At 67.3% G+C, this 223,203-nt stretch carries 237 protein-coding genes, 4 tRNA genes and 3 pseudogenes (1 of these 244 only partly in view); 114 read left to right on the plus strand and 130 right to left on the minus strand.

All coding sequences use genetic code 11. From position 1 onward, the window contains the following. From A5759_RS10545 to A5759_RS10555, 3 genes are all read right to left on the minus strand, one after another. Positions 1-1,823 (minus strand): DUF2207 domain-containing protein (locus A5759_RS10545; protein WP_156616885.1); only part of this gene is annotated, 1,823 nt, incomplete at its 3' end. Positions 1,824-1,907: 84 nt separating this feature from the next. Then, positions 1,908-3,854 (minus strand): primosomal protein N', encoded by a 1,947-nt coding sequence (locus A5759_RS10550; RefSeq protein ID WP_197506025.1) that lies wholly within the window; start codon positions 3,852-3,854, stop codon positions 1,908-1,910. A gap of 77 nt (positions 3,855-3,931) precedes the next feature. Then, the gene (locus tag A5759_RS10555) at positions 3,932-4,654 is read right to left on the minus strand and encodes a lysoplasmalogenase (RefSeq protein ID WP_068197188.1); all 723 of its coding nucleotides are present in this window, start codon (positions 4,652-4,654) and stop codon (positions 3,932-3,934) included. Between A5759_RS10555 and A5759_RS10560 the strand changes: the two genes are divergently transcribed. The 3 genes from A5759_RS10560 to A5759_RS10570 are packed head-to-tail and all read left to right on the plus strand — an operon-like array spanning position 4,653 to position 7,542. Continuing rightward, complete coding sequence (locus A5759_RS10560) at positions 4,653-5,615, plus strand: alpha/beta hydrolase (RefSeq protein WP_068197191.1); 963 nt, start codon at positions 4,653-4,655, stop codon at positions 5,613-5,615. The two genes, A5759_RS10555 and A5759_RS10560, sit on opposite strands and share 2 nt — an antisense overlap. Beyond that, positions 5,612-6,031 carry an ester cyclase gene (locus A5759_RS10565; protein ID WP_068197193.1) on the plus strand — a complete coding sequence of 140 codons (420 nt, stop codon included), beginning with the start codon at positions 5,612-5,614 and terminating at the stop codon, positions 6,029-6,031. Before A5759_RS10560 ends, A5759_RS10565 begins: the two co-directional genes overlap by 4 nt. 29 nt (positions 6,032-6,060) lie before the next feature. Then, positions 6,061-7,542 (plus strand): NAD(P)/FAD-dependent oxidoreductase, encoded by a 1,482-nt coding sequence (locus tag A5759_RS10570; RefSeq protein ID WP_068197196.1) that lies wholly within the window; start codon positions 6,061-6,063, stop codon positions 7,540-7,542. A 144-nt stretch (positions 7,543-7,686) separates the two neighbouring features. Here A5759_RS10570 and metK read toward each other — a convergent pair whose 3' ends face one another. The 12 genes from metK to pyrR all read right to left on the minus strand — a co-directional run bounded on the left by metK (position 7,687) and on the right by pyrR (position 20,787). Continuing rightward, on the minus strand, positions 7,687-8,895 hold the full coding sequence (gene metK, locus A5759_RS10575; protein WP_068197199.1) for a methionine adenosyltransferase: 1,209 nt from the start codon (positions 8,893-8,895) through the stop codon (positions 7,687-7,689). 128 nt (positions 8,896-9,023) lie between these two features. Then, entirely contained in the window at positions 9,024-10,274 is a 1,251-nt protein-coding gene (coaBC, locus tag A5759_RS10580) for a bifunctional phosphopantothenoylcysteine decarboxylase/phosphopantothenate--cysteine ligase CoaBC (RefSeq protein ID WP_064425956.1), read from the minus strand. 31 nt (positions 10,275-10,305) lie between these two features. Continuing rightward, positions 10,306-10,623 (minus strand): DNA-directed RNA polymerase subunit omega, encoded by a 318-nt coding sequence (gene rpoZ, locus A5759_RS10585; RefSeq protein ID WP_068197202.1) that lies wholly within the window; start codon positions 10,621-10,623, stop codon positions 10,306-10,308. A 73-nt stretch (positions 10,624-10,696) separates the two neighbouring features. Then, entirely contained in the window at positions 10,697-11,272 is a 576-nt protein-coding gene (gmk, locus tag A5759_RS10590) for a guanylate kinase (protein ID WP_068197204.1), read from the minus strand. A gap of 9 nt (positions 11,273-11,281) precedes the next feature. Continuing rightward, the gene (gene mihF, locus A5759_RS10595) at positions 11,282-11,599 is read right to left on the minus strand and encodes an integration host factor, actinobacterial type (RefSeq protein ID WP_003889986.1); all 318 of its coding nucleotides are present in this window, start codon (positions 11,597-11,599) and stop codon (positions 11,282-11,284) included. Between the two features lie 429 nt (positions 11,600-12,028). Beyond that, positions 12,029-12,847 (minus strand): orotidine-5'-phosphate decarboxylase, encoded by an 819-nt coding sequence (gene pyrF / locus A5759_RS10600; RefSeq protein WP_068197206.1) that lies wholly within the window; start codon positions 12,845-12,847, stop codon positions 12,029-12,031. Further along, positions 12,844-16,191, minus strand: coding sequence for a carbamoyl-phosphate synthase large subunit (carB, locus tag A5759_RS10605; protein WP_068197209.1), 3,348 nt, complete (start codon positions 16,189-16,191; stop codon positions 12,844-12,846). Before carB ends, pyrF begins: the two co-directional genes overlap by 4 nt. Before the next feature lie 91 nt (positions 16,192-16,282). Next, a complete protein-coding gene (gene carA / locus A5759_RS10610) occupies positions 16,283-17,422 on the minus strand; it encodes a glutamine-hydrolyzing carbamoyl-phosphate synthase small subunit (protein ID WP_068197212.1) in 1,140 nt (379 codons plus the stop codon). Between the two features lie 20 nt (positions 17,423-17,442). Beyond that, positions 17,443-17,946, minus strand: coding sequence for a hypothetical protein (locus A5759_RS10615; RefSeq protein ID WP_064417172.1), 504 nt, complete (start codon positions 17,944-17,946; stop codon positions 17,443-17,445). Then, positions 17,943-19,247, minus strand: coding sequence for a dihydroorotase (locus A5759_RS10620; RefSeq protein ID WP_068197214.1), 1,305 nt, complete (start codon positions 19,245-19,247; stop codon positions 17,943-17,945). The genes A5759_RS10615 and A5759_RS10620 overlap by 4 nt, the downstream gene beginning before the upstream one ends. Beyond that, a complete protein-coding gene (locus tag A5759_RS10625) occupies positions 19,244-20,194 on the minus strand; it encodes an aspartate carbamoyltransferase catalytic subunit (RefSeq protein WP_064395441.1) in 951 nt (316 codons plus the stop codon). Before A5759_RS10625 ends, A5759_RS10620 begins: the two co-directional genes overlap by 4 nt. Beyond that, positions 20,191-20,787 carry a bifunctional pyr operon transcriptional regulator/uracil phosphoribosyltransferase PyrR gene (gene pyrR, locus A5759_RS10630; protein WP_064417116.1) on the minus strand — a complete coding sequence of 199 codons (597 nt, stop codon included), beginning with the start codon at positions 20,785-20,787 and terminating at the stop codon, positions 20,191-20,193. The genes A5759_RS10625 and pyrR overlap by 4 nt, the downstream gene beginning before the upstream one ends. Before the next feature lie 144 nt (positions 20,788-20,931). Here pyrR and A5759_RS10635 point away from each other — a divergent pair, with 144 nt between their 5' ends. Together A5759_RS10635 and A5759_RS10640 are read left to right on the plus strand one after the other, a co-directional pair. Beyond that, complete coding sequence (locus A5759_RS10635) at positions 20,932-22,134, plus strand: serine hydrolase (protein ID WP_068198239.1); 1,203 nt, start codon at positions 20,932-20,934, stop codon at positions 22,132-22,134. A 17-nt stretch (positions 22,135-22,151) separates the two neighbouring features. Beyond that, a complete protein-coding gene (locus tag A5759_RS10640) occupies positions 22,152-23,372 on the plus strand; it encodes an FAD-dependent monooxygenase (protein WP_068197217.1) in 1,221 nt (406 codons plus the stop codon). Positions 23,373-23,380: 8 nt separating this feature from the next. Here the strand turns inward: A5759_RS10640 and A5759_RS10645 are convergent, their stop codons facing one another. From A5759_RS10645 to A5759_RS10660, 4 genes are read right to left on the minus strand one after another with little or no spacing between them, the layout of a single operon-like run. Then, entirely contained in the window at positions 23,381-23,929 is a 549-nt protein-coding gene (locus A5759_RS10645) for a hypothetical protein (protein ID WP_068197220.1), read from the minus strand. A gap of 3 nt (positions 23,930-23,932) precedes the next feature. Beyond that, the gene (nusB, locus tag A5759_RS10650) at positions 23,933-24,412 is read right to left on the minus strand and encodes a transcription antitermination factor NusB (protein WP_064395436.1); all 480 of its coding nucleotides are present in this window, start codon (positions 24,410-24,412) and stop codon (positions 23,933-23,935) included. Beyond that, complete coding sequence (gene efp, locus A5759_RS10655) at positions 24,405-24,968, minus strand: elongation factor P (RefSeq protein ID WP_068197223.1); 564 nt, start codon at positions 24,966-24,968, stop codon at positions 24,405-24,407. The genes nusB and efp overlap by 8 nt, the downstream gene beginning before the upstream one ends. Positions 24,969-24,985: 17 nt before the next feature. Next, complete coding sequence (locus A5759_RS10660) at positions 24,986-26,101, minus strand: Xaa-Pro peptidase family protein (protein ID WP_068197226.1); 1,116 nt, start codon at positions 26,099-26,101, stop codon at positions 24,986-24,988. A gap of 33 nt (positions 26,102-26,134) precedes the next feature. On the opposite strand from A5759_RS10660, the gene A5759_RS10665 reads away from it, so the two are divergent. After that, on the plus strand, positions 26,135-26,680 hold the full coding sequence (locus tag A5759_RS10665; RefSeq protein ID WP_068197228.1) for a B-4DMT family transporter: 546 nt from the start codon (positions 26,135-26,137) through the stop codon (positions 26,678-26,680). A gap of 18 nt (positions 26,681-26,698) precedes the next feature. Next, positions 26,699-27,595: a hypothetical protein gene (locus A5759_RS10670; RefSeq protein WP_068197231.1), complete on the plus strand. Its 897-nt coding sequence runs from the start codon at positions 26,699-26,701 to the stop codon at positions 27,593-27,595. Here the strand turns inward: A5759_RS10670 and aroQ are convergent. The 5 genes and pseudogenes from aroQ to A5759_RS10695 form a co-directional block, all read right to left on the minus strand. Continuing rightward, a complete protein-coding gene (aroQ, locus tag A5759_RS10675) occupies positions 27,523-27,990 on the minus strand; it encodes a type II 3-dehydroquinate dehydratase (protein WP_068197234.1) in 468 nt (155 codons plus the stop codon). The genes A5759_RS10670 and aroQ overlap by 73 nt on opposite strands. A 4-nt stretch (positions 27,991-27,994) precedes the next feature. Then, on the minus strand, positions 27,995-29,071 hold the full coding sequence (gene aroB / locus A5759_RS10680; RefSeq protein WP_068197236.1) for a 3-dehydroquinate synthase: 1,077 nt from the start codon (positions 29,069-29,071) through the stop codon (positions 27,995-27,997). A gap of 115 nt (positions 29,072-29,186) precedes the next feature. Then, positions 29,187-29,711 (minus strand): annotated as a pseudogene (locus A5759_RS10685) (shikimate kinase); the annotation flags it as partial. Continuing rightward, the gene (gene aroC / locus A5759_RS10690; protein WP_066841514.1) at positions 29,711-30,922 is read right to left on the minus strand and encodes a chorismate synthase; all 1,212 of its coding nucleotides are present in this window, start codon (positions 30,920-30,922) and stop codon (positions 29,711-29,713) included. The gene aroC and the pseudogene A5759_RS10685, both read right to left, overlap by 1 nt. A 37-nt stretch (positions 30,923-30,959) precedes the next feature. Next, the gene (locus tag A5759_RS10695) at positions 30,960-31,568 is read right to left on the minus strand and encodes a TetR/AcrR family transcriptional regulator (RefSeq protein WP_068197243.1); all 609 of its coding nucleotides are present in this window, start codon (positions 31,566-31,568) and stop codon (positions 30,960-30,962) included. Positions 31,569-31,664: 96 nt separating this feature from the next. On the opposite strand from A5759_RS10695, the gene A5759_RS10700 reads away from it, so the two are divergent. Beyond that, a complete protein-coding gene (locus A5759_RS10700) occupies positions 31,665-32,438 on the plus strand; it encodes an alpha/beta hydrolase (RefSeq protein ID WP_068197247.1) in 774 nt (257 codons plus the stop codon). A gap of 161 nt (positions 32,439-32,599) precedes the next feature. Here the strand turns inward: A5759_RS10700 and A5759_RS10705 are convergent, their stop codons facing one another. Both A5759_RS10705 and A5759_RS10710 read right to left on the minus strand, forming a co-directional pair. Next, positions 32,600-33,091: a DUF3237 domain-containing protein gene (locus A5759_RS10705; RefSeq protein WP_068197250.1), complete on the minus strand. Its 492-nt coding sequence runs from the start codon at positions 33,089-33,091 to the stop codon at positions 32,600-32,602. Further along, positions 33,088-33,474 (minus strand): nuclear transport factor 2 family protein, encoded by a 387-nt coding sequence (locus tag A5759_RS10710; RefSeq protein ID WP_156616887.1) that lies wholly within the window; start codon positions 33,472-33,474, stop codon positions 33,088-33,090. The genes A5759_RS10705 and A5759_RS10710 overlap by 4 nt, the downstream gene beginning before the upstream one ends. Before the next feature lie 102 nt (positions 33,475-33,576). On the opposite strand from A5759_RS10710, the gene A5759_RS10715 reads away from it, so the two are divergent. From A5759_RS10715 to A5759_RS10735, 5 genes are read left to right on the plus strand one after another with little or no spacing between them, the layout of a single operon-like run. Then, positions 33,577-34,119 (plus strand): DUF1097 domain-containing protein, encoded by a 543-nt coding sequence (locus A5759_RS10715; RefSeq protein WP_068197255.1) that lies wholly within the window; start codon positions 33,577-33,579, stop codon positions 34,117-34,119. Continuing rightward, entirely contained in the window at positions 34,119-34,853 is a 735-nt protein-coding gene (gene nthB / locus A5759_RS10720) for a nitrile hydratase subunit beta (RefSeq protein WP_068197257.1), read from the plus strand. Before A5759_RS10715 ends, nthB begins: the two co-directional genes overlap by 1 nt. Then, positions 34,853-35,473 (plus strand): nitrile hydratase subunit alpha, encoded by a 621-nt coding sequence (gene nthA / locus A5759_RS10725; protein WP_068197260.1) that lies wholly within the window; start codon positions 34,853-34,855, stop codon positions 35,471-35,473. The genes nthB and nthA overlap by 1 nt, the downstream gene beginning before the upstream one ends. Further along, complete coding sequence (locus A5759_RS10730; RefSeq protein ID WP_068197262.1) at positions 35,470-35,760, plus strand: nitrile hydratase accessory protein; 291 nt, start codon at positions 35,470-35,472, stop codon at positions 35,758-35,760. The genes nthA and A5759_RS10730 overlap by 4 nt, the downstream gene beginning before the upstream one ends. Then, complete coding sequence (locus A5759_RS10735; RefSeq protein WP_068197265.1) at positions 35,753-35,953, plus strand: CbtB-domain containing protein; 201 nt, start codon at positions 35,753-35,755, stop codon at positions 35,951-35,953. Before A5759_RS10730 ends, A5759_RS10735 begins: the two co-directional genes overlap by 8 nt. On the opposite strand, the gene A5759_RS10740 is transcribed toward A5759_RS10735, so the two are convergent. The 6 genes from A5759_RS10740 to A5759_RS10765 form a co-directional block, all read right to left on the minus strand. Beyond that, the gene (locus tag A5759_RS10740; protein ID WP_068197268.1) at positions 35,950-36,381 is read right to left on the minus strand and encodes an A24 family peptidase; all 432 of its coding nucleotides are present in this window, start codon (positions 36,379-36,381) and stop codon (positions 35,950-35,952) included. The genes A5759_RS10735 and A5759_RS10740 overlap by 4 nt on opposite strands. Positions 36,382-36,504: 123 nt before the next feature. Beyond that, positions 36,505-37,305, minus strand: coding sequence for a shikimate dehydrogenase (locus A5759_RS10745; RefSeq protein ID WP_068197271.1), 801 nt, complete (start codon positions 37,303-37,305; stop codon positions 36,505-36,507). After that, on the minus strand, positions 37,302-38,543 hold the full coding sequence (mltG, locus tag A5759_RS10750) for an endolytic transglycosylase MltG (RefSeq protein ID WP_068197273.1): 1,242 nt from the start codon (positions 38,541-38,543) through the stop codon (positions 37,302-37,304). Before mltG ends, A5759_RS10745 begins: the two co-directional genes overlap by 4 nt. Beyond that, complete coding sequence (gene ruvX / locus A5759_RS10755; RefSeq protein ID WP_066841319.1) at positions 38,536-39,117, minus strand: Holliday junction resolvase RuvX; 582 nt, start codon at positions 39,115-39,117, stop codon at positions 38,536-38,538. Before ruvX ends, mltG begins: the two co-directional genes overlap by 8 nt. A 4-nt stretch (positions 39,118-39,121) precedes the next feature. Continuing rightward, a complete protein-coding gene (alaS, locus tag A5759_RS10760) occupies positions 39,122-41,824 on the minus strand; it encodes an alanine--tRNA ligase (RefSeq protein WP_068197276.1) in 2,703 nt (900 codons plus the stop codon). A gap of 147 nt (positions 41,825-41,971) precedes the next feature. Next, positions 41,972-42,373 (minus strand): secondary thiamine-phosphate synthase enzyme YjbQ, encoded by a 402-nt coding sequence (locus tag A5759_RS10765; protein ID WP_066841321.1) that lies wholly within the window; start codon positions 42,371-42,373, stop codon positions 41,972-41,974. A 119-nt stretch (positions 42,374-42,492) separates the two neighbouring features. On the opposite strand from A5759_RS10765, the gene A5759_RS10770 reads away from it, so the two are divergent. Together A5759_RS10770 and A5759_RS10775 are read left to right on the plus strand one after the other, a co-directional pair. Continuing rightward, positions 42,493-43,113, plus strand: coding sequence for a hypothetical protein (locus tag A5759_RS10770; protein WP_068197278.1), 621 nt, complete (start codon positions 42,493-42,495; stop codon positions 43,111-43,113). Between the two features lie 79 nt (positions 43,114-43,192). Continuing rightward, positions 43,193-43,501, plus strand: coding sequence for a GlsB/YeaQ/YmgE family stress response membrane protein (locus A5759_RS10775; RefSeq protein ID WP_064395413.1), 309 nt, complete (start codon positions 43,193-43,195; stop codon positions 43,499-43,501). Between the two features lie 67 nt (positions 43,502-43,568). Here the strand turns inward: A5759_RS10775 and A5759_RS10780 are convergent, their stop codons facing one another. From A5759_RS10780 to A5759_RS10795, 4 genes are all read right to left on the minus strand, one after another. Next, positions 43,569-44,042, minus strand: a complete 474-nt coding sequence (locus tag A5759_RS10780; protein WP_068197281.1) for an SRPBCC family protein — start codon at positions 44,040-44,042, stop codon at positions 43,569-43,571. Between the two features lie 18 nt (positions 44,043-44,060). Beyond that, on the minus strand, positions 44,061-44,366 hold the full coding sequence (locus A5759_RS10785) for a helix-turn-helix transcriptional regulator (RefSeq protein ID WP_068198241.1): 306 nt from the start codon (positions 44,364-44,366) through the stop codon (positions 44,061-44,063). A gap of 122 nt (positions 44,367-44,488) precedes the next feature. Continuing rightward, complete coding sequence (locus A5759_RS10790; protein WP_068197283.1) at positions 44,489-45,817, minus strand: replication-associated recombination protein A; 1,329 nt, start codon at positions 45,815-45,817, stop codon at positions 44,489-44,491. A 20-nt stretch (positions 45,818-45,837) separates the two neighbouring features. Continuing rightward, entirely contained in the window at positions 45,838-46,686 is an 849-nt protein-coding gene (locus A5759_RS10795) for a DUF3097 domain-containing protein (RefSeq protein ID WP_068198244.1), read from the minus strand. Between the two features lie 122 nt (positions 46,687-46,808). On the opposite strand from A5759_RS10795, the gene A5759_RS10800 reads away from it, so the two are divergent. Beyond that, complete coding sequence (locus tag A5759_RS10800) at positions 46,809-47,609, plus strand: SDR family oxidoreductase (RefSeq protein ID WP_068197286.1); 801 nt, start codon at positions 46,809-46,811, stop codon at positions 47,607-47,609. Beyond that, positions 47,606-48,091: a nuclear transport factor 2 family protein gene (locus tag A5759_RS10805; protein WP_068197289.1), complete on the plus strand. Its 486-nt coding sequence runs from the start codon at positions 47,606-47,608 to the stop codon at positions 48,089-48,091. The genes A5759_RS10800 and A5759_RS10805 overlap by 4 nt, the downstream gene beginning before the upstream one ends. Positions 48,092-48,186: 95 nt before the next feature. Here the strand turns inward: A5759_RS10805 and A5759_RS10810 are convergent, their stop codons facing one another. The 4 genes from A5759_RS10810 to A5759_RS10825 all read right to left on the minus strand — a co-directional run bounded on the left by A5759_RS10810 (position 48,187) and on the right by A5759_RS10825 (position 53,329). Then, positions 48,187-49,215 (minus strand): putative zinc-binding metallopeptidase, encoded by a 1,029-nt coding sequence (locus tag A5759_RS10810; protein ID WP_068197292.1) that lies wholly within the window; start codon positions 49,213-49,215, stop codon positions 48,187-48,189. Then, positions 49,208-50,083, minus strand: coding sequence for a transglutaminase family protein (locus tag A5759_RS10815; protein ID WP_082962074.1), 876 nt, complete (start codon positions 50,081-50,083; stop codon positions 49,208-49,210). The genes A5759_RS10810 and A5759_RS10815 overlap by 8 nt, the downstream gene beginning before the upstream one ends. A 53-nt stretch (positions 50,084-50,136) precedes the next feature. Then, positions 50,137-52,797: a circularly permuted type 2 ATP-grasp protein gene (locus A5759_RS10820; RefSeq protein ID WP_068197299.1), complete on the minus strand. Its 2,661-nt coding sequence runs from the start codon at positions 52,795-52,797 to the stop codon at positions 50,137-50,139. Positions 52,798-52,861: 64 nt separating this feature from the next. After that, entirely contained in the window at positions 52,862-53,329 is a 468-nt protein-coding gene (locus A5759_RS10825) for a helix-turn-helix domain-containing protein (protein WP_068197301.1), read from the minus strand. Positions 53,330-53,423: 94 nt separating this feature from the next. Here A5759_RS10825 and A5759_RS10830 point away from each other — a divergent pair, with 94 nt between their 5' ends. Together A5759_RS10830 and A5759_RS10835 are read left to right on the plus strand one after the other, a co-directional pair. Continuing rightward, the gene (locus A5759_RS10830) at positions 53,424-54,605 is read left to right on the plus strand and encodes a thiolase family protein (RefSeq protein WP_068197304.1); all 1,182 of its coding nucleotides are present in this window, start codon (positions 53,424-53,426) and stop codon (positions 54,603-54,605) included. A 126-nt stretch (positions 54,606-54,731) separates the two neighbouring features. Further along, positions 54,732-55,526 (plus strand): SDR family NAD(P)-dependent oxidoreductase, encoded by a 795-nt coding sequence (locus A5759_RS10835; protein WP_068197308.1) that lies wholly within the window; start codon positions 54,732-54,734, stop codon positions 55,524-55,526. Here the strand turns inward: A5759_RS10835 and A5759_RS10840 are convergent, their stop codons facing one another. Beyond that, positions 55,527-56,396, minus strand: a complete 870-nt coding sequence (locus A5759_RS10840; RefSeq protein WP_068197309.1) for a DUF4436 family protein — start codon at positions 56,394-56,396, stop codon at positions 55,527-55,529. A gap of 45 nt (positions 56,397-56,441) precedes the next feature. After that, the gene (gene aspS, locus A5759_RS10845) at positions 56,442-58,208 is read right to left on the minus strand and encodes an aspartate--tRNA ligase (protein ID WP_068197312.1); all 1,767 of its coding nucleotides are present in this window, start codon (positions 58,206-58,208) and stop codon (positions 56,442-56,444) included. A gap of 76 nt (positions 58,209-58,284) precedes the next feature. On the opposite strand from aspS, the gene A5759_RS10850 reads away from it, so the two are divergent. Beyond that, positions 58,285-59,172 (plus strand): oxidoreductase, encoded by an 888-nt coding sequence (locus A5759_RS10850; protein WP_064395401.1) that lies wholly within the window; start codon positions 58,285-58,287, stop codon positions 59,170-59,172. 36 nt (positions 59,173-59,208) lie between these two features. Beyond that, entirely contained in the window at positions 59,209-59,709 is a 501-nt protein-coding gene (locus A5759_RS10855; RefSeq protein WP_064395400.1) for an SRPBCC family protein, read from the plus strand. Between the two features lie 66 nt (positions 59,710-59,775). Here the strand turns inward: A5759_RS10855 and A5759_RS10860 are convergent, their stop codons facing one another. Beyond that, a complete protein-coding gene (locus A5759_RS10860; protein WP_156616888.1) occupies positions 59,776-61,314 on the minus strand; it encodes a carboxylesterase/lipase family protein in 1,539 nt (512 codons plus the stop codon). On the opposite strand from A5759_RS10860, the gene A5759_RS10865 reads away from it, so the two are divergent. Genes A5759_RS10865 through A5759_RS10885 form a run of 5 tightly spaced genes read left to right on the plus strand, consistent with a single transcriptional unit; the run spans position 61,313 to position 66,214 of the window. Next, positions 61,313-62,203 (plus strand): neutral zinc metallopeptidase, encoded by an 891-nt coding sequence (locus A5759_RS10865; protein WP_064425975.1) that lies wholly within the window; start codon positions 61,313-61,315, stop codon positions 62,201-62,203. The two genes, A5759_RS10860 and A5759_RS10865, sit on opposite strands and share 2 nt — an antisense overlap. Next, positions 62,196-63,854, plus strand: a complete 1,659-nt coding sequence (locus tag A5759_RS10870; RefSeq protein WP_068197315.1) for a DUF885 domain-containing protein — start codon at positions 62,196-62,198, stop codon at positions 63,852-63,854. The genes A5759_RS10865 and A5759_RS10870 overlap by 8 nt, the downstream gene beginning before the upstream one ends. 40 nt (positions 63,855-63,894) lie before the next feature. Beyond that, complete coding sequence (locus A5759_RS10875; RefSeq protein WP_068197317.1) at positions 63,895-64,569, plus strand: MBL fold metallo-hydrolase; 675 nt, start codon at positions 63,895-63,897, stop codon at positions 64,567-64,569. Between the two features lie 57 nt (positions 64,570-64,626). Continuing rightward, the gene (locus tag A5759_RS10880; RefSeq protein ID WP_064395396.1) at positions 64,627-65,373 is read left to right on the plus strand and encodes an SDR family oxidoreductase; all 747 of its coding nucleotides are present in this window, start codon (positions 64,627-64,629) and stop codon (positions 65,371-65,373) included. 13 nt (positions 65,374-65,386) lie between these two features. Beyond that, positions 65,387-66,214: a mycofactocin-coupled SDR family oxidoreductase gene (locus tag A5759_RS10885; RefSeq protein ID WP_064395395.1), complete on the plus strand. Its 828-nt coding sequence runs from the start codon at positions 65,387-65,389 to the stop codon at positions 66,212-66,214. 85 nt (positions 66,215-66,299) lie between these two features. Here the strand turns inward: A5759_RS10885 and A5759_RS10890 are convergent, their stop codons facing one another. Continuing rightward, positions 66,300-67,184 carry an acyl-CoA thioesterase II gene (locus tag A5759_RS10890; RefSeq protein ID WP_064395394.1) on the minus strand — a complete coding sequence of 295 codons (885 nt, stop codon included), beginning with the start codon at positions 67,182-67,184 and terminating at the stop codon, positions 66,300-66,302. A gap of 77 nt (positions 67,185-67,261) precedes the next feature. Here A5759_RS10890 and A5759_RS10895 point away from each other — a divergent pair, with 77 nt between their 5' ends. The 4 genes from A5759_RS10895 (at position 67,262) to A5759_RS10910 (ending at position 71,727) form a co-directional block, all read left to right on the plus strand. Next, on the plus strand, positions 67,262-67,912 hold the full coding sequence (locus tag A5759_RS10895) for a TetR/AcrR family transcriptional regulator (protein ID WP_064395621.1): 651 nt from the start codon (positions 67,262-67,264) through the stop codon (positions 67,910-67,912). Positions 67,913-68,022: 110 nt separating this feature from the next. After that, positions 68,023-69,246 carry an amidohydrolase family protein gene (locus A5759_RS10900; RefSeq protein ID WP_064395393.1) on the plus strand — a complete coding sequence of 408 codons (1,224 nt, stop codon included), beginning with the start codon at positions 68,023-68,025 and terminating at the stop codon, positions 69,244-69,246. Positions 69,247-69,319: 73 nt separating this feature from the next. Continuing rightward, positions 69,320-70,468, plus strand: a complete 1,149-nt coding sequence (locus A5759_RS10905) for an acyl-CoA dehydrogenase family protein (protein WP_064395392.1) — start codon at positions 69,320-69,322, stop codon at positions 70,466-70,468. Further along, positions 70,465-71,727: an acyl-CoA dehydrogenase family protein gene (locus tag A5759_RS10910; RefSeq protein WP_064428418.1), complete on the plus strand. Its 1,263-nt coding sequence runs from the start codon at positions 70,465-70,467 to the stop codon at positions 71,725-71,727. The genes A5759_RS10905 and A5759_RS10910 overlap by 4 nt, the downstream gene beginning before the upstream one ends. Positions 71,728-71,735: 8 nt before the next feature. On the opposite strand, the gene A5759_RS10915 is transcribed toward A5759_RS10910, so the two are convergent. Further along, positions 71,736-72,755 (minus strand): Rv2578c family radical SAM protein, encoded by a 1,020-nt coding sequence (locus tag A5759_RS10915; RefSeq protein ID WP_068197320.1) that lies wholly within the window; start codon positions 72,753-72,755, stop codon positions 71,736-71,738. 81 nt (positions 72,756-72,836) lie between these two features. Here A5759_RS10915 and helR point away from each other — a divergent pair, with 81 nt between their 5' ends. Then, positions 72,837-75,011 carry an RNA polymerase recycling motor ATPase HelR gene (helR, locus tag A5759_RS10920; protein WP_068197323.1) on the plus strand — a complete coding sequence of 725 codons (2,175 nt, stop codon included), beginning with the start codon at positions 72,837-72,839 and terminating at the stop codon, positions 75,009-75,011. A 27-nt stretch (positions 75,012-75,038) separates the two neighbouring features. Here helR and A5759_RS10925 read toward each other — a convergent pair whose 3' ends face one another. Continuing rightward, positions 75,039-75,458: a hypothetical protein gene (locus A5759_RS10925; RefSeq protein WP_120275537.1), complete on the minus strand. Its 420-nt coding sequence runs from the start codon at positions 75,456-75,458 to the stop codon at positions 75,039-75,041. A 256-nt stretch (positions 75,459-75,714) separates the two neighbouring features. Here A5759_RS10925 and urtA point away from each other — a divergent pair, with 256 nt between their 5' ends. The 7 genes from urtA (at position 75,715) to A5759_RS26325 (ending at position 81,693) form a co-directional block, all read left to right on the plus strand. Next, positions 75,715-76,980, plus strand: coding sequence for an urea ABC transporter substrate-binding protein (gene urtA, locus A5759_RS10930; RefSeq protein ID WP_064395388.1), 1,266 nt, complete (start codon positions 75,715-75,717; stop codon positions 76,978-76,980). Positions 76,981-77,016: 36 nt separating this feature from the next. Beyond that, entirely contained in the window at positions 77,017-77,901 is an 885-nt protein-coding gene (urtB, locus tag A5759_RS10935; RefSeq protein WP_064395387.1) for an urea ABC transporter permease subunit UrtB, read from the plus strand. Next, positions 77,898-79,016, plus strand: coding sequence for an urea ABC transporter permease subunit UrtC (gene urtC / locus A5759_RS10940; protein WP_064395386.1), 1,119 nt, complete (start codon positions 77,898-77,900; stop codon positions 79,014-79,016). The genes urtB and urtC overlap by 4 nt, the downstream gene beginning before the upstream one ends. Continuing rightward, positions 79,013-79,831, plus strand: a complete 819-nt coding sequence (gene urtD / locus A5759_RS10945; RefSeq protein ID WP_064395385.1) for an urea ABC transporter ATP-binding protein UrtD — start codon at positions 79,013-79,015, stop codon at positions 79,829-79,831. The genes urtC and urtD overlap by 4 nt, the downstream gene beginning before the upstream one ends. Then, the gene (urtE, locus tag A5759_RS10950) at positions 79,831-80,523 is read left to right on the plus strand and encodes an urea ABC transporter ATP-binding subunit UrtE (RefSeq protein WP_068197326.1); all 693 of its coding nucleotides are present in this window, start codon (positions 79,831-79,833) and stop codon (positions 80,521-80,523) included. The genes urtD and urtE overlap by 1 nt, the downstream gene beginning before the upstream one ends. 100 nt (positions 80,524-80,623) lie before the next feature. Beyond that, positions 80,624-81,154: a hypothetical protein gene (locus A5759_RS26105; protein ID WP_197506017.1), complete on the plus strand. Its 531-nt coding sequence runs from the start codon at positions 80,624-80,626 to the stop codon at positions 81,152-81,154. After that, positions 81,151-81,693, plus strand: a complete 543-nt coding sequence (locus tag A5759_RS26325; RefSeq protein WP_082962076.1) for a hypothetical protein — start codon at positions 81,151-81,153, stop codon at positions 81,691-81,693. The genes A5759_RS26105 and A5759_RS26325 overlap by 4 nt, the downstream gene beginning before the upstream one ends. A 94-nt stretch (positions 81,694-81,787) precedes the next feature. Here the strand turns inward: A5759_RS26325 and hisS are convergent, their stop codons facing one another. Together hisS and A5759_RS10970 are read right to left on the minus strand one after the other, a co-directional pair. Then, positions 81,788-83,053, minus strand: coding sequence for a histidine--tRNA ligase (gene hisS / locus A5759_RS10965; RefSeq protein WP_068197329.1), 1,266 nt, complete (start codon positions 83,051-83,053; stop codon positions 81,788-81,790). 9 nt (positions 83,054-83,062) lie between these two features. Further along, positions 83,063-83,749 carry an MBL fold metallo-hydrolase gene (locus tag A5759_RS10970; RefSeq protein WP_064395619.1) on the minus strand — a complete coding sequence of 229 codons (687 nt, stop codon included), beginning with the start codon at positions 83,747-83,749 and terminating at the stop codon, positions 83,063-83,065. Positions 83,750-83,852: 103 nt separating this feature from the next. Between A5759_RS10970 and A5759_RS10975 the strand changes: the two genes are divergently transcribed. Both A5759_RS10975 and A5759_RS10980 read left to right on the plus strand, forming a co-directional pair. Next, entirely contained in the window at positions 83,853-84,722 is an 870-nt protein-coding gene (locus A5759_RS10975; RefSeq protein ID WP_068197332.1) for a peptidylprolyl isomerase, read from the plus strand. A 4-nt stretch (positions 84,723-84,726) separates the two neighbouring features. Beyond that, positions 84,727-85,722: a peptidylprolyl isomerase gene (locus tag A5759_RS10980; RefSeq protein WP_064395380.1), complete on the plus strand. Its 996-nt coding sequence runs from the start codon at positions 84,727-84,729 to the stop codon at positions 85,720-85,722. Between the two features lie 4 nt (positions 85,723-85,726). Here A5759_RS10980 and A5759_RS10985 read toward each other — a convergent pair whose 3' ends face one another. From A5759_RS10985 to yajC, 7 genes are all read right to left on the minus strand, one after another. Further along, the gene (locus A5759_RS10985; protein ID WP_068197335.1) at positions 85,727-86,020 is read right to left on the minus strand and encodes a DUF4333 domain-containing protein; all 294 of its coding nucleotides are present in this window, start codon (positions 86,018-86,020) and stop codon (positions 85,727-85,729) included. 116 nt (positions 86,021-86,136) lie between these two features. Then, entirely contained in the window at positions 86,137-88,491 is a 2,355-nt protein-coding gene (locus A5759_RS10990; RefSeq protein ID WP_068198251.1) for a bifunctional (p)ppGpp synthetase/guanosine-3',5'-bis(diphosphate) 3'-pyrophosphohydrolase, read from the minus strand. An 84-nt stretch (positions 88,492-88,575) separates the two neighbouring features. Beyond that, positions 88,576-89,142: an adenine phosphoribosyltransferase gene (locus A5759_RS10995; RefSeq protein WP_068197337.1), complete on the minus strand. Its 567-nt coding sequence runs from the start codon at positions 89,140-89,142 to the stop codon at positions 88,576-88,578. Continuing rightward, a complete protein-coding gene (locus A5759_RS11000) occupies positions 89,109-90,800 on the minus strand; it encodes an ABC transporter substrate-binding protein (RefSeq protein ID WP_082962077.1) in 1,692 nt (563 codons plus the stop codon). Before A5759_RS11000 ends, A5759_RS10995 begins: the two co-directional genes overlap by 34 nt. Before the next feature lie 4 nt (positions 90,801-90,804). Then, positions 90,805-92,076, minus strand: coding sequence for a protein translocase subunit SecF (secF, locus tag A5759_RS11005; protein WP_068197340.1), 1,272 nt, complete (start codon positions 92,074-92,076; stop codon positions 90,805-90,807). 3 nt (positions 92,077-92,079) lie between these two features. Next, positions 92,080-93,936, minus strand: coding sequence for a protein translocase subunit SecD (gene secD / locus A5759_RS11010; protein WP_068197343.1), 1,857 nt, complete (start codon positions 93,934-93,936; stop codon positions 92,080-92,082). A gap of 79 nt (positions 93,937-94,015) precedes the next feature. After that, positions 94,016-94,351 (minus strand): preprotein translocase subunit YajC, encoded by a 336-nt coding sequence (gene yajC, locus A5759_RS11015; RefSeq protein WP_064415788.1) that lies wholly within the window; start codon positions 94,349-94,351, stop codon positions 94,016-94,018. Between the two features lie 369 nt (positions 94,352-94,720). Between yajC and A5759_RS11020 the strand changes: the two genes are divergently transcribed. Beyond that, positions 94,721-96,163, plus strand: coding sequence for a gamma-aminobutyraldehyde dehydrogenase (locus A5759_RS11020; protein ID WP_068197346.1), 1,443 nt, complete (start codon positions 94,721-94,723; stop codon positions 96,161-96,163). 67 nt (positions 96,164-96,230) lie between these two features. On the opposite strand, the gene A5759_RS11025 is transcribed toward A5759_RS11020, so the two are convergent. Both A5759_RS11025 and A5759_RS11030 read right to left on the minus strand, forming a co-directional pair. Further along, entirely contained in the window at positions 96,231-96,539 is a 309-nt protein-coding gene (locus tag A5759_RS11025; protein ID WP_068197349.1) for a hypothetical protein, read from the minus strand. A gap of 248 nt (positions 96,540-96,787) precedes the next feature. After that, on the minus strand, positions 96,788-97,525 hold the full coding sequence (locus A5759_RS11030; protein ID WP_068197351.1) for a hypothetical protein: 738 nt from the start codon (positions 97,523-97,525) through the stop codon (positions 96,788-96,790). 231 nt (positions 97,526-97,756) lie between these two features. On the opposite strand from A5759_RS11030, the gene A5759_RS11035 reads away from it, so the two are divergent. Both A5759_RS11035 and car read left to right on the plus strand, forming a co-directional pair. After that, positions 97,757-98,161: a hypothetical protein gene (locus A5759_RS11035; protein ID WP_231984609.1), complete on the plus strand. Its 405-nt coding sequence runs from the start codon at positions 97,757-97,759 to the stop codon at positions 98,159-98,161. A gap of 149 nt (positions 98,162-98,310) precedes the next feature. Then, positions 98,311-101,832 (plus strand): annotated as a pseudogene (gene car / locus A5759_RS11040) (carboxylic acid reductase). 34 nt (positions 101,833-101,866) lie between these two features. On the opposite strand, the gene A5759_RS11045 reads toward car, so the two are convergent. The 6 genes from A5759_RS11045 to A5759_RS11070 form a co-directional block, all read right to left on the minus strand. Then, positions 101,867-102,253, minus strand: a complete 387-nt coding sequence (locus tag A5759_RS11045; protein ID WP_066841360.1) for a DUF1304 domain-containing protein — start codon at positions 102,251-102,253, stop codon at positions 101,867-101,869. Continuing rightward, positions 102,253-102,891 (minus strand): hypothetical protein, encoded by a 639-nt coding sequence (locus A5759_RS11050; protein ID WP_068197354.1) that lies wholly within the window; start codon positions 102,889-102,891, stop codon positions 102,253-102,255. Before A5759_RS11050 ends, A5759_RS11045 begins: the two co-directional genes overlap by 1 nt. A 10-nt stretch (positions 102,892-102,901) precedes the next feature. Beyond that, entirely contained in the window at positions 102,902-103,969 is a 1,068-nt protein-coding gene (ruvB, locus tag A5759_RS11055; protein ID WP_066841362.1) for a Holliday junction branch migration DNA helicase RuvB, read from the minus strand. Next, a complete protein-coding gene (gene ruvA / locus A5759_RS11060) occupies positions 103,966-104,553 on the minus strand; it encodes a Holliday junction branch migration protein RuvA (protein ID WP_068197357.1) in 588 nt (195 codons plus the stop codon). The genes ruvB and ruvA overlap by 4 nt, the downstream gene beginning before the upstream one ends. Then, positions 104,550-105,116, minus strand: coding sequence for a crossover junction endodeoxyribonuclease RuvC (gene ruvC / locus A5759_RS11065; RefSeq protein WP_064395616.1), 567 nt, complete (start codon positions 105,114-105,116; stop codon positions 104,550-104,552). The genes ruvA and ruvC overlap by 4 nt, the downstream gene beginning before the upstream one ends. 80 nt (positions 105,117-105,196) lie before the next feature. Beyond that, positions 105,197-105,490: a hypothetical protein gene (locus A5759_RS11070; RefSeq protein ID WP_068197360.1), complete on the minus strand. Its 294-nt coding sequence runs from the start codon at positions 105,488-105,490 to the stop codon at positions 105,197-105,199. Between the two features lie 128 nt (positions 105,491-105,618). Between A5759_RS11070 and A5759_RS11075 the strand changes: the two genes are divergently transcribed. After that, the gene (locus A5759_RS11075; protein ID WP_068197363.1) at positions 105,619-106,848 is read left to right on the plus strand and encodes a mechanosensitive ion channel family protein; all 1,230 of its coding nucleotides are present in this window, start codon (positions 105,619-105,621) and stop codon (positions 106,846-106,848) included. A 7-nt stretch (positions 106,849-106,855) separates the two neighbouring features. On the opposite strand, the gene A5759_RS11080 is transcribed toward A5759_RS11075, so the two are convergent. Next, on the minus strand, positions 106,856-107,188 hold the full coding sequence (locus A5759_RS11080; RefSeq protein WP_068197366.1) for a hypothetical protein: 333 nt from the start codon (positions 107,186-107,188) through the stop codon (positions 106,856-106,858). Between the two features lie 46 nt (positions 107,189-107,234). On the opposite strand from A5759_RS11080, the gene A5759_RS11085 reads away from it, so the two are divergent. Continuing rightward, a complete protein-coding gene (locus A5759_RS11085) occupies positions 107,235-107,636 on the plus strand; it encodes a nuclear transport factor 2 family protein (protein ID WP_068197369.1) in 402 nt (133 codons plus the stop codon). Here the strand turns inward: A5759_RS11085 and A5759_RS11090 are convergent. Then, positions 107,633-108,391 carry a YebC/PmpR family DNA-binding transcriptional regulator gene (locus A5759_RS11090; protein ID WP_068197372.1) on the minus strand — a complete coding sequence of 253 codons (759 nt, stop codon included), beginning with the start codon at positions 108,389-108,391 and terminating at the stop codon, positions 107,633-107,635. The genes A5759_RS11085 and A5759_RS11090 overlap by 4 nt on opposite strands. Before the next feature lie 85 nt (positions 108,392-108,476). Continuing rightward, positions 108,477-108,911, minus strand: coding sequence for a hypothetical protein (locus A5759_RS11095; protein WP_068197374.1), 435 nt, complete (start codon positions 108,909-108,911; stop codon positions 108,477-108,479). 80 nt (positions 108,912-108,991) lie between these two features. Between A5759_RS11095 and A5759_RS11100 the strand changes: the two genes are divergently transcribed. Next, on the plus strand, positions 108,992-110,203 hold the full coding sequence (locus A5759_RS11100; RefSeq protein ID WP_068197377.1) for an acyl-CoA dehydrogenase family protein: 1,212 nt from the start codon (positions 108,992-108,994) through the stop codon (positions 110,201-110,203). A gap of 60 nt (positions 110,204-110,263) precedes the next feature. Here A5759_RS11100 and pdxT read toward each other — a convergent pair whose 3' ends face one another. From pdxT to pdxS, 3 genes are read right to left on the minus strand one after another with little or no spacing between them, the layout of a single operon-like run. Continuing rightward, positions 110,264-110,854, minus strand: coding sequence for a pyridoxal 5'-phosphate synthase glutaminase subunit PdxT (pdxT, locus tag A5759_RS11105; protein ID WP_068197380.1), 591 nt, complete (start codon positions 110,852-110,854; stop codon positions 110,264-110,266). Next, the gene (gene tesB, locus A5759_RS11110) at positions 110,851-111,687 is read right to left on the minus strand and encodes an acyl-CoA thioesterase II (protein ID WP_068197382.1); all 837 of its coding nucleotides are present in this window, start codon (positions 111,685-111,687) and stop codon (positions 110,851-110,853) included. The genes pdxT and tesB overlap by 4 nt, the downstream gene beginning before the upstream one ends. 8 nt (positions 111,688-111,695) lie before the next feature. After that, positions 111,696-112,616, minus strand: coding sequence for a pyridoxal 5'-phosphate synthase lyase subunit PdxS (gene pdxS, locus A5759_RS11115; protein ID WP_068197384.1), 921 nt, complete (start codon positions 112,614-112,616; stop codon positions 111,696-111,698). A 370-nt stretch (positions 112,617-112,986) separates the two neighbouring features. Between pdxS and A5759_RS11120 the strand changes: the two genes are divergently transcribed. Beyond that, complete coding sequence (locus tag A5759_RS11120) at positions 112,987-113,706, plus strand: hypothetical protein (RefSeq protein ID WP_082962078.1); 720 nt, start codon at positions 112,987-112,989, stop codon at positions 113,704-113,706. A 7-nt stretch (positions 113,707-113,713) separates the two neighbouring features. Here the strand turns inward: A5759_RS11120 and A5759_RS11125 are convergent. The 9 genes and pseudogenes from A5759_RS11125 to A5759_RS11165 form a co-directional block, all read right to left on the minus strand. Continuing rightward, positions 113,714-114,738 (minus strand): annotated as a pseudogene (locus A5759_RS11125) (NUDIX domain-containing protein). Continuing rightward, a complete protein-coding gene (locus tag A5759_RS11130; protein ID WP_068197386.1) occupies positions 114,738-115,925 on the minus strand; it encodes a glycosyltransferase family 4 protein in 1,188 nt (395 codons plus the stop codon). The pseudogene A5759_RS11125 and the gene A5759_RS11130 overlap by 1 nt, the downstream one beginning before the upstream one ends. Continuing rightward, entirely contained in the window at positions 115,922-116,860 is a 939-nt protein-coding gene (locus tag A5759_RS11135; RefSeq protein ID WP_082694253.1) for a phosphatidylinositol mannoside acyltransferase, read from the minus strand. The genes A5759_RS11130 and A5759_RS11135 overlap by 4 nt, the downstream gene beginning before the upstream one ends. Beyond that, entirely contained in the window at positions 116,857-117,534 is a 678-nt protein-coding gene (gene pgsA, locus A5759_RS11140; protein ID WP_064395354.1) for a phosphatidylinositol phosphate synthase, read from the minus strand. Before pgsA ends, A5759_RS11135 begins: the two co-directional genes overlap by 4 nt. Continuing rightward, entirely contained in the window at positions 117,531-118,118 is a 588-nt protein-coding gene (locus A5759_RS11145) for an HIT domain-containing protein (RefSeq protein ID WP_064395353.1), read from the minus strand. The genes pgsA and A5759_RS11145 overlap by 4 nt, the downstream gene beginning before the upstream one ends. Further along, complete coding sequence (gene thrS / locus A5759_RS11150; protein WP_068197389.1) at positions 118,115-120,169, minus strand: threonine--tRNA ligase; 2,055 nt, start codon at positions 120,167-120,169, stop codon at positions 118,115-118,117. Before thrS ends, A5759_RS11145 begins: the two co-directional genes overlap by 4 nt. Before the next feature lie 77 nt (positions 120,170-120,246). Next, complete coding sequence (locus tag A5759_RS11155) at positions 120,247-120,651, minus strand: TIGR02611 family protein (protein ID WP_231984610.1); 405 nt, start codon at positions 120,649-120,651, stop codon at positions 120,247-120,249. A gap of 11 nt (positions 120,652-120,662) precedes the next feature. Continuing rightward, a complete protein-coding gene (locus A5759_RS11160) occupies positions 120,663-121,280 on the minus strand; it encodes a PaaI family thioesterase (RefSeq protein ID WP_068197395.1) in 618 nt (205 codons plus the stop codon). A 21-nt stretch (positions 121,281-121,301) separates the two neighbouring features. After that, the gene (locus A5759_RS11165; RefSeq protein WP_068197398.1) at positions 121,302-122,168 is read right to left on the minus strand and encodes an aldo/keto reductase; all 867 of its coding nucleotides are present in this window, start codon (positions 122,166-122,168) and stop codon (positions 121,302-121,304) included. A 38-nt stretch (positions 122,169-122,206) separates the two neighbouring features. On the opposite strand from A5759_RS11165, the gene A5759_RS11170 reads away from it, so the two are divergent. Together A5759_RS11170 and A5759_RS11175 are read left to right on the plus strand one after the other, a co-directional pair. After that, positions 122,207-122,704: a DUF1990 family protein gene (locus tag A5759_RS11170; RefSeq protein ID WP_068197401.1), complete on the plus strand. Its 498-nt coding sequence runs from the start codon at positions 122,207-122,209 to the stop codon at positions 122,702-122,704. A 124-nt stretch (positions 122,705-122,828) separates the two neighbouring features. Beyond that, complete coding sequence (locus tag A5759_RS11175; RefSeq protein WP_156616889.1) at positions 122,829-123,530, plus strand: GAF and ANTAR domain-containing protein; 702 nt, start codon at positions 122,829-122,831, stop codon at positions 123,528-123,530. Between the two features lie 13 nt (positions 123,531-123,543). On the opposite strand, the gene A5759_RS11180 is transcribed toward A5759_RS11175, so the two are convergent. Next, positions 123,544-124,410, minus strand: a complete 867-nt coding sequence (locus tag A5759_RS11180) for a L,D-transpeptidase (protein ID WP_068197403.1) — start codon at positions 124,408-124,410, stop codon at positions 123,544-123,546. Positions 124,411-124,636: 226 nt separating this feature from the next. Next, complete coding sequence (locus A5759_RS25645) at positions 124,637-125,125, minus strand: hypothetical protein (RefSeq protein ID WP_082962079.1); 489 nt, start codon at positions 125,123-125,125, stop codon at positions 124,637-124,639. 353 nt (positions 125,126-125,478) lie between these two features. Between A5759_RS25645 and A5759_RS11185 the strand changes: the two genes are divergently transcribed. Next, positions 125,479-125,880, plus strand: coding sequence for a phage holin family protein (locus tag A5759_RS11185; RefSeq protein ID WP_174522774.1), 402 nt, complete (start codon positions 125,479-125,481; stop codon positions 125,878-125,880). Then, positions 125,877-126,173 (plus strand): DUF3618 domain-containing protein, encoded by a 297-nt coding sequence (locus A5759_RS11190; protein ID WP_068197407.1) that lies wholly within the window; start codon positions 125,877-125,879, stop codon positions 126,171-126,173. The genes A5759_RS11185 and A5759_RS11190 overlap by 4 nt, the downstream gene beginning before the upstream one ends. Positions 126,174-126,182: 9 nt before the next feature. On the opposite strand, the gene A5759_RS11195 is transcribed toward A5759_RS11190, so the two are convergent. Then, positions 126,183-126,590 (minus strand): pyridoxamine 5'-phosphate oxidase family protein, encoded by a 408-nt coding sequence (locus tag A5759_RS11195; protein ID WP_068197410.1) that lies wholly within the window; start codon positions 126,588-126,590, stop codon positions 126,183-126,185. Between the two features lie 83 nt (positions 126,591-126,673). Further along, positions 126,674-126,745, minus strand: a tRNA-Val gene (locus A5759_RS11200). A 299-nt stretch (positions 126,746-127,044) separates the two neighbouring features. Here A5759_RS11200 and A5759_RS11205 point away from each other — a divergent pair. The 3 genes from A5759_RS11205 (at position 127,045) to A5759_RS11215 (ending at position 127,303) form a co-directional block, all read left to right on the plus strand. Next, positions 127,045-127,117 (plus strand) — tRNA-Gly (locus A5759_RS11205). 27 nt (positions 127,118-127,144) lie between these two features. Beyond that, positions 127,145-127,215 (plus strand) — tRNA-Cys (locus A5759_RS11210). A 13-nt stretch (positions 127,216-127,228) separates the two neighbouring features. Then, positions 127,229-127,303: transfer RNA gene (locus A5759_RS11215), tRNA-Val, on the plus strand. A 144-nt stretch (positions 127,304-127,447) separates the two neighbouring features. Here A5759_RS11215 and A5759_RS11220 read toward each other — a convergent pair. Next, positions 127,448-128,110 carry a hypothetical protein gene (locus A5759_RS11220; RefSeq protein ID WP_068197413.1) on the minus strand — a complete coding sequence of 221 codons (663 nt, stop codon included), beginning with the start codon at positions 128,108-128,110 and terminating at the stop codon, positions 127,448-127,450. An 84-nt stretch (positions 128,111-128,194) separates the two neighbouring features. Next, entirely contained in the window at positions 128,195-128,503 is a 309-nt protein-coding gene (locus A5759_RS11225) for a hypothetical protein (protein ID WP_068197416.1), read from the minus strand. Between the two features lie 328 nt (positions 128,504-128,831). On the opposite strand from A5759_RS11225, the gene A5759_RS11230 reads away from it, so the two are divergent. Continuing rightward, entirely contained in the window at positions 128,832-129,257 is a 426-nt protein-coding gene (locus A5759_RS11230; RefSeq protein ID WP_068197419.1) for a hypothetical protein, read from the plus strand. Positions 129,258-129,260: 3 nt separating this feature from the next. Here A5759_RS11230 and A5759_RS11235 read toward each other — a convergent pair whose 3' ends face one another. Beyond that, a complete protein-coding gene (locus A5759_RS11235) occupies positions 129,261-129,614 on the minus strand; it encodes a helix-turn-helix transcriptional regulator (RefSeq protein ID WP_064395337.1) in 354 nt (117 codons plus the stop codon). Positions 129,615-129,690: 76 nt separating this feature from the next. On the opposite strand from A5759_RS11235, the gene A5759_RS11240 reads away from it, so the two are divergent. The 6 genes from A5759_RS11240 to A5759_RS11265 all read left to right on the plus strand — a co-directional run bounded on the left by A5759_RS11240 (position 129,691) and on the right by A5759_RS11265 (position 133,136). Then, positions 129,691-130,179 carry a polyketide cyclase gene (locus A5759_RS11240; protein WP_068197422.1) on the plus strand — a complete coding sequence of 163 codons (489 nt, stop codon included), beginning with the start codon at positions 129,691-129,693 and terminating at the stop codon, positions 130,177-130,179. Between the two features lie 32 nt (positions 130,180-130,211). Continuing rightward, positions 130,212-130,937 (plus strand): Clp protease N-terminal domain-containing protein, encoded by a 726-nt coding sequence (locus A5759_RS11245; RefSeq protein ID WP_068197425.1) that lies wholly within the window; start codon positions 130,212-130,214, stop codon positions 130,935-130,937. A 41-nt stretch (positions 130,938-130,978) separates the two neighbouring features. Beyond that, complete coding sequence (locus A5759_RS11250; protein ID WP_068197429.1) at positions 130,979-131,452, plus strand: RNA polymerase sigma factor; 474 nt, start codon at positions 130,979-130,981, stop codon at positions 131,450-131,452. Further along, positions 131,449-132,042, plus strand: a complete 594-nt coding sequence (locus A5759_RS11255; protein ID WP_068197433.1) for a methylated-DNA--[protein]-cysteine S-methyltransferase — start codon at positions 131,449-131,451, stop codon at positions 132,040-132,042. Before A5759_RS11250 ends, A5759_RS11255 begins: the two co-directional genes overlap by 4 nt. 65 nt (positions 132,043-132,107) lie before the next feature. Continuing rightward, positions 132,108-132,599, plus strand: coding sequence for a hypothetical protein (locus tag A5759_RS11260; RefSeq protein ID WP_068197436.1), 492 nt, complete (start codon positions 132,108-132,110; stop codon positions 132,597-132,599). 6 nt (positions 132,600-132,605) lie between these two features. Then, complete coding sequence (locus tag A5759_RS11265; RefSeq protein ID WP_068197438.1) at positions 132,606-133,136, plus strand: GNAT family N-acetyltransferase; 531 nt, start codon at positions 132,606-132,608, stop codon at positions 133,134-133,136. 67 nt (positions 133,137-133,203) lie between these two features. Here the strand turns inward: A5759_RS11265 and zapE are convergent, their stop codons facing one another. Further along, the gene (gene zapE, locus A5759_RS11270) at positions 133,204-134,223 is read right to left on the minus strand and encodes a cell division protein ZapE (protein WP_068197441.1); all 1,020 of its coding nucleotides are present in this window, start codon (positions 134,221-134,223) and stop codon (positions 133,204-133,206) included. A gap of 34 nt (positions 134,224-134,257) precedes the next feature. Between zapE and A5759_RS11275 the strand changes: the two genes are divergently transcribed. The 4 genes from A5759_RS11275 (at position 134,258) to msrB (ending at position 138,465) form a co-directional block, all read left to right on the plus strand. After that, positions 134,258-135,040, plus strand: a complete 783-nt coding sequence (locus A5759_RS11275; RefSeq protein ID WP_156616890.1) for a pyrimidine reductase family protein — start codon at positions 134,258-134,260, stop codon at positions 135,038-135,040. Positions 135,041-135,065: 25 nt separating this feature from the next. Further along, entirely contained in the window at positions 135,066-136,631 is a 1,566-nt protein-coding gene (locus tag A5759_RS11280) for an alpha/beta hydrolase (RefSeq protein ID WP_068198261.1), read from the plus strand. A gap of 36 nt (positions 136,632-136,667) precedes the next feature. After that, positions 136,668-137,981, plus strand: a complete 1,314-nt coding sequence (gene aftC / locus A5759_RS11285; RefSeq protein WP_082962080.1) for an arabinofuranan 3-O-arabinosyltransferase — start codon at positions 136,668-136,670, stop codon at positions 137,979-137,981. 70 nt (positions 137,982-138,051) lie between these two features. Then, positions 138,052-138,465, plus strand: coding sequence for a peptide-methionine (R)-S-oxide reductase MsrB (msrB, locus tag A5759_RS11290; RefSeq protein WP_068197444.1), 414 nt, complete (start codon positions 138,052-138,054; stop codon positions 138,463-138,465). Positions 138,466-138,535: 70 nt separating this feature from the next. Here the strand turns inward: msrB and A5759_RS11295 are convergent, their stop codons facing one another. From A5759_RS11295 to hemE, 4 genes are read right to left on the minus strand one after another with little or no spacing between them, the layout of a single operon-like run. After that, positions 138,536-138,856 (minus strand): hypothetical protein, encoded by a 321-nt coding sequence (locus A5759_RS11295; RefSeq protein WP_082962081.1) that lies wholly within the window; start codon positions 138,854-138,856, stop codon positions 138,536-138,538. Positions 138,857-138,883: 27 nt separating this feature from the next. Further along, on the minus strand, positions 138,884-139,579 hold the full coding sequence (hemQ, locus tag A5759_RS11300; RefSeq protein WP_068197451.1) for a hydrogen peroxide-dependent heme synthase: 696 nt from the start codon (positions 139,577-139,579) through the stop codon (positions 138,884-138,886). Positions 139,580-139,583: 4 nt separating this feature from the next. Next, positions 139,584-140,939, minus strand: coding sequence for a protoporphyrinogen oxidase (locus A5759_RS11305; protein WP_068197454.1), 1,356 nt, complete (start codon positions 140,937-140,939; stop codon positions 139,584-139,586). Then, positions 140,936-142,000, minus strand: coding sequence for a uroporphyrinogen decarboxylase (gene hemE, locus A5759_RS11310; RefSeq protein WP_068197457.1), 1,065 nt, complete (start codon positions 141,998-142,000; stop codon positions 140,936-140,938). The genes A5759_RS11305 and hemE overlap by 4 nt, the downstream gene beginning before the upstream one ends. Before the next feature lie 164 nt (positions 142,001-142,164). Between hemE and A5759_RS11315 the strand changes: the two genes are divergently transcribed. Both A5759_RS11315 and A5759_RS11320 read left to right on the plus strand, forming a co-directional pair. Beyond that, the gene (locus A5759_RS11315; RefSeq protein ID WP_231744895.1) at positions 142,165-142,701 is read left to right on the plus strand and encodes a DUF3000 domain-containing protein; all 537 of its coding nucleotides are present in this window, start codon (positions 142,165-142,167) and stop codon (positions 142,699-142,701) included. Between the two features lie 2 nt (positions 142,702-142,703). Next, the gene (locus tag A5759_RS11320; RefSeq protein WP_068197459.1) at positions 142,704-144,002 is read left to right on the plus strand and encodes a ribonuclease D; all 1,299 of its coding nucleotides are present in this window, start codon (positions 142,704-142,706) and stop codon (positions 144,000-144,002) included. On the opposite strand, the gene A5759_RS11325 is transcribed toward A5759_RS11320, so the two are convergent. From A5759_RS11325 to nhaA, 3 genes are all read right to left on the minus strand, one after another. Continuing rightward, positions 143,999-144,913 (minus strand): alpha/beta fold hydrolase, encoded by a 915-nt coding sequence (locus tag A5759_RS11325; protein WP_068197462.1) that lies wholly within the window; start codon positions 144,911-144,913, stop codon positions 143,999-144,001. The genes A5759_RS11320 and A5759_RS11325 overlap by 4 nt on opposite strands. Positions 144,914-145,041: 128 nt before the next feature. Further along, positions 145,042-146,955, minus strand: a complete 1,914-nt coding sequence (gene dxs, locus A5759_RS11330) for a 1-deoxy-D-xylulose-5-phosphate synthase (RefSeq protein ID WP_068197464.1) — start codon at positions 146,953-146,955, stop codon at positions 145,042-145,044. Between the two features lie 28 nt (positions 146,956-146,983). Next, entirely contained in the window at positions 146,984-148,312 is a 1,329-nt protein-coding gene (gene nhaA / locus A5759_RS11335; protein WP_068197467.1) for a Na+/H+ antiporter NhaA, read from the minus strand. 128 nt (positions 148,313-148,440) lie between these two features. Here nhaA and A5759_RS11340 point away from each other — a divergent pair, with 128 nt between their 5' ends. Continuing rightward, positions 148,441-148,902 carry a hypothetical protein gene (locus A5759_RS11340; RefSeq protein WP_066841410.1) on the plus strand — a complete coding sequence of 154 codons (462 nt, stop codon included), beginning with the start codon at positions 148,441-148,443 and terminating at the stop codon, positions 148,900-148,902. 2 nt (positions 148,903-148,904) lie between these two features. Here A5759_RS11340 and A5759_RS11345 read toward each other — a convergent pair whose 3' ends face one another. The 3 genes from A5759_RS11345 to A5759_RS11355 are packed head-to-tail and all read right to left on the minus strand — an operon-like array spanning position 148,905 to position 152,614. Then, positions 148,905-149,384, minus strand: a complete 480-nt coding sequence (locus A5759_RS11345; RefSeq protein WP_068197470.1) for an MSMEG_6728 family protein — start codon at positions 149,382-149,384, stop codon at positions 148,905-148,907. 18 nt (positions 149,385-149,402) lie between these two features. Continuing rightward, positions 149,403-150,593, minus strand: a complete 1,191-nt coding sequence (locus A5759_RS11350) for a class I SAM-dependent RNA methyltransferase (protein WP_082962105.1) — start codon at positions 150,591-150,593, stop codon at positions 149,403-149,405. A 26-nt stretch (positions 150,594-150,619) separates the two neighbouring features. After that, a complete protein-coding gene (locus tag A5759_RS11355) occupies positions 150,620-152,614 on the minus strand; it encodes an APC family permease (protein ID WP_068197475.1) in 1,995 nt (664 codons plus the stop codon). An 85-nt stretch (positions 152,615-152,699) separates the two neighbouring features. Between A5759_RS11355 and A5759_RS11360 the strand changes: the two genes are divergently transcribed. Together A5759_RS11360 and A5759_RS11365 are read left to right on the plus strand one after the other, a co-directional pair. Beyond that, the gene (locus A5759_RS11360; protein WP_082962082.1) at positions 152,700-153,371 is read left to right on the plus strand and encodes a TrkA family potassium uptake protein; all 672 of its coding nucleotides are present in this window, start codon (positions 152,700-152,702) and stop codon (positions 153,369-153,371) included. Continuing rightward, entirely contained in the window at positions 153,368-154,033 is a 666-nt protein-coding gene (locus tag A5759_RS11365; protein ID WP_064395309.1) for a TrkA family potassium uptake protein, read from the plus strand. Before A5759_RS11360 ends, A5759_RS11365 begins: the two co-directional genes overlap by 4 nt. A gap of 2 nt (positions 154,034-154,035) precedes the next feature. Here the strand turns inward: A5759_RS11365 and A5759_RS11370 are convergent, their stop codons facing one another. Beyond that, positions 154,036-154,719, minus strand: coding sequence for a DUF3159 domain-containing protein (locus A5759_RS11370; RefSeq protein WP_068197478.1), 684 nt, complete (start codon positions 154,717-154,719; stop codon positions 154,036-154,038). Continuing rightward, on the minus strand, positions 154,716-155,087 hold the full coding sequence (locus A5759_RS11375) for an OB-fold nucleic acid binding domain-containing protein (RefSeq protein WP_064395307.1): 372 nt from the start codon (positions 155,085-155,087) through the stop codon (positions 154,716-154,718). Before A5759_RS11375 ends, A5759_RS11370 begins: the two co-directional genes overlap by 4 nt. A gap of 135 nt (positions 155,088-155,222) precedes the next feature. Between A5759_RS11375 and A5759_RS11380 the strand changes: the two genes are divergently transcribed. Continuing rightward, positions 155,223-155,948, plus strand: coding sequence for a serine aminopeptidase domain-containing protein (locus A5759_RS11380; protein ID WP_068197481.1), 726 nt, complete (start codon positions 155,223-155,225; stop codon positions 155,946-155,948). A gap of 57 nt (positions 155,949-156,005) precedes the next feature. On the opposite strand, the gene A5759_RS11385 is transcribed toward A5759_RS11380, so the two are convergent. Next, complete coding sequence (locus A5759_RS11385) at positions 156,006-156,782, minus strand: DUF3710 domain-containing protein (RefSeq protein ID WP_068197483.1); 777 nt, start codon at positions 156,780-156,782, stop codon at positions 156,006-156,008. A 1-nt stretch (position 156,783) separates the two neighbouring features. Next, complete coding sequence (gene dut / locus A5759_RS11390) at positions 156,784-157,248, minus strand: dUTP diphosphatase (protein WP_068197487.1); 465 nt, start codon at positions 157,246-157,248, stop codon at positions 156,784-156,786. A 25-nt stretch (positions 157,249-157,273) separates the two neighbouring features. On the opposite strand from dut, the gene A5759_RS11395 reads away from it, so the two are divergent. After that, complete coding sequence (locus A5759_RS11395) at positions 157,274-157,750, plus strand: DUF3093 domain-containing protein (RefSeq protein ID WP_064395303.1); 477 nt, start codon at positions 157,274-157,276, stop codon at positions 157,748-157,750. 17 nt (positions 157,751-157,767) lie between these two features. On the opposite strand, the gene A5759_RS11400 is transcribed toward A5759_RS11395, so the two are convergent. Next, entirely contained in the window at positions 157,768-158,070 is a 303-nt protein-coding gene (locus A5759_RS11400; RefSeq protein WP_064350907.1) for a DUF4193 domain-containing protein, read from the minus strand. A 165-nt stretch (positions 158,071-158,235) separates the two neighbouring features. Between A5759_RS11400 and cei the strand changes: the two genes are divergently transcribed. Further along, positions 158,236-158,892 carry an envelope integrity protein Cei gene (gene cei, locus A5759_RS11405; RefSeq protein WP_068197490.1) on the plus strand — a complete coding sequence of 219 codons (657 nt, stop codon included), beginning with the start codon at positions 158,236-158,238 and terminating at the stop codon, positions 158,890-158,892. A gap of 22 nt (positions 158,893-158,914) precedes the next feature. Here the strand turns inward: cei and A5759_RS11410 are convergent, their stop codons facing one another. Next, complete coding sequence (locus A5759_RS11410) at positions 158,915-159,763, minus strand: inositol monophosphatase family protein (RefSeq protein ID WP_068197493.1); 849 nt, start codon at positions 159,761-159,763, stop codon at positions 158,915-158,917. A gap of 135 nt (positions 159,764-159,898) precedes the next feature. Between A5759_RS11410 and ppgK the strand changes: the two genes are divergently transcribed. Beyond that, positions 159,899-160,705: a polyphosphate--glucose phosphotransferase gene (gene ppgK, locus A5759_RS11415; protein ID WP_066841420.1), complete on the plus strand. Its 807-nt coding sequence runs from the start codon at positions 159,899-159,901 to the stop codon at positions 160,703-160,705. 172 nt (positions 160,706-160,877) lie between these two features. Next, positions 160,878-162,374, plus strand: coding sequence for an RNA polymerase sigma factor (locus tag A5759_RS11420; protein ID WP_068198270.1), 1,497 nt, complete (start codon positions 160,878-160,880; stop codon positions 162,372-162,374). A 115-nt stretch (positions 162,375-162,489) separates the two neighbouring features. On the opposite strand, the gene A5759_RS11425 is transcribed toward A5759_RS11420, so the two are convergent. Both A5759_RS11425 and A5759_RS11430 read right to left on the minus strand, forming a co-directional pair. After that, on the minus strand, positions 162,490-163,053 hold the full coding sequence (locus tag A5759_RS11425; protein ID WP_068197495.1) for a hypothetical protein: 564 nt from the start codon (positions 163,051-163,053) through the stop codon (positions 162,490-162,492). A gap of 164 nt (positions 163,054-163,217) precedes the next feature. Further along, positions 163,218-163,700 carry a hypothetical protein gene (locus A5759_RS11430; protein WP_156616891.1) on the minus strand — a complete coding sequence of 161 codons (483 nt, stop codon included), beginning with the start codon at positions 163,698-163,700 and terminating at the stop codon, positions 163,218-163,220. Positions 163,701-163,949: 249 nt separating this feature from the next. Here A5759_RS11430 and A5759_RS11435 point away from each other — a divergent pair, with 249 nt between their 5' ends. After that, positions 163,950-165,014 (plus strand): methyltransferase, encoded by a 1,065-nt coding sequence (locus A5759_RS11435; protein WP_082962107.1) that lies wholly within the window; start codon positions 163,950-163,952, stop codon positions 165,012-165,014. Positions 165,015-165,026: 12 nt separating this feature from the next. Here A5759_RS11435 and A5759_RS11440 read toward each other — a convergent pair whose 3' ends face one another. Both A5759_RS11440 and A5759_RS11445 read right to left on the minus strand, forming a co-directional pair. Continuing rightward, positions 165,027-165,809, minus strand: a complete 783-nt coding sequence (locus tag A5759_RS11440) for a hypothetical protein (RefSeq protein WP_068197501.1) — start codon at positions 165,807-165,809, stop codon at positions 165,027-165,029. Positions 165,810-165,917: 108 nt separating this feature from the next. Next, positions 165,918-166,277, minus strand: coding sequence for a DUF952 domain-containing protein (locus A5759_RS11445; protein WP_068197504.1), 360 nt, complete (start codon positions 166,275-166,277; stop codon positions 165,918-165,920). 130 nt (positions 166,278-166,407) lie between these two features. On the opposite strand from A5759_RS11445, the gene A5759_RS11450 reads away from it, so the two are divergent. Then, positions 166,408-166,602, plus strand: a complete 195-nt coding sequence (locus tag A5759_RS11450) for a hypothetical protein (protein ID WP_066841426.1) — start codon at positions 166,408-166,410, stop codon at positions 166,600-166,602. A gap of 64 nt (positions 166,603-166,666) precedes the next feature. Then, positions 166,667-167,683 carry a YihY/virulence factor BrkB family protein gene (locus A5759_RS11455; protein WP_068197507.1) on the plus strand — a complete coding sequence of 339 codons (1,017 nt, stop codon included), beginning with the start codon at positions 166,667-166,669 and terminating at the stop codon, positions 167,681-167,683. On the opposite strand, the gene A5759_RS11460 is transcribed toward A5759_RS11455, so the two are convergent. Then, positions 167,673-167,909: a DUF3039 domain-containing protein gene (locus tag A5759_RS11460; protein ID WP_064350987.1), complete on the minus strand. Its 237-nt coding sequence runs from the start codon at positions 167,907-167,909 to the stop codon at positions 167,673-167,675. The two genes, A5759_RS11455 and A5759_RS11460, sit on opposite strands and share 11 nt — an antisense overlap. Before the next feature lie 66 nt (positions 167,910-167,975). Between A5759_RS11460 and A5759_RS11465 the strand changes: the two genes are divergently transcribed. The 3 genes from A5759_RS11465 to A5759_RS11475 all read left to right on the plus strand — a co-directional run bounded on the left by A5759_RS11465 (position 167,976) and on the right by A5759_RS11475 (position 170,313). Beyond that, on the plus strand, positions 167,976-168,377 hold the full coding sequence (locus tag A5759_RS11465) for a DUF3099 domain-containing protein (RefSeq protein ID WP_156616892.1): 402 nt from the start codon (positions 167,976-167,978) through the stop codon (positions 168,375-168,377). 147 nt (positions 168,378-168,524) lie between these two features. Beyond that, positions 168,525-169,484, plus strand: coding sequence for a sigma-70 family RNA polymerase sigma factor SigB (sigB, locus tag A5759_RS11470; protein WP_064426032.1), 960 nt, complete (start codon positions 168,525-168,527; stop codon positions 169,482-169,484). A gap of 133 nt (positions 169,485-169,617) precedes the next feature. Further along, positions 169,618-170,313, plus strand: a complete 696-nt coding sequence (locus A5759_RS11475) for a metal-dependent transcriptional regulator (protein ID WP_064417002.1) — start codon at positions 169,618-169,620, stop codon at positions 170,311-170,313. A 28-nt stretch (positions 170,314-170,341) separates the two neighbouring features. On the opposite strand, the gene A5759_RS11480 is transcribed toward A5759_RS11475, so the two are convergent. Next, positions 170,342-171,382: a DUF4192 domain-containing protein gene (locus tag A5759_RS11480; protein ID WP_068197512.1), complete on the minus strand. Its 1,041-nt coding sequence runs from the start codon at positions 171,380-171,382 to the stop codon at positions 170,342-170,344. A gap of 161 nt (positions 171,383-171,543) precedes the next feature. On the opposite strand from A5759_RS11480, the gene sthA reads away from it, so the two are divergent. The 4 genes from sthA (at position 171,544) to A5759_RS11500 (ending at position 175,913) form a co-directional block, all read left to right on the plus strand. Continuing rightward, on the plus strand, positions 171,544-172,950 hold the full coding sequence (gene sthA / locus A5759_RS11485) for a Si-specific NAD(P)(+) transhydrogenase (RefSeq protein WP_094292281.1): 1,407 nt from the start codon (positions 171,544-171,546) through the stop codon (positions 172,948-172,950). 139 nt (positions 172,951-173,089) lie between these two features. Beyond that, complete coding sequence (locus tag A5759_RS11490) at positions 173,090-174,079, plus strand: proteasome assembly chaperone family protein (RefSeq protein ID WP_068197516.1); 990 nt, start codon at positions 173,090-173,092, stop codon at positions 174,077-174,079. Positions 174,080-174,145: 66 nt separating this feature from the next. Next, positions 174,146-175,168, plus strand: a complete 1,023-nt coding sequence (locus A5759_RS11495; RefSeq protein ID WP_068197519.1) for an alpha/beta fold hydrolase — start codon at positions 174,146-174,148, stop codon at positions 175,166-175,168. A gap of 58 nt (positions 175,169-175,226) precedes the next feature. After that, a complete protein-coding gene (locus A5759_RS11500) occupies positions 175,227-175,913 on the plus strand; it encodes a PhzF family phenazine biosynthesis protein (protein ID WP_068197523.1) in 687 nt (228 codons plus the stop codon). Between the two features lie 19 nt (positions 175,914-175,932). On the opposite strand, the gene nrdR is transcribed toward A5759_RS11500, so the two are convergent. Both nrdR and A5759_RS11510 read right to left on the minus strand, forming a co-directional pair. Next, positions 175,933-176,403: a transcriptional regulator NrdR gene (gene nrdR / locus A5759_RS11505; protein WP_064350988.1), complete on the minus strand. Its 471-nt coding sequence runs from the start codon at positions 176,401-176,403 to the stop codon at positions 175,933-175,935. A gap of 159 nt (positions 176,404-176,562) precedes the next feature. Next, positions 176,563-177,018, minus strand: a complete 456-nt coding sequence (locus A5759_RS11510) for a LysM peptidoglycan-binding domain-containing protein (protein ID WP_068197527.1) — start codon at positions 177,016-177,018, stop codon at positions 176,563-176,565. 220 nt (positions 177,019-177,238) lie between these two features. Between A5759_RS11510 and lexA the strand changes: the two genes are divergently transcribed. Next, entirely contained in the window at positions 177,239-177,934 is a 696-nt protein-coding gene (gene lexA, locus A5759_RS11515) for a transcriptional repressor LexA (RefSeq protein WP_068197530.1), read from the plus strand. On the opposite strand, the gene A5759_RS11520 is transcribed toward lexA, so the two are convergent. Next, a complete protein-coding gene (locus A5759_RS11520) occupies positions 177,931-180,090 on the minus strand; it encodes an LGFP repeat-containing protein (protein ID WP_068197532.1) in 2,160 nt (719 codons plus the stop codon). The genes lexA and A5759_RS11520 overlap by 4 nt on opposite strands. Positions 180,091-180,510: 420 nt before the next feature. Here A5759_RS11520 and A5759_RS11525 point away from each other — a divergent pair, with 420 nt between their 5' ends. Continuing rightward, complete coding sequence (locus A5759_RS11525; RefSeq protein WP_068197535.1) at positions 180,511-182,796, plus strand: molybdopterin guanine dinucleotide-containing S/N-oxide reductase; 2,286 nt, start codon at positions 180,511-180,513, stop codon at positions 182,794-182,796. Positions 182,797-182,883: 87 nt separating this feature from the next. Beyond that, positions 182,884-183,141: a CsbD family protein gene (locus tag A5759_RS11530; protein ID WP_066841437.1), complete on the plus strand. Its 258-nt coding sequence runs from the start codon at positions 182,884-182,886 to the stop codon at positions 183,139-183,141. Between the two features lie 73 nt (positions 183,142-183,214). Here the strand turns inward: A5759_RS11530 and hflX are convergent, their stop codons facing one another. Genes hflX through A5759_RS11555 form a run of 5 tightly spaced genes read right to left on the minus strand, consistent with a single transcriptional unit; the run spans position 183,215 to position 188,080 of the window. Next, positions 183,215-184,660 (minus strand): GTPase HflX, encoded by a 1,446-nt coding sequence (hflX, locus tag A5759_RS11535; protein ID WP_156616893.1) that lies wholly within the window; start codon positions 184,658-184,660, stop codon positions 183,215-183,217. 45 nt (positions 184,661-184,705) lie between these two features. Then, positions 184,706-185,578 carry a diaminopimelate epimerase gene (gene dapF, locus A5759_RS11540; RefSeq protein WP_064395279.1) on the minus strand — a complete coding sequence of 291 codons (873 nt, stop codon included), beginning with the start codon at positions 185,576-185,578 and terminating at the stop codon, positions 184,706-184,708. Positions 185,579-185,582: 4 nt separating this feature from the next. Next, entirely contained in the window at positions 185,583-186,491 is a 909-nt protein-coding gene (gene miaA / locus A5759_RS11545; RefSeq protein ID WP_064395278.1) for a tRNA (adenosine(37)-N6)-dimethylallyltransferase MiaA, read from the minus strand. A gap of 13 nt (positions 186,492-186,504) precedes the next feature. Beyond that, positions 186,505-187,194: a hypothetical protein gene (locus A5759_RS11550; protein WP_068198276.1), complete on the minus strand. Its 690-nt coding sequence runs from the start codon at positions 187,192-187,194 to the stop codon at positions 186,505-186,507. Positions 187,195-187,204: 10 nt separating this feature from the next. Beyond that, the gene (locus tag A5759_RS11555; protein ID WP_064426141.1) at positions 187,205-188,080 is read right to left on the minus strand and encodes a DMT family transporter; all 876 of its coding nucleotides are present in this window, start codon (positions 188,078-188,080) and stop codon (positions 187,205-187,207) included. Positions 188,081-188,252: 172 nt separating this feature from the next. Here A5759_RS11555 and A5759_RS11560 point away from each other — a divergent pair, with 172 nt between their 5' ends. Further along, on the plus strand, positions 188,253-189,584 hold the full coding sequence (locus tag A5759_RS11560; protein ID WP_082962083.1) for a DUF349 domain-containing protein: 1,332 nt from the start codon (positions 188,253-188,255) through the stop codon (positions 189,582-189,584). A 4-nt stretch (positions 189,585-189,588) separates the two neighbouring features. Here A5759_RS11560 and A5759_RS11565 read toward each other — a convergent pair whose 3' ends face one another. Then, a complete protein-coding gene (locus A5759_RS11565; RefSeq protein ID WP_068197547.1) occupies positions 189,589-190,002 on the minus strand; it encodes a lipoprotein LpqH in 414 nt (137 codons plus the stop codon). Between the two features lie 144 nt (positions 190,003-190,146). Here A5759_RS11565 and A5759_RS11570 point away from each other — a divergent pair, with 144 nt between their 5' ends. Next, positions 190,147-190,584, plus strand: a complete 438-nt coding sequence (locus A5759_RS11570; protein ID WP_064395275.1) for a lipoprotein LpqH — start codon at positions 190,147-190,149, stop codon at positions 190,582-190,584. On the opposite strand, the gene A5759_RS11575 is transcribed toward A5759_RS11570, so the two are convergent. From A5759_RS11575 to A5759_RS11585, 3 genes are all read right to left on the minus strand, one after another. Beyond that, on the minus strand, positions 190,581-191,660 hold the full coding sequence (locus A5759_RS11575; protein WP_231984612.1) for a S1C family serine protease: 1,080 nt from the start codon (positions 191,658-191,660) through the stop codon (positions 190,581-190,583). The genes A5759_RS11570 and A5759_RS11575 overlap by 4 nt on opposite strands. Before the next feature lie 91 nt (positions 191,661-191,751). Then, positions 191,752-192,078, minus strand: coding sequence for a hypothetical protein (locus tag A5759_RS11580; protein ID WP_231984613.1), 327 nt, complete (start codon positions 192,076-192,078; stop codon positions 191,752-191,754). Between the two features lie 14 nt (positions 192,079-192,092). Beyond that, positions 192,093-192,950, minus strand: a complete 858-nt coding sequence (locus tag A5759_RS11585; protein ID WP_082693878.1) for a SigB/SigF/SigG family RNA polymerase sigma factor — start codon at positions 192,948-192,950, stop codon at positions 192,093-192,095. A 380-nt stretch (positions 192,951-193,330) separates the two neighbouring features. Here A5759_RS11585 and A5759_RS11590 point away from each other — a divergent pair, with 380 nt between their 5' ends. Next, complete coding sequence (locus A5759_RS11590; RefSeq protein WP_068197551.1) at positions 193,331-193,852, plus strand: hypothetical protein; 522 nt, start codon at positions 193,331-193,333, stop codon at positions 193,850-193,852. A 29-nt stretch (positions 193,853-193,881) separates the two neighbouring features. On the opposite strand, the gene A5759_RS11595 is transcribed toward A5759_RS11590, so the two are convergent. Next, positions 193,882-194,490: a hypothetical protein gene (locus A5759_RS11595; protein WP_064395272.1), complete on the minus strand. Its 609-nt coding sequence runs from the start codon at positions 194,488-194,490 to the stop codon at positions 193,882-193,884. Then, positions 194,478-196,031 (minus strand): tRNA (N6-isopentenyl adenosine(37)-C2)-methylthiotransferase MiaB, encoded by a 1,554-nt coding sequence (miaB, locus tag A5759_RS11600; RefSeq protein WP_064416994.1) that lies wholly within the window; start codon positions 196,029-196,031, stop codon positions 194,478-194,480. The genes A5759_RS11595 and miaB overlap by 13 nt, the downstream gene beginning before the upstream one ends. Positions 196,032-196,188: 157 nt before the next feature. On the opposite strand from miaB, the gene A5759_RS11605 reads away from it, so the two are divergent. The 4 genes from A5759_RS11605 to A5759_RS11620 are packed head-to-tail and all read left to right on the plus strand — an operon-like array spanning position 196,189 to position 199,332. Continuing rightward, positions 196,189-196,917, plus strand: a complete 729-nt coding sequence (locus A5759_RS11605) for an amino acid ABC transporter ATP-binding protein (protein ID WP_068198279.1) — start codon at positions 196,189-196,191, stop codon at positions 196,915-196,917. Positions 196,918-196,933: 16 nt separating this feature from the next. Further along, the gene (locus A5759_RS11610; protein ID WP_064395270.1) at positions 196,934-197,743 is read left to right on the plus strand and encodes a glutamate ABC transporter substrate-binding protein; all 810 of its coding nucleotides are present in this window, start codon (positions 196,934-196,936) and stop codon (positions 197,741-197,743) included. Between the two features lie 27 nt (positions 197,744-197,770). Next, on the plus strand, positions 197,771-198,454 hold the full coding sequence (locus tag A5759_RS11615) for an amino acid ABC transporter permease (RefSeq protein ID WP_064395269.1): 684 nt from the start codon (positions 197,771-197,773) through the stop codon (positions 198,452-198,454). Continuing rightward, complete coding sequence (locus A5759_RS11620; protein ID WP_068197554.1) at positions 198,451-199,332, plus strand: amino acid ABC transporter permease; 882 nt, start codon at positions 198,451-198,453, stop codon at positions 199,330-199,332. The genes A5759_RS11615 and A5759_RS11620 overlap by 4 nt, the downstream gene beginning before the upstream one ends. On the opposite strand, the gene A5759_RS11625 is transcribed toward A5759_RS11620, so the two are convergent. The 3 genes from A5759_RS11625 to recA all read right to left on the minus strand — a co-directional run bounded on the left by A5759_RS11625 (position 199,333) and on the right by recA (position 202,873). Beyond that, positions 199,333-200,154, minus strand: a complete 822-nt coding sequence (locus tag A5759_RS11625; RefSeq protein WP_068197558.1) for a TIGR03560 family F420-dependent LLM class oxidoreductase — start codon at positions 200,152-200,154, stop codon at positions 199,333-199,335. 87 nt (positions 200,155-200,241) lie between these two features. After that, on the minus strand, positions 200,242-200,763 hold the full coding sequence (gene recX / locus A5759_RS11630; RefSeq protein ID WP_068197560.1) for a recombination regulator RecX: 522 nt from the start codon (positions 200,761-200,763) through the stop codon (positions 200,242-200,244). Continuing rightward, positions 200,732-202,873, minus strand: coding sequence for an intein-containing recombinase RecA (gene recA / locus A5759_RS11635; protein ID WP_068197563.1), 2,142 nt, complete (start codon positions 202,871-202,873; stop codon positions 200,732-200,734). The genes recX and recA overlap by 32 nt, the downstream gene beginning before the upstream one ends. Before the next feature lie 282 nt (positions 202,874-203,155). On the opposite strand from recA, the gene hypA reads away from it, so the two are divergent. From hypA to A5759_RS11725, 18 genes are all read left to right on the plus strand, one after another. Next, positions 203,156-203,485 (plus strand): hydrogenase maturation nickel metallochaperone HypA, encoded by a 330-nt coding sequence (hypA, locus tag A5759_RS11640; protein ID WP_068197566.1) that lies wholly within the window; start codon positions 203,156-203,158, stop codon positions 203,483-203,485. Between the two features lie 2 nt (positions 203,486-203,487). Then, positions 203,488-204,291 (plus strand): hydrogenase nickel incorporation protein HypB, encoded by an 804-nt coding sequence (gene hypB, locus A5759_RS11645; protein ID WP_068197569.1) that lies wholly within the window; start codon positions 203,488-203,490, stop codon positions 204,289-204,291. Positions 204,292-204,415: 124 nt separating this feature from the next. Beyond that, the gene (locus A5759_RS11650) at positions 204,416-205,471 is read left to right on the plus strand and encodes a hydrogenase expression protein HypE (protein WP_068197572.1); all 1,056 of its coding nucleotides are present in this window, start codon (positions 204,416-204,418) and stop codon (positions 205,469-205,471) included. A gap of 86 nt (positions 205,472-205,557) precedes the next feature. Then, the gene (locus tag A5759_RS11655; protein ID WP_068197575.1) at positions 205,558-207,354 is read left to right on the plus strand and encodes a nickel-dependent hydrogenase large subunit; all 1,797 of its coding nucleotides are present in this window, start codon (positions 205,558-205,560) and stop codon (positions 207,352-207,354) included. Positions 207,355-207,357: 3 nt separating this feature from the next. Continuing rightward, the gene (locus tag A5759_RS11660) at positions 207,358-208,290 is read left to right on the plus strand and encodes a NifU family protein (protein WP_068197578.1); all 933 of its coding nucleotides are present in this window, start codon (positions 207,358-207,360) and stop codon (positions 208,288-208,290) included. Next, positions 208,287-208,928 (plus strand): DUF5947 family protein, encoded by a 642-nt coding sequence (locus A5759_RS11665; protein ID WP_068197580.1) that lies wholly within the window; start codon positions 208,287-208,289, stop codon positions 208,926-208,928. Before A5759_RS11660 ends, A5759_RS11665 begins: the two co-directional genes overlap by 4 nt. Next, on the plus strand, positions 208,916-209,560 hold the full coding sequence (locus A5759_RS11670; RefSeq protein ID WP_068197582.1) for a DUF6084 family protein: 645 nt from the start codon (positions 208,916-208,918) through the stop codon (positions 209,558-209,560). The genes A5759_RS11665 and A5759_RS11670 overlap by 13 nt, the downstream gene beginning before the upstream one ends. Further along, positions 209,557-210,894 carry a hypothetical protein gene (locus A5759_RS11675; protein ID WP_068197585.1) on the plus strand — a complete coding sequence of 446 codons (1,338 nt, stop codon included), beginning with the start codon at positions 209,557-209,559 and terminating at the stop codon, positions 210,892-210,894. The genes A5759_RS11670 and A5759_RS11675 overlap by 4 nt, the downstream gene beginning before the upstream one ends. Positions 210,895-211,044: 150 nt before the next feature. Then, complete coding sequence (locus tag A5759_RS11680) at positions 211,045-211,521, plus strand: hydrogenase maturation protease (RefSeq protein ID WP_082962085.1); 477 nt, start codon at positions 211,045-211,047, stop codon at positions 211,519-211,521. Positions 211,522-211,524: 3 nt separating this feature from the next. Then, positions 211,525-211,788 (plus strand): HypC/HybG/HupF family hydrogenase formation chaperone, encoded by a 264-nt coding sequence (locus A5759_RS11685; RefSeq protein WP_068197591.1) that lies wholly within the window; start codon positions 211,525-211,527, stop codon positions 211,786-211,788. After that, the gene (hypF, locus tag A5759_RS11690; RefSeq protein ID WP_068197594.1) at positions 211,785-214,091 is read left to right on the plus strand and encodes a carbamoyltransferase HypF; all 2,307 of its coding nucleotides are present in this window, start codon (positions 211,785-211,787) and stop codon (positions 214,089-214,091) included. The genes A5759_RS11685 and hypF overlap by 4 nt, the downstream gene beginning before the upstream one ends. Next, the gene (locus A5759_RS11695) at positions 214,088-214,804 is read left to right on the plus strand and encodes a DUF6390 family protein (protein WP_068197597.1); all 717 of its coding nucleotides are present in this window, start codon (positions 214,088-214,090) and stop codon (positions 214,802-214,804) included. The genes hypF and A5759_RS11695 overlap by 4 nt, the downstream gene beginning before the upstream one ends. Beyond that, the gene (locus tag A5759_RS11700) at positions 214,801-215,526 is read left to right on the plus strand and encodes a HypC/HybG/HupF family hydrogenase formation chaperone (protein ID WP_068197599.1); all 726 of its coding nucleotides are present in this window, start codon (positions 214,801-214,803) and stop codon (positions 215,524-215,526) included. Before A5759_RS11695 ends, A5759_RS11700 begins: the two co-directional genes overlap by 4 nt. After that, positions 215,523-216,209, plus strand: a complete 687-nt coding sequence (locus A5759_RS11705; protein ID WP_068197602.1) for an SIS domain-containing protein — start codon at positions 215,523-215,525, stop codon at positions 216,207-216,209. The genes A5759_RS11700 and A5759_RS11705 overlap by 4 nt, the downstream gene beginning before the upstream one ends. Further along, the gene (gene hypE / locus A5759_RS11710) at positions 216,206-217,300 is read left to right on the plus strand and encodes a hydrogenase expression/formation protein HypE (protein WP_068197604.1); all 1,095 of its coding nucleotides are present in this window, start codon (positions 216,206-216,208) and stop codon (positions 217,298-217,300) included. The genes A5759_RS11705 and hypE overlap by 4 nt, the downstream gene beginning before the upstream one ends. Positions 217,301-217,312: 12 nt before the next feature. Next, positions 217,313-217,585 carry a HypC/HybG/HupF family hydrogenase formation chaperone gene (locus A5759_RS11715; protein WP_066841463.1) on the plus strand — a complete coding sequence of 91 codons (273 nt, stop codon included), beginning with the start codon at positions 217,313-217,315 and terminating at the stop codon, positions 217,583-217,585. A gap of 10 nt (positions 217,586-217,595) precedes the next feature. Further along, complete coding sequence (gene hypD / locus A5759_RS11720) at positions 217,596-218,723, plus strand: hydrogenase formation protein HypD (RefSeq protein ID WP_068197607.1); 1,128 nt, start codon at positions 217,596-217,598, stop codon at positions 218,721-218,723. Between the two features lie 53 nt (positions 218,724-218,776). Beyond that, on the plus strand, positions 218,777-219,220 hold the full coding sequence (locus tag A5759_RS11725) for a hypothetical protein (protein WP_068198282.1): 444 nt from the start codon (positions 218,777-218,779) through the stop codon (positions 219,218-219,220). Positions 219,221-219,224: 4 nt separating this feature from the next. Here the strand turns inward: A5759_RS11725 and A5759_RS11730 are convergent, their stop codons facing one another. After that, entirely contained in the window at positions 219,225-219,419 is a 195-nt protein-coding gene (locus A5759_RS11730) for a DUF3046 domain-containing protein (protein ID WP_068197610.1), read from the minus strand. A 9-nt stretch (positions 219,420-219,428) separates the two neighbouring features. Then, positions 219,429-220,601: a glycosyltransferase gene (locus tag A5759_RS11735; RefSeq protein ID WP_068197612.1), complete on the minus strand. Its 1,173-nt coding sequence runs from the start codon at positions 220,599-220,601 to the stop codon at positions 219,429-219,431. A 42-nt stretch (positions 220,602-220,643) separates the two neighbouring features. Between A5759_RS11735 and A5759_RS11740 the strand changes: the two genes are divergently transcribed. Next, positions 220,644-221,084 (plus strand): limonene-1,2-epoxide hydrolase family protein, encoded by a 441-nt coding sequence (locus A5759_RS11740; RefSeq protein WP_068197615.1) that lies wholly within the window; start codon positions 220,644-220,646, stop codon positions 221,082-221,084. Positions 221,085-221,170: 86 nt separating this feature from the next. On the opposite strand, the gene A5759_RS11745 is transcribed toward A5759_RS11740, so the two are convergent. The 3 genes from A5759_RS11745 to clgR all read right to left on the minus strand — a co-directional run. Beyond that, positions 221,171-222,001, minus strand: a complete 831-nt coding sequence (locus A5759_RS11745) for a hypothetical protein (RefSeq protein ID WP_068197623.1) — start codon at positions 221,999-222,001, stop codon at positions 221,171-221,173. 15 nt (positions 222,002-222,016) lie between these two features. Further along, positions 222,017-222,832, minus strand: a complete 816-nt coding sequence (pspA, locus tag A5759_RS11750) for a phage shock protein PspA (RefSeq protein WP_064426046.1) — start codon at positions 222,830-222,832, stop codon at positions 222,017-222,019. Between the two features lie 116 nt (positions 222,833-222,948). Further along, positions 222,949-223,203, minus strand: partial view of a transcriptional regulator ClgR gene (clgR, locus tag A5759_RS11755; RefSeq protein WP_064395243.1) — the 3' portion only. 66 nt of this gene lie beyond the right edge of the window; only the last 255 of its 321 coding nucleotides appear in the window; its start codon lies off the right edge, out of view — the gene reads right to left on this strand; it ends in the stop codon at positions 222,949-222,951.

The following is a 223,203-nucleotide window of genomic DNA, read 5'->3' on the forward strand; positions in this document are numbered from 1 at the left end:
TGCAGTCGCAACCGTTCACCACTGAGCCCCACCTCCACCCCGCCGCCGCCGCCACCGCCGCCACCGCCGCCGCTGGACCCGCCGCCCCCGCTGGACGACTGTGAGGCGGTGTACGCGCCGATCGACGACGACAACGCGGACTCGAAGCTGTCGAAGTCAGACCCGCTGGAGCCGCCGACAAACCCCGTACCGCCGTATGTGGTCGAGTTGTACCAATCCGGCTGCGGCGCAGCCGTTCCCATCGTCGTTTCGTACTTCTTAGCCCACAGTGCCGCGGCGCCCGCAGCGACCGCGAACGGAACGTAGGCCGAGTAGAGGTCTTTGCGCGCCCCGAAGTCGAACCGCGCCTCGGCCGAATCGGTGGTCAACATGCGGTGGAAACCACCTGCGCGCGACCAGAGTTCGCGGCCGGCCTCGGTGCGCCTGGTTCCCACGCCTGCGGCCCACGAGCCGATGGACAGCAGGAAGAACGCCGCGAAGGGCAACGCCCACATCGTGGTCGGAAAGAGCCAGCGGAAGACGGCGCACAGCATGAGCACGAAAGCGATCGCGTTCGCGGTGCGGAGCCAGAGTTCGTTGCGCCGTTTGACGAGAAGCTTGTTGTCGAAGGCCCAGTTCTGGACGGCCTTGGCCAGATCGGTCTTGGCCTTGTTGAGCTTCTGCCCCGACTTGACGGTCTTTTTCGCTTCGAACTCGCCGCCCGGATGCAAAACCTTCAATACCGACCCGACGGTCACACTGACCGGGTCCACGTCGACCCAGGCGCCGTGCTCGGCGATGCCGCGGATTCGCCAATGCTTCTCGCTGACCTGGCGCAGTTCGACCAAGCCCCGCTCGGCGAGGTAGAACAGCGTCGCGGTCAGGGCTTGTTTGGGGACTGCCTCGGTCCGGATGTACTCCGTCTGCACCGGGCCGAGGCCCTCCGGTGGCGCGTACTGCAGTGGGAAACCCGGCGACGGTTCGACCGTGGTGCGGTACCACAGCAGACCGGCCAAGCCGGCGGCCACGGTCAGCGCCGCCACCCATAGCGCTCCGGCCAGCGACCGGCCCAGCACGCGGTCCCATTCATAGGTCCAGGGCAGCTCGGTCCGCGGCGGCGTCGGCACGTCCACACTTGCCCGTACCGTCACCGGCGTGCGCGGCGGGAGGTTTCGCGCCGACAGTTCCACCCGGTTCCCCGTGGTCGTCAGGTCCAGGCACTGCCCGCCGACGCCGTATCCGACCGAACACTGCACGCGGGGAACGTCTCCGGGCAGCTCGATCGAGATGTCGGCGCGCTGGATCCGGTTGTTCCAGGCCGGCGCGATCACGTTCCAGAAGAACACCGATTCGGTCGTGGCGGGTTCACCCGACGCTGTGGCGAATCTCCGGTCCGCACCGGTGGTTCCGGGATCGAGGACACCGTCGATGGAGTAGCGGATTTCGTATACGTGCTCGCCGTAGCTCAGGTAGCTGTCGGGATCGCCGATCTTGGCGACCCGGAACCGCTCGCCGTCTTCCCACAGCAGCTCGTAGGGCGCTGGGTCGCCGTCGAGAAGGATGGAGTCGATTTCCGGCACTTGGCGCACGTGAGGACTGTTGGGGTTGGTCACATCCCAGTACCGGAAGATGCCGTGCCTGCCACTGGGAAAGTCCGCGGTGATGGTCTCGACGGCGTCGAGCCGCCCGGCTTCGTCGACGACGAGGTTCACGTCGTAGTCCGTGATGACGACGGGGTCGTCGGCGGGTGCGGCCTCCGAACCACCACCGCTGAACACCACCGGCCAGAGCACCGCAAATGCCAGCACCAGCAACGTGATCGACCACGCGAACAGCCGGCGCATGCGGTCCTCCTGTTGCGTGCGATGCCAGGTTTTCGGTTCACCCTAAGTGCAGCGGGCCGATTTGGGCGCGAACTGGCCATCGGGTCATCCGATGTGCAGTGGGTCGATCTGGATGCGAACCGGCTGTTGGTCGTGACGGGCGCTGAGCACGGCGGTGGCCCGGCGCAGGGCCGACGATAGGGCCAGTCCGGTGTCGCGGGGAACCCTCAGCAGCATCCGGATCACCGTCGTGTCGGAGGCCAGTCCCGGCGGTCGGCGCGCGCCGACCGGCAGGTCGACCGGGCCGAGTTGTTCGGTGCCCTCGGGCGTATCGGCGATGTCGAGCAAGGCGTGCACCGCCTCGGGCGGTCCGTCCACCGCGGCCATGTGCACGTCGGGCGGCAGGCCGACTTCACCGCGCGCGTTCAGCTCGGCGTCGGCGTGACCGACGGGGTCCCAGCGGATCAGCGCCTGCACGGTCGGTATCGCGGACTCGGCCACCACCGCGATCACCCCGCCGTCGCCGCGGTTGCGTACCAGGGCGCCCGCGGCCATCCACCGGCGCAAGGTGTCCTCGGCCGCCCGCAGGTCCTGGCGGCCGAGCAGCGCCCAGCTGTCCAATAGCAGCGCGGCGCCGTAGCCGCCTGCGGCTACCGGTTCGGCGCCGGGGGTGGCGACCACGACCGCGGGCCGCGGCGGGACCTCGGCGACCATCGCGTCACCGCCGGAGGTGATGATCGTGGTGCCCGGAAATGCCCTGCCGAGTTCCTCGGCGGTGCGCCTGGCCCCGACGACGACCGCACGCACCGCATCCGAGCCGCACCGCACACAGCGAAGCGACGGGTGGGCGCGCCCGCACCACCGGCATACCGCGCCTGCGGCATCGCGGTCGGGCAGCGACAACGGCCCCGTGCAGTTGCGACACCGGGCGATGGTTCGGCAGCGCCCGCACGCGAGGGCGGGGACGTACCCGCGGCGGGGCACTTGCACCAGGACCGGGGCGCCGGACTCCAGCGCCTTGCGCGCGGCTTGCAGGGCCATCGACGGGAGCCGGGCCGACCGGGCGGCCGGGTCGCGTTCCTGTTCGAAACCGCTGTCGTCGAGGGCGATGACGCGCGGTGAGGCCGCCCGCACCACCGGCCGCAGCGCGACCAGGTCGTGCGCCCAACCGCTGCGAACCAGCGCCTGGGCCTCCGCGGTCCTTGCGAATCCGCCGATCAGTGCGGCGCAGCGGAGCTGATGTGCCCGCAACATCGCCACTTCGCGCGCATGCGGATAGGGCGCACGAGGTTCGGCGAGCGTGTCGTCGCCGTCGTCCCACACCATCACCAGGCCGAGATCGGCGACGGGTGCGAACACCGCGCTGCGGGTGCCGATGACGAGCCGGGCGCTGCCGCGAAGGACCGACAACCATCGCCGATAGCGTTGCGCGGGACCGAGTCCCGCCGACAGCGCCACCACCACGTCTTCGTCGAGGAGGCCGAGCGCGGCGGTGTGCACCGCGTCGATGTCGCGTTGATCCGGCACGATCACCAGCACACCGCGGCCGGAGTTCGCCATCACCGCGGCGGCTTCGGCCAACCGGTCGGGCCACGCTTCGCCGGGCAGCGCCTGCCAGACCGCGCGTGCGGCACGTCCGCCCGCCACGGCCGCGAGGAACTGCTCACCGCTGCCGTAGGCGTTCCAGGAGTCGGTGTCGACGGGTCGCGGGTCGATCGGCGCCGTCTGAGGTGGCTGCTGTTTCTCGACCCGGGCGTGCCGCGGCGGGATGGCCAGCCGCAGAACGTCCGCGCGGGTGCCGGCGTAACGGGCCGCGACGGCGTCGGCCAGTCGACGGATCTCGGGCGTCAGCACCGGTTCGGGCGAGACCACGCGATCGAGCCAGCCGAGCTTGCCGACGTGGTCGGTGTCGGACCGCCGCTCCAGAATGAACGCGTCGACCAGCCGGCCGTGGAACCGCACCCGGACGCGGACGCCGGGCTGCGCGTCGTCGGACTGCTCGGCGGAGACCAGGTAGTCGAACTCGCGGTCGAGGTGCGGGACGGTCAGCATCGGCAGCACACGCGCGATCGGCTCGTGCTCGGCAGGCTGTCTGGTGGCGCCCGGGCGGGCCGGGCTGTCGGACCCCGTCACGCAGGATTGGTAGCAGACGGCACCGACGTCCTGCCGAAGAAGAACCCGGCGGTGATGAGCAACAACGAGGCCGCATACACCCACCAGATCGGCACCGCCAGCGCCTCGGAACCCAGCACGAACTTGCCGATCCCGATCATCGCGTCCGACACCGCGAAACACACCGCGCCCAGCGCCGTCCACGGCGTGGGCAACCGGGCCATCAGGGCGGCGCACACCATCGCGCCGAGCACCGCGATGTACAGCGTGACCGGTACGGCCATGCCCTCGGCAATGAGCCGCGGCCAGAACCACACCAGCAGGGCCAGGCAGGCCGCGACCGTGACCGCGGCGGCGGCCACCCTCGGACCGGAACGCGTGACCAACGGCCACAGCGCGCCCAGGAAGCACAGGTGGGCGACGAGGAACGCGGCCAGCCCGAGCACGAATGACGGCTCCCACCACGGCAGCGCCAGCAGGAAATCACCCGCCGCGGAGAACAGCAGCGCGGCCACCAACCAGCGTCGCTCCCGTGCGATCGGGTGTGTCAACGTGGCCGCCGCCAGCAGCACCGCCGCGGCGGCCTTGACCGCGGGCTGCAGCGCGAACTGACCGGTGAGCTCGGCACCGCCGGGCAGCCGCACCGCGGTCGCGATCAGGAACAGCCCGTAGCAGGCGGCGACGACGGTGGCGGCCACCCACAGAAGTCGGGTTCGCCGATGAACGTACGGTGTCCCCATGTCAGTCCCCGAGGTAGGGCCGGCCAGCCCGGAACCCATCGACGCCATTCTGCTGAAGGTACTGCAGGCGGTTCCGTTCCAGTTGACAACCGACGGGGGCGTGCGGGCCGCGCGCGAACGGTTCAACGCGCTGCCGCGCGTCGAGATCCTCCCCGAGGTGCGTGCCCAGGACCGCAAGGTCGAGGGGCCCGGTGGTCCGATCCCGGTCCGGGTGTACCGGCCGCCGACCGCGTCAGACGCGCACGCCCCCGTGGTGGTGTTCTTCCACGGCGGCGGCTGGTGTGTCGGTGACCTCGACAGTTACGACGGCACCGCGCGCCGGCATGCGGCCGACGCCGAGGCCGTGGTGGTGGCCGTCGACTATCGGCTGGCACCAGAGCACCCCTACCCCGCCGCCGTCGACGATGTGTGGGCGGTGACGCAGTGGGTCGCCGCGAGCGCGGACGAGCTGCGCGTCGACGCGGGCCGGCTCGCGGTGGCCGGCGACTCGGCGGGCGGCAATCTCGCCGCGGTGGTGGCGCAGTTGGCGCGCGACGCGGGCGGCCCGGAGATCTGTTTCCAGCTGCTGTGGTATCCAGCGACGACGTGGGACACCACGTTGCCGTCGTTCGCCGAGAACGCCGACGCGCCGATCCTCGATTTTGCTGCGGTAGGCGGCTTTTCGCGTTGGTATGTCGGTGACATGGACCTGTCGGACATGCCCGCGACGCTGGCGCCCGCGCGCGCCGAGGATCTGACCGGCCTGCCGCCGGCCTACATCGCGGTCGCGGGCCATGACCCGTTGCGTGACGACGGCGCCCGATATGCGGAGTTGCTGTCGGCCGCCGGAGTTCGTGTCGAACTGCACAATGCTGAATCGCTCGTGCACGGCTACCTCGGCTACGCCGGGGTAGTGCCCGCCGCGACCGAGGCCACCGAACGGGGATTGAGGGCGCTACACGCCGCGTTACACCCGGTGTGAACACATCAAGATCCATCGACATCGTGCACGCGTTCTGGGACGAGGTCTGGAACGCCCACGACCCAGCCGCGGCGGACCACTTCGTGGTCGAGGACTTCGTGATCGTCAGCGGTGGGGAGACGGTGCGCGGCCGCGAGAATTTCAAGGAATGGATCGCCGGCTTCCTCAGCAAGGTCGACGACTTGCACCTGGACGTCGTCGAGTCGTTCGAGAGCGCTGACGGCAGCCGCGTCGCGTCGCGGTGGCTGCTGACCGGGAAGAACAACGGCTACCTCGGAAGCGCGCCCGACGGCAGCGATATCGCGATGACCGGGACGGCCGTGTGGGCGGTCGGCGAGGACGGCAAGCTGCTCACCAACTGGGTCGAGCGCAGTGCATGGGAGTTGTCGCAGCGGCTGAACATCGAGGTACCGTGAGCGAGATGTGAGCGACACGGGGAGGCCCTATGACAGTGCCCGATCACGACACCATCATCGTCGGTGCCGGCTTCTCCGGTATCGGCGCGGGAATCAGCCTCGACAAGGCCGGTCTCGGCGACTACCTGATCATCGAGGCGGGCGACGGGCCCGGCGGAACGTGGTACTGGAACACGTATCCCGGTATCGCCGTTGATATTCCGTCGTTCTCCTACCAGTTCTCCTTCGAGCAGAGCCCGGAATGGACCCGCACGTACGCCCCGGGGCACGAGCTGCGCGCATACGCCGAGCACTGCGTCGACAAGTACCGTCTGCGGCCCAAGATCCGGTTCAACACCAAGGTGCTCGGCGCGGTCTTCGACGACGACCAGAACCTGTGGCGGGTCGAACTCGACTCCGGTGAGGTCGTCACCGCGCGGTTCCTGATCAATGGGTGCGGGGTGCTGATCACGCCGAAACTGCCCGATATCGACGGTGTCGACTCGTTCGCCGGTGTCACCATGCACACCGCGCGTTGGGACCACGAGCAGGACCTGACCGGCAAGCGGGTCGCGGTCATCGGCACGGGCGCGTCGGCGGTGCAGGTGATTCCCGAGATCGCGCCGATCGTCAAGCAGCTGACCGTTTTTCAGCGCACACCTATCTGGTGTTTCCCGAAGTTCGATGTGCCGCTGTCGCCAATGGCGCGACGGATGATGCGGCTGCCCGGCGGCCACGTGGTGCAGCGTCTGCTCAGCCAGGCCTACGTCGAGTTGACGTTCACGCTGCCCGCGCAGTACTTCACCATCAACCCGATGGCCAAGAACATGTCGAAGGTCGGCGAAGCGTATCTACGCAAAGAGGTCCGCGACCCGCAGGTCCGCGAAAAGCTCACGCCCGAGTATGCGGTCGGCTGTAAGCGGCCCGGCTTCCACAACACCTACCTGTCGACGTACAACCGCGACAACGTCGAGTTGGTCACCGAGCCGATCGACAAGATCACCGGTTCAGGTGTGGCCACCGCCGACGGCGCGACCCGCGAGGCCGACGTGCTGCTCCTGGCGACGGGTTTCAAAGTGATGGACGCCGAGGACATGCCGACCTATCCGGTCACTGGTTCGGGCGGCCGGACGTGGAGCCGGCACTGGCAGGAGAACCGGCTGCAGGCCTACGAGGGCGTCAGCGTGCCCGGCTTCCCGAACTTCTTCACGGTGTTCGGGCCGTACGGCTATGTCGGCTCGTCGTATTTCGCGCTCATCGAGACGCAGACGCACCACATCGTGCGCTGTCTCAAGCACGCCCGACGCAGGGGCGCCCGCCGCGTGGAGGTCACGCAGGAGGCCAACGACCGCTACTTCGACGAGATGATGCGCAAACGGCACCGCCAGATCTTCTGGCAGGAGAGCTGCCAGCGCGCCAACAGCTACTACTTCGACAAGAACGGCGACGCCCCGCTGCGGCCGACCACCACGCTCGAGGCGTACTGGCGTAGCCGCCGCTTCCCGCTACGGGATTACGCGTTCAGTTCGTAGGTCCCCATCGCGCCGAGGCCGACGAAATGGCTGGGATCAGCCGTCGAGGGCGACCAAATCGTCAGTTTCGGCGCTGGGCAGACGAACTAGACGGACGTTTCTGGTCCGACTCCTCGCTGCTCGTACCTCGCCGCTTGATCGTCGTCAGACGGCGGCCTTGAGCTCGTCGACCTTGTTCAGCTGCTCCCACGGCAACTCGACGTCGGTGCGGCCGAAGTGACCGTACGCGGCGGTCTGCGCGTAAATCGGGCGCAGCAGGTCGAGGTCGCGCACGATCGCGCCGGGACGCAGGTCGAATACCGAGGTGATGGCCTTCTCGATGCGGCCCGGATCGACGGACTCGCTGCCGAACGTCTCGACGAACAGGCCGACCGGAGCGGCCTTGCCGATCGCATAAGCGACCTGGACCTCAACGCGCTCGGCCAGACCCGCCGCGACCACGTTCTTCGCCACCCAGCGCATCGCGTAGGCCGCCGAACGGTCCACCTTTGACGGGTCCTTGCCCGAGAACGCGCCGCCGCCGTGACGGGCCCAGCCGCCGTAGGTGTCGACGATGATCTTGCGGCCCGTCAGCCCCGCGTCACCCATGGGGCCGCCGAGCACGAACTTGCCGGTCGGGTTCACCAGCAGGCGGAAGTCGGAGGTGTCCATCGAGTCGTGGCCCAGGTCGGCCAGGACCGTGTTGACGACCTTCTCGCGGATGTCCGGCGTCAGCGTCCCCTCGAGGTCGATGCCCGCCGCGTGCTGCGTCGACAGCACGACCGTGTCGAGGCGCACCGGGGTCGTGCCGTCGTACTGCACGGTGACCTGGGTCTTGCCGTCGGGGCGCAGGTAGTCGAGCACACCGCTCTTGCGGACCTCGGTTAGCCGGCGCGACAGCCGGTGTGCGAGCGCGATCGGCAGTGGCATCAGCTCGGGCGTGTCCTTGATCGCGTAGCCGAACATCAGGCCCTGGTCGCCCGCGCCCTGCAGGTCGAGCGGGTCGCCCGCGCCCTCGACGCGGGTCTCGTGCGCGGTGTCGACGCCCATCGCGATATCGGGCGACTGACGACCGATGCCGACGTTGACGCCGCAGGTCTCACCGTCGAAGCCCTTTTCCGACGAGTCGTAGCCGATCTCCAGGATGCGCTCGCGCACCGTGGTGGCGATGTCGGCGAAGGCCTCCTTGGCCGACGTCGTCACCTCGCCGACGACGTGCACCTGCCCGGTGGTGACCAGTGTCTCGACGGCAACCCGCGACTTGGGATCCCCCGCGAGCAAAGCGTCGAGCACCGAGTCGCTGATCGCGTCGCAGATCTTGTCGGGGTGGCCCTCGGTTACCGACTCACTGGTGAACAGCCGAGCTTCACTCACGGTGTGATCCTTCCACTCAAGTCATCTTGAGGTAGTTAGTACATCAAATTGTAGGAGTGCCCTGTTGCACCCAAGCCTGCGCTCGCCTCGCGCGCAAGCATTTCACGCAGCCGGATGCGTGATCCGCGCTACCCGCTGCCGCTGTGCAGGAAGGCCACGATCGCGTCCACGATACGGCTGGCCATCAGCGTTTTCGAACCGTGTTCCAGTGCGGACTCCGCACCGTCGGCCGCGAGCAGCCAACCGTCGTTGTTGTCCACTTCGAACGCCCGATTCTCGCCCACCGCATTGACCACGAGCAAATCGCATCCCTTGCGCTGCAGCTTCGCGCGAGCGTGGTGAAGCACGTCGCCGTTGGCGTCGCCGGTCTCGGCAGCGAACCCCACGATGGCCCGCATATTCGGCAGTTGTCCGTCGGCGCGGGCCCGCACGGCGCCGGCGAGCACGTCCTCGGTGCGGGTCAGTTCGATCACCGGCGCGGCGGCGTCCGGATCGGCCGACTTCTTGATCTTGCTGGTCTGCATCTGCGTGGGCCGGAAATCCGCGACCGCGGCCGCCATCACCAGCACATGGGCGTCGGGGGCATGCTTGGACACGGCGTCCTTGAGCTGGGCGGCCGACACGATGTGCACGACCTCGACGCCCGCCGGGTCGACCAGCCCGGCGGTGTTGCCGGCGATCAGCGTGACGTCGGCACCGCGCTGGGCCATCACCCGCGCCATCGCATAGCCCTGCTTGCCCGAACTGCGGTTGCCGATGAAGCGCACGGGATCGATCGGCTCGCGCGTCCCGCCCGCGGAAACCAGCACCTTGACCCCTGCCAAGTCGTAGGGCAGGGCGTCCGGGCGCGTCAGCAGAAGCTGGGCCAGCGTGCTGATCTCCTCGGCCTCGGGCAGACGGCCCGCGCCGCTGTCGGCTCCGGTCAACCGGCCCGACGCGGGTTCGAGGACGACGGCACCGCGGCGGCGCAGCGTGGCGACGTTCTCCACCGTCGCGGGGTGCAACCACATCTCGGTGTGCATGGCCGGGGCGAACAGCACCGGACATCGCGCGGTCAGCAGCGTCGCGGTCAGCAGGTCGTCCGCGCGGCCCGCGACGGCCCGCGCCAGAAGATCCGCGGTGGCGGGGGCGACGACGACCAGGTCGGCCTCCTGGCCGAAGCGGACGTGCGGCACCTCGTGGACGTCGTCCCAGACTCCGGTGTGCACGGGATGACCCGAGAGGGCCTCGAAGGTGGCGGCACCGACGAACCGCAGCGCGGACTCGGTGGGGACGACACGGACGTCGTGTCCGGCCTCGGTGAGCTGTCTGACCACCGTGGCCGCCTTGTAGGCGGCGATACCACCGGCGACGCCGACGATGATCCGCTTGGGCTCCATGGCGGCCGCTCCCCTATGCCTCGCGGTGTTGCTACTCGCCTTCGGTGTGCTCGAGCAGGTCGGCGTGGATCTCGCGCAACGCGATCGACAGCGGCTTCTCCTGCAGGCCCGGCTCGACCAGCGGGCCGACGTACTCGAGGATGCCGTCGCCGAGCTGGTTGTAGTAGTCGTTGATCTGGCGGGCGCGCTTGGCGGCATAGATCACCAGCGCATACTTGCTCGACGCGCGATCCAGCAGCTCGTCGATGGGCGGGTTGGTGATGCCCAACGGCGTGTCGTAGGCGCTGGCTGCGGACGTGTCGAAGTCGTCCAGAGCTGCCAGCTGCGTGTCGGCGTGCGGGGTGCTCACGAAAAATTCTCCTGGCGGTTTTAGCTGAATGCGAGATAGCTGTCGGGCCTGCGGCGCCGTCTCCGGCGCGTACTTATCGGTGGCCCACCAGCAAGGATACCAATTCGGCGCAGGCAGACTCCAATTGACTGTTCACGACCACGGTGTCGAAGTCGTCCTGTGCGGCGAGTTCGGCTCGCGCGGTCGCCAGCCGGCGCTCCATCGCCTCGGGTGTCTCGGTGCCCCGTCCGGTCAGCCGGTTCTTCAGCTCATCCCAGCTCGGCGGCGCCAGGAAGACGGTCAGTGCCTCGGGCATCGCGGCCTTCACGGCCCGCGCGCCCGCGAGATCCACCTCGATCAGAACGGGCCTGTCGGCGGAGATCGCCTCGCGGACGGGCCGGGCTGGTGTTCCGGAGCGGTGCAACCCGCCGTGGATCTCCGCCCATTCGAGCAGGGCGCCATCGGCGATCAATTCATCGAATTCGTCGGGGGTCACGAACGAGTAATCGACGCCGTCGACTTCACCCGGCCGCGGGGCCCTGGTGGTGACGGACACGCTGAAGTGCAGGTCGGGAACGCGTTCGCGCAGACAGCGAACGACGGTCGACTTCCCGACGGCAGAGGGGCCGGACAGCACGACTACCCGGCCGGCCCCTCGGCCGGCGCTCAATTTATGCGCCTAGGACTGGTCGAACTTTTCCAGCAGCGCCTTGCGCTGGCGATCGCCGAGGCCGCGCAACCGGCGGGTCGGGGCGATCTCGAGTTCGGTCATGATCTCCTGCGCCTTGACCTTGCCGACCTTGGGCAACGCCTCCAGAAGCGCCGAAACCTTCATCTTGCCCAAGACCTCGTCGGTCTCGGCATCCTTGAGCACCTGCTTGAGGTTGGTGCCGCCGCGCTTGAGCCGATCCTTCAATTCGGCTCGGGCTCGACGTGCGGCGGCAGCCTTCTCCAACGCGGCCGCGCGCTGTTCGTCGGTCAACTGGGGAAGGGCCACGGGTTCCTCCGTCTCATCACCATCAATTTCCACTGCCTCGGCTGATAGAGAAAACCCTCAAACAGCCAGCGACGACGACCGTACCCACGCTGGCTGACGAATGCGAACCCCACCCCCTGGTTACGGCGTCAAAAGCCCAGCGTGTCGGGCGGTCGCGCCGCGCACGCGCCGACGCCGATTCGTGGCCAGGACCGGCGAAACCTCATTTTGTCTCGCCGGAACCGCCTGCATATCAAGGCATTTCGGATTGCACGAGAGCGCTAATCGGGCGCTCAGCGCGTGACCTGCGCCACACTTCGGCGGGTCAGCGCCGCCGAAAAAGAAAATTTTCGCTGGTCATCAGCTTTCGGGCGTGTCGCGAGCAGCCGGTTTGTGACGCTTGTGACTGGTGAGCCTCGCGTTGCCGGTGTTGTGTCCTCGGCGGAGGTGTCAGGCCAGGTAGGCGACCGCGTCGCGCATTGTCTCGGCCGCGGAACGCAGCGCGCCCACGTCCGGGCCGGCGCGCAGCACTTCGCGGGACACCGCGGGCAGCAACTGCCCGGGTTGGGCCCCTCCGAGCCCGCTCAGCGCGTCCGGGCGCCCGCCCTGGGCGCCGACACCCGGGACCAGGACCGGTCCGGCGAGCGCGCCGACGTCGGGCGGTTCGGCCAGGGTGGCGCCGACGACCACACCGATAGGGCCGGGTTGCGCGGGCACGGTGTGGTTGACCGCCGCGGCGGCGTCGACCATCGATTGCGCGACGGTGCGTCCGCCCGCGTCGGCGCGCTGTACGGACGCGCCCTCGGGGTTCGAGGTGGCCGCGAGCACGAACACGCCGCGTTCGTTGGCCAACGCCGTGTCGATCAGCGGTTGTAGCGAGCCGAAGCCCAGGTAGGGCGATGCGGTCACCGCGTCGGCGGCCAGCGGCGATTCACCCGCCCACGCGGCAGCGTAGGCGGCCATCGTCGAACCGATATCTCCGCGTTTGGCGTCGGCGAGCACCAGCACGCCGGCCTCGCGGAGCGCGGCGATGGTGTGCTCGAGCACCGTGAACCCGGCGGCGCCGTACGCCTCGAAGAACGCGACCTGCGGTTTGACGACGGCGAAGTCGGAAAACGCCGTCACGCACACCGAGCAGAACCGACGCAACCCGTCGGCGTCAGCGGTGAGTCCCCACGCGCGCAACAACTCCGGATGCGGGTCGATGCCCAGGCACAGCGGTCCACGCCGGGTCACCGCGTCGGCCAACCGCAGGCCGAAACCCGTCACGGCCCCAGCACGCTGTGCAGTTCCTGCAGCGACATCACGCCGATGTCACCGCGGATGCCGGCCTCGATGCCCTGTACCGCCGCGGACGCGCCCTGCACCGTCGTCACACACGGGATGCTGTTCGCCACTGCCGCCGAGCGGATCTCGTATCCGTCGACGCGAGGACCGGAGTTGCCGTACGGGGTGTTGATCACCATGTCCACCTCCCCGGCCTTGATGAGGTCGACGGCCGACGAGGCGGGCCTGTCCTCGCTGGGCTCCTGGAAGTGCTTGCGCACCTCTTCGCAGGGAATCCCGTTGCGCCGCAGCATTTCCGCGGTGCCTTCGGTGGCCAGAACCCGGAACCCGAGATCGGCGAGCCGTTTGACGGGGAAGACCAGCGATCGCTTGTCGCGGTTGGCCACCGACACGAACACCGTGCCCTCCAGCGGCAGGGATCCGTAGGCGGCGGTCTGGCTCTTGGCGAAGGCGCTTCCGAAGTCGTGGTCGATGCCCATGACCTCACCCGTCGACTTCATCTCCGGGCCCAGCAGCGAGTCGATCTGCGTGCCATCGTGTTTGCGGAACCGGTTGAACGGCAGGACGGCTTCCTTGACCGCGACCGGAGCGTTGCGTGCGGTGCTCGCGCCGTCCCCGGCGCGCGCCAGCACACCTTCCTCGCGCAGCTCGGCGATCGTCGCGCCGAGCATGATCCGCGCACACGCCTTGGCCAGGGGCACCGCGGTGGCCTTCGAGACGAACGGCACGGTGCGGCTGGCGCGGGGGTTGGCCTCGAGCACGTAGAGCACATCGTCCTTGAGCGCGTACTGCACATTGAGCAGGCCCACCACGCCGATGCCGTGGGCGATCGCTTCGGTGGCCCGCCGCACGGCCTCGATGTCGCTGCGGCCCAACGTCACCGGTGGCAGGGCGCACGCGGAGTCACCGGAGTGGATACCGGCTTCCTCGATGTGCTCCATGATGCCGCCGATGTAGACCTCGGTCCCGTCGCACAGCGCGTCGACGTCGATCTCGATGGCGTCCTCGAGGAACCGGTCCACCAGCACGGGATGCTCGGGCGAGAGTTCGGTGGCCCTGGTGATGTAGCCGTGCAGCGTCTCGTCGTCATAGACGATCTCCATGCCGCGACCGCCGAGGACGTAGGAGGGCCGCACCAGCACGGGGTAGCCGATGTCGGCGGCGATGCGCCGCGCCTGGTCGAAGCTGGTGGCCAGGCCGAACTTCGGGGCGGGTAGGCCTGCGTTGGTCAGCACCTCGCCGAATGCGCCGCGATCCTCGGCCAGGTCGATCGCCTTGGGGCTCGTACCGACAATCGGCACGCCCGCGTTCTGCAGGCGTTCGGCCAGTCCGAGCGGTGTCTGGCCGCCGAGCTGCACGATGACGCCGACGACACCGGGACCGCCTGCGCCGGAGACGGATTCGGCGTAGTACACCTCGAGCACGTCCTCGAAGGTGAGCGGTTCGAAGTAGAGCCGGTCGGCGGTGTCGTAGTCGGTGGACACCGTCTCGGGGTTGCAGTTGACCATGACCGTCTCGAAACCGGCCTGGCTCAGGGTCGTTGCGGCGTGCACGCAGCTGTAGTCGAACTCGATGCCTTGGCCGATGCGGTTGGGGCCCGAGCCGAGGATCAGCACCTTGGGCCGCTCGGTCTGCGGGGCCACCTCCGTCTCGGCGGCGGGGTCGAGCTCGTAGCTGCTGTAGTGGTACGGGGTCTTGGCCTCGAACTCGGCGGCACACGTGTCGACGGTCTTGAACACCGGGTGGATACCGAGTCGCTGACGCAGTGCCCGCACGCCGACCTCACCGGCGAGTTCGGGTCGCAACGCGGCGATCTGGCGGTCGGACAGCCCGTGGTACTTGGCGCGCCGCAGCAGGTCGGCGTCGAGCACCGGCGCATCGACGATCTCGGCGCGCAGCGCGACCAGCCCGGCGATCTGCTCGACGAACCACGGGTCGACGCCGGAGGCCTGAGACACCTGCTCGACGGTCGCGCCCTTGCGCAGCACCAGCTCCAGGTCGTAAAGGCGCCCGTCCGACGGTGTGCTCAGCCGTGCGAGCAACTCGTCGACGGTGACCGTGTCCTCGTCGGGGTCGGCTTTAGTCCAAAACCCGGCGCGGCCGGACTCCAGCGAGCGCATCACCTTGCCGAGCGCCTCGATGAAGTTGCGCCCCAACGACATCGCCTCGCCGACCGACTTCATGGTGGTGGTCAGCGTGCCGTCGGCGCCGGGGAACTTCTCGAACGCGAAGCGCGGGGCCTTGACGACTACGTAGTCGAGCGTCGGCTCGAAACAGGCCGGGGTCTCCTTGGTGATGTCGTTGACAATTTCGTCGAGTGTGTAGCCGATGGCCAGCTTCGCCGCGATCTTGGCGATCGGGAACCCGGTGGCTTTCGACGCGAGCGCGCTCGACCGCGACACTCGCGGGTTCATCTCGATCACGATCAGGCGCCCGTCGGCCGGGTTGACGGCGAACTGGATGTTGCAGCCGCCGGTGTCGACGCCGACTTCCCGCAGGATCGCGATGCCCAGATCGCGCATGATCTGGTACTCGCGGTCGGTGAGCGTCATGGCCGGCGCGACGGTGACCGAGTCGCCGGTGTGCACACCCATCGGGTCGAAGTTCTCGATCGAGCACACCACCACCACGTTGTCGCGGCCGTCGCGCATCAACTCGAGTTCGTATTCCTTCCAGCCGAAGATCGACTCCTCGATCAGCACGTTGGCGCTCGGCGAGGCGGCGAGCCCGTCACCGGCCATCCGGTCGACGTCCTCGGCCGAGTACGCCATGCCCGAGCCCAGCCCGCCCATCGTGAAGGAGGGGCGCACCACCACCGGCAGGCCGAGGTCCTCGACGGTTTCGCGTACCTCGTCCATGGTGAAACAGACTCGGGAGCGGGCGGATTCGCCGCCGACCTTGGCGACGATGTCCTTGAACCGCTGCCGGTCCTCGCCGCGTTGGATGGCCTCGAAGTCCGCGCCGATCAGCTCCACCCCGTGCTTGGCCAGCGCCCCGGACTCCGACAGCGCGACCGCGGTGTTCAGCGCCGTCTGGCCGCCCAGTGTGGCCAGCAGGCCGTCGATCTTGTTGCCGCGCTCGGCCTGCTGCACGATCACCCGCTCGACGAACGCCGGCGTGATCGGCTCCACGTAAGTGTGGTCGGCGTACTCGGGGTCGGTCATGATCGTCGCCGGGTTCGAGTTGATCAGGCTGACCTGCAACCCCTCGGCGCGCAACACCCGGCACGCCTGGGTGCCGGAGTAGTCGAACTCGGCGGCCTGACCGATCACGATCGGCCCGGAGCCGATCACCAGGACGTGGTTCAGGTCGCTCCGCTTGGGCATTACCGCATCCCTCTTCTACCGCGAGTGACCGTGTTTGCGCACGACACGCCGCGCAAATTTGTACAACAGCGGTCGCTCACCGCGGACGACGTCACTTATTCTCCCCTGCCATCAGGTCGACGAACTGGTCGAACAGATAGTTCGCATCGTGCGGTCCCGCGGCGGCCTCCGGGTGGTACTGCACCGAAAAGGCCAGCCCGCTGACGAGTTTGATGCCCTCCACGACACCGTCGTTGGCGCAGGTGTGGCTGACGATCGCCTCGCCGAACGGGGTGTCGAAGCGCTCCCCCGCCTCGCCCTCGAGGGCGAAACCGTGGTTCTGCGCGGTGATCGCGACCGCGCCGGTCTGGTGATCGATCACCGGCACGTTGATCCCGCGGTGGCCGAACACCATCTTGTACGTCGAGCGTCCCAGCGCACGGCCCAGGATCTGATTGCCGAAACAGATGCCGAACAGCGGAATGCCTGCGCCGAGCACCTCCCGGGTGACGGCCACGATGTGGTCGGCGGTGGCGGGGTCGCCGGGGCCGTTGGACAAGAACACACCGTCGGGTTTCAGGTCGGCGATCTGCTCATAGGTCGTCGACGCGGGCAGCACGTGGCTGCGGATACCGCGCCTGGCGAAATTGCGGGGGGTGTTCGTCTTGATGCCGAGGTCGATCGCGGCCACCGTGAACCGTTGCGGCCCTTCGGGTTCCACCACATAAGTGGCGTCGGTGCTGACCTCGCCCGCCAGGTTCGCGCCGAGCATGCCGGGCTGACTGCGCACCCGCTCGAGCAGTTCGTCGGGGTCGGCCAGCGCCGGTCCGGAGAACAACCCGGCCCGCATCGAGCCCCGACTGCGCAAGTGGCGCACCACCGCGCGGGTGTCGATGCCCGCGATGCCGACGATGCCCTGGCGTTCGAGTTCCTCGTCGAGCGTGCCGGTGGCCCGCCAGTTCGAAGCCCTCGGCGAGGGATCGCGCACCGCGTAGCCGGCCACCCAGATCTTGTCGCCGCGGCTCTCGGCGTCCTCGTGGTTCCATCCGGTGTTGCCGATCTGCGGTGCCGTCGCGACCACGATCTGACCGTAGTAACTCGGATCGGTGAGCGTCTCCTGATAGCCCGACATTCCGGTGGAGAACACCGCCTCGCCGAGCGCCTGCCCGACCGCGCCGAACGTCGTGCCCGTGAAGACGCGGCCGTCCTCGAGCACCAACAGTGCCTTCTGCTCTTCGCGACGAGCGCTCATAACGGCCTTGTCGGTTCCTCTCACACCGCCTCCTGTTCCACCCAGTGCGAGTACTCACGGCGGTCGTTGGCGCGGAACCCGGTATCGATTTCGGTGCCCGACGGCAGTCGCCACCGGATCGCCAGAATGCCTTCGTGCGTCATTGCCTTGCCCGCGATCCCCCGCTCGGTGCGGATTTCGGTGATCGCCTCGTCGGGGATCCAGATCGGCAGGGCACCGCTGCGCTGCAACATGATTCCTTCGGGGTAGCGGGTCAGCACGGCCTTGGCGCGGAAGCCCAGGTCGCCGACCACGATTCGGTCGTTCCAATGGGGGGCCAGCGTGCTGCCGACGTACAGGCCCTTGGTGGCGGACACGATCGCAGGCCCGACCGTGTCGGGAAGCGCGGGCAGTGTGCCGATCAGTTCGGCCTGACGCTCGGCGCGGCGGCGCCATCCCCGGATCATCGCCTGGATCAGCACCGCGATGAGCACGGCCACGACGGCGGCCATGATCAGCGATCCGACGAGCGTGGCTGTATTCATGCCGGACACTTCCCATCGCGCGCAGTCACCTTGCCGCGCAACAACGTCAGCGTGACCGCCGCGGGCAGTTCGAGCGCCTCATAGGGCGTGTTGGCCGAGCGGCTGGCCAGCGCGGAACCCTCGACCGTCCACGTCGCGTCCGGGTCGACCACCGTCAGGTTGGCCGGCTCGCCGATCTCCAGTGGCCTTCCCTGATCGGGCAGCCCGACGATTTCGGCGGGCCGCTCGCTCATCACCCGCGCGACGTCCCGCCAGCTCAGCAGCCCCGGGCGCACCATCGTCTCGACCACCACCGACAGCGCGGTCTGCAATCCGAGCATGCCCGGGCGGGCGACGGAGAACTCGCAGCACTTCTCGTGCTCGGCGTGCGGGGCGTGATCGGTGGCCACACAGTCGATGATCCCGTCCGCCAGCGCCTGGCGCAGCGCCCGCGCATCCGAGGCCTCACGCAGCGGCGGGTTGACCCGGTAGCGCCCGTCGTAGGTGGCCAGCCGTTCGTCGTCGAGCAGCAGGTGGTGTGGGGTCACCTCCGCGGTGATCGAGATCCCTTGTGATTTCGCCCATCGCACGATCTCGACCGTGCCCGTGGTGGACGCATGGCAGATGTGCACCCGCGCACCGGCGTCGCGTGCCAGCAGCGCATCGCGCGCGACGATCGACTCCTCGGCCGCCCGCGGCCATCCGGCGAGGCCCAGCCGGGCGGCGTTGGGACCTTCGTGGGCCACGGCGTCGACCGTGAGCCGGGGTTCCTCAGCGTGCTGGGCGATCAGCACGCCGAGCCCGGTGGCGTATTCGAGCGCGCGGCGCATGATCAACGGATCGTGCACGCAGATGCCGTCGTCGGAGAACATCCGCACCTGCGCGGCACCGCCTGCCATCATCCCCATCTCGGTGAGCTGGGCGCCCGCCAGGCCGACGGTGACCGCGCCGACGGGGTGCACGTCGACCAGGCCCACCTGCTGACCTCGCTGCCAGACATGGTCGGTCACCACGGGGCTGTCGGCGACGGGGGTGGTGTTGGCCATGGCGAACACTGCGGTGTACCCGCCCAGAGCGGCTGCGGCCGAGCCGGTTTCGATGTCCTCGGCGTACTCGCGGCCGGGCTCGCGCAGGTGGGTGTGCAGGTCGACGAAGCCGGGCAGCAGCACCTGATCGGTGGCGTCGATGACCTCGGAGGCCTTCTCGAGGCCGCCGGACTTCGCCAGGTCCGCGCCGATGTCGGCGATCTGCCCGTCGTCCACCAATACGTCGACGCGGTCGCCCTCGCCGTAGAGCCGGACCCCTCGTATCAGCACGCTCATACGCTGATCGCCTCTTTCTCGGCACCCACCAACAAGTGGAACAGCACCGCCATCCGGATATGCACACCGTTGGAAACCTGCTGCAGCACAGCCGATTGCGACGAGTCCGCGACTGAGAACGCGATCTCCATACCGCGGACCATCGGCCCCGGGTGCAGCACCACTGCGTTACCCGAAAGCAGCGCCTGGCGCTTCTCGGACAAGCCGTAGAGCACCGAGTACTCCCTGGCCGACGGGAAGAATCCGCCGTTCATGCGCTCGGCCTGCACCCTCAACATCAGCACCGCGTCGGCCAGCGGTAGTTCGGCGTCGAGGTCGTGCGAGACGGTCACCGGCCAGCCGGCGACACCGACCGGCAGCAACGTCGGCGGCGCGACCAACACCACCTCCGCGCCGAGGGTGTGCAGCAGAAGCACATTCGAGCGGGCCACCCGGCTGTGCAGGACATCGCCGACGATGACCACCCGCTTGCCCTCGATGTCGCCGAGACGCTGGCGGATGGTCAACGCGTCGAGCAGCGCCTGGGTGGGGTGCTCGTGGGTGCCGTCGCCGGCGTTGATGACCGCAGGACCGTGCCCGTCCTCGGTGGCCGTCCACTCCGCGAGTTGCTGCGGCGCTCCCGAGGCGGGGTGGCGCAGGATCAGCGCGTCGGCTCCGGCGGCACGCAGCGTCAACGCGGTGTCGCGCAGCGACTCCCCCTTGGACACCGACGATCCCGAGGCGCTGACGTTGATCACATCTGCGCTCATCCACTTACCGGCGACCTCGAAGGAGACCCGGGTGCGGGTCGAGTTCTCGTAGAACATCGTGATGATCGTGCGCCCGCGCAGGGTGGGCAGCTTCTTGACCTCGCGGCCGAGCAGGGCCTGGCTGAAACGGTCGGCGTTGTCGAGGATCGCCAGCGCGTCGTCGCGCGACAGATCCGCCGCCGAGAGCAGATGTTTCACCTGATCGGACCTCCGTACGGCGCGATGGACACACGGTCGTGGCCATCGTCTTCGGCCAAGCGGACCTTGACGTTCTCGCTTCGGGACGTGGGCACGTTCTTGCCCACGTAGTCGGCACGCAGCGGCAGCTCCCGGTGGCCGCGGTCGACGAGGACCGCCAGTTGCACCGCCTTCGGTCTGCCGATGTCACGCAGCGCGTCCAGGGCCGCGCGCACCGAGCGGCCGGTGTAGAGCACGTCGTCGACAAGGATGACGAGCGACTGATCGACCCCGCCCTCGGGTATCGAGGTCTCCTCCAGAGCACGGGGCGGCTTGAAGTCGAGGTCGTCGCGGTACAGCGTGTTGTCGAGCGCGCCGTGCGGCACGACGACGCCGGAGAACTCCTTGATTTTCTCGGCGAGCCGGGTGGCCAACGTCACGCCGCGTGTCGGGATGCCGAGCAGGACGACGCGGGGCGCCGTGGCGTCATCGGGGGAACCGTCGAGTGCGGTCTTCTCGATGATCTGATGGGCGATACGGGAAATGGTGCGGCCGACGTCCGCTGCGGACATCAGCTCCCGGTCGGTGCCCGACGAGCCTTCATGCGCGCCCAAGCGACTCTGACCTCCTTCTCCGCCTCTCTGGACGGCTCCTTAAAGGACGTCGAAACTGCGGGGAAGCTTAGCACCCGGATGACGGTGGTCGGTTCGCGCCACGAAGGCGACTGCCCACACCACCGTGTCAGTAGGCTTGCCGCGATGAAACTCGACGGCAACCACGCGTCCATCCGCGAGGCGATCGACGCCGGGCTCCTCGCCGGGGCGGTGACCCTCGTGTGGCACGCCGGTGAGGTCGTTCAGGTCAACGAGTTGGGGCACCGCGACGTGGACGCCGGGCTGCCGATGCAGCGCGACACGATCTTCCGCATCGCCTCGATGACCAAGCCGGTGACGGTCGCGGCCGCGATGAGTCTTCTCGAGGAGGGCCGCTTCGCGCTCACCGACCCGATCGCCACGTGGGTGCCCGAACTCGCCGACATGCAGGTGCTCGTCGACCCGCGGGGTGACCTCGACAAGACCACGCCTGCCCGGCGTCTCATCACGTTCGACGACCTGATGACCCACCGCAGCGGCCTGGCCTATGCCTTCTCGGTGTTGGGTCCGTTGAGCCGCGCCTACGGCCGGATGTCGTTCCGCCAGGATCAGGACCGCTGGCTGGCCGAGCTGGCCGCCCTACCGCTGGTGCACCAGCCCGGCGACCGGCTCACCTACAGCCACGCCACCGACGTGCTCGGGATCGCGATATCGCGAATCGAGAACAAACCGTTGGCCGACATCTTGCGCGAACGGATCTTTGAGCCCTTACAGATGCCCGACACCGGGTTCTCGGTGGGCACGTCGCGACGACACCGCGCCGCGACCATGTACAAGCTCGACCAGAACAACACCCTGCAGCACGACGTGATGGGACCCGCACCGATCACCGATCCGCCGTTCTGCACCGGCGGTGCCGGATTGTGGTCGACGGTCGATGACTACTTGCGCTTTGCGCAAATGCTGTTGGCCGGCGGGACGCTGGACGGTGTCCGGGTGCTGTCAGAGGAGTCCGTGCGGCTCATGCGCACCGACCGATTGACCGACGAGCAGAAGCGCCAGGACTTCCTCGGCGCCCCGTTCTGGGTGGGCCGCGGGTTCGGGCTGAACCTGTCGGTGGTGACCGATCCGGCGAAATCCCGTCCGCTGTTCGGGCCCGGCGGGCTGGGCACGTTCAGCTGGCCCGGTGCGTACGGCACATGGTGGCAGGCCGACCCGTCCGCGGATCTGATCCTGATCTACCTGGTCCAGAACCTGCCCGATCTCAACGTCGACATGGCCGCGATCGCGGGGAACACCTCGCTGGCCAAGCTGCAGAGCGCTCAGCCGAAATTCGTCCGCCGGACCTACCAGGCACTCGACATCTGAGCGTTTAGTCTGGCGGCATGACCCAGCCGACAGTCCTGATCAGTGGCGCCGGGATCGCCGGGCCGTCGTTGGCGTTCTGGTTGACGCGCAACGGATATCGCGTTGTCGTCGTGGAGATCGCACCGGGCGTGCGGCCCGGCGGCCAGACGGTCGATCTGCGCGGCGCCGGCGGTGACGTCGTCGAGCGGATGGGGCTGATCGACCGGATGCGGGCCCGCGCACTCGAACAGCGCGGTGCGGCCTGGGTGCGTTCCGACGGCAGTAGACGTGCCGAGATGCCGGTGACCGCGTTCGACGGCAACGGTCTGGTGTCGAAGTTGGAGATCCTGCGCGGCGATCTGGTCGACGTGCTCTACCAGGCCACCCGCGACTCGGTCGAATACCGTTTCGGACAGCGGATCTCGGAACTTCGCGAAGTCGACGCGGGAATCGAGGCGACGCTGGCCGACGGCACCGTGCTGCACGCCGACCTCGTCGTCGGCGCCGACGGTCCGCATTCGGCGGTGCGCCGCCTGGCCTTCGGCCCCGAGGAACAGTTCGTCAAGCCGATCGGCGGATACAACGCGTGGTTCTCCGCGCCCGACAGCGTCGGACTCGACGGCTGGTACCTGCTCTACCAGGCTCCCGGCGGCCTGAACGCCTCGATGCGGCCCTCCCACGATCCCGCAATCGCTAAGGCCGGCCTGGCTTTTCGATCCGAGCCGATTGAGTACGACCGGCACGACCCCGACCAACAGCGCCGGATCCTCGCCGACCGGTTCGCAGGCGCCGGGTGGGAGTGCGACGCGCTGCTGTCCGCCGCCGACCAAGCCGACGACTTCTACTTCGATTCCTTCGCCCAGATCCACATGCCGTCATGGTCGACGGGACGCGTCACCCTCGTCGGCGATGCCGGATACTGCGCATCGCCGCTGTCGGGCATGGGTACGAGCCTCGCCCTTGTCGGCGCCTATCTTCTCGCGGGTGAACTGGGCCCGGCGAATTCGTTCGAGGCCGACGGTATCGCCGAGGCGCTGGCGCGGTACGAGTCGCGGATGCGCCCCTACGTCGACACCTGCCAGAAGTTGAACAACACCATCGACCGGTACGCACCGATGAAGGAGTCCGACATCGCGGTCAATGCGGCGGTGATGAAGTGGATGCAACGCTGGCCGCTTCGACCGGTGGCCGCGCGGCTGTGGTTCACGACGGCCGATTCGATCGAGCTGCCGGACTATCCGGCCATGGTGGGCAACTGAACTCCACGCTACTGCATGCTGCGCGACAGGACCCGCCCGAACTGCAACAGCCGCTGCATCTGAGCGAGCCCGCCGTTGTCGACGGACTTGTAGTAGCGGAACGACTCGCAGTAGACGTCGGATTCGGTGGCGGACTTCTGCCGTGCACGGGTGATCAGTTGGGTGTACATCCGCAACCTGACCTCCGACAGGCGCCGGGTGCCGTCGTCGAGCACCTCGTACTCGGTAATCAGCACGTGATCGGTGATCGTCGACAACAGGATCGTGCGCACGGAGGCGTTGAGCACGCGACGGTCGCGGTCGGTCGACGACATCTCGTCGTCGGCGCGCCACATGATCAGCCGGTGCCCGTCGGTGAGGACGACCTCCTGCCACAGGGATTGGTCCTCATCGCCCCACGGCTCGTCGATGTAGCCGCGCGACATGATGAACGACTTGATGATCGGCAGGTCCACCACCGACCGCAGTTGGTCGAGCGCGAGTTCGGGATCGCGTAGATACACCCTGGCCGCTTCGTCGACGCTGGAGTACGGCGCCCAGTCCTGCGGTGCGGGCATCGCCTATCCCCCGCTCCCCTCACCCCGCACGGCCGCAGCGGCGGCACGAATCTGTGGCGTCACGAGCATCACCTGACCCAGCACTCCGTTGACGAAACCCGGTGAGTCGTCGGTGGATAACTGTTTGGCGAGTTCGACCGCCTCGTCGACGGCCACTGGTTCGGGGACATCCTCGGCGTGCAGCAGTTCCCATACCGCGACCCGCAGGATCGCGCGATCGACGGCGGGCAGCCTCTCGAGCGTCCAGCCCTGCAGATGGGAGGCGATCAGATCGTCGATATGTGCAGCGTGCTCCGTCACACCACGGGCCACCGTCACCGTGTAGGGGTTGAGCGGCGATACGTCGGACTGGTTCTCGGCCAACGCATTTCGTGCATCGGCCACCTCGGCTGAGGTGAGCCCGCGGGCTTCGGCTTCGAAGAGCAGATCGACGGCGCGCTTGCGTGCCTGATGCCTGCCCCGGTCGCCCTTCCGGTCAGGCATTCACCCGACCCAGGTAGCTGCCGTCGCGCGAATCAATCTTCAGCTTGTCGCCGGTGTTGATGAACAGCGGCACCTGGATCTCGGCACCGGTCTCGACGGTCGCGGGTTTGGTGCCCGCGCTGGAGCGGTCACCCTGAAGGCCCGGCTCGGTGTGGGTCACCTCGAGTTCGACGGTCACGGGCAACTCGAGGTAGAGCGGATTGCCGTCGTGGAAGGCGATCTGCACCGGCATGCTCTCCAGCAGGAACCCAGCGGCGCGGCCGACGAGGGACTCGGGCAGCGGATGCTGCTCGTAGTCCTCGGAATCCATGAACACGAAATCCGAACCGTCGCGGTACAGGTAGGTCGCGACGCGCCGGTCGACCGTCGCGGTCTCGACCTTCACCCCGGCGTTGTAGGTCTTGTCCACGGTCTTGCCCGAGACGACGTTCTTGAGCTTGGTGCGCACGAAGGCCGGTCCCTTGCCCGGTTTGACGTGCTGGAACTCGATGATCTGCCAGAGTTGGCCATCGATCACCAAGACGAGCCCGTTCTTGAAGTCGGCGGTCGTTGCCACGTTGGTAGTACTCCTTGTCAGAGGATGGCCAGTTCCTTGGGGAACCGGGTGAGCAAGTCTGCTGTCTGATGTCGCCGGCTACCCGGCTCCGAAGCGCCGTCCCCGACGACGAGCGTGTCCTCGATGCGGACACCGCCACGGTCGGGCAGATAGACACCGGGCTCCACGGTCACCGCGGAGCCAGCAAGCAGTGTACCGACGGACGCCCCGCTGATTCCTGGCGCTTCGTGGATCTGCAGCCCCACGCCGTGGCCGAGGCCGTGGGTGAAGTTCTCGACGTAGCCGGCATCGGCGATGACCTGCCGCGATGCCGCGTCGACGTCCTTGCACGCGACTCCGGGCGCCAGCGCCTCCCGGCCCGCCTTCTGAGCGGCCGACACCAACGCGTAGATCTCGTGTTGCCAGTCTGCGATCGGCGCGAGCACGAAGGTCCTGGTCATGTCCGAGTGGTAGCCGCTCACCAAGGCACCGAAATCGATCTTGACGAAATCGCCGGCCGCCAGCACGGCATCGGTGGGCCGGTGATGCGGAATCGCCGAGTTAGGTCCGGTCGCCACGATCGTCTCGAACGACGGACCGTCGGCGCCGTGTTCAAGCATCAGCCACTCCAGTTCGCGGGCGACCTCCTTCTCGCTGCGCCCGGCCCGCAGCCCACCCCGGTCGACCAGATCCCGCAGTGCCGCGTCGGCGGCCTCGCACGCCAGCCGCAGCAACGCGACCTCGCCGGCGTCCTTGACTTCGCGCAGCGCTTCGACGGTCCCGGCCGCGCGCACCAGTTCGGTCCGCTCGCCGGCGGCCTTCTCCAGAACTGAAAAAGCATCGACGGTGACCACATGGCTCTCGAAGCCGAGCCGGCGCACGCCGTCGGCGGCGGCACGACCCGCCAGGTGCGGTCCGCACGCCCGCTCGATGACGATCTCGGCGTCGGGCGCCTGCTGCCCTGCCTGCGTGCGATAGCGCCCGTCGGTCGCCAGCACCGGCGTTTCGTCGTCCGTTTTGATCAGCAGCGCGGCGTTGGAGCCGGTGAACCCACTCAGATAGCGCACGTTGACCAGGTCCGATACCAACATGGCATCGATTTCGGATTTGGCCAGCCGCTCGCGCAGCCGGTCCCGGCGCTGTGAAATAGTCACGGTCGATGACGCTACTCGCTAAGGTGAGGCCCCATGAGTAAGTGGTTGCTGCGCGGACTGGTGTTCGCGACCCTGATGGTGATCGTGCGATTGCTGCAGGGCGCGCTGATCAACGCGTGGGAAACCAAGGCCGGATTGATCAGCGTCGTGCTGGTCGTTCTCTTCGCCGTCGCGGTGTTCATCTGGGGGTTCGTCGACGGCCGCGCCGACGCCCGCGCCAACCCGGACCCGGACCGCCGCGGAGACCTGGCAATGATCTGGCTGCTGGCCGGCCTGTTCGCCGGGATCGTCAGCGGCGCGGTGGCCTGGTTCATCTCGATGTTCTACAAGGCGCTCTACGTCGAGGCGCTCGTCAACGAGCTCACCACCTTCGCGGCGTTCACCGCGCTGCTGGTGTTCCTGATGGCGCTCGCCGGGGTGGCCCTCGGCCGCTGGCTCGTCGACCGCAAGGCCGACCAGACCCCGCACCTGCATCGCGCCGGTGAGGACGACCGCGCGGACACCGACGTGTTCGCCGCCGTCAGCCAACCGGGTACTGACGAGACCACCCAGAGCGCGCCCCGCGACGACCGGGTCTAGCTGTAGGCCCAGCGCTCCGTGAACCCGGACGAGTTCTGCACGTCCGACCAATGGAGCGTGTTGTCGTCCGCGTCGTCGAACTCCCAACTGGCGGGGGTCCTCGGCGGCTTCCTGATCACCGCGATCGCCCTGCTGTTCGACAAGAACAGCCGCGAAGGCGTGCACACCCTTGCGCTGTTCTCCTCGGCCGTCCTGGTCCTGATGCTCGACAGCTTCCTGTTCAGCTTGATCACCGGAACCCAGGTGCCCGACGGAGCGCGTCGGGCCACCTGTGCGATCGCCTGGACTCAGGGTGCGGTGTCGACCGGGATGCTGGCCGCGGGGGCGGCAGCGTTGTTCGGCGGGCTCGGTTGGATGCTGGCCAGCCACGCCGTCAACAAGGTGAGCGACCAGGACCCCGCCGACGTGCGCGCGTACTGCTTCCTTGCCGAGCTCGGCGGTTGGCTGACATTCGCGGCCGCGATGACGGCGACACTGATCGTGTCCGAGACCTCGATCGACTACCTGCGCTTCATGTGGGGACACCGGCCCGCGGTGTGGGTCGAGGGCACCATCGTCGTCGCGGCCGCGGCATTCGTCATCGCCGACTTCGTGCTGGTGTACCTGCGCACCCGGACGTTGCGGAAGTCGTTGGCCGACACCGCCGAACCGACGCTCCTCGAGCTTCGGTCGATCAAGTTCGCCACCATCGGCACCGTGGTGCTCGCGATCATCGGGTCCTGGCTCGCGGTCAGCCTGGCCCGCATCCCCGAGGCCTGGCTCACGGCGCCGAACCCCATGATCGTCATCTGCGTGCTGGTGCTCACGCTGGTGCTGCCGACGGTGATCTCGACGGCGATCTGCTACTCGGTGGCCAGCACCGACGAACGAGGTTCCTCACCGAGGCTGGCCAGATACCGCAGGGCCAACAGGTAGCCCTGCACCCCGAGGCCGACGACCACACCGGTGGCCACCGCGCTCAGGTACGAATGATGCCGAAACTCCTCGCGCGCGTGCACGTTTGAGATGTGCACCTCGATCAGCGGCGCGCGCAGTTCGCTGCAGGCGTCGCGCAGGGCGACCGACGTGTGGGTCAGCGCGCCGGCGTTGATGATCACCGGATCCCCCGCGTCGGCGGCCGCATGAATCCAGCCCAGCAGATCGGCCTCATTATCGCTTTGGCGCACAACGGCCTTCAGACCGAGCGCATCGGCTTCGCGGTCGATGAGCGCCACCAGCTCGTCGTGGGTGGTGCCGCCGTAGACGTCCGGTTCGCGCCGGCCCAGCCGACCGAGGTTGGGGCCGTTGAGCACGAGCACGGTCTGGGTCATGACGTCACCGCCCTATTTCTGCGTAGGCCGCCGCCAGGAGCGACGGGTCGGGCCCTTCCAGGCGTCCGGGCTTGCCGAGCCCGTCGAGCACGACGAACCGCAGCACACCGGCGCGGGTCTTCTTGTCACCGGCCATGTTTTCCAGCAACTCGCCGAACGCGTCGGGGTCATAGCTGACCGGGAGCCCGAGCGAGGTCAGCACGGAACGGTGCCGATCGGCGGTTTCGTCGTCTAGCCGCCCCGCGAGCCGGCCGAGCTCGGCGGCGAACACCAGTCCCACCGAGACGGCGGCGCCGTGGCGCCACTGGTAGCGCTCGCGGCGTTCGATCGCGTGGGCCAGGGTGTGGCCGTAGTTCAGGATCTCGCGCAGTTGCGACTCTTTCTCGTCGGCGGCCACCACCTCGGCCTTGACCGCGATCGCGCGGCGGATCAGTTCGGGCAGCACGGCGCCCGTCGGGTCGAGCGCCGCGTCGGGATCGGCCTCGATCAGGTCGAGGATCGTCGGATCGGCAATGAAGCCGGCCTTGACGATCTCGGCCATACCCGCCACGAGTTCGTTGCGCGGCAACGTCTGCAGGGTCGCGAGGTCGACGAGCACGGCGGTCGGCTGGTGGAACGCGCCGACCAGGTTCTTGCCCGCGTCGGTGTTGATGCCGGTCTTACCGCCGACCGCGGCGTCGACCATGCCGAGCAGCGTGGTCGGCACGTGCACGATGTCGATTCCGCGCAGCCAGGTGGCGGCGGCGAATCCGGCGACATCGGTGGCCGCTCCCCCGCCCAGGCTGACGATCGCGTCCTTGCGACCGACCCCAATGCGCCCCAACACTTCCCAGATGAACCCGACGACGGGCAGGTCCTTGCCCTTCTCGGCGTCCGGAATCTCGATGCGGTGTGCGTCGATTCCCTTGTCCGCCAGGGCACTTCGGATGACCTCGGCGGTCTGCGCCAGCGTCGGCTGGTGCAGGATCGCGACCTTGTGCCTGCCCTCGAGCACGCGCACGAGATCGCCGAGCAGTCCGGTGCCGACGATCACCGGGTAGGGAACCTCAACGAGGACGTCTATGGTCACGGGCTCAGTCACGGTTGGCCTTCGGATTGCGGGCGGCGACCGCCGCCGGGGACGGCGGGGCCTCGGTACTGGGTTCGGCGGTCAGCTGCGACGGGCCCCTGCGCCACGGCGAGCGGCGCCTGCGTCGCGAGGAGTGGGTGGTCTCGGGGTTCTCGAGGCGGGCCACGATGTAGCGCACCACGGCGCCGGGGTTGCGCCGGTTGGTGTTGACCCGAAGCGTCGCCACCTCGCGATACAGCGGAACCCGTTCGGACATCAGCGTTTTGAACTTCTCGCTGCGGTCACCGCCTTCGAGCAGTGGACGCACGGTACTTCCGCCGGTCCGGCGAACCCCCTCTGCGGCGCTGATCTCCAGATAGATGACCGTGTGACCGGCCAGTGCCTCGCGCACGCCGGGTGTGGTCACCGCGCCGCCGCCCAGCGACAGCACACCGTCGTGGGTCTGCAGTGCCGAGCGGATGACCTCTTCCTCGATCCGGCGGAACTCCTGCTCGCCGTCGGTGGCGAAGATGTCGGCGATCGTGCGGCCCGTGGTCTCCTCGATCGCGGCGTCGGTGTCGAGCATTGAGAGGTCGAGCGCCTTGGCCAGCCGCCGCCCGATGGTGGACTTACCCGAGCCGGGCAATCCGACCAGCACTGCTCGGGGCGTCATCAGCCCGAAGCCTGGACCCGTTGCGGAGAGGGCTCACGTTCGGCCACCCAGCGCAGGTAGTTGTCGATGTTGGCGCGCGTCTCGGTCAACGAGTCACCGCCGAACTTCTGCAGCGCCGCGCGCGCCAGGACCAGCGCCACCATGGTCTCGACGACCACGCCCGCGGCGGGCACCGCGCACACGTCGGAGCGCTGGTGGATCGCGACGGCCTCTTCACCGGTGGCCATGTCGACGGTGGCCAGGGCGCGCGGCACCGTGGAGATCGGCTTCATCGCGGCGCGCACCCGCAGCGGCTGGCCGTTGGTCATGCCGCCTTCCAGCCCGCCCGCGCGGTTGGTCGAGCGCATGACACCGTCCGGACCGGGATACATCTCGTCGTGGGCGGCGCTGCCGCGGCGGCGCGCGGTCGTGAAGCCGTCGCCGATTTCGACGCCCTTGATCGCCTGGATGCCCATCACGGCGGCGGCGAGTTGGCTGTCCAGCCGGTTGTCGCCGCTGGTGAATGAGCCCAGCCCGACCGGAAGACCGTTGGCCACCACCTCGACGACGCCGCCCAGCGTGTCGCCGTCCTTCTTGGCCGCCTCGATCTCGTCGATCATCGACTTCTCGGCGTCCTTGTCGTACGCGCGCACCGGGCTGGCGTCGATCGCCGCGAGGTCGGCGGCTTGGGGCGGCGGGCCGTCGTAGGGGTCGGACGCCCCGATCGAGATGACATGGGACACCACCTCGACGCCGAGGGCCTCCTTGAGGAATGCGCGGGCGATGGTGCCCGCGGCGACGCGGGCCGCGGTCTCGCGCGCGCTGGCACGCTCCAGCACCGGGCGGGCGTCGTCGAAGCCGTACTTGAGCATGCCCGCGTAGTCGGCGTGCCCGGGCCGGGGCCGCGTCAACGGCGCGTTGCGCGCGCTCTCGGCCAGCTCGGCGGGGTCGACCGGATCCGGGGCCATCACCGTCTCCCACTTCGGCCACTCGGTGTTGCCGATCTCGACCGCGATCGGGCCGCCAAGCGTGACGCCGTGTCGAACCCCCGCCAGCATCGTGACCTGGTCCTGCTCGAACTTCATCCGGGCGCCGCGGCCGTACCCGAGACGTCGACGCGCCAGTTGTCCAGCGATGTCGTCCGAGGTGACATGCACGCCGGCGACCATGCCTTCGACCACGGCCACCAGGGCGCGGCCGTGTGATTCACCAGCAGTGGTCCATCGCAACACGCGTCCCATCTTCCCACGTCGGCCGTCTGACCCCGAATCAGGCGATGACCAGGCCGTCGAGAACGCGGGCGAGTTCGGCCGCGGCCTGACGGTGCGCGGCCTTCTGAGCGGTCGAGCGCGCGACGATCATGGCCGCCTCGCAGATGGCTCCGAACAGGAAGTGCGCCAGCGGCCCGGGCGTGCGCTTGGCGATCCGCCCCGCGTCGACCGCACGAGCGATGGCCGCCTCCATCATGTCGAGCAACGGGGTCTCCAGGCGCCGCATCTGCTCCCAGCCCAGCGCGGTGAACGCGTCGAGCAGCACGATCCGTTGCACCCCCGGGTCGAGGCACTCGTCGAGGAACGCCCGGCAGCCGGCCCCGAACGCGTCCCACGGATCCTTCTTCCGCGCGTACGCACGCTGATAGGTCTCGGCCAGTGGCACCGCCATCCGCTCGACCTCGCGCGTGAAGACCGCCTCGAACAGCCCGCGCTTGCCGTCGAAGTGGTGGTAGACGGCGCCCTTGGTCACCCGCGCCCGGGCCGCGACGGCGTCGAGCGAGGTGGTTTCGTATCCGTTCTCGGCGAACAACGCGCGCGCCGCGTCGATAAGCGCGGCGGTGGTCGCCTCGGTGCGTTCGGCCTGGGTGAGTCGCGTTGCGGGCATACCTCGAGTATGCAAGTGTCGTGCGGTCGGGGGTGGGAGCTTCCATGACCTCCGAGGTAATCGACTCGGCGAACCCCGTCCGCGAGAATCAGTGCGATGACGTCCGAGAAGCCGCCGATCCTGTTCCTGCATTCGATTTTCGGAACTCCCGAGCTGTACAAGCCGTGGCTGGAGTTCTTCCGCGCCACGGGGTACGAGTGTCGTGCCGCGACGATGCCCGGCCGCAACCCGACGGATCGGGAGGTGTTGTCGGCGAGCGGGGTGGCGGAGTTCTTCGAGGCGGCGCTGGCGGCGTACGACAGCCTGGACGCCCCGGCGGTGGTGGTCGGCCACAGCATCGGCGGGCTATTGGGCCAGAAACTGGCCGCAGTGCGCGACGTGCGCGCGCTGGTGCTACTGGCGTCGATTCCGGCCGGGGTTTTGTGGCCGCAGCTGCGGTCTTTGCCGCACCTGGTGCCGATCCTGCCGGCGGTGCTGGCAGGCCGGCCGGTGCTGCCGAATGCGCGCACGATGCGGGCGGTCCCGTTGAGCACGCTGCCGACGGCCGAGCAGGATGAGCTGGTACCGAAGCTGGTGCCCGACTCGGGCAAGGCGTTTCGCGCGTTGACGTTGGGAACGCCGTCGGTGCGGGCGAACAGGCATTCGGTGAGGTGTCCCGTGCTCGTGGTCAGCGGCGGTTCGGATCGCAATGTCGCGCCGTGGATTTCGCGACGGATCGCAAAGCGGTACGGCGCCGAGCATCAAATGCATCCGGACATGCCGCACTGGATCGTCGCGGAGTCGGGCCTGCAGCAGGTAGCGCCGCCGGTGCTTCAGTGGCTGGAGCGAGTGCTCGCGAGCGGCCACGAATGCGAGCTCGCCGCCGAGTAATCGTGCTCGCTCCGCGGGCCTTGCCGGGCCAGTCCCGGGCATGTCAGAGCGGAGCTGTACCCATCTCGTCTGAATCAGTTGCAGCTCAGCAATTCCACTGTGGCTCGAACAACCCACTCTCTTCGGGAGTGCGCGGTTTGTCGTTGGCGGCCAGCCAAAGTTCAGAGCACTTGATAAATGCGGTAGTCGACGTGGTCGGGCGAGAGGATGTTGTAGCCCACCGCGACGATTCCGCCGAGCCATGCATACCGCTCGTCGACGGTGGCGAATCTCGGCGTGGTCCGCACGTAGGTCTCGTCGAAACCGAGTACCTCCCCGCGTGCCAGCCGGTCGAGGCCGTCGGCGGGAACGTTGACGATACCCGCGCTCTCGAAGTGGATGAGCACGCCGTCGTGCGTGCGCAAGGTCGCGCGGACGTCGACCCTGCCGCATCCGTCGTCACCGACGAGCAGCCAGTCACCACCCCCGGGTAGTACCTCGCCGCGCAGCCGCGGCCCGTTCACGCCCCCGCCTTTGGTGACGAACGTCAGCCGCATGCCGGTTGCGGTCGGAACCGGTTGTGCCGGAAGCAGATCAACGCTGACGTCGAAGAGGTGCTCCACGGGCAGCGCGTCGATGAGTGGCAGTTGGTCGATCGCTGCTGCCGCAGTCACGAACGGCCTCCGCTCATCGACGCGACCATCTGCGCGGAGTCGATGAACGAGTCCTTGCGGGCGACCAGTCCGTCGGGTGAGACGACGACAACGTCGAGGCAGTCGAATCGCACGTCACCGGAGATCAACACCCAGTCGAGCACCCAGTGGGCACTGCCGTAGAGGACGCGCTTGACCTCGAAGGCGAAGTCGGGGAATTGCCGGAAGACACCGGCGAACGCCTCCCGCGCGGCGTCGCGGCCGACCGCGGGCTCGATGTCCACATGGGTCCAGAACCGGGTGTCCGCGGTGTGCAGGTCGGCGATCGCGTCGGGGTCGCGATCGGCCCATGCGGCGAAATACCGCTCCGAGATGGCTTTCAGGTCAAGGTCGAAATTTTGCATACTCATAGTATGTACTAACATACTCTGAGTATGCAACTGCAGTTGTTCTGAATCCAACACAGTCGTTACGCGGGCGAAACACCGCGACCGCACAGTTCTTCCATGGATTCAAGATCAGCATTGACGGTGAGCATCGGTGTGCTCGGCGGACTCGCGGTGGCCTTGACCGCGGAAGTGATCACGGTCCCGATCTGGGTGGTCTTCCTGACGTGGGCTTCCTTCTTCTTCGTCGGTGGCGGAATCGGCGGATGGGTGCGGTCGCTGGCGAGCAATCTGGCCGGCGTCCTGATCGCGGCGGCGAGCCTGTATGCGGGCCACCTGTTGGGCGGCAGCCTGTTGGCGGTCGCGGTGGCCGTCGGGATCGGCAGCGCGGTGATGGTGCAGGCGTCCTGGCTATCGCTGCTCTCGACGACGCCCGCGGTGGTGGTGGGTTTCGCGAGCACGGTGTCCACGGTGGCCGGGACGGGCAACGCGATCACCGTGACGTCGATATCGCATCCGGGCCTGGTCGCCGCGATGGCGTGTGTGCTCGGGGCCTCGTTCGGTTTGTTGAGCGAGTACGTCGCGAAGGTGTTGACCCGCGAGCCCGAAACGCACCACGCGAGTCCGGAAATTGCACCGACGACGGAAGGCAGCCCCGCGTAATGAAACTGCAGCACTACCTCGGCGGCCTGGAGGGGCTGCCGGCACCGCTCAACCTCGAGAAGCGAGTCTTCGTCGAGGAGTGGGAGAAGCGGATCTTTGGTATCCACGTCGCGATGATGGGGTTGTCGAACCACCTCGGTTCGTCGCTTCCGCGGTATCCGATCGACGAGGTGCCGACCGCGTTCAAGGACGAGTGGACGTGGGCCGACCTGCGCACCGGCGCCGAAGCGATGAACCCGTTCGACTACTTCAAGTTCCGCTACTACGAGAAGTGGCTGGGCGGCATCACGCAGTTCTTCATCGATAAGGGCTACGTGACCGAAGACGAATTGGCCGCGCGTAAAGAGGAATTGGCCGCTGAAGCCGCCCCTGCCGTCGGCGATCAGGTACCGGCGATCGACGACCAGGTCGTCGACTACCTACGTCGGGGCGACAGTCCCCGCCGCGACGTCGCTCACCCGAAGTTCGCCGTCGGCGACTCCGTGCGCATCACCAACGTCCCCGCTGCCGCCCACACCCGCCTGCCCGGCTATCTGCGTGGCCGCGTGGGCACCGTGGAGCGGATCTTCGAGGGCGACTACGCGTACTTCACCCACACCGGCGACGGCATCGGTGACCCGATGCCGATCTACATCGTCGCGTTCGACCCGCAGGATCTGTTCGGTGAGCGCGCCGAGAACGGTCCGCTGACCATCTACGCCGAGCTGTTCGAGGCCTACCTGGAAGGAGCGTGATGAGCGACCAGTTCTACCACCCGGAGGATCGCGAGCTGTCCAGCGCCGCCAAAGTCGCTGCGCTGGAATCTCTTCTGATCGAGAAGGGCGTGATCACAAACCAAACCGTGGACAAGGTGTTGTCGTACTTCAAATCAGAGATGACACCGCTGAACGGACGCAAGATCGTCGTGAAGGCATGGACCGACCCGGATTTCGCGGCTCGCGTCGTGGTCGACACCCCTGCGGCCATCGCCGAACTCGAGCTGCCCGAGGGTATGGCCGGCGCCGAGGGTGAGCATCTGCAGGCCGTCGCCAACTCCCCCGGTGTGCACAATCTGGTCATCTGCACGTTGTGTTCGTGCTTCCCCTGGCCCGTGCTGGGTCTGCCGCCGTACTGGTACAAGGACCCGGTGTTCCGTGCTCGCGCAGCGCGCGAACCACGCACGGTGCTCGCCGAGATCGGCGTCGAACTGCCCGAGGACACCGAGATCAAGGTCTGGGACAGCAGCGGACACTCACGGTGGTTCGTCATTCCCGAACGTCCTTCCGGCACAGAACAATTCACTGACGAGGAGCTGATGGAACTGGTCACCACCGAATCGATGATGGGCGTGGCCCTGGCGGGGCCGGTCTCATGAACCTGCACGAGACCTGCACCACCGACCAGGCGGCCCCGCAGTTCGACCACGACTGGCAGCGGCGGGCGTTCGGTCTGGCACTGGCCCTGTCGGAATTCCGCCACTTCGATTGGAGTGACTTCCAGCAGAGCCTGATAGATACGATCGGGCGGTGGGAGGAGACCCCGGAAACCGACCGCGGCGACTGGCAGTATTACGACCACTGGGTCAGCGCCCTGGAGAGGGTGATTCACGACCACCATCTGCTGACCGCGCCCGCCCGGATGACCGGAGACAGCCATGACTGAGGCGACCGCCACCCGCATCGACGTCAGCGGACTGGCCGCCACCGCGTGGCTGACCGGTACGGCGTTCCTGGCATTGATGGTGCTGTATCTCGTCGGGCTCGACCAGGGCGCGACGTCGGTCTTCGGCTCCGACACCCACATCCACGAGTTCGTGCACGACGCCCGCCATCTGCTCGGGTTCCCCTGCCACTAGTACACCGCGAGCCCGGTCGCCGTCGCCGCGGCCAGACACATCGACAGGCCGTGTGGGACAGTACTTTCCCTGCGGCATATCACGGCGACAACGGCCCACGTCGCCGTCACCAGCGGTGCGGTAAGCGCGGACAGGGCCCACACGTCGACGCCCAATGAACCGGTCAGGGCTCCGAGACCGATAGCGAGTTTGACGTCGCCGGCGCCCATCGCCGCGGGCGCGAGCAGGTGCACCGTCACGTACACGAGAAACAGCGCCGAGGCGCCGATCAAGGCCGCACCACCGCGCCCCGCCGCGAACGCGGCCGCAACGATCACCAGCGCACCCGGCAGGGTCAGCCAGTTGGGCAGCCGACGCGCCGTGACGTCGAACACGCTCAGCGCCACCAGCCACGCCAGCACGGCGGCGCAGGCCACCACTTCCCCCATCTACGAAAGGCTAACGCCCGCCCGGAGCACGCTTGGTCACCGATTTCTGCGCCAGGGCTGTGAATTCGCCCCGGATCACGACCCTGGCGCAGAACTGGGCGCCAGGATCGCCGGCACACCGGGTCAGTCGAGCGCCGCGGCCATCGCCTCTTTCGGCGCCGGCATCCCGGTGAAGAGTTCGACCTGCGCGAACGCCTGGTGCAACAGCATCTGCAGGCCGCTGATCACCTGTCCACCGGCGTTCTGCACCGCGGTGGCCAGCGGGGTCGGCCAGGGATCGTAGATCGCATCGAGCAGCAGCGGGACGACGGCCAGTGCGGGGGTATACGCCGCGGCGACGTCCGCCGGAATTGTGTTGATCATCAGATCCGCGTCGGCCGCCGCCGCTGCCAGGCCGCTTCCGTCGATGTCGGCCCATCGCGCCTCGGCGCCGACCCGCGTCGCCAGATCCACCAGCGGACCGGCCTTGTCCGGATTACGCGCGATCACGGTGATCCGGGCGACGCCGCGTTCCGCGAGCGCGACGATGGCCGCGGGCGCCGTGCCGCCTGACCCGATGACCACACCGTGTTGGGCGGGCGCCTCGCCGAGGGCGCCGCTCACCCCGTCGATGTCGGTGTTGTCGGCCCGCCAGCCAATATCGGTGCGCACCAGCGTGTTAGCCGACCCGACCAGTTCTGCGCGCGCCGTGCGCTCGTCGGCGACCTCCAGCGCGGCGAACTTACCGGGCATGGTGACCGACAAGCCGACCCACTCCGATCCGAGCCCACCCACCAGGTTCGGCAGCTGTTCGGCCGTGCACTCGATGCGCTCATAGGTCCAGTCGGGCAGGCCCAGCGCCCGGTACGCCGCGAGATGCAACTGCGGGGAACGCGAATGCGCGATCGGCGAACCGAGCACCGCCGCTTTACGCCCCGCGCTCACCGCGCGGAGTCGAGCACACCGTTGCGCTTGGCGAGCTCGATGTTCGCGAGGTGTTGCGGGTAGTCCCGGGTGAACAACGTCGTGCCCTGCATGTCGATGGTGACGAAGTACAGCCAGTCCCCTGGCGCAGGGTTCTCCGCAGCGGTCAACGCCGCGGTGCTCGGCGAACAAATCGGTGTCGCCGGAAGGCCGGGGCGCACATAGGTGTTCCAGTCGTTGCGCTGGGCGCGGTCGGCGTCGGTGGTGGCCACCTCGATGCGGTCGAGCGGATAGTTCACCGTCGAGTCGAACTCGAGCGTGCGGTTCTCCGCCAGCCGGTTGTAGATGACGCGCGCCACCTTCGCAAAGTCCTCCGGTGTCGACTCCCGCTGCACCAGGGAGCCGACGATCAGGATCTCGTAGGGCGACATGTCCATGGCCGCGGCCGTTTCGAGCAGTCCACCGTTGGCGTATTGGGTTGCGCTGGTGGAGATCAGATTGGCCAAGATCTCTTGCGGCTGTGCCGACGGGTCGATGTTCCACGTCCCCGCGGCAATCAGCCCCTCGAGGCGGCGATGGTCGTCACCCATCGCCTGGACGGGGCCGACGGCCCAGTCGGCCACACCGAGCGACGCCGGCGCCGCCGTCGCGGCCACGTTCTTCAGCGCGTCGGCGGCCACACAGTGGCGCTCACCGTCGAGGTCGACACACGTCGCTCGCGAAATCAGGGTGAGGATGCCCTCGGTGACCGCGTTGGTCTTGACATCACGCACATCGTCGAGCTGGCGCCCTTCGGGAATCGTCAGCTTGCCGACCCGGTTCTTCGGATCCGAAAGCCGCGCAACGGCGTTAGCGGCCGGAATCTCGGTCCGCATCTTATAGAAGCCCGGTTGAATCGCCGATATCGCTTCGTTGCCTTCTGCGGCGTCGACGAACACGCTGGCGGTCGCGACGATGTTGTGCTCCTGCAACGTCTTGCCGATCGCGGTCGTCGAGTCGCCGTCATGCACCTGGATCACGACGTCAGCGACACCGTCGCCGCTGAAGTCGTTACCGCCGAACAGTGAGTGCCACAACTTCGAACCCAGGAACACCGCGCCGATGACGACCACGATCAGCAGGCCGACGGCCAAGCCACTTGCCAAGCGGCGCTTGCGCCGGCTGCGCGCCGCGCGGATCCGCTCCGCGCGGGTCATCCGGCGCCGCGGCGGGCCCACCGCAACAGGTTCGGCCCGCTCGGCGCCCCAATGGTTAGTCATCCCCGACCTCTCCATGCGCGGCAACGTGCTCATCCGCTCCTTGCGTGCGCGCCGCTTCGCGCCGCTGGTCCAACCAGTTCTGCAGAATGCCCACCGCCGCCGCTTGGTCGATCACCGAGCGCTGCCCTCTGGCGCGGACACCGGCATCCCGCAGCGAGCGTTGCGCCACCACCGTAGTAAGTCGTTCATCGGCGAGTCGCACCGGTGTGGGCGCGATCCGTGCGGCCAACGCATCGGCCAACGCAACGGCGTCCTGAGCCGAGGTCCCCGATCGATCGGCGAGCGTGCGGGGCAACCCCACCACGACCTCCACCACATCGAGGTCCTTGACCAAACCGGTGAGCCTGCGGATGTGCCGGTCGGTGCGGTCGCGACGAACGGTCTCGACAGGCGTGGCCAGGATGCCGTCCGGATCGCTGGCGGCCACGCCGATCCGCACACTGCCGACGTCGATGCCGATCCGGCGGCCGCGCCCCGGATCCGGCGGGTTCAGCAAATGTCCAGGCCGATCCGGTCGACGGTCGCCTGAGTCCCCCCGCGAGTGCGGATCGTCGCCCGTCGGTGTGGAATTCACGCCGCTAGCCTCGGTCGATCTCTGCGCGGAGCGCCGCCAGCGCCGCGTCGATTCCTGCCGCCCCCTTGCCCGAACCCTGTGCCAGATCGGGTTTTCCGCCGCCGCGACCATTGACGGCCGCACCCAGCGTCTTCACCAGATCGTTGGCACGGAACCCGAGGTCTTGTGCGGCTGGGTTGACCGCAACCACAAACGGCACGCTGTCGTTCTCACCCTCGGCGATCAGCGCGACAACGGCGGGATCGCTGCCGAGCTTGCCGCGGACGTCGCCGACGAGCGTGCGCAGATCACCGGCCGACATCCCACTGGCCATGCGCTGCGCCACGAGACGGACCTTACCGACAAGTTCCGCGCCCGCGGCGGCATTGGCTGCCGCGGCGCGGGCATTGGCCAGACGCAACCGGTCCAGCTCTTTCTCGGCCGCCCGCAGCCGCTCGACCAGGTTCGCCACCCGCGCTGGCACCTCGTCGGAGGGCACCTTCAGCGTCGACGCAAGCCCGGCCATCAAGGCCCGTTCCTTAGCCAGGTGGCGGAAGGACTCGAGCCCGACGTAGGCCTCCACCCGGCGCACGCCCGAGCCGACCGACGACTCACCGAGAAGGGTGACCGGACCGATCTGCGCAGAGTTGTGCACGTGGGTGCCGCCGCACAGCTCCAGCGAGAAAGGTCCGCCGATCTCGACCACGCGAACTTGTTCGGGATACTGCTCGCCGAACAACGCTATGGCGCCCATCGCCTTGGCCTTGTCCAACTCGGTGGTGAACGTGTGGACCTCGTGGTCGGCCTCGACGGCCTCGTTGGTCACCTCTTCTATCTGGCTGCGTTGTTCCTCGGAGAGCGGTCCCTGCCAGTTGAAGTCGAACCGCAGATAACCGGGCCTGTTCAACGAGCCCGCCTGAACGGCGTTGGGCCCCAGCACCTGCCGCAGCGCGGCGTGCACCATGTGGGTCCCGGAGTGGCCCTGCGTGGCGCCGTGGCGCCACTTCGGGTCGACCGCGGCGACGACGGTGTCGCCCTCGACGAACTCGCCGGACTCCACACGGACACGATGCGACCACAACGTCTTCGCGATCTTCTGCACGTCGGTGACCGCCGCCTTGGCCGCGGTGGAGGCGCCCGATCCGCTGATCGTGCCCTCGTCGGCGATCTGGCCGCCGGACTCGGCGTAGAAGGGGGTGCGATCGAGGATCAACTCGACGCGGTCCGGCGGCGGGCCTCCTCCGGAACCGTTGTGCGAGACGACCGGCACCCGCTCACCATCGACGAAGATACCGAGAATCCGTGCCTCGGAAGACAACTCGTCGAATCCGGTGAATTCGGTCGGACCCGCGTCGACGAGATCGCGGTACGCCGACAGATCCGAGTGCGCCTGCTTCCGCGCCGCGGCGTCGGCCTTGGCGCGTTGGCGCTGCTCCGCCATCAAACCGCGGAAGCCTTCCTCGTCGACGGACAGGCCGTGTTCGGCGGCCATCTCCAGCGTGAGCTCGATCGGGAACCCGTAGGTGTCGTGCAACGTGAACGCATCGGAGCCGGACAACACCGTGGCCCCCTTGGCCTTTGTGGCGCCGGCCGCCTCGTCGAACAGCCGGGAACCGGAGGCCAGCGTCCGGTTGAACGCGGTCTCCTCGGCCACGGCGATGCGTTGGATGCGGTCGAAGTCGGCGACCAGTTCCGGATACGACGGGCCCATCGCTTCGCGCACGGTGGTCATCAGGTCGGCCATGATCGGTTGTTCGACGCCGAGCAGTTTCGCGGAGCGGATGATCCGGCGCAGCAGGCGGCGCAACACGTATCCGCGGCCCTCGTTGCCGGGGCTCACACCGTCGCCGATGATGATCGCCGACGTGCGGCTGTGGTCGGCGATGATGCGGTATCGCACGTCGTCGGTGTGGCTGCCCTGCCCGTAGCCGCGCGGCGCGTGCGCGGCCACCAGGTCGATGGCCGGACGCAGCAGGTCGGTCTCGTAGACGTTGTCCACGCCTTGCAGCAGGCACGCCACCCGCTCGACGCCCATGCCGGTGTCGATGTTCTTGCGCGGCAGCGGGCCGAGGATCTCGAAGTCCTCCTTGGAGGTGCCCTCGCCGCGCTCGTTCTGCATGAAGACGAGGTTCCAGATCTCGATGTAGCGGTCTTCGTTGGCGATCGGGCCGCCCTCGACGCCGTACTCGGGGCCCCGGTCGTAGTAGATCTCCGACGACGGCCCGCACGGCCCCGGGATGCCCATCGACCAGTAGTTGTCGGCCATCCCGCGACGCTGGATGCGCTCGGCCGGCAGCCCTGCCACCTCCTGCCAGAGGGCCATCGCCTCGTCGTCGTCGATGTACACCGTGGCCCACAGGCGCTGCGGGTCGAGCCCGTAACCGCCTTGTTCGACCGGATTGGTGAGCAGCGTCCACGCGAACTCGATGGCGCCCTTCTTGAAGTAGTCGCCGAACGAGAAGTTGCCCGCCATCTGGAAGAAGGTGTTGTGGCGGGTGGTGATGCCCACCTCGTCGATGTCGGGTGTGCGGATGCACTTTTGGATGCTGGTGGCCCGCTTCCACGGCGGGGCCTGCTGACCCAGGAAGTAGGGCACGAACTGGACCATGCCGGCGTTGACGAAGAGCAGATTGGGGTCGTCCAGTATCACCGAGGCGCTCGGCACCTCGGTGTGGCCCGCCTTCACGAAGTGATCGAGGAAACGCGTCCTGATCTCGTGTGTCTGCACGTCTGATACATCCTTGAAGTTTCGCTGATACCTGCGACTATTCGACCGCACTACAGTACCGGTCGCGGTTGTCACGCCGAAAAGACAACGAACGGGCCGCGTCGGCAGTGCCCAGGTCAGACTCGGTCTGGTGTCACCGATGTCACGTCACGCGTCGATGAAGCTCAGCCGGACCTTGCGCTGCGGATTGTCGCGGTTGAGGTCGACGAGCACGATGCTCTGCCAGGTGCCGAGCAACGGCTCCCCGTTCTGCACCGGGATGGTCACCGACGGCGACACCAGGGCGGGCAGCACATGGTCGGCGCCATGTCCCGGCGAGCCGTGGGAGTGCCGGTAGCGATCGTCGCGCGGGAGCAGGTTCTCGAGGGTGTCGACGAGATCGTCGTCAGAACCCGCGCCCGTTTCGATGATCGCCACACCCGCGGTCGCGTGCGGGACGAAGACGCTGCACAACCCGTCGCCGCGGCGGCCGCAGAACGAGCGGACGTCGTCGGTCAGGTCGATGATGCGGCGCTGACCGGTCTCGATGTCGATCACGTCGGTATCCACCTCATCGAGGGTACGAGTCGCGTTTCTATCGTCCATTGAATCGACCTCCTACCAGGAGGAAGCTGAGAGGTGGTCCGGCGGCGCCGCTGGGGCGCTGCCCCGAGCAAAGGAGGTGGGCCGTGTACGCACGCTCTACCACCATCCATGCACGACCTTCGTCGATCGATGACGGCATCGCGTTCATCAGGTCCGAGGTCATGCCCGCGCTGGAAGGGGTCGACGGGTTCGTCGGCTTGTCGTTGTTGGTGGATCGAGAATCCGGCCACTGCATCGCGACCAGCGCATGGGACTCCGAGGACGCGCTGCGGGCGAGCACCGAGCGGGCGGCACCGCTGCGCGATCGCGCCGCCGAGGCCCTCGGCGGTGAAGCGACCGTCGATCAGTGGCAGATCGGCGTCATGCACCGCGATCACCGCTCGGCCGACGGCGCCTGCGTCCGGGCCACCTGGCTGAGAGTGCCTCGCGAACACATCGCACGCTCGATCGCGTTCTTCAAGACCGATGTGCTGCCGGCCCTTGAGGCACTGCACGGCTTCTGCAGCGCCAGCTACCTGATCAATCCGGATTCGGGCCGCGCCGTGGCGTCGGCGACGTTCGACAGCCGTGCCGCGATGGCGGAGAACCGGGACCAGGCCAGGGAACTGCGAAACGCCCGGACGCGCGAATTGGGAGCCGACATCGTCGACGTGGGCGAATTCGATCTGGCCCTCGCCCACCTCCGCATCCCGGAAATGGTCTGATCCCGGTCCGCCACGCCGATCCGTTTATTGACGTCGGTGTCGGGGTATGTCAGCTGCACCCCGAGACCCTGGAGGAACCATGACCGTCACCGGCGTTATCACCGCGATTCTCATCGGCGCAGTGGTCGGCGTGCTCGCCCGCCTGATCCTGCCCGGCAGGCAGCCCATCGGCATCATCGTGACCGTTCTCGTGGGCATCGTCTCGGCGCTGATCGGCACGTGGCTCGCAAATGCGCTCGGGCTGCCGACCGCCACCGCCGGCGTCGACTGGATCGAATTGCTTTGTCAGGTCGTCGTCGCCGTGATCGGCGTTGCGCTCGTGTCTGCGCTCATGGGACGCAGGCGCACCGGCGTGACGGGCGGTCGTCGCGGCGGCGTCCTGCGCTAGCGAAAACCAACCAGACGATCCCGGCTGCGCCCCCCGGCAGCCGGGATCGCTTCTGTCACAGGGTCAGTCACAGCGTCTTCAGTAGTTCGTCGAGCTTCTCGTAGCCCTCGGTCATCCCGCCCTCCATACCGGAGGCCAGCAGCGCGTCGCGGGCCTCGACGGTCGGGCAGATCGACCGGCCGCGCAAGCGGCTGCGGCCGCCGCCGAGATCCTCGAACCACAGGTATTCGATGTTGACCTGATCCGGCCCCCCGTCGAACTCGAACGTCTGGAGGATGAACTCGTTCGCCCGGACGGTGTGGAACGTGCCGTTGAAGCTGTACGCGCCGCCCTGGTCCTTGTGCACGTAGCGGTATCCGCCGTGGCTGTTGAAGTACCACTCCTCGATCGTCATCTCCAGTCCGCGCGGGCCAAGCCACTGCTTGACCAGATCGGGCTCGGCGTGCGCGCGGAACAGAGCGTCGACGGGAGCGTCGAACTCCCGGGTGAACTCCATGGCCAGCGTGTCCACGGGGGCCGTGATTTCGAGTGCGTTACGCATGTGTCGGTTCCTTTCTCGTCAGGTGTCGGTCATCGGTGAAATCTGAGGAAGCAGGGTGTCCAGCCGGCGATAACTGCGTTCGGCGTCGAGCCGGTACCGGTCGATCCATGCGGTCAGCCGCTCGAGCGCGGCCGCGTCCAGGTGCACTGGCCTGCGCTGAGCCTCGCGGGTCCTGGTGACCAGTCCCGCCTGCTCGAGCACCTGAATGTGTTTGGACACCGCCTGTTTCGTGATGTCGAAGGGCTCCGCGAGCTCGTTGACCGTAGCCGGCCCCCGAGAAAGCCGCGCCACGATGGCGCGCCGGACGGGGTCGGCCAGCGCCATGAAGGCGCGGTCGAGTGCGGAGTCAGCATCGTCATCACACTCCAATTATCAACCCTATGCTTGATCAACTTAATGATTGAATACCAAGGTAGACCGGGTTTGCAAGGGTGTCAAGGGTGGAGTCAGCGCTTGCGGCGGATGATCGCGCGCAGCTTGTCGAGCCGACTGGCGATCTCACGCTCAGCACCGTGGGAGGTCGGCTTGTAGTAGTCGACGCCGACCAGTTCATCGGGCGGATACTGTTGGGACACAACACCATCGGGGTCATCATGGCTGTACCTGTAGCCTACTGCGTTGCCCAGCTTCACCGCGCCGGAGTAGTGACCGTCGCGCAGATGCGGCGGCACCATCCCGGCCTTACCCGCCCGGATGTCGGCCATCGCCGCGCCGAGCGCGGTGGTCACGGCGTTCGACTTGGGCGCCGTCGCGAGATGGACAGTGGCGTGGGCGAGCGTGAGCTGCGCTTCTGGCATGCCGATCAACTGCACGGTCTGAGCGGCGGCCACCGCGGTCTGCAACGCCGTCGGATCCGCCATGCCGATGTCCTCGCTGGCCAGGATCATCAGCCGCCGCGCGACGAAGCGTGGGTCCTCCCCCGCGACCAGCATCCGGGACAGATAGTGCAGTGCGGCGTCGACGTCGGACCCGCGCACGGACTTGATGAACGCGCTGATCACGTCGTAGTGCTGATCCCCGTCGCGGTCGTAGCGGACGGCGGCCTTGTCCAGCGACTGCTCGATGGTCTCGACCGTCACGGCCTCGCCAGCTTCGGCGGCCACCTCCAGCGCGGTCAGCGCCCGGCGGGCGTCGCCGGCAGATAACGAAACCAGAAGCTCGACGGCCTCGTCGGTGACGGTCACCCTGCCTGCGAGGCCCCGAGGGTCGTCGATGGCGCGGCGGACCAGCGTGCGCACCGCGTCGGTATTGAGGGGCTGCAGCTGCAGGATCAGCGACCGCGAGAGCAGCGGGGCCACCACCGAGAACGACGGGTTCTCGGTGGTCGCAGCGACCAAGGCGACGACGCGGTTCTCGACCGCGGACAGCAGCGCGTCCTGCTGCGTCTTGGAGAATCGGTGCACCTCGTCGATGAACAGCACGGTCTGCTCGCCGTAGGCGGCCGCACGCCTGGCGACGTCGATCACGGCGCGCACCTCTTTGACGCCCGCTGACAGCGCCGACAGCGCCTCGAATCGTCGGCCGGTGGCTTGTGAGATCAGCGACGCCAGCGTGGTCTTACCGGTACCGGGCGGGCCGTAGAGGATGACCGAGGCCGCACCCGACCCCTCCACCATTCGGCGCAGCGGAGAGCCGGGCTGCAGCAGGTGGTCCTGGCCGACGACCTCGTCGAGGGTCGCCGGACGCATCCGCACCGCCAAGGGCGCCGACGCGCCTACGGGCCCGGCCGCGGGCGTTGGGGCCTCGCCGGGGACGTCGAACAGACCGTCGGACACGCCTTCTGCTTACCACGCCGTCACGACGCGGGTTGCGTCACGAAGTCGATCAGCTCCTCGACCCGCCCGATCAGCGCGGGCTCGAGGTCGTTCCAGTCCCGCACCCGCCCGCGGATGCGTTGCCAAGCCCTGGCGATGTCGGCCTGTCCGGCGGCCGGCCAGCCCAGCGCGCGGCACACGCCCGTCTTCCAGTCGACGCCCCTCGGCACCGCGGGCCACTTCTCGACGCCGAGCCGCTCAGGTTTGACGGCCTGCCAGATGTCGATGAACGGGTGGCCGACGACCAAGGTGTGGGAGCCGCCGGGCCCGCGCCGGACCGCGTTCATGACCTCACCGGCGATGCGGGCCTCCTTCGAACCCGCGACCAGGTGGTCGACGAGGACGCCCAGCCGGCGGCCGGGTCCGGGCCGGAAGTCCTCGACGATCGCGACGAGATCGTCGATGCCGCCGAGGTGTTCGACGACGACGCCTTCGATCCGCAGATCGTCGCCCCAGACCTGTTCGACGAGTTCGGCGTCGTGCCGGCCCTCGACGTAGATGCGGCTGGCCAACGCGACTTTCGCCCGGACGCCGTGCACCGCAACGGATCCCGACGCCGTTCGGGTGGTCTTGGGTACAGTTCGGCGAGGAGCGGTCAGGATGACGGGCTTTCCGTCGATCAAATAACCCGGCCCGACGGGAAACGGCTTACGCCGTCCGTTGCGGTCTTCCAGTTCCATGCGGCCGTACTCAACCCGCACGATGGCGCCGACGAATCCCGTCTGCGCGTCCTCGACGACGAGCCCGATCTCGGCCGGTTGTTCAGTGGAGCGGACTCTGCGCGGGTGAGGGTTGTTGGCCAGGATGTCGGAGCCATAGCGATCAGCCACCGGGCGATCGTAGGGCCGCGTCTCGCCCCCACCCGATGCGATGAGGTTGCGACACGCCGAGATGTCTGCCACTGCGACGTCTGCCCGCGGATGAGCGAGGCACGTCGGCGACAATGCGGGGCGTGACCGATCTGTTCCGATACGGACCCTGGGCGGTGATCGCCGGCGGCTCCGAAGGCGTCGGCGCCGAGTTCGCCCACCAGCTCGCCCACGCCGGAATCAACCTCGTGCTGATCGCGCGCAAGCCCGACCCGCTCGAGCAGACGGCCGAAGCATGTCGCCGCAGCGGCGTTGCGGTGCGAACCCTCGCCGTCGACTTGACCGCACCCGACGCGCTGGAGTGCACCGCGGCGGTCACCGGTGACGTCGAGGTCGGCCTGCTGATCTACAACGCCGGAGCCAACACCTGCAGCGAGCACTTCCTCGACGCTGACCTCGCCGACTTTCATACGGTGATCGACCTGAACATCGGCACCATGCTCGCGATGGTGCAGCACTTCGGCCGTCCGATGCGGGACCGCCGCCGCGGCGGCATCCTGTTGGTGGGGTCGATGGCGGGATACCTGGGCTCCGTGCGCCACACCGTTTACGGCGGGGTGAAGGCGTTCGGCCGGATCTTCGCCGAGAGCCTGTGGCTCGAACTGCGCGACTACGACGTCCATGTGCTCGAACTCGTCCTCGGCGTGACCCGCACACCGGCCATGGAGCGGGTGGGCCTGAACTTCGACATGCCCGGTATGCGGGTGGCCGATCCTGCCGACGTGGCGCGAGAAGGTCTGGAGCAGTTGGCGAACGGGCCGGTGTATGTGGCAGGCGGTAACGCCGAGGACGTCACACGTCGCAACGACCCGGACCGCGCCGAGGTCGTGCTGCGCACGCACGAGTTCATGCAGAAGCTGCTGGGCGAGAAAGGAACCCGATGACCGAATTGGCGGACCTTGAGCGGCGACTTGCCCGCCTCGAGGACGAGCGCGCGATCGAGCGGCTGATCGCGTCCTACGGTCCCCTGGTGGATGCCGGCGAAGCCGATGCGACCGCGGACCTTTGGGCCGACGACGGCACCTACGACGTCGAGGGTTGGCACATGGCGGGCCGTGGCGAGGTCGCGGCGATGGTCCGCTCCGACGCGCACCAGGGTTTGGTCCGTCGCGGATGCTGCCACTTCTTGGGACCCGCGGTGGTCACGGTCGACGGCGACGACGCGGTCGCGGTCTGCGAGTCGCTGTTGGTGACGCGCCACGACGACGGCTTCTCGGTGTCGCGCGCGGGCGCCAACCACTTCCGGTTGCACCGCAGCGACGGGCGGTGGTTGATCGTCGCGCGGCGGACCCGACAGCTCGACGGCAGCGTCGAGGCTCGCGAGTTGTTGACGGCTGGCGTGGCCGGACGTCCGACATCGGGGTGACTCTCGACCGGCGCGAGCGACCGCGAAATGTCAAATTGTCGCGGCGTGTCGTGTGCAAACACGGCCGCTCGCGGAGATGTGTGGGGAGCGCGAGTTCAGGGCTGGGTGATCTCGTCGACGACGGTGTGAATGAACCGCATCTTCTCGAGCACCGGGCCGGGCAGCACGAACGGGTAGAGATCTTCCTTGCCCATCGAGCGGTTGAGCATGTTCAGCGCCCACGACAGCGGAAGCCACATCTCGATGATGGCGTCGAAGCTGCTCGGCCCCAGGACCTTTCGTTCGAACGTCGCCGCCGCAGGCGCCACCCCGAACGCGGCGGCGGTGTCGAGAGTGTCGCGGATGTGCAGATAGTGCGCGAACGTCTCCGCCCAGTCCTCGGCCGGGTGCATGGTGGCGTAGGAGGAGACGTAGCTCTTCTGCCAGTTGTCGGGCGGACCGTCGTTGTAATGACGGTCCAGAGCGGCCTGGTAGTCGGCGTCGGGGTCACCGAACAACTCGCGGAACCGGGCGTCGTAATCGGGTGACACGCTGACCAGGCGGTAGTAGTAATAGTGCCCGACTTCGTGGCGGAAGTGGCCGAGCAGCGTGCGGTACGGCTCGTCCATCGCCTTGCGCAACTGCTCGCGGTGCACGTCGTCGCCCTCGGCGAGATCCAAAGTGATGACACCGTTTTGGTGTCCGGTGAACACCTTTTGATGTTCGCTCGACAACAGGTCGAAGGCCAGGCCGTAGTCGGGGTCCTCGTCGCGGCCGATGATCGGCAGCTTGAGTTCGTGCAGTTCGGCCAACAACCGCCGCTTGGCGCGCTCGGCGTCGGCGAACGCCGCGAGCGCCTTGGTGTCGGAGTCCTGCGGCCGGGTGCGGGTGAGGGTGCATGCGTCACACAGCTTGTGGACTGGAGCTTTCTCTACCAGCCAGTTGCATTCCGCCAGATGCATATTCGCGCACAGCTGGTACTTCTCGCCGTCGACGAAGCCGGCGTGGTTCTGCTCGTCGCCGGTGGCGATGACCAACAACGCCATGTCGTCGAGCGAGAACCCCAGCGGCCGGTTGCACGACAGGCACAGTGAGTTCTCGAACGCGAGGCGCTGTCCGCAGTTGGGGCACAGGAAGTCACGCATGCAACACTCCTCCCTCGAACGGTTCGACGTCGACGGAGACGTCGATCTCGCTGCTCTGCGACTCGGTGTAGATGATGCCGCGCAACGGCGGGACGTCGGCGTAATCGCGGCCGTACCCGACGGTGATGTAGCGCTCGTCGACCATCTGGTCGTTGGTGGGATCGAGGCCCAACCACTGGTTCTGCGGTGTCCACACGGCGGCCCACGCGTGGGTCGCGTCGATACCGATCATCCGTATCTTCCCGGGCGGCGGATCGGTCGCCAGATAACCCGACACATAACTGGCGGCCAACCCGTTGGCGCGCAGGCAGGCGATGGCCAGCCGTGCGAAGTCCTGACATACCCCTTCGCGTGCCGCCAAAACCTCGCTGACCTGAGTGGACACCGTCGTCGATCCCGAGCGGTAGGTGAAATCGGAGTAGATGCGGTGCGTCAGGTCCCCCAGCGCGTCGATCAACGGTCGTTCCGGCTCGAAACTGGCTGCCGCGTAATCGCGTAGGACCGGTGTGATCTCCGGCGGCTGCAGGTCGAGGGTGAACTCGGTCGCCAACGCGGCGTCGACGCCGACCGGGCGGGCGATCTCCCACGGCGCCAACGCCGAACCGGCCCCGTACAGCGTGGGCGGCGGTGGGTCGACTTCGACCACCGACCGGCTGGTCACCGCCAGCGTCCGGTGGCGTTCGGCTACGTGGAAATACGAGCTGATGTTGCCGTAGACGTCGCGGCTGGTGGAACTGTCCGCGGCCGGCGGATCGATCTCGAGCTCGTGCGACAGGCAGCGCTGACGCTCGGTGTCCCGCGGGGTGAGGAAGCCACGGCCGTAGGAACTGGTGACATCGGCGGCGTAGCGGTACACGGTGCGGTGCATAATGCGGTAGGTGCGGCTGGCCGCAGACGAAGTCGGGCCGTCCGGGAACGCGTTCACGGCATCAGCCTCCGCTCGTCCGGACCCCACAGGTGTTGCATGCCCCCAGGCAGCGACAGATGGGTCGCGGTGATCACGGTCGCCAGTTCACGGAGATCCGCGTGCATTCCGTCGAGCAGCTCGGCCAACTCGACCCGCCTGCCGTCCACGACCTCCTCGAGACCGTCGGGGTCGAGTCGCCGTAGCCGCGTGGCGATCTCGTCGACCATCCGCTCGGGCCGCGACGAACCCGACGACCCGGGCAACGCCTTGAGGCCCGCGCGCAGCCGCTCCAGCTGGTAGATCAGCGAGCGCGGGTTGTCGGTGTCGAACAGCACCAGGTCGGCGACCGCGGACATGCTGACCTTTCCGAGCATCCGGCGCCGGTAGATGACCGACGACTCGCACACCACCAGAGTCGATTCGGTGATGGTCTGCTCGGCGCCCGGGCTACGGGCGATCGTGAGCGTCGCGCTCAGCAGCGCGGTGAGGTTCAGGCCGCGTTCGATGCGCTTGCCGATGTCCATCATCGTCCAGCTGACATCGCGGATCATCGATTCCGCCGCCACACCGGACAGCGCCAGCATGCCCGCGAGGGTCAGGCTGGCCGCCGCGGTGAGAAACGCCTCGCCCTCGGCCTGGGAATCGGGCGGCTCGTTGGCGGTACGGCCGGCCGATGACGCGGGTGGATGAAGCAGCGCCCGTTCCACAGCGGCCAGCACCATCCAGGTGTCGTTGGACATCTGGTCGCGCACCGAACGGGTGAGCAGGCCGAGGCGTTCGACGGACTGGGCCAGCGATCCCGGGCGGTACCGGTCTGCGGTCAACGACCACAGGGTGGACTGCGCGGTGGCGACCATCTCCGCGTCGTCGCCGCCGGCGCCGGTGTCGGTACCGGTTTGGTGGCCCAGCGCGGCCAGCAACACCGGCACGCATTCGCTGCCGTCCATGTCTCGGCGGTAATGAAATTCGTGGTAGCGCTCCCTGGTCACCGTGAGCAGCCGCGCCATGTGCTCGGCGCGTTCGGCGTAGCGTCCCACCCAGAACATGTCGGCCAGTACACGCGGCGAGCTCACCGCGCGCGTCGGGCTCGGCCGGACCGCGGGCAATTCGACCGGCGGCACCCGCTCCACGGTGACCCGCTCCGGTGCCCGAACCCAGACATCTTTGGCGGCAACGGTGTTCAGTGTGTACGCCGCATCGCCCGGCGCCAGGACATAGCCGAGGCCGCCGATCATGGGCGCATAGCCGCCGCGCTGAGCGACGGTGAACAGGCGCATGCCGACATTCGTCGCCGACAAGCTGCCGGATACGACAAGGCTTGGCGCAGAGGAGAACTGGGGCAGCTCCTGGCCGACCCACTGCCACGGTGTGGCTTCGATGCACTCGGTGAGCTGCCGGCGCTGATCGGCCGACAGGGCGGGGCCGACGATCCCACGGCCGCCGGTCACCGGTCTGATCAACAGCGACGACAGGTGGGCGAGAAGATGCGAGCGTTCGGTGCTGATACCGCCCCAGTACATCGGCGCGGTGTCGAGCATCGGTGCCTCGCCGAGCAGCTGTTGCGAGAGTTCGGGCAGAAACCGTTGCAGCCCGGGACTTTCGAGGATACCGCTGCCCAACGTGTTGACGACCGCTACCGTGCCACGGCGCAGCGCCTCGACGAGGCCGACGACACCGATTCGTGAGTCCGAACGCAGATCCAGCGGATCGACGAAGTCCGCGTCCACCCGGCGCAGCACGACGTCGACACGCTTGAGCGTTCCCATCGAGCGCATCCACAGCTTGCCGTCACGCACGACCAGGTCGTCGCTCTCCACCAGCGGAAAGCCCAGCACGCTTGCCAGGTACGCCTGGTCGAAGGCGGTCTCGGAGTGGATGCCCGGGCTGAGTACCACCACAGTGGGTTCTTCGGCCGACTCGGGAGCGGCGTCGATGAGCGCCAGTCGCAGCGCCTGGGCCCACGGGGACGCCGGTCGCGGGCCGATCCTTTCGTAGAGGTCGGGAACCGCATGCGCGACGACGCGCCGGTCCGCCAGCGCGTAACCCGCCCCCGAGGGTGCCTGTGTCCAGTCGGCGTTGACGAGGAAGTCGCCGTCGGCGACGCGGCTGACGTCGCAGCCGTGCAGGAACAGTTGGTGGCGGCCGGGGACGTCGATGCCTCGCGCGGCCCGCACGTAGCCAGGATGGGCGAAGAGAAGCTGGGCCGGCAGCACGCCGCTGGTGATCGACAGCTGAGGCCCATACAGGTCGGTAAGGACCGCGTCGAGAAGTCTGGAGCGCTGCAACAGACCGGATTCCAGCACGTTCCACTCGTCGGCCGAGACCACAAGGGGCAGCGCGTCGAGATGCCATGGCCCGGGTTCGGTGGGCTCGTGACCGTTCGGGCCGGTTTGACCGACCACCGAACCGCGCCCGTCGACCCGAACATAGGTGATGCCGTCGTTGTCGACCAGGCTGCGCACCACCTCACGCAGCTGCGCCAGACCGGGGCGGCCGCGCTCGGCGACGCAGTCGGCCAGGTCCTGCCACCCCAGGCGGACTTCGCCTGCGGCGTCGACGAACTCGTCGTAGCCGCTGCCTGCGCCCGGTCGCACGTCGAACAGCGCCTGCTGAATGCGTGCGGTGCGGTACCTGCCCAGCAGGTCGTCAGGGACGTTCGGTGCCGGTAGTGCCATCAGTGCAGAACGGTATCCGGTCAGCCCGGGATGCGGCGCAGTGCGCTGTGCCGGCGATCGATGCTCATCGCTTCAGCCGTACCGCCAGTTCCTCCGGCGGTACGCGGTGACCGTCGGCGCACCGAATTTCGACGGTGGCCTCGGCGCCACACCCCCGGTGCGCAAGGCGCAACGGCGTGCGGTTGGGCAGATGGCGCCGGCCCCACTCGAACATCGCCCAGACCACCGGCATGAACTCCCGGCCGGCCTCAGTGAGGACGTACTCGTCGCGGCTGCGCTGGCCCGGCTCCTTATAGGGCTGCCGCTCCAGCAGACCGGCCTCGACCAGGTCCGAAAGCCGGGCCGCCGCGGCGGCTTTGGTGATGCCGACCCGGCGCCAGAAGTCTTCGAAGCGGGTGGTGCCGTAATAAGCCTCGCGCATGATGAGCATCGCCGACTTGGTGCCCAGCACCGCCATCGTCTTCTCGATCGGGCACTCCCCGACCGCCGACCAGGCGTCCCGGTCGGCCAGCCTCCCCTGCAGAACTGTCATGGAATTCACCCTACCCCTGAGTTGTTCTACCTATACCTAGCTGGTATAGCTGAGTATAGACAAGTTCACTCAGCGTGGAGGGCAGGAGGCAGCAATGTCGGGATTCTCAGGTCGGGACGCCGTCATCGTCGGAGCGGTTCGCACACCGATCGGCAAAGGCAAGCAGAATGGGGCGCTGCACGACGTGCTGCCCGTGGACCTGCTCGCCCACAGTCTGAAGGAACTGGTGGCCAGGACAGGCATCGACCCGGTACAGATCGACGATGTCATCGCCGGGGCGGTCACCCAGGTCGGCGACCAGGCGGTCAACATCGCGCGCAACGCGCTACTCGGCGCGGGATTCCCCGAATCGGTACCGGGTACGACGGTCGACCGGCAGTGCGGCAGCAGCCAGCAGGCCATCCACTTCGCCGCCCAGGGCGTCATCTCGGGCGCCTACGACATCGTCGTCGCCGCCGGGGTGGAATCGATGTCGCGGGCTCCGATGGGTTCGAGCGTGCTACCCGGCAGTGACCCATTCGGCGCGATGGCGCAGCGCTACCCCGAAGGACTTGTGCCCCAGGGCATCAGCGCTGAGTTGATCGCCGCCAAGTGGGGTCTGTCGCGTCAGCAGCTCGACGAGTTCTCGGCGGGCAGCCATGAGAAGGCCGCGACCGCGACCAAAGAGGGCCGCTTCGACAATGAACTGATCCCGATCGCCGGTCTGACCACCGATGAGATCATCCGGCCGGGCACGACCGTCGACACGCTGGCCGTGCTGAAGCCGGCGTTCTACAACCCGGCCTACGAGCAGCGGTTCCCGCAGATCGGCTGGGGGATCACCCCGGGCAACTCGTCGCCACTGTCCGATGGCAGCGCCGCGGTGCTGATCACCACCAGCGAGGTGGCCGCGAATTTAGGTTTGCAGCCGCTGGCCCGGATCCACTCGATGACCGTCGTCGGCTCTGACCCGCTCTACATGCTGACCGGTGTCATCCCAGCGACGGAGAAGGTGCTGCAGCGCGCCGGCCTCACCCTCGCCGACATCGACCTATTTGAGGTCAACGAGGCGTTCGCGCCCGTCGTCCTGGCGTGGGCACACGACACCGGAGCCGATCTCGCCAAGACGAACGTCAACGGCGGCGCGATCGCGATCGGTCACCCCCTGGGTGCCAGCGGCGCGCGCATCATGACGACTCTCGTGAACGCATTGGAGCAGCGCGGCGGACGGTATGCGTTGCAGACGATGTGTGAGGGCGGCGGGATGGCCAACGCCACGATCATCGAACGCCTCTGAACCGGACGACTTCGGTGTAGTTGGTCGCGCTGACCGCGCCCAACTACACCGAAGTCACGCCCTGGCGAGCTCGACCGGCGGACGCCGGTATTCCTGACGTATCCCGCATCCGCATAATCGACGACCATGCGGGTGATAGTGACGGGCGGTAACAGCGGTGTCGGCAAGGCCACGGCGGCGGCTCTCGCGGCCGATGGCCATAGCGTGCTGATTGCCTGTCGCGATGTCGACAAGGGGCGCCGCGCGGCGGCCGAGATCACCGGTGACGTCGAGGTGGGCGCCCTCGATCTCGCCGACCTGGCCAGCGTGCGCGCGTTCGCCGACTCCGTCGAATCCGTTGACGTGCTGGTGAACAACGCCGGCGTGATGGGCATGCCGCTGACGCGCACGGCCGACGGTTTCGAATCCCACATCGGCATCAACCATCTCGGCCACTTCGCGTTGACGTCGCTGCTGGCCGACCGGATCACCGACCGGGTGATCTCGGTGGCGAGCGCGACCTATCTGTTCGCCACTTTGCATCTCGCCGACCTGAACTGGCAGCGCCGAAAGTACTCGAAGTGGAGCGCCTACGGCGAGTCCAAATTAGCCAACCTGCTGTTCGTCGCCGAGTTGGCGAACCAAGGTGTGCGCGCGTATGCCACCGACCCGGGCGCCACCGACACCGACATCACCCGATCGCTCGGAATGGGCGAGCATCAACGGATTCGGCGCCTGATGCACACCCCCGCCCAGGGCGCCCGTGCCACCTTGCAGGCGGTGACGACCGACCTGCCCAGCGGGACCTATCTGGCGCCGCGGTTCAATCAGCTCGGAAGGCCCAAGGTCACCCGGTTGCGACGCAAGGCCGTCGATCCGGCGACGGCCCGCCGACTGTGGGACGCGTCGGCCGAACTCACCGGCTGCGACTGGCCGCGCTGATCAGTCCCGCTGTCGCCACCACGCGACGACGTACAGCACCATCGCCGCCGCCAACGCGATCAGCACCCACAGCACCACCGCCAGATCGATCCAGGCGCCCGCCGGCGGCGCGCCGGGCAACAGGTTGCGAAGCGGCACCACTGCGAACAACATCGCCGCGAACCAGGTCGTCAACGGAGGCAGGAACTTTCGGCGGCCCAGCACCGTCTCGATCGCCACGAACAACGCCGCCGCAGGCAGTGCCAGCAGCACCAGCAACACCCCGACGTCGAACGCGAGCGCTCCCCTGGTGCGCTCCATGGTGAAACGTACGGTCGGAATCGGGTCCGGCGCCGAATCGATGGTGCCGTTCTGGGCACGAAAGTCCCATCCGTTGATCTGCCCCGCCGCGACGATTCCCGCCGGGATGCGGCGTTGTTCGGCACCGTAGCCCGCAAAGGCCTCCACGCCGATGGTGTCGGTGGTGAACTTGTCGAACGGCCAGTCGTCGGGGTCGCCGACCGCGACGAGGTGGGTGGCCGATTCACTGACAGACAGGTCGCCGTGCACATAGATCAACTCGCCGGAAGCGGTCCATGAACTCAACCGGACCGTGAAATCGGCGGGCTCGTACTCCTGCAGGTTGGGGCCCGGGTGTATGAGAACGTCGACCGCCAGGCGGTTCTGGATCGCGTCCATCTGCCGCAAGCGGACGATGACGACGGATTCACCGGTGACCGACGGCTCCGAGAATTCGAAGTTGCGAGGCCGCGGCTCCAACAACGCATATCCGAAGAGGGATCCGACGTAGACAGCCATCACCGCCACGACCGTCGTCACGACGGTGACCCGTCGCCGCCTGGGCGTGCCTGATGGCGCCGCACCTGTCACGCGCGGATCGTAGCCTCAGTCGCGCCGAACTCGACGCGGATTGAATCAGTCGGTCTTCGGCTTGGCGTCGATCCCGGATTCCTTGCGCTGCTGCGGGGTGATCGGCGCGGGCGCGCCGGTCAACGGGTCGACACCGCCACCGGACTTCGGGAACGCGATCACTTCGCGGATCGAGTCCGCACCGGCCAGCAGGGCGGTGGTGCGATCCCACCCGAACGCCAGACCGCCGTGTGGCGGCGCGCCAAAAGTGAACGCCTCCAACAGGAATCCGAACTTCTCCTCGGCTTCGGCCTTGTCGATACCCATCACCGCGAACACCCGCTCCTGGATGTCGCGACGGTGGATACGGATCGAGCCGCCGCCGATCTCGTTGCCGTTGCACACCACGTCGTAGGCGTCGGCCAGCACGCTGCCGGGATCGGTGTCGATGCGGTCCTCGAACTCCGGCTTGGGCGCGGTGAACGCGTGGTGCACCGCGGTCCACGCGCCGGATCCGACCGCGACGTCACCGTGCGCGGTCGCCTCGTCGGCGGGCTCGAACAGCGGCGGGTCCACCACCCAGGTGAACGCCCAAGCGTTCGGGTCGATCAGTTCGAGCCGTTTGGCGATCTCGATGCGCACCGCGCCGAGCAGCGCGCGCGAACTCTTCGCCGGGCCCGCCGAGAAGAACACGCAGTCACCCGGGGATGCGCCGACGTGCGCGGCGAGGCCGTCGCGCTCGACGTCGGAGAGGTTCTTGGCCACCGGGCCGCCCAACGTGCCGTCCTCGCCGACGAGCACATACGCAAGCCCCTTGTGCCCGCGCTGCTTGGCAAAGTCCTGCCAGGCGTCGAGCGTGCGACGGGGCTGGGAGGCGCCGCCGGGCATGACGACGGCCCCGACGTACGGTGCCTGGAAGACGCGGAACGGGGTGTCGGAGAAAAACTCCGCGCATTCGACGAGCTCGAGCCCGAACCTCAGATCGGGCTTGTCCGAGCCGAACCGGCGCATCGCGTCGGCGTAGGTGATCCGCGGCAGCGGAAGGGGCACGTCGTAGCCGATCAACCGCCACAGCGCGGCGACGATCTCCTCGGAGACGGCGATGACGTCCTCGGAATCGACGAAGCTCATCTCGAGGTCGAGCTGGGTGAACTCGGGTTGGCGGTCGGCGCGGAAATCCTCGTCGCGGTAGCAGCGCGCGATCTGGTAGTAACGCTCCATGCCTGCGACCATCAGCAGCTGCTTGAACAGCTGCGGGCTCTGCGGCAACGCGTAGAACGACCCGGGCTGCAGCCGTGCGGGTACCAGGAAGTCGCGCGCGCCCTCGGGGGTCGAGCGCGTCATCGTCGGGGTCTCGATCTCGACGAAGTCATGCCGTTCCAGTACTTCGCGGGCGGCGGCGTTCACCTTGGACCGCAGCCGGATCGCGTGGCCGGGCCCGTCGCGCCGCAGGTCGAGGTAGCGGTACTTCAGGCGCGCCTCCTCGCCGGCCTGCTCGTCGAGCTGGAACGGCAGCGGCGCGCTCTCCCCGAGCACCGTCAGCGACGTCGCGTTGACCTCGATCTCACCGGTCGCGATCTCGGGATTGGCGTTACCTTCGGGGCGGATCTCCACCACACCGTCGATCGCGATGCAGAACTCGGCGCGCAGCCGGTGCGCCGCCGCGAGGACGCCGGCCTCACGGAACACGACCTGCGACACCCCGGACGCGTCGCGCAGATCGATGAAGATGACGCCGCCGTGGTCGCGCCGACGCGCCACCCACCCGGCCAACGTCACCTTCTGACCGGCGTCGGCGGGCCGCAACGATCCGGCGGCATGACTGCGCAGCACTGAAACTCCTGGAATTCGCCTGACAAGACAACTGCACAAGTGTAGAGGGGTCGAATCCGCCGGTAGTTTGGCGTTCATGCCCAGTCGCGTCGCGCTCGTCGGACCCGGGGCGATCGGATCGACGGTCGCGGCTCTGCTGCACGCGGCCGGCCACCCGGTGACGCTGTGCGGGCGGACGCCGCGAGACTCGATCGAGGTCAGGTCCGACGACGGCGAGCCGATCGTGGTGCCCGGTCCGGTGCTGACCGACCCGGCCGACATCTCCGAACCGGTCGACGTAGTGCTGCTGGCGGTGAAGGACACCCAGAACGAGCAGTCGGCCGGATGGCTCGCGAAGTTGTGCGACGAGCGCACCGTGGTGTGCGCGCTGCAGAACGGTGTCGAACAGGTCGAGCGCGTCGGCCGCTACTGCCCGTCATCGACGGTTGTGCCTGCGGCGGTGTGGGTTTCGGCGGAGCCGACGGAGCAGGGTTATGTCCGGTTGCGCACCGGGGCCCGCCTCGTGCTGCCCGACACCGACGGGGCGCGGACACTGTCGGCACTGTTCGCCGGCAGCGCCGTCACGGTCGAGATCGACCCGAATTTCCTCAGCGCGGCGTGGCACAAGCTTCTGGTCAACGCGGTCGTGGGGTTCATGGTGCTCAGCGGCCGTCGCTCGGGCATGTTCCGCCGCGACGACGTCGACGGCCTGGCACGGCGCTATCTGGCCGAATGCCTGGCTGTCGCGCGGGCAGCGGGTGCACAACTGGGCGATGACGTGATCGACGGCATCGTCGGGCTGCTCGCCAAGTCCCCCGAGGACATCACCACCTCGATGCTGACCGACCGCGAGGCCGGCCGGGAGTTGGAGTGGGACATCCGCAACGGGGTGATCGCCCGCAAGGGGGCCGAGCACGGGCTGAACACCCCGATCAGCGATGTGCTGGTGCCGCTGCTGGCCGCGGCCAGCGACGGGCCTGGCTAGACGTGGACTCTGACTAGACAGCGTCCTTTACTGTGTATGCCCATGCAGCAATGTGAACGCGTCGACCTGGACTTCGTCGAGAACGCGCCGTTCCGGTTCGTCAGCACCGTCGACCTCGCGATCACGCCCGAGCAGCTCTTCGAGGTGCTCGCCGACGCACAGTCGTGGCCTTGCTGGGCCTCCGTGATCACCGAGGTGACGTGGACGAGCCCCGAACCACGCGGCGTCGGCGCCACCCGAACGGTGAAGATGCGCGGCGGCATCGTCGGCGACGAGGAGTTTCTCGCCTGGGAACCCTACAGCCACATGGCTTTTCGGTTCAACGAGGCCTCGACGGGAAGTATCGGCGCATTCGCCGAGGACTACCGGGTGGTGCGGACGGCGCAGGGCTGCCACCTGACGTGGGTGATGGCGATGAAGCCCAACGGCGCCGCCGCCCGGATCGGGATGACGCTCGGCGGGCCGGTGATGGGCTGGCTGTTCCAGAAGTTCCTGTACAACCTGCGCGACTACTCCGCTAAGCGCTTCGGGGTCTGAAGTGCGCGAAATTGCATTCCGGCAGGCGTCTACTCGCACTTTCGCTGCTGGAATTCCATTTCGCGGTTAATACAGGCCAGCCCAGGCTTCGCGGCGCTGGGCGTCGGGGTCGCAGACCACCGTGTCGCGCGCACTCTTGATGATCCGGGTGCAGCGCCGTTCGGAGTCGTAGACGGGCCAGTCGTGTCCGTTCGACCAGTGGATCTCGCCGGTGTCCCACCCCTGAGAAGCGAAGTCGAGCCACGCCCGCTGCATGCGCCTGCCGACCGCAGGCTGCAGCCGCCGCCCCAGCGGGTGGATCTTGCGCCCGAGATATGACGCGTAGCTGTGCTGGATGTGCACGATCTCGCTGCCGTGGGTCGCGCCGAGGCCGAGCATGCGCAGGCTGAAGCCGAAGTGGTCGAAGCGGTACATGTGGGTCGGGGCGTGTGCGCTGTAGGCATCGGCGAACGCCCACGCCGGACCGCCGAACATGACGTCGGAGGCGAACGCCAGCAACTCCCTTCGGCGCGGATAGTGCGGGTACGCGGCCAGCATGCGCTGTCTGGCGTCGGGCGCGACGCGGGCGAAGTAGGCCTCCACGGACGCCTGGGTGGTCGGCAGCATCGGCGGTTTGGTCCAGGCGAACATCGACGCTTCGTGGCTGTTGGTTCCGATGATCAGCGGCACCCGCCGCAGGGTTCCCGCGCGCGCGGCGTCCACGGGGTGACGCGGCAGCAGGTCGACGCCGTAGGTCAAGCCGTAGGCCAACGTCGGCGTGCGCGCGGCGCTTTCGAGTTGCAGCCTGCCCGCCGTGCGGCGCAGCTCGCGTTGCGGTAACCCCTTGATCTCCGAGACCGGTACGCCGAGTCGGCGCACGAATTCGCGTGCCTGCTGGGCCCGCAGCTCGCGATCGGCGATCAGCGGCAGCGCCGGGCTCTGGGCGATCGCGCGGCTGAACAGACCGTCGGCGGCGGGGCTGGTGATCAGCGCGAGCACCGATGTGCCGCCAGCGGACTCACCGAACACCGTTACGCGGGACGGATCACCGCCGAAGGCCGCGATGTGGTCGCGGACCCACCGTAATGCGGCGATCTGGTCCCGCAGGGCCAGGTTGTCGTCGAACCCGTCGCCGAGGTCGCCGAGTTCGAAGCCACCGAAGACGCCGATCCGATAGGTGATGTTGACGACGACCACGTCGCCGTTGGCGGCCAGCCGCGAGCCGTTGTAGAGCTGGAACTGTCCGGCACCGAACACGAACGCGCCGCCGGGGATCCAGACCATCACCGGAAGCGACGCGCTGGTGTCAGGCGACCACACCGTCAAGGTCAGGCAGGCTTCGTCACGCGCCTTGGGATCGTCGCGGCCGCCGCCGACGAACGACTTGCCCTGCGGGGGCAGCGGCCCGTGCTCGATCGCGTCTCGCACGCCTGTCCACGGCCGCTTCGGGTCGGGACCGAGGAACCGGCGGTCGCCAACCGGCTGCTCGGCATACGGCACGCCTCGCCAGACCCCGACGCCGCCCTCGGTCGTGCCCCGGAGATCACCTAGGTCGGTATGCACGATGACCGGATGTCCGAGAACGGTGGCCACGACCGAATCGTAGTGTGCAAAGCTGAACGTCATGACCTTCAACGAAGGCATGCGAATCGACACCAGCACCGCCTCGTCCAGTGGTGGCGGAGGCGGCCCCGGTCGCGGCATCGCCGTCGGCGGCGGAGTCGGCGGCCTGCTCGTCCTCATAGTGGCGTTGTTCCTCGGCGTTGACCCCAGCACGGTGCCTCAGCAGGGCCAGTACGACAGTCAGGGTGTGCAGGCGCCGGGTTTCGACCTCAGCCAGTGCAAAACCGGCGCGGACGCAAACGCGATCCCCCAGTGCCGCGTACTCGCGACCGGCAACTCGCTCGACGCGATCTGGCCACAACTGATGCCCGACTACACGCGGCCCGGCGTTCATCTCTTCAAAAACAACGTCAACACGGCCTGCGGCCCGGCGACCAGCGAGGTCGGCCCCTTCTACTGCCCGGCGGATCAGACCGCTTATTTCGACGTCGAGTTCTTCGACGTGCTGCGCGACCAATTCGGTTCCAGCGGCGGCCCGTTGGCGCAGGAGTACGTGGTCGCACACGAGTACGGTCACCATGTTCAGAACCTCACCGGCGCGCTTCGGCAGTCGCAGGGGCCCGGCGCCGCGGGTCCGACCGGCGGCGGCGTGCGCACTGAACTGCAGGCCGACTGCTACGCGGGGGTGTGGGCGCACTACGCCGCCATCACCAAGCAGGAAGGCACCGACGTCACGTTCCTTCAGCCGTTGACGGACAAGGACATCGCCGACGCGCTGTCGGCCGCGGCCGCGGTGGGCGATGACCGCATCCAGAAGCAGACCACCGGCCGGGTCAACCCCGAGGCGTGGACGCACGGATCGGCCACGCAGAGGCAGAAGTGGTTCACCGAGGGCTACCGCACCGGTGATCCGCAGGCCTGCGACACGTTCTCCACGAACGACCTTGGGTAGGACGCCAACGGCCGTCGATGCCGTCGCCGAACGCTATCTCGACACTCTTGCCGAGCTCGACCCTTGTGCGGCAACCGAAATGGGCATCACCGGCCACGACCGCAACTACGACGAGAAAATCACCGACTACTCCCCCGACGGTGTCGCCGCACGTGCCGACGCCGCGCGCCGAACACTGCGCGAACTCGGCAACGTCACCGCCGAGGACGCTGTCGACGAGGTGACGGTGGCGGCGATGCGCGAGCGCCTCGGCATCGTGATCGACATCAACGACGCCGGGCTCGATATGGGCGAACTCAACGTAATCGCATCCCCGCTGCAGTCGATGCGCGATGTGTTCGACCTCATGCCCACGGACACCGACGACGACTGGGCGGTGATCGCACGCCGACTCTCGCAGGTGCCCGACCGTGTCGCCGGATATGCCGATGCGCTGCGGACCGCGACCACCACCGGCCATCCCCCCGCGGTGCGCCAGGTCGCGCGCGGCATCGAGCAGTCCGCAAGCATCCAGCACCTGTTGGTGGACATGGTCGCGGCCGCAGTCCCCGACAACGCAACGCTGCACGACGAACTGCAACAACACGCGGCCAACGCAGCGAACGCCTACCGCGAACTCGGCAGGATTCTCGGAGACGAGATCGCACCACATGCGCGCCTCGAGGACGCGGTGGGCCGCGAGGCCTACCGGTTGTGCTCGCGTTCCTTTCTCGGCGCCGAGGTCGATTTCGACGAGACATACGAGTGGGGCCTTCAGCGGCTGGAAAGCATTGTCGCCGAACAGGAGAAACTCGCCAAGCAGCTGTACCCCGGAACGTCGATCGCGGACGCCCTGCGGCGCCTAGACACCGAGGAGCGCTACCTCATCCACGGCGTGGACGCACTGCAGGTATGGATGCAAGACCTCTCCGACCGCGCTGTCGAGGCTCTCGCCGACACGCACTTCGACATCGCCGAACCACTGCGCCAGCTGGAGTGCCGGATCGCGCCCACTCACACCGGCGGCATCTATTACACCGGTCCGTCGGAAGACTTCAGCAGGCCCGGTCGGATGTGGTGGTCGGTCCCGCACGGCATCGACACCTTCCACACGTGGCAGGAGACGACGACGGTGTTCCACGAGGGCGTTCCGGGGCACCATCTGCAGATCGGGCGCGCTGTCGTGCGCGCCGACCAACTCAACCGATGGCGGCGACTGGGCTGTTTCGTGTCGGGCCACGGGGAGGGCTGGGCGCTCTACGCCGAACGGCTGATGGCCGAACTCGGTTGGCTCGACGATCCCGGCGACCACATCGGAATGCTTGATGCACAACGCTTTCGGGCCGCGCGCGTCGTAATTGACATCGGCGTGCACTGCGGTATGACCGCACCCGACGGCACCCTGTGGGATGTCGACAAGGCGTGGCAATTCCTGGTTTCGCACAGCGCGATGAACGAGGAGCACCTGCAGTTCGAACTCGACCGCTACCTCGGCTGGCCGGGCCAGGCGCCGTCGTATGCGATCGGCCAGCGAATCTGGCAACGGCTGCGCGACGAGACGCTGGGCCGGGGTGTGTCGCTCAAGGAGTTCCACGATCGCGCCCTGGATCTCGGCGGATTACCGCTCGACGTGCTCCGGTCCGCGATGACGCGCGATTTCGCCTCCGGCTGAGCCCCTTTCACTGCCCACTCGTACGCCCTAGCGTGGACGCATGGATTCCGTGGCCGTCACGCCGAACCTCACCATGCTCGTCGTCACCGGGTGGCAGGTCTACGCCTGGCGCGACGGTGACTCGGTCACGCTGATCGACACCGGGGCACCGGGATCCGGCGCAGCCATCGCCGAGGCGGTGCCCGCAATCGATCGGATAATCCTGACGCACGGACACGTCGACCACATCGGCTCGGCCGCCGAACTCCACAGGTCGACCGGTGCCCCGGTTGTCGCCGGCGCCGGGGATGCCGCCGCGATTCGCGACGGAGCTGCGCTGCCCCCACCGGTGTTCGAGGACTGGGAGGTGCCGATCCACGCGCGTGTCGCAGCAGGATTGCCCGATGCGGCCGAGCCCGTTCCCGTCGACCGGCAACTGCGCGACGGCGACATGCTGGATTTCGGCGGCGGCGCCGAGATCCTGTCGATACCGGGTCACACCGAGGGCAGCATCGCGATTCATCTGCCACATCACGGCGTGCTGCTCACCGGCGACACCATCGCCAACGTCGGCACGCTCATGCTCGGCACCTTCAACCAGGACCGTGCGCGCACGGTGGCGTCCTTCCGCCGCCTTGCCGCGCTCGACATCCACACCGCGTGTTTCGGTCACGGCGAGCCGATCGTCACCGGCGCGGGCGTCCGGCTTCGCGAGGTCGCGGCCACGTTGACGTGACCGGCTCCATCCGAATCGCCCAGCGAGTACCGTCACGACTGGCCAAAGGAGACACTCATGCGCATTGCAGTCGCAGGTGCGACGGGAAACATCGGCGCCCGCACCGCCGCCGCGCTCGAGCGCGACGGTCACGAGGTCGTCCCCATCAGCCGCTCACACGGGGTCGACCTGATGTCCGGTGAAGGTCTGGACGCCGCCCTCACCGGTGTGCAGGCCGTCGTCGACGCCATCAGCGCACCACCCACCGATCGTGACCGCACCATCGAGTACTTCGGCACCACCACACGCAACCTGCTCGCCGCCGAACAGCGCACGGGCGTCGGCCATCATGTGCTGCTGTCGATCGTCGGCATCCGCGACATCGAAGGCAATGCGCACTACTCGGGTAAGCGGGAACAGGAGCGGCTCGTCGCCGACGGACCGGTGCCGTGGACGATCGTGCCCGCCACCCAGTTTCACGACTTCGCGGCCATGGTCGCCGGTTGGTTCGAACAAGACGGGGTGTCGACCATCGCGCCGTTGCTCGTGCAACCGATCGCGCCCGACGACATCGCTGAGGTTCTCGCCGAGGTCGCCGTCGGCCAACCGCAGGGCCGGTATGTGGATGTCGCGGGGCCAGAGCCACAAGACCTCGTCGACATGGCCCGCCGGACGCTGGCCGCCAGGGGTAAACAGGTCAAGCTGGTCCCGACCTGGTCGGGCATGTTCGGGTTGTCGATGTCGGGAAATGTTTTGCTACCGGGCGAGAATGCGCGCATCGCCCCGACGACGTTCGACGACTGGCTCGCCGCCGGCGCCAACTGATCAGGAGTACTGGATGACCAACCCCGATACCCCGCTCGCCGGGAAAGTTGCCTACGTGACGGGCGCCGCTCGCGGACAGGGGCGTTCGCACTGCCTGCGGTTGGCACGCGCCGGCGCCGACATCGTCGCAATCGACGCGTGCGGTCCGGTCGCCGAGTACAACGGCTATCCGCCTGCACTCCCGGAGGATCTCGCCGAGACGGTCAGCCTCGTCGAGGGCGAGGGCCGCAAGATCGTCGCCGACCGGGTGGACGTCCGCGACCTCGCCGGACAGCAGCGGGTGGTCTCCGACGCAATCGAACAGTTCGGCCGCCTCGACATCGTCGTCGCCAACGCCGGTGTCATGAATTGGGGTCGGCTGTGGGAGATCTCGGCGCAACAGTGGCAGGAAGTCCTCGACGTCAACCTCACCGGTGTGTGGAACACGATCAAGGCCGCGGTGCCGCCGATGATCGAGGCGGGCAACGGCGGCTCGATCATCACGATCAGCTCGGCGGCGGGCATCAAGGCCGTCCCCGGCTGCGGCCACTACTGCGCCAGCAAGTTCGGCGTCGTCGGACTCACCAACTCGCTGGCGGTCGAACTCGGCGAGTTCGGCATCCGGGTCAACTCGGTGCATCCGTACGGCACCGACACCCCGATGGGCAACGACACGTCGATGTGGCAGGTCTTCGCCGACCACCAGACCTACATTCACAGCTTCTCCCCCGGCGCGCTGCCGACAGAGTCACTGGCGGACCCGGATCTGATCTCCGACATCGTCGTCTGGCTGGCCAGCGACGCCTCGTCGCTGCTGACCGCGGCTCAAATCCCCGCCGACAAGGGCTATCTCAAGATTTGAGCTTGCCGCGAGTCTGAGCTTATGCGTCAAATCCGGCCGAAACTTCGTGCAGAAGTTCAGTTTCGGTGAGCGGGCACCGGCCTTGTCACAGGCGCGACTGCTCCTTGATCGCCGTGTCGCTGGTGCGCAGCGGCCGGATCAGCGCGTCCTGGGTGAACGATGCGATGAGCTCACCGGCCTCGGTGTGCACGGTTCCGCGGACATACGACATGCCTGCGCCCACCTGCGTGCTCTCGTGGCTGTACAGCAGCCACCCGTCGAATGCGAACGGTTCGTGGAAGCTGACCGACACCGTCATCGGTGCGGTCGACACGGTGACGTGGGACTGCGCGGTGCCGATGCCCTCGTGGGCGCGCATGGTCGTCGAAATACCAAGGTGTCCAGTCAGATACGCGACGAGCGCCTTGGCGAGCTCATCGCGGTCAGGGGTCTTGTCGTAGCGCACCCAGGCGTACAGTTCCGGTGGGCCGACCTCGTCGGGGCTGTTGACGTCGACGACATCGACCAGCCGGATTTCGCGGCCGGCCATGGCCATGCGCGCGTCGTTCGCCTCGGCGGGCGACTTCACCTCAGGACGGGCGACGGCGTGCCGGATGACGTCGTCGGTCGGGACGTCGGTCAGCACGGTGACGGTGATGCAGCGCTTGCCGTTCTGCTTGGCCGCGACGACAGCGGTTGCGGTGGAACGGCCTTCGTTGACGACGTCGATCTCCAACTCGACCGGACCTGCCGCGACCATGACCGCCCGCGAGAACACCGCATGCGCTGACCGCACCGACTTGCCCTCGAACCGCTTGGCCACCGCCACGATCACCTGGGCGAGGACCTGGGTGCCCTCGACGACCTGCCGGTCCTCTTCACCGGCGGGCCCGGTCTCGGCGATGAATCGGTTGTCCCCGTCCTGGCGGACGTCGAACAAATCGAGCAGGGTGTCGACGGTCCACTGTTGTTGCGCTGAGTCTGTCGTCATGACAAGGAACAGTAACCGAGCTTCTACAAAAGCGGTAACGTCGTTACCAGTCGATCTCGAGCCGGAAGGTGACGACCATGGCCAAGCCGAGCGGGCGCCCCGCCACGGGCGCCACACGGCTGGCCGACGCCGCCGATGGCGACCCCCGGCCCAAGCGCTTCATGAAGTCGGCGCTGGCGATCCTCGGCGAGACCGGACGCACCGACTTCACCGTGCTCGAGGTCGTCGAGCGGTCGAAGACGTCGCTGCGGTCCTTCTATCAGCACTTCTCGACCAAGGACGAACTGCTGCTCGCACTCGTCGACAAGATCATGTCCGAGTCGACGCGCCGCTGGCGCGAGGACACCGCCGGCCTGCCTGCCGCGACGGCCCTTCGCGTGCTCATCGACCGGATCTGCACTCCGCCCGAGACCACCACCCAGGACAAGGTCAACCGCGGCCTGACCAACTACAACGACCGCCTCGCCGAGACCTTGCCGCGCGAATACTCGCGCGTGCTCTCACCGGTATACGAGCTGATCAAAGACATCATCAACCGCGGGATCGCCGAGGGCGTCTTCCGGCCGGACCTCAACGTCGACGCCCGGGCCGCGCTGATCATGCAGTCGTCGCTGGGCGCGATCCGGCTGCAGGTGCTCGGCGCGGAACTCAGCGGCATACCGGTCGGCGCCGACGACATCTACGACTTCTGCCTCAGCGGGCTCACCGGCCCGTCCAATAACGCTTGACCTGCGCCGCACCGGCAGAGAACAGCCTTCTCCAACGCCGCTGTTTCTGCTGGTCCCAAAGTGGTAATGTCATTACCACTAACAGCCAATCAGACTTGCAGGAGGCGAACATGACACGCCAGCTTCCGTATCCCGTGTTCGACGCGGACAACCACTTCTACGAGCCCAAAGAGGCGCTGACCAAGTTCCTGCCCGACCACCGCAAGCACGTCATCGACTACATCGAGGTGCGCGGACGGACCAAGATCATGGTGCGCAACCAGGTCAGCGACTACATCCCGAACCCGACCTTCGAGGTCGTCGCGCGCCCGGGCGCCCAGGAGGAGTACTTCAAGCACGGCAGCGGTGGCAAAAGCTTCCGCGAGGTGATGGGCAAGCCGATGAAGGCGATTCCGGCCTTCCGCGAACCCGCCGCGCGACTCGAGGTCATGGACGGCCTCGGCCTGGATTACTCGCTGATGTTCCCGACCCTGGCCAGCCTGGTCGAGGAGCGGATGAAGGACGATCCGGAACTGATCCTCGACGTCATCCACGCGCTCAACGAGTGGATGTACGAGACCTGGCAGTTCAACTACGAGGACCGGATCTTCTCCACCCCGGTGATCAACCTCGGCATCGTCGACCGCGCGCTCGAGGAACTCGAATGGTGTCTGGAGCGCGGCGCCAAGACGGTTCTGGTCCGGCCGGCGCCGGTGCCCGGTGTGCGCGGCACGCGGTCGTTCGGGCTGCCCGAGTTCGACCCGTTCTGGGACGCCTGCGTCAAGGCCGGTATTCCGGTATCGATGCACGCCTCGGACTCTGGCTACGCCGAGTACCTCAACGACTGGGAACCGGCCGATGAGTACCTGCCGTTCAAGCCGACCGCGTTCCGGATGGTGTCGATGGGCAAGCGGCCGATCGAGGACTCGATGGCCGCGCTGGTGTGCCACGGCGCGCTGACCCGCAATCCCGATCTGCGGATCCTGTCCATCGAGAACGGCGCCGACTGGGTGCCGTACCTGTTCAAGCAGTTCGAGGGCGTCTACAAGAAGATGCCGCAGGAGTTCCCCGAGAACCCGATCGAGGCGTTCAAGCGTGGGGTGTATGTCGCACCGTTCTGGGAGGACGACTTCGCCAAGATGGCCGACCTCATCGGCGTCGACCGGGTGATCTTCGGGTCGGATTGGCCGCACCCGGAGGGGCTGGCCGAGCCGACCCATCTGATCGACGACCTGCAGGGCCTCGACGAGGAAGGGCAGCGGAAGGTCATGGGCGGCAACATGATCGACCTGTTCAAGGTTCCCAACGAGATCGTCCACAACCCCGACGTGCCTGCGCTCGTCATCCCCGCCTGAGTTCAGGCGCCGTCGCGAAACGTGCGTGTCGATGCGTCGACACGCACGTTCGCACGATTACGAAAGAGAGCCCGTGACCGATAGCTCGAACAACGGCACGAATCCTGAGGTGCTGCTCTTTGCCTCGACGACGCAGTCGTTCCTCGAAAAGGAAGTGCCCCTGAGTCGGATACGCGAGATGCACGACGCCGGAAGCTCGTTCGACGCCGACTGGTGGCGTCGCGCCGTCGAACTGGGCTGGACCAGCCTCCTGGTTCCCGAGGAACTGGGCGGCGGCAGCGTCTCCGGGGAGGGAGTCAAGGATCTGGCGCTGGTCGCCGAGATCGCCGGCAAGACCGTCGCTCCCGGTCCGCTGCACCCGGTCAGCACCGTGCTCGCCGGACTGGTGGAGGCGCCCGCCGGCCACGAGGACACCATCGAGGCGCTGGTCGCCGGTGAGACGGTGGCCAGCTGGGCGGTCTACGAGCCCGGGCAGCAGTGGTCACCGCTGACGCCGACCGTCACCGCCACCGCCACCGCGACCGGGTTCCGTATCGACGGGGTCAAGGACCGGGTCGAGGCCGGCGCCGAAAGCGCATTGTTCTTGGTCACAGCACAATGTGACGACGGTATCCGGCAATTCCTCTTACCCGCCGACACACCCGGTGTGCGCGTGGAGCCGCAGCGCTCGATCGACATGGTCAAGACCTACGCCCGCGTGCACTTCGACGGGGTCGAGGTCGATGCGGGCGCCGCGGTGGGCACCGCCGACCAGACACCGGCCTTGATCGAGCGGCAGACCCAGATCGCCTGCGTACTGCAGTGCGCGGAGGTGGTCGGCATCCTGGATACGGTGCTGGCCTTCACGATTCAGTGGGGTTTCGACCGGCTTTCCTTCGGTCGCCCCCTTGGCTCGTATCAGGCGCTCAAGCACAAGTACGCCGACCTGAAGATCTGGTTCGAAGGATGCCGTGCCACGACCAACGCAGCGGTGGCCGAGGTGGCCGCGCGGACGCCCGGTGCGGCGATGGCCGTCAGCGTCGCGAAATCGTACGTGGGCGAATACTCACCGGGCATGTTGCAGCTGTGCGTGCAGCTGCACGGCGGCATCGGGGTGACGTGGGAACACGACCTGCACCTGTTCCTGCGACGAACCACGTTGAACCGCTCGATGTTCGGCACTCCCGAGGAGCACAACCTGCGCGTCTACTCGCTCACCAAGAACCTGGAGCATGCGTCATGACCGAGACCACATCGGCCCCCGCCGCGACCGCCACCACGGAGTCGGTCGAGGAGTTCGCCGCTCGAGCCGAAGCCTGGCTGGCGGAGAACATGCCGCCCATCGATCCGAACAATCCCCCCGAACACGACCGCGGTGAAGAGGAGCCGTGGCTGCGCGCGCGGGAACTCCAGAAGCGGTTGTGGGAGGGCGGATTCGCCGGCATCTGTTTCCCCAAGGAGTACGGCGGGCTCGGTCTGCCGATCGCCTACCAGAAGGCGTTCGACAGGGTCTCGCGTGCATATGAGCTGCCGATCATCCTCAACACCCCGACGTTCACGATCTGCGCGGCCACCATCCTCGACACCGGTAGCGAACAGCAGAAACGACAGCACATCTCCGCGGCGCTGCGCGGCGACGAGGTGCTGGTGCAGCTGCTGTCGGAACCGAGCGGCGGCTCCGACCTCGCCGGTGTGATCACCCGCGCCGACCGCAAAGGCGACAAGTGGGTGATCAACGGGGCAAAGACTTGGAGCACAAGCGCTTTCGCCGCTGACTACGGGTTGATGCTGGCACGCACCAACTGGGACGTGCCCAAGCACGAGGGTTTGACGATGTTCCTGGTGCCCATCGACAGCCCCGGCATCACGCTGCGCCGCATCAAGCAGGTCAACGGTTCCGTCGAGTTCTGCGAGGAGTTCTTCGACAACCTCGAACTCGACGACGACGCCGTGGTCGGCGAGGTCGACGCGGGCTGGCACGTCGCCTCCCGACAGCTGTACCACGAGCGGCGCGCGGTCGGCGGCGGATCGGAGTTCGCCAGCGGGATCGGCGCCGAGGGCAAATCCGATGTCCCGACCAATTACGTTGAGCTGCTAGAGAAGGCCGGTCAGGCCGACAACGCGCGGCTTCAGGAGATGGCCGGGCGCGCGCTGGTGCACCGGACCGTTCGCGAGCAGCTGATCGACCACGTCTACCACGGTGTGCTCGACGGCTCGCTACCGCCGGCCGCCGGGTCGATCATCCGCATCGCGCACGCCGACGTCCATCACGTCGAGTTCGACACGGCGCTGGCGATCACCGGCAGCGCGGGTGTGGTCGACGTCGACGGTGTGCTGATCCGTCACGGCGAGCGATACCTGTCGCGCCAAGCCGCCGCCCTCGGGGGCGGCACGACCGAGATCGCGCGCAACATCATCGGCGAGCGCGTGCTCGGCTTCCCCCGCGAACCCGCCGCCGACCGCGACGTGCCGTTCAAGGAGGTCAAGCGCAACAGGAGCTGACCCTTTTCTCAGAACAGGGTGGGTTGCAACGCTGGGACGGGTACAGGCGCGGGCGGTGTGGCCGCGGCGCGGAACGACCGGCGGTCGGGCGCCAGGCCGTACTTGGCGACAAGCGGTGCCGCCCGGTGGTGCAACATCTTCCGATAGTCCTGCGGCAGGTAGGCGCCGCGGCGATACAGCTCGCGGTACTTTCCCACCAGCTCCGGGTGCGAGCCGGCCAGCCAGTTCATGAACCAGCCGCGCGTCGAACCGCGCAGGTGCAGGCCGAAGACGGTGACACCGGTGGCGCCCGCCGCCGCGATCTGGGCGAGCAGCGCCTCGAGATGCTCGGCCGAGTCCGTCAGATGCGGCAACACCGGCGCCACCATCACATGGCAGTCCAGACCGGCGTCGCGGATCGCGGCGATCAGCCCGAGCCGCGCCTGCGGCGACGGTGTGCCCGGTTCGACTTCCCTGTGCAGCACGGGATCTTCGATGGCGAGCGAAACCGCCACGCTGACGTCGACCTGACGGGCGGCCTCGCGGATCAGCGGCAAGTCGCGTCGCAGCAGCGTGCCCTTGGTGAGGATGGAGAACGGGGTGCCGGAATCGGTCAGGGCCGAGATGATCCCCGGCATGAGCGCATAGCGGCCCTCGGCCCGCTGGTAGGGATCGGTGTTGGTGCCCAACGCCACCGTCTCACGCTGCCACGACCGCCGCGACAGTTCGCGGCGTAGCACGTCGGCCACGTTGGTCTTGACCACGACCTGACTGTCGAAGTCGCTGCCGGAGTCCAGATCGAGATATTCGTGCGTGGGCCTCGCGAAGCAATAGCGACAGGCGTGCGAGCATCCGCGGTAGCCGTTGACCGTGAACCGGAACGGCAGCATGGCCCCGTTGGGCACCTTGTTGAGCGCCGATTTGCACAGCACTTCGTGGAATGTGATGCCCTCGAACTGCGGCGTCCGCACGCTGCGCACGAAACCGATACGCTGCAGGCCGGGCAGCGCACCGTCGTCGACGCCGACACCCTGACCATCCCACCGCATACACTCGATTCGAACTCACGTTCGATGGGTTGTCAAGGTCGACGCGCTCGAGCGCTTTGCAGGACAGATATTGGGGGCGATGTGGCGAGCGAAAGCCACGAGGACGAGCTGCGCTCCGAGCAGCGCTACATCGACGGGTTGTACGCGCGACTCGACGCCGAACGCGCACGGGTGCGGGCGCACTACGACGCGGCGCTGCGCGGTGACGGCGGCTCACTGGTCGACCGTGATGCCGAGGTGCGCGCGGTGGCCAAGCGGATGAACCGGCTCAACGTGGCCGACCACGGGCTGTGCTTCGGTCGGCTGGACAGCGTCACGGGCGATCGTCTCTACATCGGTCGTATCGGGTTAATGGACGAGGCCAACGAGTACGAGCCGCTGCTTCTCGACTGGCGGGCTCCCGCGGCGCGCCCGTTCTACGTCGCCACCGCGGCCCACCCCGAGGGCATGCGCCGCCGGCGCCAGTTCCACTCCATCGGGCGTCGCATCACCGATTTCACCGACGAGACCCTGGGCAGGCCCACCGAAGGTGCGCAGGGTGACGCCGCGTTACTCGCAGCGGTCAACGCGCCCCGCGGCGAGGGCATGCGCGACATCGTCGCGACCATCCAGTCCGAACAGGACGAGATCATCCGGCTCGAGCACCCGGGCGTCCTGGTGATCGAGGGCGGCCCGGGCACGGGCAAGACCGTCGTCGCACTGCACCGTGTCGCCTACCTGCTCTACACGCAGCGGGAGCGGATGGAACGCCACGGCGTGCTGGTGATCGGCCCGAACACCGCGTTCCTACGGCACATCGACCGGGTGCTGCCCTCGCTCGGTGAGACCAACGTCGTGTTCATGACGACCGGTGACCTCGTTCCTGGCCTGCGGGTCACCGCCGAGGACACTCCCGACGCGGCACGGGCGAAGGGGTCGCTGACGATCTTGGACGTGCTGGCCGCGGCGATCGCCGACCGGCAACGGGTCCCCGAAGAACCGGTGCCGATCAAGCTGGCCGACGTCACGGTGCGAATCGATGCCGAGACGGCCGAGTGGGCGATCCAGGAAGCCCGCGACAGCGGCTTGCCGCACAACGACGCGCGCGCGGTGTTCGTCGACGTCATCACCTGGGCGCTCACCGAGCGGGCGATCGCCCGCATCGGCAAGGGCTGGCTGACCCGCGACGACAAGGCGGCGTGGGAACACCTGCGCGCCGAGCTTCTCGACGAACTCGGTGACCACGACGCGTTCAACACCGCCCTCGACGAGCTGTGGCCGCAGCTGACACCGGAGGCCTTGCTGGCCGGGCTCTACGAGTCGGTTGAACGACTCAGCGCCGTAGGCGCCGACGAGTCCCTGCTGCGCGCCCAAGGCGATGCCTGGACGGTGTCGGACGTGCCGCTGCTCGACGAGCTGGTCGACATGCTGGGCGGCATCAAACCGGACCCCGCGGCCGAGACTCAGCGGCAGGAGGAGGCCGCGTACGCCGCCGGCGTGCTGGACCTGATGGTGGCCCGCGAGGACCTGATGGCCGACGAGGATCACCTGCTCGCCACCGACCTCATCGGCGCCGAAGACCTCGCCGACCGGTTCGTCGAGCGCGACAACCGTGACCTCGCTGAACGTGCTGCGGCAGACCGTGATTGGACATACCGGCACGTCGTCGTCGACGAGGCGCAGGAGCTTTCGGAGATGGACTGGCGGGTGCTGATGCGTCGGTGTCCCAGCAAGTCCTTCACCGTGGTGGGCGATCTGGCGCAACGCCGATCAGCAGCGGGCGCCACGTCGTGGGGCTCGATGCTCGATCCGTATGTGCCCGGGCGCTGGGTGTATCGGCCGCTGTCGGTGAACTACCGCACGCCCGCCGAGATCATGGACATCGCCGCGGGCCTGCTCGCCGAGTTCGCGCCCGACGTGCGGCCACCCGAATCCGTTCGCGCATGCGGTGTTCGGCCATGGGCGCGCCTCATCGAAACCGACGAACTACCCGGCGCGATCGAGGAGTTCCGGCGCGACGAAGACAGCCGCGACGGGACCAGCATCGTGATCGGGCCTGCGGGAATGGCGGGGACCATGTCACCGTCGGAGATCAAAGGATTGGAGTTCGACGCGGTTCTCGTCGTCGAGCCGGGCCGAATCCTGGCCGACGGTCCTCGCGGGGCGGCCGACCTCTACGTCGCGCTCACCCGCGCGACACAGCGGCTCGGTGTGCTGCACACCGAGCCGCTGCCACCCACGTTGAAATTGTCCGAGCTCCAGAGCGTGGCCGACTGAGCGGCCGCGATACCTACCGCGGTGCGGTCACCACTGGCTGAGCTGGCACTGCACCGTGTACGTGCCGTCCTGCTGCACCGCCACCTCACCGTCGATCGCGATCTCGCAGTGTGGGTTCGGGGAGGCTTGCATGGCGTGGACGCCCGTGCTCGCGGTGAGGATCGCCCACTGCGGGTCGGCCATCGTCGTCTCGAACACCCACGGCACGCCCGGCTGCAAGACCACTTCTTCCTTCTTCAGGTACGCATACGCGTCGGCGTTGTAGGCCTCCTTGTTCGGAGGCTGAGCCGTCAGATAGTTGAGTTGGAAGTCGGCAGGAGCCGTTGACGTCAGCGTGTACCGGACCACGTGGCCTTCCGACTGGGCATTCGCCGTCGCATGGCTGACCGCGACTGACGCCGCCGCCACCATGAGAGCCGCCCCGACCTTGGTTGTAGCTGTTCGCATGTTCGTCACATCGCCGGACGGTACCAAACCGTTACAGCCGCGGCGGCACCGCGACCGAGCGCCGTTTGTGCGCCGCTTAACGGCGAACGACCTGCGGAGAAGTCACAGGTTAATTTGTTCGTCACACGCAGACATTTCCCAGAAACACCGTCGCTCTAACGTCCCGATTCGACAACCACGCGACGTCGGGACCCTCGCGCCCGACTCGACGCTCATCGACCGATGTGCGCTGCGGATATATAGGGAAAGGCTGTTCATGCGACTACCACGACGGTCCTCCGTGAGACGTTCAGCCCTTGTTGCCGGCGGAATCGTCGCCGCGACAAGCTTGGTGCTGGCCGGCTGCGGAAGCAAGGCGACCGAGTCGGATTCGACGAACGCCCAATCGTGCGTCGACACCTCGGGCCCGACGATCAAAGTGGGTGCGCTGAACTCGTTGTCGGGCACGATGGCCATCTCCGAAGTGACCGTCCGCAACGCCATCGACCTCGCGGTGGAGCAGATAAACGCCTCCGGCGGTGTGATGGGCAAGCAGATCCAGCTCGTCGGCGAGGACGGCGCGTCCGAGCCGACGGTGTTCGCTGAGAAGGCCGAAAAGCTCATCAGCAGTGACTGCGTCGCAGCGGTGTTCGGCGGGTGGACCTCGTCGTCGCGCAAGGCGATGCTGCCGGTCTTCGAGAGCGCCAACTCGCTGCTGTATTACCCCGTGCAGTACGAAGGCCTGGAGTCGTCGAAGAACATCTTCTACACCGGCGCTACCACCAATCAACAGATCGTGCCCGCGCTGGACTACCTCAAAGAAAAGGGCGTCAAGTCGCTTTATCTGGTCGGCAGCGACTACGTGTTCCCGCAGACCGCCAACCGGATCATCAAGGCATACGCGGGCGCCAACGGCATCGAGATCAAGGGCGAGGACTACACGCCGCTGGGCTCGACGGATTTCTCGACCATCGTCAACAAGGTCCGCACCGCCAATGCCGACGCCGTGTTCAACACGCTCAACGGGGATTCGAACGTGGCCTTCTTCCGGGAGTACCGCAACGTCGGCCTGACCCCGGAGGCGATGCCGGTGGTGTCGGTGTCGATCGCCGAGGAAGAGGTCGGCGGCATCGGCATCGGCAACATCACCGGCCAACTCACCGCCTGGAACTACTACGAGACCGTCGACAACCCGGTCAACAAGGCGTTCGTCAAGGCCTACAAGGACAAGTACGGCGCCAACAAGCCGACGTCGGATCCGATGGAGGCCGCCTACGTCTCGGTGTACCTGTGGAAGAACACGGTGGAGAAGGCGAAGTCGTTCGACGTCAAGGCGATTCAGGACAATGCGGGTGGCGTGACGTTCGACGCCCCGGAGGGCCTGGTCACCATCGACGGGGAGAACCACCACATCACCAAGACCGCGCGTATCGGCGAGATCCGGCCCGACGGGCTGATCTACACGGTCTGGGAGTCGCCGGGACCGATCGAACCCGACCCCTATCTCAAGTCGTATCCGTGGGCGGCCGGCCTGTCCAGCTGAGGCTCCGGGCGAGCGAAGCGACGGGAGTATGTCGTAGTGGATGTCCTGATCGGGCAGCTGGCAACGGGATTGAGCCTCGGCTCGATCCTGTTGCTGGCCGCGCTGGGGTTGTCGCTGACGTTCGGCCAGATGGGCGTCATCAACATGGCGCACGGCGAGTTCATCATGGCCGGTTGCTACACCGCCTACGTGGTGCAGCAGATCGTGTCGAGCGCCGGTGCGTCGCTGTTGATCTCGCTGGCTGTCGGATTTGTGATCGGTGGCGCGATGGGTGCGCTTCTGGAGACCACGCTGATCCGCCGGATGTATCACCGGCCGCTGGACACACTGCTGGTCACCTTCGGTGTCGGGTTGATTCTTCAGCAGGTCGCTCGCGACGTCTTCGGGGCTCCCGCGGTCAACGTGGTGGCGCCGGCGTGGTTGTCGGGCGGGGTGGAGATGTTCGGGGCGGTGGTGCCCAAGACCCGGATTTTCATCCTGGTGCTGGCCGTCGTCTGCGTCGCGACGCTGGCCGCCGCGCTCAAGGCCAGCCCGATGGGCCGGCGGATCCGGGCGGTCGTCCAGAACCGCGACCTCGCCGAAACCAGCGGAATTTCGTCCCGGAAGACCGACATCACAACGTTTTTCATCGGTTCGGGGCTGGCCGCGGTGGCCGGTGTCGCGTTGACGCTGATCGGGTCGACCAGCCCGACCATCGGGCAGAGCTATCTGATCGACGCCTTCCTGGTGGTCGTGGTCGGCGGACTCGGCCAGATCAAGGGCACGGTGATCGCGGCGTTCGCGCTGGGCTTCTTGAACTCGTTCATCGAATACAACACCACCGCGTCGCTGGCCAAGGTGATCGTGTTCGTGATCATCGTGATCTTCCTGCAGGCTCGGCCGCAGGGCCTGTTCACCGTCCGGACAAGGAGTCTCGCGTGAGAACCTTCGTTGGCCGCTGGCAGACCTGGGCCGGTTTCGCGGTGGCCGCGGTGCTGCTGTTCGCCGTGGCGCCCGCGGTGCTGTCGGATTTTCGGCTCAGCCTGCTGGGCAAGTTTCTGTGCTTCGCGATCGTCGCGGTGGGGATCGGACTGGCCTGGGGCCGCGGCGGCATGCTCGTGTTGGGTCAGGGCGTGTTCTTCGGGCTCGGCGGCTACATGATGGGCATGCATCTGAAGATCGCCGACGCGCAGATATTCGGCAACGACGTGCCGGACTTCATGCAGATCGCCGGTGTGCGCGAATTGCCCGGCTACTGGCAGCCGTTCGCCTCCCCCGTCTTCACCCTGGCGGCAATCGTGGTGGTGCCGACGGCGATCGCGGCTGCGCTCGGGCTCGGCGTGTTCAAGCGCCGCGTCAAGGGTGCCTATTTCGCCATCCTGTCGCAGGCGCTGGCCGCCGCGCTGGCGATTCTGCTCGTCGGGCAGACCAGCCTGGGTGGCAGCAACGGGCTCAACAGGTTTCGCACGTTCTTCGGGTTCACGCTCAACGACCCGGCCAACCGGCGCATGCTGTACTTCATCGCCGCCGGCGTGTTGCTCGCCGTCGTCGCGGTGGTCGGCCAACTGATGCAGAGCCGGTACGGCGAGCTGCTGGTCGCGGTTCGCGACGGTGAGGAGCGTGTCCGCTTCCTCGGCTACGACCCGGCGAACATCAAGGTGGTCGCCTACACCGTGGCGGCGTTGTTCGCCAGTATCGCGGGCGCGTTGTTCGCCCCGATCGTCGGGTTCATCGCACCCTCGCAGGTGGGCATCCTGCCCTCGATCGCGTTCCTGATCGGCGTGGCGATCGGCGGGCGCACCACGCTGCTGGGGCCGGTGCTCGGCGCGATCGGGGTCGCGTGGGCGCAGACGCTGTTCTCCGAACGCTTCCCCTCGGAATGGACCTACGCACAGGGCCTGCTGTTCATCGTCGTGGTCGGCTTCTTCCCGGCCGGGCTGGCCGGTCTGGGCGTGCTGTTGAAACGGCGCCGGATCCGCAGGCGCCCGAAACCCGCCGCCGTCGAACCCCTACCGCAGGCCGATCCCGACACCGAGAAGGTGGGTGCAGCCACATGACGCTGGAAGCGGAACCGATTGCCGGCGGCAACGTCGGCATGGGCACCGAGTACCTCGAAGTACGCGGACTCACAGTGGATTTCGATGGCTTCAAGGCGGTCAGCGATGTCGACTTGACGCTGTTTCAGGGCGACCTGCGCTTCCTGATCGGCCCGAACGGTGCGGGCAAGACGACGGTCATCGACGCGATCACCGGCCTGGTCGACGCCGCCGGGTCGGTCAACAAATCCGGCGTCGAACTGCTCGGCAAGAAGGTGCATCAGATTGCCCGGCTCGGGGTGGGGCGCACGTTCCAAACGGCCACCGTCTTCGAGCAGCTGACCGTGCTGCAGAATCTCGACATCGCGGCGGGTGCCGGACGGTCGGCGTGGACGTTGTTGCGGCGCCGCAAGGGTGTGCTTCCCGCGATCGAAGAGGCGCTCGACACCATCGGGTTGAACGACCTGGCCGACAAGCCGGCCGGGGTGCTGGCCCACGGGCAGAAGCAGTGGCTGGAGATCGGCATGCTGCTAGTGCAGAACGCCGACGTGCTGCTGCTCGACGAACCCGTCGCGGGCATGAGCCACGAGGAACGCGAGGAGACTGGAAAGCTGTTGCGCCGCATCGGGGCCCAGCGCACAGTGGTCGTCGTCGAACACGACATGGACTTCATGCGCGCGTTCGCCACGTCGGTGAGCGTGCTCGCGCGCGGACAGGTGATCGCCGAGGGCTCTGTCGCCGAGGTGCAGGCCAACCCCAAGGTGCAAGAGGTCTACCTCGGCACCGCCGCGGCGGGCACTGCCGATGTCCCCGCCGAACTCATCGAGGAGTCCTGATGCTGTCACTGGTCGACGTGCGTTGCGGGTACGGCCGGTCCGAGGTCATCCACGGGGCCAGCGTCGACGTGCCCTCCGACGGGGTGGCCGCGGTGATGGGCCACAACGGAGCGGGTAAGACCACGCTGCTGCGTGCCGCGGTCGGATTGTTGCGATGCAGTGCGGGCAAGGTGCTCTTCGACGGCGACGACATCAGCAGGCTGCGCCCGAGTGCGCGCGTCGCGCGTGGACTGGCCTACGTGCCGCAGGGCCAGCAGTCGTTCGGCCAGCTCACCACGATCGAGAATTTGCAAGTCGTCGCGGACGGGCGCAAGAACGGTAAGCGGCTTATCGACGAACAACTCGACCTGTTTCCCGCGCTGAAGGAGTTGTTGACGCGCCGCGCCGGTCTGCTGTCGGGGGGTCAGCGCCAGCAGTTGGCGATCGCCCGCGCGCTGATCACCACGCCGAAGTGCCTGATCCTCGACGAGCCGACCGAGGGCATCCAGCCGTCGGTGGTCGCCGAGATCGAGGCCGCGATCACGTCGCTGACCCAGCGGGGTGACATGGGCGTGCTGCTGGTCGAACAGCACATCGGTTTCGCGCTGGAGTCCTCACAGCACTACTACGTCCTCGAGTCGGGCCGGGTGACGTCCAGCGGCGCGGGCGGCTCGTCCTCTGAAGCCGACGTCCGCGCCGCGATGGCCATCTAGTGCTGTCTCCTTCCGCGAGCGCGCGCGTCTGCCTACGACACGCCGCGCATTTCCAGCAGTTTGCGCACGCTCGCGGCCACCGAAGTGGCACAGTGCACCCGTGAACACAGCTTCGGAGCCGCAGGTACTGGCCGACACCGGTGGACTTGTCGTCACCGACGACGGTCGTCGGGTGTTGGTCCTGGACCGAGGCACCGGAGCGCTGACGGTGCTGGCATTCGTGCTCGGCGTCCTGACGATCGTCGTCGGCGGGTTCGGGCTGATCACGCTGATCGGCGGTGCCCCGTCGCGGGCGCTGGGTGCCGTCTTCCTCGCCGTGGGCGTGGTACTGGCGGTGTCCGCATTTCTCGTCGTGCGCAGGATCCGCAAGTACCGCAGCCGACCGCTGCACGAGTGCCGGCCCGCCGCGGTGCTCGACCGCAAGCTCGAGCTGTTCAGCTACCGCGGTGGAGCCCTGGTGCAGCTGGATCAGGTGCGCTTTGCGCGTAAGTTCCAAATCGGTTCCAGCTCACCGAAACTCGTCGCCGTCACACCCGGCGGCACGAAGACACTCAAGCGCGGCAACCCGTTCGACGGTGGGGTCGGGCACATCGACGAACTTCTCAACTCGGTCGCCCGCGGCTCTGCGTGAACCCGTCGCTCGAGCCGATCGCGCTGGCGGATCAGGGGCCTGTCGTGGTGGCCGAGCGCGGTTTTGAGGTCCTGCTGATTGACCGAGGACGCGCGCCGACGGAGATGACGGTGCTGCTGTTGACGATGTCGGCGTTGATCTTCGGCGGCTTCGGCGTCGTATCGATCTTCTACGCGTTCGCGTATTCGATGGTGTGGCCCTCGGCGGCGATCGGTGCTGCGCTGCTCGTCATCGGCATCGTGGCGTTCCGAGCGATGATGCGCGGGGGCGCAGCACTTCGACACATGCGGATGACACCGCTGAGCGCGTACCCCGCGGCGGCCGTCTTCGACCGCCAGAACCAGACCTACCGCGACGGCACCGGTGAGATTGTGGCACCGCTGAACCAAGTGCGATTCGAGCGGCGGTCGCGGTTGCTGACGTCGACTCTGGTCGCTGTCACCCCGTCATCGACGCGAGTCCTCATGCGCGGCAACGTGTTCAGCGGAGGCGTCGGGATGCTCGACCGGGTGCTCGCCGACGCCGTACACCGCGCTTGAGCACGCTCGATAGGCAGCCAGTGTGCGCAAACTGCCGAAAATTCGCGGTGTGTCGTGTGCAGACCCGCACGCTCGCGCCACCAGGGGCAAGGAGTCAGGCGCGGTTGAGGCGGGCCAGCACCTCGGCCAGCACGTCGTCCACCGCTACGTCCGTCTGCTGCCCGGTCGCCAGGTTCTTCACACCGATCGTGCCCCCCTCGATATCGCGGTCACCGGCGACCAGCGCAAGCGCCGCGCCCGAGCGGTCCGCTGCGCGCATCGCCCCCTTGATTCCACGGTCACCGTAGGCAAGGTCGACGCGCACACCCGCGGCCCGCAGTCGCGCGCCCAGCACCGACAGCGTCACCTTGGCCTGTTCGCCCAGCGGCACGCCGAAGACATCGACCCGCGCGGTCCCGCCGACGGTCTTGCCCTCGGCTTTCAACGCCAACAATGTGCGGTCGACGCCCAGGCCGAATCCGATGCCCGACAAGTCTTTTCCGCCGAGCTGTGCCATCAGGCCGTCGTAGCGTCCGCCGCCACCGATACCCGACTGCGCGCCGAGCCCATCGTGGACGAACTCGAAGGTGGTCTTGGTGTAGTAGTCCAGCCCGCGCACCATGCGCGGGTTGATGGCATACGGCACCGCCAACGCGTCCAGATGCGCCAGCACGGTGTCGAAGTGCTGTTTGGCGACGTCGGAGAGGTGGTCGAGCATCACCGGCGCATCGGCGGTCATCTCACGCATCTTCGGGCGCTTGTCGTCGAGCACCCGCAGCGGGTTGATCTCCGCGCGCCGCCGAGTCTCGTCGTCGAGGTCCAGCTTGAACAGGAAGTCCTGCAACAATTCCCGGTACTGCGGACGGCAGGTCTCGTCACCCAGCGAGGTGATCTCCAGCCGGAAACCGTCGAGTCCCAGCGATCGGAAGCCCGCATCGGCGATCGCGATCACCTCGGCGTCCAGGGCCGGGTCGTCGACGCCGATGGCCTCCACCCCGACCTGCTGCAGCTGACGGTAGCGGCCGGCCTGCGGTCGCTCGTACCGGAAGAAGGGGCCCGAGTAGCACAGCTTCACCGGAAGCGGCCCGCGGTCCAGGCCGTGCTCGATGACGGCGCGCATCACCCCCGCGGTGCCCTCCGGCCGCAACGTGACCGAGCGGTCACCGCGGTCGGAGAACGTGTACATCTCCTTCGACACCACATCGGTCGACTCCCCGACCCCGCGCGCGAATAACGCGGTGTCCTCGAAGATCGGCAGTTCGACGTCGCCGTAGCCGGCCCGGCGGGCGGTGTCGAGCAGACCGTCGCGCACACCGACGAATTGCGCCGAGTCGGGCGGCAGGTAGTCCGGGACGCCCTTGGGCGCCTGAAATTCACTCACTGGAACTCACTAGATCAAGCCTTCGAGAAACGGGTTGGTGCGGCGTTCGACACCGATCGTGGACTTCGGGCCGTGCCCCGGTAGTACCACGGTGTCGTCGTCGAGCACCAACAGTTTGTTGACGATCGAGCCGAGCAGGTCTCGACCACTGCCGCCCGGCAGGTCCGTCCGGCCCACCGACTGCCGGAACAGGGTATCGCCCGTGAACGCGACCGAACCCGGCCCGGACCCGATGGCCTCGTCGACGCGGAACACCACCGACCCGCGGGTGTGTCCGGGCGTGTGGTCGACGGTGACCGTCACACCGCCCAACTCCACCTTGTCGCCGTCCTTGTCCAGTTCGAGCACCTGCTTGGGCTCGCGGAACAACGCGCCGAACGCCGAGCTGGCCAGGCCCCCGAGGAACCCCCGCCCGAAGTCCTTGATCGGGTCGGTCAGCATGAAGCGGTCCTCGGGATGGATGTAGGCCGGGCAGCCGTACATGTCGGCCACCTTCTGGGCCGACCAGATGTGGTCTATGTGGCCGTGGGTGAGCAGCACCGCCGCAGGTGTCAGCCGGTTCTCGTCCAGGATCCGGCGCAACGGCCCCATCGCCCGCTGGCCGGGGTCGACGACGATGGCGTCGCCCCCGGCCCGTGGGGCCAGCACGTAGCAGTTGCACGCCAGCATGCCGGCGGCAAACCCGGTGATGAACACGACGTCCAGTTTCCCACCACCCGATGGCGTGGGTCGCGGCGCCACACTCAGCAATGCCTGGCACACTCGTTGCCGATCGACCGACAAGAGGAGGACATCAGCGGTGCCGACCAATGAACAGCGGCGGGCGACGGCGAAGCGCAAGCTCGAGCGGCAGTTGGAGCGTCGCGCGGAGAAGGCACGCAAGCGGCGCCAGTACGCGATCATCGGCTCGGTGGCCGGCGCGATCGTCGTGGTCGCCGCGGTGGTCGCGCTCGTCGTCACCAACCGCGACTCCGACAGCCAGACCGCGGCCGCCACGGAGACCTCGCCCACGTCGGCGGCCCCGTCGGCGCCCGGATCGCTTCCGGCGTTCGTAGCACCGGCCGGACTCGGCGAGAATTGCCAGTACCCGGCGTCCGCCGAGCAGGCCAGCAAGCCGGTTGATCCGCCCCGCGCAGGCAAGGTGCCCACCGAACCCGCCGAGATCAGCGCCAGCATGTCCACCGACCAGGGCAACCTCGGCCTGCTGCTCGACAACGGCAAGGCGCCGTGCACGGTGAACAGCTTCGCCAGCCTCGCCCAGCAGGGCTACTTCGACAACACCCCATGCCACCGGTTGACCACCGCCGAACAGCTCAAGGTGCTGCAGTGCGGCGACCCGACAGGCAAGGGCTCCGGCGGCCCGGGCTACTCGTTCGCCAATGAGTACCCGACCAACCAGTTCCAGCCCGACGACCCCAAGCTCCAAGAGCCGGTCACCTATCCGCGCGGCACCCTGGCCATGGCCAACGCCGGTCCGAACACCAACGGCAGCCAGTTCTTCCTCGTCTACCAGGACTCCAAGCTGCCCCCGAACTACACGGTGTTCGGCAGGGTCGACGACACCGGCCTGGCCACGCTGGACAAGATCGCGCAGGGCGGGGTCGCCGGCGGCGGCCAGGATGGTGCGCCGGCCACGCCGGTCACCGTGAAGTCGATCCTGTTGGACTGACGCCGTGACCGCGCCCCCGCCGTACGGCGGTCCTCCACCGCCGTACGGCTATCCGGCGCAGCAACACTCGTACGGCTATCCGCCGCCCAGGCAGACCAACACGCTGGCCGTCGCGGCGCTGGTGTGCGCGTTCGTCTTCGCGCCGCTGGGCATCGTGTTTGGCCACGTGTCGCTGTCGCAGATCAAGAAGACCGGCGAGGAGGGTCGCGGGCTGGCCATCGCGGGTCTGGTCATCGGATACCTGGTGTCGGTGTTGACGGTGCTGGTGGTCGTCATCAGCGTCGTCTTCCTGGCGGCGTTGGGCCGTGAACTCGAGAGGTTTGACGGTGCGGTTCCCGACGGCGCGACCGGCGGTCTGGCGGTCGACGAACTGCCGAAGTTCGATCGGCCCGCGACGCTCGGCTCGAATTGCCAGTACCCGCGCACCGCAGAGCCGTCGAGCAAGCCGGCCAAGCTGCCGCGCACCGGACGCGTACCCACGGACCCCGCGCTTGTCAGCGCCAGCATGACCACCAGCAAGGGCGACATTGGTCTGCAATTGGACAACGCCAAGGCCCCGTGCACGGTCAACAGCTTCGCCAACCTGGCCCAGCAGGGCTTCTTCGACGACACCCCCTGCCACCGGCTGACGACGGCAGTGCATCTCGGGGTGTTGCAGTGCGGCGACCCCAGCGGAACCGGCATCGGCGGCCCCGGGTATCAGTTCCCGAACGAATACCCGACCAACCAGTACCGGTTGAGCGATCCGGCGCTGCGCTCGCCGGTGCGCTATCCGCGCGGGACTCTGGCGATGGCCAACGCCGGCGTCGGCACCAACGGCAGCCAGTTCTTCCTCGTTTACGAGGACTCGCAGCTGCCGCCGACGTACACGGTGTTCGGCACGATCGACCAGACCGGTCTGGCGACACTGGACAAGATCGCGGCCGAGGGTGTGGCCGACGGCGGCGAGGACGGCAAGCCCGTCGCCGACGTCGTCGTCGAGTCGATCCGCTTGGATTGAGCGACTACTCGGCCGGGGCGGTCTCGATGTAGAACTCGACGTCCTCGCCCTCGACCTTGGTCACCCGCATGTTCGCGGTGTACGCCACACCTTCGGGTCCAGTGAACGTGCACTCGAACTTCGCGCCCTCTTCTGCCTCGACGTCCTCGGGGCACTTCACGTCGGTCGGTGTGAACCCCGTCTGCTCGGAGACCAGGTCGACGACGGACTGCGCAGCTGCATCGGGCTTGATCGTCGACCCGCAACCGACGACGGCGACTCCGAGGGAGACGAGAAGGACGACGACGGCGGGCCGCATCGTCGCAGTATCCCAGAACGAGCAAAAATTGACGCGCTTCAGCGAAATTTGCCACTGCGCCGGCTCACGCCGCTTCTGCCCAACTGCGGCTCACGCCGCTTCTGCCCAATTGCGGCTCACGCCGCGGAAGTGACCCGGTAGACGTCGTAGACACCCTCCACATTGCGCACCACGTTGAGCACGTGGCCCAGATGCTTGGGGTCGCCCATCTCGAAGGTGAACCGACTGATGGCCACCCGGTCATTGGACGTCGTCACCGACGCGCTCAGGATGTTCACCTTCTCGTCGGCCAACACCCGCGTGACGTCCGACAGCAACCGGTGCCGGTCGAGCGCCTCGACCTGAATGGCGACCAGGAACACCGACGAGGGCGACGGTGCCCACTTCACGTCAATGATCCGCTCCGACTGCTGCTGCAGCGACCCGGCGTTCGTGCAGTCGGTGCGATGCACGCTGACCCCGCCGCCGCGGGTGACGAAACCCATGATGTTGTCGCCGGGCACCGGCGTACAACACTTGGCGAGCTTGGTCAGCACGCCGGGAGCACCCGGCACGGCCACCCCGACGTCGTCGCTGGTGCGTTGGCGCACCGGCATCGTCGCAGGCGTCGACCTCTCGGCGAGTTCGTCGGAGGCTTCCTCGTCCCCACCGACCTGTGCGACCAGCCGCTGCACCACATGCCGCGCCGAGACATGACCCTCGCCGACTGCGGTGTAGAGCGCCGAGACGTCGACGTACCGCAGTTCGCGGGCCAGCGCGCCCATCGACTCGGCGTTCATCAAGCGCTGCAACGGAAGTCCGCCGCGCCGAACCTCGCGGGCAATGGCGTCCTTACCGGCTTCCAGCGCCTCCTCGCGGCGCTCCTTGGCGAACCACTGCCGGATCTTGGCCTTCGCGCGCGGTGAGACCACGAAGGTCTGCCAGTCGCGCGACGGTCCGGCGTTCATCGCCTTGGACGTGAAAACCTCGACCACTTCGCCGTTTTCGAGCTTGCGTTCCAATGCGACGAGGCGGCCGTTCACCCGTGCACCGATACAGCGGTGACCGACCTCGGTGTGCACCGCGTAGGCGAAGTCGACCGGCGTCGACCCGGTCGGCAGCGTGATCACGTCCCCCTTCGGGGTGAACACGAAGATCTCCTGCACCGCAAGGTCGTAACGCAACGACTCGAGGAACTCGCCGGGGTCGGCGGCCTCCCGCTGCCAGTCCAGAAGTTGACGCATCCAGGCCATGTCGTCGATCTCGGCCGACGAGTGCTGGTTCGGAATGGCGTTGCGACCCTTGGTTTCCTTGTAACGCCAGTGTGCGGCGATCCCCAGCTCGGCCGTCTTGTGCATGTCGTGGGTGCGGATCTGCACTTCCAGGGGCTTGCCCTCGGGGCCGACGACGGTGGTGTGCAACGACTGGTACACGCCGTACCGCGGCTGGGCGATGTAGTCCTTGAACCGCCCCGCCATCGGCTGCCACAGCGAGTGGACCACGCCCAAAGCCGCATAGCAGTCCCGGATCTCGTCGCAGAGGATGCGCACCCCGACGAGGTCGTGGATGTCGTCGAAGTCGCGGCCCTTGACGATCATCTTCTGGTAGATCGACCAGTAGTGCTTGGGGCGGCCCTCCACGATCGCGGTGATCTTCGATGCGTTCAGCGTCGCGGTGATCTCGGCGCGCACCTTGGCCAGGTAGGTGTCGCGCGACGGCGCACGGTCGGCGACCAGTCGCACGATCTCCTCGTACTTTTTGGGGTGCAGGATCGCGAAGGCGAGATCCTCCAGTTCCCACTTGACCGTCGCCATTCCCAGCCGATGCGCAAGCGGTGCAATGACTTCCAGGGTCTCACGCGCCTTGCGCTGCTGCTTCTCGGGCGGCAGGAACCGCATCGTGCGCATGTTGTGCAGCCGGTCGGCGACCTTGATCACCAGCACGCGAGCATCGCGTGCCATCGCGATGATCATCTTGCGGATGGTCTCGCCCTCCGCGGCGGTGCCCAGCGCGACCTTGTCCAGCTTGGTGACGCCGTCGACCAGATGGCCGACCTCGGTGCCGAACTCCTCGGTCAGCGCTTCCAGGGTGTATCCCGTGTCCTCGACCGTGTCGTGAAGCAGCGCCGCGATCAGCGTGGTGGTGTCCATGCCGAGCTCGGCCAAGATGTTGGCCACCGCCAACGGATGCGTGATGTAGGGATCACCCGACCGGCGAAGCTGATCGGCGTGCCGCCGCTCGGCCACCTCGTAGGCCCGCTGCAGCAATTGCAGATTGGCCTTCGGGTAGATCTCCTTATGGACGGCGACCAGCGGCTCGAGCACGGGGTTGATCGCGCTGCGCTGCGACGTCATCCGGCGCGCCAGCCGGGCTCGCACACGGCGCGACGCGCTCGCGGAGGGCTTCGGCAGCTCCAGCGGTTGCGTCTCGGGAATCTGGGCGCCGGGCGGCGCTGACTGCACGGCCTGGCCCGTGCCGGGTTCTTCAGCCATGGTCACCTCCCGGTCTGGTCCTCACGCAAAGCGCTCATCGGTCTCGACGGCTGCATTTCAGGCACGCGCCTTCGAGGATATCCCTCAGACGGTGTAGAGCGAGGTGACCGGCAGCGGTTCGAGCGCTTCGCGACCGCCCAGCGCGGTCAACTCGAGGAGCACCGCGGCGCCCGGTACGGAGGCACCCGCGTTCTGCAACAGTTTGACCGCCGCGGCCGCCGTGCCGCCGGTGGCCAGCACATCGTCGATGATGAGCACACTGCGGCCGCCGAGGTCGATCCCGTCGGCTGGAATCTCCAGCGTGGCCGTGCCGTATTCGAGCGCATAGGTCTCACTGAACACCGGTGGCGGCAGCTTGCCGCCCTTGCGGATCGCCAACACGCCCGTGCCCAGCCGCAATGCGACCGCCGCACCGAGCAGGAAACCGCGCGCGTCGATCCCCGCCACCAGGTCCGCGCCGCGGGCGACCTCGGCGAACGCGTCGGTCACCGCGGCCAATCCGTGCGCGTCGGCCAACAACGGGGTGAGGTCCTTGAACGCGACGCCAGGCTCCGGAAAGTCGGGCACCTCGCGCATCATCCTCGCGATCAGCGACGAGATGTCTCCGCCACCATCACTCACCGGTCCAACACCCAACGGTCCATGTTCCATCCCGCGCCCCACCGCGTCGGGTTGGTGCTCACGGCGAACATCTTCTTCGATGTCAGCACCGTCCGCTGCTGCCGGTACAGCGGCAGCGTCGGCATGTCGGCCCACAGCACCGGGCCGCCCTCGCTGAGCAGCCGGGCCATTTCCTTGGGGTCGTTGGTGATCGCGATCGCGGAGATGACCCGGTCCACCTGTGGGTTGGAGTAGCGCGGCAGGTTGTTGCCGTTCCCGGTGTGGAACTGGTAGGCGTCCATCGCCGACGAGCCGGTCGACCCGCTCCCCGCGGCACCACCCGTGCTGGCGATCAGCACGTCGATCTCGTTGTTGCGCAACGACAGTGGGCCCACGGTGTCGCTTGCGGCCTCTTCGACGGTAATGCCGGCGGGCGCACACGACTTGGCGATGGCGCCGACGGTGGCCGCCAGCCGCGCGTTCGGGCTCTGATACCCCATGCGGACGGTCATGGGGCGTGCGTTGAGCGCGGCGCGGGCGGCGTCTGGGTTGGCGGCGACGAACTGTCCTGGCTCCGGACCGGCCTCGGCCCCGCTGTAGGCATCCTCGGTGGCGGGATTGAGCCGCGAGTTGGCGATGGGCTGCTCGGCGTTGCGGGCGATCACGTCGCGCGGTGTGCAGAGGGCCAGCGCGCGGCGGGCCGGCGGGGCCGCCAAGGGCCCCTCCGGCGCGAAGATCAGCTGTTGGATGCCGGCCGACGGGGCATCGGTTCGCACGTAGTCGTCGGGCATGTTCAGCGTGCCCGATGATCCGGTGGCGATGTCGACGACGTCGTAGGCGCCCTGATTGACGCGCTCCTGGATGTCGGCGCCGCGCGGCCACACGGTGACCTCCTTGGTGATCGGCTCGGCGCCCCACCATTTGTCGTTGGCCACCAACACGACGGCCCCGTCCTCGGTCACCGATTCCAGCTTGTACGGCCCCGACGACGGGAACCGCTTCAGGTCGAGATCGGGTTTCAGCTCCCAACCGGTGTTCCAGACCTGGGCGATGCGCTCCACCGCGGCACCGTCGTTCTCGAGGATGGCCCGGGTGACTCCGCCATCGCCGAGACCGAGCTGGTCGGCGATGACGTGCGACGGCATCATCGACGTCGCGGAGAACAACTGCCCGAAATCGACGAACCCACGATCGGGCGCGAACGACACCCGCGCCTTCTTCTGCCCCGGCGTGCAGTCCACCGTGGCGATATCGCTGTAACCCGCGCGGCTGGCGGCGTCGAAGTTCGGGAACCGCCCGGACTGCGACGCCCACGCCAACACGACGTCGTCGCAGGTGATCGGTTTTCCGTCGGAATACACCGCGTTCGCGTTGACCTCGTAGTCGAGGACCAGCGGTTGCCTGCCGACGACCGAGATGGTTCCGAAGTCGTGATCGCCGACGATCTGGCCGTCGGGGCCGTGGTAGTTGAAGCCCGTCAGCACCCGCGCGAAGGCCTGCGGACCGGCCGAGGCGGCGCCCGCGACAGTGTTGGTGTTGTAGGTGATCAGCGTGCCGTCGACGGCGTAGTCGATGCTGTCGGCGGGGCTGCGCGTGCACGCCGACGCCAACGACGCGGCGAGCACCAGTACGCCCGCCAGGACACCGCAACGCCGGATCGGGTTCACTGCCCTCGCGGGCTGTGTGCCCGCCCGCTTGCCGGCGCTCATCTCCCTACCGCCGCCGCGTATCGCGCTTACCCGACGGGCGTCCGGTCCGGCTGCTGATCGGCCGCACCGGGCGTGCCCCCGGCGCGGGCTTGTCCGGCGGCGGAGTGGTGCGCGTCGCAGCGTCGGCACGCGCCGTCGCGGCCGCGCCGACCGTCTCGGGTTCGTCGGAATCGTCGTCGGCTTGGGAGGCGCGTGCCGTCGCATTCTTACGGCGGTTCATCACCCGGCGGGTGTGGTTGCGCACGAGGTCCGTGCGCTCGCGCAGCGTGACCAGCAGAGGGGTTGCGAAGAAGATCGACGAGTAGGTGCCGACGATGACGCCGACCAACTGCACCAGCGCCAAGTCCATCAGCGTGCCCACACCCAGCAGCCACACCGCCACGACCATCAACGCCACGATCGGCAACACCGAAATTAGGCTGGTGTTGATGGACCGCATGAAGGTCTGGTTGACCGCGAGGTTGGCGTGTTCGGCGAAGGTGCGTCTCGTGGTGTGCTCGAAGCCGTGGGTGTTCTCCTCGACCTTGTCGAACACGATGACGGTGTCATAGAGCGAGAAGCCGAGAATCGTGAGCAGGCCGATCACCGTGGCCGGGGTGACCTCGAAGCCGACGAGCGAGTACACACCGGCGGTCACCACAAGGTCGAACACCAGCGTCGCCATCGCGGCGATCGACATGTAGCGCTCATAGCGCAGCATGATGTAGACGGTCGCCAGCACGAGGAACACCACCAGCGCGATCAGCGCCTTCTGGGTGATCTGGCCTCCCCACGTCTCCGACACCGCGGAATCGCTGATGGCCTGCTTGCTGGGCGCTCCGTTCGCCCCCCTCGGCTTGAACGCGTCGAACAGCGCGGTGCGCAGCTCCTCGGTCTCCTCGTTGGTCAGCGTCTCGGACCGGATCTGCACGGTGGCCGATCCGCCGCTGCCGACCACGACCACCGACTCGGGGTTCTTACCCAGCGTCTTGCTGAACACGTCCTCGACCTGCTGGACGGTCACGGTGCCCGATTCGGTCGCGGTCGGCATCGACACCTTGGTGCCGCCCTCGAAGTCGATGCCGAAGGTGAAGCCGCGCAGCAGCATGCTGAGCAGGCACACCAGCACGATCGCACCGCTGACGGCATACCACAGCTTGCGCTTGCCGATGACCTCGAAGGCACCGGTGCCGGTGTACAGGCGGACGAAGAAGCCGTGCTGAGGGGCGGTCGACTCGAGGTTCGGCGCCTCCACGGCGCTGGTCTGCTGTTCTTCCGATGACTGTTTGGGCGCCATATGTCAGTCCCGTCCCGTCGCGTGCGCGGCCGCTCGTCGCTCCCTGGCGATCTGTTGCACCGCACCGAGTCCGTTCAAAGAAGGCTTGGCCAGTGTCGGCGACTTCGACGCCAGATACACCAGCGGCCACGTCACCAGGAAGACCACGACCACGTCGAGGACGGTGGTCAGACCCAGAGTGAACGCGAAGCCCTTGACCTGGCCGACGGCGAGGACGTAGAGCACCGCCGCGGCGAGCAGCGTCACCGCGTTGCCGGACACGATCGTCTTGCGGGCCCTCGCCCAACCGCGCGGCACCGCCGACCGGAATGAACGCCCTTCGCGTATCTCGTCTTTGATGCGTTCGAAGAACACCACAAACGAGTCAGCCGTCATACCGATACCGATGATCAGACCGGCGATACCGGCCAGGTCCAGCGTGTAACCGATCCATCTGCCCAGAAGCACCAGGATCGCGTAAACCATTGCGCCGGAAGCGACCAGCGACAGGGCGGTCAACACGCCCAGCATCCGGTAGTAGAGCAGCGAATAGGCCAGCACCAACGCCAGGCCGACCGCACCCGCGATCAAGCCCGCGCGCAGCGACGACAGACCCAGTGTGGCCGAGACGGTTTCAGCCTCCGACGACTCGAAGGACAACGGCAGCGATCCGTACTTGAGCACGTTGGCCAACTCGCGGGCCGTCTGCTGGGTGAACTGGCCGCTGATCTGTGTGCGCCCGCCCGGGATCGGCTCGCGGATCTCGGGTGCGCTCATCACCTTCGTGTCGAGCACGAACGCGGTCTGCGTTCCAACGTTTGCGGCGGTGAAATCCGCCCAGGTCTTCGCGCCATCGCTTTTGAACTGGACGTCGACGACGTACTCACCGCGCTGCTGGTCGAGACCGGAGGTGGCGTCCTGGATCTGCTCGCCGTTGATGATCGCCTTGTCCAGCAGGTACACCTCGTTGCCGTCCGCCGAGCAGGTGATGAGCGGAAGATTGGGGTCGTCGTTGCCCGCGAGGACGTCCTCCTCGCCGCAGCGCGTGGCCTGGAACTGCAACGCCAGGATCTGGATCTGCTGATCGGTGCTCTGCCGCAACTGCTTCTCGTCGGCGATGCGCTGCGCCAGCGGAACGTTTTCCGGTGACGTGGGTGTAGTCGTCGTCGGCTCGGGAGCGTCCGGCGCAGGTGACGGCTGGGGAGCACCCGGCGTGGGTGACTGTGCGGGGCTACCCGGCGCCGGCGTCGGAGGCGGCTCCGGTGCGGGTTGGGCAGGCGGTTCCTGAGGATAGGGACGCGGCTGCGGGGCCGGCGGAGCGGCGGGCTCGGCAGGCCGCTGCTGGCCGGCGGGAGGCTGCTGGCCGGCGGGAGGCTGCTCACCGGCGGGCGCCTCAGTACCCGGCATACCCGGGATCATCCCGCCCGGCATCCCCGGAATCGGACCGCCAGGAGGCATACCGGCTGGTCCCTCCGTCGGCGGCTGTTGGCCGGGCACCTCGGCAGGCATCACATGCACGACGGGGCGGATGTACAGGCGTGCCGTCTGGCCGAGGTTGCGGGCGTCGCTGCTCTCGCTGCCCGGCACCGTGATGACGAGGTTGTTGCCGTCGATGATCACCTCGGAGCCGGACACGCCGAGACCGTTGACCCGGTCGTTGATGATCTGCTGCGCCTGGCTCAACGCTTCGCGGGTGGGCGGCGACCCGTCGGGCGTGCGGGCGGTGAGGGTGACGCGGGTACCGCCCTGCAGATCAATGCCGAGTTTGGGTTCGGCCTTCTTGTCTCCGGTCAGGAAGACCAGGCAGTAGGCGCCGACCAGCAACACCAGAAACAGCGAGAGGTAGCGGGCAGGGTGCACCGGCGTCGAAGACGATGCCACGTTTTGTCAGGTCTCCTCGGAATCGGTTCGTCAGCACCGCAGAGACTACGGGCTTCAGCTGTGAAGATCGCCCGCGGACTCAGCCGTCGGTCTTGGTGTTCGGGCTTTCGGTGAGTTCGGTCGCGGTCGACTCGGGCTCGTCGTCTTCGAACTCGTCGTCGTCAGTGATGCGGTCACGCACCGCGAGCTTCATCCAAGTGGTGACAACGCCCGGGGCGATCTCGAGCTCCACCTCATCGTCAGTGATGCCCTTGATGGTCCCGACCAGACCGGACGTGGTGTGCACGCGGTCATCGATCTGAAGAGATTCATGCAGGTCGATGGTGGCCTGCATAGCTTTCTTCTGTCGGCGGGACGCGAAGAACATGAATGCGCCCAGCACGATGAGCAGGGGAAGGAAGACAACCAAATCCATGGCAACAATGTCTTTCGTTAGGTCATATGGTCACAGCGCAGCGCGGTCGGGGCGCGCGCCCATAAGTGACCAGTGTGCCATTGCGGGCTTCGGCAGCGACCAGCCCACCGCGATGAGACCGCGAAATCGCCAAGCCGCAAGCACGCTGAGCCACGCCGGGGCACCGGCGGTCAACGGATTTCGTCGTCGTTGCACCGGATGACCGCGGATCACACCGCACTCCCCCGTGGTTATCGATCGGATCGGTGCTGTCTTGGTTAGGCTCTTGCTCGATGAGCACCGTCGAGCAGACCCGGCGTGATCGTGGGGTTCGGCGGATAGTCGGCGACGCGCTGCGCTGCCTCCCATTCCTGACGAAGAGAGGATCGAATGGCCAGCGACTTCAAGGTCCAGAACTTCATCGGCGGCGAGAGCGTCGACTCGGTCAGCGGCGCCACCATGGCGCTCGTCGATCCGTCGACCGGTGAGCGGTACGGCACCGCGCCGATCTCCACCGAGGCCGACATCGACAACGCGTACGCGGCCGCGTCGAAAGCGTTCGCTGACTGGAAGCGCACCACGCCGTCGGTGCGGCAGAAGGCACTGCTCGACTTCGCTGACGACGTCGAGCGAAGCGCCCAGGCGCTCGTCGAGGCAGAGGGCCGCAATACCGGTAAGGCCAACCACGTCACGATGGCCGAAGAGATTCCCCCGATGGTGGACCAGATCCGCTTCTTCGCGGGCGCGGCGCGGATGCTGGAGGGCAAGTCGGCCGGCGAATATATGGAGAACCACACCTCGTGGATCCGTCGCGAACCGGTCGGCGTCATCGGGCAGGTGGCGCCGTGGAACTACCCGATGATGATGGCGATCTGGAAGTTCGTGCCCGCGGTCGCGGCGGGAAACACCGTCGTGATCAAGCCCAGCGACACCACGCCGGTGACGACGGTGATGCTGGCCGAGATCGCCGCCAGGCATTTTCCGCCCGGAGTGCTGAATGTCGTTTGCGGAGACCGGGAAACGGGCGCAGCGGTCGTGGCGCATCCGACTCCGCAGATGGTGTCGATCACCGGTTCCGTCGCGGCGGGCCGTGCGGTGGCCGTCAGCGCGGGCGGACATCTCAAGCGCACGCACCTCGAGTTGGGCGGTAAGGCGCCGGTGATCGTGTTCGACGACAGCGACATCGCATCGGCGGCCGAAGGCATCGCGACCGCGGGCTATTTCAACGCCGGACAGGACTGCACGGCGGCAACGCGCGTGCTCGCGACGGCCCGGATGGCCTCGGACCTGACTGAGGCGCTGGCCGAGCAGGCGCGCGCCGCGACCACGACGTACGGCAAGCCGGCCGACGACGAGGACGCGTGGGTGCCGCCGGTGAACAACTCCACTCAGTTGGAGCGGGTGCTGGGGTTCCTGGGAGACGTCCCGTCACATGCCTCCGTCGCGGTCGGTGGAGGACGCCAGGGCGACAAGGGCTTCTACGTCGAACCGACGGTGATCGGCGGGCTTCGGCAGGACGACAGGCTGGTTCAGCAGGAGATCTTCGGGCCGGTTATCACCGTGCAGGCCTTCACCGACGAGGACGAGGCGATCGCGTGGGCCAACGGCACCGAGTACGGGTTGGCGTCGTCGGTGTGGACCCGCGACGTGTCTCGGGCGCTGCGGGTTTCAGCGGCTCTGGACTTCGGGTGCGTATGGATCAACACCCACATTCCGCTGGTGGCCGAGATGCCGCACGGCGGATTCAAGTCGTCGGGCCACGGTAAAGACCTGTCGATGTACGGGTTCGAGGATTACACCCGCATCAAGCACGTCATGGCCTATACGGGCTGACATTCCGTGCGATTTGTGGAGTGTTAGCAGCGGTGACCGCCGGTGCGGCTCCACAAATCGCGGAGGATTAGAAGATTCTGACGCCGATCAGCGTGGAGACGAAGCGGTAGATGTCGTCGACGGTCAGTTCGGTGCCGTCGACCTCGACGTCGATCAGGTTGGACAACAGGTCGTCGGTCGGCTTCCAGCAACGCTCGGCGATCTTGACGTCGATGTACTGGTACAGAGCCTCTTCGTCGCGAGGCGTCATCGGGCCGCTGGCCAACCGGGCGAACATCTGCCAGTCCTCTTCCGGGAAGCCGAACGCCTCACACACTGCGGTAGCCGAATTCTGGCGCGCGACAATGGAATCGGCGATACCAGGCCTGTCGGACATGATTGGTCTCCTGACAAGATTTTCAAGTCACTATCGAACGCCGTTGCGCGGAATCACCGGGAGGCGCACGTCGAGCGGATTACATAGCCAGGCTAGCTTCTGACCAGGCCGCAGGCAGTCATGCAGGTCACAAGAAGGCGGTGAAACCCATCGCTTGAGCGGACATTTGGGATCTACGTCACCCGCAGGCCCATGGCACGCAAAAACGCCCCACAACCTGTGTGGGGCGCTTTGCGATCCGCTAACGCTTACCGGTGTGCGAGCTTGCCGCCACGGTGGCCGCGAGAGCGGAACCTGTCGAGCAGGCCGCGGCGACGCGGTTTTGCGGCTTCGGCCGCGGGCCCGATGACCTCGGTTCGCTGCTCCGCCATCGCGGGCTGATCGGCGGCGGGAGCGGTGGTCCCGGTAACTGGGGTTGGCGCGGTCGTCGCGGCAGGAGCCGAAGTGACCGGCGCGCGTTCGTCGGCAGCGGTATTCGCGGCGACAGGACGATCCGCCCACTCGACGTCGCGCACGCTTCGGACCGAGATGCGGCCAAGCGCCGCTGCGCCCAGGAACACGATCAGTGCGCCCAGACCGTAGAAGTACGTCAGCTCCAGCGCGATGCGCTTGCCCTCGGTGGCGGCGACCGGCACACCCGCGTCACCCATACCCAACGGGCCGGCCATGGCGCGGCCGATGATGAACCACACGCCACCTGCCACGGCGAGCCACCCGCCTAGCGAGGCCGTCGCACGATTGCGTGACATCAGCAGGAGCAGGCCGCCCACCACGGTCACCACACCCGGCAGTACCTCCAGCCAGCCTCGGCCGGTGGTCCACGTCCAGGCCTGGTCGGGGCTGTACGCGAAGTTGAACAGGGGCCCGATGAAGGGAGCCAGCGCGCCCCACGCGCCCAGCAGGATCAGCAGAAATCCACTCGTGGCGCCGCGACTGCGCGGCATTCGCAGACGCCCACCACGGGGGTGTACACGCGTATCGTTCATGATGCCTCCTTGGTTGTAATGCGTGATTACCCAGGCTGGCGATCTGTAACCCGTCGTTGGCTAGTTGGCGCCATGCGACTCGACGGTGCCTTCGCCGTCGACTCAGCCCGCCGCGTTTTGGTCGACGCGTCAGAGCGGTGGGGCACGACGAGGCGAACAGTTGACGGCCGAAGAGTGGTCGACACCGACGCGTTGTGAGGACTGGAATGTGGCGGCGTTGATGCGGCGACAATGCTGCGCCGCTTCAACCAACCCGACGGTGTCGCCAACACCAACGCCGGAAGCCCTGCCGAGCAAGCAGTTTCGGAAGCCGCGGCGCTGACCCCGCGGATGGCCGCCCAGCGGTTCGTCGAAAAGTCGCCGGAGTTCTGCGTGACACGCCGGTGTCCGGCCGAGACAACGATCGCGTATCCGGTCGTCGGCAGCGCGACGCTGGGAGTCGTCGCCACGACCGCCCTGATGGAGGCGACGGTGCATCTGCTCGACCGCGCCGATGCGGTTGGCGGTGTCGAACCCTCGGCAGAGGCGTTGTGCGCTACCCGCGACCTCTTGATCTGCGTGTCCGATGCGTTGTCAGCGGTCGAGGTGCTTTCCGGCCGCGCCGAGGCCGCAAGGGTGATACCGGCGATTCGCTGACCAGGCACGACGATCCCGCGCAGAAGGCGCTGCCGGCCTTCACAGCAAGCTCCCAGCCAGGGCGGGAATAGTTTTTATATCGCTTATCGATGTTTTTGGTGGACGCAATGGCGCGCCCCGCAGTCCCCGTTCGTCCGAAGGATTTCTTGATGACGACTGATACCCGTGAGGCGCGACTCGAGCGCCGGATATCTCATTTGTTCGACACCGACCCACAATTCGCCGCTGCGCGCCCTCTGGTGAAGATCGCGAACGCGATCGAAGAACCCGGTCTGCCTCTCCCCCAACTGATCCAGACGATCTTCGACGGCTACGCGGACCGACCCGCGCTCGGTGAGCGCGCCGTCGAGTTCGTCACCGACCCGGTGACTGGCCGCACCTCCGCACAACTCCTTCCACGCTTCGACACCATCACCTACCGCGAACTGTCCGAACGTGCCGCAGCCGTCGCCGCCGCATTGGACCGAGCTCCGGTCGAGTCCGGTGACCGCGTGGCCATCGTGGGCTTCACCAGCGTCGACTACGTGACCGTCGACTTGGCGCTCATCCATCTGGGAGCGGTCTCGGTGCCGCTTCAGACCAGCGCGGCCGTGGCGCAGTTGCGGCCCATCGTCGCCGAAACCGAGCCTGTCGCGATGGCGTCGAGTGTCGACTTCCTCGACGACGCGGTCGAGCTGATCGCCGACGGCCATGTCCCACAACGCCTGATCGTTTTCGACTACCACCGCGAGGACGACGACCACCGCGCGGCGATCGACGCCGCGACGGCTCGCCTCGACGGCACCGGCGTGCACATCGAGACGTTGACCGACGTTCTCGCTCGCGGCCGTGCGCTGCCCGTTCCTCGGGCCGCCGACGTGGCCCAGGACGATCTCGCGCTGCTGATCTACACCTCGGGCAGTACGGGCGCCCCCAAAGGCGCGATGTACCTGCGCGAGATGGTGGCGAACTCCTGGCGTCGCTCGAGCATGGCCATGTGGGGTGGCGGCCCGGCTCTTCCGTCGATCACGTTGAACTTCATGCCGATGAGCCACGTGATGGGCCGCGGCGTCCTTTACGCCACGCTGGGCGCGGGCGGTACCGGGTATTTCGTTGCCAAAAGTGATCTGTCGACACTGCTCGAGGACCTGTCGCTGGTGCGCCCCACCCAGCTGAGCTTCGTCCCGCGGATCTGGGACACGATGTTCCAGCAGTTCCAAAGTGACGTCGACCGCCGCACGGCCGACGGTGTCGATCGCTGGGTCGCCGAGACCGACGTGTTGGCCGAGTTCCGGCGGCGGCTGCTGGGCGGGCGGTTCATTTCCGCGATGACGGGGTCCGCCCCCATCTCGCCGGAGATGAAGGAGTTCGTCGAATCGCTTCTGGACCTCCACCTGACCGACGGTTACGGATCCACTGAAGCCGGTTCGATATTCGTCGACGGTCAGGTCACCCGCCCGCCCGTCGTCGACTACCGACTGGTCGACGTCCCCGACCTCGGCTACTACCGCACCGACCGCCCGTATCCGCGCGGCGAACTGCTGGTCAAATCGGAGACGATGTTCCCGGGTTACTTCAAGCGTCCGGAGATCACCGCGTCGGTGTTCGACGACGACGGTTACTACAAGACCTGCGACATCGTCGCCGAGGTCGGACCGGACCAGTTGGTCTATCTCGACCGGCGCAACAATGTGCTCAAGCTGTCGCAGGGTGAATTCGTCACGGTCGCCAAACTCGAAGCGGCGTTCGGTACCAGCCCGCTGGTTCGCCAGATCTTCGTCTACGGCAACAGCGCTCGCTCCTACCTGCTGGCGGTGATCGTGCCGACCGAGGATGCGCTGGCCCGCTACGACGGCGCTTAACTGAAGCCCGCGATCACTGAATCCCTGCAGGAGGTCGCCAGGACCGCGTGGCTGCAGTCGTATGAGATCCCCCGCGACTTCGTCGTGGAGACGACGCCGTTCACGCTCGAGAACGGTCTGCTCACCGGGATCCGCAAACTCGCGCGCCCGACACTCAAGGAGCACTACGCCGATCGACTGGAAGCGCTCTACACCGAACTCGCAGACAGCCAGGCCGCCGAATTGCGGAGACTGCGTCAGCACGGCGCCGAACGGCCCGTCATCGAGACGATCAGCAGGGCCGCGGGTGCCCTGCTCGGCGCCACCGCGACCGATCTGCAGCCCGACGCGCACTTCACCGACCTCGGCGGTGATTCGTTGTCGGCGTTGACCTTCGGCAACCTGCTGAACGAGATCTACGACATCGAGGTGCCCGTCGGCGTCATCGTCAGTCCGGCCACTGACCTGGCCGCGCTCGCCGCCTACATCGAATCCGCGCGTGAATCGGGTTCCAAGAGGCCAACATTCGCGTCGGTGCACGGCCGTGATGTCACCGAGGTCCATGCGAGTGACTTGACGTTGGACAAGTTCATCGACGACAGCACTCTGGCCGCAGCGCCCGCTCTGCCGGGTCCGAGCACCGAGGTGCGCACGGTGCTGCTGACAGGCGCGACTGGCTTCCTGGGCCGCTATCTGGCGCTGGAATGGCTCGAGCGGATGGCCATGGTCGGCGGCACGGTGATCTGCCTGGTCCGTGCGAAGGACGATCGGTCGGCGAGGGACCGTTTGGACCGGACGTTCGACTCGGAGGACCCCGAATTGCTGCGGCACTTCCGGGGATTGGCCGCCGATCATCTCGAGGTCATCGCCGGAGACAAGGGTGAGGCCGACCTCGGGCTCGATCGTCAGACCTGGCAGCGGCTCGCCGACACCGTGGACCTGATCGTCGATCCGGCCGCATTGGTCAACCACGTGTTGCCCTACAGCCAGCTGTTCGGGCCGAACGCCGTCGGCACCGCCGAGCTGATCCGTATCGCCGTGACGACGAGGATCAAGCCGTTCGTCTATGTGTCGACGATCGGTGTCGGCGCGGGCATCGCGCCCGGACAGTTCACCGAGGACGGCGACATCCGGCAGATCAGCCCGGTGCGCAGGGTCGACGACAGCTACGCCAACGGCTACGGCAACAGCAAGTGGGCCGGTGAAGTGTTGCTGCGCGAGGCGCACGATCTGTGCGGGCTGCCGGTCGCGGTGTTCCGGTGCGACATGATTTTGGCCGACACCACATACGCCGGTCAGCTCAACGTGCCGGACATGTTCACGCGCTTGATCCTGAGCCTCGTCGCGACCGGCATCGCGCCGTTCTCGTTCTACGAGGTCGACGAGGACGGCCACCGCCAACGCGCGCACTACGACGGGCTTCCCGTCGAGTTCATCGCCGAGGCCATCTCGACGCTGGGTGCGCAGGTCGGCCACGACGGCGGACCGGGTTTCGAGACGTACCGCGTCATGAACCCCTATGACGACGGCATCGGGCTCGACGAGTTCGTCGACTGGCTGATCGATGCGGGGTATCCGGTCGAACGCGTCGGTGACTACGCCACGTGGCTGCCGCGATTCGACACCGCGATGCGCGGGTTGCCCGAGCGGCAGCGACAGGCATCGCTGCTCCCGCTGCTGCACAACTACCAGCGGCCTGAGACCCCGATCCAGGGTTCGGTTGCCCCCACGGAGCGGTTCCGCACGGCGGTGCAGGATGCGAAGATCGGTCCGGACAAGGACATTCCGCATATAACGCGCGAGGTCATCGTCAAGTACGCCACCGATCTGGAGCTGTTGGGGCTGCTGTAAGACGACGGTGAGCGTGCGTTCGGCGCTACGCGCGCTACAGCGTGACGGCCACCGCCAACAGCACGATCGCGATCAGCGGGAAGATACCCTGGGTGAGGGCGGCTTTCGCCTTGTCCGGTGACGACAGCAACAGCACCAGCGCCGCCGCCAGCATCGATCCGACACCGGCGAAGATCAACGCGATGCCTACCCAGTTGTAGCCGATGCCGCCGATCACGATTCCAGCGAGCGTGATGATGGCCAGAAAGAGGTTGTAGAAGCCCTGGTTGAAGGCCAACTCCTTGGTGGCCAGCGCTTCTTCCTCGGTGAGACCGAACGTCGCTCTGGTGCGTGCCGACGTCCACGTCAGCGACTCCATCACCCAGATGTAAATGTGCAGGAGAGCGGCGAGACCCGCGAAGAACAATCCGACGAAACCCATTACGCGACCATGCTTTCCACTCGTATCACCGGCGGAACGGCCAACATCACCAGACCGGTCAACGCGATCCAAACCACCACGCTGTATGCACCGGGCAGACCGATCCAGGTGTGCAGCAGCGCGGGAATCCCGAGCACCGCAAGAAACGCCGACCACTTCGGCAGCACGCCGGTGCGCCACACGACGTAGGCGGTGGCGAATATCAGTGCGGCCGAACCGATATGGCTGTAGTGATACAGCCATACCGCCAAGCCGAGGAACGGCTGCGAGTACGACGTCACGGTGAGGTCGTCGAACCGCACGATGGCGGCGGGCACGGCTACCTCCGCGGCCAGACCGGCCGCGGTCAGTGCGAGGAACACCGTCCCACCGATCGCCGCGGTGTACACCGCACCCGTGGGCCCGGCCGCCGACCGCAGCGTCGACACGAGCACGCCGAGGAAGAGCAGGCCGAACAGCAGATGCAGTAGCGGAAGCGTACCGTTCAGCGTGAGAAATGTTGCCGCGCTGTCGAAATAGGCGCCCAGCCCGCCGGCGTCGTTCGGCGTCTCCGGCGAGCCGACCAGATACGCCGGTACCACCACACCGGCGCAGGCCACGCCGAGCAACCCGCCGAGCCTGATCGTGCCGCTGCCCATTGCCGCCTCCTCAGTCGAAAAGTCCCACCTGCCCCAGACCGGTGACTCCGCTCGGCGGGGTCAGGCCGAGGTGCGTCCAGGCCTGCGCGGTGGCCACCCGTCCCCTCGGCGTGCGCGCGATCATCCCAGCGCGCACAAGGAACGGCTCACACACCTCTTCGACGGTCGTCGCCTCCTCGCCGACCGCGACCGCCAGCGTGGAGACACCGACCGGTCCCCCGCCGAAACTGCGTGTCAGCGCGGACAACACCGCGCGGTCGAGGCGGTCGAGGCCGAGTTCGTCGACGTCGTAGACCTCCAGCGCCGCCTTGGCGATATCGCGGGTGATCACGCCGTCGGCGCGGACCTCGGCGTAGTCGCGGACCCGGCGCAGTAGCCGGTTGGCGATGCGCGGTGTGCCCCGCGACCGGCGCGCGATCTCTGCACCCGCGTCGGCGCCCAACTCGATACCGAGTATCCCCGCCGAACGCGCCAACACCCGCTCAAGTTCGGCGGGCTCGTAGAAGTCCATGTGGGCGGTGAAACCGAACCGGTCGCGCAACGGTCCCGTCAGCGCACCCGAGCGGGTGGTCGCCCCCACGAGCGTGAACGGAGCGACATCCAGCGGAATCGACGTCGCGCCCGGGCCCTTCCCGACCACGACGTCGACGCGGAAGTCCTCCATCGCCAGGTACAGCATCTCCTCGGCAGGCCGGGCGATGCGGTGGATCTCGTCGATGAACAGCACGTCGTGCTCGACGAGGTTCGACAGCATCGCGGCGAGATCACCGGCACGCTCGAGCGCCGGCCCGGACGTCACCCGCAGCGAGGAGCCGAGTTCGGCCGCGATGATCATGGCCAGCGATGTCTTGCCCAACCCGGGCGGCCCCGACAGCAGGATGTGATCCGGTGTGCCGCCGCGGTTCTTGGCGCCCTCGATGACCAGTTGCAGTTGCTCGCGGACGCGCGGTTGCCCGATGAACTCGTGAAGCGACCGCGGTCGCAGGCTTGCGTCGATGTCGCCCTCGCCGACCGTCAGCGCGGGCGAGACCTCGCGCTCGTCGGCGTCGTCGTCGTCGTCGTCGGTGAATCGGCTCATTTGTTACCCAGCATCGACAACGCCGCCCGCAACGCGGTCGACTGATTGGCTTCGGGGTCGTTGGCCAACACCTTGTCGGTGGCTTCTTCGGCCTGTTTGGCCGCGAATCCAAGTCCAATGAGCGCTTCCACCACCGGGCCACGCACCGTATGGCCCGTCGCGGTCGCCGCGCCGGACGGCGAGACTGCGCACACCTTGTCGCGCAGGCTCAACGCCATCAACTCGGCGGTCTTCTTGCCCACCTTGGGAATCCGGGTCAGCGCGGTGATGTCGGCGTCGCCGATGGCCTGGCGCAAGGTCGGCCCGTCGTACATCGCCAGCGCGCCCAGCGCGATGCTGGGACCGATTCCGGACACCCCGAGCAGGGTGAGGAACAGGTCGCGGGCGTCGCCGTCGGCGAAGCCGTAGAGCGTCTGGGAGTCTTCGCGCACGATCATCGCGGTGATCAGTCGCGCCTCGGCCCCGCGGCGCAGGGTGGCCAGCGTCGACGGGGTGGCCATCACCTTGTAACCGACCCCGCCCGCCTCGATCACGACGTGGTCGAGTGCGATGTCGAGAACCTCACCGCGAACGGATGCGATCATCGTGCCGCCCTCGCTTTCGCCTTGAGCGTGGCTTTGTACTTGCGTTGTTGTTCGGCGGCCAGCGCCTCGGCCGCCGCCATCCGGGCGATCATCGGCGCCCGCCAACAATGGCAGATCGCAAGGGCCAACGCGTCGGCCGCGTCGGCGGGTGTCGGCTTGGCCTGCAGCGCAAGGATTCTGGTCACCATCGCGGTCACCTGCGCCTTGTCGGCGTTGCCGTTGCCGGTGACCGCCGCCTTCACCTCGCTGGGTGTGTGGAAGTGCACGTCGATGTCGCGGCGCGCGGCCGCGAGCGCGATCACTCCGCCGGCCTGCGCGGTGCCCATCACGGTGGAGACGTTCTGCTGGGAGAAGACCCGCTCGATGGCGATCACGTCGGGTCTGTGGGTGTCCATCCAGTACTCCACGGCCTCGCTGATCGCCAACAGCCGCCGGTGCAGCGGATCGCCCGACGGGGTGCGAACCACGTCGACGTCGAGCGCTGTGACCTGCCGACCCGTACCGCCCTCGATGACCGACAGGCCGCAGCGCGTCAACCCGGGGTCGACTCCCATCACCCGCACGTCCGGCCCTTCTGTGAACACTTGTTCGAGAGCTTAGCCGCCTGCAGGCCCGCCACTCGGCAGGGACACGCCCGCTCAGATCACGAACTGCCCCCCGCGGTGATCTCCAGCGCGATCTCACTCATGCGGCCCTTCGACCGGTTCCACCCGCAGACCAGTTCGCGGCCTACTTGATGCCCGTCGCGCTCGACGGTGATCACCCAGCGCACACCGCAGAACTTGCCGAGCAACCAGAACGGCCACAGCACCACAAACAACGCGCCGACGAGAATCTCCAGCCAACCGAACGTCAGGTCAAGGGCGTCGCCCGGGAACGGCCACCACCGCCTGCTGATCTGCCACTCGGTGCCGAGTGTGTCGCGTACCACTGCCACCCGCCAATTGTGCTTGTGAGGAGGCAGAACCCGCGTTCGACGCCCCGAAGCCGATGTTTCCTCACGCGGCAACAGGGCTACGGTCGATTGAGGACCTGATCCCGATTCGTGGAGTTGACCTCATTCCCATGCCCGACGAGACCGAACTGCAGACCGCAAGCAACCTCGCCGTCACCCTTGCCTGGGCGGCTGGAGCGATCGCCGCCGTGTACGTGTTCGGGGTGGTGCTGACCTGGGTGATGGCACGGGTCAGTCGCCGCAGCGCGCTGATCAAGGACATCGAGGTGCTCACCCGCAAACCCGTCCGCATGCTGCTGATGGTGATCGCGGCGACGGTCACGGTGCGACGGACGTCGGACACGGCCGACTCGTGGCGCGGGTGGGTGGACCACTGGTTGCTGATCCTGATGATCGTCTCGATCACCTGGCTGGTCACGGGCTTCGTCCGCGTCGCCGAGAGGCGCATGATCGCCCGTTACGGCGGGGGCGGTGAGGAGATATCGGACGCCGACCGGCTGTGGCGCCGGGTGCGGACGCAGGTGACGGTGCTGCGCAGGCTGGCAATCGCGGTCGTCGTCATCCTCGGCGGTGCCGCGATCCTGATGACGTTCCCGTCGTTCTCCGACATCGGCACCACGGTGTTCGCCTCCGCCGGTGTGTTGTCGGTGGTGGCAGGCCTGGCCGCGCAGACGTCGCTGGGTGCGGTCTTCGCCGGAATGCAGATCGCGTTCTCCGGGGCAATCCGCGTGGGCGACATCGTCCAGCTCGAGAACGGTCAGTGGTGGGGTCGCATCGAGGAGATCACATTGACGTACGTCGTCGTGCGGATCTGGGACGAGCGCCGGCTCGTGTTGCCGTCCACGTACTTCACCACCAAGCCGTTCGAGAACTGGACCCGCAGCGCCACCGAGATCATGGGCACCGTCGAGTTCGACGTCGACTTCAACGTCCCGTTCAACGACATGCGCGCCGAGTTGGACCGGCTGCTGTCCGAAAGCGACCTCTGGGACGGCCGGCGCGGCGTCCTGCAGGTGACCGACGCGGTCGGCGGTGTGGTCCGGGTGCGCGTCGTGGTCAGCGCACACAACGCCGGTGCGCTGTACGACCTGCAGTGCACGGTTCGCGAGGGATTGGTCGACTGGGTGCAGCGCACCGGCGGCGTGGTGCCTATCCACCGCATTCAGCCCGCCGAAGCGGCTCCGGCACCAGAGATCGGTGGCGACGTCGCCGGTGAGACCAAGCGCGTGGCCGCGGGGATGTTCTCCGGCAGTCCCGAAGCCGAGGAGCGGGCCAAGGCGTTCGACCACACCATCGACTGCGACGACGACGAGCTCGTGCGGTCCAACGGCAGGGGCTGAGCGCGCCTCAGGACGCTGCGGGCTGCTCGACCGGATCGATCGGGTACGTACCTGCCTGCACGGACGCCGCGATCTCGTAGATGCGCTCGCCCGACCGGCGCCAGCCGCGCACCCGTTCGCGTCCGACCCGCTCGCCGCCGCGTTCGATGACGATCTTCCACGACACGCCGAGCCACTTCAGCAACAGCCAGAACGGCCACATCACCATGAACGGCAGGACGAGCAGAAAGATGAACGCGTCCAGTGTGGAAAACCCGGTCTCCCATGGGATCGTGCGCCACCACCAGCGCCGCACCGTCACCGTCTCCCCCTCGGGATCCGTCACCGTCACCCTGGCCATACCCGCGGCCTCCGCTCGTTGAAGTCGTCATCCCGATAATGAGCCAATGACGTTCAGCGGGCACGCCGAAGACAGACAACTCATCCGAGAGCGCCTCGAAATCTACAGCGACGCAGTCATGCGCAAGGACCTCGACGCGTATCTGGCGTGCTGGACCGAGGACGGCCGCAGAACCGGTTCGGGCGGGGAGTGCCGCGGCAAGAGCGAACTGCGCGACCACTGGGACGGCATCTTCGGAGCCATCGAGCAGATGGCGTTCTTCACCCAGATGGCGTCGCTGACCGTGCGCGACGACCGGGCCGACGCACGGTCGTACTGCCTGGAATTCATGAAGTTGCGCGATCAACCGGGCCGCCGACTGGTCGGCGAGTATGTCGATGAACTGGTGCGCGTCGACGGGAACTGGCTGTTCGCCCATCGCCACTACCGCGTGGCGATGACGATCTAGTCCTCAGCGTCGAGTTCGGCGGCGACCTCGTCGGGGATATCGATGTTGGTGTAGACGTCCTGGACATCGTCGAGGTCTTCGAGCGCGTCGACCAGCTTCATGATCTTGCGCGCGCCGTCGGCGTCCAGCGGCACCGTCACCGAGGGCACGAACCCGGCTTCGGCCGACTCGTAGTCGATGCCAGCATCCTGAAGCGCCGTGCGTGCAGCAACGAGATCGGTTGGCTCGCAGATGATCTCGAAGGAATCACCGAGGTCGTTGACGTCCTCGGCCCCGGCGTCGAGCACCGCCATCAACACGTCGTCCTCGGTGAGGTCGTTCTTGTCGAGGGTGACGACGCCCTTACGCGAGAAGAGGTAGGACACCGAACCCGGGTCGGCCATGCTTCCGCCGTTGCGGGTCATCGCCACGCGCACCTCGCCGGCCGCCCGGTTGCGGTTGTCGGTCAGACATTCGATCAGCACCGCAACGCCGTTGGGCCCGTAGCCCTCGTAGGTGATGTTCTGGTACTCGGCGCCGCCGGCTTCCTCACCGCTGCCGCGCTTGCGGGCGCGTTCGATGTTGTCGTTGGGCACCGACGACTTCTTGGCCTTCTGGATCGCGTCGTACAGCGTGGGGTTGCCCGCCGGGTCGCCGCCGCCCACACGCGCCGCGACCTCGACGTTTTTGATCAATTTGGCGAACATCTTGCCCCGGCGGGCGTCGATGACGGCTTTCTTGTGCTTGGTGGTGGCCCACTTGGAATGGCCGCTCATGCAGGTAGTACCTCTCCGTGCGCTTTCGTGCGCCAAGTTTTCGTGCGCTGAGTCCGCCCGACGAGTCTACGTGGACGTTTGCGCCCTACCGAACCGCGTCGGGCGACGTCAGCGCGATGACGCGGTAGCCGACGGCGGCCGGCCAGCCGATGTGACCCTGCACGTGCAGTTGCAGCCACGTGGGTGTGCCCGACGGGTCGTCGGTGAAGGTCACGGCGGCGTCGACGATCGCGCCGGTCTCGCCGGAGGCCTGCAGGACCACCGACACCGTCAACGTCGCGCTGCTCAGCGAGGCCCGGTTGTACGGGAGGCTGTCGGGAAGAAAGAACGACGCCGAGAAGTTCGGCGTCCGGATGCCTTTGGGGGCGTTCGGTGCTCTGCGCAGCGCCAGACCGGACACGAGAGGTTTGCCGTCGAACCACGCGGTTCCGGTGTACTCGGTGCGCCGCGCGTTGCTGCCATTCGAGAGCGTGACCAGGGTATCGATGCGCGGTTGCGGCTCGACTTCGACCATCGTCATCGCGGCGTCCCCGTTCTGCCGGCGCTGTTAGGTCTGCCACAATACTTCGCCGCTATCTTACTCCGCAGTAAGATAGCGGCATGTCCTTCTCGCTTGAGCTCTCGCCGGATCTCGTCCACGTCCGGGACTGGGTGCACGAATTCGCCGCCGACGTCGTCCGCCCTGCCGCCGCGGAGTGGGACGAACGCGAAGAGACGCCGTGGCCGATCATCCAGGAGGCCGCGAAGGTCGGCCTGTACTCGATGGAGTTCTTCGCCGAGCAGGCCGGCGAACCGTCCGGTCTGGGCATGCTCGTCGCGTTCGAGGAGATGTTCTGGGGTGACGCCGGTATCGCGCTGTCGATCCTGGGCACCGGCCTGGCCGCGGCGTCACTGGCCGCCAACGGCACCCCCGAGCAGATGGGCGAATGGCTGCCGCAGATGTTCGGCACCGTCAACGAGCCGAAGGTCGCGTCGTTCTGCTCGTCGGAGCCCGGCGCCGGTTCCGACGTCGGCGCCATCCTCACCCGCGCCCGTTACGACGAGGCCAAAGACGAGTGGGTGCTCAACGGCACCAAGACCTGGGCCACCAACGGCGGTATCGCCGAGGTGCACATCGTGGTCGCGTCGGTGTACTCCGAACTCGGCACGCGCGGGCAGGCGACGTTCATCATCCCGCCGAACACCCCCGGCTTCCGGCAGGGCCAGAAGTTCCTCAAGCACGGCATCCGCGCATCGCACACCGCCGAGGTGGTGCTCGAGGACGTGCGCATCCCGGGCGGGCTGATCGTCGGCGGCAGGGACAAGTTCGAGGAGCGCATCGCGCGGGTGCGCGAGGGCAAGAGGGCCAAGAGCCAGGCCGCGTTGGCGACGTTCGAGCGCACGCGGCCCACCGTCGGCGCCATGGCGGTCGGGGTGGCTCGCGCCGCTTATGAGTACGCGCTCGACTACGCCCGTCAGCGCGAGCAGTTCGGCCGCAAGATCGGCGAATTCCAGGCCATCGCATTCAAGTTGGCCGATATGAAGGCCCGCATCGACGCCGCCCGGATGCTGGTCTGGCGGGCCGGCTGGATGGCGCGCAACGGCAAGGTGTTCGAGAATGCCGAGGGGTCGATGGCCAAGCTGGTGGCCAGCGAGACCGCGGTGTACGTCACCGACGAGGCGATCCAGATCCTCGGCGGCAACGGCTACACCCGCGAGTATCCGGTCGAGCGGATGCACCGCGACGCCAAGATCTTCACGATCTTCGAGGGCACCAGCGAAATTCAGCGCCTGGTGATCGGCCGCGCGGTCACCGGCCTCGAAATCCGCTAACCCTTCTGGCGATTTGTGCACCGTTAGGAGCGCTCACCGCTCCTCAGTGTGCACAAATCGCTACTCGGAGAGCATCGAGACGAACAGTTTGTGGATGCGGCGGTCGCCGGTCATCTCCGGGTGGAAGGCCGTCGCGAGCCGGTTCCCCTGCCGCACCGCGACGATGTGACCGGCGGCCTCGGCGAGCACCTCGACCTCGGGTCCGACGCGTTCGACCCACGGTGCCCGGATGAACACGGCGTGCACCGGCCCGTCGACGCCGCCGAAGGCGATATCGTCTTCGAACGAGTCGACCTGGCGGCCAAAAGCGTTGCGCCGCACCGTCATATCGATCCCCTTCAGCGGCGTGGCCTCCCGGCCCGCCGACCCGGCATCGAGGATCTCGGAAGCCAGCAGGATCATCCCCGCACACGACCCGTACGCAGGCATACCGTCGGCCAGGCGCGACCGCAGGGGTTCGAGCAGATCGAGTTCGCGCAGCAGGTGGCTCATCGCCGTGGACTCCCCGCCGGGGATCACCAGCGCGTCGACGGCCTCCAGTTCGCGCACCCGTCGCACGGTCGACGCCTCCGCCCCGGCCTCGCGCAGCGCCGCCAGGTGTTCGCGGGTGTCGCCTTGTAGCGCAAGGACACCGACGTGCGCGGTGCTCACGGTCTGTAGTCGCGCTTGAAGCGGGTCAGCCCCTCCTGCATGACCGCCGCCACCATCTCGCCGTACTGGTTGAAGATCTTGCCCTGACACAGCGACCGCCCCCCGGACGCCGACGGCGACGACTGGTCGTAGAGCAGCCACTCGTCGGCGCGAAACGACCGCATGAACCACATCGCGTGATCGAGCGAGGCCACCTGCAGATGCTTACGCTCCCCGGCGTGGTGCACCTGCGCTGAGCCCAGCAGCGTCAGATCGCTCATGTAGGCCAGCGCGCAGATGTGCAGCACATAGTCGTCGGGCAGCGGATCGCGATGGCGGAACCACACCTGCTGCTGAGAAGCCTTGCCGGGCAACCGGGTCAGCTTCTCCTGCGGCACGATGCGCACGTCCCACTCGGCGAACTGGTTGAAGCCCGCATCGTCGAACGCCTTGATCTCGGTCAGTCCCGGGCAGTCGTCGGGTGGCGGGGCCACCGGCATCGCGTCCTGGTGCTCGATTCCGCTCTGGTCGGTCTGGAACGAGGCCGACATCGAGAAGATGGTCTCGCCGTGCTGGATCGCGTTGACGCGACGGGTGATGAACGACCCGCCGTCGCGCAACCGCTCGACGATGTAGACCGTCGGGGCCTTGGCATCGCCCGGGCGCAGGAAGTAGCCGTGTAGCGAATGCACCTGAAACGTCGGGTCGACCGTGCGCACCGCAGACACCAGCGACTGGCCCGCCACGTGTCCGCCGAAAGTGCGCTGCAGGAACCCGGATTCGGGGCTGAACACGCTTCCCCGATAGATGTTGACCTCGAGCTGTTCGAGATCGAGGATCTGTTCGATCGCCATTCGGTCGGTTACCAGCCGCGTTCGGCGAGCCGGTGTGGCGCTGCGACACTCTCCACGTTGATGCCGACCATCGGCTCACCCAACCCGCGCGACACCTTGGCCAGCACGTCGGGATCGTCGTAGAACGTGGTGGCCTTGACGATGGCCGCGGCGCGCGCTGCGGGGTCGCCGGACTTGAAGATGCCCGAGCCGACGAACACGCCCTCGGCGCCGAGTTGCATCATCATCGCCGCATCGGCCGGGGTCGCGATGCCGCCTGCGGTGAACAGCGTCACCGGCAGCTTGCCTGCCCGAGCCACCTCGACCACCAGGTCGTAGGGAGCCCGCAGTTCCTTGGCCGCGACGTACAGTTCGTCCTCCGACAGCGACGTCAGCCGACGGATCTCACCGCCGATCTGACGCATGTGGGTGGTCGCGTTGGACACGTCGCCGGTACCGGCCTCGCCCTTCGAGCGGATCATCGCCGCGCCCTCGGTGATGCGGCGCAGCGCCTCGCCGAGGTTGGTCGCACCGCACACGAACGGCACGGTGAACTTCCACTTGTCGATGTGGTGGGTGTAGTCGGCCGGGGTCAGCACTTCGGACTCGTCGATGTAGTCGACGCCGAGGCTCTGCAGAATCTGCGCCTCCACGAAGTGGCCGATGCGGACCTTGGCCATGACCGGGATGGTGACCGACGAGATGATCCCTTCGATGAGGTCGGGATCACTCATGCGCGCGACGCCACCCTGGGCGCGGATGTCGGCGGGCACCCGTTCGAGCGCCATGACCGCCACCGCACCGGCACCCTCGGCGATCTTGGCCTGCTCGGGAGTGACCACGTCCATGATCACGCCGCCCTTGAGCATCTCGGCCGTGCCGCGCTTTACCCGGGCTGTTCCGGTATGGCCAGAGCCGTTGTGGTGCGAGCCGTTCGCTGCGGTTTCCACTGCTATCTCCTCCGAATTGCTACCGATCCAGTGTAGTGCGGCCGCCAAATCAATTGAATCCGCAGTTCGCGGGCGGTGACTTGCGAACCGCTGCCGTGACGGCTCCCCCACCGGGAATCAGTTCAGATGTCATTGTCTCATCACACCGGCGATAGCCGACAATCCATCAGCGCCCGAGTGACCCACGCTGCATGGGAGAGACCTCAAGCCGCGCGATTCAGCCGCCGCGTCACCAGGCGCCCACGCCCCCCGCTGAACATCTCCGATGCGCTGACGCCGGCGATCCGTGGACGATAAGCTCCCCCCGCGAAGCTGGGAGCCGACTGGCTGTCCGCTGAATCCGGGTCCAAGCAACGACAGGAGCGGCCAGATGACGAGCACTCCCATCGGGTTCACGTCGCTGGTGGCCGCACTGGCACTGGGCGTCTGGGGGGTCGGCGCCGTGGACGTCACGCACGAGGTCGCGTTCGCCTCAGTGGGGACACCGGGTGTCGCGGAGAGTCCGATGCCTCCGACGGAGATGCACGGTGACCCCGACGAAGCGAGCAATTACTGGAGCCAGCAGAACTTCCAGGACTGCGGCCTGATGGCGGTCGCCACCGTCGTGGGCCTGACCACTGGGAAGGCACCCACCGAGCAGGAAATCGTTGCGGTGGCCTCGAACCTGAAGAGTCCCGGCAGCGACCGGCCGATCTACACACCCCCCAATCCGAACGATCCGAACTCGGACAACGGAACCGACTCCGACGACCAGGTGCTTCTCCTGAAGCACTACGGCGTCAACGCCACCGCCACCGACGATGATCTGGCCGCCCAAACCGGCTTGGCCACCGGCATTCCCGCGCTCATCACATACCTCGACAGCGGACGTCGACTGATCGCGGGCGTCAACTCCGAGACGATCTGGGCGGAGGACGGCAACCACACCGACGACGACCACTCCGTCGTCGTGAGCGGTGTGGACCCGGAGGCCGGAATCGTCTACCTCTCCGACAGCGGGAGCGACGACGGCGACGGCGAACAAGTGCCCATTGACGTCTTCGAGAAGGCGTGGGCACCCGGTGCGCACGATTTGATCGTGGCCGGCTGACGACCCGTCAGCGAATCTGCACTGTCGGCCCCGCGGGGCGGGTCGGCCCGTCGGCCAGAACGGCGGCCTGATCGAGCAGTTCGCCGAGTTGCAGCGGGTAGACGGTCTCGCCACCGGCGACCAACTCTTCAATCACGGTCCCATCACACCAGCGGTAGCCGTGAATCATGCGCCGTTCCAGCGCTGTGTGACCACCCATCGTCGGCTCGAATCGTGTTGTGCGGTGCACGAAGAACAGCTCTTGGCTGCGGATCACCGAACCGTCGAACTCGAAGACCGCCTGCCGCCGCCACAGTGGTCCGACCAGGTCGGCGGCGGCCACCCGCAGACCGGTCTCCTCGCCGACCTCCCGTGCCGCGGCGGCCGCGAGTTCCTCCCCCGCCTCAACAGCACCGCCGACGGTGAACCACCAGCGCGGTGCGTCGGGCAGCGCCGGGTCCGAACCGCGAAACAGCAGCACGGCGCCGGCCTCGTCGAGCAGAATCACCCGCGCCGACGTGCGCCAGCTCACCTCCGACCGCCCTCCGGTACCGTCTCGGGCCGCTCGACAATCTCGAAATATGTTGGCAGCGCGGCGGTTCCACCGAGCCGCAACATGCGCACCACCGGCCGTTCGCGCAGGGCGAGCGTGTCGCGCACCGCGTCGTTGTGGAATCGCCTGGCCAGCACCACCCGCGCTTCGGCGTCGGCCAGTTCGGCGACCAGAGCCTGCGGCACGGACCCCGGAGCCACCTGGGCCAGCGCCGCGGACAGGTCGTTCTCGGCGCCCTCGCGGGCAGACCTCGGTGCCCGTTCGGCGGCGTCGGCCAGCACGGCCAGCCGGGTGGCTTCCGGTCCGTCACCGTAGGCATCGACGGCCACGGCGCGGGCGACGACGGCGCGGCGGGCCAATGCTCCGTCGAGCGCCTGCCAGGACAGGTCGTATCGCACATGCAGCCGGTCGAGCCGGTTGGCGGTCTGCAGCGCCCACGCGCCGACCGCCAGGATGACCACGGCCAGCACCGCCAGCGTGATCACGACGATCCAGGTGATCACCGGACGCCTCCGGTCGCCTTCCTGGTCCTCGCCGTCGCCGTGGCCTTGGCTGAGCTGTCACCGCCGGAAACCGTCACCGTGGTGCCCGACCCGGAGACGGTCTCATACACCCGCATGATCTGCCGGGCCACCACCGACCAGTCGTAGGGCCGGACCGCGTGGGTCGCGGCGGTGACGTAGCGTTCGCGCACCGCATCGTCGGCGAGCACCTCGATCAACCCTTCGGCCAGCGCCGCCGCGTCGTCGACCGGGACGAGGCGGCCGGCCCTCCCGTCGTCGAGCACCTGCCGAAACGCGTCCAGGTCGCTGGCGACCACGACGGTGCCTGCGGCCATCGCCTCGACGAGCACGATGCCGAAGCTCTCGCCGCCGGTGTGGGGGGCGCAGTACACGTCGGCGCTGCGCATCGCCGACGCCTTGACCGCGTCATCGACCTGACCGAGAAAGCGCAGATGCGAGGCGAGGTCGCCGGCATCGTCACGCAGTTCGTCCGCGTCTCCGCGACCGACGACGAGGATCTCGACGTCGGGGAACCGTTCGACCAGTGTGGGCAGTGCGCGCAGCAGCACGGCCATGCCCTTGCGCGGTTCGTCGAAGCGGCCCAAGAACAGCACCGACCTACCCGGGCGGGGATAGCCGTCGAGCAGCGGCGCGGACGCGAACGCCCCCACATCCACCCCGTTGGGGATGACGACGGCATCGCTGCCCAACGCCTCCATCTGCCAGCGACGGGCCAGGTCCGAAACCGCGATGCGCCCGACGATCTTCTCGTGCATCGGCCGCAGGATCGGCTCGAAAACGGTCAGCGTCAACGACTTTGTGGTCGACGTGTGGAACGTCGCGATGATCGGGCCCTCGGCGATGTTGAGGGCGAGCATCGACAGGCTGGGCGCGTTGGGCTCGTGCAGGTGCAGCACGTCGAAGTCGCCGTCGGCCAGCCACCGCTTGACCAGGCGGTGTGTGGCCGGCCCGAACCGGAGGCGCGCCACCGATCCGTTGTACGGAATCGGCACGGCCCTGCCGCCGGAGACGACGTAATCGGGCAACTGCGCGCCCGGCGACGAGGGGGCCAGGACGCTGACGTGGTGGCCCAGCCCGTGCATCACCTCCGCCAGCTGCAACACGTGCGACTGCACTCCACCCGGCACATCGAATGAGTACGGGCAGACCATGCCGATCCTCACGGGGTGGCCTCCAGCCTCGCGCGTCGCTCCGCCGACAGGTCGGCCAGCCACTGCGGTTGCATCATGTGCCAGTCGGCCGGGTGGGCGGCGATGTTGCGGGCGAACCGGTCAGCCAACGCCTGGGTGATGACGGTGACGTCGCCCGATGACGTGTCGATCTCGGGAAATACCCGCATGCCCCACCCATCGCCTTCGAACCAGCAGTGCACCGGAAACAGCGCCGCCCCGGTCTCGATGGCGAGTTTGGCCGAGCCCGCGGGCATGCGCGTGGGTTCGCCGAAGAAATCGACCTCGACCCCGCTGCGGCTGAGGTCACGGTCGGCCATCAGACATACCGGCCGGTTGTCGCGTAACCGCTCGGCAAGCACCTCGAACGGCGGCCGGTCACCGCCGGTCAGCGGGACGACTTCGAATCCCAAACCCTCGCGGTACGCGACGAAGCGGTTGTACAGCGACTCGGGCTTGAGGCGTTCGGCCACCGTGGTGAACGTGCCGTAGTTCTGGGCCAGCCAGACCCCTGCCATGTCCCAGTTGCCGCTGTGCGGTAAGGACAGGACCGCGCCGCGGCCGGCGTCCAACGCGGCCCACAGCAGGTCGACGTCGTCGACGACCAGTTCGCGGGCGATCGCCTCGTGGTCCATCGTCGGCAACCGGAAAGCCTCCCGCCAGTATCGGGCGTAAGAGGCAAGCGAAGCACGAATCAGGCCGTCGGGCACCTGCTCGGGTGGTACACCGACGACACGGGCCAAATTCTTTCGCAGCTGTTCGGGCCCACCGCCGCGCGCCGCGAAGTGAGCACCGGCATCAAACGTGTTGCGCGCGACGAATTCCGGCATCGCGCGCACCATCCGCCAGCCCGCCGCGTACCCCCAGTCCGCCAACCGGCCACCCAGCGGGTTGGCAATGGCCGACGGTCCCGAGGGGCTGGTGGTCACGGCTCGTCCGCCTCCGGTTCGTCCCCGCCCGCGTCGGTGGCGTCGGGCTTCGCGATCCGGTCCATCGCTCCCGGTGAGGTCCGCACGCTGTGCACACGCTGACCCAGCGTCACCAGGCTGGTCACCGCGAGCACCCACATCGCGATGTGCAGCAGCCACACCACCCCGAACAGACCCGACAGTCCCGCGCCCAGCAGCACGATGATCAGCCGCTCCGGACGTTCGATCAGACCGCCCTCCCCCGACAGTCCGCTGGCTTCGGCCCTTGCCTTGATGTAGGAGATGACCTGCGAGGTCACCAGGCAGATAGCCGTCGCGACCACCAGTGATGCGCTCTGCAGCCCGAACGCCGCCCACCACAGCAGCCCGCAGAAGATGGCGCCGTCGCTGATGCGGTCGCAGGTGGCGTCCAGCACCGCCCCGAATCGGGTGCCTCCGCCGCGTTGGCGGGCCATCGCACCGTCGAGCATGTCGGCAAGCACGAAGAGCCACACGACGAACGAGCCCCACCACAGATGACCGATCGGGTACAGCGTCAACGCCCCCAGCACCGACCCCGCGGTGCCCAGGATCGTGATGCTGTCCGGGGTGAACCCCGCGCGCAGCGCACCCTTGGCAATCGGCGTGCTGATCTTCTCGTACGCCGCGCGGGTCATCAGGTAGAAGTTGCTCACTGCTGTCTCGCCCATTCGGTGGCCAGCAGTTCACGGGTCTCACGCAGCAACTGCGGCACCGCTTTCGAGCCGCCGATGATCGTGATGAAGTTCGCGTCGCCGCTCCAACGCGGCACCACGTGCATGTGCAGATGATCGGCCAGCGAGCCGCCAGCGGACTGACCCAGGTTGAGCCCGACATTGAAACCGTGCGGGTGAGAGACCGACTTGATCACGCGAATCAGCTTCTGCGTGAACGAGATCAGCTCGAAGCTCTCGTCGGGATTGAGGTCCTCCAACTCCGACACCCTTCGATAGGGCACCACCATCGAGTGCCCCGGGTTGTACGGGTAGAGGTTGAGCACGATGTAGACGGACTCGCCGCGCGCGACGACCAGTCCCTCCTCGTCGGGCATCGTGGGGATGTCGGTGAACGGCTGGCGGGACTTGCCCGAACCCGCCGACCCGCCCTTCATGGGCGCTTCGGCGATGTAGCTCATCCGGTGCGGCGTCCAGAGCCGCTGCAGATGGTCGGGGTCGCCGGCGCCGCGGTCGACCACCGTGTGCTCGTCGATGCCGCTGTCGGCTTGCTCTTCGGCGCTCACTTGGCTGTACCCGCCTCGAGCAGTTCGGCTGTGGGAGCGGCGTTTCGACGGCTGGCGATCCAGTCGGTGATCGCGGCGACGGCCTTGTCGCGCGGTACGCCGTTGATCTGGGTGCGGTCACCGAAGCGGAAGCTGACGGCGTCGGCTTCGACGTCGCGGTCCCCCGCCACCAACATGAACGGCACCTTCTGGTTGGTGTGGTTGACGATCTTCTTGGCCATCCGGTCGTCGCTGGCGTCCACCTCAGCCCGGACACCTTTCATCTTCAGTTGCGTCGCAAGGCCGTTCAGGTAGGGAACGTGGTCGTCGGCGACGGGGATGCCAACCACCTGCACGGGCGCCAGCCAGGCCGGGAAGGCTCCTGCGTAGTGCTCGGTGAGGATGCCGAAGAACCGCTCGATCGAGCCGAACAGCGCGCGGTGGATCATCACGGGCCGCTGTCGCGATCCGTCTGCGGCGGTGTACTCCAGCTCGAAGCGCTCCGGGAAGTTGAAGTCCAGCTGAATGGTCGACATCTGCCAGCTGCGGCCGAGCGCGTCTTTGACCTGCACCGAGATCTTCGGACCGTAGAAGGCCGCGCCGCCGGGATCGGGCACGAGGTCGAGCCCCGAGGCGGCGCCGACTTCGGCCAGCACGTTGGTGGCCTCCTCCCACAGTTCGTCGGAGCCGACGAACTTCTCGGGGTCCTTCGTCGACAGCTCGAGATAGAAGTCGGTCAGGCCGTAGTCGGCGAGTAGGTCGAGGATGAAGCGCAGCAGCGAGGTCAGCTCGTCGCGCATCTGTTCGCGGGTGCAGTAGATGTGCGAGTCGTCCATCGTCAGCCCGCGCACCCGCGTCAACCCGTGTATGACGCCGGAGAGCTCGTAGCGGTACACGGTGCCGAATTCGAAGAGCCGCAACGGAAGTTCGCGGTACGAACGCCCACGCGACCGGAAGATCAGGCAGTGCATGGGGCAGTTCATCGGCTTGAGGTAGTAGTCCTGGCCGGGCTTGCGCACCGTGCCGTCCGGGTCGAGTTCCGCGTCGAGGTGCATCGGCGGGAACATGCCGTCGGCATACCAATCGAGGTGTCCGGAGATCTTGAACAGCTCGGCCTTGGTGATGTGCGGGGTGTTGACGAACTGGTAGCCGGCCTCGATGTGCTTGCGCCGCGAGTAGTCCTCGAGCTCGCGCCGGATGATCCCACCCTTGGGGTGGAAAACCGCCAGCCCCGAACCGATTTCGTCGGGGAAGCTGAACAGGTCGAGCTCGGCGCCGAGCTTGCGATGGTCGCGGCGTTGCGCCTCCTCGATGAGCTCGAGGTGCTTGTCGAGCGCTTCTTGCGACTCCCAGGCGGTGCCGTAGATCCGTTGCAGGCTGGCGTTGTTCTGGTTACCGCGCCAGTAGGCCGCCGAGCTGCGGGTGAGCTTGAACGCCGGGATGTACTTCGTCGTCGGGATATGCGGACCGCGGCACAGATCGCCCCAAACACGATCGCGGGTACGGGGATTGAGGTTGTCGTAGGCGGTCAGCTCGTCGCCTCCGACCTCCATCACGTCGGGGTCGCCGGACTTGTCGTCCACCAGCTCGAGCTTGTAGGGCTCGTTGGCGAGTTCTTCGCGCGCTTGGTCTTTCGACTCGTAGACGCGTCGAGAGAACAGCTGGCCTTCTTTGACGATCTGGCGCATGCGCTTCTCCAGCGCAGCGAGGTCTTCGGGCGTGAACGCGCGCTCGACGTCGAAGTCGTAGTAGAACCCGTCGACGATCGGCGGACCGATGCCGAGCTTGGCCTGGGGGAAGAGGTCCTGCACGGCCTGTGCGAGCACGTGCGCGGTGGAGTGTCGGAGCACGCTGCGGCCCTCGTCGGTGTCGGCGGCCACGGGAGTCACCTCGACGTCGGAGTCGGGCGCCCAAGACAGGTCGCGCAGCCGGCCCTCGGGGTCGCGGACGACGACGATCGCGTCGGATGCGCCCCGGCTCGGCAGGCCCGCCTCGCGCACCGCCTCCCCCGCAGTCGTCCCGGCAGCGACCCGGATCAGGGCTGCTGGGGTGCGGTTGGTGGCGGCGCTCATCGGTGACTCTCCAGTTTCATTGTCAACAGACTCGAGGACGCGACCATGCTATCGGTGCCCACCTGCGATCGGCCCCGTCAGGACCCGATGCCCAGAGGGCTCTGAAGCAGCTTGTGCTCCAGCCCGACGAGGTCGCCGAAGAAGTGGACCGCGCCCAACAGCCACAGCGTGGCGAACACCACCAGCGCGGTGAACACCCCGCCGAGGATCTGCACGATGCTGTGCTGACGATGAAACCAGTCCATCGCCTTGTCGTAGCGATCCTTGGCGTAGCGCAGCAGCCGACGCGCCCACTCGAACTCGGTGGCCAGGATGCCGAGGCCGACGAAGACGATCGCCCAGCCCGGGCCCGGGTACGGGATGGCCAGGATGCCCAGCCCCAGGACCACGGCGCCGACGACGCCCACCCCGATGCGGTACGCGAAGTTGATCGAGCGTCGGTCCCGGACCCGGTCGCGCCACCGCCCGAGGCGCCGTTTCACGTCTGCGGCGTTCACGGCTGGCCCGGTTTGAGTTTGACGAACAGCGCCTGTGCCTCGGCCAGCACGGTATCGCCGTCGAGCAGTCGCCCGGAGACGAAGATCTTGCGGCCGTCGACCCGGTCGATCGCCGCCCGCACCTGGAACTGCTTCTCGACGTGCGCGATGTGCCGGTAGTCGATGTGCAGGAATGCCGTGCGCTGGGCCCTACTGCCGCTGAGCTTGAACGCGGTGAAACCCAGCAGGGCGTCGAACAGCTGCGCGACGCTGCCGCCGTGCGCAGCCCCGTTGCGGCCGAGGTGGAAGCGGCGGAACTCGGCGGTGCCTTCGATGCGCTGATCGTCGGTGACGTGCACGTCGAGCGGGATCGACAAGATGTTGCCGCGGTTCGGCAAGTCCAGGCGTCGGCCGGACGGTGAGGACCATTCGTCGGCGTAGTAGGGGGCGAGCAGCTGCGAGACCTTCTCGATCTGGTCGGCGGCTTCGCTGATCACATCGTCGGGGGCATCGGCGGCGCGGGCATGATCCTGCAACGTGCGGACCGCTTCGATGAAGCGCCCGTAGTCGGGTCCACCGCTATCGGTGGCCACCGGCGGGTTGAAGCCACCACCGGGCGGCCGCTCTGAGCTCACCCGTCCACCGTATTGCCTCGCTCAGTCGCCGGCGGCTCCGGCTTTGCTCAATGTCTCGAACTCGTCGTCGGACAGCTCGATCTCGGCGGCGGCGGCGTTCTCCTCCAGATGGGCGACCTTGGAGGTGCCGGGGATCGGCAGCATCACTGGCGAGCGTTTGAGCAGCCACGCCAACGCCAGCTGCGAGGCCTTGGCGTGATGGTCGGCGGCGATGCGTTGCAGTGGCCCGTCGGGCGCGGCCAACGGCCCGGCGGCCAGCGGAAACCAGGGGATGAACCCGATGTCGCGGGCTTCGCAGGCATCGAGCACCGGTTCGGCGGAGCGGACGCTGAGGTTGTACATGTTCTGCACGGTCACGATCGGTGCCACCTTCTGTGCGGCCTCGAGCTGGTCGACGGTGACCTCGGAGAGGCCGATATGGCGGATCTTGCCTTCCTGCTGCAGCTTGAGCAGTTCGCCGACCTGGTCCTCGGCGGGGAACTTGGTGTCGATGCGGTGCAGCTGGAACAGGTCGATGGTGTCGACGCCGAGGCGGCGGAGGCTCATCTCGCACTCCTGGCGCAGGTACTCCGGGTAGCCGAGCACCGGCCACACGTCGGGTCCGGTGCGCAGCAACCCCGCCTTGGTCGCGACGACGACACCGTCATAGGGGTGCAGCGCCTCGCGGATCAGCTCCTCGGAGACGTAGGGGCCGTAGGAGTTGGCGGTGTCGATGAAGTTGACCCCGAGTTCGACGGCGCGACGCAGGACCCGCAGACACTCGTCACGGTCCTGGGGAGGACCCCAGACTCCCTTGCCGGTCAACCGCATTGCGCCGAAGCCGAGCCGGTTGACCGTCAGGTCGCCGATGATGAACGTGCCGGACGCCTGTGCGACGGGGGTGGTCATGTCATCGACCGTACGCCGACGGTGGCAAGCTAGCGCTGGTGAGGCTCAGCGATCTCGCCGCGCTCCCGCTGACGTATCCCGAGGTGGGTTCCACCGCCGGCACGCTGCCGCCCGGTTACCACCACGTGCACAAGACGGCGGTCATCGGCCATGGCCGCGACCGCTTCGACGAAGCCGCGGCGGCCGGCATGCGATGGGGCATGCTGCGCGGCGCAGGGGTGCGAGTCGAGGCGACGACGGAGGTCGCCGAGGTCGGTTCGGAGGTCCTCGTGCACCTCGGCCCGATCGCGGCCCCGTGTCGCGTGGTCTACGTGGTCGACGACCGCCATGCTCGCGGATTCGCATACGGCACGCTGCCCGGTCACGCGGAGTCGGGTGAGGAGCTGTTCCTGGTCCGCTACGACCCGGCTTCCGACGAGGTGTCGGCCGTGGTGACGGCGTTCTCCCGGCATGCGACCTGGTGGAGTCGCCTCGCGTCACCGGTGACGTCGCTGGTCCAGCGGGTGGTCACCGACCGGTATCTGAGGGCGCTGTAGCGCGCGGATCTGCGGTGCAGATGAAAATGCACTGGCGACGGCTTTCGTGACCGATAATTACGAGCTGTCGGCAGGTCGATCTTGAACTTGCCCGCGTAATCTGGACGACGGTGAGGGACTCCGAATGGTGATGGCGAATAGACCCGACGAACGCGAGGATGCGCACCTGCGCATCGCGGAGCTGGTGCGCGGGCTCTACAGCCGACCCGATGCGGACACCGTGATCGCGGAGTTGGCCGAACATGCGGCCGTCGAGATCCCCGGGGCCCGGTACGCCGGTATCACGATCACCCGCAGGCCCAAGAGCGTCGAGACGCCTGCGGCAACGCATATGTACCCGATGCTGTTGGACAAGATTCAGCAGCGCCACCAGCAGGGTCCGTGCCTGACCGCGGCGTGGGACAAGAAGGTGGTTTACGTCGCCGATCTCCACACCGACGACCGTTTCCCGCTCTATCGCCGGGATGCCTTGGCGGAGACGCCAATTCGCTCAATCATGGCGTTCCAGTTGTTCATCGAGGGCGAGACGATGGGCGCGCTCAACGTCTATTCCGAGGAACCCGACGCCTTCGGTGAGGAGTCCAGAAGCCTGGGACTGGTGTTCGCCGCCCATTCGTCGGTGGCTTGGAATGCCGCGCGCCGCGACGAACAGTTCAGGCAGGCCCTGGCCAGCCGCGACACCATCGGACAGGCGAAGGGCATGATGATGGAACGCTACGGCGTCGACGCCGTCCAGGCATTCGATCTCCTCCGCAAACTGTCGCAGGACTCCAATGTGCCGCTACTCAAGATCGCCAAGGAGATCGTGGACAAGTCGCGCTCTTGAACGCGACGTTCCTTTACCGGGCGATCACCCGCGGAACCTCAGGATTCGCCGGTTCGACCCGCGGCCGCGGCACCTCGATGTTGTTCTCCTGCACCAGGACAGGGTCTCCGACCTTGACGTGGTCGAAGTACCACTCGGCGTCTGCAGGACTGAGGCTGATGCATCCGTGGCTGACGTTCTCGTGGCCCAGTGAGTTGATCGCCCACGGTGCCGAATGCACGAAGATGCCACGTCTGGTGAGCCTTACAGCCCATTCCACGTCGAGCAGGTAGCCGTCGTCCGCGGTCACCGGGATGCCGACGCTGCTCGAATCCATCTTCACTTCGCGTTCTTTGCCCAACACGGGGAACGTCCCTACCGGCGTCGGGTATTCGGGCCTGCCCATCGAGGCCGGAAAGACCCCTGGTTGACCGAAGAAGGGCCGGTGATGCGGTGAAGGCAGTTTGTCGGGCGGGACCCCGTCGATCGTGACCGTGAAGGTGTGGTCGGCGATATTGGCAACGCCCACAACCGCGGCGCCGGTGGCGATGTTCGTCTTGAAGCCGCCGACAGACAGCGCAATGGTGCTGTGGGCGGGCCAGAATTCGTCGGGCGCCCAATGGACGGTCTTGGCGTCGAGCCACTCGAACGTGCCCGTCATCGGGGGCGTCGAGGTGATGTCGAGCAACCGCTCGGCCGCATCCTTGTCGACGACGGAGTGCTTGAACGTCACGATCACGGGATGTGCGATCCCCACTACCTGACCCTCGGCAGGCAATATGGAGGCGATGGCACTTCTCACCGCCTGACTAGCTGCCGCCGCACCTTCGCCGGCCGGTCCAACGACCACACTGGTAGCGACGACAACGGCGGCGAGAACACACCGAAGTACAGCACGCAATCTTGGTGCCTCCCTTGAAATTACAACGATGTCAATAATGGTAGGGCAGCCGGAGCGCTTTAAGCTTATGAGCGCGAAGGCAATTCGATTAAGTCTCCGTCACGGTTCGGCCACAGCACCCGCCCTGCCGAGGTCAGCGCAATTCGACTGGCCGCCAATGAATTTGGCCCGGCAGCGAGACTTGCTCGCCGCCGGGCCAAACCGGAGGGCTATCCTCGGTGGACTGTCACGTCACCGGTCCTGGCGGAGTGGGCTGACCCGGGACGGGCGCTCCGGGCGCCGGTGGACGGGATGGGTCTCCCTTGCCCTTTCCGGCCAGCCCGCCCATCTCCGTGAGCGGTGCGCCGACCACGGCGGGAGCGCCGCCCACGATCGGAGCTCCGGCCACTGGCGGCACCAGCGGCGGGGGCACAAGCGGTGGCACGAGGGGCGGCGGCACCAGAGGCGGCACCAGGGGCGGAGGCACCACGGGCGGCACCAAAGGCGGCGCGATAGGAGGCGGGCCGGGAAGTGCCATCGGCACGCCGGCCATATCTGTCAGCGGAGCACAGACTGGCGCCCCGGGTGCTCCGGCAGGTGCGCCGCCCTTCGATTCCACACATTCATATCCCCCGGCCGAGGCGGCCGGGCTCAGTGCGATGGCCGCTCCGATGGCCGCACCCAACAATCCAGCCCCCACAGCTGCCGCGATGTTGACTCCTTTAAAGGTCGTCATCGACGTTGATCCCTCCACTCACGCTCACACTTTCGTTCAACCGAGGCAGCAGACCTTGCATGCCGTACCGAGGTCGCGTCCGTACGACCGCGTTAATATCAGCAGGCGGTTGTCAAGGACACGCCACGCCGCACCGCGCCGTTTCCAAATGGTGACCGCTTCGGCATGGTAGAGCCGCATTGGACGTCGGCCGCGGCCTCGATCTCCAGTCCCACCTGCGGTTCTGCCGCCCTCACCGTCGTCGCTCAGATAACGGTCAGCAGATGCATTCAAAGGGGCTTTGGTGTTTCGGGCCTGTTGACCACGGGCATCACTGTCGCGACACGTCAAGACAAGTCAGAGGTTGGTATGTGATGACGGTGGAATCGAGACCTGGCGCCGACGCGTCGGTGGGCGAGTTGATGAGCCAGTTGTCGACGCAGACGTCGCGGTTGATCCGCGACGAAATGCGGTTGGCGCAGAAGGAATTTCAGGAATCGGCCAGACATGCCGGAATCGGCGCGGGCCTGTTCAGCGTGGCGGGCCTGCTGGCCTTCTTCGGCGCGGCGACCTTGATCGCGGCGGGCGTGGCGGCGTTGTCTCTGGTACTGCCCGTTTGGGCCGCGGCGCTGATCGTCGCGGCAGTACTGTTCGTGATCGCGGGCATCGCGGCTCTGGTGGGACGGAGCCAGGCTCGGGAGGTCACACCGGCGGCGCCGAAGACCGTCGAGACGGTGAAAGCAGACATCCAAGAACTGAAGGACGCCCGGTCATGACCGCACCGAACCCTCGCCCCGAGCCCGGACCGGATGCGGGCGTCGACGACATCGAGGCCGATATCGAGCAGACCCGCCAGGAACTTGGCGAGACGGTCGAGGCGCTACAGGCCAAGTTGGATGTAAAGGCGCGCGCGAAGGAGAAGGTCGACGAGACCAAGGAGCGCGTCGTCGAGAAGGCGGACACGCTCCGGCACACCGCCACCGACAATCCGAAGCAGACAGTGCCGATCGCAGCGATCGTCGCCGTGCTCGCCGTTGTCGGGATCATCGTGTGGCGACGCAGGCGCTAGGCCCGGCCGCTACGAACCGAAGCGGAAGCGACGACCGGTGACGCGTCGCGGAAGCACGCGGATGTAGTGGTCCTTGGTGTGCGCGGTCCAGGGCAGTAATTGCGCCTTCTCGGCCTCCGCACGGTCGTCATCGTCGTGCACGGTGCGCGCGACGCCGCGCACGATGACGCTCCATCCTTCGCCGACGTTGTGATCGTCGGCTTCGAAGAGCACGTCACGGTTGACCGCAGTGCTCACCAACTTGGTGCCCTGCGCGGTGCGAAACAGGAGCGTCTTGCGCTGGACGACGAAGTTCACCGGAAAGATCTCGGGAATCCCATCTGCGCTGGTGACCAGGCGCCCCAACGACACGCTGCCCAGGAGATTCCAGCATTCACTTTCTGGAAGTATCTCGCCGGGCGGCTTCTCGTCAGACATGACGACCTGCGAACCGCGAAGTGATCACCAGAGGCATGAGTTGAGTCTAGGGAGAGGGGGCGCGACGCGCGCTAGTGAAGGGGTGGTCCCGGCTGGGTTCGAACCAGCGACCTTCCGCGTGTGAGGCGGACGCTCTCCCACTGAGCTACGAGACCGGAGAGTCGACCGAATGGCCGAACGACGTCGAAGACTAGCACGATCGAAGGTCGCACCCCGAATCCGTCAACAGGGATCAAGGGCGTCTACTTGCTGGTTCCAGCGCCACATGCGCGCGTCGGGGGTCACATGCCGCGACGACGACTCCGGACGCGGGTTTTTCGTCTCACGCGAGTCGTACCAGCTGTTTTGAGATGTGAACGGGCAGAGACGCACCGGCGAACGTCGGGATTTGTGCAGCTACACTTTGGTGGACTATCGTCGTCCTTCGCGACGGGCGACGAGTCGTTCGTGGCGCGCGGATGTAGCGCAGTTGGTAGCGCATCACCTTGCCAAGGTGAGGGTCGCGGGTTCGAATCCCGTCATCCGCTCGAAGGTGCAGTGGCATCAACCCCAGCGGTGGAGTGGCCGAGTGGTGAGGCAACGGCCTGCAAAGCCGTGCACACGGGTTCGATTCCCGTCTCCACCTCTACGAAGGTTCGGCGCGATTAGCTCAGCGGGAGAGCGCTTCCCTGACACGGAAGAGGTCACTGGTTCAATCCCAGTATCGCGCACCAGAGTTTGTGCAGGTAGACAGCCGTAGCCGATTTAGCTAGCCATAGACCCACTATGACCTCGTGGTGATACTGGCCACACACGTCAGATTGATGCGACGCGAGAAGTTGCGCTGAGCCAGGGCACTTCCTGCACAGCCGCAGCGGTTAATCCGTTTCTACGCCGTAACCACCACGAAGGTCCTTGTGCGCGGCTTTCAAGATCTGCTTGCAGAGTTCCACCAGCGCCTCGACGTCAATTTCCGACTCGTCGCCGAGTCTCTTGAGCCACGACCCTTCTTCTTCTTTGAGCTCGTCCCACTTGCGCTCCGCATAGATCGCTTGTTCGTCGGTCGGCGCCAGGTCGCCCGCCGTCTGGACGAGTCGCCTCTTGCATGCATCCAACTGTGCCAACGAGTAGCCGTGCTCACGGAACTGGCGATCCCACTCGTCGAGCATCAACTCCGTAAGGTCGCGCACCGGCTCCGCGGCATAGATCATCAACTCCGCTATTCCGTCGTCCATCCCCAGGCGTATACGGAATTCGTACAGTTGCCTGATGGCTTCAGCCCGCCGTTCGCTGAGGCTCTGTTCAGCTCCAGCGAGTTGTTCGGCTCCTCGCTTGAGGTGCAGAGTCGCTGAGATCAGACGCTTCAACGCGGCCTTCTTGTCCTCACCAGCCCGCTTCTCGTAGTCCAGGACGAGAGCGTGATCTCGTTCTTCTCTCTTGGTCCTCGCGTCGATGCGCTTGGTCCAGATCGCCACGGCCGCAGTCGATGTCACAGAGGCGAACGGCACCAACGTGCTCGTCACCGTGGTCGCCCAACTCATGTCGGTCAGTCTGCCCGACCTCGCCTGCGCACAGGGAAGGTTTCGACCTATCGTCGCTATCCGACCCGCACCTCAGCGGCGTCCCTACACCATGGCGGTGACGAACGACAGTAGCGCGAGTACCAGAACGATGATCCCCACCAGGACGCAAAAGGCGCCGGCCGCGGTCAACTTCTGGGGCCGCCCCGCGTCCTCATTCAGGATGTCGCCGACTGACGTCTTCATCCGCGCGAACAGGTCTGTCCATGAGACGCGCCGCAGACCCTCTCGGGTAGCCGCCGGCTCGCGGCCAGGCTCGTCGGGAACCGTGCCGACGCCGTTGCCGTAGAGCACCACGCCGAACAGGATCAAAACAGCTGCCGAAACCAGTAGCACCACCGCGATTGCAATCACTTGCCCCGTTCCTCACCGAGTCGAAAATCGTTCCAAGCCGAACTGCCCTCCGCGCCGACACGAGCCGTCACCCGAAGTCACTTGTGAGCGGATATCAGTAAGGCTTCCCGGTAATCGCGCGGTTGAATCGGCGTCCTCGCGACTTCGCCTGCACCTGGGCAGCAGACTTTCCACACGCCGCCACCGGGCGGACCACCCGGGCGGGAGCAACCCCGCGCCTTCTCAATCGAGGGTGTTCTGCTGTGCAGTGACGGGAAAAGGCTCGGCCGCCGTATCGCACCTACTACGCTTTGCGGAGACCGACCGGTCCTGACATCGAGGGTGGGACATGATTCGCCAACTACTCGCCGCCGCCGCGATCGCCGGCGCCGCCGTCTGCGCGGCCCCGTTCGCTTCCGCAGATGACACCGACTACCCCGACACGCCGGGCCGCTACGCCTCCGACGTGCCGGGCATGAACTACGACGCCCACCTCACCGGGCCGTGCTTCAACCTCGAGCGGTTCACCTTCGGGCGAGGGCCCGGAGGCGAAGTCCTGCAGTGCCGCTGGATCGAGAACCAGTGGCCGCCGATCCCGACCAATCAGGGCTTCTGGCAAGCCTCGTACGAACTGTTCGGCGTCCAAGACGTCGGCGCGCCCTGCCCCAAGCCCCAAGCCGCCGCGCAGACGCCCGACGGCCGCCCGATGCTGTGCCTCGGTGCGCGCGGTTGGCAGCCCGGCTTCTTCACTCGCGAAGGCTTCTTCCCGAGATAACCGTCAGGCCCGCAACGTCTCGCTCGGCGGAGTCCCGTAGGTGCGTTTGTACACGCCGCTGAACCGGCCTGCGTGAGTGAATCCCCACCGTCCCGCGATCGCCATCACGGTGTCGCTGCGCGGGTCGGCCGTTTGCAGTTCGCGGTGGGCTCGGTCGAGTCGCACACGCCGGAGGTACTCCAGCGGCGTGGTGCCCAGATGTCGCCGGAACGCGTACTGCACCGAGCGCGGCGTCACATTGACGGCAGTGGCAATATCTCTGAGTGTTATTTCCCTGTGGGCGTTCTCGTTGATGAACGTGATCGCGCGCCGCAGCAGGGCGGACTGAACGCGAGCTGGGTCCACGTGGTTGCGCATAGCAACTGGCGAATACCCCGACCGCTATGACCGAAACGACTTCCGCGACGTTTCACGTTCGGGGCATGATTTGCTGATGACTGATCGCATCGAAGTCCAGCGGACCATCGCCGCACCCGCACCCGACATCTTCGCCGTGCTGACCGACCCCCAGGGTCACGTAGCGATCGACGCGAGCGGCATGCTGCAGGACGCCGAGGGCGAACCGGTTCGCGCCGCCGGGGACAGCTTCGTCGTGCACATGGACCGCGAAGCACTCAACGACTTCCCCATGGGCAAGTACGACGTCACCGTCTCGATCCGCGACTTCGAACAGGACAGCTTGATCTCGTGGACGATTTTGGGCCGGATCCGCCCGCAGATCGGTCATGTCTACGGCTACCGCCTCGAACCCGCCGACAACGGCACGCTCGTGACGTCGTTCTACGACTGGTCGGACATCGACCAGCACTGGCGCGAGGCGGGCATCTTCCCCGTCATCTCCGAAAGCGCGTTGCGCGCGACGCTGGGCATCCTGGACCGCACGGTTCAGCGCGGATACCCGCGATCGTCAACCAACGGTTGACGACAGTCGGCCGTCAACCTAAGGTTGACGCCATGACGCGGCCCACCAAGATCACCAACCCGGTCCGGCTCGACGACCTCATCGACGTCATCAAGACCGTGCACTCCGAACCCCTCGAACAGCTCACCGACGCGGTGCTGGCGGCGGAGTCACTCGGCGAGATCGCCGACCACCTGATCGGCCATTTCGTCGATCAGGCCCGCCGCTCGGGAGCGTCGTGGACCGACATCGGTAGGTGCATGGGCGTCACCAAACAGGCCGCGCAGAAGCGCTTCGTGCCCAAGACACCCACTGACGCCGATCTTCTCGACCCCAACGCGGGCTTCGGCCGGTTCACCCCCCGCGCCCGCAACGTCGTCGTCGAGGCCCAGAACATCGCACACACAGCCGGCAATCCCGAGATCGGATCGGATCACCTCCTGCTGGCGTTGTTCAAAGACCCCGACGCCCTGGCCGCCAAACTGCTCGCCGGCCAGGGCGTCGACGCGGACGCGGTGTCGAAGGTGGTGTCGTTGCCGTCGCCGGCTGACGGGGAGCTTCCCACGCTCATCCCGTTCGACAGCGCGGCCAAAAAGGTGCTCGAGCTGACGTTCCGTCAGGCACTTCGTTTGGGGCACAACTACGTCGGGACCGAGCACATCCTGCTGGCGCTATGGGAAGCCGAGGCCGACGACGGACCGCTGCACCGCGCCGGCGTCGACAAGGACCGCTTCGAAAGCGAACTCCTCGACGCGCTGCGGGCGTTCACCAAGGACTGATCTCACACGTGTCCACCCTTCGACGTCTACATGATGTGAGGGTGCGACCGTTCGAAGACGTGGTGGCCGAGCACGGTCCGACCGTGCTGCGGGTCTGCCGCGCGGTCGTCGGTCCCGTCGACGCCGAGGACGCCTGGTCGGAGACGTTCCTGTCGGCGTTGCGCGCCTACCCGCAGTTGCCGGCCGACGCCAATGTCGAGGCGTGGCTCGTCACGATCGCGCACCGGCGCGCGCTCGACGCCGGCCGCGCGCGCTCCCGCAGACCAACGCCCACCGACTCGTTGCCGGAACGGCCCTCACCGCGCGGGGACCCCGCCTCCCGCGACCCCGATTTGTGGGACGCCTTGGCGCGACTGCCCACCAAGCAGCGCCAGGCCGTCGCCTACCACCACATCGCAGGCGTGCCGTTCGCCGAGATCGCCGCGCTGCTCGGCAATTCCCCGGACGCCGCCCGCCGCGCCGCGGCCGACGGCATCAAGACCCTGCGCAAAATCTACCGTGAGGAAAGCCGATGACCTTCAACCTTTTCGATGAACTGACCCCCGAGAACGCAACGCTCGACCGGTTGCACCGACAGCTGGAACGCGCCGCCGACGACCAGGGTGTGCTCGACGTGGCCTACCGCATGATCGACAGCCCCGTCGGCCCGCTCCTGCTGGCCGCCACCACCGTCGGACTGGTCCGCGTCGCCTTCGATATCGAGGGTCAGGACGCGGTGCTCACCCGGCTGGCGGAGGTCGTCAGTCCGCGCATCCTGCAAGCACCCGCGCGACTCGACACCGTCGCACGCCAACTCGACGAGTACTTCGCCAAGCAACGCACCGCGTTCGAGGTGCCGGTCGACCTACGGCTGGCCGCGGGCTTCCGCCGCAGCGTGATCGAACACCTCCGCGACATCGGCTACGGACAGCGGGCAAGCTATGCGCGCGTCGCCGCCGCCGTCGGCAACCCCCGCGCCGTGCGGGCGGTGGGAAGCGCGTGCGCCCACAACCCCCTGCCGGTGGTGATTCCCTGCCATCGCGTCGTGCGCTCGGACGGGACACCCGGTCAGTACGTCGGCGGCCCGCAGGCGAAGTCGACGCTTCTGAGCCTCGAGGCGGCCTGAGGCGTCGCCCTTGGGTCTGCCTGGAAGCGTCTGTAACAGGTTTCAGTCTGTGCGATCATTCGGGGATGCGTCGCTGGTTCGTGCTCCTCGTGGTCGCCATGGCGACTGCCGCCGGGATCGTCGCTGCGCCCGCATCGGCGGTGACCGCCCCGATCGGCAGGCTCGGTGACACCTTGCAAGTGAAGTTCAAGGGTTTGGTCGCCGACATCACCGTGCACAGCGTCGATCCGTCTCCCATTCCACCCGGCTTCGGCTACGCCCCGCGCCCCCCGCGCCAGCAGGTCTGGCGGGCCTGGGTGACGGTGCATTCCGTCCAGGTGCCGACGCCGTACGCGCAGTCGATCACCTACAGCTTCCGCGGCGTGACGCCGACCGGCGACAGCTACGAACCGCGCAACACCGACGCTCCGGACGCCCTGCAGGCCCAACTGACCAACGCACCCGCGGGATCCTCGGTCAGCGGCGCGGTGTTCTGGGACTGCTACCGCGACCTGGTGTCCAACGTGGTGCTGCTCGACAAGATCACCGGTGAGCACCTGGCTCAGTGGAACGTGTAGTCGCCGTTGGGCATTGACGTCACGGCGGCCGTCGACGCCGACTTGCCCGAACTCGCCGACGTCGCCGCCCGCACGTTTCCGCTCGCCTGTCCCCCGGCGGTGACTCCCGACAACGTCGCAGCGTTCGTCGAGGAGAACCTGTCGCAATCGCGCTTCCGCGACTACCTCGTCGACCCCGATCGAGTGGTGCTCGTCGCGCGCACCGCCGCTTCGATCACCGGCTACGCCATGTTGATTCGGGGTGTGCCCGATGACCCCGATGTCCAGCGCGCGGTCGAGTCCCGCCCGGCGGTCGAGGTGTCGAAGATCTATGTGCTGCCCGAGCACCACGGCTCCGGGGTGGCGACCGCGCTGATGAGCGAATCGGTGCGGATGGCCGAGGAACTGGGCGCCGCGGCGGTGTGGCTGGGCGTCAACCAGCAGAACCAGCGTGCGCAGCGGTTCTATGCCAAGCACGGATTCGCGGTCAGCGGCACGAAAACCTTCCGGTTGGGCGCGGCCATCGAGAACGACTACGTGATGGTGCGCACGTTCTAGCGGAGCCGAGTGTGGGCTCGACGCACGTGGCGGCCGCGAAAGGCGTGCGGGTAACCGACGTTCGCGATCAAAGGGGCTGCCGCGACAGCGCGAGCAACCGGGACGTCGCGCGCAGGTACTTCTTGCGGAACCCGCCGGCCAGCATCTCGTCGCTGAAAATGGTGTCGAGCTTGGCACCCGACGCCACGACCGGGATCCCCGCGTCGTACAGCCGGTCGGTCAGCGACACCAGGCGCAGGGCCACATTCTGGTCGTCGACTGTGTGCACGCCGGTGAGGAAGACCGTCGCGACACCTTCGATCAACGTCAGGTACCGCGACGGGTGCATTGTCGCCAGATGCACGCACAGTGCGTCGAAGTCGTCGAGCGTCGCACCCGGCGACCGCGCGGCGCGCTCGCGAACCTCGGCGTCCCCAAGCGGTTCGGGAGCCGGCGGCAGATCCCGGTGGCGATAGTCCGGCCCGTCGATGCGCACCGTCTCGAAGATGGATGCCAGCGTATTGATCTCCCGCAAGAAATCCTGGGCCGCGAACCGGCCCTCCCCCAGTTGCTCGGGCAGCGTGTTCGACGTCGCGGCCACCGACACACCGCGCTCGACGAGCTGTGAGAGCAACCGCGAGATCAGCGTCGTGTTGCCCGGGTCGTCGAGCTCGAACTCGTCGATGCACACCACGACGTAGTCGGCCAGCAATTCGATGCACTCGACGAATCCGAAAACGCTTGCCAGTTGGGTTAATTCGCCGAAAGTGGCGAAAGCCTTCGGTTCCGGCAATCGGTAGTACGACGAGGCCAGCAGGTGCGTTTTGCCGACGCCGAAGCCCCCGTCGAGATACAACCCGACACCGGGCAGCACCTCGCGGCGACCGAAGAGCTTCTTCTTACCCGCGCGACGCTGCTGTGCCTGATCGCAGAACCCCAGGCATGACTGCACGGCCGCGGCCTGGGACGGTTCGGCGGGATCGGGGATGTAGGTGTCGAAGCTGACGTCGGAGAAGGTGGGTGGGGGCGCGAGTTGGGCGATCAACCGGCCGGGGGTGACGTCGGGGTGGCGGTCGACGAGATGCTGCACCGCTTCGGACCCGTCCATGCACGCACCCTATCGACGTGCTGCAATCATCTTCATGCCCGATACCGCCCCTGCGGCGCAGTTCACAGTGCTCGGGCCCGACGGCGCACCGATCGACGGCACCGACGGGCGGCTCGGCGACTTCTACGCCTACCCCGCTGAGCTGCGCCGGTGCTGGGTGCGCGGCAACATGATCGCCAGCATCGACGGCGGAGCGACCGCCGGCGGCAAGACCGCGGCGCTCGGAGCGGCCGGCGACCGCAGCGTCTTCGAGCAGATGCGCTACGCCGCCGACGTCATCCTCGTCGGTGCGGCCACCGTGCGCACCGAGAACTACTCCGGCGCGCAGGTACCCGTCCCGCAGCGGGGCGCCCGGCAGGCGCGCGGCCAGGCGGAGGTGCCGCCGATCGCCGTCATCACAAGATCCGGCGACCTCGACCCCGCCGCTCGGTTCTTCACCCGCACCGACGTGCCGCCGTTGATCCTGACCTGCTCTGCGGCCTGCGACGCCACCCGCAGACGCCTCGGCGGGGTGGCCGAGGTGATCGACGCGTCGGGCCCCCGGCCCGACGAGGTTGACCCAGCGACCGCGCTGCAGGCGCTCGCCGAGCGCAAGCTGTTGCGGGTGCTCTCCGAGGGCGGCCCGCTGATCCTCAGCCTGCTCATCGAGAACGACCTGCTCGACGAGCTGTGTCTGACGGTGGCCCCGTTCCTGGTCGGCGGCAAGGCACCCCGCATCGCTTCCGGCCCTGGCGAGGTGCTGACGCGGATGCGCCCGGCGCATGTGCTGAGCGACGACGACGGCTATCTCTACACCCGCTACGTGCGGCTCGACTGAACCGCGCATCAGTACTGTGGTCGGCATGCATCGGCGTGGTCAGCTGGTTCGGCTTCTCAGCCTGGCGACCGTCGTGGCGTCCGTCGCGGCGTGTTCGCCGGGGCTGGCGGCCAATCCCCGCTTCGCCACCGACTCCGGGGCGGGGCCTCAGGGCGAGCCGGAAACGACCCAAGCCGCTGACGGCCCGCCGCCCATCGAAGCACCCAAAAACGACCTGGCGTGGCGCGACTGCACGTCGCGGGTGTTCGGCGACGCGGCCGTGCCCTCCGTGCCGGGTGTGACGCTGGACTGCGCCACCTACGACGCCGACCTCGACCCGATCAACGGTGCGTCGGGCTCGGTCAGCATCGGTGTGGTGCGCGCCCGCGGACCGCAGACCCCCCAGGACGCCGGCCCCGTGGTGATGACGACCGGCTCGGACCTGCCGTCGTCACTGCAGCTACCGGTCTGGCTGTCGCGCGCGGGTACCGATGTGCTCAACACCCACCCGATCGTCGCCGTCGACCGCCGTGGCATGGGCATGTCCGGGGCGCTGGACTGCCGCGACCTGTTCGACCGCCAGGAAATGCTCGACCAGGCGCAGTTCCAGTCCGGCGACGATCCGGTGGCGAACCTGGGCGCCATCGTGCAGACCGCGACCACAAGCTGCACCGACACCATCGCCCCCGGTGATTCGGCCTACGACAACTCCCACGCCGCCGAAGACATCGAGCGGCTGCGCAGCACGTGGGACGTGCCCACCCTCGCACTGCTGGGCGTCGGGAACGGCGCACAGGTGGCGCTCGCGTATGCCGGGTCGCATCCCAACAAGGTCGCGCGCCTGGTGCTCGATTCTCCTCTGCCGCTGGGCATTGCCGCCGAAGCCGCGATGGAGCAGCGGGTCAAGGGCGAGCAGGCCGCGCTGGACGCCTGGGCCGCGCAGTGCGCCGCGACCAACTGTGCGCTGGGCCCGGATCCCAAGGGCGCGGTGGACGCGCTGCTGTCGGCCGCACGCCAGGGCCGTGGACCCAACGGCGCCGCCGTCGCGACCGTGGCCAACGCGATCTCGACCGCGCTGGCCTACCCCCGCGGGGACCGCATCGAGTCGAGTAATGCGCTGGCAACCGCGATCGCGGCCGCACAGTCGGGTGATCCCGCGCCGTTCACCGATCTGATCGCGCGTGCCGAGAGCCTGCGGAACACCGACGGTCAGTTCGTCAACGGCTGTAGTGATTCGCTGAATCGGCCCACTCCGAACCGGGTGCGCGAATTGGTCGTGGCCTGGAACAAGTTGTATCCGCAGTTCGGCACTGTCGGTGCGCTGAACCTGGTCGATTGCCTGAACTGGCCGAGCGGTGCGACACCCCAGCAGCCCGAGAACCTCAAGATCCCTGTGCTGCTGCTCGGCACCCAGAACGACCCGATCGTCGGCAACGAGGGCGTCGCCGCGGTAGCGGCCACGGTGATCAACGCCGGGTCGGCCAACAGGCGGGTGATGTGGCAGGGCATTGGGCACGGCGCCTCGATCTACTCGCCGTGCGCGCTGCCGCCGGTCCTGGGTTACCTCGACAGCGGCAACCTGCCGGACACCGATACGTTCTGCCCTGCCTGACGCCTGACCTCGACTGCGGTCGGGTACCGTGCGGTCGTGCGCGATCTTGTGGCCAGTTCGTTGACGACGCCCTTCCGGCCCCGGACCTCCCCGCCCAGCGTTACGTCGGTGTTGAAGGTGATCCTGTGGCCGCTGGCGATCCTGTTCATCATCCACCGCAGCTACGTGCTGGCGACCAACGGCTACATCACCGACGACTACGGACCCGTCTATCGGGCGGTCGTCAATTTCAAAATGGGCTGGGACATCTACAACGAGCACTTCAACCACGTCGACCCGCACTATCTGTATCCGCCGGGCGGAACGTTGCTGATGGCGCCGTTCGGCTACCTGCCCGTCGACGCCTCGCGGTACTGGTTCATCACGTTCAACACGATCGCGATCGTGTTGGCTGCCTACTTCCTGGTGCGACTGTTTGGTTACGGCTTCCGCTCGGTCGCTCTGCCGGCTCTGCTGGCGGCGATGTTCTGCACCGAAAGTGTGATCAACACACTGGTTTTCGGCAACATCAACGGGTGCATCCTGCTGGCCGAGGTGCTGTTCTTCCGCTGGCTGCTGGACGGTAGGCGAAACCATCAATGGCTGGCGGGTGCAGCGATCGGATTGACGCTGGTGGTCAAACCGCTTCTGGCGCCGCTGTTGTTGTTGCCGCTGCTGAACCGCCAGTGGCGCGCGGTGGTCGCCGCCATCGCGGTGCCGGTGATCTTCAACGCCGCTGCATGGCCGTTGATCAGCGACCCGATGAACTTCGTCACGCGCACCGTGCCCTACATCCTCACCACGCGTGACTACTTCAACAGCTCGATCGCCGGCAACGGCATCTACTACGGTCTGCCGACGTGGCTGATCCTGTTGTTGCGCATCGCGTTTGCAGTGATCGCCGTGATCTCGCTGTGGCTGTTGTACAAGTACTACCGCACCCGCGACCCGCTGTTCTGGATGACGACGTCATCGGGCGTGCTGTTGATCACCTCGTTCCTGGTGCTGTCCCTGGGCCAGGGCTACTACTCGATGATGCTGTTCCCGTTCCTGATGACGGTGGTGCTACCGAACTCGGTCCTGCGTAATTGGCCTGCGTGGCTTGCGATCTACGGGTTCATGAGCGCCGACCGCTGGCTGCTCGGACACTGGCCCACGACGGGGCGGTTCCTCGAGTACATGAAGTTCACCTACGGGTGGGGGCTGATGCTCGTGGTGGTCTTCTCCGTGCTGTACTTCCGCTATCTGGACGCCAAGGCAGAGGGCCGACTCGACGACGGGATCGACCCGACGTGGTTGAAGAAGCCGCCGCCGACCGAGCCGGACGGTGCGGGTAAACCGGCGAGGCCCGTCGCACCGCCGATCAGCTGAAGGTGACGGCTTCGCGTTCGCCTACACCGAGGAACGGGTGCGTCGCGCAGAAAATCGCTAGCGTGGAGTCATGACCACACCGGCTCCCAAACTTCAGCTGACCGATGACGAGTGGCGCAAGAAGCTGAGCCCCGAGGAGTTCCACGTCCTGCGCGAGGCCGGCACCGAGCGCCCGTTCACCGGCGAGTACACCGACACCAAGACCGAGGGCGTCTACGAGTGCCGCGCCTGTGGCGCCGAGCTGTTCCGCAGTAGCGAGAAGTTCGAATCCCATTGCGGCTGGCCGTCGTTCTTCGACCCCGCCGACTCCGATGCCGTGATCCTGCGCACCGACGACTCGCTCGGGATGCACCGCGTCGAGGTGCTCTGCGCCAACTGCCACAGCCACCTGGGCCACGTCTTCGAGGGCGAGGGCTACCCCACTCCGACCGACCAGCGCTACTGCATCAACTCGATCTCGCTGCGGCTCAAGCCGAATTCCTGACGCGAACGAGAAGCGATGGTCGTGAATCGGCCAGGATCACGACCAGGAATGCTATTTCGGCGCCGAATAGCTACGCCGGGTAGACGGCGAACTCGGCGCGGTCCTCGGTGTCAGCGACACACTGGAACAGCAGCGGCGCGGTCATCGCGTTGCCCGAGTAGCAGGTGAACGGGCCGATGACCTGGTATTTGTCGCCGTTGAGGTCGTACTTCACGGCGTAGTCCGATGCGGTGATGCAGTCGATGTCGCCGGCCGTGATGTCGATGACCTGACCGAACCGCGGCGCACACTTTTCGCTGTCCGCCGGTTGCGCGCTGCTCGGCGCCATGGCAACCGCGCCGAACGACAGGGTGGTGGCGGCCGTCGCGGTGGCCAGGGCCTTCATCCTCATCGGACCATGATGACCGAGCGACGCCGGTTACGGCAGGCGATCGATCAACTGCTCCGCGCTGATCCGCGGACCGGTGAAGAACGGCGTCTCCTCGCGGACATGCCGCCGCGCATCCGTGGCACGCAGATCACGCATCAGGTCGACGATGCGGTGCAGTTCCGGCGCCTCGAACGCCAGAATCCACTCATAGTCGCCCAACGCGAACGCCGGGACGGTGTTGGCTCGCACGTCCTTGTAGCCGCGCGCCGCCATGCCGTGCTCGGAGAGCATGCGGCGGCGCTCATCGTCGGGCAGCAGATACCAGTCCAGCGACCGCACGAAGGGATACACGCAGATGTAGTTCCCCGGCTCCTCACCCGCCAGGAACGCCGGGATGTGGCTCTTGTTGAACTCCGCGGGACGGTGCAATGCGACGTTGCTCCACACCGGATTGCTGGCGCGACCCAAGGCGGTGGTGCGCCGGAAGTCGGCGTAGGTGGCCTGCAGCGCCTCGACGTTGTCGGCGTGTGTCCAGATCATGAAGTCGGCATCGGCGCGCATACCCGCGATGTCGTACAGGCCGCGCACCACGACGCCGCGCTCCTCCTGCTGTTTGAGGAACGTCGCGGTCTCGTCGACGACCGCGCCGCGCTCCTCTCCGAGTTCCCCGGGCCGCACGGCGAACACCGAGAACATCAGGTAGCGAAGGGTGGAGTTGAGCGTGTCGAAGTCGAGCTTGGCCATGGCTCTATCGTGCCACGCGCGTGGTGACCAGCGACGCCACCGCCCTGGTGGCCGCCGACACACACGCCGGTACGCCGATGCCGTCCAGATAACCGCCTGCGACCGCGATCGTCGGTGGCAGTCCCGAGCGCAACTCGGCGACCAACGCACCGTGACCGGGCCCGTATTGCGGCATCGCGTCGATCCACCGTTGCACGTGGTAGTCGACGGGCTCGGTCCTGACACCGAAGAGCGTGGCGAGATCCTCGGCCGCCCACATGAGCAGTTCCTCGTCGCCCACGCTGCGGGCCACGTTGTCGCCGAACCGCCCGAAGGAGAGCCGGACCAACTCGACGCTGCCCCGCTGACCCCACTTGCGCGACGTCAGCGTGACCGCCTTCGACCGCAGACGTTCACCGCCGGCCACCAACACACCGGACTGCTGTGGTAACGGCGTACCGCCCGGCAGCGCCACCGCCACCAACGCGGTCGACGCCACCGGGATGCGCGCAGCCGCGGCCGCACTTCGGGGAGCGACCTTCGCGACCAGCCGCGCCAGCCGGGGCGCAGGCACGCCGAGCACCACCGCGTCGGCGTGGTGGCGGACGCCCTCGTCGTCGACGAGTTCCCAGCCCCGTACGCCGCGGTGCAGCCCTTCCACGGTGACCTGCTGCCACTGTGCCCCGGCGCGCCGGACAAGCTCGTCGATCAGCACCCGGTAGCCGCCGTCGACCGCGCCGAAGACCGACCCGGTGACCGGCGGCGGCGCGGCGTCCCGAACAGCCTCGGTGAGGTTTCTCGCGCCGCGGTCGAGGGCCACAGCCAGCGTCGGCACCGCCGAACGAACGCCGATGGTCGCCGCGTTGCCTGCGTAGACACCGGCCAGCAGGGGTTCGACCGAACGGGTGATCACCTGCTCGCCGAACCGGTCGCCGACCAGCTCGGCAACGGACGGGTCGGCACCCGGGCGCCACGAGAACGGGCGATCGGGTTCACCGTGCATCCAGGCGATCGTCGCCTCGTCCACCAGCCCCGCCAGTGCCGACGGTTGCGCCGGTATCCCCTGCAACGTGCCGGTGGGCAGCGGATGCAGCCTTGCCTGGCTGTAGATCAGCGGACGCGCGCCGGTGGTGACGATCTGGCGGTTGGCCAGGCCCAGCTCGGCCAGCAAGGCAGGGACTTCGGGTCGACGCGCGACGAACGCCTCCGCGCCCACGTCCATCGGTTGGCCGCCGATCCGCTCGGTGCGCAACACGCCGCCGAGCCGGTCGGCGGGGTCGAACAGCGTGATCGACGCGTCGGGACCCGCGGCGACGCGCAGGCGATACGCGGCGACGAGACCTGAGATCCCTCCGCCGACAACGCAATACGATGCACTCACAGCGAATGCACCAGCGCCACCACTTCAGTGATCACCTCGGGATCGGTGGCCGGGAGCACGCCGTGCCCGAGGTTGAACACATGCCCTGCGGCGCCCGCATCGATCGCCCGCCTGCCGTCGTCGACGACCGCACGCGCGGCGCGTTCGGCCACCGGCAGGCCGGCCAGCAGCACCACCGGGTCCAGGTTGCCCTGCAACGCCGTCCCCGGGACCACCCGGGCGGCGGCGTCGGACAGCGACGTACGCCAGTCGACCCCGACCACCGCCGGGGCGCCGTGCCCGGAGGCCGCCTGCGACATCGCGCCCAGCAGTTCGGCGGTACCGACACCGAAGTGGGTCATCGGCACTCCGGCGGCGGCCAGCGTCGCGAACACCCGGGTGCTGTGCGGCAGTACATAGCTGCGGTAGTCGGCCAGCGACAGCGTCCCCGCCCATGAGTCGAACACCTGGATCGCATCGACACCCGCGTCCACCTGAACCTGCAGGAACGCGATCGTCACCTCGGTCAGCGCGGTCATCAGCGCGTGCCACGTCTCGGGTTCCCCGAGCATCATCGCCTTGGTGCGCTCGTGATTACGGCTCGGTCCGCCCTCGACCAGATAGGAAGCCAGAGTGAAGGGCGCGCCCGCGAACCCGATCAGCGGCACGTCACCGAGTTCGGACACCAGCGTCGCGACGGCCTGAGCGACCGGCGCGACCTGCTCCCGCTCCAGCGGTCTCATCGCGGCGACGTCGGCGGCGGTGCGAATCGGGTGCTCGATCACCGGGCCGACGTCGGGAACGATGTCGAGGTCGATGCCCGAGGCCCGCAACGGCACCACGATGTCGGAGAACAGGATCGCGGCGTCGACGCCGTGCCTGCGGATCGGCTGCAGGGTGATCTCGGTGATCAGCTCGGCATCGAAGCAGGCCTGCATCATCGTGTTCTTTGCCCGCAGTGCGCGGTACTCGGGCAGCGAACGGCCGGCCTGCCGCATGAACCACACCGGCACGCGGCCGGGTTTGCGGCCGCAGGTGGCGGCCAGATAGGCGGAGTCGGGCAGCTCACGGCGTGTGTTCATCGCTGTCAATGCTGCCATGCGGACCGGGCGGCGCCCGCTTCGCCTCGACCGGATCGGTGCCCAACAAGATCGGCGCGCCACGCGCACAGACCTGCTCGAATGGTCTAGCGTCAAACGTCGTGACCACCGCCGAACCGGCTCAGTTTCGCGAAGCGGTGGCGGCGATGAATGCCACCACCGTCCGCCCGGAGATCGAGCTCGGCCCGATCCGCCCGCCGCAGCGGCTGGCGCCGTTCAGCTATGCGCTGGGCGCAGAGGTCCGCCATCCCGAGACGGCGATCGTGCCGGAGCGCTCGGAGGGTGACGCGTTCGGCCGCCTGATCCTGCTGCACGATCCCGAGGGCGCCGACGCCTGGGACGGCACCATGCGCCTGGTCGCCTACATCCAGGCCGATCTGGACTCCAGCGAAGCCGTCGACCCGCTGCTGCCCGAGGTCGCGTGGAGCTGGCTCGTCGACGCCCTTGCCGAGCGCGCCGAGCACGTCACCGCCCTGGGCGGCACCGTCACCGCCACCACATCGGTGCGCTACGGCGACATCTCCGGCCCGCCCCGGGCCCACCAGTTGGAACTGCGTGCATCCTGGACGGCGACGACGCTGGAGTTGGGCCCGCACGTCGAGGCGTTCTGTGAGGTGCTCGAGCACGCCGCCGGGCTGCCGCCGCAGGGCGTCACCGACCTCGGCTCACGCACCCGCGCTTGACGATGCCCGATCCCGACGAGGCCCTCCCGCAGGTGGCCGCGCCCGAAGAGGCCGAGCCGGAGGCGACGCCGCTGCTGGTACCCCGCGACGGCGTGCCCGCGCTGTCGACCAGTGTCAGTGAGATCCGCAAGGCCGCCGAACTGCTGGCGTCCGGCCACGGCCCGTTCGCGGTCGACGCCGAGCGCGCCTCGGGGTTCCGCTACTCCAACCGCGCCTACCTCGTCCAGATCCGACGCGACGGCGCCGGCACCGTGTTGATCGACCCGGTGAGCCACGGCGCCGATCCGGTCGAAGCGCTGGCCCCCGTGGCAGAGGTGCTGGCCACCGACGAATGGGTGCTGCACGCCGCCGACCAGGATCTGCCGTGTCTGGCCGAACTCGGCATCCGGCCGGTCCGCCTGTACGACACGGAGCTGGCGGGCCGACTCGCCGGCTACGACAAGGTCAACCTCGCCGCGATGGTGCAGCGGCTGCTGGGCCTGCAGCTCACGAAGGGCCACGGCGCCGCCGACTGGTCCAAGCGGCCGCTGCCCGACGAATGGCTCAACTACGCCGCTCTCGATGTGGAGGTGCTCGTCGACCTGCGCGACGCGGTGGCCGCGGTGCTCGAGGAACAGGGCAAAACCGAGTGGGCGGCACAGGAATTCGAGCACCTCAGGAAGTTCGAGGCGACACCGACCCGCCGGGACCGCTGGCGACGCACGTCGGGCATCCACAAGATCCGCGACGCCCGCGCGCTGGCCGCCGTGCGCGAACTGTGGACCACACGTGACCACATCGCGCAGCGTCGCGACATCGCGCCGGGCCGGATCCTGCCGGACTCGGCGATCATCAACGCCGCCACCACCGACCCCGACACCGTCGAAAAGTTGACGGCGCTGCCGATATTCGGCGGCAACCGGCAGCGCCGCAGCGCCAAGGTCTGGCTCGACGCGCTCGCCCGGGCCCGCACCACGCAGGACCTGCCGACATCACAGGAGCCGCCGAACGGTCCTCCGCCCGCGTCCCGGTGGGCCAGGCGCAAACCCGAAGCCGCCGCGCGACTGGACGCGGTGCGCGCCGCGCTCACCGATGTGTCGCAACGGGTTTCCGTGCCCACCGAGAATCTGCTCTCCCCCGATACCGTGCGCCGGTTGTGTTGGGACTGGGAGCCGGTCGACGACCGGGCGAACGTGATCGAGGTGTTTCTGCGTGACGCGGGCGCGCGGCCATGGCAACGCGAGTTGACGGTGCCTCCGCTGGCCGAGGCGCTGACCAAGGCCGACGCTGCGCTTGCCGAGCAGGGGTCCGCCGGAGGCTAGGCGGTCACCTTCTCGACGTGAATCAGGAAGTGGCGCAACACTTCCTCGGGAGCCTCGAGTTGCGGCCAGTGTCCGATGTCGTCGGCGAGCATCACCACGTCGGCGTCGGGGATCACTTCGGCGTAGCGACGCGCCATGTGTGCCCCGGAGTTCGGGTCGACGGGTCCGTCGATCAGGCGCATGGGCACCGTGGTTCGGCGCATGGCGCGCACCCATCGGTTGCGGTGCGTGTACCGGTCGCCCAAGAATCGACCGACCTTGTGCAGCACGCGCTTACCGTCGTTGTATTCGAGAATCTGATGAAAGCGGTCCATCAGCTCGCGTGAGGGCTTCGTGTTCGGCCCGAACAGTTCGTCGAGTGTTCGCTCGAGCATCTTGCGCGACAGCGAACTGCGTCCCTGCAGCGGACTCATCAAGTCGCCCAGTGGAGTTCCCGACATGAGCTTCTGCATGGTGCGCGGAGTGTAGGCCTCGTTGAACAGCCCACCGTTGAGCCAGGTGATCGACTGATAACGCACCGACCCGTACGACTGCTGGCCGAACTCGCTGCGGGCCAGAAGTTCTTGGCCGACCGAATCGCCGAGATCGTGCGCCAGCACGTGACATTGCTCGACGTTCAGGTGCTCCAGCAGCGCCTCGTGGACGTCGGCATGATCGAGCACCGAGTATTCGTAGGCGACGGGTTTCGCGGAGAAGCCCATCCCAATCATGTCCGGTGCGATGACGGTGAAGCGATCGGTCAGCGTCGGCCACATCAGTGACCAGTCCGACGAGTTGAACGGATAGCCATGAATGGCCAGCAGCGCCGGCGCCTCACCCAGCGGCGGGCCGTCGATTCGGTAGAAGATCTCGAAGCCAAGGTAATCGAAGTAGCGGCCCGCGGCCTTCCAGCGCTCCAACTCGGCATCCATCGCCGCAGCCTAACCGGATTGCTCATGCAGCGGGTTCGAGCGGCTCGACCCCATCGACGAGCGTGCACAAACTGCTGAACCCGCCCGGCGTGTGGTGAACAGACACGCACACTGGCGGGACTGGAGCGCTAGTCGAGCTGCTCGCTGACCTCGGCTTCGCTGACGGAGGCGCCCTGAGCCGCTACCCAGCCGGTGATCTGGCGGGCCACGGTGCGATCGGTCAAGCCGACTTCGGCGAGCACCTCGCCGCGGGACGCCTGAGCGAAAAACTCCTGCGGCAGGCCGACGTCGCGGCACGGCACGTCGACCTCGACGCGGCGCAATGCCGCCGACACCGCGGACCCGATACCGCCGTTGACACCGTTGTCCTCGAGCGTGACGACGAGCTTGTGTTCGCGGGCCAGCGCGGTGATCGCCTCGGGCACCGGCAGCACCCAGCGCGGGTCGACGACCGTCACACCGATGCCCTGGTTACGCAGGAGCTCGGCGACCGCCAACGCCATCGACGCGAACGGACCGACCGCCACCAACAGCACGTCGCCGGCGAGCTCGTCGGCCGGCACAGCCAGCACGTCGACCCCGTCACGCCGTTCGACAGCCGGAATGTCCTCGCCGACATCGCCTTTCGGGAACCGGATCGCGGTCGGGCCGTCGTTGACGTCGAGCGCCTCGCCGAGTTCCTCCCGCAGCCGAACACCGTCCCGCGGTGCGGCCACCCGCATACCGGGCACGATGCCCAGCATCGACAGGTCCCACATGCCGTTGTGGCTGGCGCCGTCGGGGCCGGTGATGCCCGAGCGGTCTAGCACCATCGTCACCGGCAGCTTGTGCAGCGCCACGTCCATCATGACCTGGTCGAACGCGCGGTTCAGGAAGGTCGAGTAGATCGCGACGACCGGATGCAGGCCGCCCATCGCCAACCCGGCCGCCGACGTCATCGCATGCTGTTCGGCGATGCCGACGTCGAAGAACCGGTCCGGGAAGCGCTGGCGGAATGCCGTCAGACCCGTCGGACCGGGCATCGCCGCGGTGATCGCGACGACGTCGCGGCGGCGTGCCGCATAGCCGATCAGCGCCTCGGAGAACGTCGACGTCCAGCCGGGGCCGGGCACCGACGTCGCCAACCCGGTCTCGGGGTCGATGACACCGCACGCGTGCATCTGGTCGGCCTCGTCGTTCTCCGCGGGCGCGTAGCCCATGCCCTTGCGGGTGACGACGTGCACGACGACGGGCATGTTGAAGCCCCGCGCCCGGCGCAGCGCGACCTCCACGGCGTGCTCGTCATGGCCGTCGATGGGTCCGACGTACTTCAGGCCCAGGTCGGTGAACATCACCTGCGGCGCCAACGCGTCCTTGATGCCGGCCTTGATGGAGTGCATGCACTGGTAGCAGACCTCGCCGATGACCGGGACGCCGCGCACCGCCTTGCGGCCCTCTTCGAGCACGCGTTCGTAGCCGGGCTGCAGCCGCAGGCCGGCCAGGTGTTCGGCGAAACCGCCGATGGTCGGCGCGTAGCTGCGGCCGTTGTCGTTGACGACGATCACCACGGGCCGTCGCGCCGCGGCGATGTTGTTCAGCGCCTCCCAGCACATACCGCCCGTCAGCGCGCCGTCACCGACGACGGCGACTACATGGCGGTTGCGGTGTCCGGACAGCTCGAACGCCTTGGCCAGCCCGTCGGCATAGGACAGCGCCGAGCTGGCGTGGCTGGATTCCACCCAGTCGTGTTCGCTCTCCTCGCGGGAGGGATAGCCCGACAGGCCGCCCTTCTTGCGCAGGCTCTCGAACTCGTGGCTGCGGCCCGTCAGCATCTTGTGCACGTAGGACTGGTGTCCGGTGTCGAAGATGATCGGATCGTGTGGCGAATCGAACACCCTGTGCAGCGCGAGCGTCAGCTCGACGACGCCGAGGTTCGGGCCGAGATGCCCGCCGGTGGCAGCCACCTTGTGGATCAGGAATTCGCGGATCTCACGTGCTAGATCGCTCAGTTGCGACTGCGTCAGGTGCTGCAGATCTGCGGGCCCGCGGATCTGTTCAAGCATTCGTTCAGTCTACGCACGGCCGTCGTAGTCAGTCGTGTCGAGCTTGGTAGATGTCGGGCACACCGTCGTGGTCGGAATCGGCGGTTTCTTGTTCGTATATCTGTCGATATTGCCTGTTCCGCAGCCTTAAGAGCACCGCGGCCATGGCAGCCGAGGCCAGTGATCCGGTCAGCACCCCGATCTTCACGAATTCGTCACGTTCGGATCCGATGCCGTAGGCGAGGTCGCCGATGAGCAGGGACACGGTGAATCCGATGCCCGCGAGCATGGCGATGCCGAGCACGTCGATCCACCGGACCGCGGCGTCCAGATCGGCCCGGGTGACCGACGCCAGGATCCGCGTGGTCAGGAAGATGCCGACCGGTTTTCCGACCACCAGACCCAGCACGATGCCCAGCGTGATGGGGTCGGTCATCGCCTCGGCGAACCCCGTGTAGCCGCCGATGCTCACCCCGGCGGCGAAGAACGCGAACACCGGGACCGCGAACCCCGCCGACAGCGGGCGCAGGCGGTGTTCGAAGTGTTCGGCCAGCCCCGGCCCGGCCTCGGGTCCGCCCGCCGCCTGCGAACGCACGACAGGCACGGTGAAGCCGAGTAGCACACCGGCCACCGTGGCGTGGATGCCCGACTCGTGCATCAGCGCCCAGGTGGCCAGCGCGAGCGGAACCAACAGCCACCACGACCGGATGCGGCGCTGCACGCACAGCGCGAAAAGGGCCAGAGGCGCCAGGGCCGCCAACAGCGCGACCCAGTTGATGCCTTCGGTGTAGAAGACGGCGATCACCAGCACCGCGAGGAGATCGTCGACGACAGCGAGGGTCAACAGGAACGTGCGCAGTGCCGAGGGCAGGTGCGTGGAGATGACCGCGAGCACCGCGACGGCGAACGCGATGTCGGTCGCGGTCGGGATCGCCCAGCCGCGTAGGGCTCCGTCACCGACATGAGCGGTCACCGCGACAAAGATCAGGGCCGGCGCCACCATTCCGCCGACGGCGGCGGCGATGGGCAGCGCCGCGCGGGCGGGGTCACGCAGGTCGCCTGCGACGAACTCGCGTTTGAGCTCGAGTCCGACGACGAAGAAGAACAGGGCCAACAATCCGTCGGCCGCCCAGGTGCCTACCGTGAGGTCCAGGTGCAGGCCGAACGGTTCGCCGCCGGCCTTCAGATCGCGCAGGGCGAAGTAGCTCTCTGACCACGGCGAATTCGCCCACCCGAGCGCGACGGCCGCAGCCACCAGCAGGATCGCGCCTCCGACGGTCTCCCGGCGCAGGATCGAGGTCACCCGGCTGGTCTCGGACCATGATCCGCGGGAGAACAGCGTCCGCCGTCCGAAGCGGCGCAGTGGGTTGGCGGTCACGGTGGGTCCCGATCTGTAGGGGTCGACAAGACAATTGCCGACCAGACTTCCCGGCACACCCTGTCGCTCAACGTATCAACGCGATGTAGGCACCGCAGCGGCAGGCGGTTGGCCTACGTTGGACCGAAATGATCGTCGAACGTCAGAGCACCATCGGGGCACCCATCGAGCAGGTGTGGGCGCGCATCGTCACGCCTGAGGGCATCAACCACGAACTGCGGCCGTGGATGACCATGTCGATGCCGCGCGGCAAGAAGGACCTGACCGTCGAGACGATCCCCGTCGGTGAGCCCGTGGGCCGCTGCTGGATGCGGTTGTTCGGGGTGCTGCCGTTCGATTACGACAACCTGACGATCGCCGGCTTGTGGCCGGGCCGCGGCTTCCACGAGGAGTCGACGATGCTGAGCATGCGGCTGTGGCGCCACGAACGCACCCTCGAACCGGCGGGCGACGCGTCGACCGTGGTCCGCGACCGGCTCACCTTCGAACTGCGGGCACCGCTGCGAGTGCTGACGCCGGTCATCGCGGCGGCTGTCGGGGCGCTGTTCGGGCACCGCCAGCGCCGACTGGCCCGGTACTTCAGCGGCTGACGTCAGAACGCGATACGTCGGGGACGGTCGGAACCCGGCCAGACGTAGTCCAGGTCGTCGGGAACATCGGGGAAGAACGTGCGGTAGTGCTGCGGGTCCTTACGCACCAGCACCGACTGGTGGCTGCGGTGAAACTCCGGATCGCCCAGCCACGGCGGGACCTCCCCCGCCGCGGCCAACTCGTCCTGGGTACGCGGGGTGGCGATGCCGGTGGTGCGGGTCAGGTCGGTGACCATGGTGGTCGCACACGTGTCGGCGTGGCCCAGCCGGCACCATGCGGCGCAGATGTCGAGCCCGTAGCGGACCAGGGCTTCCTCGTAGCCGGCCCACATCGCCGCTGCGGGGTGATGGCGCCAGCCATAGCCCGGGACGGTCAGGGCGCGAACCACCTGGATGGTCTCGACCCGCTGTTTGCCGAGCCGCTTCGTGTCGAGGACGCGGGCGGTGTCGTCGAAACCCGGGCAGGGCAAAAACGTCTGCATCCTCCGCCGGATACCCGTTTAGCGGCTCAACACCGCGACGCACTCGACGTGGTGGGTGAGCGGAAACGAATCGAAGACCCGCAACTCCTCGACCGTGTATCCGTGTCCGCGGTAGAGACCGACATCTCGCGCGAATGACGCTGCCTCACAACCGATATGGATGACACGCGGTACCCCGGCGGCCCCCAGCAGGTCAATCACCTCGCGACCGGCTCCGGTCCGCGGCGGATCGAGCACCGCGACATCGGCCCGCTTCCGCTGCGCGGTGAGGGCGCGGCGCACCGAGTCGGTGACCACCGACACCCATTTCATTTCGCCAAGGGCGGCCCGCGCGGCTCGCGACGCTCCTCGCGAGGTGTCCACCGTGACGACCTTGCCGGTCTCCCCGACCGCGTCGGCGAGCACGGCCGCGAACACCCCTGCTCCGCCGTACAAATCCCACGCGGTCATCCCGGGGCTCAGCTGCGCCCAGCCGGCCACCAATTGGCTGTAGAGCCGCGCCGCGTCGCGATGCGACTGCCAGAAGGCGGTCACGGGCACCCGCCACGTCCGGCCCGCGACCCGCTGGACGGCTTCGTAGTCGCCCTCGATCACCTGCGTGGCGGCCCTGCCCCTGGGCCCGGATTTGGGTCCGGACTGCACGACGTGGCGCGTGCCCTCGTCGTCGATCGCCACGTGCAGATGCGCACCGGGCGGCCAGGTCCGCTCGGCCAGGCCGTCGACCATCCCGCCGGGCAGCTGCGCGCAGTTCAAGTCGGTGATCAGCTCGGCGCTGTGGAACCGGTGGAATCCGGGTTCCCCTGCGGCGGTGGTGTCCAACCGCACCCGAGTCCGCCACCCGGTCGCGCCCACGTCACCGACCGGGTCGGCGGCGACGTCGGCTTCGTCGCGCCAGTGGTACCCGCCCAATCGGGCCAACTGGTTGGCGACGACGGCGCCCTTGAGCCTGCGGACCGCCGCAGGCTCGGCGAACGCCATATCGCAGCAGCCGGCGCCGTCCGCACCCGCGATCGGGCAGACCGATTCGACACGGTCTGCCGACGGTTCGATGACCTCGACGGTGTCGGCGTGCAGATACTTGCCACGATCGGCGACGACCCGGACCCTGACCCGCTCCCCGGGCAGCGCGTAGCGGACGAACACGACGCGGCCGTCGTCGCGCGCCACACAGCTGCCACCGTTGGCGGGCGGCCCAGCGGTCACAGTCAGTTCCGACGGCACAGCCGCGACACCGGTCACTCCAGGAATCCCCTACGCGCGTCGCCGGGCGCCGACTGCGGCTGAAGCGTCTTGAGCCGCTCCGAGGAACTCAGTTGCCACGGCACCGATGTCACCATCACGTTCGGTTCGAACAGCAGGCGGCCCTTGAGCCGCAGCGCACTCTGGTTGTGCAGCAGCTGTTCCCACCAGTGGCCTACGACGTACTCAGGGATGAACACCGTGACGACGGTGCGCGGCGACTCCCTGCTGATCCGCTTGACGTAATCGAGGACCGGCCGGGTGACCTCGCGGTACGGCGAGGCGACGACCTTCAGCGGAACGCTGATATCGCTGTCCTCCCACTTGTCCATCAGAGCCCGAGTCTCGCCTTCGTCGACGCTGACCGTGATGGCTTCCAGCGTGTCCGGGCGAATGGCCCTGGCATAGGCCAGCGCGCGCATCGTGGGCAGATGCAGTTTCGAAACCAGCACGATGGCGTGGTTGCGGCTGGGCAGCACCATGTCACTCGCCGCGGCGGCCTGCTCCTCGAGTTCGCGTGCCACCGTGTCGTAGTGCCGGTGGATCAATTTCATGATCCCGAAGAGAAGCCCCATCGCCAGGATCGCAATCCAGGCTCCGGCAAGGAATTTCGTCACCACCACGATCACCAGCACAGTGGCGGTGCAGGCGCAGCCGATCGCGTTGATCCCGCGGGAACGCATCATCTTGCGCCGGAACATCGGCTCGGTTTCGGTGCGCAGCAGCCGCGTCCAGTGCCGCACCATGCCGATCTGGCTCAGTGTGAATGCTACGAAGACACCGACGATGTAGAGCTGGATCAGCGCGGTCACCTCGGCGCGGAAAGCCACGACGAACGCGATCGCGGCGAACGCCAGGAACAGGATGCCGTTGGAGAATGCCAACCTGTCTCCGCGCGTGTGCAATTGGCGCGGCAGGTAACGATCCTGCGCCAGGATGTCGCCGAGGACGGGGAACCCGTTGAACGCCGTGTTGGCAGCCAGCAACAGAATCAGCGCCGTCACACCGGCGATCAGGAAGAGCCCGACGCTGAAGTCGTGGAAGACCGCGTCGGCCAACTGCGCGATCAGCGTCTTCTGGTGGTAGTCCGCCGGGGCGCCGACGAGCTGTTCGTGCGGTCGCTCCGCGATCTTCACGCCGGTTTCCTTGGCCAACATGATGATGCCCATGAACAGGGTGACCGCGAACAGGCCTAGTAACGCCAGGGTGGTCGCGGCGTTGCGCGACTTGGGCTTGCGGAACGCCGGCACCCCGTTGCTGACCGCCTCCACACCCGTCAGTGCAGCGCTGCCCGACGAGAACGCCCGTGCCACAAGGAAAACCAGCGCGAAACCGACGATCTCCCCGTGCTCGGAATGCATCTCGAAATCCGCCGATTCGGCCTGCAGCGGTTCCCCGAGGGCATAGATCTGGAAGAAGCCCCAGCCGAGCATGAGGAACATCCCGACAATGAACGCGTACGTCGGGATGGCGAAAGCGGTTCCGGACTCTCGGATGCCGCGCAGGTTGATCGCCGCCACCAACAAAATCGCGATCACCGCGAACAGCACCTTGTGATGGTTCACGAACGGCACGGCCGAGCCGATGTTCGACATCGCCGAGGACATCGACACCGCGACGGTGAGCACGTAGTCGACCAGTAGCGCGCTCGCCACGGTCAGGCCGGCAGTGGGTCCGAGGTTGGTGGTCACGACCTCGTAATCCCCGCCCCCGGACGGGTAGGCATGCACGTTCTGCCGGTAGCTGGCGATGACGATCACCATGACCCCGGCCACCGCCAGCCCGATCCACGGCGTCATCGAATAGGCGGCCAGGCCGGCGACCGAGAGCACCAGAAAGATTTCTTCGGGCGCGTAGGCCACCGACGACAGGGCGTCTGAGGCGAAGACGGGAAGGGCTATCCGCTTCGGCAGCAGAGTGTGCGAAATCCTGTCGCTGCGAAACGGCCTGCCGAGGACCACCCGCCGCGCGAACCTGGATAGCTTGGACACGAGTGCCAAGACTAAGCCCAGCAGCAATTGCCCGTCGGAAAGCTGTAGCGTTCGACTGCACGGGTTCGACAGGAAGGACCGTGGAGTGCGTGTAGTGGTGATGGGCTGCGGCCGGGTCGGCGCGTTGCTCTCGGACAGCCTCTCCCGGATCGGCCACGACGTCGCGGTCATCGACCGCGACGGCACGGCATTTCACCGGCTCTCACCCGAGTTCAACGGGGAGCGGGTGCTCGGCATGGGCTTCGACCGCGACGTGCTGCTGCGGGCGGGCATCGAAGAAGCCGGCGCGTTCGCCGCGGTGTCCTCGGGTGACAACTCCAACATCATCTCCGCGCGGGTCGCCCGCGAGACCTTCGGTGTCGAGCGTGTGGTCGCCCGGATTTACGACGCCAAGCGCGCCGCGGTCTACGAACGGCTGGGCATCCCGACGGTGGCCACCGTGCCGTGGACGACCGACCGTCTGCTCAACGTGCTGACCCGCGAGACCGAAACCACCAAGTGGCGCGACCCCACCGGCAATGTCGGTGTCACCGAACTGGCGCTGCACGAGGCGTGGGTGGGCCGCCGCATCACCGACCTCGAGACCGCCACCGGCGGCCGGGTGGCGTTCCTGATCCGGTTCGGTGCCGGATTGCTGCCCGATGCGAAGACCGTCATCCAGGCCAGCGACCAGGTGTTCATGGCCGCGATCGCCGGCCATATCGCCGAGGCTCTGGCCATTGCGGCGCTACCGCCGAGCGAGGACCTCGACGGATGAAGGTCGCCATCGCCGGGGCCGGCGCCGTCGGCCGGTCCATCGCCCGTGAGCTGGTCGACACCCACGAAGTGACGCTGCTGGAACGCAATCCCGACCACATCGACGTCGACGCGATACCTTCGGCGCAGTGGCGGCTGGGCGACGCCTGCGAGCTGACCCTGCTCGAATCCGTCCAACTCGAGCAGTTCGACGTGGTGATCGCGGCCACCGGCGACGACAAGGTCAACGTCGTGGTCAGCCTCCTGGCCAAGACCGAGTTCGCCGTGCCGCGGGTGGTCGCCCGCGTCAACGACCCGCGCAACGAGTGGTTGTTCGACGAGAGCTGGGGCGTCGACGTGGCGGTGTCGACGCCGCGGATGCTGGCCTCCCTCGTGGAGGAGGCGGTGGCGGTCGGCGACCTGGTGCGGCTGATGGAGTTCCGCAAGGGGCAGGCCAACCTCGTCGAGATCACGCTGCCCGACGACACCCCGTGGGGCGGCAAGCCGGTCAAGCGCCTCGAACTGCCCCGCGACTGCACGCTGGTGGCGATCCTGCGTGGCCCGCGGGTGATCGTGCCCGAGTCGGACGAACCGCTCGAGGGTGGTGACGAGTTGCTGTTCGTGGCCGTCGCCGAGGCCGAAGACCAGTTGCAGGACCTGTTGCTGCACCCGCAGCTGCGCTGAATTCAGCCTCCGGTCGGGGCGTTGGCTTCGTCGGAGGACTCGCGCGCGTTGATGGCTTTCTGCGCGGTCCGGATCGCCAGATAGGTCACCACCGCCGCGACCGCCGTCAACGGCCAGCCCATCGAGATTCGCGCGACACCCAGCCAGCCGGTCTGGTCGGCGTCGTAGAGATGCCGCTGAACGATGAAGCGGGAGGCGAACACCGCCGCCCAGAACAGTGTCGCGACGTCGAACGCCGTCACCGCCCTGCGTACCCCGCGCCAGTCCCGGCCGTGTCCGTTGACCCAACCCCAGACATAACCGACGACGGGCCTGCGGACCACCACCGACACCGTGAACACCGCCGCCCAGAACAGCGATGTCCAAATACCAAGCAGAAAGTAGCCTTTCGACTCTCCCATCACGTAGGCGATCAACGCGCAGATGCCGACACCGAAGAAGCCGGAGATCGCGGGCTGGGCGGACTCGCGTCGCGCCAGCCGCCACGCGAGGATGATGCCGGCCACGCCGAGCGCGGCGACGATCGCGGGGATGAGCCCGACGGTCTGGGAGATCGGAACGAACGCCACGACCGGCAACGTCGAGTAGATCAGACCGCTGACCCCGCCCATCTGGTCGAGGACGGCGTTGGCCTTCGTCGACTGCTGGGTTTTCGGCTGCCCCGGTTCGGTTCCGGGGTCGCTCACTTCTGGATCTCGTAGTGCGGGTTGTAGATGGCCTTGGCGCCGTTGTCGAGCTTGCCGACGCGGCCGTGCACCTTGAGGGTGCGGCCCGACTCGATACCCGGGATGCGGCGCTGACCGAGCCAGACCAGCATCACCGAATCGGTGCCGTCAAACAGCTCGGCCTTCACGCCACCGGCGCATGCCTTGCCGTTGCATTCGACGCTGCGCAGGGTGCCGATCATCGTCACTTCCTGACCGCGTTCGCAGTCGATCGCTCTCTGGGCGCCGGTCGAGGCGGCTTCGTCGCTGAGCTCTTCGACGTCGAGTTGCTCGGGGTCGTCTGTCAACCGTCGCGTGAGCCGGCGCAGATACCCTTCGGCCGTTGCCATGGCCTCTCCTGACCTATCCGCAGATGCACCTTGGACCTACCCAAGTAATCGCCACGTTAACCCTGTGAGTTACGAGATGCCACGTGGGGTCACCTCGCCACGCCGGGCGCATTTCGACCAAGGCACGATCAGGTCATGACGGTCTCTCTGCGCGGCGTCACGACGGTGCTGCTACCGGGCACCGGATCGGACGACGACTTCGTCTACCGGGCGTTTTCCGCCGCTTTGTACGAGCAGGGTGCGACGCTCGTCACACCGGCGCCTCAGCCGCACCGGCTCGTCGCCGGCTACCGGGACGCGCTCGACGACGCCGCGCGCAGCGGACCCATCGCCGTCGGCGGCGTGTCGATCGGCGCGGCGGTCGCCACGGCGTGGGCGCTGGCGCATCCGGGCCGGACGGTTGCGGTGCTCGCGGCACTTCCGGCGTGGAGCGGCTCCCCGCAGCACGCACCCGCGGCGGCCGCCGCGCGGCACTCCGCCGAACTGCTGCGCCGCGACGGGCTCGCGGCCACCAGCGCGGCGATGCGGGCGTCGAGCCCGCGGTGGCTGGGCGATGAGCTGACCCGGTCGTGGCTCGGGCAATGGCCGGCCCTGCCGGAGGCGATGGAGGAGGCGGCGAACTACGTCGCACCCACCCGCGCCGAATTAGCGCGATTGGCCGTGCCGCTGGGCGTCGCGGCCGCCAGCGACGATCCCGTGCATCCGATCGAGGTGGCCGCCGAATGGGTGACCGCGGCACCGCAGGCGGCGCTGCGGACCGTCACGCTCGACGAATTCGGCGCCGACCCGGCGGTGTTGGGAGCCGCGTGCGTGGCCGCCCTGCTGGAGGCCTGCGGCGGGGTCAGGCGTGACACGCGTTAACCGGTGGATAGCACGCACCTGGTGCGTGGAAGCAACCCCTTAAGGCAATACGGCGATTCAGCCGCCGGTGATTGTCCGCAACTGCTGCATCGCCGACCCTTGTTCACTGCGGCGCGCGACCGGTGCCTGCTGACCGGGCGGCTGGCCTTGTTGCGCCTGCTGTGCGGCCTGCTGAGCCGCGGCGGCCTCGCGCAGCTGGTTCGCCATCGGCTCCGGCAGCTCCACCGCCAGCGGCGTGCGCACCGGCAACGGAGTCTCTCCGCGACGAACAACGGTGTCGGCCAATGCTTCTCGCGCTTCGGCGGCCAGTGTGTCGATGTGTTCCTGCGGGCCGTTGACGACGCAGCGGATCATCCAGCGGTAACCGTCGACGCCGATGAAGCGCACCACGCCGGGTTGCCCCTGCTGCGCTGCCTGGCCCTGCTGCGCGGCGGCCACGCCGACGACCTCGCGGCCCCACGGCCCGTCTTTGATCGACACCTGGGCGCCGTCCTTGCGCAACGAGTCGGCGAGCTCTCCGGCGATCTCGCGCCACAGGCCGCTGCTCTTGGGGGCGGCGTACGCGGCGACGGTGAACCGGCCGTGTGGAGTGACGACCCATATCGCGCTGGGCACGCCCTGCGGCGTCAGCTCGACCTGGACCTGACCACCCGCGGGCAAGGGGATCAGGACCGAGCCCAGATCCAGCCGGCCGGCGGCGGCCGTCTCGGCGTCGTCGAAGTCCTCGATGTCGAACGGGCCTTCCAGTTGGTCGTCGACCGCGTCGCCCGTCGCCTGCCCGGCGACATCGTCGACGTCACCGATCTCGTTGTCTTTGCGTTTACCGAATGCCATTTCACAAACTCGCATGTCCGCCGGAGGAACCGTGGCCACCTACGCCACGGGTGCTTTCACCAAGACCAGCCTCGTCGAAAGACGTGACCTCGACCAGCTCGGGCAGTTCTACCCGCTGGACCAGCAACTGAGCGATGCGGTCCCCGCGGTTCACGACGATCGGATCCTGCGGATCGAGGTTGATCAGCGAAACCTTGATCTCGCCGCGGTAGCCGGCGTCGATGGTGCCCGGGCTGTTGACGATCGAAAGCCCCACGCGGGCAGCCAAACCCGAGCGGGGATGCACCAGTCCGACCATCCCGTGCGGGATCGCCACGGCGATACCCGTCGGAACCAGCGCGCGTTCACCGGGCGCCAGTTCGACGTCGAGCGCGCTGAAGAGGTCGACGCCCGCATCGCCGTCATGGGCGCGGCTGGGCATCGGCAGATCAGGATCGAGGCGCACGACCGCCAGAGAAGTGGGCACGACGTCAGAGATTACTCTTGGCCGCGTGTCCGACACGCGCGCCACGACGCAATCCGTTCGCTACCGCGAGCGGCTCTGGGTGCCGTGGTGGTGGTGGCCGCCCGGTCTGGGTCTCGCGGCGCTCATCGCGCTCGAGATCAACATGGGCATTCCCGGCATACCCGAATGGTTGCCGTACGCAGTGCTGTTGCCTGTCGCCGCCGTCGTCTTGTTATGGCTGGGCCGTACGGAGGTGCGGGTCGTCAGCGGGCCCGGCGGCACCGAGCTGTGGGCTGGTCCCGCGCATCTGCCCGCCAACGTGATCACCCGGTCGGCCAAGGTGCCGCGCAGCGCGAAGTCCGCGGCGCTGGGGCGCCAACTGGATCCGGCCGCCTACGTCGTTCATCGGGCATGGGTGGGCCCGATGGTTCTGGTGGTGCTCGACGATCCGGACGATCCGACGCCGTATTGGCTGGTCAGTTGCCGTCAGCCGGAGAGGGTGCTGGCGGCGCTGAACAGTTGAACCGTTCGGCAGCGCTGTCAGGCAGCGCAGTCCGAACAGATCATCATGCCGTTCTTCTCGCTGGCCAGACGGCTGCGGTGGTGGACAAGGAAGCAGCTCGAGCAGGTGAACTCGTCGGCTTGCTTGGGGACCACGCGTACTGACAGCTCTTCGCCGGACAGATCGGCGCCGGGCAATTCGAAGGACTCGGCGGACTCCGACTCGTCGACGTCGACGACCGCCGACTGGGCCTCGTTACGCCGCGCCTTCAACTCTTCGAGCGAATCTTCCGAGACGTCATCGGTCTCGGTGCGCCGTGGGGCGTCGTAATCGGTAGCCATCGTGTCCCCTCCGAATAAACCTTGTGCAGCAGAGCTTTGTACCAGCGTCGAACGCATCCGCCAAACGATTCGTGCCCGTATGAGTACCCGTTGCACTGTGATTTATGTCACAGAAGGCCTCGTACCATGCGCGGAACGCAAGAACAGGGGCTTTAGAGTGCAGGCGTGGTCGCGCAAATCACAGAGGGAACCGCGTTCGACGAACACGGTCGCCCCTTCCGGCGGCGGAACTTTCTGCCCGCCATCCTGTTGTTCGTCGCCCTCTCGGTGGTGACGTTGATGGTGTGGGTCATCGCCCTGAACCGCCCCGCCGACGTGCCGGAGGCCGCCGTGTGCAATCCGCCGCCTGCGCCCAGTGATCCCAACGCCTCCGCTCCGACGCTGGGTGAGCAGGTGTCGCGCGCCGACATGGTCGACGTGAGCCCCGCCCGCCTCGCCGACACAAAGATCAGGGTCCTCAACGCCAGCGGTCAGGGTGGTCAGGCCGCCGAGGTGGCCAGCGCGCTGAAGGACCTCGGCTTCGCCGAACCGACCGCGGCGAACGATCCGATCTACGCGACCGCGCGGCTGGACTGCCAGGGTCAAATCCGGTTCGGCGAAGCCGGACGGGCCGCGGCCGCCGCGGTGTGGCTGGTGGCGCCGTGCACCGAACTTTTTCAGGACGAGCGCGGCGACGACAGCGTCGATCTGGCTCTCGGCACAGAGTTCACGGAGTTGAGCAGCAGCGACGACATCGAGGCGGTGCTGGCGAGCCTGCGCCCCGACGCCACGCAGGCGTCCGACTCGTCGCTGCTGTCGAAGATCCACTCGGGGACCTGCTGAGCCGCGATCGCGCAGCCGCTTTCTACGGTGCGCCCGCGCCGCGCAGTACGTCGTCCAGGGCGGCCGCGACGCCCGGTGCGGCGGCCGTGATGAACCCCGGACCGCCCGTCGCCCCGCTGCCCTGCGGCAACTGCAGCGTCGCCCCGGCCTCGGCGGCGATCAGCGCTCCGGCCGCCCAATCCCACAGGTGGACGCCGTCCTCGTAGTAGGCGTCCAGTTGACCCGCCGCCACCATGCACAGGTCCAGTGCGCACGATCCGATCCGGCGCACGTCGCGCACTTCGGGGAGGACCCGCGTCAACACCGCGGCCTGCCGGGCCCGCTGTTCGCGGTCATACGAAAAACCCGTACCTAACAACGACATTGACAGATCGTCGGCGCCGCTGGTGTGCAGCGATGCGGTGCCGTCGGCGTCGCGCAGAGAGGCGCCGTGGCCGAGCGCAGCCGAGTACACCGCGCCGGCGGGCACATTGGCGACCGCACCGGCCACCGATCTGCCGCCGCGTTGCACGGCCACCGACACCGCATAGGCCTCCAGTCCGTAGACGAAGTTGACCGTGCCGTCGATCGGATCGAGCACCCAGGTGAGGTCGTCCCCGTGTGCGGGGGTTCCGCCCTCCTCTTCGCCGAGCACATGCTCACCGGGCCGCAGCTCTGCCAGCCGGTCGCGGATCAGTCGCTCGGTTTCGGTGTCGACGACGGTAACGGGGTCGGTGGGCGAGCTCTTGGTTCGCAGCCCTGAATCGTCTGTCGACGAGCCGGGGGCGCCGAAAACCTCTGCACGGCGCTGCCGTACGAAGGCGGCCGCTTCGGTGGCCAGCTGCTCGGCGACCGAGCGCAGCAGGACGGGATCGGCGTCGTTGTCGGGCATGCACCCATCGCAGCACGTTTCGGTCGTCGTTGTCGCCGACTGTCTCCGACAGGCCCGCGCAGCCACTTTCGAACCACTAAGGTGTGGGGCGCATGACGTGGCTGCGGCACGCCTGCCCGGAGTAGAGGAGCGCTCATGACCGCGACCAATTCACCACCCGTCACCCAGAGCGTCAACGGGAGCCAGCGGCGCGGATTCGGAATCGACGTCGGTGGCAGCGGCGTCAAGGGCGGAATCGTCGACCTGAACACCGGCCAGTTGATCGGCGAGCGATTCAAGCTGGCGACCCCCCAGCCCGCGACTCCCGAGGCGGTCAGCAAGACGGTCGCGGCCGTGGTCCGGGAATTCGGCTGGACCGAGAAGGTCGGCGTCACCTACCCCGGCGTGGTCACCGAGGGAATCGTGCGCACCGCGGCCAACGTCGACAAGGAATGGATCGGTAGCAACGCCAGCGAGTTCTACAGCAACGCGCTCGACGGACAGCCGGTGACGGTTCTCAACGACGCCGACGCCGCCGGGCTGGCCGAGGAGAAGTTCGGCGCGGGCCGGGACAACACCGGCGTGATCGTGCTGCTGACCTTCGGCACCGGAATCGGTTCGGCCGTGATCCACAACGGCGCGCTGCTGCCCAACACCGAGTTCGGTCATCTCGAGGTCGGCGGCAAGGAAGCCGAGCATCGCGCCGCGTCGTCGGTGAAGGAACGCAAGGGCTGGAACTACGAGCGCTGGACCGTCGAGGTAACGAAGGTGCTGGTAGCGGTCGAAAACGCGATCTGGCCGGACCTGTTCATCGCCGGCGGCGGCATCAGCCGCAAGGCCGATAAATGGATTCCGCTGCTCAAGAACCGGACGCCGGTGGTGGCCGCGGCTCTGCAGAACACGGCGGGCATCGTAGGCGCCGCGATGGCTGCTGAGGTGGACGTCACAGCTACCGCCAAGTAGCCACGCCCGGGATTTGCCGCTGGAGGCGGCGTTCTCGCACACTGTCGTTACAATGGTCGACGGCGGCCGCAGCCTGGATAGCGACGATTATCAACCGCCATTATTCGACAGCCGACGCTCATCGATGGGGCTTACCCTGCCCGTGATGAGGTAGCACAAGGAAAGGGTGTACGTGGCAGCGACAAAGGCAAGCCCGGCAACCGATGAGCCGGTGAAGCGCACCGCTACCAAAACCGCCCCCGCCAAGAAGACCGCGGCGAAGTCGGCTAACGGGACGGCGCCGGCCAAGAAGGCCGCCAAGACCCGCGCCACCAAGGCGCCCGCCAAGACCGCAGCCAAGGCAAGCACGACAGGCAAGGCACCGGCCAAGGCTTCGAAGGCCGCCAAGACCGCCGCACCCCGCGGTCGCGCCAAGAAGGCCACCGCCGCCGAGCCCGACAACACCAAGGTCGACGCCGAGGCCGACGACCTCGAGACCGACGACATCGAGGCCGAGCCCGGCGAGGACCTCGCGGTCGAAGACACCGATATCGACCTGGCGGATCTCGAGGTCGAGGAGGAACCCGCCGAGGAGAGTGCAGAGGCCGCCGAGGGCGATGCGCCCGCCGCGGAAGCCGACGCCGAGCCTGTCGCGGAGGACGACGAGATCGCCGAGCCGTCGGAGAAGGACAAGGCATCCGGCGACTTCGTCTGGGACGAAGAGGAATCCGAGGCGCTCCGGCAGGCCCGTAAGGACGCCGAACTGACCGCATCGGCCGACTCGGTGCGCGCCTACCTCAAGCAGATCGGCAAGGTCGCGCTGCTCAACGCCGAGGAAGAGGTCGAGCTCGCCAAGCGCATCGAGGCCGGGTTGTACGCGACTCAGTTGATGGCCGAACTCGCCGAGAAGGGTGAGAAGCTGCCCGCCGCGCAGCGCCGCGACATGATGTGGATCTGCCGCGACGGCGACCGCGCGAAAAACCATCTGTTGGAAGCGAACCTGCGTCTGGTGGTATCGCTGGCCAAGCGTTACACGGGTCGCGGCATGGCGTTCCTCGACCTCATCCAGGAAGGCAACCTGGGCCTGATCCGCGCCGTCGAGAAGTTCGACTACACCAAGGGCTACAAGTTCTCCACCTATGCCACCTGGTGGATCCGCCAGGCGATCACCCGCGCGATGGCCGACCAGGCCCGCACCATCCGCATCCCCGTGCATATGGTCGAGGTGATCAACAAGCTCGGCCGCATCCAGCGTGAGCTACTCCAGGACCTGGGCCGCGAGCCCACTCCCGAAGAGCTGGCCAAGGAGATGGACATCACGCCGGAGAAGGTGCTGGAGATCCAGCAGTACGCCCGTGAGCCGATCTCGCTGGACCAGACCATCGGCGACGAGGGCGATTCGCAGCTGGGCGATTTCATCGAGGATTCCGAGGCCGTCGTGGCCGTGGACGCGGTGTCGTTCACGCTGCTGCAGGATCAGCTGCAGTCGGTGCTGGAGACGCTGTCCGAGCGTGAAGCCGGCGTGGTGCGGCTGCGGTTCGGGCTCACCGACGGACAGCCGCGCACGCTCGACGAGATCGGTCAGGTGTACGGGGTGACGCGCGAGCGCATCCGCCAGATCGAGTCGAAGACCATGTCAAAGTTGCGCCACCCGAGCCGTTCTCAGGTTCTGCGCGACTACTTGGACTGAGCAACACTTCGGTTCCTGAACTGCAGGTTCACCGCTTCGGCGTCCGATCTGAAATCGGGCTAAGGGCAGGTGTCCCATAGGAACACCTGCCCTCACGCGTTCTAACTGCCGACCTTCATTCGTCAATCACCTCGCGGCAGCCGCAGATGGGGTCCATGTCGGGAAAAGGACCGGCGAAGGGGCTGTGCTCGCCGAGAGCCGGGTGGGATGTGGCGGTTTGGGTCGGCTGCGGCGTGAATCCCGGAGTTATCTGGGCGTGGACCGCGGAATCGCCGGCCGACGTCGGATCAAGCTTGACCCCCGGAATCAGGTGGGCGTGGACAACGGAGTCACCGGCCGGCGTGGGATCAAGCTTGACCCCCGGAATCAGGTGGGCGTGGACCTCGGAGTCATTGGCCGGGGAGGCGGGTGCGGCGTGCTGCTCCGACGATGACGTGCCGGCGTGCTCGGACGACGATGTGCCGGCGTGCTGCTCCGACGGTGATGTGCCGGCGTGCTCGGACGACGATGTGCCGGCGTGTTGCTCGGAGTCGTGGGCAGGTGCAGCGGCCGCGGTGCCAGCCACGCCGAGCGCAGCCAGTCCCAGGGCCCCCGCGATGGTGGCGCCGGCGGCGAGTTTCTTGATCGCGCCGACGGTGGTGATGGAGGCTGCGGTCTTCGTGGACGGGCTATCGGTCATCGGAGTCCCTTTTCTTGGAGCCACAGCGTGTCTGTGGTTGAGAAGAGAATCGGGCGATGTCCTCAACAGACTCTCAATGCGCCCGCTGATGCTTCACGACCCGCGCGAAAAGGGTTCGGCCGTACACCGTGCGGCCCCTACTGTGCGACCGCCTGTACTAGTGCCTACGCCGGTGGCGGTGGCGGTGGCGGTCCGATCCTGTTCAGCGTGAATTCGTTGGCACCGTTACCGGCCTCACCGCACAGGCCAGGGTCGTGAAAGGACCGGATCGCCTTCCCGCTCGCGGCGTCCCACGAGTAGTTCATGACCAGGTCGTGTTGCGAGCCGTCCTCGCACGTGACCGCGTTGCGGTCCAGCACTCCCCTCATGATCCACCAGCCGACCTGCCAATACGCGTTCCCGCTCCATGACGGCGACTTCCGCTCGACGTCGTCGGCGTGGTACTGGGTGACGTACACACACTGGAAGGCATCGCCATCGCAAGGTGTGACCACCCACGTCCTGGTTCCCCACTCATAGACGGCGTCGTACGTGCCGACCGCGTTGGCCGTGATCTGGTCGACGCCGTACGCGGGGGCCGCAAGCCCCACCGCGACCATGCCTGCCGCGAGGACGGACGCCGCCGCGGTCACCCCCCTGCTTCCCATTGGCACTCCTTCGTGTCCGGCTCGCGTCTTAGGCAGTATGCCTCGCAAGGGATCGCCGCTGACTCGATTTACGGTCAACAAAAGCGCCCGCGAGTGTCGGGTTTGTTCAACGCGATCTCGCATTCGAGCGTGCGTCGAACCGACACTCGCCGCGCCGCGATCGCGCCAATTCCCGGGCAGCAAACCAGCTGTAACAACGAACCTGTAGTGTTTCGCGCCGTGCCGAATAAGCCCGCGAAGGTTCCTCCCATGCCTGTGGTCCGCGTCGTCGACCGAGTGCGGGCGGCTCTGCAATCCGTTCATCGCTCGACGGTGCCCGCCAGTGTCGCCATCCTCGAGATGGCGACCGGTGCCTGGACAACGCAGACGATGTACGTCGCCGCGAAACTCGGTGTCGCCGACGAACTCGCGAACGGACCGGCGCGCGCCGCAGACATCGCCGACCGGGTGGGCGCCGACCCCGACGCCCTATACCGGCTGATGCGGGCGCTGACGTCCAAAGGTCTGCTCAACCATCGCCGCGACGACACCTTCAGCCTGACGAAAGTCGGAGAAGCCTTGCGCTCCGATCACCCGGAGTCGATGCGCGACATGGTGCTGTTCATCGGCCACCAGGCCCGCTGGGAGGACTGGGGCAGCCTGCTGCATTCGGTGCAGACCGGCGAACCGTCAGTCATCAAGCTGCGTGGGATGCCGTATTTCGACTACTTGGAAACCGATCCCGAACTGGCCCAGGTGTTCAACAAAGCGATGACCGCGACAAGCGGCATCACCAACGAAATAGCGCTCAGCCAATACGATTTCAGCGCTTTCAAACTGATCGTGGACGTCGGTGGCGGCCACGGCCTGCTGCTGTCGACGATTCTGAACCGAGCGCCGGGCGCCCACGGCATCGTGTACGACCTGCCCTCTGTGGTGACCGACGCCGCAACCACATTCAAGGCCGCCGGAGTGGCGGACCGATGCACGGCAGAAGGCGGTTCGTTTCTGGAGAGGGTGCCCGAAGGCGGTGACGCCTACATGCTGAAGAACATCATCCACGACTGGGACGACGCCACGTCGCTGACGATCCTGCGCAACGTCCGCACCGCGATCGCACCGCACGGCAAACTGCTCCTCCTGGAAATGGTTCTGCCCCAACAGGCGACTGCGTTCATCGGATTCCAACTCGACCTGGAGATGCTCGTCACCGTGGGCGGCAGAGAACGTACCCGCGCCGACTACGCAGAACTCTTGCGCGACGCAGGTTTCCGGCTCGACCGCGTCGTCGACACCGTCACACCGATATCGATCGTGGAAGCAACGCCGATCTAGCGCGGCCGCGAGTCACCGCTTCTTGTCGCGCACCTTGTAGGTCGAGGGCCACGATTCGCGCGTCTCGTCGCCGGTCAACGGAATTCCCTTGCTTCCGATCTTGATGTCGTAGGCCTCCTTGCCGGGGCCCACCTCCCGGTTGGCATGCTCGGTGGCCAGGTAGATCAACTGGTCGATCTCGGCTTCGGCGAATGCGACGAACGACGTCTTGCGGACGATGTCGTCCGCACCGGCGGCGATGCGGTCCGGCAACACCCGCGTCGCGAACGCCGCGCCTGCCAACAACACGGACGGGATCACCCAGTAGCACAGGAACGACAGCGGCGATTCGGTGTCATGGATTGTCGCGTCGCGGTCGACGATCGGCGGGATCACCGACGACAGCGTCATGCCGCCGAACACCGCCACCCAGATCCACGTCAGCGCAGAGGTGACGCGGGCGAACAGGTCGCTCTTGACGACGTGGGGCTGCTGGCCGGCCTCGGCGAACTCCCGAACGAACGGCTTGCCGATCAGCACACCGGTGAGCGCCACGAGCAAGATGCCGGCGTTGCTCAGCGGCAGCATCCACCGTTCCGAAAACGATTCGTCGAGCGCGAATGTGAGTACCGTCAAAATCAAAAACGTTGCTACTGCGCCGATTTCGAGTATCCGGCCGGGACCGCCGCGCATCTGCCCCAGCGTGAATGCGCCAAGCGCGACCGCCAGAGCGATCAGGGCCGCGACGATGAACGGAACATTACCGACGAGCACCCAGTAGACGATCCACGGTGCCAGACCTAACAAAATGCCCACGATTTGTAAGTGTACGTAGACCCCTCCCGCGCGTGGAAGTGATCTAGTTTGAGGCGATGCGAGAGCGGCGCACACGGCCTCCGGATCGGCCTACGAGGGAGCGGTCGGTCAGGGCGCCGGCGGAGCGAACCGGCCCTCGGAGTCCGGCAGATAAGACGTGACGCGGATCACAGCTTTGATTGGCAAAGGGCCGTAGAGATGTGGGAACTCCATTCCCACGGGATCAGCGGGCACACCGGGTTCCCAGCGAACCGGAGAGGACAGTCGTGCGGCGTCGATGTGCAGCAGCACCAGGTCGGTACGACCGGCGTAGAGCCGGTTGGCCGGAAGGTGCACCTGCTCGGGTGTCGACAGATGCACGAAGCCGCTCGCGGTCAACGAAGCGGGACAATGCTCGCCGCGTGCTTGAGCAGACTGCCATTCGTCTTTGCTACACAGGTGGACCAGTACGCTGCGCCGTGGGCTCATATAGCCAGCCTGCCGCGCCGGCAACTCGAGGTAACGGTGAGACACGACACACCGGTAGAGCCTTTGGGAACAACGCCGAAAGCCAAAACGTCTGAGACAGTAGATGCACGCGACAGTACGGAGGTCCGCAATGACGAACGCAACGCTCACCAGTCCCCCACTGACCCGGGCTGACCGCTGCGATCGTTGCGGCGCCGCGGCACGGGTGCGCGCGAAGCTCCCGTCGGGAGCCGAGTTGCTCTTCTGCCAGCACCACGCCAATGAGCACGAGGCCAAGCTGATCGAGTCGGCTGCCGTCCTCGAAGTCAGCCCGGTGGAGGCATAGCGTCCGACACGGCTGAGAGCCGCTCTGGGCAGGATCACACTTCGTCAGTAATGCTGGACTGGTCATGAATGACCAGCCCCGGCCGCTGCCGACGAAGCCGTCGCGCCACCACATCCGCCACATCGTGGGGCGCACCTTGTCCAAGAGCTGGGATGACTCGATTTTCTCGGAGTCCGCGCAGGCCGCCTTCTGGTCGGCGTTGTCGCTTCCCCCGCTGCTGTTGGGGATGCTCGGTAGCCTGGCCTACATCGCTCCGGTGTTCGGACCCGACACGCTTCCGATGATCGAGACCCAGATCGTCGACACGGCTGCGCGGTTCTTCTCCACCAATGTGGTGACCGAGATCATCGAGCCGACGGTCCGCGACATCGTCAAGGGCGCCCGCGGTGAGGTGGTCTCGCTGGGCTTCGTCATCTCGCTGTGGGCCGGATCGTCGGCAATCTCGGCATTCGTCGACTCGATCACCGAGGCGCACGACCAGACGCCGCTACGCCATCCGGTCCGTCAGCGGTTTTACGCGCTCGGCCTCTACGTCGTGATGTTGGTCGGCGCGATCCTCGCGGCCCCGTTCATCGCGTTGGGGCCTCGCAAGATCGCCACGTACATCCCGGACAGCTGGGATCACGTTCTGCGGTTCGGCTACTACCCGGTGCTGATACTGGCGCTGGTCGTGTCCGTCAACGTGCTCTACCGGGTCTCGCTGCCCAAGCCGTTACCGTCGCACCGGTTACTGCTGGGCTCGATCCTGGCCACGACGGTGTTCCTGTTGGCGACGTTCGGTCTGCGCTTCTACCTGACGTGGATCACCGCGACCGGCTACACCTACGGCGCGTTGGCGACGCCGATCGCCTTCTTGTTGTTCGCGTTCTTCCTCGGATTCGCGATCATGATCGGCGCCGAGCTCAACGCCGCGGTCCAGGAGGAGTGGCCGGCGGCCGACACGCACGCCAAGCGGTTCGGTTGGTGGTTGAAGGGAAAAGCCGAGTCACTCAACGGCGTCGCGGCCGAAGAAGCACCGACAGCCGCTCCGGTGTCCCCGGCAGGAGCCGCGGGAGCGACGGCCGAGCGGGCTACTTCTTGAGTTTCTCGTAGATGCGCTTGCACTCCGGGCACACCGGTGACCCGGGCTTGGCCGACTTCGTCACCGGAAACACCTCGCCGCACAGCGCGACGACGTGGGTGCCCATCACCGCGCTCTCGGCGATCTTGTCCTTCTTGACATAGTGGAAGAACTTCGGGGTATCGCTGTCAGTCCCGTCGTCGACGCGTTCGTCGGTGTCGGTGCGCTCGATCGTCTGGGTTTGCATGACAACCATTTTGCCCGTAAGAAAACCGACCCGTACAGCGGAGCCACAATGTGGGACAGTGAAGGTATGAAACAAAGCCCCGAGCTGAGTTTCGACGACGATGGCCGGCCCGTCCTGATCACTCGCGCCGCCCCCGCCTACGAGGAACAGCACCGCCAACGGGTTCGCAAGTACTTGACGCTCATGTCGTTTCGTATACCGGCGCTCGTACTGGCCGCCATTGCCTATGGCATCTGGCACAACGGCCTGATCTCGTTGGCGATTCTCGTCGGCTCGATTCCCTTGCCGTGGATCGCCGTGCTCATCGCCAACGACCGTCCGCCGCGGCGTCCAGAGGAGCCGCGCCGGTTCGACAACCGCCGTCACTCCTCCGAGGTGCCGACCGGCGAACGGCCGGCACTCGAGCAGCGCACCGTCGCGCCACCGCAACCCGAGGGGCGTGGCTCGCATGGCGATGTTCCCAGCTGAGACGCTTCTATCCCTTTTCTAAGGACATTCTCAGGTCGGGTCCGAGAAACCGCTGATCAGAAGGTGTGAACCAGCCAAGGGCTGGGAACTCTTTGGACCTCGTGGGCGTTGTAGCTCATGACAGTTCGACTTGATCAGGAGGCCGTCATGGCAAATGCCAGCACCATCCGCGTCGACCGGGACCTGGACGCCCAGAGTCCAGCGGCTGACCTCGTACGCGTGTATCTCAATGGTATTGGCAAAACTGCCTTGCTCAACGCCGCCGATGAGGTGGAACTCGCAAAGCGCATCGAGGCAGGGCTCTACGCCAAGCACCTGCTCGACACGCGGAAGCGCTTGGGCGAGAACCGCAAACGTGATCTTGCTGCCGTGGTCCGCGACGGTGAGGCCGCGCGTAGGCACCTTCTCGAAGCCAACCTGCGCCTTGTCGTTTCGCTGGCGAAGCGCTACACCGGTCGCGGCATGCCGCTGCTCGACCTGATCCAGGAAGGCAACCTGGGCCTGATCCGGGCGATGGAAAAGTTCGACTACGCCAAGGGATTCAAGTTCTCGACGTACGCCACGTGGTGGATCCGTCAGGCGATCACCCGCGGCATGGCCGACCAGAGCCGCACGATCCGGCTGCCGGTGCACCTCGTCGAGCAGGTCAACAAGCTGGCTCGGATCAAGCGCGAGATGCACCAGAACCTCGGCCGTGAAGCCACCGATGAGGAACTGGCCGCCGAGTCCGGGATCCCGGTGGAGAAGATCACCGATCTGCTCGAGCACAGCCGCGACCCGGTGAGCCTCGATATGCCGGTGGGCAGCGACGAGGAAGCGCCGCTGGGCGACTTCATCGAGGACGCTGAGGCAATGTCGGCTGAGAACGCGGTGATCTCCGAACTGCTGCACACCGACATCCGGCACGTGCTGGCCACGCTCGACGAGCGCGAGCAGCAGGTGATCCGGCTGCGGTTCGGCCTCGACGACGGTCAGCCCCGCACCCTCGACCAGATCGGCAAGCTGTTCGGGCTCTCCCGCGAGCGGGTGCGCCAGATCGAGCGCGAGGTCATGGCCAAGCTCCGCAACGGCGAACGTGCGGACCGCCTCCGCTCGTACGCAAGTTAGACCCCCCGACACGATCCCCGCCGCTTCGACCGGCGGGGACGTGTCGTATCAGCATGTGCCGGTGTCGCAGACGTAACAACGCAGTTCAGGCCCTTTAGCCGGTAGACTCGACCTCTGACGGAGGGTTAGCGCAATGAATGATCTGGTCGACACCACGGAGATGTACCTGCGGACGATCTACGACCTCGAGGAAGAGGGCGTGGTGCCCCTGCGTGCACGCATCGCAGAACGTCTCGATCAGAGCGGTCCCACCGTCAGCCAGACGGTGTCGCGGATGGAGCGCGACGGCCTGCTGCACGTTGCAGGCGATCGCCACCTCGAGCTGACCGACAAGGGCCGCGCCCTCGCGGTGGCCGTCATGCGCAAACACCGCCTCGCCGAGAGGCTGCTCGTCGATGTCATCGGCCTGCCCTGGGAGGAAGTGCACGCCGAGGCCTGCCGCTGGGAACATGTGATGAGCGAGGACGTCGAGCGCCGACTCGTCCAGGTCCTCGACAACCCGACCACCTCGCCGTTCGGAAACCCCATCCCCGGGCTTTCGGAGCTGGGCTTGATCAGCACGTCGTCGGAACGCGACCGGTTGAACCTCGTTCGGCTGACCGAGTTGCCCGCCGGAATGCCCGTCGCGGTCGTGGTGCGGCAGCTGACCGAGCATGTACAGGGTGACGCCGACCTGATCAGCAGGCTCAAGGATGCCGGTGTGGTGCCCAACGCCCGCGTGACCGTGCAGAGCAACGACCACGGCGGGGTGTTGATCGTGATCCCCGGCCACGAACAGGTCGAGCTGCCCCACCACATGGCGCACGCCGTCAAGGTCGAAAAGGTCTGACCTCCCGAGCGACAGCGTCGGCCGGCGGTCAACCGGCCCGTCTTCCGAATGCCTGCCTGGGCGGTAACCGGACTCCCAACTGGTCGGCCAAGCGGTAGCCGGTCGCGGCGAGTTCGCGGATCTGCTCCGGGCGCAGACCGGACTGCAGCGCGGTGTCGAGCATGCGGGCCATCCGGTGGGCGCCGTCGCAGCGCAACGCCGCCTCCAACGACACCCCCGCCAGCGGACCGTCACCGCGGGCGTAGGCCGAGAACGCCAACAACACCAGCGCCTCGGCCCGCCACGGCTCCGGAAGCCGCCGCGACAACTCCGCCCACAGCGACTCGGCGTGGGCCGCGCGCTCACCAACTGCGAGCGCGTACAACGTGTCACGCACCTGCAGATCGGTCAGGGCAGCCGCGATCCGGGTCGCCACCTCGTCGGGCAGGTCGTCACCCTCGGACACCCGCGCGGCCGCCGCGATCACCGCCTCGATCTCCCCGCACGCATCGGCGTCCGATCGAGCTGCCTGCGCGTCCTCGATCGGACCGGCCAACGCTCGGGCGCGAGCGGGATCGGTGACCGCGATGACGTCCTGGAGTTCGGTGCGCCGGGCGTAGAGGCGGCGCCCGTCCAGCACGGCGGCCATCGCGAGCGGCGACGCCGACGGGTCGTCCACGGTGCCCGCTGCGCCGCAGCCGTCGGCGCAGTGCCACCGCCCGCCGGCCGCGATCCGGTCGACGACATGCGCGGCGAGCAGTTCGATCCCCCGGCCGGCCAGGGCGGACGCCAGAGCGGCGGCCAGCTCGCGGTATTCGTCGTTGCACAGCCGACAGCCCGCACCGTCCTCGTCGACCACGACAGCGATCGCCGAGTCAGGTCGCGCCGCCGCGGCAACCTCGGCGATGTCCTCGACCGAATCGGTCAGCTCCTCGGAGAGGTCCACCCGCATGACGCATCCCATCGCGCCGCGGTCCACCGTCACGAGCACGAGGGATTTCTCGGGGACGAAGCCCAGAACGGCGGGCAGGGCGGCGATCAGCACCGCGGGGCGGTCGAGGTGAAAGTCGGGTGAAGGTGAGGTCGTCATGGGGTGACCTTCCCCGCCGCCTCGGACGGCAGCCGCCCGTCGACGTTGGTGGCCCGCGCCGCTGTGGATCAATCCGGGGTTGGGGATGAATTCAGTTTCGGTTGAGGCAGTCGGCGTGCAGAACCCGCCCAACCGGCGTACACCTTGTTGCCATGGCTTCCATGCTCGAGTACGACCTCGTGGTCATAGGTTCCGGACCTGGCGGGCAGAAGGCGGCGATCGCCGCCGCGAAGCTCGGGAAGACGGTCGCGGTCGTCGAGCGGGGACGCATGCTCGGCGGGGTGTGCGTGAACACCGGAACAATCCCCTCCAAGACGCTGCGCGAAGCGGTCGTCTACCTCACCGGCATGAGCCAGCGCGAGCTGTACGGCGCCAGCTACCGGGTGAAGGAGAAGATCACGCCCGCCGATCTGCTGGCACGAACGAGCCACGTAATCGGCAAGGAACAAGACGTCGTGCGCTCCCAGTTGATGCGCAACCGCATCGACCTCATCCAGGGCCACGGCAGATTCATCGACGCCCACACCGTCCTGGTAGAGGAACCCACCCGGGGTGAGCGCACCACCGTCAGCGGCGAGTACATCGTGATCGCCACCGGCACCAAACCGGCCCGTCCTGCCGGTATCGAGTTCGACGAGAACCGCGTGCTGGACTCCGACGGGATCCTCGACCTCAAGTCGCTGCCCTCGACGATGGTCGTGGTCGGCGCCGGGGTGATCGGCATCGAATACGCGTCGATGTTCGCCGCGCTGGGCACCAAGGTCACCGTCGTCGAGAAGCGCGACAGCATGCTCGATTTCTGCGACCCCGAGATCGTCGAGGCGCTGAAGTTCCACCTGCGCGACCTCGCGGTGACGTTCCGGTTCGGCGAGGAGGTGACGGCAGTGGACGTCGGATCGGCGGGCACCGTGACCACGCTGGCCAGCGGTAAGCAGATCCCCGCCGAGACCGTGATGTACTCCGCGGGTCGGCAGGGCCAGACCGAGCATCTCGACCTCGACAACGCCGGACTGCAGACCGACGCGCGCGGCCGCATCGACGTCGACAGCAACTTCCAAACCAAGGTCGACCACATCTACGCGGTCGGCGATGTGATCGGCTTCCCGGCGCTGGCCGCGACGTCGATGGACCAGGGCAGGCTGGCGGCCTACCACGCGTTCGGCGAGCCGGCGAAGGGCATGACCGACCTGCAGCCGATCGGCATCTACTCGATCCCGGAGGTGTCCTACGTCGGCGCGACCGAGGTCGAGCTGACGCGCAGCGCGATCCCCTACGAAGTGGGGGTATCGCGCTACCGCGAGCTGGCCAGGGGTCAGATCGCCGGCGATTCCTACGGCATGCTCAAACTGCTGGTCGCGACGGACGATCTGCGCCTGCTCGGCGTGCACATCTTCGGCACCAGCGCCACCGAGATGGTGCACATCGGCCAGGCCGTGATGGGCTGCGGAGGAACCATCGACTACCTTGTCGACGCCGTGTTCAACTACCCCACCTTTTCGGAGGCGTACAAGGTCGCGGCCCTGGATGTGATGAACAAGCTGCGCGCGCTCAACCAGTTCCGCGCCTAGCCCGGCCGGGTCGCACCCGCAAACGTTTTCACGGCTTCGCGCATGGGATGCCCGCCAGCGGGAACGCAACGTGCGCGAGACTAGTTGTCACTGTACGAAGACGTTAACGGTCTGGCACCACCGCAAGGAGGCGAGGCTCATGGCTGACGACGCTGGTCACCCCGAACAGCACTACCAGCCGGAACACTCAGGCATGTACGAGTTGGAGTTCCCCGCGCCCCAGCTGTCGTCCACGGACGGCCGGGGGCCGGTGCTCATCCACGCCCTCGAAGGTTTCTCCGACGCCGGGCACGCGATCCGGTTGGCCGCCCAGCACCTGAAGGACACACTCGACACCGAGTTGGTGGCGTCGTTCGCGATCGACGAGCTGCTGGACTACCGGTCCCGCCGCCCGTTGATGACGTTCAAGACCGACCATTTCACTCACTACGAGGATCCAGAACTCAACCTGTACGCGATGCGCGACAGCGTCGGCACCCCGTTCCTTCTTCTGGCCGGCCTGGAGCCGGATCTGCGCTGGGAGCGGTTCATCACCGCGGTCCGGCTTCTGGCCGAACGGCTCGACGTCCGCCGCGTGGTGGGGCTGGGCACCATCCCCATGGCGGTGCCGCACACCCGGCCCATCACGATGACTGCGCATTCGAGCGACAAGGAACTCATCGCCGACCACCAGCCGTGGATCGGCGAGGTTCAGGTTCCGGCGAGTGCGTCGAACCTGCTGGAGTTCCGGATGTCGCAGCACGGGCACGAGGTGGTCGGCTACACCGTCCACGTCCCGCACTATCTGGCGCAGACGGACTATCCCGCGGCGGCCGAGGCGCTACTGGCCGAGGTCTCCAGAAACGCGTCTCTCCAGATCCCGCTCGAGGCGTTGGTCACGGCCGGCGCGGAGGTCCTGACCAAGGTCAACGAGCAGGTCGAGCAGAGCCCCGAGGTGGCGCAGGTGGTCGCCGCTTTGGAACGCCAGTACGACGCCTACATGGCGGCCCAGGAGAACCGGTCCCTGCTCGCCAAAGACGAGGACCTGCCCAGCGGTGAGGAACTCGGCGCCGAGTTCGAGCGGTTCCTGGCCCAGCAGGCCGAGAAGAAGTCGAAGGACCGATTCGAAGACGGCGACGACGCCGGATAACGGGGGTGGCCCGGTCAATGGGCGACTCGAGGGGCGCAGTGCGCGGCGGCCCGCTAAGTTGACGCAATGCCGCCGCGAAAGCCGAATCTTCGCCCCGTACGGGATCTCACCCCCGTGCTGCAGTTCCGCACCATCCACGGTTACCGGCGCGCGTACCGGGTGGCCGGTTCGGGGCCCGCGATACTGCTGATCCACGGAATCGGCGACAACTCCACCACGTGGGAGACGGTTCAGTCGAAGCTCGCGCAGCGATTCACTGTCATCGGACCGGACCTGTTGGGCCACGGCAAGTCCGACAAACCGCGTGCCGACTACTCCGTCGCCGCTTATGCCAATGGGATGCGAGACCTGCTCAGCATCCTCGACATCGACCACGTCACGGTGATCGGTCATTCGCTGGGCGGTGGCGTGGCCATGCAGTTCGCGTACCAGTTCCCGCAGATGGTCGACCGGCTCATCCTGGTCGGCGCCGGTGGGGTCACCAAAGATGTCAACATCGCGTTGCGCTTCGCCTCCCTGCCGATGGGCAGTGAGGCGCTGGCGCTGCTGCGGTTGCCGTTCGTGCTGCCTGCCGTGCAGGCCGTGGGCCGCATCGCTGGCGGGGTCTTCGGCTCGACCGGCCTCGGTCGCGACCTGCCACAGGTGTTGCGCATCCTCAACGACCTGCCCGAACCGACCGCGTCGTCGGCGTTCGCCCGCACGCTGCGCGCTGTCGTCGATTGGCGCGGTCAGGTGGTGACCATGCTGGACCGCTGCTATTTGACGCAGTCGGTTCCCGTTCAGCTGATATGGGGTAGCTGCGACGCCGTGATCCCGGTCAGCCACGCCCGGATGGCGCACGCCGCGATGCCGGGATCGCAGTTGGAAATCTTCGACGGCTCCGGCCATTTCCCGTTCCACGACGACCCGGACCGTTTCGTCGAGGTGGTGGAGAAGTTCATCGACAGCTCCGAACCGGCGGTCTACGACCAGGAATACCTGCGCGGGCTGCTGCGGGCGGGGATCACCGAAGGCGCGATCTCCGGATCGGCCCACACTCGGATCGCGGTGCTCGACGCGATGGAGACCGACGAACGCAGCGCGACCTGAGCGTCCTGCGCGCAGCGACCCGGCCAACGGCACTCGAATACGAAGTAGCATCGGGCCCATGGCCATCGACGTGACGGTGTTGCGAGTCTTCGCCGACCCTGACGGCAATCACGGAAACCCACTCGGTGTCGTCGACGCCGGCACCGTGGACCCCGACGATCGCCAGCGGATAGCCGCCCAATTGGGTTACAGCGAAACTATTTTCGTCGACCTGCCCGCCCCGGGTACGAGCACGGCATACGCGCGTATCCATACTCCGGTCGTCGAACTCCCGTTCGCCGGACACCCCACTGTCGGCGCGGCGTGGTGGCTCCGCGAGCAGGGCACTCCGGTCCACACGTTGCGGGTCCCGGCCGGCCTCGTCCAAGTTGCCCATGATGACGGCCTGACCTCCGTTCAGGCCCGTGCGGAGTGGGCACCCGAGTTCGCCGTCCACGACATCGGCTCCGTCGACGAGCTCCTGGCGCTTGACCCGTCGGATTATCCCGACGACATCAATCACTACCTGTGGACGTGGATCGACCGGGACAAGGGTGAGTTGCGGTCACGGATGTTCGCGACCGATCTTGGTGTGCCCGAAGACGAGGCCACCGGCGCCGCGGCCGTTCGGATCACCGACTACCTCAGTCGTGACCTGACGATCGTGCAGGGTAAGGGCTCGCACATCTACACGACGTGGAGTGCCGAGGGCTGGGTCCGCGTCGCCGGCCGCGTCGTCAACGACGGCATCAAGCAGATCGACTGATTGGACCTACGACAGCCGGTCAGCTGGCGGTCGGTTGCGGCGAATTCCGATGCGCTCGCAGCGCCTCGATTTCGCGTTCGAAATCCTCGGCCGAGGTGAAGCCGCGATACACCGAGGCGAAGCGCAGGTAGGCCACCTCATCGAGATCGCGAAGCGGCCCAAGGATGGCGAGTCCCACTTCGTGGCTGGGGATCTCGGGCGATCCCGCGGCACGCACGGTGTCCTCGACCTGCTGTGCCAGCAGGTTCAGTGCATCCTCGTCGACCTGACTGCCTTGGCACGCCCGGCGCACTCCCTTGATGACCTTTTCGCGGCTGAACGGCTCAGTGACACCGCTGCGCTTGACGACGGCCAGGATGGCGGTCTCGACCGTGGTGAACCGGCGTCCGCACTCCGGGCACGAACGCCGCCGCCGGATGGCCTGGCCCTCGTCGGTTTCCCGCGAGTCCACCACGCGCGAATCAGGGTGACGGCAGAACGGACAGTGCATCACCGCTCCTTCGCCGCGCCAACAGAGGACCAACTCGAACCTCTCCGAGCGTACCCGCGGCGGGTTGCGAAAGCCCAGCACCGGGCTGAACGGCACATAGTCGGCCGATCTGTCGGTGAACATGTCTGCGCAGCAAGCTGTTTGGCCGGCCGGTGACCGTCAGCCGACCGGCGCGATCAGTGTCTGGCCGGCGTCCAGTGCGGGCGAGTCGAGCTGGTTGAGCTCGCTGATCCGCTCCATCACCTGGCTCACGGGCGCGTCGGGGGCCACGCGCATGGCGACGTGCTGCAGGCTCTCGCCGGTCTGGACCTGCACCACTGCGAGGCGCTCCGGCACCGCGGTCGAGGTGGTGCCCACGACGCCGCCGAACTGCGCGACCAGGCCGAGCCACATCGTGATGCCCGCCGCGACCAAGGACAGGAGCACCGTGGTGGCGGGGGTGATCGGTCGCCGTCGGTGCGATGCACGCGACATCAGCACGCCGGTTCCCCGGTAGCGGACCGCCGCTGTGTTCGGTCGGGTGGCCGCGGGGTGCCGACGACGGGCGCCTGCGGGCCGGATACCGGTCCTGACCACGCGCGGGGCCTGGAATTCGTGGGTGTCGAGAACGGTCATCTGCCTGCCTTCCGATCCGCTGTTTTCGCTCTTGTGTTCGAAGATAGTCGATCACATGTTCGAAAGATAGAACGTGTGATCGAACTGTTGTGAAACGATAGGACAGGCCACCGACAGAAAAACGATGCGCGATTCTCGCGACTTCCGGACGCAGCCCGACTCCGACACGCCCTCGAACACATGTTTGATTAATCGAGTGCCGCGGGTTACATTCGGCGGCATGGACTCCAGCAGCGATAAACCGGACGGCACAGGCGGGGCCAGATCTGTGGACTCTGGACTCACCGAGCGTCAGCGCACCATCCTCGACGTCATCCGCGCTTCGGTCACCAACCGTGGCTACCCGCCCAGCATCAGGGAGATCGGCGATGCGGTCGGTTTGACCTCCACGTCCTCGGTCGCGCATCAACTGCGCACGCTGGAGCGCAAGGGCTACCTGCGGCGCGACCCCAACCGGCCGCGCGCCGTCGACGTGCGCGGCGCCGACGACCACGTGACTCCGATCGTCGCCACCGACGTCGCCGGCTCCGATGCCCTACCGGAGCCGACGTTCGTGCCCGTGCTCGGGCGCATCGCCGCGGGCGGGCCGATCCTGGCCGAGGAGGCTGTCGAAGACGTCTTCCCGCTGCCGCGCGAACTGGTCGGCGAGGGCTCGCTCTTCCTGCTCAAGGTCGTCGGCGACTCGATGGTCGATGCCGCGATCTGCGACGGCGACTGGGTGGTGGTACGTCAGCAGAACGTCGCCGACAACGGGGACATCGTGGCCGCGATGATCGACGGCGAAGCCACGGTGAAAACGTTCAAACGTACGCGCGGGCAGGTGTGGTTGATGCCGCACAACCCGGCCTTCGATCCGATTCCAGGTAACGATGCCGCGGTGCTCGGCAAGGTCGTCACCGTCATACGGAAGATCTAGTCGGCTCGGACGAAACCGTTCGTGCGCGCGAATTCCTCGCTGGAGAACCAGATTTCGGCTTGTACCTCGTCGTAATCGGCTGAGGTGGGAAGCCAATAGAGCCCCGACTGGGTGTCGGCCTTGATCGGGTAACCCTCGGGCGGCTGCCCGGAGTCACCGAACGGAAGGCGAAACGCCGGGCTGGGTACTTCCGGCTCGTCGATGACGATCCTGGCGTGACGGCCCGTGTCGGTCAGCGGATCCCGTCGCAGAGGTTCGTGTTCCACCGGCAAGGCGGGTATATCGCGTTCCTCGAATCCCACGTCGGGCTCCTCGAATCGCTCGTCAGACGCCGCGTACAGATCGTCGTCACGCTCTTCGGGTAGCGCGTCGCGCTCGTCGGGTAGCGCGTCGCGGTCCTCGGGCGCACCGTCCTGCTCGCCGGCGGTCTCACCCGCGCCGGCGGCCAGGCGCCCCGCGGCGATGCCAGCCTCTCCGGAACTCGGTATCCGTGTCGGCGCGGTGTCGACGTTATCCGGGTTCTCCTCACCCGCGGAGAATGCCGACGTGTCCGAGGCATCACCCAAGTCCGGCGACGGCGCCTCCCAGGGATTGGCCGATGACGCCGAGCCCGACTCCCCCGACGCAGACAACGCGCCCAAACCCTCAGTGGCATACCGATCGCCGAACATCGCCGCGGACGGATCCCCGCCGCTCGACCCGGCTGCCCCCGAACCCAGTGTGCTGTAGGCCTGTTCGGCCTCCGCGCCGTACGAGTCGTCGTAGTGGTCCTCGACGGGACCGGGTCGATCGACGTCGCTACGACGCCGGTTGCGCAGGCTCGCAAACGCCACCAGGCCCACAAGGATGAGCACCGGCACGATCGCCAGCAGCCACCACCAGCTGAAGGCGAACCAGTTCCCGTCACCACCGGAGTCCGAAGCGCGCGGCGTGCCGGGCGTATCGGAGCCCTGCTCGGCGGGGACCTCCAGGCCGGCCAACTCGGTCGCGAGGTTGGGCGGCTCGGTGCTGAACTCACCGGTTGACCGATTCCAGTTGACCACGCCGCCGGTGAACCGCTGCGTGATGACGTCACCCTTCTCGGACTGGTCGGCCATCGGTGCGCCGAGCGTCCCCTCGGCGCCGTCGAGCTTGTCCCACGCCGCACTCATCGCGCCGCGCACCAGCACAGCGCCGTGGTCCGGCGTCCAGAAGATCACCGGTTTGTCGTCGGCGGCGAAGCGCGCCGTCCGGCTCGCGGTGGCCAGCCCGCCGTCGGCCTCACTGGCGATCGGGAATCCGAGATCCCCCTCGGGCCCGCCCAGGCTTTCGTACTTGGCCAGGACCTGACCGGTGACGACTCGCGCACCTGTCGCGGGACTGTAGAAGATCTTGCCGCCGGCGAAGTTCTGCCCCAGCCCGTCATCGCCTATCGGGTACGGCGGTCCCTCCGCGGCGCCGAGAGGACCCAGCGGGCCTCCCGCCGCGCGGCGTGCCGCGTTGATCGCCGACGTCGCGTCGCCGGGGATCTGCAGGTCCGCCAATTGCGCGGCGAGGTCGGGCGGCACGGTGGTGAACGTCTTGTCGCGGGTGTTGTAGGTGATCTCGCCGCCGGTGAACTTCTGGGTGATCAGATCGCCGCGGTAGGTCTCGTCGTCGGCGGGCACACCGAGCCGTCCGGTGGAGCCGCCCAACTTGTCCCATGCCGCGTTGATCGGTCCCCGGACCACACGCGCGCCGGTGTCCTGGGTCCAGAAGATCACCGGGTTGTCGCTGGCGCTGAACGTGACGTTGAAGCTGCCGGGCGCCCGCCCTGGCCCGTCGTCCATGGTCGGGAATCCCAGGTCGCTGTCGGCGGGGCCGCCGAGCGATTCGTACTTCTCCAGGATCGCGCCGCGCATGATGTGAGCGCCGGTATCGGGTGTGAAGAAGATCTTGCCGCCTGCGAAGTTCTGCGCGAAGCCGTCGCCCACCGGGTACACGTCGCCCTGCCTGGGTCCCAATGGGCCGCCGTCACCGCCGCTGCCGTCCCAGGCCGCGGCGATCGCGGCGTTGGCGGCATCGGATTCCGGTGAGGCGCTCGCCACCGGCGGTAACAGTAGGGCCACGGCGCCCACGAGCAGACCGATCGCCATCCGGCCCAACACCGTGGTGCCCCGGCTGTTCTGCCCGATCATTCGACCTCCCGGGTCGGTACGAAATTTCGCTCGGATTTTTCGCACCCGTCCTCTATCTGTCGTCAGACACCAATAACCAACGAACACGCCGATCTTCGGATGAAAATACCTGCCGATACTCCATTCGCTGTGGATAACCCCGCCGTGCCGCCTCGATTAATCGCGACCGCATCGCCCAATTTCGCACCGCGGTCTCGTTGGCAGCGCAGCAATTAGTTTGCACGCGAGCGTGGGGAATGGCGGACATTCGCGAACTATTTGCACAAATATTGGTAGCTACCAGGCAATGTCTCGCGCGATCGACGACCTGTGCACGCGATTGCGGCCGAATTGCCATTCGCTATCCGTGGGCGCCGATGGTTAATCGACCGGTGCGTCGGCCGGACCGGGCCGGCCGGTGTCCGCACCTAGACTGACGCCATGCCTGCCCCCGTCAGCCTGACGCACTGGGGCGCCTTCGCCGCCCACATGCGAGACGGCGACATCTACGCGGTCAGACCGTTCGACGGCGACGCGGACCCCTCACCGTTGCTGGGCAATCTGCCGGGATCACTTCGGCACCGCTCACGGATAGCCACACCCGCCGTTCGCCGCGGCTGGTTGCGCGACGGGCCGGGTCCGAGCACTCGGCGCGGTAACGACGAGTTCGTCGCCGTCACATGGGACCAGCTGACCGACCTGCTCGCCGACGAGCTGCGCCGTGTCGTCGAAACGCATGGTAACGAGGCGATCTTCGGCGGTTCGTACGGCTGGTCAAGCGCGGGCCGATTTCACCACGCCCAGAGCCAGGTCCACCGCTTCCTGAATCTCCTTGGCGGCTACACGTTTTCCCGTCACTCCTACAGCCTCGGCGCGACAGGTGTCATCATGCCGCGCGTCGTCGGCACGCACGACGACCTGTTCAAGCGGTCCACCGCGTGGGACGTCATCGTCGAGCACACCGAACTTCTCGTGTGCTTCGGCGGGCTGGCGCTGAAGAACACGGCGATCAACCACGGTGGGACCACCGCGCATCCGGCGCGCGATGCGCTGCGACGCTATCGAGCTCGCGGCGGACAGGTCGTGTCGTTCTCACCTCTGCGCGACGACGTCGACGGTGAGTGTGAATGGTTCGCGCCGGTGCCCGGGACCGATGTGGCGATCATGCTCGCGCTCGCCTACGTGCTCGCCACGGAGGGGCTGGCCGACCGCGACTTCCTGGCCACGTACTGCACCGGTTATGAACGCTTCGAGCGCTATCTCCTCGGAGCGGACGACGGTGTGCCGAAAACTCCTCGGTGGGCGTCGGTGATCTCCGGCATACCCGCCGACGACCTGGTCCGCTTGGCCCGGCGGATGTCGCAGCACCGCACGATCGTCACGGTCAGCTGGTCACTGCAACGCACACGACACGGCGAACAGGCGCCGTGGATGGGTCTGACATTGGCCGCCATGCTGGGGCAGATCGGCCTTGCGGGTGGCGGATTCGGGCACGGCTACGGTTCGATGAACGAGCCCGGCCTGCCGCCGCTGCGGACCGGATTGCCAAGGCTTCCACAGGGCATCAATCCCGTGCGCACGTTTATTCCGGTCGCCGCGATCAGCGATCTGCTGTTGCGGCCCGGTGAGCCGTTCGACTACAACGGCCAACGGCTGCTCTTCCCCGACATCAGGTTGGTGTACTGGGCCGGTGGTAACCCGTTCCACCACCACCAGAACATCCCGCGACTGCGGCGCGCGCTCGGCCGAGTCGACACGCTCGTTGTGCACGAACCCTATTGGACCGCCATGGCCAAACACGCCGATATCGTCGTGCCGTCGACGACGTCGTTCGAACGCGACGATTATTCGGGATCGCGCAACGATCCCATGCTGATGGCGATGCCCAAGCTCGCCGAACCGTACGCCCAATCACGGGACGACTACGCGACTTTCGCCGCGCTGGCGGATCGACTGGGCTTCGGCGACCAGTTCACCGAGAGCCGTACACCGCGACAGTGGCTGGCGCATCTGTACGAGAAGTGGGCGGCCGAACTGGATTTCGCCGTACCGACGTTCGAGGACTTCTGGACGCGCGGGCGGCTGCGGTTGCCTGTCGAGGAGGGCCTCACACTGCTGGCCGACTTCCGCGCCGACCCCGTCACCCACCGACTGGGCACTCCGAGTGGCTTGATCGAGATCTTCTCCACCGACGTCGACGGCTTCGGCTACGCCGACTGTGCCGGACACCCGAAGTGGTTCGAACCCGCCGAATGGCTGGGCGGCCCACGAGCAGCCGACTATCCTCTGCACCTGCTGGCCAACCAACCGGCGTCTCGGCTGCACGGTCAACTGGACGGTGGAGCGGTCAGCCAGAAGTCGAAAGTTCAAGGGCGCGAGCCGATCCGGATGCACCCGCGGGACGCCGCCGCCCGCAGCCTCGTCGACGGCGACGTGGTGCGGGTGTACAACGACCGCGGGGCGTGCCTGGCCGGCCTGGTGATCGACGATCGCCTGCGGCCCGACGTCGTGCAGTTGTCGACCGGGGCCTGGTTCGACCCCGTCGATCCGGCCGACCCGGATTCGATGTGCGCGCATGGAAATCCGAACGTGCTGACCGACGACGTGGGTACCTCTTCGCTTGCGCACGGCTGCACGGGCGCACATGTGCTGGTGCAGGTGGAGAAGTACACCGGCGATCTGCCGCCGGTGCGGGCACACGAGCCGCCCGTGATCGACGGGCTGTGAGGCTTCTCACCGAAAGTTGTCCGATTAGCGAAACCGTGTTTCGGGTATTGGACGGTCACACCGACCGATCGGCAAGGAGGAAGCCACGTGTCCGACGACAAGAACAGCGGGCCCGAAGAGGCCATCAAGGGCGTCGTGGAAGGCGCCAAGGGCAAGGCCAAAGAGGTGCTGGGCGCGGTCGCGGGTCGCGACGACCTGTACCGCGAGGGCAAGGCCCAGCAGGACAAGGCGGATGCGCAGCGCGACGCCGCACAGAAGGAAGCCGAAGCCGAGAGCGCCCGTGCGGCGGCCAAGACCGCCGAGAAGCGGCAGGAATCCGAGCAGCGGCCGACGGACGACCGGTAGATCTTTTCGAGCAGAGAGGCGCAGAGGCACAGTCTCTGCGCCTCTTTGCGTGCTCAGAGCCCGAGGGAACGGGTTAGAACGTCGCGTACTCGCGCAAGGCGGCCGCCAGTGGAACCGGAACCCGGGCCTTGATCCTCGTCCCCTCGGCGGTGTGTTCGGTGGCATCGACGCGGCCATCGGCGTGCACGCGGTTGACCAGATCGCCGCGCTCGTAAGGGATCGTCACGTCGACCACGGTGTCGGTGGGTGTGATCAGCTCGGCCATCCGCTGCTGCAAACGCTCCAGGCCGTCACCGGTGCGCGCTGAGACGAACACCGCATCGGGCAGGGCCCGGCGCAACTGCGCCAACGTCAAAGCGTCGGCCGCGTCGATCTTGTTGACCACCAACAGTTCCGGCGCCGGAGCGCTGTCGTCGACCGAATTGGACGTCTCCCCCGGAGTGGCTCCGGTGACCACCTCGTTGACCACCGTGCGCACGGCGTTGATCTGAGCAAGCGGATTCGCGTCGGATCCGTCGACGACGTGCACCAGCAGGTCGGCGTCGACGACCTCCTCCAGCGTGGAGCGGAAGGCCTCCACGAGCTGGGTGGGCAGGTGACGGACGAACCCGACGGTGTCGGTCAGCACGAACGGCCTGCCGTCCGCGAATTCGCCTCGACGCGTTGTCGGTTCGAGTGTTGCGAACAATGCGTTCTCCACCAGCACGCCCGCTCCGGTGAGCGCGTTGAGCAGGCTGGATTTACCCGCGTTGGTGTAGCCCACGATCGCGACCGACGGCACCTCGCTGCGCCGCCTGCCGCCGCGCTGGGTGTCGCGGATCTTCTTCATGTCCTTGATGTCGCGGCGCAGCTTGGCCATCCGCTCGCGGATACGGCGGCGGTCGGTCTCGATCTTGGTTTCACCCGGACCGCGCAGACCCACGCCGCCACCCGCGCCGCCGGCGCGGCCGCCGGCCTGCCGGGACATCGACTCGCCCCAACCGCGCAGCCTGGGCAGCATGTACTCCATCTGCGCCAAGGTGACCTGCGCCTTGCCCTCCCGACTGGTCGCGTGCTGGGCGAAGATGTCGAGGATGAGCGCGGTGCGGTCGATGACCTTGACCTTGACCGCCTTCTCCAGGGCGGTCAGCTGGGCGGGGCTGAGCTCACCGTCGCAGATGACGGTGTCGGCACCCGTCGCGAGCACGATCTCGCGAAGCTCGGCGGCCTTGCCCGAGCCGATGTAGGTGGAGGCGTCGGGCTTGTCGCGGCGCTGGATGACACCCTCGAGCACTTCCGAGCCCGCGGTTTCGGCAAGTGCGGCCAGCTCGGCCAGGCTGGCCTCGGCGTCGGCGGCACTGCCTTCGGTCCAGACGCCGACCAGCACCACACGTTCCAGGCGCAGCTGGCGGTACTCGACCTCGGAAACGTCGGTCAGTTCGGTCGACAAACCGGCCACGCGGCGCAGCGCCGTGCGGTCTTCGAGAGCCAACTCGCCCGCGCTCGGGGCGCTGTGAGTTGAAGGATCGGGATACGTCATAGGCGAATAGAGATTCGCACGGAAATCACTTTTCATGCACCCCAATTAACGTTGCGCAACGCGCCACCATTCCTCGGACAGCTCGCCGTGGGCCACCAGGACCGACGGGCCGCGCAGAAAACTACTGGCCTCGGTGACCGTGACCGAGACTTCGCCGCCCGGAATGCGGACCTCGAGGCTGCCGGTTGCCGCGCCGGAGTACGCCAACGCGGCGACCGCGGCCGCGACGGTGCCCGTTCCGCACGACCGGGTCTCCCCGACACCACGTTCGTGCACCCGCATCGTCACCGCGCCGTCCACGGGTGCGGTCAACACCTCGATGTTGACGCCCTCCGGGAACTGCGCGGCGTCGAAGGACACCGGCGCACCGACGTCGAGGGCGGTCAGCTCCTCGAACGTCAGATCGGGGTCGACGCAGGCCAAGTGCGGGTTGCCGACGTCGACAGCAAGGCCGGCGAACGGCCTGCCGCCGACGATCGCCTCCCCGGTGCCCAACTGGTTCACCTTGCCCATTTCGACGGTGACGTCGGCGTTCGTCGCGTCGCAGTGGTGCAACACCACCGGCCGGGGACCTGCCAGCGACCCGACCACGAAGTCGTCGCGGCTTTCCAGGCCGCTGGCGCGCAGATAGTGCGCGAACACGCGGACCCCGTTGCCGCACATCTGCGCGATCGACCCGTCGGCGTTGCGGTAGTCCATGTACCAGTCCTCGCCGGCGACGCCCTCCGGGAACTGTTCGAACAAACCGGCACGCTGCGCGGCCTGCGCGGTGGTCACCCGCAGCACACCGTCGGCGCCCAACCCGCGGCGCCGGTCGCACAGCGCCGTCACCGCCGCCGGGGCCAGCGTCAGCTCGAAGTCGAGGTCGGGCAGCAGCACGAAATCGTTCTGCGTGCCGTGTCCCTTGGCGAACCTCACGTGTTCAGGGTACGTCTCGCCACACCCGCAGCGTCTCCTCCGCGAGGCCGCGGCCGGCGCCGTCCAGCCAGGCGATGCGGTGGTCACGGCGGAACCAGGACCGTTGCCTGCGGACATAGCGGCGGGTGCCGACGAACGTCGGCTCGCGTGCCGCCGAGCCGTCGCCACCGGCGTCGAGGTCGGCGAGGACCTGCGCATAACCCAGCGCCCGCGACGCGGTGACCCCCTCACGCAGCCCGCCTTCCAGCAGCGCGCAAACCTCGTCGACGAGTCCGTCAGCGAACATCTTGTCGGTTCGCTGAGCTAGTCTTTCGTCCAGAAGCGTTGTGGGCCAGTCGAGTCCGATGATCGCGGTGTCCCAGCGCGGTGCGCCGATGGTGGGAAACGACGCGGCGAACGGCCGACCGGTCAGTTCGACCACCTCGAGCGCGCGCACGATTCGTCGTCCGTCGGTGGGCTGGATGGAGGTGGCGGCGTCGGGGTCCACGCGGGCCAGTTCCTGATGCAGTGCGGCCGCCCCGATCTCCGCGAGCCGGTGCTCCCAGCGTGCGCGCACCGCCGGGTCGGTGGCCGGGAACGTCCAGTTGTCGAGCAGCGATTGGACATACATCATCGAACCGCCCACGATGACGGGCACCGCACCGCGATCGAGGATGGCCTCGATGTCGTCGGCGGCCGACTGCTGATAGCGGGCCACGCTCGCGGTCTCGGTCACCTCGAGCACGTCGAGCTGATGGTGCGGTATCCCGCGCCGCTCCTGAACCGTCGACTTCGCGGTTCCGATGTCCATGCCGCGGTACATCTGCATCGCATCGGCATTCACGATCTCGCCGTCGAGCCGTTCGGCCACGTCCAGCGCCAGCGCCGACTTACCGGTCCCCGTCGGTCCGATGATCGCGATCGGCCGCGTCATCGTGTCCGAGCGCTCATCGTGGCTGCCACAGGCCCGTGAAATAACCGACGCCGTACGGCGCACCGCGGTACAGCTCCTTGGCCGACCGCGGGCCGGGACCGACCAACCCGGCCAGCACCCCGAAGGCGACCCGCCCCACCACCGACGCGGGCAATCGGGCAAGCGGCGCGGTCTCGCCGCCGGCCAGCGCATCGTCGAGCGCGGCTTGTACGGCGACCGAGTCCGGGTCGAAACCGCCCGGCGCCGACGGCGTCAACGTGTTGGCTCCGTCGGCGACGACGAGGACGCCGACGGGGTTGCCCCCCTCCCCGATCTCGGCGCGCAGCCGCTCGCCGTGGGCCAGCGCGACGTCGAGGTCGTGGCCGTCGCTGAAGACCCGCACCTCGGCGGAGGCCTCGGAGCGGGCCGCACCGCGCACCCAGCCGGTGATCAGGGCGCACAACGGCATTGCGACCGGATCGCCGTCGCCGCCTGGAGACAACGCGACCCTGACGTCGACGCCGTAACCGGCGAACGTCCCGGCCTGATCGGGACCGACGATCTGATCGCAGGGCCCAACCCCGATCGCGACCCAGCGCGACGGAAGGCCGACCACCGCGGTGAACACCGCCTCGCGCAGATCGGCCAGCTCCGGCGCGGCGCCTCCGGCGAGTTCGGGCACCATGACCGGTGCCGACGGGACGATCGCGATGGCGCTCAGCACGCCGTCCACGCTAATGCGATGCGGGCTGGGCGGCGGTGGCGGCTTCGCCGCGGGCGAGCGCGGCCGTCGAAACCACCATCACCACCACCGCGACGATCAGCACGAGCCAGCCCTCCTCGCCCGGCCGCAGCGTCTCCCCCAGCACGACGACGCCGAGCACCGCGGCGACCACCGGTTCGGTCACCGTCATCGTCGGCAGCGACGCGGTCAGCGACCCGGCGCGAAACGACGCCTGCTGCCACGCCGTACCCGCGACCGCCACGACCACCCAGACGTACAGCTCGGGGGTCCGCAGCAGGGCTTCGAGCCCGTCCCCGAGACGGTCGACCACACCCTTGGTCAACACGGCGAACAACCCCCACAACGCTCCGGACACCAGCGCCAGTAGCACCGCGCTGACGGGTCCCTTCCAGATGCCGGCGCCGATGACGCACAACGCCAACGCCGGAACGAGCACCACCAGCACCGCGGTCCAGGTTTCCCACGAGGCCCGAGAGTCCCCCTCGGTCGGGTTTCCGACCGTCACGATCACGACGACCGACGCTGCCAGCAGCGCCGCCCACGTCCACTGCCAAGGCGTCACCCGCTGATGCGAGAGCCGGGCGTGGATCGGCAGTGCGAACAGCAGCGAGGTCACCAGGATCGCCTGGACGAGAAGCACCGACCCCACGCCCAGCGCGGCGGCCTGCAACGCGAACCCGGCGGCGGCCACGGAACTGCCCAGCCACCACTGCCGGTCGCGCAGCAGCCGGGTGAACAGCTCCAGATGACCGACCGGCTCGTCGGCGACCTCATGGGCCTGCCGCTGGTGGATCACGTCGCCGATCGCCACGAACACAGCGGCGCCCAGGGCCAGGACGACGGCCAGATCGACTCCAGCGCTCATGCCGGCCATCGCAGTCCTTCCGTAGATTGTCGCGACGAGCCTAGGCACGTCATCGGGGAAAGCTGTGCGCACGCGCCCCGACGACCTGTTTGAATAGCGTTCGGACAGCGATCAGGCGCCGCGTTGCGCGGCAGGTACGCGGTACGCCGCGGAGGGCACGAGGATTACCGACATGACGACCAGCCAGCCAGGGGGCCAGTCCTCCTCGCCGAAACCCGCTCCCCGGCCCGGACCGCCGCGTCCCGGACCCGTGCCGCGGCCGGGCCGACCGGGGCCGACTGTGGCCGTGCCCCCGACCAGCGATCCGCACCGGTTCGGCCGCGTCGACCCCGACGGCACGGTGTGGCTGATCACCGGCTCGGGTGAACGGATCATCGGATCGTGGCAGGCCGGCGACACCGAGGCCGCCTACGCGCACTTCGGCAGGCGCTTCGACGACCTGCAGACCGAGGTCGTGCTGATGGAGAGTCGGCTCGAGTCCGGTACCGGCGACGCCCGCAAGATCAAAGCGGCCGCGCAGTCGCTGGCCGAGACCCTGCCGACGGCCCACGTGCTCGGCGACGTCGACGCGATCGCCGAGCGTCTGCAGGCCATCGTCGACCACGCCGACGAGACCGCGCAGGCCGAAAAGGCTCGGCGCGAGGAGTTGCGCGCCGCGCAGACCGCCCGCAAGGAGGCCCTGGCCGCCGAGGCCGAGGACATCGCCGCCAACTCCACCCAGTGGAAGGCCGCAGGCGACCGGTTGCGGGAGATCCTCGACGAGTGGCGCACGATCACCGGGCTCGACCGCAAAACCGATGACGCCCTGTGGAAGCGGTATTCGGCGGCGCGCGAACAGTTCAACCGCAGGCGCGGGTCGCATTTCGCCGAACTCGACCGGGAACGAGCCGGCGCCCGGCAGGCCAAGGAGGCGCTGTGCGAGCGCGCCGAGGAGTTGGCCGACTCGACGGACTGGGGTCCCACCAGCGCGGCGTTCCGCAAACTGCTGAACGAATGGAAGGCGGCTGGGCGCGCGGCCAAGGACGTCGACGACGCGCTGTGGCAGCGGTTCAAGGCGGCCCAGGACAAGTTCTTCGGGGCGCGCAATGCGGCCAGCGCCGAGCGCGACGCGGAGTTCCGCGCCAACGCGCAGGCCAAAGAGGCGCTGCTGGCCGAGGCGGAGAAGATCGACACCTCCGATCTCGACGCGGCGCGCGCCGCGCTGCGGGTGATCGGCGACAAGTGGGACGCCATCGGCAAGGTGCCCCGCGAACGCGGCGCCGAGTTGGAGCGGCGTCTGCGCGCGATCGAGAAGAAGGTCCGCGAGGCGCCGACGCACGGTGTCGATCCCGAAGCCCAGGCGCGTGCCGACCAATTCCGGGTCCGCGCAGAGCAATACGAGCGTCAAGCGGAGAAGGCCGCCGCCGCCGGCCGGGACAAGGACGCCGCGGAGGCGCGCGCCAGCGCCGAGCAGTGGCGGCAGTGGGCGGACGCGGCCGCCGAGGCGCTCGGCAAGACCAGCTGAACGCTCAGCAGTCGGTGGAGATCTCGAACGGCGCGGTGGTGCGTTCGCCCGGATCGTCGTGGAAGAACCCGACTGCCGTGCCGGTGATCGTGAACTTGCCGTCCACCAGGCTGGCTTCGGCCTCACCGGTGGTCCCGTCCCAAAAGCTGCCCGTGAACCCACCCAGGTTCTTGATCTGCACCGAGCGCGCGACGACCGGATCCCCGGTGCGAACCTGGGCGATCAGGCCGGGCGTCTGCTCGAGCGTCTCGAGATTCCACAGCCAGCCCACCTGGGTGCAATCGACGAGGTGCCCGCCGGCATCCTTCCCGTCGATGCTCACATGGACGAGGTGCTTGGCCAGCAGTTCCGGGCCCGACGCGCATCCCGTCGGGATCATCAGCACGGCTGCTGTTGCAGCGGCAAATCGTTTGTCCATGGTGCCGCCTCGATGACTTCCCGGCTACTCGTCTTCGCCGGGCGTTGACATTCGCATTCCCCACGGAGATTTGCTGTATACCTCCGGCGTATGGCCGGCAGCCATTGCGGGTATCACTTTGACCCGACTCCCGAAGGTCCGGTCATGGTCGAAGATGTCAGCGTCGCGCGCACCGCGGCAGCACTGTTGCTGACCGCGGGGCTCTCCGGCTGCTCTTCCGCACCGCCGGCTTCACCCGACCCCATGGGCGGCACCGCGACGATGTCCATCAACTCGCATCCCACCGGTGATCGGTACTACGTCAGCTGCGCCAAGGTGAAGTGGCTGCTGACCATCGAAAGCGGGGACACCGACAGGGGTTTCACGGCCATCGTCGATACGGACGACGGCCCCGACGCGCAGGTCGTCAAGATCCGCGACCTCGGCGGGTTCACCGGTTCCGCATGGACCGGTGGCGTCGGTCAACTGCGAGCAACCCGCGACAACGGCCGAATCACGATCAGCGGCACCGGGTACGGGTACTTCGCCGACGACCCTCACCGCCCAGCGACAGCGGCCTTCGACATAACGGCCGGATGCTAGCCCGGTCGCGAGAGTGAGCCCGTGCGCGAACCGATCGTCACCGTCGTTTGTTCACGGTCACCCCCGCGCATGAACACCATCGATTGCTCGGACCCCGGCTGCGTCTGGCGCAAGCCACCCAGTAGGTCCTCGACAGAATGCACCGGTTTGCCGGCGAACTCGACGATCACGTCGCCGGGCCGAAGCCCCGCGAGGGCAGCCGGTGCGCCGGGATCGACGCTGGTCACCAACGCACCGCCGTCGACCTGCACACCCCGCAGCTGCTGGATCGCCGGGGTCAGCCGGCCCAGGGAGATACCGAGGTACGGGTGCGTGGCTTCGCCGTCGGCGAGGAGTTGATTCGCCACGTCGAGCACCGTTGCCGCGGGAATCGCGAACCCCAACGACACCGCGCCCACCGCCGGCGGAATGTACGCCTCGTTGATCCCCACGACCCGTCCCTCGGCGTCGAGCAAGGCGCCGCCGGAGTTACCCGGCGAGATGGGCGCGTCGGTCTGGATCAAATCCACCAACGACTGAGTTTTCGCCGCCGAGCCGGGGATGTCCCGGTGCAGACCCGAGATGACGCCGACGGTCACGGAGTTCTGGAACCCCAGCGGACTCCCGATCGCGACGGCGACCTCGCCGGGCCGGGGCAGATCTTCGCGGAACCGCGGCACCGGCATGTCCTGGCCTTGCGTGCGCACGACGGCCAGGTCGGTCACCTCGTCCGTGCCCACCACGACGCCGGGCGAACGTTCCTCGTCGGCGGTTATGACGGTCACTTCGCGGGCGTCGCCGACGACATGGGCATTGGTCACCACGACGTCGGGGCGTAGCACCACGCCGCTGCCGACACCGCCGTCGCGCTCGACCGTCACCACGCTCGGACTGACGCGTTCCACCAGATCGGCGTAGCCGGTGCGGTCCAGCGCCGAAGGTGGAGAAGCCTCGGTCAACGGCGTCGCCGCCGGAGTCGGTGTCGACGCCGGAGCCGATGTCGACGCGTCCTGTGGACTGGACTGCAGCGTGCATCCGGCGACCGCGACGAGAGCTGCCGCGGCGGCCGCTCCGACACGAAAATGCCTGGTCTGCAAAGGTTTACCTCCTGAATTCAGTATGCACACGGCACGGACCGGCCGCCGGCGATAGCAGCGGCTCGGACTGCCGAGGCGGTGCACGGGCCGGCTAGGGGGACCGCTTGGCTCGCTTCCAGCGAGCACCCAGCACGAGCGCGCCGGCGGCAGCAACGACACCGGCGACCGCCAGCGTGATCGTCCATATCCGCCGGTCCTCGAGATTCATCTGACACAGCCGCGTGAAGTCGGTGTCGGCGACCACCCCACCGGGAACCGGGATGTTGGCTGCGCTGCCGTCGTCGTGCGCGCGGGCGGCGGACAAGTCGGGCGCCACGGCGCTGCCGCACTCGATCGTCAGATTCTCGGGTGATGCCGAAACCGGAGTGAACAAGCCCGCGACGCCGACGATCGCCGCGACGACACCAACGAAAAGCACTATCCGTAGCACAATCATGCACCTGACATACCCATTGCCGCGGATTCCTCGCGGCAAGATTGCCGCAGCCGCTCCAGCGTCGCGCCGAGCAGCCGCGATACCTGTACCTGCGAAACACCGAGGCGCCGGCCGATTTGGCTCTGCGGCAGGTTCTCACAGAACCGCAGCCGCAGGATCAGCCGTTCACGCTCGGTGAGCGTGCTCACCAGTCCGGCGACGGTCAGCGCGTCCTCGACGCTGCTGTAGCGCGGGTCGTCGAGGCCCTGCCGTGCGGCGGCCGGTTCGGATTTCCCATCACCGGGTGCCGCCGCGTCGAGTGACGACGGTCGGTACGCGACAGCCGCGTCGACCGACTGCACCACCTCGTCTCGGTCGACACCGAGCTCGGCGGCCAGTTCGGTGGCCGTCGGCGCTCGGCCGAGACGCTGTGACATCGGACCGATCGCGGCGCGCACGCGCTGGCGGGTGTCCTTGATCCTGCGGGGCACGTGTATGACCCACGTGTGGTCGCGGAAGTGGCGGCGAACCTCGCCCATGATCGTCGGTACGGCGTAGCCGAGAAACGGCCCCTTACTTGGGTCGTAGCGGTCGATCGCCTTGATCAGGCCCAGCCGGGCCACCTGCCTCAGGTCGTCGGCCGATTCGCCGCGGCCGGCGAAGCGGCCCGCGATATGGTCGGCCAGCGGCAAACATCTGGTGATGATCTTGCAACGAAGCGAGTCCCGTCGCGCCCCCTCCGGCGTGCGGCGCAGCTCGCAGCACTGCGGGTGCACGTCGTCGTAGTCGTCTTCGTGAGTCCCCGCCGCGCCCGTGTCGCCCGTCGGTTCCACGGAATCGACGCGATTGGCAGCCTCCAGCAGGGCCGATACCATGACGGCCTCCCCTCTCGGTATTGACGTCGGGCCGGCCCGTCCACCGTTCGACTGGGTGCTGTCGACCGACCTGTAAGTGCAGACTATCGGCGCAGGAATAACGCAACCTGAAAGGAATCTGATAAGAACCCGTGAACCCGGACTCGCAAATTCAGCAAACAGAAGTAGGCGCAGTGGGCCCAGTGCGCCGATCGGCCGCCGAACGTATAGGGACGCGGTTCGCGGGCAACTCTTCTCACCATGCAAGCTCTCACCGTTGACCCGACCAAAGCCCAGTCTCCGCGAGTGGAAGACCTCGCCGATCCCACTTCCGGGTCGACTGGCTGTGCCTGCCGCACTTCGACTCGCCGGCATGCTTTGCCGCGAGATAGGCAACTCAGATGAAGACACTTACCGTTTCACGGCGTCGCGTTGCGGCGGCCGGTTTGGTGACGAGCGTGTTGGTCGCCGGTTGCGGCGGCGATCCGAACATGGACTCGTCGAACCGGGGCGCGGGTTCGGAGACCGAGACGACGTCGGTCGAGAATGCCTTCATCGTGCCGCGCTTCATACCGGGGTCGTGCGCCATCCAGGTCGGCGATGCGGCGGCGCTCACGTTCACGGTGACGAACAACCGGATCACCGAGCCCGAACGCCTGCTCGGCATCGAGACGCCCGCCGCCGAGGCGATTCGGCTCTCTCCCGATGCGACGCTGCAGATTCCGCCCGAGACGTCGATCGCCGCCGGCCAACCGATCGAAGACGTCACCGACGGCGCCGCAGACTACCCCTTCAAGGCCAGAGTCGAGGGGCTTCGGGAATCGGCGACGCCGGGCAAGTCGGTGGACATGACGTTTCACTTCGACAAGCAGGGCGACCTCGTGATGAAGGTTCCGATCGAGGCCTGTCCCACTCAGAAGTAGGCCATTCGGTGTGGCCGCCGTGGGGTGGGTCAGCCGTCGGTCGAGCCGTCGGTCGAGCCGTTGTCGTCGTCGAGGTTCTCGAGCAGACCCTTCTTCTGTTGCTCCGCGGCGGCCCTGCGCCGTTCCTCCTCGGCGGCCGACTGCAGCGCGGTGCGTGCCCACACCGCCCTGGCCCAGTGGAACGTCACGACCGCGACCGCGATCCACGCGATGATCAGCCCGATGCCCGGTCCCGGGTAGCGGTCGGGGGCGGTTTGGCGCGACCACACCGCCAACAAACCGAGAAGCGTCGCCACCGTGGAACCCGCCAGCGCGATCCAAGCCAGCGCCCAGCGCCGGGTGAGCAGGGCGAGCATCGAGAAGCCGACGCCGAACACCAGTACCAGCCAAGCGAATACGCGTAACGGCAGGGTGATCCCCTCGCGCAGCGCCGTTTCACCGCCGAGGAGCACATCCAGACCGCGCGCGTCGCCGGTGTGCGGCAGGATGAACGACACCAGAAGCACGAACACCCCGATGGCGATCACCAGAGCTCGTGCGCCGGGGTCGATCTCGCCCGCGACGCGCCGCTCGACGGCCTCGATGTCGCCCTTGAACTCGTCAAAACCGTTGTCGTCGGGAGCCGTCACCGTGTGCATCCCGTCGCGGTAGCGGGTGTCGTAGGCGCGCCGATGCCCGGCATGCCCAGGCCGACGCCGGTGCGCGGGCGCCGGCCTTCGGAGTGGGCGTCGCCCGCCCGGGTGCGCCGATGGCTGTGCACGGCTGAATCGGCGATCAGGTGGTGCGGAGCGGCACCGGTCACGGTCGAGGTCACGACGTCGCCGGGGCGGATCTCGAGTCGCTGCGGGTTGAAGTGCACGAGGCGGCCGTCGCGGGCCCGACCCGACATTCTGGCCGTCGTGGCGTCTTTGCGGCCCTCACCGGCGGCCACCAGGACTTCGACGGTATGGCCGACCAAAGCGTGGTTCTCCTCGAGAGAGATCCTCTCCTGGAGGTCGATCAAACGTTGATAGCGTTCGCTCACAACGGCTTTGGGGACCTGATCGGGTAACTCGGCGGCGGGGGTGCCGGGTCGCTTGGAGTACTGGAAGGTGAACGCGCTGGCGAACCGCGCCTGCTCGACGACGTCGAGCGTGGCCTGGAAGTCCTCCTCGGTCTCACCCGGAAAACCGACGATGAGGTCGGTGGTGATCGCCGCGTGCGGTATCGCGGCGCGGACGCGGTCGATGATGCCGAGGTAGCGCTCGGCGCGGTAGGACCGTCGCATCGCCCGCAGAATGCGGTCGGATCCGGATTGCAGCGGCATGTGCAGCGTCGGGCAGACATTCGGTGTCTCGGCCATCGCGGCGATCACGTCGTCGGTGAACTCCGCGGGGTGCGGTGAGGTGAACCGCACCCGTTCGAGTCCGTCGATGCCGCCGCAGGCGCGCAGCAGCTTGGCGAACGCGCCGCGGTCCCGCGGTTCTTCGGGGTCGGCGAAGGACACGCCGTAGGCGTTGACGTTCTGGCCGAGCAGCGTGATCTCGAGCACGCCTTGTTCGACGAGTGTCTGCACCTCCGCGAGCACGTCACCGGGCCGCCGGTCGACTTCTTTGCCGCGCAGGGCGGGCACGATGCAGAACGTGCAGGTGTTGTTGCAGCCCACCGACACCGACACCCAAGCGGCATATGCGGATTCGCGCGCGGCGGGCAGCGCCGACGGGAACTCCTGGAGCGCCTCGACGATCTCGACCTGGGCCGCGTTGTTGTGTCTGGCGCGCTCGAGCAGCGTGGGCAACGACCCGATGTTGTGGGTGCCGAACACCACGTCGACCCACGGCGCCCGGTCCAGCACGGCGGCCCGGTCCTTCTGCGCCAGGCAGCCGCCGACAGCGATCTGCATATCCGGGTTGGCCTGCTTGCGCGGCGCCAGGTGGCTGATGTTGCCGTAAAGCTTGTTGTCAGCGTTCTCGCGGACGGCGCAGGTGTTGAACACAACGACGTCGGCGTCCTCGCCCTCGGCGGCGCGTTGGTATCCGGCGCCCTCCAGCAACCCCGAGAGTCGCTCGGAGTCGTGCACGTTCATCTGGCAGCCGTAGGTACGGACCTGGTATGTGCGGGTCGTCGCCGGCGCATGCGAGGACTCGTCGGTCGCGTGCGGGCGAACGGCCCGCTCGGCCGCTCCCTCTCGCGTCACCATCGAAGTCACGGCCCCATGGTACGGACCGGGCGATGCGCCGACCCGGGCGGATTGTCGAGTTCCGGGCAGGCATGCCCTTCCCTCGGTAAGGTCTGCACCCATGAAGACCAGCGAGTCGGACGGAAAAGAGGTCGATCCGACTCAGTCAAGCGTGCCCATGATCTCGATCTCGGACGTCAACAAACACTTCGGCAACCTGCATGTGCTCAAAGACATCAACCTCGAGGTGGAGCGCGGCGAGGTGATCGTGGTGCTCGGTCCATCGGGCTCGGGCAAGTCGACGTTGTGCCGCACCATCAATCGGCTCGAGCCCATCGATTCGGGCACCATCACGATCGACGGCGAGGTGCTGCCCGAGGAGGGGCGCAAGCTCGCCGAGTTGCGGTCTGACGTGGGTATGGTGTTCCAGTCCTTCAACCTGTTCGCCCACAAGACGATCCTCGAGAACGTCACGCTGGCTCCGATGAAGGTGCGCAAGAAGTCCAAGAACGAGGCCAGCGAGAAGGCGATGCAGCTACTCGAGCGGGTGGGTATCGCCAACCAGGCCGACAAGTACCCGGCGCAGCTGTCCGGCGGGCAGCAGCAGCGGGTGGCGATCGCGCGGTCTCTGGCAATGAACCCGAAGGTGATGCTGTTCGACGAACCGACCAGCGCGCTGGACCCCGAGATGATCAACGAAGTGCTCAACGTGATGACGTCGCTGGCCAAAGACGGGATGACGATGCTGGTCGTGACGCACGAAATGGGTTTCGCCCGCGGCGCGGCAAACCGGGTGGTGTTCATGGCCGATGGCGCGATCGTCGAAGCGGCCGAACCCCAGCAGTTCTTCACCAACCCGCAAAGCGAGCGTGCCAAGGACTTTCTCGGCAAGATCCTTCACCACTAGTCGAAAGGAATCTCCAATGCCATCCTTTTCCAAGCGCGTTCTGGGAGCGCTCGCGCTCGCTGTCGCGCTGCCACTGTCTGTGACCGCATGCGGCGGGGGCGACGAGGGCACGATCGTCATCGGCACCAAGTTCGACCAGCCCGGGCTGGGACTGAAGAATCCCGACGGCACCATGAGCGGCTTCGACGTCGACGTGGCCAGGTACGTGGCACAACAACTCGGGTATCCCGAGGACAAGATCGAGTGGAAGGAAGCCCCTTCGGGTCAGCGCGAGACGCTGATCCAGAACGGTCAGGTGAAGTACATCGTCGCGACGTACTCGATCACCGACGCGCGCCAGGAGAAGGTCGACTTCGCGGGGCCGTATCTGATCACGGGGCAGAGCCTGCTGGTGCGCGCCGACAACACCGACATCACCGGTGAGGCGTCGCTGGAGAACAATAAGAAGCTGTGTTCGGTGTCGGGTTCGACACCGGCGCAACGCATCAAGGACAAGTACTCCGGTGTGCAGCTGCAGCAGTACGACACGTACTCGGCGTGCATCGAGGCGTTGAAGAACGGCGCCATCGATGCGGTGACGACAGACGAGGTGATTCTGGCGGGCTATGCGGCCCAAAGCCCGGGCGCGTTCAAGGTCGTCGGCGGCACCTTCTCCGAGGAGCGGTACGGGATCGGTTTGAAGAAGGGCGATTCCGAGTTGCTGACGCAGATCAACGACGCGCTGGCAAAGATGGAGCAGGAAGGCGCCTGGAAGAAGGCCTGGGACGACAACCTCGGGGCCGCGGGCATTCCCGCGCCGAAGCCGCCGCAGATCAACCAGAGCTGACGGACCTCCCCCGCACTAGGAGGTCATGTGGAGGTTCTCCCCGGCTACACCGTCGGCCAGATCGTCGAGGCGTTCTGGACGACGATCCAACTGACGGTCTACTCCGGCATCGGTGCGCTGGTGCTCGGCACGGTGCTGGCCGCAATGCGGTTGGCGCCGGTGCCGGTGCTTCGCTGGCTCGGAACGTCATACGTCAACGTGGTGCGCAACACGCCGTTGACGCTGATCATCCTGTTCTGTTCGTTCGGGTTGGCCGGGACCATGGGAATCACGCTGGTCGACCCGAACTCGCGAACGTCCATCGAGGACAGCAACTTTCGTCTGGCGGTGCTCGGCCTGGCGTTGTACACCGCGGCGTTCGTATGTGAGACGGTGCGCTCCGGGGTGAACACCGTGCCGCTGGGACAGGCCGAGGCGGCCCGGTCGCTGGGGTTGACGTTCGGACAGAATTTGCGACTCATCCTGATGCCGCAGGCTTTTCGAGCCGTGATCATTCCGCTCGGGTCGGTGTTGATCGCCTTGACCAAGAACACCACGATCGCCTCGGCGATCGGCGTGGCCGAGGCCGCGCTGCTGATGAAGGAGATGATCGAGAACACCGCCGCGATACTCACCATCGGCACCATCTTCGCGGCCGGCTTCGTCGTCCTCACACTGCCGACCGGACTGTTCTTCGGCTGGCTCGGCAAACGGATGGCGGTCAACAGGTGAGTACCGCTTCTGTTCTCTTCGACGCGCCGGGACCGCGGGCGCGCGTCCGTAACTGGGTGGTGTCGGCGATCGTCATCGTGGTCACCGCGCTCGTCCTGGTCGCGGTGCTCGTGCAGATGGCGGCCAAAGATCAGCTCACCGCGGCCAAATGGGAGCCGTTCCTGACGGCCGATCTGTGGCGAACCTACGTTCTGCCCGGCGTGCAAGGCACGTTGACCGCCGCCGGGGTGTCGATCGTGCTGGCGCTGATCCTCGGTCTGCTGCTCGGCGTGGGTCGGCTCTCGACCCACGGCTTCCTTCGCTGGCCGTGCGCGGTGATCGTCGAATTCTTCCGTGCCGTGCCGGTTCTGATCATGATGCTGTTCGCGTTCGCGCTGTACGCGGCCTACGACATGTTTCCGTCGAAGTATCTGGCGCTGGCAGCGGTCATCACCGGGCTGACGCTCTACAACGGCGCTGTCATCGCCGAGATCGTGCGCGCCGGCGTCCACGCCCTGCCCCGCGGACAATCCGAGGCGGCTTATGCCCTCGGCATGACGTGGGGCCAGACGATGCGCTCGATCCTTCTGCCGCAGGCGATCACGTCGATGCTGCCGGTGTTGATCTCGCAGCTCGTCGTGGTGCTCAAGGACACCGCGATCGGCTACATCATCACGTTCCTCGAACTCGTTCGCCAGGGCGTGCAGATGGGTACCGCATACGGCAATCTGCTGCCCGCGCTGATCGTGGTCGCGTTGCTGATCATCGCCGTGAACTTCACGCTGTCGTGGGTGGCGACCCGGGTGGAGGCGCGGATGCGACGTTCGCGTCGCGGTCCCACGCCGCTTGAGACCGAAGCGGTCGAACAGGAAGGCGCACCGGGCGCAAAAGCCGTGTGATCAGGCCAGTTCGGCGCATCTGGCCAGCAATTCATCGTCGGGCGGCTGATAGAAGGACAACACGACATGCTGGCAGCGGAGTCGGTCGTACTCGGTCAGGGACTCCAGCTGGGCGTCGACCTGATCGGGTTGATCCGGATACAGGAACAACTGCACGCCGCGTCGGATCGACGATGGGTCACGGCCTTCCGCCGCGCACGCGTCGTCGAGCCCGCTGCTGGCCGCCGCCCACTCCTGGGGCGAGGTGCTCGGCATGTTCCATTCGTCGGCATGCTTTGCCGCGACGCGCAACATCTTCGGCTGTGAGGCGCCGACCACGATCGGTGGATGCGGACGCTGAAGCGGCTTGGGATCGCAGCGCGCCTGCTGCAGCGTGAAGAAGCGGCCGGTGAAGTCGACCACCTCTTCGGTCCAGAGCCTGCGGATGACCGTGAGCGCCTCATCCACCATCGCGACCCGCTGTCCCGGCGGTGGGAAGTCGATGCCGTATCCGCGGTGCTCGCCCTCGTGCCAGCCGGCCCCGAGGCCGAAATCCAGTCGGCCACCGGAGATGTGGTCGACGGTGACGGCCATCTTCGCCAGCACCGCGGGGTTGCGGTACGTGACACCGGTGACCAGGCAGCCCACCCGGGCGCGCCGCACGACCACGGCCATCGCAGCCAGACTCGTCCACCCCTCGTGGGTCGGTGTCGCATGATCGACCAGACCGTAGAAATGGTCGTAGTTCCACACCGCCGGGAAACCGAGGTCGTCGCCCGTCCGCCAGAACCGTTCGAGGACCGGGTAGTCGAAGGTGGGCGCCAGCTTGACGGATACCTGCATGCAAACTGCTTACGCGGTCGGCTTTTTCATTGCAACCGACCACGCTGTGTGCGCGACGACTCGAGTCGCCGCCCCGGCGTTCCGGTACTAGACCTGACGACGTTCGCGTTCGTTGGCCAACGCGACCTTGACGACATCGAACGCCATCGTCTGGCTGTATCCGCGCCGGGCGAGCATCCCGACCAGGCGGCGCGCCAGCTTGGCATCGTCGCTGTCGGCCAGCTTCTCGCGGCGCAACTTGTCGGCGACGAGTCGCTCGGCGCGGGCGCGTTCGGCACCAGGTTCGTCGTCGGCCAGCGTCGCCTCGATGACCTCGTTGTCGACGCCTTTGGTGCGTAGTTCGGCGATCAATGCGCGTCGCCCCTTGCCTGCGTTCGCTCGCCGGGATCGGACCCACTGTTCGGCGAAGTCGGCGTCATCGACCAGGCCGACCTGTTCGAGCCGGTCGAGCACCTTGTCGCTGACGTCCTCGGAATACCCGCGCTTGGCCAGCTGGCCGGCCAGTTCGGCGCGGGTACGCGCTCGCGCGGTGAGCAGACGCAGACACACGTTCCGCGCCTGCTCCTCGCGCGAGGCCTCAGAAGTCGACCGGGGCGGGCAGTACGTCATCGTTCAAGTCATCGGTCACCACTGCGCCAATGCCGAGCTTCTCTTTGATCTTTTTCTCGATCTCGTTAGCCACCTCGACGTTCTCGAGCAGGAAGTTGCGAGCGTTTTCCTTGCCCTGGCCCAACTGCTCACCTTCGTAGGTGAACCACGAGCCGGACTTGCGGATGAAGCCCTGCTCGACACCCATGTCGATGAGCGAGCCTTCCTTGCTGATGCCCTTGCCGTAGAGGATGTCGAACTCGGCTTGCTTGAACGGCGGCGAGACCTTGTTCTTGACGACCTTCACCCGGGTGCGGTTACCGACCGCGTCGGTGCCGTCCTTGAGGGTCTCGATCCGCCTGACGTCCATTCGGACCGAGGCGTAGAACTTCAAAGCCTTTCCGCCCGTTGTCGTTTCGGGTGAGTTGTGCACCATTACGCCGTCGACGAAGTAGTTGTGGTTGCCCTCGACCTCGATATCGAACCGATTCATCGACCGAGTGTGCGGCTTGACATGGACGTCGAGGATCCTTGCCGGCACCAGTCGTTGGGTGGGTTCGACAAACTGCGGGCTCACTGTGCTCTGGCCACGGAACCGAGGCAACAGCTTGTATTCCATCGAAGGTGCCATATAGGGCGCCACCAATTCCTGGAACTTCGCGCTGGACGCAGTGGAGAACACCAGCACGGTCTTCCCGGCCTTACCGGACTGCCGCAACCGCACCTCCAGGCCATGGGTGTCGTGCAGGTAGTCACGCAGCCGGACACGCGTGCCCGCGCTCATCGCCTCAACGCAGATCTCGATACGTCCGCTACCGCCAGCGGTGCGCTCCTGCAACCCTTTCGAACGGACGGTGAATGCCCCGTCATCCATGTACCAGATGGCCAGCGCCAGCGGAGTGAGCGCTTTGAGGTACTCCTCGGAAAGGAACTTCTTGCCGTCTCCCAGATACACCGCCCGCTGCAACTCAGCCAACTCGGGCATCGGCGTGAAGTCGACAAACGTTGCGCCCTTGTCGTTTACGCGGGTCGAATGCTTGATGTTGCCCAGGAGCTCTGTCTTCCATCGCAGATAGTCGACCTGCTTGGCACCGTGTCCCATCCGGAACCGCATGCCGTTTCGATCCCGCCGGTTGGGCGACAGATTGCCGTCACCCATCAATGAGCCGAGCACCACCTGGAACTGCTGATCGCTGAGACGATGCGGCTCGGTAGCCATCACACGGTCACCGGCGATGAGGTCGCCCGCTTCCGTCCAGCCGCCCGGTGTACGGATCAGGTGATTGGGCGTCGCCGCGAACTGCGACTTACCGTTGCCGTCCGACTTTTCGACCGTGAACTGCAAGAACTGCTCGGCCGGACCGTTGTTGAACCAGTTCACGACCTTGCGTGGCACGACCCGGTCGGTGTCCGGGTCGTAGGACAGCACCTCGACGTCCATCTTCTGGTTGACGATCTTGCCGATCTTCTCGGTGGTTCCGTCGGCCAACTGCACCCGGGTGCTGTAGTTGAAACACCCGAACATCACACCGATCTTTTCGCGGAGCTGGTTGATGAAGATCGCGGTGGTGCCCGAATTGCTCAGTGCGCCGGTCATCTTGCGCAGCGCCTGGCTCATCAGCCGGGCCTGCAGCCCGACGTGGCTGTCTCCCATCTCGCCCTCGATCTCCGCGCGCGGCACGAGTGCGGCCACCGAGTCGATGACCAAGATGTCCAGCGCGCCGGAGCGGATCAGCATGTCGGCGATCTCCAGCGCCTGCTCACCGGTGTCGGGCTGGCTGACCAGCAACGCGTCGGTGTCCACCCCGAGCTTCTTGGCGTACTCGGGGTCCAGCGCGTGCTCGGCGTCGATGAACGCCGCGATCCCGCCGGCGGCCTGCGCGTTGGCGACCGCGTGCAGTGCGACGGTCGTCTTACCCGAGGACTCCGGGCCGTAGATCTCGATGACCCTGCCGCGCGGCAGGCCGCCGATGCCGAGCGCCACGTCCAGGGCGATCGAACCGGTCGGGATCACCGAGATCGGCTGGCGGACCTCTTCGCCCAGCCGCATCACCGAGCCCTTGCCGAAGTTCTTGTCGATCTGTGCGAGGGCCAGCTCGAGGGCTTTCTCGCGGTCGGGTGCCTGCGCCATGGTGGTCTCCGTCCTTGGATATCTAGCTGTTCGGTGATCGGTTTCGATCAGTTGGCCGTGACGCTAGAGGCAGCCACCGACAAGCCCCCGACAAGTCGGGACAGGTCGCCCTGACCAGCAGCATCTAGCCGTCGAACACTGCCCACAGTAGACGAACACCTGTTCGACTCAAGCGAGACACGCCGTGCCATCGGTCATCAGTGTCGAACGGTTCCCCAGTCCACCCCCGACCGACCGCTGCGCGGCATATGGTGAAGACATCCCGGCCGAAACGGGGTCCGCATGCACGAGATGGCGATAACGCAAAGTGTGATCGATGCGGTGTGCGAGCACGCCGCCGGCCGCCGGGTGCACCGCGTCACGCTCGAGGTCGGCGCGCTGTGCGCCGTGGTACCCGATTCGATGCGATTCTGCTTCGAACTCGCCACTGCGGGCACCGTCGCCGACGGGGCGCGCCTGGACCTCGACGTGCAACCCGGTGCCGCGCGCTGCCGCACCTGCGGCGAGAGCTTCGAATTGCGCGACCTGATTCTGTTGTGCCCCTGCGGCAGTGCGGATGTCGAGGTGGTCGCCGGCCGGGATCTGAAGATTCTCTCGATGGAAGTGAGTTAACCATGTGCACAACGTGCGGCTGCGGCGACGACGGCGCGACGGTCACTCTGCCGGGACACGCTCACCCCCATGAGAACGGCCACCACGCCGACCATTCCCATGACCACCCCCATACCCATCCCCACACCGAGACCGTCACGCTCGAGCAGAAGGTGCTCGCCAAGAACGACGAGCTCGCCGAACGGAACCGCGCATGGCTGGCCGCCCGCGACATCCTGGCACTCAACCTCACCAGCTCTCCGGGCGCCGGAAAGACCACCCTTCTCGAGCGCACCATCCGCGATCTCCATTCGGCTCGCCCCGTCTCGGTCATCGAGGGCGATCAGGAGACGCTGCTGGACGCCGAACGCATCACGGCCGCGGGAGCGCGCGCGGTCCAGGTCAACACCGGCGCCGGTTGCCACCTCGACGCCGATATGGTGCATCGCGCACTGCAGGAACTCGACCCGGAGCACGGCTCGGTTCTCTTCATCGAGAACGTCGGAAACCTCGTCTGCCCCGCACTGTTCGATCTCGGCGAGCACAGCAAAGTCGTCATCATCTCGGTGACGGAGGGCGACGACAAACCCTTGAAGTACCCGCACATGTTTGCGGCCGCCGGGCTGGTGATCGTCAACAAGATCGACTTACTGCCGTACGTCAGCTTCGATCTTGAAAAATGTTGCCAATACGTACGATCACTGAATCGCGACGCGCAGATACTGGCGATGTCGGCCGCCACTGGCGATGGTAGCTCGCGGTGGTACGACTGGATCACCGATTGCGCAAAATCGGCTTCTGCCCTGGCAACCGTTGACAAGACATAACCCCCGGAGTAAACCCAGACTCAGCGCCGGAATTCGGCGCCACGGCACAACGTGAGGTGTTGGGAGCCCCAGCCCGGCTCCCGGTCGTGAGGGCCCCAGCCCGGCCCCCAGAAAGCTGTGACCTATGCCAACGGAGGCAGCAGTCAAAGCGGAACAGGCCTTGATCCACGTGCTGTGGATCAACGCCGGATTGAGTTGTGACGGTGATTCGGTGGCGTTGACTGCCGCCACCCAGCCCAGCATCGAGGAGATCGCCCTCGGCGCGCTCCCGGGGTTGCCGAAGATCGCCGTCCATTGGCCCCTGATCGATTTCGAGTGCGGACCGAACGGGGGCGCCGACGATTTCCTCGAATGGTTCTTCAAGGCCGACCGGGGTGAACTGGAACCGTTCGTTCTGGTCGTCGAGGGGTCGATCCCGAACGAGAAGATCAAGGCCGAAGGTTACTGGTGCGGCTTCGGCAACGATCCGGCCACCGGCCAACCGATGACCACAAGCGAGTGGTTGGATCGGCTGGCGCCCAAGGCCACTGCCATCGTCGCGGTCGGAACGTGCGCGACCTACGGCGGCATCCACGCGATGGCGGGCAATCCGACCGGCGCCATGGGCGTGCCCGACTATCTCGGCTGGGATTGGAAGAGCAAGGCCGGCATTCCGATCGTCTGCGTACCGGGATGCCCGATCCAGCCGGACAACCTCGCCGAGACACTGACCTACCTGTTGTACATGGCCACGGATCAGGCCCCGATGATCCCGCTCGACGATGCGTTACGACCGCAGTGGCTGTTCGGTGCGACCGTGCACGAGGGTTGCGACCGGGCCGGCTATTACGAACAGGGCGATTTCGCGACCGAGTACGGATCGCCGAAATGCATTGTGAAGCTGGGCTGTTGGGGCCCGGTCGTCAAGTGCAACGTACCCAAGCGCGGCTGGATCAACGGGATCGGCGGCTGTCCGAACGTGGGCGGTATATGCATCGGCTGCACCATGCCCGGATTCCCCGACAAGTTCATGCCGTTCATGGACGAACCCCCCGGTGGCAAGGTGTCCACAGCGGCGTCAGGGCTGTACGGATCGGTCATCCGAAGCCTGCGCCATGTCACCGGCCGCACCGTCGACAAAGAACCGAAGTGGCGCCATCCCGGCACGCAACTCACGACCGGAGCGACCCGCACCTGGTAGGTGTGGCTTGTTCCGCCGCGCGCAGGCGTGCTTTCGGTTTCGAAACTGCCTGTGACGCTTCTTACCTAAAGAAAGAGAAGAGTTCGATGACAACCATCATCCCCGAGCCGTCACACGTGAAGCGCGACCCCGGCCAACTGGTGGAGATGGCCTGGGATCCCATCACCCGGATCGTCGGCAGCCTCGGCATCTACACCAAGATCGACTTCGACAACCGCGAAGTCGTCGAGTGCCACAGCACCTCGTCGATCTTCCGCGGTTACTCGATCTTCATGAAGGGCAAGGACCCTCGCGACGCGCACTTCATCACCAGCCGCATCTGCGGCATCTGCGGCGACAACCACGCGACGTGCTCGTGTTACTGCCAAAACATGGCCTACGGGGTCAAGCCGCCGCATCTCGGGGAGTGGCTGGTCAACCTGGGTGAGGCCGCCGAGTACATGTTCGACCACAACATCTTCCAGGAGAACCTGGTAGGCGTCGACTACTGCGAGAAGATGGTGTCGGAGACCAATCCGAGTGTGCTGGCCAAGGCCGAGAACGCCCAGGCGCCGCATGCGGATATGCACGGCTACCGCACGATCGCCGAGATCATGCGCGCGCTCAACCCGTTCACCGGCGAGTTTTACCGCGAGGCCCTGCAGGTCAGCCGGTGGACGCGAGAGATGTTCTGCCTCATGGAGGGTCGCCACGTCCATCCGTCGACGCTTTATCCCGGCGGCATCGGCACAACCGCGACGGTCCAGTTGATGACCGACTACATGACGCGGCTGATGCGCTACGTCGAGTTCATGAAGAAGGTCGTGCCGATGCACGACGACCTCTTTGACTTCTTCTACGAAGCGCTCCCCGGCTACGACCAGGTCGGGCTGCGCCGCACACTGCTCGGCTGCTGGGGCTCGTTCCAGGATCCCGAGGTGTGCAACTTCGAGTACAAGGACATGGAGCGCTGGGGCGACGCGATGTTCGTCACGCCCGGTGTGGTGATCGACGGAAAGCTGCACACCCACTCGCTGGTGGACATCAACCTCGGTATCCGGATCCTGTTGGGCCACTCGTATTACGACGACTGGTCGGATCAGGAGATGTTCGTCAAGCAGGACCCGCTCGGCAATCCGATCGACCGCCGGCACCCGTGGAACCAGCACACGAACCCCCGGCCGCAGAAGCGCGACTTCGACGGCAACTACAGCTGGGTGATGTCGCCGCGCTGGTTCGACGGCACGAATCACCTGGCGCTCGACACCGGCGGCGGCCCGCTGGCCAGGCTGTGGTCGACCGCGCTCGCCGGACTGGTCGATATCGGCTATGTCAAGGCGACCGGCCAGAGCGTGCAGATCAACCTGCCCAAGACCGCCCTGAAGGGTCCGGTCGAACTCGAGTGGAAGATCCCGCATCACGGCAGCAACACGCTCGAGCGCAATCGTGCGCGGACGTACTTTCAGGCCTACGCCGCCGCCTGTGCCCTGCACTTCGCGGAGAAGGCGCTGACCGAGATCCGTGCGGGCCGGACCAAGACCTGGGAGAAGTTCGAGGTGCCTGACGAGGGCATCGGTTGCGGGTTCACCGAGGCGGTCCGCGGAGTACTCAGTCACCACATGGTGATTCGCGACGGCAAGATCGCCAATTATCACCCGTATCCGCCGACGCCGTGGAACGCCAACCCCCGCGACAGCTACGGCACACCGGGTCCCTACGAGGACGCGGTCCAAGGTCAGCCGATCTTCGAGGAGAACGACAGGGAGCATTTCAAGGGCATCGACGTCATGCGCACGGTGCGCAGTTTCGACCCGTGTCTGCCGTGCGGCGTGCACATGTACCTGGGCAAGGGGAAGTCGCTCGAGCTGCTTCACTCTCCCACCCAGTCCGTCACCGGGGAATAGGGCATGGCCCCGCCGATCCGAAACGATGCGCAGTGGCGTACGGCGGGCGACCGAATCAAGGCCCTCCTTGACGCGTCCGCCGCGGGTGGCCCCGCCGCGCACGAGCGGGCGGTCCAACTCGTCGGTGAGGTGACCGACCTCTATGGCGCCGCGCTCGAGCAAATCCTGCGGATCGCGGTGAGCGCCGACGCCTCGATAGCCGAACGGCTGGCCGGCGACGACCTCGTCGCGAGCCTGCTGCTCGTACACGGCTTGCACCCGCACGACATCCACCGGCGCGTCGAGGACGCCTTGGACAGGGTGCGGCCCTATCTCGGCTCACACGGCGGTGACGTGACGCTTCTCGAAACCGTCGACGGCTCAGATGGATTCACCGTCCGCCTGCAGTTCGCCGGCAGCTGCAAGAGCTGCCCCTCGTCGGCGGTCACCCTGGAGCTGACTGTTGAGGACGCCATCCGGGCGGCGGCCCCAGAGGTCACTGCGATCGAGGTGGTGCAGCCCGACTCGGGTGCCACCGTGATACCACCGGCGACGCTGTTCAGCCGTGTCCAGCAGCGTGCACAGGCCCAGCCCACGTGGTACCCCGTGCCCGAATTCGCCGACCTGGCGCCCGGTGAGGTCGGTGGGTTCACCGTTGCGGGAACCACCGTGTTGGCATGCCGGATCGACGATGAGGTGTTCGCCTACCGCGACCGCTGCGGCGCCTGCCACAAATCGCTGGCAGGCGCCGCGCTGCACCGCAGCATCGGGTCACCCGCGGGTGACGCGGTGCTGCGCTGCCCGCGCTGCCATGCCCATTTCGATGTCGTGCATGCCGGAGCCTGCGTCGACGAACACGCTGACCCGTTCGCTCACCTGCAACCCGTCCCGCTGCTGGCGCGCGACGGCGTGCTGTCGATCGCGATGGCCGAACCGACCGCGGCGGGTGTGGCATGACCAGCGCGTACGACGTGCTCGCGATGATCCGGGCCAACCGCGGCGTTCCCGCACCCGCGGGCGAACGCTGTGAGATGTGCGCCGAAGCGATCGCCGACGAACACCAGCACGTCGTGAATGTCGAAGCGCGAGCGCTGATGTGCGTATGCCGCGGCTGTTATCTACTGTTCACCGACACCAGCGCCGAGCTCCGCTATCGCGCGGTCCCCGACCGCTGGCTGTCCTTCCCGGAATTCGGGCTGGAACGCACGCATTGGCAGCTTCTTCAGATCCCGGTCGGGCTGGCGTTCTTCTTCCGCAACTCGACGTTGAATCGCATGGTGGCCTTCTATCCCGGGCCGGCGGGCGCGACCGAGTCAGAACTGGACCTCTCCGCGTGGGATGGCGTCCGTGCGGCGGACCCGCGGGTTGACCTGCTCGCCGACGACACCGAGGCCCTGCTGGTGCGGGTGCCCGACGATGTACGTCGGGCCCCGGAATGCTTCCTGGTGCCCATCGACGCCTGCTACGAGTTCGTCGGCAGGCTCCGCCAGCTGTGGCACGGTTTCGACGGCGGTCAGCAGGTGCGCGGATACCTCGACGTCTTCTTCGAGCACGTGCGCGACCGGTCGAAGGTGGTGGCGCCGTGCCAGAGCTGACCTTCGCGGTGCTCGACATCCGCGCCGAACCGTACGCGGTGGCACCGGTGCTGACGGCCCGGATCGGTGTCGCTTCCGACGGTGACGATCCCGTGCATGCCATCGCGCTGCGGTGCCAGGTCCGCATCGAACCGTTGCGCCGCCGGTACTCCGATGACGAGGCGCTCGGACTGCTCGACCTGTTCGGCCCCCGCGAGCGCTGGGACGCCACACAACACAACTTCCTTTGGCAGCATGCCAGCACCATGGTTCCGGGCTTCACCGGAACCACGCAGGTCGACCTGCCGCTCGAGTGCACCTACGACCTCGAGGTGACTGCGGCCAAATACTTCCATGCGCTGCATGACGGTCGGGTTCCGCTGCAATTCCTGTTCAGTGGAACGGTTTTCACTCGCGGTGAAACGAACTTCAGCGTTCAGCAGGTCCCGTGGGATCGCGAGGACCACTACGACCTACCCGTGTCGACGTGGCACGACCTGATGCGCCTGCACTATCCCAACACCGGCTGGCTGCGGCTGGAACACGACACCATCGACGCGCTGTCCGAGTTCAAATCAGCCCGCGGCCTCCTGAACTACGACGATGCGATCGCCTCGCTACTAACCGCTCACACCGCGGAGGAGATTCGATGACCGCAGACTGGGATCACGCCCGGGCCGTCGCGGACGCGGTGCTCTACGAGGGGTACCTGCTGTATCCCTACCGAGCCAGCTCGAGCAAGAACCAGTCCCGTTGGCAGTTCGGCGTTCTGGGACCGAACGGCGCCGCGGAGGCCGCCATCGGAGAAGACGCCTCGCTGTCCACCCAGGTGCTGCTGGACCCGCACGGCGTCCCGATGGTTACCGGTGTGATCCGCTTCCTGCAACTGCAGCGCCGCAGCGTCGAACGCGACGCCGGCGGTGGACGGTTCGAACCGGTCGGCGAGCTGGGTTCGGATGCCGATGCATGGGTCAGCTGGGACGAGGCCGTCGAATGCGAGATCCCGATCGACCCGTTCCCGGTCATGAGCCTGCCTCGCACATTGGACATCTCGGTTCCGTCGGCGAGAGAGATCGAGCCCGTCGCGGGCGGCAGGCTGGTGCGGACGCGCCGCGAGCTGAGCGGCCGACTCGACGTCTCCGCCGAGCAGGACGGCGACTTGCTCCGGCTCACGTTCGATGTGTGCAACACCGCTGCACCGGCCGGCGTCAAGGACGAGGCGATCGCCGTGTCACTGATCGGGACCCACCTCTTGCTGGAGGTGGCCGACGGCGAGTTCATCTCCCTGCTCGAACCGCCGGAGTGGGCCGCCGACGCCGTGGCGCGGTGTCGCCAGCACCGCTGCTTTCCGGTGCTCGCCGGCCAGGCCCCACATCGGGATCTCGTGCTCGCGTCGCCGATCATCCTCTACGACCACCCCGAGATCGCCGAGCAGAGCAAGGGTGCGCTCTACGACTCGACCGAGATCGACGAGATCCTGACGCTGCGCATCATGACCATGACCGACGACGAGAAAGCGCAGGCCCGGGCCACCGATCAACGCGCCGCGGCGATCATCGACCGCTGCGACTCGATGTCGCCCGAGGCGATGCTCGATCTGCACGGCGTGCTGCGGAACCCGCATGCGCCGGGCGGGGAACCGGACCTGATCCCGCAGATCCCGGCCGGCGTCGAGTGGTGGGATCCCATGGCGGACACGGCGGTGCAGCCGGACTCGGATGCGGTGCTCGTCAACGACACTCGCATCGCCCGCGGCAGCCGTGTGCGGTTGCACCCCTCCCGGCGGGCCGACGCGCAGGACGTGTTCTACGCCGACAAGATCGCGCGCGTCACCTCGGTGCATGAGGACGTCGACGGCGAGCACCATATCGGCGTCGTCATCGAGGACGATCCCGGTGCCGAACTGCACGACTGGTACGGCCGCTACTTGTACTTCGCACCCGACGAGGTCGAACCTCTGGTTGAAGGGAGTCCGCAATGGAAGTGATCGGCTGGATCGCGGTAGGAATCGTGGCGGTGGTGGCCCTGGCGGCGGCGGCGGTGGGCATCCGCTCCGTGCCGGATGCGCGGCGCTACATGAGAATGCGCCGGATGTGACGGCGAACGAGGTGTCCTCATCTCCCAGCGTATCTCCCGCATCCTGGTAGCCGGGCTCGGCAACATCTTCCTCGGGGACGACGGCTTCGGCCCCGAGGTGATGCGTCGCGTGCCGCCCGACCTCGCCGGATCACACGTTGCGGTCAGGGATTACGGGGTCGGCGGCATGCACCTCGCCTACGACCTGCTCGACGGCTGCGACGCCCTGGTCCTCGTCGACGCCATCCCGAGTCGCGGCGCGCCCGGCACGCTCCACGTATTCGAGGCCGACCTCACCGACGCCCGGGCGGCAACGGGGCTGGATGCGCACGCGATGGATCCCGCGGCGGTGTTCGCCAGCCTCAACGTGCTCGGCGGCACCCCGCCCATCACCGTGGTGATCGGCTGCGAGGTCGACCGCGTCGACGAGGGGATCGGTCTGTCGGATGCCGTCGCGGCGGCCGTACCGGAGGCGGTGCGGGTGATCGGCGAGGTGGTTGCCGGACTATCGGCCCGCGTCTCGGTGGCGGAGGGCTGACCGATGTGTCTGGGTATTCCGGGGCGGGTCGTGACGATGCTGGAGGGCTACGGCGATCAGCTGGCCCTCGTCGAGGTCGCGGGTGAGCACCGCAAGGTCAACGTCGGCATGCTGCCCGAGCAGACCTTCGCACCGGGCGACTGGGTCATCATCCACATGGGCTTCGTGGTGGAGAAGACCGACAAGGCAGGGGCCGACGCCGCACTCGCGGGTCTGCAATTGTTGGGCAGGGGCGAGCCTGTTCCGGGCCTTGAGGATTCGCCGTGACCACGCGGTGCCGGCTGCGTGTCCGGGTCCGGGGAGTGGTTCAGGGCGTCGGCTTCCGCCCCTTCGTGTACACGACGGCGGCCGCGCTGGCGCTGACTGGAAGCGTCCGCAACGACAGCGCGGGCGCGCTCGTCGACGTCGAGGGCGACGCAGCCGATGTCGAGACGTTCCTGAGCCGGTTGCGCGACCACCCACCGCCGCTGGCGGTGATCGAAGGCCTCGACGCCGAAGCGCTTCCGGTCGCGGGCGGGACGGGTTTCGTCATCGCCGACACCTTGCGGACCGACGGTGGCCGCACGCTCACCTCACCCGATGTCGCCATGTGCGCCGACTGCGCCGCCGAGCAACGCGACCCGCGCAACCGACGTTCCCGTCATGCGTTCATCAACTGCACCAACTGCGGACCGCGCTTCACCATCATCGCCTCGCTGCCCTACGACCGGCACGCCACGACCATGGCGGACTTCGACATGTGCGAGGCCTGCGCACGCGAATACCACGATCCCGCCGACCGCAGGTTCCACGCCCAGCCCGTTTGCTGCCCCGACTGCGGCCCGACGTTGACCTACCGCGACCTCGCAGGAGTCACCATGACGGGCGAGCCCGCGCTGCAGCGTGCGCGCCGGTTGCTGGCCGACGGAGGCATCCTCGCGGTCAAGGGCATCGGCGGCTACCACCTGGCCTGCGACGCCGCCGACGAACGCGCGGTCGCCGAGTTGCGTGCCAGGAAGCGCCGCGGCGACAAACCGTTCGCGGTGATGGCACCCGACCTCGCGACCGCTCGCGGCCTGGTCGAGATCGATGCGCCGTCGGCGCGGTTGCTGGCCGGACCGCAACGCCCCATCGTGTTGATGCCGCAGCGCCACGGCGCCCCCGTCGCCGACGCCGTCGCACCGCACAACCACGACCTGGGCATCCTGCTGGCCTACACCCCGCTGCACGCTCTGCTGTTCGGGCTGCCCGGCGACGCACCCGGACCGACCGCGTTGGTGATGACGTCGGCCAACCTCGCGGGCGAGCCGATCTGCTTCACCGATGCGAGCGCGCTGGAACGGCTTTCACGCATCGTCGACGGTTGGCTGATGCACGACCGCGAAATCCTGGTGCCCTGCGACGACTCCGTGATGCGCATGATCACCCTCGACGGCGGATACGAGCCGGTGGAATTGCCGATTCGGCGATCGCGCGGCTATGCGCCGCTGCCCGTGGCGTTGCCGATGCCGGTGCCGCCCTCGCTGGCGGTCGGCGCCGATCTGAAGAACACCATGGCGGTCGCGGACGGCCGATACGCATGGCTGAGCCAGCACATCGGCGACATGGACGATCTGGCGACGCTGTCGGCCTTCGATTCCGCGCAACGCCACCTGCGGGAATTGACGTCCGTCGCGCCGCAGGTGTTGGTCGCCGACGCGCATCCGCTGTACCGGTCGACCGAGTGGGCCCGGCGCAACGCGGCCGACCGGCCGGTCAAACTAGTTCAGCATCATCACGCGCACATCGCCGCGGTGATGGCCGAACACGGCCTCGACGGGTCCACCCAGGTGCTCGGGTTCGCCTTCGACGGAACGGGTTACGGGCCCGACCGTGCCGTGTGGGGCGGCGAGGTGCTGCTGGCCAACTACAAGGGCTACCAACGGCTCGCGCACCTGAAGTACGTTGCCCTCGCGGGTGGTGACGTCAGCGTCCTTCGCCCGTATCGGATGGCCCTGGCACACCTGCGCTCGGCGGGGATCGCGTGGGATCCCGAACTGCCCTCGGTCTCGGCCTGTCCACCCGACGAGCGTCAAGCGCTTGCCCGGCAACTCGAGACCGGCCTCGGTTGCGTGCCGACCTCCAGCATGGGCCGGCTGTTCGACGCGGTGTCCTCGCTGGCCGGCGTGCGGCACGTCGTCGACTACGAGGCGCAGGCCGCCATCGAGCTGGAGGGTATCTCTCGCGGCATCGACTGCGGCACAGACTCTTACGCATTCACCGTCGGCACAAGCCACTCGACGGTAGTGATCGATCCCGCCCCGGTGCTGCACGCCATCGTCGACGATCTCCGTTCGGGTGTGTCCTCGTCAGTCATCGGCGCCCGGTTCCACCGCGCGGTCGCCGATCTGGTTGTCGACCTCGCATGCACACACGCCGACTCGTCGCGGCCCGTGGCCCTGTCCGGCGGTGTGTTCCAGAACGCCCTGCTCCTCGAGTCGACCCTGAACGGGCTACACGGCAAGGGCATCGACGCGATAACCCATCGCACGGTGCCGCCCAACGACGGCGGTATCGCACTGGGCCAGTTGCTGGCGGGGAACGCATCATGAACGGCAACGGTCCTACGGTGTTCGGCCGCTACGCCTACCCGCCGAACGAGCTCGGCTACTGCGGTCCGGCCGGCGGCGGTGGAACCTCCGGGCTCGCCTCGCACGCACACGAATTCGACGGTGCCTGGCCGTATCTCACCGTCATCGCCGAGACCGTCGGGACATCCGACGCGCTGGACGACGAGGTCGTCCGCAGCTACTGGATCGGCGGGCGGGCGCTGTCCAAGGTGGATCCCGACCACCTGCTGGCACGGTTGCGCGCGTCGTTCACCGGTCAGGTCACCGGGATGCTCGACACGGTTCCCTCCACCCCCGATGTCCTGGCACACCACAGCTTTCACGTCTTCGTCGTTTACCCCTGGGTGAAGTTCCTGGGACGCGACGCCGATACCGCCATGGGCGTCATGCAGGCTTGCCGCATCCGGTGGGGCACCGTCACGTCCGTCACCGGCGACCGGGCGGAGATCACGTCGCGGCCGCTGACATACGGAGACGGTCGCCTGGTGCTGGGTGATCCGCGCGCCGAGCGGATCACATGGAAGCGGGGCGAGCAGTCACTGGCGCCCCGTCCGCAACCTGGGATGATCGTCTCCGCCCACTGGGACTGGATCTGCGGGACGCTGACCGACGAGGAGGCCGCCGACCTCGAGGGGGCCACGCAGGCAACGCTCGACCTTGTGAATTCCATTCTTGGACAGGGAGTATCGCGATGACGACCGCTCAACGCCCGTATGTCGGCGAGGAACTGTCAGCCGACCTCGCCGCCGCCGCGCTGGATCTGGCCCGCCGGTTCAACGATGGAGCGACCTTGTGGGTGATCTCGCCGCAGTGGGAGCCGCACGCTCATCACATCGCCGTCGAGTTCGTGCACCCGGTGATCATGGGCAAGCGGGCACTTCCGTCGGTCGCCCTCGTCGAACCGGACCCCGTCGCGCAGGCGCGGGTGGCAAGCCGGACCGGCGATCTGCTGATCGCGGTGGCGTCGGCGCACGAACCGTCGGTCGTCGACGCGATGCGGCGCGCCCGCGCGTGGGGCGTCCTGACGTTGTGGATCGGGTCCGGACCCCGTCCGGCGGCGGGAGCGGCAAATCACATCCTCTGGATCGACACCGAGGACCCGATGGTGCCCGCCACCGGAGCATTCGTGCTGCTGTATCACCTGCTGTGGGAGCTCACCCACGTCTGCTTCGAGCATCCGGGACTGCTCAAACCCGCAGAGCCCGCCGCCGTCTGCGTGACGTGCAGCGACGAGGGGCGGTTCGGTGAGGTGCTCGTGCCGCCGGTCGACGCGACGAGTTCGGCGCTGGTACGCACTGCCGAGGGTGAGGAGTGGGTCGACGTCACGCTGATCGGCGATGTCGCGGTCGACGACCTTGTTCTGCTGCATGCCGGCGCGGCCATCTCGCGCGTCGAGCCCGAGGAGGTGCGCCGATGACCGACTCCGATGCCACCGGCTTCCTGTACCCGTTCATCGAGTCCGAGGAGTCCGACGCCGCGAGCCTGCTCGACGACCTCGCGGCCTCGGCTCGCGGTAAGGCCGCCGAAAGCGCTCGGCTGCAACGGGAATCGCTCGAGGAGTACGGTGATGCGTTGACCGCGGCCGGAACGCAGATGGCCGAGCGGTTCCGCCGCGGTGGGCGGCTGTACACGTTCGGCAACGGCGGAAGTTCCACCGACGCCGCGACGTTGGCCTCGCTGTTCAGCCGACCGGCACGTGGAAGGCCGGTCGCCGCGTGGTCCCTTGCCGCCGACAACGCCGTGGTGACCGCGCTCGGCAACGACGTCGGGTTCGACCTGATTTTCAAACGCCAGATCATCGCCCACGCCCGCGACCGCGACGTCGCGATCGCGCTGTCCACGTCCGGCAACTCCGACGACCTGATGACCGCGATCACCGAGGCCAAGCACCGCGGCCTGGTGACCGTGGGCTTCTCCGGCCACGACGGCGGGCGGATGGCGGCCGCCGACGACCTCGACTTCTGTTTCACCGTCCACTCGCAGAGCATCCACCGCATCCAGGAGAGCCACGCGATGCTCGGCTACCGACTCTGGTCGGTGGTCCAGGAACAACTGCACAACAACTCGGCCCGCGCACTGAACGGAGCACCTTCCACATGACACGAGCTGCGAGCGCGTCCGAACGCGAAGACCGGGTGCTGGAACGGATCGACAAGTTCCGGCAGCGACGACCGCGGCTGCTCGACGACGTGGTGACGCTCGCGCACGGGGCGGGCGGCAAGTCGTCGGCCGCGCTCGTCGACGCGGTGTTCCTCGAGGCTTTCCGCAACGACGAACTCGAACAACTCGGTGACGCGGCCGCGGTGCGGATGCCGTCGGGCGAGCGGCTCGCCTTCTCCACCGACTCCTACGTGGTGTCGCCGCGGCGCTTCCCGGGCGGTTCCATCGGCCACGTCGCGGTGCACGGCACGATCAACGACCTGGCCGTGTCCGGTGCCCGCCCACAGTGGCTTTCGGCGGCGTTCGTGATCGAAGAGGGCTTTCCGATCGCCGAACTGCGCGAGATCGTCGCGGACATGGGCGAAGCCGCGTTGAATGCGGGCGTGCAGATCGTCACCGGCGACACGAAGGTCGTCGGCAGGGGCGCCGCCGACGGCGTCTACATCTGCACCGCGGGCATGGGTGTGATTCCCGAGGGCCGGCGGCTGTCCCGCGACCGCGTGGAGCCCGGCGACAAGGTCGTGCTGTCAGGCGCGATCGGCGAGCACGGGATGGCCGTCATGCTGGCGCGCGGCGATCTGGCCATCGACGCCGACATCGCCTCGGACACCGCGCCGGTGCACGAACTCGTCGAGCTGCTGATGACCGCGGCGCCGTCGACCCGGTGGATGCGCGATGCGACCCGCGGCGGTGTGGGCACGGTGGCCAACGAACTCGTCAAAGACGCGCAGTTCGCGGTGATCCTCGACGAGGAGAGGCTGCCCGTCCTGCCGCAGGTGCTCGGGGCGTGCGACATGCTCGGCATCGACCCGCTCTACGTGGCGAACGAAGGCAAGTTCGTCGCCGTCGTGCCCGCCGACGAAGCCGATGAGGCGGTGTCCGCGTTGCGCGGCCACCCGCAGGGCGCGCAGGCCGCGGTGGTCGGCGAGATCGTCCCCGAGCCCCACGGAATCGTCGCGCTACGAACGTCATTCGGTGGCAGCCGGATCGTCGACATGCTCGTCGGCGACCCCCTGCCGCGGATATGTTGAGAGGAGAACGACATGTGCCTCGGCATCCCCGGTCAGGTGGTCGACATCGTCGACGCCGAACAATCGCTGGCCAAGGTCGACGTCAACGGCGTTCGCAGAACCATCAGCGTGCGTCTGCTGGCCGACGACAATCTGCAGGTCGGCGACTGGGTCCTGGTTCACGTCGGGTTCGCGATGGCCAAGATCGACGAACGCGAGGCCACGCTCACCCTCGACCAGGTACAGAAGATGGGCGCCGACTACGCCGCCGAGATCGAAGCATTCAACTCGTCCGAAATCGCTTGAGGGGCAAACCATGAGATTCGTCGACGAATTCCGCGACCCGGCCGCGGCACGCGCGCTGGTCAGATCCATCACCGACCTCGCCGGCGACGACGAGTTCAAATTCATGGAGGTGTGCGGCGGCCACACCCACACCATCTACCGCCATGGCATCGAGCATCTGCTGCCGGAGACGGTCGAGCTGGTACACGGGCCCGGATGCCCGGTGTGCGTCATCCCGATGGGACGCGTCGACGACGCGATGTGGCTGGCCGAACAACCGGACGTCATCTTCACGACGTTCGGCGACATGATGCGAGTGCCGGGATCGCGGGGCAACCTCATCGAAGCGAAGGCCCGCGGCGCCGATGTGCGCTTCGTGTACTCGCCGCTGGACGCCCTCAAGATCGCGCTCGACAACCCCGACAAGCGGGTCGTGTTCTTCGCAGTGGGCTTCGAGACCACCGCGCCGTCCACCGCCGTGACGCTGGTGCGCGCGAAAGCTCTGGGCGTAGGTAACTTCAGCGTGTTCTGTAACCACGTCACGATCGTTCCGCCCATCAAGGCGATCCTGGAGTCTCCCGACCTGCGGCTGTCCGGATTCCTCGGGCCCGGACACGTCTCGACGGTGGTGGGGCTGCGCCCGTACCGGTTCGTCCCCGATGTGTACGGAAAGCCCATGGTGGTGGCAGGATTCGAACCGCTCGACATCCTCGCGTCGGTGCACATGCTGCTGCAGCAGATCCGCGACGGCCGTTGCCAGGTCGAGAACCAGTACACGCGGGTGGTGCGTCCCGAAGGCAACACGCAGGCGCTCAAGCTGATGGCACAGACGTTCGAGCTGCGACCGCATTTCGAGTGGCGGGGGCTGGGATTCATCTCACAGAGTGCGCTGCGGCTCCACCCCGACTACGCCGACTTCGACGCCGAACGCACCTTCGCCATGCCGGGTGTGCGGGTGGCCGATCCGAAAGCATGTCAGTGCGGCGAGGTACTCAAAGGTGTCATCAAACCGTGGGAGTGCAAGGTCTTCGGAACCGCGTGCACACCGGAGACGCCGATCGGGACGTGCATGGTGTCCCCGGAGGGCGCCTGCGCGGCGTACTACAACTTCGGCCGGTTGCACCGGGAGACGGCGTTGGTCCTGGGTCAGCGCCCCTGAGGCCGTCGATTCATCGCCGCAGATCCAGCGGCGACAAGTGAGGAGTGATTGTCATGACAGAGTCGGAGGAACGGGGACAGCGCGGAACCGGATCCGATGAACCATCGGGCGGGCCGGTGGACCGCCCGTCGGGCACATATCAAGGTGACGAATCCGTCCCCGAACACGACGACGGTGGAAAGCCGGACTTCGAGACGGGATTCACCAACGAGCCGCCCAAGGACGTCGAACCCGAGGTCCCCCCGTACGCGGGTCGGCAGACGTCGGCCAAGCCGGAAGGCCCGGGAGACGACGGCGGCGAACGAACCGCGGGCGCTGTGAAACCGGCGACGGATGCAGCGAGCAAGGCGCCGTCGCCGAGCGAGACCGGGGGCGGTGCGACGGCCTCTCCCGCTGACGAACAACCGGCTTCACAGATGCCGGAGTCCGACCGCGGCAACGATCGGGTGGGCCCGTCACACACCGTGGGCACCGGTCGCGCCGAAGACAAACGCTAGCGATTCACCACTGATCACGCGGGACGTCGAAGTCCGAGCACAGCGCGCGCCAGACATCCCGCGGTTCCACGCCGTCCTCGATGGCCTGTGCTGCCGTGCGCCCGTCGAACCCGCTGAGCACGTGGTCGACGAGCAGCGACGCGCCACGCACCGATCCGAACTGTTCCTCGACGAGCTGATGAAATTCCGTCAACCGCACGAGCCCAAACTACGCCGACGCGGCCAGCGCTTCATGGCACACCTGTACCGGATCTTCGACGTCGGCGACCGTCGCCCCCGCTCGTCGCGCCGCCTCCCGGTAGCAGGGTGTGTCCAACACCTCCCGCACCGCCTGCGCGAGCAAATCCGCGGCGAGAGGACGCACCAGCTGCGCACTCCCCTGCCGCACAACACGATTCGCGATCTCCCATTGGTCGCCTCCGCCGGGGACCACCACCATCGGAACTCCGGCCAGCAGGGTCTTGGCCACCATGCCGTGGCCGCCTCCGCAGATCACCAGGTCGGCGTGCGACAACAGTTCGTCCTGTCTTCCCAGCCCGACCACCGCCCACGGCGGCACAGCCACCTCCGAGCCGCCCAGTCGCGACACCACGACCCGCGATCCCGGTGGCAACGTCTCCCCCGGCGTCAAGGTCTCCAACGCGACCTCGGCAAGGCCGCGTTCCCCGGTGGTGGCAGTGGAGGGTGCGACGACCACGACGGGTCCGTCACCCGGCGGGATGTCCAGCGTCGCCTTCGTCGGCTCGAAGTGCAGCGGACCCACCACCACGGCTTCGGCGGGCCAGTCCGGCCGCTGCACCTCCAGCGCGGGCAGCGTGGCGATCAACCGTCGGCGCGGGCCGGGATCGTCAGCGGGCAGCCCGATTTGCACACGGACAGCCGCGCGCTGGCGAATGCCCTGCCGCCACGACCGCTCCGAGAGGGCGCGCAGGATCGCGTCGCGCAACCGGCCGCGGACACCGACGCCGGGCGCCAGCCCGCTCCCGATCGGCGGGAGGCCCTTGGACGGCCGGTACAGCGGATGCGGATTCAACTCGACCCACGGCAGCCCGAGCAGTTCAGCGCAGAACCCGCCCGCCGTGGTGATGGCGTCGGAGATCACGAGGTCCGGCGCGAGCTGACGCATCTGCGGCGCGTTGAGCACGGCCATCCGGGCGCCGCGCTGGTGGACCTTCGCGCCGGCGGCGGCGTCGTCGTCGGTGTCCACCGGATCCAGGCCGAGGAGTTCGGCGGCGTTCACCCCGGCGTCGCGGGCCGTGTCCAGCCATTCCGTCCCGGTCAGCAGTGTCGGCGTATCCCCGTTGGCCAGGAAACGAAGGCACAATGCGAGTGCTGGAAAGGCATGTCCCGGATCCGGTCCGGCAACGACCGCGACGCGCATTGGGCTACCCTGCCACACCTGCGCGGCACTAGGCTTGCGCCCATGACCGACCAGGCTTCTGAACTGAAAACCGACGTCGACAACATCCGGGCGGTGGAGACGTTCCTCTACGCCCTGCAGGACGAGGATTTCGACACCGCCGACGGCCTGCTCGCCGACCACGTCGAATGGCACAACGTCGGCTACCCCACGATCCGCGGCCGCCGGCGCATCATCGGCCTGATGCGTCGCGGTCAGGGCCGGTTCGGCTTCGAGGTGAAAATTCACCGCATCGCCGCCGACGGCAGCTCCGTGCTCACCGAACGCACCGACGCGCTGGTGTTCGGACCGGTGCGCCTGCAATTCTGGGTGTGCGGAACGTTCGAGGTGCACGCCGGTCGAATCACGTTGTGGCGCGACTACTTTGACACTCTGGACTTCCTCAAGGCGACGGTGCGCGGTCTGGTCGCGGCGGTGTTCCCGGCGCTGCGCCCCACGATGTGACTACGCCCGTCGCGTCGGACTTTCCCCTACGCTTCGCGTGGGGCCCCACATCGCGGCTCGTACCTCGCCGCTTGATCGTCGTCCGACTACGCCCCGCGGACGTGGCCGAGTTCGTTGAACGCCTCGGCCCAGCCGACCAGCCGATCGGTGGCGTTGGACAGCTCGTCGCGGTAACGCTGTTGCCACATCGGTGAGGTCGACGTCGGACCGGCGTTCGCCGCCGACACCAGTTGCGCTGCGGCGTTGACCATTTCGCCGTACTGCCGTGCCCCGTGATCGAGTTGCGCCGTGAACGCCTGAATAGTGGGCACCAGGTGGGCGCGCGACTGCGGCGTCGCGCGGACCGCCCGTTCCATCGACATCACTTCGTTCGCGGTGGCTGCCATGGTCGTCGCGGTCTGGTTCGCCGCGGCGGCCAGCTCGCGCAGTTCATCCGGCGGCAGCATCCGGCCCCGCTCCAGGACCCCGAGCAGCGAGAAGAATCCACGCTCGGAGGTGGCCAACGCCGCCATCGGCTGGCGGGCTGCCGATCCCCACGGTGGAAGCCTGCGGGTGGCGCGAGACCGCGGAGACGGCAGCGGCTCGCGGCGCAGCCAGCGGTACCGCAAGAACGTCAACGTGGCCAAGAAAGCAGCGCCGACGGCGATCGGCGACGGGATGAGCAGCGCCCATGCGGGAACATCCCATGCGGCCACGACGCCGGTCACGCCGATCCAGAACACGCAGGAAATCGTGAAGAACACGGTGAGCCGCAGCGCCCAGCGCCGCTTGCGGAGCAGCTTGGCGCGCGGGTCGGCGGCGGCGTTCAGCTTGTCGGCCAGGACATCGGACCACTCGGCGGCCGTGTCGATGCCGGTCTGGACACCCCGTTGCACCAGCGAGCGCAACGGCTCGGGTCGACTCCTCTGCGAACTCACTGGTGTCCTCACGAACTATTGAGACAGCGGATTTTCCGGTGTCGCCTGCTGCGGATTGGTCGCCGGGGTCGCGGGCTGCGGCGCGGCGTTACCGCCGGCGGGCAACTGCTCACCGCGCATCGAGGCGCGGATCTGCTCCAGCCGGGAATGCCCGGCCATCTGCACGCTGGCCTGCTCGACCTCCAACATCCGGCCCTGCACCGAGTTCTGCGCCAACTCGGCCTCGCCCATGGCGTTGGCATACCGGCGCTCGATCTTCTGGCGCACCTCGTCGAGGCTGGGCGTGGTGCCCGGGGCGGCCAACTCGCTCATCGAGCGCAGCGACGAGCTGACCTGCTCCTGCATCTTGGCCTGCTCGAGCTGAGACAGCAGCTTGGTGCGTTCGGAGATCTTCTGCTGCAGCATCATCGCGTTCTGCTCGACGGCCTTCTTGGCCTGGCCGGCCGCGTTGAGCGCCTGGTCGTGCAGGGTCTTGAGATCCTCGACGCTCTGCTCTGCGGTCACCAACTGCGCCGCGAACGCTTCGGCGGCGTTGTTGTACTCGGTGGCCTTGGCGGCGTCACCGTTGGCGACGGCCTGATCGGCCAGCGTCAACGCCTGCCGCACGTTGACCTGCAACTTCTCGATGTCGGCGAGCTGGCGGTTGAGGCGCATCTCCAGCTGGCGCTGGTTGCCGATCACCTGGGCGGCCTGCTGGGTCAGGGCCTGGTGCTGGCGCTGGGCTTCCTCGATGGCCTGCTGAATCTGCACTTTCGGGTCGGCGTATTCGTCCACCTTGGAGCTGAACAGCGCCATGAGGTACTTCCACGCCTTGACGAACGGATTGGCCATGTCAGTTCACTCCGCCTTCGTGTCGTTGTGTCGGACTCGCCGGCCCGGCTTCCCGTGCTGCCCAATCTATCGGGTCAGCGCGTATCACCACAGTCGGTCGTGGTCGGCTCAGCGCGTCAGGCGACCGCCATCGACACGACCTGCGGGATGACCACCTTGGTGGTGGCGTCGATGTTGGCGGCACCGGCGAAGGCGGCACTCTCCTCACGCTCCATCTCCTGACCGGCGTCGAAGAGCACCTGGGACAGCGGAACGTCGAGGGCACCGCAGATCGCGCTGAGCAATTCGCTCGAAGCTTCCTTGCGGCCGCGTTCGACCTCGGAGAGGTAGCCCAGGCTGACCCGGGCGGTGTCGGACACTTCGCGCAGGGT

Origin of the sequence: Mycobacterium sp. 852014-52144_SCH5372336 (assembly GCF_001665615.1) — a bacterium.
In the GTDB taxonomy this organism is placed as follows: Bacteria; Actinomycetota; Actinomycetes; order Mycobacteriales; family Mycobacteriaceae; genus Mycobacterium; species Mycobacterium neumannii_A.

Bases quoted from the DNA above. Each gene is read 5' to 3' on its own strand.
- A5759_RS10550 (WP_197506025.1), bottom strand. From the start codon at position 3,854: ATGCTGACCGTCCCGCACCTCGACCGCGAGTTCGACTACCTGGTCTCC.
- A5759_RS10560 (WP_068197191.1), top strand. From the start codon at position 4,653: ATGTCAGTCCCCGAGGTAGGGCCGGCCAGCCCGGAACCCATCGACGCC.
- A5759_RS10555 (WP_068197188.1), bottom strand. From the start codon at position 4,654: ATGGGGACACCGTACGTTCATCGGCGAACCCGACTTCTGTGGGTGGCC.
- A5759_RS10570 (WP_068197196.1), top strand. From the start codon at position 6,061: ATGACAGTGCCCGATCACGACACCATCATCGTCGGTGCCGGCTTCTCC.
- coaBC (WP_064425956.1), bottom strand. From the start codon at position 10,274: ATGGAGCCCAAGCGGATCATCGTCGGCGTCGCCGGTGGTATCGCCGCC.
- carB (WP_068197209.1), bottom strand. From the start codon at position 16,191: ATGCCCAAGCGGAGCGACCTGAACCACGTCCTGGTGATCGGCTCCGGG.
- carA (WP_068197212.1), bottom strand. From the start codon at position 17,422: ATGAGCGCTCGTCGCGAAGAGCAGAAGGCACTGTTGGTGCTCGAGGAC.
- A5759_RS10615 (WP_064417172.1), bottom strand. From the start codon at position 17,946: ATGAATACAGCCACGCTCGTCGGATCGCTGATCATGGCCGCCGTCGTG.
- A5759_RS10620 (WP_068197214.1), bottom strand. From the start codon at position 19,247: ATGAGCGTGCTGATACGAGGGGTCCGGCTCTACGGCGAGGGCGACCGC.
- A5759_RS10635 (WP_068198239.1), top strand. From the start codon at position 20,932: ATGAAACTCGACGGCAACCACGCGTCCATCCGCGAGGCGATCGACGCC.
- A5759_RS10640 (WP_068197217.1), top strand. From the start codon at position 22,152: ATGACCCAGCCGACAGTCCTGATCAGTGGCGCCGGGATCGCCGGGCCG.
- A5759_RS10645 (WP_068197220.1), bottom strand. From the start codon at position 23,929: ATGCCCGCACCGCAGGACTGGGCGCCGTACTCCAGCGTCGACGAAGCG.
- nusB (WP_064395436.1), bottom strand. From the start codon at position 24,412: ATGCCTGACCGGAAGGGCGACCGGGGCAGGCATCAGGCACGCAAGCGC.
- A5759_RS10665 (WP_068197228.1), top strand. From the start codon at position 26,135: ATGAGTAAGTGGTTGCTGCGCGGACTGGTGTTCGCGACCCTGATGGTG.
- aroQ (WP_068197234.1), bottom strand. From the start codon at position 27,990: ATGACCCAGACCGTGCTCGTGCTCAACGGCCCCAACCTCGGTCGGCTG.
- A5759_RS10695 (WP_068197243.1), bottom strand. From the start codon at position 31,568: ATGCCCGCAACGCGACTCACCCAGGCCGAACGCACCGAGGCGACCACC.
- A5759_RS10700 (WP_068197247.1), top strand. From the start codon at position 31,665: ATGACGTCCGAGAAGCCGCCGATCCTGTTCCTGCATTCGATTTTCGGA.
- A5759_RS10710 (WP_156616887.1), bottom strand. From the start codon at position 33,474: ATGCAAAATTTCGACCTTGACCTGAAAGCCATCTCGGAGCGGTATTTC.
- A5759_RS10715 (WP_068197255.1), top strand. From the start codon at position 33,577: ATGGATTCAAGATCAGCATTGACGGTGAGCATCGGTGTGCTCGGCGGA.
- nthB (WP_068197257.1), top strand. From the start codon at position 34,119: ATGAAACTGCAGCACTACCTCGGCGGCCTGGAGGGGCTGCCGGCACCG.
- nthA (WP_068197260.1), top strand. From the start codon at position 34,853: ATGAGCGACCAGTTCTACCACCCGGAGGATCGCGAGCTGTCCAGCGCC.
- A5759_RS10730 (WP_068197262.1), top strand. From the start codon at position 35,470: ATGAACCTGCACGAGACCTGCACCACCGACCAGGCGGCCCCGCAGTTC.
- A5759_RS10735 (WP_068197265.1), top strand. From the start codon at position 35,753: ATGACTGAGGCGACCGCCACCCGCATCGACGTCAGCGGACTGGCCGCC.
- A5759_RS10740 (WP_068197268.1), bottom strand. From the start codon at position 36,381: ATGGGGGAAGTGGTGGCCTGCGCCGCCGTGCTGGCGTGGCTGGTGGCG.
- mltG (WP_068197273.1), bottom strand. From the start codon at position 38,543: ATGACTAACCATTGGGGCGCCGAGCGGGCCGAACCTGTTGCGGTGGGC.
- A5759_RS10775 (WP_064395413.1), top strand. From the start codon at position 43,193: ATGACCGTCACCGGCGTTATCACCGCGATTCTCATCGGCGCAGTGGTC.
- A5759_RS10780 (WP_068197281.1), bottom strand. From the start codon at position 44,042: ATGCGTAACGCACTCGAAATCACGGCCCCCGTGGACACGCTGGCCATG.
- A5759_RS10785 (WP_068198241.1), bottom strand. From the start codon at position 44,366: ATGGCGCTGGCCGACCCCGTCCGGCGCGCCATCGTGGCGCGGCTTTCT.
- A5759_RS10805 (WP_068197289.1), top strand. From the start codon at position 47,606: ATGACCGAATTGGCGGACCTTGAGCGGCGACTTGCCCGCCTCGAGGAC.
- A5759_RS10810 (WP_068197292.1), bottom strand. From the start codon at position 49,215: ATGCGTGACTTCCTGTGCCCCAACTGCGGACAGCGCCTCGCGTTCGAG.
- A5759_RS10815 (WP_082962074.1), bottom strand. From the start codon at position 50,083: ATGCACCGCACCGTGTACCGCTACGCCGCCGATGTCACCAGTTCCTAC.
- A5759_RS10820 (WP_068197299.1), bottom strand. From the start codon at position 52,797: ATGGCACTACCGGCACCGAACGTCCCTGACGACCTGCTGGGCAGGTAC.
- A5759_RS10825 (WP_068197301.1), bottom strand. From the start codon at position 53,329: ATGACAGTTCTGCAGGGGAGGCTGGCCGACCGGGACGCCTGGTCGGCG.
- A5759_RS10830 (WP_068197304.1), top strand. From the start codon at position 53,424: ATGTCGGGATTCTCAGGTCGGGACGCCGTCATCGTCGGAGCGGTTCGC.
- A5759_RS10835 (WP_068197308.1), top strand. From the start codon at position 54,732: ATGCGGGTGATAGTGACGGGCGGTAACAGCGGTGTCGGCAAGGCCACG.
- A5759_RS10850 (WP_064395401.1), top strand. From the start codon at position 58,285: ATGCCCAGTCGCGTCGCGCTCGTCGGACCCGGGGCGATCGGATCGACG.
- A5759_RS10855 (WP_064395400.1), top strand. From the start codon at position 59,209: ATGCCCATGCAGCAATGTGAACGCGTCGACCTGGACTTCGTCGAGAAC.
- A5759_RS10865 (WP_064425975.1), top strand. From the start codon at position 61,313: ATGACCTTCAACGAAGGCATGCGAATCGACACCAGCACCGCCTCGTCC.
- A5759_RS10860 (WP_156616888.1), bottom strand. From the start codon at position 61,314: ATGACGTTCAGCTTTGCACACTACGATTCGGTCGTGGCCACCGTTCTC.
- A5759_RS10875 (WP_068197317.1), top strand. From the start codon at position 63,895: ATGGATTCCGTGGCCGTCACGCCGAACCTCACCATGCTCGTCGTCACC.
- A5759_RS10880 (WP_064395396.1), top strand. From the start codon at position 64,627: ATGCGCATTGCAGTCGCAGGTGCGACGGGAAACATCGGCGCCCGCACC.
- A5759_RS10885 (WP_064395395.1), top strand. From the start codon at position 65,387: ATGACCAACCCCGATACCCCGCTCGCCGGGAAAGTTGCCTACGTGACG.
- A5759_RS10890 (WP_064395394.1), bottom strand. From the start codon at position 67,184: ATGACGACAGACTCAGCGCAACAACAGTGGACCGTCGACACCCTGCTC.
- A5759_RS10895 (WP_064395621.1), top strand. From the start codon at position 67,262: ATGGCCAAGCCGAGCGGGCGCCCCGCCACGGGCGCCACACGGCTGGCC.
- A5759_RS10900 (WP_064395393.1), top strand. From the start codon at position 68,023: ATGACACGCCAGCTTCCGTATCCCGTGTTCGACGCGGACAACCACTTC.
- A5759_RS10910 (WP_064428418.1), top strand. From the start codon at position 70,465: ATGACCGAGACCACATCGGCCCCCGCCGCGACCGCCACCACGGAGTCG.
- A5759_RS10915 (WP_068197320.1), bottom strand. From the start codon at position 72,755: ATGCGGTGGGATGGTCAGGGTGTCGGCGTCGACGACGGTGCGCTGCCC.
- A5759_RS10925 (WP_120275537.1), bottom strand. From the start codon at position 75,458: ATGCGAACAGCTACAACCAAGGTCGGGGCGGCTCTCATGGTGGCGGCG.
- urtA (WP_064395388.1), top strand. From the start codon at position 75,715: ATGCGACTACCACGACGGTCCTCCGTGAGACGTTCAGCCCTTGTTGCC.
- urtD (WP_064395385.1), top strand. From the start codon at position 79,013: ATGACGCTGGAAGCGGAACCGATTGCCGGCGGCAACGTCGGCATGGGC.
- urtE (WP_068197326.1), top strand. From the start codon at position 79,831: ATGCTGTCACTGGTCGACGTGCGTTGCGGGTACGGCCGGTCCGAGGTC.
- A5759_RS10985 (WP_068197335.1), bottom strand. From the start codon at position 86,020: ATGCGGCCCGCCGTCGTCGTCCTTCTCGTCTCCCTCGGAGTCGCCGTC.
- A5759_RS10990 (WP_068198251.1), bottom strand. From the start codon at position 88,491: ATGGCTGAAGAACCCGGCACGGGCCAGGCCGTGCAGTCAGCGCCGCCC.
- A5759_RS10995 (WP_068197337.1), bottom strand. From the start codon at position 89,142: ATGGAACATGGACCGTTGGGTGTTGGACCGGTGAGTGATGGTGGCGGA.
- A5759_RS11000 (WP_082962077.1), bottom strand. From the start codon at position 90,800: ATGAGCGCCGGCAAGCGGGCGGGCACACAGCCCGCGAGGGCAGTGAAC.
- secF (WP_068197340.1), bottom strand. From the start codon at position 92,076: ATGGCGCCCAAACAGTCATCGGAAGAACAGCAGACCAGCGCCGTGGAG.
- yajC (WP_064415788.1), bottom strand. From the start codon at position 94,351: ATGGATTTGGTTGTCTTCCTTCCCCTGCTCATCGTGCTGGGCGCATTC.
- A5759_RS11020 (WP_068197346.1), top strand. From the start codon at position 94,721: ATGGCCAGCGACTTCAAGGTCCAGAACTTCATCGGCGGCGAGAGCGTC.
- A5759_RS11025 (WP_068197349.1), bottom strand. From the start codon at position 96,539: ATGTCCGACAGGCCTGGTATCGCCGATTCCATTGTCGCGCGCCAGAAT.
- A5759_RS11030 (WP_068197351.1), bottom strand. From the start codon at position 97,525: ATGAACGATACGCGTGTACACCCCCGTGGTGGGCGTCTGCGAATGCCG.
- A5759_RS11035 (WP_231984609.1), top strand. From the start codon at position 97,757: ATGCTGCGCCGCTTCAACCAACCCGACGGTGTCGCCAACACCAACGCC.
- A5759_RS11045 (WP_066841360.1), bottom strand. From the start codon at position 102,253: ATGGGTTTCGTCGGATTGTTCTTCGCGGGTCTCGCCGCTCTCCTGCAC.
- A5759_RS11050 (WP_068197354.1), bottom strand. From the start codon at position 102,891: ATGGGCAGCGGCACGATCAGGCTCGGCGGGTTGCTCGGCGTGGCCTGC.
- ruvB (WP_066841362.1), bottom strand. From the start codon at position 103,969: ATGAGCCGATTCACCGACGACGACGACGACGACGCCGACGAGCGCGAG.
- ruvA (WP_068197357.1), bottom strand. From the start codon at position 104,553: ATGATCGCATCCGTTCGCGGTGAGGTTCTCGACATCGCACTCGACCAC.
- A5759_RS11075 (WP_068197363.1), top strand. From the start codon at position 105,619: ATGCCCGACGAGACCGAACTGCAGACCGCAAGCAACCTCGCCGTCACC.
- A5759_RS11080 (WP_068197366.1), bottom strand. From the start codon at position 107,188: ATGGCCAGGGTGACGGTGACGGATCCCGAGGGGGAGACGGTGACGGTG.
- A5759_RS11085 (WP_068197369.1), top strand. From the start codon at position 107,235: ATGACGTTCAGCGGGCACGCCGAAGACAGACAACTCATCCGAGAGCGC.
- A5759_RS11090 (WP_068197372.1), bottom strand. From the start codon at position 108,391: ATGAGCGGCCATTCCAAGTGGGCCACCACCAAGCACAAGAAAGCCGTC.
- A5759_RS11095 (WP_068197374.1), bottom strand. From the start codon at position 108,911: ATGACGATGGTCGAAGTCGAGCCGCAACCGCGCATCGATACCCTGGTC.
- A5759_RS11100 (WP_068197377.1), top strand. From the start codon at position 108,992: ATGTCCTTCTCGCTTGAGCTCTCGCCGGATCTCGTCCACGTCCGGGAC.
- tesB (WP_068197382.1), bottom strand. From the start codon at position 111,687: ATGGCGATCGAACAGATCCTCGATCTCGAACAGCTCGAGGTCAACATC.
- A5759_RS11120 (WP_082962078.1), top strand. From the start codon at position 112,987: ATGACGAGCACTCCCATCGGGTTCACGTCGCTGGTGGCCGCACTGGCA.
- thrS (WP_068197389.1), bottom strand. From the start codon at position 120,169: ATGAGCGCCGCCACCAACCGCACCCCAGCAGCCCTGATCCGGGTCGCT.
- A5759_RS11165 (WP_068197398.1), bottom strand. From the start codon at position 122,168: ATGACCACCCCCGTCGCACAGGCGTCCGGCACGTTCATCATCGGCGAC.
- A5759_RS11175 (WP_156616889.1), top strand. From the start codon at position 122,829: ATGGTGATGGCGAATAGACCCGACGAACGCGAGGATGCGCACCTGCGC.
- A5759_RS25645 (WP_082962079.1), bottom strand. From the start codon at position 125,125: ATGACGACCTTTAAAGGAGTCAACATCGCGGCAGCTGTGGGGGCTGGA.
- A5759_RS11185 (WP_174522774.1), top strand. From the start codon at position 125,479: ATGACGGTGGAATCGAGACCTGGCGCCGACGCGTCGGTGGGCGAGTTG.
- A5759_RS11190 (WP_068197407.1), top strand. From the start codon at position 125,877: ATGACCGCACCGAACCCTCGCCCCGAGCCCGGACCGGATGCGGGCGTC.
- A5759_RS11195 (WP_068197410.1), bottom strand. From the start codon at position 126,590: ATGTCTGACGAGAAGCCGCCCGGCGAGATACTTCCAGAAAGTGAATGC.
- A5759_RS11220 (WP_068197413.1), bottom strand. From the start codon at position 128,110: ATGAGTTGGGCGACCACGGTGACGAGCACGTTGGTGCCGTTCGCCTCT.
- A5759_RS11230 (WP_068197419.1), top strand. From the start codon at position 128,832: ATGATTCGCCAACTACTCGCCGCCGCCGCGATCGCCGGCGCCGCCGTC.
- A5759_RS11235 (WP_064395337.1), bottom strand. From the start codon at position 129,614: ATGCGCAACCACGTGGACCCAGCTCGCGTTCAGTCCGCCCTGCTGCGG.
- A5759_RS11240 (WP_068197422.1), top strand. From the start codon at position 129,691: ATGACTGATCGCATCGAAGTCCAGCGGACCATCGCCGCACCCGCACCC.
- A5759_RS11245 (WP_068197425.1), top strand. From the start codon at position 130,212: ATGACGCGGCCCACCAAGATCACCAACCCGGTCCGGCTCGACGACCTC.
- A5759_RS11255 (WP_068197433.1), top strand. From the start codon at position 131,449: ATGACCTTCAACCTTTTCGATGAACTGACCCCCGAGAACGCAACGCTC.
- A5759_RS11260 (WP_068197436.1), top strand. From the start codon at position 132,108: ATGCGTCGCTGGTTCGTGCTCCTCGTGGTCGCCATGGCGACTGCCGCC.
- zapE (WP_068197441.1), bottom strand. From the start codon at position 134,223: ATGGACGGGTCCGAAGCGGTGCAGCATCTCGTCGACCGCCACCCCGAC.
- A5759_RS11275 (WP_156616890.1), top strand. From the start codon at position 134,258: ATGCCCGATACCGCCCCTGCGGCGCAGTTCACAGTGCTCGGGCCCGAC.
- A5759_RS11280 (WP_068198261.1), top strand. From the start codon at position 135,066: ATGCATCGGCGTGGTCAGCTGGTTCGGCTTCTCAGCCTGGCGACCGTC.
- msrB (WP_068197444.1), top strand. From the start codon at position 138,052: ATGACCACACCGGCTCCCAAACTTCAGCTGACCGATGACGAGTGGCGC.
- A5759_RS11295 (WP_082962081.1), bottom strand. From the start codon at position 138,856: ATGAGGATGAAGGCCCTGGCCACCGCGACGGCCGCCACCACCCTGTCG.
- hemQ (WP_068197451.1), bottom strand. From the start codon at position 139,579: ATGGCCAAGCTCGACTTCGACACGCTCAACTCCACCCTTCGCTACCTG.
- hemE (WP_068197457.1), bottom strand. From the start codon at position 142,000: ATGAACACACGCCGTGAGCTGCCCGACTCCGCCTATCTGGCCGCCACC.
- A5759_RS11315 (WP_231744895.1), top strand. From the start codon at position 142,165: ATGAATGCCACCACCGTCCGCCCGGAGATCGAGCTCGGCCCGATCCGC.
- A5759_RS11320 (WP_068197459.1), top strand. From the start codon at position 142,704: ATGCCCGATCCCGACGAGGCCCTCCCGCAGGTGGCCGCGCCCGAAGAG.
- A5759_RS11325 (WP_068197462.1), bottom strand. From the start codon at position 144,913: ATGGATGCCGAGTTGGAGCGCTGGAAGGCCGCGGGCCGCTACTTCGAT.
- dxs (WP_068197464.1), bottom strand. From the start codon at position 146,955: ATGCTTGAACAGATCCGCGGGCCCGCAGATCTGCAGCACCTGACGCAG.
- A5759_RS11340 (WP_066841410.1), top strand. From the start codon at position 148,441: ATGATCGTCGAACGTCAGAGCACCATCGGGGCACCCATCGAGCAGGTG.
- A5759_RS11345 (WP_068197470.1), bottom strand. From the start codon at position 149,384: ATGCAGACGTTTTTGCCCTGCCCGGGTTTCGACGACACCGCCCGCGTC.
- A5759_RS11365 (WP_064395309.1), top strand. From the start codon at position 153,368: ATGAAGGTCGCCATCGCCGGGGCCGGCGCCGTCGGCCGGTCCATCGCC.
- A5759_RS11375 (WP_064395307.1), bottom strand. From the start codon at position 155,087: ATGGCAACGGCCGAAGGGTATCTGCGCCGGCTCACGCGACGGTTGACA.
- A5759_RS11380 (WP_068197481.1), top strand. From the start codon at position 155,223: ATGACGGTCTCTCTGCGCGGCGTCACGACGGTGCTGCTACCGGGCACC.
- A5759_RS11385 (WP_068197483.1), bottom strand. From the start codon at position 156,782: ATGGCATTCGGTAAACGCAAAGACAACGAGATCGGTGACGTCGACGAT.
- A5759_RS11400 (WP_064350907.1), bottom strand. From the start codon at position 158,070: ATGGCTACCGATTACGACGCCCCACGGCGCACCGAGACCGATGACGTC.
- A5759_RS11410 (WP_068197493.1), bottom strand. From the start codon at position 159,763: ATGCCCGACAACGACGCCGATCCCGTCCTGCTGCGCTCGGTCGCCGAG.
- ppgK (WP_066841420.1), top strand. From the start codon at position 159,899: ATGACCGCGACCAATTCACCACCCGTCACCCAGAGCGTCAACGGGAGC.
- A5759_RS11425 (WP_068197495.1), bottom strand. From the start codon at position 163,053: ATGACCGATAGCCCGTCCACGAAGACCGCAGCCTCCATCACCACCGTC.
- A5759_RS11430 (WP_156616891.1), bottom strand. From the start codon at position 163,700: ATGGGAAGCAGGGGGGTGACCGCGGCGGCGTCCGTCCTCGCGGCAGGC.
- A5759_RS11435 (WP_082962107.1), top strand. From the start codon at position 163,950: ATGCCTGTGGTCCGCGTCGTCGACCGAGTGCGGGCGGCTCTGCAATCC.
- A5759_RS11445 (WP_068197504.1), bottom strand. From the start codon at position 166,277: ATGAGCCCACGGCGCAGCGTACTGGTCCACCTGTGTAGCAAAGACGAA.
- A5759_RS11450 (WP_066841426.1), top strand. From the start codon at position 166,408: ATGACGAACGCAACGCTCACCAGTCCCCCACTGACCCGGGCTGACCGC.
- A5759_RS11455 (WP_068197507.1), top strand. From the start codon at position 166,667: ATGAATGACCAGCCCCGGCCGCTGCCGACGAAGCCGTCGCGCCACCAC.
- A5759_RS11460 (WP_064350987.1), bottom strand. From the start codon at position 167,909: ATGCAAACCCAGACGATCGAGCGCACCGACACCGACGAACGCGTCGAC.
- A5759_RS11465 (WP_156616892.1), top strand. From the start codon at position 167,976: ATGAAACAAAGCCCCGAGCTGAGTTTCGACGACGATGGCCGGCCCGTC.
- sigB (WP_064426032.1), top strand. From the start codon at position 168,525: ATGGCAAATGCCAGCACCATCCGCGTCGACCGGGACCTGGACGCCCAG.
- A5759_RS11475 (WP_064417002.1), top strand. From the start codon at position 169,618: ATGAATGATCTGGTCGACACCACGGAGATGTACCTGCGGACGATCTAC.
- A5759_RS11480 (WP_068197512.1), bottom strand. From the start codon at position 171,382: ATGACGACCTCACCTTCACCCGACTTTCACCTCGACCGCCCCGCGGTG.
- sthA (WP_094292281.1), top strand. From the start codon at position 171,544: ATGCTCGAGTACGACCTCGTGGTCATAGGTTCCGGACCTGGCGGGCAG.
- A5759_RS11490 (WP_068197516.1), top strand. From the start codon at position 173,090: ATGGCTGACGACGCTGGTCACCCCGAACAGCACTACCAGCCGGAACAC.
- A5759_RS11495 (WP_068197519.1), top strand. From the start codon at position 174,146: ATGCCGCCGCGAAAGCCGAATCTTCGCCCCGTACGGGATCTCACCCCC.
- A5759_RS11500 (WP_068197523.1), top strand. From the start codon at position 175,227: ATGGCCATCGACGTGACGGTGTTGCGAGTCTTCGCCGACCCTGACGGC.
- nrdR (WP_064350988.1), bottom strand. From the start codon at position 176,403: ATGCACTGTCCGTTCTGCCGTCACCCTGATTCGCGCGTGGTGGACTCG.
- A5759_RS11510 (WP_068197527.1), bottom strand. From the start codon at position 177,018: ATGACCGTTCTCGACACCCACGAATTCCAGGCCCCGCGCGTGGTCAGG.
- lexA (WP_068197530.1), top strand. From the start codon at position 177,239: ATGGACTCCAGCAGCGATAAACCGGACGGCACAGGCGGGGCCAGATCT.
- A5759_RS11520 (WP_068197532.1), bottom strand. From the start codon at position 180,090: ATGATCGGGCAGAACAGCCGGGGCACCACGGTGTTGGGCCGGATGGCG.
- A5759_RS11525 (WP_068197535.1), top strand. From the start codon at position 180,511: ATGCCTGCCCCCGTCAGCCTGACGCACTGGGGCGCCTTCGCCGCCCAC.
- hflX (WP_156616893.1), bottom strand. From the start codon at position 184,660: ATGACGTATCCCGATCCTTCAACTCACAGCGCCCCGAGCGCGGGCGAG.
- miaA (WP_064395278.1), bottom strand. From the start codon at position 186,491: ATGACGCGGCCGATCGCGATCATCGGACCGACGGGGACCGGTAAGTCG.
- A5759_RS11555 (WP_064426141.1), bottom strand. From the start codon at position 188,080: ATGAGCGCTGGAGTCGATCTGGCCGTCGTCCTGGCCCTGGGCGCCGCT.
- A5759_RS11560 (WP_082962083.1), top strand. From the start codon at position 188,253: ATGACGACCAGCCAGCCAGGGGGCCAGTCCTCCTCGCCGAAACCCGCT.
- A5759_RS11565 (WP_068197547.1), bottom strand. From the start codon at position 190,002: ATGGACAAACGATTTGCCGCTGCAACAGCAGCCGTGCTGATGATCCCG.
- A5759_RS11570 (WP_064395275.1), top strand. From the start codon at position 190,147: ATGGTCGAAGATGTCAGCGTCGCGCGCACCGCGGCAGCACTGTTGCTG.
- A5759_RS11585 (WP_082693878.1), bottom strand. From the start codon at position 192,950: ATGGTATCGGCCCTGCTGGAGGCTGCCAATCGCGTCGATTCCGTGGAA.
- A5759_RS11590 (WP_068197551.1), top strand. From the start codon at position 193,331: ATGAAGACACTTACCGTTTCACGGCGTCGCGTTGCGGCGGCCGGTTTG.
- A5759_RS11595 (WP_064395272.1), bottom strand. From the start codon at position 194,490: ATGCACACGGTGACGGCTCCCGACGACAACGGTTTTGACGAGTTCAAG.
- miaB (WP_064416994.1), bottom strand. From the start codon at position 196,031: ATGGTGACGCGAGAGGGAGCGGCCGAGCGGGCCGTTCGCCCGCACGCG.
- A5759_RS11605 (WP_068198279.1), top strand. From the start codon at position 196,189: ATGATCTCGATCTCGGACGTCAACAAACACTTCGGCAACCTGCATGTG.
- A5759_RS11610 (WP_064395270.1), top strand. From the start codon at position 196,934: ATGCCATCCTTTTCCAAGCGCGTTCTGGGAGCGCTCGCGCTCGCTGTC.
- A5759_RS11625 (WP_068197558.1), bottom strand. From the start codon at position 200,154: ATGCAGGTATCCGTCAAGCTGGCGCCCACCTTCGACTACCCGGTCCTC.
- recX (WP_068197560.1), bottom strand. From the start codon at position 200,763: ATGACGTACTGCCCGCCCCGGTCGACTTCTGAGGCCTCGCGCGAGGAG.
- recA (WP_068197563.1), bottom strand. From the start codon at position 202,873: ATGGCGCAGGCACCCGACCGCGAGAAAGCCCTCGAGCTGGCCCTCGCA.
- hypA (WP_068197566.1), top strand. From the start codon at position 203,156: ATGCACGAGATGGCGATAACGCAAAGTGTGATCGATGCGGTGTGCGAG.
- hypB (WP_068197569.1), top strand. From the start codon at position 203,488: ATGTGCACAACGTGCGGCTGCGGCGACGACGGCGCGACGGTCACTCTG.
- A5759_RS11650 (WP_068197572.1), top strand. From the start codon at position 204,416: ATGCCAACGGAGGCAGCAGTCAAAGCGGAACAGGCCTTGATCCACGTG.
- A5759_RS11655 (WP_068197575.1), top strand. From the start codon at position 205,558: ATGACAACCATCATCCCCGAGCCGTCACACGTGAAGCGCGACCCCGGC.
- A5759_RS11660 (WP_068197578.1), top strand. From the start codon at position 207,358: ATGGCCCCGCCGATCCGAAACGATGCGCAGTGGCGTACGGCGGGCGAC.
- A5759_RS11665 (WP_068197580.1), top strand. From the start codon at position 208,287: ATGACCAGCGCGTACGACGTGCTCGCGATGATCCGGGCCAACCGCGGC.
- A5759_RS11675 (WP_068197585.1), top strand. From the start codon at position 209,557: ATGACCGCAGACTGGGATCACGCCCGGGCCGTCGCGGACGCGGTGCTC.
- A5759_RS11685 (WP_068197591.1), top strand. From the start codon at position 211,525: ATGTGTCTGGGTATTCCGGGGCGGGTCGTGACGATGCTGGAGGGCTAC.
- A5759_RS11695 (WP_068197597.1), top strand. From the start codon at position 214,088: ATGAACGGCAACGGTCCTACGGTGTTCGGCCGCTACGCCTACCCGCCG.
- A5759_RS11700 (WP_068197599.1), top strand. From the start codon at position 214,801: ATGACGACCGCTCAACGCCCGTATGTCGGCGAGGAACTGTCAGCCGAC.
- A5759_RS11705 (WP_068197602.1), top strand. From the start codon at position 215,523: ATGACCGACTCCGATGCCACCGGCTTCCTGTACCCGTTCATCGAGTCC.
- hypE (WP_068197604.1), top strand. From the start codon at position 216,206: ATGACACGAGCTGCGAGCGCGTCCGAACGCGAAGACCGGGTGCTGGAA.
- A5759_RS11715 (WP_066841463.1), top strand. From the start codon at position 217,313: ATGTGCCTCGGCATCCCCGGTCAGGTGGTCGACATCGTCGACGCCGAA.
- hypD (WP_068197607.1), top strand. From the start codon at position 217,596: ATGAGATTCGTCGACGAATTCCGCGACCCGGCCGCGGCACGCGCGCTG.
- A5759_RS11725 (WP_068198282.1), top strand. From the start codon at position 218,777: ATGACAGAGTCGGAGGAACGGGGACAGCGCGGAACCGGATCCGATGAA.
- A5759_RS11735 (WP_068197612.1), bottom strand. From the start codon at position 220,601: ATGCGCGTCGCGGTCGTTGCCGGACCGGATCCGGGACATGCCTTTCCA.
- A5759_RS11740 (WP_068197615.1), top strand. From the start codon at position 220,644: ATGACCGACCAGGCTTCTGAACTGAAAACCGACGTCGACAACATCCGG.
- pspA (WP_064426046.1), bottom strand. From the start codon at position 222,832: ATGGCCAATCCGTTCGTCAAGGCGTGGAAGTACCTCATGGCGCTGTTC.